The sequence below is a fragment of the Fervidobacterium pennivorans genome (genome assembly GCF_001644665.1).
GTDB classification, from domain to species: Bacteria; Thermotogota; Thermotogae; order Thermotogales; family Fervidobacteriaceae; genus Fervidobacterium; species Fervidobacterium ngatamarikiense.
The window spans coordinates 702501-933186 of sequence record NZ_CP011393.1 but is presented as its reverse complement, the minus strand read 5'-3'; the positions used below and the strand labels follow the sequence as shown (position 1 = coordinate 933186).

Below are 230686 nucleotides of genomic sequence, written 5' to 3'. Positions count from 1 at the left end.
TGGGACGAATGCATATCCGTTGATTTCGTCAGCTATTGTGCTCCCTAAGAAAGGTGTAAACATTACGGACGCTATCGTAAATTTCTTTCCTTCCTTTATAGTGTTTTGGGGCAACTCGAATTTTACAGTATCATCCTTGAGAGTTATACGTACATCGAAGCCTATCTCAAGTGACTCAAAATACAGGGAATAAACTATTCCGTTGTCGATTCTTTTCCAATGCTTTTTAACATTTTCGTCTGCAGAGCCTATCACATTTGATATACCACGTTCATCAAAATATTCCAAAAGCACAAGAGACTTTGCTATAAGTTGGTACGTAGGGTTCATCTCGTTGTAAGCGTCTGTCGTTTCTAGTACATCTCCCCATATGTATCCGGACCTTTTGTCAACAACCCGAACAGAAGTAGCTGTTAAATCCATCCATAGTTCCAAATATCTACTCTCAGCTATCTTTTCATATCCTTCAAGTGTAAACGGTGATTTGACGAGTGCGGTTACTTCAGGTCTTGTAAACCTGTTTGAAAGATAATCATTTCCGATTGTTTGTGCAAAAAGAGGACGGAAGAACACGACTAAAATAACAAGGACGATTGTTGATAGAAACGATTTATCTCTCCTGAAAACATTCTTGAATCTTTTGTATTGTTTATCTTGCACGGTAGAGCACCTCCTGGACAATCGCGTAGACAGTTTGAACGAGTTGGTCCCAAAGCATGTAAACTATTGAGTAGACGAGTATAATTACAAATATCCAAACAAAAGTAAGTAGTATGCTTTTTACCGTATCTCTAATACCGTAATCATGGACTTCTTTGACACCAGTGAAAAGTAGAACAGCAGACCAGGCTATGAGAATTATTGAGGCAAAAGATACTATGAACGCCTCGTTGTAAGTGAGTACGTAAGTAAGCATTATTACAAACGGCTGGAAAAGGATGTAAGGGGCAAAGCTGTAGGCAGTGAATATATAAATGTCCCTCAATGTTCCACGACCGTCGTTAATAGAGCTAACTAAGTAGTTCGCAAAAACCCACAGCATTGTTGGAGCAATACTGGCAAGTAGAACAAATCCAACGGACCTATCTTGGACGTTTAAGTTAAAGATGAAGCTTCTGCCAAAATAATCAAATTGTATTACCAAGAAGAAGAGCAGATAAATGATGGTGGCTGAAAGCACAGACCCATGCTTTCTTCTCTGGATGTAATAGAAAGTGTCAAGTGGATGTCTCAATATGTTTTTAATGTAGAGTATATCACTTAATAGCTTAGACTTAATTGTGGCTCTTTTTTTGATTACCCCACGTTTTGACAACTCATCCAGTAGCACGAAAAGAACTATTAGTATTATAAACGCCAGTAATACGCTCCCTGCATTCTTTTGCAAGAATTCGTTTCTAATCTCCCAATAAGCATCTGAATAATCCCTTTTTGCATAAGCCTTTTTAAATTCCTCTGCTGCAGCTCTGTAATTTCCTTCTTGGAAATATGCTTTTCCAAGTCCGTAATGAGCGATTTTGGAATAACCATCGTATATCATAACTTCTTCCCAGAGTTTTTTGCTCTCAAGATATTTCCCCTGAGAATAAAGTTCGAGTGCTTTATGGAGGGTGTGAATATATTGAGTAGGATTAAAGACGTGGACAAGTCCTCGCTCTTTGTCAAGAACGTAAACCTTACCTTCGTCATCTACGGCAATTGCAGATGCTACGGTAAACAATCCGTTTCTTTCCGTAGCAATAGCACGACCACCGAACGAAACTAACAGGTTACCTTCAGAATCATATTCGTAAATGAGTCCTGTCTCAGTTAATGCGAATATCCTTCCATGTGTATCTACGGCAATATCTATGAAGTTTGGTTCGTCCACCATCCTACCTTCTTTAGATGGAGGAAGTATATTTAAACCTATAGTGTTATGCTTTTTAATAGCACTCCCATGCTCTTTCTGGGTTACTGTATAGATAAGTCCCTTGGTATCTATTGTGATATTGGTATAAGGTTTTGGAATCCTATTTAGGAACTTCTCTTTTTGTTCCTTGGTGTAGAATATGTCTATGAATTTGTCCAAAAATGTTATTCCAACGGTATTTGCGCCAAAGTAACCAAGAAACTCACCATTTTGGTCTAGCTGTATAACACCTTCGAATGTTCCCTCGCTTACAATGTAGAAATTCCCTCGCTTATCAACAACAAGCTTTTTTGGTTTAAAATTCGCAGTCTCTCCGAACAGAGGATTCGTAGGTCTACCCAACCTTCTTATTTCCTTACCCAACTTATCAAATATCACAATTTCTGATGTGCCAGGGTCAGCTACGTAAATGTATGTGTCATCAACAAATACTCCTGTCGGTTGAAACAAAGACATATCGCCCACGTAAGTTGCTTCCCTGGTTACCATATCGAAAACGACAATTCTCGCATTGCCTGAATCGGCAATGTACATTTTGTTGTCCTTTATGAAGATATCTTCGGGGTAGTAGAGGTCTAAATCCTTGAAGAGTACCTCACTCACAACATATGCATCTTGAGTTATTTTCCACTCGTTTTTACCTGAAATTGTGTAAGTGAGAAATGCACTGTTAACGGCAAAGAGTTGATTGTATAACATGAAAAGTACAAGCAAAACTCCGAAAAGTTTGGTAGCGTTTTTCAACCCTGATTTGTTCTTTTTGTTCTTGCTTCGCACGATTTTCACACCACCCAACAAAAAACTTTGAGTATCCATTATTTCAAGCCACTGTATGCCATCGTATTCATAACTCTTGATTGCATAATTATGAAAAGTATCAAATTTGGAACGAACATTATTAGACCAGCTGCAGCAGCTATTCCTTGACCCGCCACCGTGTTACCCGTTGTTTGGGTAAGGTTGGAAACATAGAATGCGAACGTTTTTAGATTCTCGTTGTTTATGTAGTAAGTTGACGCTTCTGCACTGTTCCAAGCAACTTGAAATGCCAAAATGCCTACTGTTGATATAGCTGGTTTCAAGAGTGGCATTATTATATTGAAGATTATATGGAAATCGTTTGCTCCGTCAACAAGCGCCGCATCGATAAGCGCATCAGGAATTTGGTCTATAAACTGCTTTACAAGAAAGACACCAATTGGCATTGCCAGAAGTGAGAGAATGTTGATTATAAACGTATCTATAAGCCCAAGCTTTTGAACTATTAAATACCTTGGAATAATAACAGCAATGGGAACAAACATGAGCGCAAGATTATTTATGGTAAAGAGTAAATTCTTGGCTTTGAATTGCTTCTTGGAGAGTGCATATCCTGCAAAGACAGAGATGATTATTGTAAAAAGCACTGTGAAAAAAGCGGTCAATATGCTATTCATTAGATACCTAGATACAGGTATCGTTGAAGCCCGGGTGATTTGGAATAATTCATAGAAGTTAGCAAGTGTTGGTCTTCTAACGAAAAATCTTGGAGGATAGAGGAACAATTCGTCAACTGGCTTGAACGCTTGTGAGAAGATGAAAATTATGGGCAACATCATAAAAATAGCTATGGGCGCCAAGATAAAATAGAATTTCAGCTGACTTTTATGGAAATATCTTGGATTCGTTTTTGTAGTGAACTTTGCCATACTTTCTCCCCCTAACTTCTAGCAATTTTACTTACTTAGTCGCGCTCTCCAAATAAGCGCCACGCGATTCTTGAGAAGAACCAGATAATTAAAAGCAACACAACGGAGAGAGCTGCCGCGTATCCCATTTCATACCTTAGAAAACCGTAATCTTCGATGTGGTTAACGATTAATTGCCCGGCGTATTGTGGGGTTGGATTTGAGCCAGAGAGCGCAACTCCAATGCCTGCAGAAGTAAATGTATTCACTATTGACATCACCGCTCCGAAAAGCATTTGTGGTTTCATGGCAGGTATAGTAACGTATATAATTTCCTGTAATCTGTTCTTTATACCATCTATGTATGCTGCTTCGTAAAGTTGTTCATCGACATTTAATATACCTGCAAGCATTGCTAAGAACCCTACCCCCATACTACTCCAGAGCGAAACGAGAATCATAATATCCATCAAATGTTGTGGAGATTGTAACCACTGTATTGGCTTGTCTATAATTCCAAGCTTGAGTAAGAGAGCATTCAAGTAGCCCTGTTGGTCACCGTTGAAAAGTACCCGCCAAATTACTGACATCGTGACACCCGCTGTTAGAGAAGGAGAATAAATTATCAAAGCGAATATTGTTCTTGGTATCCTTGTAAGTTGAGCCACAAGCCAGGCTAATATAAATGAAAGAATGTATCCACCAACACCAACAATCAAGGCGTATTTTATAGTGTTTGGTAAAACCTTTTGCATAAAGAGCGTGTCCCGTGTGATGAGCGTGATGTAGTTTTGTATACCTATCCACTTGGGTTTTTCAATTGCGTTGAAATAGGTAAATGAAAGGTATATCGCGACAGCAACTGGTAGTGCTATGAATACAATAAATAAAACCAAATATGGTGACAACAAAAGCCAGTGTCCACGGTCTTTTTTCGAACTTATTCTCATTCTGTTTCACCTCGATTTACTACAGTCTTTAAGAACTCTTCCATACTTTCATACATCTTGTAATCCTTGACCTTCTTTCCATTGACTATGTAACCAAACTCTGTAAGTTTCCTTTCCAGTTCTCTGTTTATGAGTATCACGGACCTGTCGATTGATGTTCTAAGTGGTTTACCTTCAATGACAACGCTGTTCCATATGTTGCTTACTTCCCTTTCAACCATGTAACCACCCGGATGCCTTTGAATTTCTCTAATCCATCTCCATTGTTCGAGAATGACTCTCTTGTGTTTTTCATCTATAAAATCGAGTTCCTTGAATGCTTCTATATTGGCTGTATTCCAAAGGTAAGTCGGACCGTATCTGTTGACCATCATCCTTGCAAATTTGACTTGCGTGTCTTTAGACATCCACCACTTGATGAATTCCCAAGCCTTTTCCTTTTTATTTGAATTTGCGAAGATAACAATAGCTCTATCTCCTGCAACTTGGTATCTTAAAACTTGTCCGCTCTCGTCCTTAACTCCTGGTGAAGGAGCTATATCCCACAGCCCATAAATTTCATCTGCAGCGTTTAATAGAGTTACATACAATCCAAAGTCACCAACACCAATGGGGATACGGCCGTATCTAAACGAGTTGTAAAAACTTGCAACTTGTTCTGGAATTCCGTAAATTGCGAAAAGTTCAGTCATTAATTCAAACGCCTTTACTGAATTCTCTTCGTTTATAGCTGTTTTCATACCATCTCTTGTATAAAGCCTTGCTTTATTTTGGAAGAAGAAAGGACCAGTAGTATTGAAATACTTTGTTGTTTGTTCACACATCGGGATATAGAAATTCATTCCTCGTCTTTGGAGCTCAGGGAGTATCTTCTTTACATCGTCCCAAGTGTCCGGTATTGGTATACCCAGTTTCTCGATAATGTCTTTTCGGTAGAAAAGTACGTAGAAGTTTTGTGTTTCCGTTATTCCATAAATTTTATCATCAATAATCATTGGCAAGAGTGTTTCAATGTTAATGTTCTTCTCTACAAAATTGAAGAAGTCTGGGAAATAGGAAAGTGGGAAAAGAGCATTCCTTATTGCAAGTTCAAAAGGTATCCAGTTGCTGATACTCATAGCAACGTCTGGAACAGCGTTTGCAGCACTTGCTAAAACGAGTTTCTGTTCATTGGGCATGATGGAAAAAATTACTTTAATACCTGTTTTTCTTGTGAAGTCACTATCTGTTAAATACTGCAACGTTTCAACATACTGTACGGGCCTGTTTACCCAAACTCTCAAACTTGTTTCGTCGACCTTTTCATATATAGAATAAGCTTCATTTTTGTTGAACAAGGATAACCATAATTTTTGAAGTTCCTCGTAAGCAGTTATTAGGAACGTGGATTTCGGATAAGCGAACTTTTCAAGACTTCCTTGAAAGACGTAGATCTTGTCGATACCCATTGGCTGTTCTTTTAATCTCATAGAAAGTTCAGAAAGTCTTTGAGCAATGGAAGAAGCTCCCTCACTAAGGACATCTATATAGAATGGCAATTTTTCTGGTTTCCTGAGGGTGTTGTCTATTATTCCAGCACATACGAGCATGTCCGCAATCGATGGTAGTCCCTGTTTGCCTACAATTTTAACCAGCTTTTCATGTTGGGTTCTCAGGCTCTGCGAGATACTTTTCAAATCTGGTATAGCATTTGGCATGTATTTTTCTATGTTCCATGTTCGGTTTGGGTCTAAATTGCTGCCAACGAGCTTTCGCATCTCTAAGCCTATCTCTTGCAATTTTTTCACGCTTTCTTGCAGAAATCGGATAGTTCCTTCATATATTCCTGTGGTAACTTCCAGCGAGAGGATATGTAGTCCCTTATCAAGATAAACTTCGAAAGGTTTATTCTCTTCGCTCATTAACACGTGGTCTTTCCAGCTGTAGCCTGTGTAGGGGAATGGGTAATCCTCAAATTCTTTGAACGGGACTTTGCCATCTACAGAAATTCTTCTGAAAACTGGGATGCCTCTATTCATAGATTGTTTGTATCTGAATGCTATTTTGTAATAACCAGGGGTGTCTATATAGAAAGTCCAAAAAATTTCTTGACCAGATTGCTTAAAAGTATTCTCATCGATGATGTTAATCCTCTTTTTCAAAATTTCGTAAGGTGTTACCAAAGCGGTTTGCTCGTTGGTTACAGATATTAATGGGTCAGACTTGAATGACAGATTTTCAGCCTCAATAACTAGAACGTTATCGTTGCTTGGAATATTAGACTCTGAATTTTTGTATTCCGCGTAAGACTTGCTACTGAAAAGGTAATATTTTGGAACTAAATAAAGTTCCTCTATAATTATTGGTGAACGGGTATTTTTAATTGAGATAGGGTTATCACCTGTGTTTAGTTTCAATAAGAGAGGACTTTTGGAGATTCTACTTGCATCTTTGATAAATGCCGTGTAAGTTTTTTCAAAAGACTTTTGCTCGGGTGTTATTTCGTTACCATATCTATCGTAAACCTTTTCATTGAAATCATAGTATGTGAAGTTATCCAAAATTCCCAGGTAAGTTTTTCCATTGATCTCAAACTCTAAAGTTCCGTTACTTGTTGTGTTAGTACTGTATCTGTATTTCAGCACAACAGCGTACTCACCATCTTTATTAACAGAAAGAATCAGCGTTGTTGCCTCATCGTTTCCAAGAATAACAGGCTTTTTGAAATCCAAATTAAAAACCGCGTAATTACTTAAATCTGAAAATCTCATTTCAAAAAGCTTTTCATAAGCTTCTAAACTAGACATAGAAACAAAATCCTTCGATGCCTTTGTGGATTTCTCTACCAGCTCGGCTATTGAAGCAACGAACTTCGTATAGACGCTTCTACCTGAAAAATAAAGCACCAACATAGCAGCAATAATAAATAAAGCTATTATCCCAGACCAAATCAGAACTTTTTTCACGTATAATCAACCCCTTGCTTTGTTTTTGTTTACCCATCTGTACATCTTTTTTTCTGTTGAGGTTACTTTATATATAATCCCGTTGGCTGAGTTAGTAAGATTTTGTGAATCTCAGCCAACGGGGGAGGCTACATATCAAACCTGGGATTATCCAGCTTCATTTTCCTTCAATTTGCTTTCTCAATTGTGGGAATTTCCTTTCCGCATCGATTAATTTCTTTTCGAAAATTGCCCAATTTTCTTTTATTACTTTGTTTGCCTTTTCTTGAGTTTCAGCGGCAACTGCTTCTGGTGTTACTTCTCCACGTCTGATTTTTTCGTTAACTGGGAATATAACGTCCCATATTGCTTCGAACCATCCTGGAACTATTTTCCACATATCGACCCTAACGCTTTTATCAAGGTTTTTGAGCATCCATTTGATACCGTTTGGTATCTTCAATGTTTCAAAGTATTTTACCACATCTGGGTGCATCGTTGCAGGAATAAACCAGTCAACCAATCTTCCTCTTTCCACGCCTTCAGACTCATACAATTTCAATCTCGCAATAACACCTCTTGGGTCGTACGAAAGAAATTTCGCAAAGAGGAACGCTTCTTTTGGATATTTTGTTGTTGCACTTACAAACGTATAGTTGATATGAACAGGCAGTCTGATACCTATCTTTGGATCGAATGGGAGAGGATAGTAATCGAAGTTCCAAGACACTGTATGTAGCCAGCTCCAATCGTAAGTTGCCTCAAATCCCATAAGTACTTTTGATTCTCTGAAAGCGTCAGCGTCTTTTCCAAACTTTTTCTGATAATCATCGAGTTGACCTTGGTTCCTCAATTCTTGATTTATAAGGTCATCGGAGACCAGTCCAGGTATTGATTTGAGCTCTTTTTGCAACTTAATAGCTGGTATCCACCCACCATTTACAAGGTCAAATTCCCACTTCACTGGGTCAAAGCTCCAGAATGTTGTATGTTTACTGAGAACTGCTGCCATAAACGTATCGAATTCCCACAGCTGATTAATACCAGAATATTCCTTAGTTGTGGCTCTTCTTGCGTACTGCTTGAAAAGGTCGACGGTCCATTCTTCGTATTTTGGAAGTTGTAAATTCAACTTCTTGAGTAAATCAAGATTCAGAACTATACATTCAAAATGCAATCTTTCCGGAAGGGCGTAAGTTTTCCCACGATACTTGAATGCGTTTTTCGCACTTTCTGGGACATATCTATAGTCCGGGTCATCTTTAAGAAATTCATCTAATGGGTAAACCCAACCCTGAGAAACAGGGTATGATAGAGGTTCCCATGATTCGGCAATAACATCTGGGAGAGCTTGCTTTGCAGACACACGTGCGGTCAAAAAGCTATTTACTTCCGGTTGGTTTACGACAAGTTTTACTTCAATATCCGGATAGTATTTGTTAAATTCCGCGATGAGTTTTTTATATCTATCCACATTCCAGCTCCAAACAGATACCGTTATGGTAGCTTTAGCAAACGCGGAGACCACAAAGAAAATCAAAAGCAAAGCCAATACAAACTTACGCATCAAAAACACCTCCAGCCGATGTATTTGAATTCAGTCAGAAATTGAAGCCTACAGTGAATTTTGTGTATTTGTATCCATCTTCTTCAAAGCGTACAAGCAATTTGCCATCAGCATTTCCCAATTTCGTTGCAATGTATGGTTCCAAAGATAAATCACCCGTTTTGAAGTTATAATCTCCGCTAACTCCTACCTTATAACCCTCAAGTTTGTAATTAACATCGCCAGCCAACTTGATTTCCATAGGATCTGTAATAGTATTTGTCAAATCCAGTTCTGCAGAAATGCTGGTCCCTGCAACTTCCCCAACCAAACCGAATAATAGACCTTTGATTGTTGCATTAACATAATCGTATCCGCCAGCTAAGTAAAGTGTAAATGGTCTTAGTGGATAGGTGAGCCTTGCACCGACCATACCTTCGGAAAAATCAGCTTTTCCTACAACGTTTAGCGTTAAACCAAGTGGGTAAAAATTGTTAGTTTTCATAAGAAGTGCAAACGTTAAAGGATTCCCGAAATTTGTTCCGACATCAAACATAAAACCACCGAATGTGTAGATGAAAGACAGTGTGCTTTTGTACCACAAAATTCCTGTTCCGTTATACCCCCATTTAAAAGAACCACCACTTCCCATAAAGCTATCGTAATCTGCAACATTTCTGTAGCCAAAGAACACCGTAAGGTTGTTGTTTACCTTCCATGGTATGAAAAGTTCGTTGACGTACATACTTGTTATATTCGGTGCTGCATATTTTACATCAACAACGAGCACTGTTCCACCAGATGTAACAACGAGATACGCTGCATTATCACCTGGGAACCAATTTGAAACGACAAGTTCGAAATCGGGATTTATTGTGTAGTTAAATTCTACTCTTCCGTTGAGTTGAACAGAACCAGCAAAAATGTTAACGAATACCAAGACAGCAAGAATTATCACGACTATCTTTTTCATATGCTTCCCTCCACAATCATTTTGAGATTTTACTCCAAAGCTCTGGGTAACCTACGTTCGGTTACCCAGAGCGGATAGTGTTTTCAGTTAATGCGAACTCTCATTTCTTTGGGCTTATTGAAATATCGTCGAAGTAGACTGTGGTTGGTTTGTCTTTTCCGAGCTCAAAGCTCAATGTTACAACAGGGTCCGCATCGTTTGGGTGGGTGTGCTCGAAAATGAATGTTTGCCATTCGGTTGTAAGGTCAACTTCTTGGCTGAAATAAACACCGTATGGTGCTCCTGTTTGGACAAGCTTAACCCATATCTTTCTGGGTTCCGCTGCCTTAGCTTTGAACGAAATTATATAGCTGTTGCCTTTTCTCAATTTCACCCACTGGTTGAATTGAACGTGCCAAGTTTCGAAACCAGTGTTTGCAAGTTGAACAAATCCTACACCATTTTCTACGCCGAAACTTTCAACCTTTGCAGGGCTGATTCCGTATTTTCCTGCTTCCCAAATCCACCATTCGGTTGGCATACTACCTTGGTCGTTTACTATTTTGTAAGCGAAATCTCCGTTATTAACGAGGTTATCTGGTTCTTCTTCGTCGAATTCGTATTCGACCGTTTCTGGTTGCTCTTCTCTGAATTCTTCGGGTACTTCAGATTCATCAACCGGCTTCAAAACAACATCCGCAATATAGATTGTAGTAGCCTTTTCCTTACCTAATTCAAAACAGAAGTTAACGGTTTCATCAGCTTTATCCGGGTGTTTAAAGTAGAACGTATATGTGTTCCATTCTTTTCCGAGTTCAACGGTTTCGGCAAAATAGCTTACCCATGGATCATGGTTCATAAGGACCTTGACGTTGATTTTCCTTGGTTCGTCAGCCTTCGCTCTGAAGGAGATTAAGTAGTACTGTTTTTGCTTAAGTTTGACCCACTGGTTGAACTGGATGTGCCAAGTTTCAGTACCGGGGTTTGCAACTTTAATAAACGCATAACCATCTTTTACACCGTAAGTATCAACTTTTCCATCGCTGACGCCATACTTTGCTGCTTCCCAAATCCACCATTCGAATGGAGCATTGGCTTGGTCATTTTTAATATTTGATCTAAAGTTCCAATTGTTAAGTATACTATTGGATGATACATCGGATGACTGCTGAGCAACTGTTGTAACTGCTTCTACTTTTTCTTGAAATTGGCAGGAAAAGAGCAAGAAAACAGTGAGGAGTGCTAACACTAACTTTGGGAATCTTGCCATATTATTCACCTTCTTTTAACTGTTAGTAGATAAGAACATCATTTAAATGCTTCACCAATAACCTTTACTTGAAGTTGAAGACCAGGAACATGAGCAAATTCCAAAGAAAATTTCAAGAACTTTGCACCTGTGTAATCTTTTGGACCAAATTCAAGAACTACTTCTTTTTCCGTCGTAGAAACTTCAACGTCCTTAGCCGAAGCAAGTTCTGGTATGTACGGATCCGCACCAAAATAGGCTTTAATTGTCGCAGATTTGTTAGCCTTTATCAAAAGTTTGATATAGTACTTTTGATAATTCTTTGGATAAAATCTTATAAGCTGAGCTTTCCACGGATTATTATTATCTGATGCATCACTACGTGTAGCTGTTACATATCCATTAGCATCGATTGATGGTGTAGAGGCGAAGTAATTGTTACCATCCCAGGTTGCGTTATAGTACATCCATTGTCGTAGTGGAACTTCCGTTGCTTCTTCTGTATTTGGAACATGCTGTAACTCACCGGCTTGTTGAACTGGTGGATTTTCAAATGGGATCGAAACACATGCCGAAAGTAATAAAAGTGTGGTAACAACCGCAAGAAATACCACTAAACTTGTGCCTTTCCTCATACCTTCCACCTCCTGAAAGTTTTTTAGGGTTTTCAAAAAGTTAACTCACCAAAGTGCCGTCCACTCATTTGAAGAAGAACATACTTGTTGTAACAATGTGAAACTTTTTCAGTAACACCTGTATTATACTCATGAAACATGTTTCATACAAAATTGGCGAAAATGCGGGCTTTTGTCAGGAAAAAGGTAAGCTGTTGTAAAAATTCTTACTTGTGCTAAATAGAAAAAGCTCCCGCCTGTTTTTGCGGGAGCTTAAGATGGTTAATAACCTTTTTACCTTACTTACCTTCGATTTGTTTTCTCAGCTCAGGAAATTTCTTTTCTATTTCCGCAAGTTTCTTGGAGAATTCCACCCATGCTTCTTTGATTATTTTGTTTGCTTTTTCTTGCGTCTCGGCTGCGACAACTTCTGGTTGCACTTCTCCTCTCCTTACTTTTTCACTAACTGGGAATATCACATCCCATGTTGCTTGATCCCATCCGGGAACTGTTTTCCACATATCCACTCGAACTGCTTTGTCGAGTTTCTTCAACAGCCACTTTACTCCGTCTGGAATTTTGAGGGAATCAAAGTAAGAGACAACGTCTGGATGCATTGTTGCGGGTATAAACCAATCAATATTCCAACCATTTTCAATACCATTCGCGTTATCAATTTTTAACCTTGCAATGACTCCCCTGGGATCGTATGTAAGGAATTTTAGGAACAAGAAGGCTTCCTTTGGATACTTGGTTGTGGAAGTCATAAATGCATAATTAACGTGAACTGGGAACCGCAGTCCTATCTTTGGATCAAGTGGAAGTGGGTAAAAGTCAAATTTCCACGGTAACGTTCTTATCCAACTCCAGTCCCAGGTTCCATGTAACCCAGTCAAGACTTTTGATTCTCTAAACGCATCTGCATCTTTTCCGAATTTCTTTTGATAATCATCCATTTCACCCTTATTTCTTAGCTCGTCGTTTTTCAAATCATCCGATACAAGCCCTGGTATAGATTTTAATTCTTTTTGTAGTTTTATCGCTGGTAACCATCCACCGTTGACAAGGTCAAATTCCCATTTTGTAGGGTTGAAACTCCAGTATGTTGTATCTTTGTTAAGGACAGCAGCCATTACGTTATCAAAATCCCACAGGTGGTTTATACCTGAATATTCCTTTGTGGTTGATTTCCTCAAATATAGTTTGAATTGTTCAACTGACCACTCATACGGAGGCTTTGTTAGGTTCAATTTTCTAAGCAAATCCAAATTGATATAGATACCTTGGAAGTGCAATCTTTCGGGCAGCGCATAGGTTTTATTATTGTACATGAAGGCTTCCTTCAGTGCCTTTGGAACGTATCTAATGTCAGGGTCATTTTTCAGAAATTCGTCGACGGGATAAATCCATCCTTGTGAAACCGGATATGGGAGTGCCTCCCATGATTGAACAACAACATCAGGTAAAGGCTTTTTAGCAGCTACTTGTGCGGTTAGGAAGCCATTAACATCTGGTTCATTGACAACAAACTGGACTTCAATATCAGGGTAAATCTTTGTGAATTCTGCAGCGATCTTTTTGTATTTTTCCAAATCCCAACTCCAAACTGCCGCTGTAATCGTTACCTTTCCAAAAATCGAAGCGCTTAATACTAACAACACCATGATAAGCCAAAAACTTTTTCTCATAGCTCATCCCTCCCTTGGAAGTGTGGTAGTCTTACAATTTATCGCTTTCATTCGTACCAAACAAAAGTAGCCGATGCGTATCCTGGTAAAACATAAGAAAAGATTTCCAAACCATCTTCAACAACCTGAATTTTCTTAGTTGTATTAGTTCTGTTTGAGACAATGAGGACTCTTGAACCATTCGGATTCAAAAACGCAACAGATTCGAGTCTGTCTTGATATGTGTAAGAATCTATTCTGTATGCCCCTGGTAACACAAATTTACTTATGTGACCAAGTGTGTAGTAATCTACGTTGTATTTGACCTCATTTGTTTTTTGATTGATTTCTATTAATCCTCTGCATGTGCTGTTTGAAAGGATTGTTGGTCCTCTTTTTTCATCGAGAGCTATATTCCACCATACAACGGTCTTTGCCCAGTTCCTTGGAATTCTGATTACATGCATCATTTGGTCCATATATGCGTTGAAAAATGCTGGCACCCAATCTCCGCCTGAACCTTCCGTGAACCAAATTTCCTTATCGGGGAACATTTCTTTTATCTTGCTCATTGCTTCATGTTTTCCACCGTAGAAATGCCATGCTGAACCTGCTACGTATTTCGAAGCCTTTTCGTGAGATAAAACATAAGCGGCGTAAGTTGTGTTGTCCCAGTTGTGGTCATAGCACAAGATTTTGGTCTTGATACCTGCGCTCTCAAAAGCTGGTCCAAGGTATTCTCCAATGAAATCTGCTTGTTCGACCCAATCCATCTTCATACCAGGATACTCTTTTGGCACGTATAAGGGTTCGTTCTGAACAGTAATAGCGTAAATTGGTATTCCCTCAGCTTCGTAGGCCTTTATGAACTTCACAAAATATTGAGCGTAAACACCGTAATATGACCTTCTTAACGAACCTCCTATCATACTACCTGTTGTTTTCATCCAACCAGGAGGACTCCAGGGCGATGCCATAATCTTTAGTTCAGGGTTTATTTCCATCGCTTCTTTGAGAAGTGGGATGATATATTTTTTGTCATGGTCTATTGAAAAGTACTTCAGTTCTGGGTCCTCATTAACACCGGATGGTAGGTCATCATAACTGTACAACTTTGTTGTATAGTCGGTAGCTCCCATCGGTTGCCTTAGAAAAGAAATACCAATACCCTTCTCTCTATCGAATAACTTTTCCATGACCTCTCTTCTTTTCTCCGGAGATAGTTTGTTATATACAAGATAAGCAGAAGCATCAGTGAAAGACGCACCAAAACCGTCCATCTGTTGGTATTTTTTGTTACTGTTGACAACTATTCTGTATTCCTCTTGATAATTGTTCGCAAGTTGTTCCTTTATATCCAATTGTTTAAGCAAACATCTTTGATCCACCGTTGTAATCCATACGCGAACGTTTAAATTCTCCACCTTTTTTACCTCCTTAGTTGTGCTGTAAACAGTTGTGGGTGTATTTGAAGAAGTCAATGTTACTATGGATACTAACAACAAAATCTGTATGAAAAGTGTGAATTTAATGAATGTTCTTTTTGCCCTACTCATAAACCGACACTCCTTGACTGAATTCGAAACGGTGCATCTGTGGTCTAATTATAACCATGTAACATGTTACATAGATATTATTATTATTTTCCTTAAGCTAAGCTTCAAAGTGACTGGAATCATTTTTCGAGATGACAAATGAATATCTTCAACCTTTCAAGCCAGTTCCAACTAGGGATTTAACGAAGAGATCCTGCAATGAGAAAAAGAGAAGTAACGTTGGGAGAAGTGCAATCATAGTTGCAGCCATTATAACACCCCAATTGTTGGAAGATTCTGCATTCATTATCATATTTATTGCCACTTGAACGGTTTTCATGTCATCTCTCATTGCTACAATCATCGGCCACAGATACATATTCCAGGCATATGTGAAGTTAATAATCGCTGCTCCGCCTATAACTGGTCTAGAAAGTGGTAGAACAACTTTAATAAGGTACTGCAGTGGTGAGGCACCATCGATTCTTGCAGCGTCTTCAAAGTCTCTTGGAATTGTTTTGAAGTGTTGCTGAAAAAGAAAAACATTTGTTGCGCTTGCTGTGAATGGGACGATCATAGCTTGATATGTGTTTACCCAGTTGAGTTCACTTATAATCTGAAAAAGAGGTATAATTAAAAGAATTTCTGCAGGAATATAGAGCGTTGCAAATATAAGTCCAAATGTAAAAGAATCACCTTTAAACTTAAAATTGGCGTATGCATATCCTGCAAGGATGCCGGTTACCATTTTTCCGACAGTTATGAAAAAAGCAATTGTCAAGCTGTTCCACATCATTCTAAGAAATGGCACCATCTTCAACGCCTGCAAATAGTTCTCAAAGTGAATTCCTCGTGGAAATATTTTCGGTGGATAGGAAAAGACGAATTCAGGTGATTGAATGCTCATCGTAAAAGCTAAAAAGATAGGAGCAAACATGAAGATGGAGAATACTACAAGTCCGGTCTCTACCAATATAGTATTTACAATTTTTCTCGTACTTTTCTTCATACTTACCACCACCATCTTTGGTACCTATTGATAATGCACACTTTTCTGTCCAAATTTAAAGTACACAGTTGTGACTACAACCATTATTAGAAAAAGTATAACACTTTCCGCCGATGCTAGTCCAGTTTTAGAGAATCTAAACCCATCCAGGTAAATTCTATATATTATGTTTGTTGTATAATCACCAGGACCACCACGAGTCATGACATCTATTATTGCAAATGATTGGAACATGGCGCTTATTATACTCATTATTACAAGATAGTATGTTATAGGAGAAAGCAAGGGAAAAGTTAACTTCCATGTTCTTATCCACACATTTGCTCCATCAAGTTTGGTTGCTTCTACAAGTTCTTCCGGAATACTTTGAAGTCCTGCTAAGTAAAAGATAATGTTGAATGGTAAAGTCTTCCATATTGCTGCAATGATTACTGCATAGGCGGCGTACGGAATAGTTGTAATCCAGTTCACCTGGATACCGAAAAGCCTTGCTACCAAGTAATTCACGTGGCCCACGACGGGGTTCAACATAAATCCCCACAAGGCTCCTGCAACTGCGGTTGATACAGCATATGGTGCAAAGATAAGTGTTCTGAATAATCGAACTCCTGGAACTTTTTGATTGAGAAGTAGGGCTATAAAGAACGAAAGGAAAATTGATACAACGACAGTTACCACGGTGAATACTATGGTAAATAAAAATGACCTTACAAATCTTTCATCCGAAAATAGTTCTATATAATTATCGAACCAAACGAAGGTTTTTCTGTTCCCAAACACAGAAACTTTGAAAAAGCTAAGATAGAAAGAGTTAAAAGCTGGGTAATATATAAAGATTGATATAATAATAAGCGTTGGTAAGATGAAGAAATACGGTAGCCCTTTTCTCATGTCAGTCACTCCCCAGAAAGACAATTAAGCGATTAAAAAATAGGCTGGCTGAGCCAGCCTATTTTCGTAAGGTAAAAATTAGAAGTACTGCTTAATAGCTTTATTGGCTTCTTTCTCAGCCTCTTCTAGTGCTTGTTTAGGTGTTAGTTGACCGTTTATCATCTTTTCCACAGCATTCTCTATGGCACTTCGTATTTCTGGAAATGCTCCGACAACTGCACCCATCGTGGCATAAGACGGTATTGTATCAAGGAGTTGTTTAATAGCAATATAGTGGAGCGGGTTTTCTTTGTAATATCCTTCCTTTTCCAGTTTTTCTTTGGCATCAAGCCTTACTGGGAAGTAACCAGTTCCCTTGTGCCAAGTTATTTGTGGTTCTACATCAACAAGGTACTTAATCAACTTCCATGCTGCTTCTACCTCAGCTTGATTTTTCTGTTTTATGAGCCACAAACTTCCTCCACCTATAATTACACCAGCTCTTTGCACACCATCTGGGATGGGAATATATGCCGCTCCAATTTCAAATCCTTGTTTTTGTGATTCACTAAGAAGTAGAGCGACATCAGAGGTTGATGTGATAATCATACCAACTGTTTGTGAGATAAAGAGTTGTCTGGCAGCCGTCCAATCTCCTTTCTTTGTGTTTATCATCAAACCTTCTTTTGTTAACGTGTTCCAAAATTCCATTATTCTCAAGCCGGCTTCGTTATTGAACAAAACCTTAGTGGGATTTCCAGTTCTTCCGTTGTTGTTATCGACAAGAAGCTTGTTTTGTTCAGCCATCCATTGCTCAAAGAACCAAGCGTACAATGGCCACGTAATGCCTGTTCTAATTATGTTACCCTTGTCATCCTTTTTCACAAGTTTTCTAGAATATGTAATTACCTCACTGAAGGTTTTCGGAGGTTTGTTTGGGTCAAGTCCGGCTTGTTTAAACATTGTTTTGTTGTAGAACAAAAGTGGTGTTGAACTATTCCAAGGCATTGAATAAAGCTTCCCACCGATGCTGTAATAATTTAAGACCTGTGGTAGGAGTTTCTTTTTGTCAAAAGATGGATCTTTTTTTATCATATCCTCCACTGGAACTATAACTCCACTGTCTATCATTTTTTTGGTACTGATCTCGTTTAGTTGGACAACGTGTGGAGGGGTACCTGCCTGTAACGCAGCAACTGTCTTAGCAAGGATTTCTTCGTAGCTTCCAACATACTGGACTTCTACCTTGATGTCTGGGTTGGCTTTCATGAAATCATTGACCATTCCTTGAATAAGTTCAATCCTCCATCCGCCCATTGCATGCCAAAACTGAATCTTTACTTCCGAAAAACCAAATCCCACTACCATAAGAGCCAATAAAACCACCAAGAACCGTTTCATACAGCCACCTCCCTTTTACCTGATAAGGAAATCAAATCAAAAATCTACACTAAATGCTTGAGAAACGAACCTCTTATACTTACGCTAACAGAAAACCGTTAAGCACATGTTAAGAAAATTTAGGGCTGAAGTTCAAGATGCACTTGCTTAAGATCATTTGTCAAAAGATATTATACTCTTGTTAAATTTAATATCGATAATGTAAAAAATGCGAGCTTTCCAAAGTTAAACAACGCAATGGAAAGCTCGCAATCTGAGATTGTAGCTATCGAAAGATTTCAGCATATTTCTATAAAGATAGAAGTTTTGAAAGTTTAATTTTCGCTTTCCAGAGATTCTGCAGTTTCGTATTCGAATATTATTTCATCACCACTATTCAAAATATCTGTAAATCCAGCTTTCTCTCCGTTTTTGAGTAGGGTATACCTTACGACTTTTCTTGGATCAAAATCAAATAATCTTAGAACATCTGCAACAATGAAGTTTTGCTCTTCAGGTATTTGTGTTTTTATCTTGTCTCCATCTTTAATCTCGTAGTCTGGAGTCACGAGTTGGTCGTTGACCCACACTAAAACACCGTCTTTCGTTAGGACCGTCGGTTGACCATTGACTTTTATGACGATACTCACCTTTTCCATTTCTGGAAGGTCACGAACTTTTGGATAGTTCAAAACAAGTGCATATTTTAATTCTTCTCCTGGTTCGACTGTGTTCTCATCTCTTAGCTCTAAGTCGTCTTTGAAAATTTTTACTTCTCCAGCGTAAGCTTCTTTGTAAACTCCATTTACTGAGTACTCTATCCTTATCAAATCCTGACTCAAAAATTCCCTTATCTCTCGTACGGTAACTCTTTCATACGTTATTGTATCACCATCGTGTAGTTCGGTATTTTGAAATACCTCTTTTCCGTTCAGCTTTACTTTTGGGTAGTATTCTATAACCTTATCCGTTTCAATCGAACGCAGGTATATGGGTTTTATTAAGTCATACAACATTGGTTTAGCGTCTTCTCCATCAATAGCTTCACCAACCTCTATGATATCTCCGTGCTTAACAGTATCACGCAGCGTAGCTTCAACACCGTTGATTTTAACGCTCGCTGGGACTGGCATTTTACCTTTTATAACTACCGGGTTGCCATTTATCTCTATAACAACTGACCTTCCAGGTTTTCCAAGCAACGAGTGGATGTCTTTACCCATCTGCGCTAATACTTCCCAGACAGTGTATGTTCCTCTAAATCCGATAAGCTGAACCCTTTCGCCATTTACAGTCACATATTCAAATACACTGCCCGTTTTTGTCAGAGCTGTGTACCCAATACCAAGTGGTGTTATAAACTCACTTCCAACGATTTGACCGGTCTTATCAACGAAATCCAAATTCTTTGCCATCTTTAGTGAAACAAATTCTTCATCCATATCAAGGTGTTTAGCCAAATGACTTGCAAAGATTGGTACTTTAGCACCTCCACCGACAATCATAACCACCTGAGGTTTTCCACCGTTGAGTTCTACTATCTCGTCTGCAATCTGCTTTGTCATATAATCTACGATGGGTTCTATAGCTTTTATTACGTCTTCTCTTCTTATTTCTTTCTCTTTGTCGAGGATATTTTTAACTCGTAGTATTTCACTTGTTTCGAGGTTGCGTTTTACATATTCTGCTGTTGAGAAGTCGAGTAGGAAATTCTTAGTTATGGCCTCTGTAATTTCGTCACCTGCCAGAGGAACCATACCATACGCGATAATTGTCCCCTCTTTTGATATAGCAATATCACTAGTTCCTGCACCTACATCAACCAATGCAATGTTAAGTATTCTCAAATCTTCAGGAACGGTTATGTTCACAGCAGCAATAGGCTCAAGCGTCAAATGGGTTATTGTAAGATTAACTTTTCTTAATACCGATAGCATAGCTTCAACTACGTGACTTGGCAAAAACGTAGCAACGACTTTGACACTTGCTTTTCCACCTTTTAATCCCTCTATTTTTTTGAACCACATTCCATCCAATTCGTATCTCACAACAGAGTATCCAACACAGTACATGTTTGGCTCAACGTTATCCATGGTATTTGCTACTGCTTCGAGTTCTAATTTTGTTACGATATCTGAAGTTATTTCTCCAGTCTCACTCACGTCTGCGGATGCTTCGCCAAAATATGTTTTAAGAAATCTACCTGCAAGTGCAACCGCCACTTTTTCGAGTTTAACGTTATTTCTGCTTTCTAATTCACTTTTTACAATACTTACAGCCCTTGCAACCTTCTCAACATCGTGGATTTGACCATCAAGCATTGCTCTATGCTCGTGCTCTCTAACTATCACGTCGTGAACAATCATTTTACCACTTTCATCCATATCGACAAGTAAACCTGCGATTTTCCTGGTACCAATGTCTAACGCAAATATCAAGGATTCCACCTCCGGTTACTGTGTAGGCATCTTAAATTATATCTCTATGACTGTCACACCAACTCCACCTTCATCTGGTCTACCAAAACGGTAATTCTTGATACGTTTGTCATGACGCAGATAGCTCCATATACCTGTTGCAAGTTTACCTGTTCCTTTTCCGTGTATTATATACCCAGTTGTGAAATCGGACATTAGAAGCTGGTCTATAAATTCATCGATTTTCTCAACTGCTTCCTCTACTGTCATACCACGAACGTCTATTTCGTTTTTCGTTAGTGGCGACGAGTAAACTTTTGTTGGTATTCTTTTTTCGTTTGTTATTTCTGTTTTTGATTGAGAACTTCCTGAAGTTACAACGGTCTGTGTTGCAACTCTTTTTAGTTTTTCTGGTTTTACTTCCAACTTTATTCCATTGAAATCTACGATAACCTTAGAACCTTTTACGTCGACAACCTTACCAACCGCAGTACCGTCGATGAGCTTAACGTAATCACCGACCCCGATGGTTTTTTCTTCTTCTGATAGTGCAGTTTCGTAAAACACTTTTTCCAATTTTTCTTGAACTTCCTCAATGTGCTTGACTTCACCTTCGATTTCTTTGAGTCTCTTCTTAATAAGCTGTTCACTCTCTGTATTCTTACTTTGCAAGGTAATTTGCAGGTCTCTCTTTGCCTTTTGGATGTCTTTATAAACCTCTCTGAGTTCTCTATCGAATTCCTCCATTTTTTTAATCTTCAAGAGTTTGTATTTTTCTTCAAATTCGCGTTTTTGTCTTTGATATTCACGCAAAGTATTTTCTAGTTCGCGTTTCCTTTCTTCAAGTTCACTAATATGCTTATTCAAACTTTTTATCAACTCATCTATTCTAACGTGTTCCTCATCTAAATGTTCCTTTGCCCTTTGCAAAATGGATTCATCCAAACCATATTTTTGTGCAATTTCAAATGCATGAGATGCACCTGGGATGTTCATTAGGATTCTGTATTTAGGCGATAATGTCTCTGGGTCAAATTCCATAGAGGCTGTGATTAACTTATCGTGGCTCATTGAGTAAAGTTTAACAGGTGTTAGGTGCGTTGTAACGATGAATTTTATACGCCTTGCGATAAGTTCTTCAATTATACCAAGTGCAATGGCACTTCCCTCGTATGGGTCTGTACCGGAACCAAGCTCGTCGATGAGAACGATTGAGTTTTCGTCAGCCAATTTCAGAGCTCTTACGATGTTTACAATGTGGCCAGAGAAAGTGCTCAGGTTTTCTAAAATGTTTTGACTATCTCCGATATCAACGTAGACATCGTAGTCCGGAATCCTGGAACTTTCACCTGCCAACACAGGAAAACCACTTCGTGCTAAGATTATTGATAAGGCTATTGTCTTAAGGGAGACAGTTTTTCCGCCCGTATTTGGTCCAGTTATCACTATTCCAAGCTTATCTGTTGGTAGTTCAATGTCGATAGGCACAACTTTATCCTCAGGTATCAACGGATGCTTCGCTTTTGAAAGTTTCAAGTAATTTCCACCTGGAATAATTATTTGGGCACCTTTCTCAATAACGTATCGAGTTTTTGCGAATAAGCCATCCAGTCTTTTTAAAACCTCGATATCCCCCAAAAGTGATTGTAATCTGTCAAAGACTTTTGATGTCAGTTCTCTGAGAATTCTTGCCACTTCTTTAGCTTCTTCCTCAGTTAATATCCTCAACTTATCGTTCAGTGGTATAAGTTCTTCCGGCTCAAAATACAAAGTAGAACCCGAAGAAGAACTCCCGTGAACAATACCTTTCAATCTTCCACGCTCGTTGGCTTTTATCGGAAGGACGTACCTATCGTTTTTTATTGTATAAGTAGCCTCTTGGAGTAAGTTTTGATGCTGGGAGATGAAGCGTTCAACGCGTTTACGTATTTCTCGCAGTGTTTCAGCATACTCATTTCTGATGTTCTTTAAAAGTAAAGAGGCACTATCCTTAATCTTTCCGTTTTCGTCGATAACCTGTTTGATTCTCTCTATAATTTCGTCGTAATTGCCAATTTTTAGCACAAGATTTGTAACAGAGTTTTGCAAAGTCAGTAATCTTTGGGTTTTAAAGATTTCTTTTAACGATTTGACACCTATGAGAAATCTGAGTAGTAGGATGAATTCCTCGCCATCTACCAATAACCCGTCTGCGACCTTTTGTAAAATATGTCTCACATCAATAAAAGCATCGGATGATGGATAACCATTTGCGCGTACGAAGTCGCAAAGTTCAGCAACATATGACAATTCTTGTTGAGCATCAACGTTATATGGATGCAAAGAATCCAAGTACTCTTTTCCTAACGAAGAGTAGCACAGGTTTTTGTACTTTTCCAATACCAAATGGTACTCTATTTTTTTCTTTAGAAATTCTAAGTACTCAAGCTTCTCTTCTTCATTTGTATCTTTATCGTCTGTATCATTATGTAAATTCTTCCGAAGTTCCTCCATTCCTTTTCCTCCTACTACTCTATTTTTCCATTTCTAGTCAATTTCTAATCAATAATGTAGACACTTCCGTAAATTCGTTTTGCATCCATGTAGAAATCCGGGTTATGCTTTTTGCTCAACACAAAAAGTACCCTCCTACTAACCTTTGGAAGGTCAACGTATCCATCTGTGAAAATTATTATACCTTCGCTTCTGAACTGATTCTCAGCCATATCTACAGCAGGTTGGAGGTCTGTTTCTCCCCCACCGTAAATTTCGAAATCTTTCCAACCTCCAGGCTTGTAATCACCAACAAATGTGACAGATTTGTCAACTTGAATTACCTTTAACGAAACCTCTTGTCTTGCAATTGCATCCAATTCACTCATGAAGGAATTTATCTCCTCTTCAAGAATACTGCCACTAGTGTCTATGATGACGCATAACTTTGGAACGTAAATGTATCTCCAGCCAGGTTGGTCATCGTATCGTCTATTAGGTCTCAGTGGTGTTGGGTATTTGTCTCCTCTTTGAGAAAGTCCTACAAATCTTCTAATAGCAACTTCCCAATTAATCAAGGGTTTTCGGATGGAAAGTTCAATATTTTGTTTCATTCCAGATGGTAACTCACCGCCAAATAGATTGAAGGCTTTTCCTACCTTTTGCTCCATGAGCTCGACAACCATTTCAATGGGTAAGTCACTTGTAAATTCATGGTTGTCTGGTAGTTTCTCTGCAATTGCTTCGATGTCGAAATTCCCACGTTTCATAAATTCTTCTATTATGTAATTGTGATATTCTTCCGCTGTTTTATTTAGCATATTCATGGGAGGACCTGCGAAAATTATGTCGTTATCTGTCCCGTGACCTTCTTCTATAAGAACGTTCAGAGGTACACTAAGCGCATCGAGTTGAGGTATGAATTGATTTATCGCAACATCTTTTGCAAGGTCCCAAACTGCCTTATCACGTCTATCTTTAGGTTTTATCAAATAATGTCTGTTGATAAAGTGCATGAGCTCATGCAAAATTAATCCTTCAACCATCAATTCACTCTTTGAGGCGATACTTACAGGATTGTAAATGAACAACAAATCTCCATTCCGAGTAACGGTTATCGCTAAGTTCTTTACGTTACCTTCCTTGTATTTTGAACCCATCAGAATATAGCCATAGAATGCATTTTGCTTTATCAAATTTCCAATAATACTATTGAGTTTTTTCTCTACATTTGTCAAAGTCCAAAACCCCCAAGTTGAAAAATTTTTAAAGTGTTTCTATGTTTGTTAGCTTTCAAAATCGGACTTTAACCCTTGCTTCTATGTACGGTGAATTCTCACCTGTAATAAACGATGACCTATAGGACAACCAGCGCAGGGAAGCAAAATAACCCAGTGAAATAGAAAAAGTAGGCTGAATGTACGATACTTTAACATTCAGTGATGAGCGAAAGATGTTGTCAGTGTAAACAGTTGGAATGTTTACATTGAAAGCCGGGTCATAGAAAAGATAAAGAGCCGAATAGTATGCTAACACACTGAAATTTATATTTCCAAAATTTATCGACGCTGAGAGACCCACGTTGAACCTTCCTGTTTCAGTTGGTTCATTTGTCTCTACAATCTTCGTAGTAAGTTCGAAAGGTAGTGAGACAATTATGTTATCTACCTGAAAGTCAGAGCTCAACTTCAAGAAGTATGTAGATTTGCCGAAATCGTAACCACCGAACGTAGAAAGAAAAATCGTCCGGTTCTCATCCAAGGGCAATCTAAATCCAACTTCACTGTATGGGAAACCTAACAAATAACTGATGGAATCTGAGGACCCCGTTATGCCCATTCCATCTTTTGTATTGAAATAAAACTCCGCGCCAAAGGATAGTGCATTTAATATGAGTAAACACACAACCAAAATCCTCAATTTTAAGACAACCTTAGACAACACGGTAGCTCCCCCTTTGTCTCTTATTGTTGTTCGAAACAGATACTGTTCAAAGACGATTATACCACAGACTCTGGTTGTAAAACACACGCATAAACTGAACTGAATATTGATGTTTTGTTCCTTCAAAGAAAAATCCCCAGGATTTTCTTTATGTATATCCTGGGGATTAATACTTACGTTATTTGCGTTTTTATTTTAAAATGAAACTCAGCAACGAAGGTATGATAAGATACAACGAGAAAACTTTCAGATGTGCCGAAATGGTTAGTTGTCTCACTACAATCAAGGCAATCAAGCCTGCGACAAATGCTCCACCAAATCCAGAAAATACACCCGTCGAGAAGACAACATCTTTAAGTTCAAAGATTCCAGCTGCGAGTGTTACTGGTAAGCTCATAAGGAAAGAAAATCTAAAAGCGTCGGTTCGATTCATGCCTACCAAAAGCGCTCCAATGAGGGTAAAACCACTGCGCGATATACCAGGCAATATTGCAAACGCTTGAAAGATACCAATAATCAATGCATCAGTATAAGAAATATCGTTTAGTGACTTTTTTCCAGAAAAGGAGTCAGACAACCAGAGTGCTACCGCTGTAACCAAAAAGAATATACCAATTAACATTTGAGAAGAGAATATCTCTTCAATCTTCTTTTCAAAAAACACCCCCGCAATTCCTGCAGGTATAGATGCGACTATGATTTTAAGTGCCAGAGTCCACGTTGAGTTATCAAACTTTATTAAACCTATGATAATACTCCACACATCTTCCCAAAGGAATATTAAAACTACTAAGAACGTTGCTAAGTGGAGGAAGGCGAACAGCGGAAGATTTTGCGGTAATCCGAAAAGTTTTGAAAACAAGCTTAAATGTCCAGAACTTGATACAGGTAAGAATTCTGTTAGTCCTTGCACAACTCCAAGTAAGAATTCTTTCATTAATTCCTCTCCCTTCTGGTTTTACTTGTATAGGTCAAAAAGTATTCCGTTGATTTCTCCAACCTTTTCGGCGAGCTTTAGTGTGTTTTTCTCGGCCTCCATGAGTAAGTTGGTAAGTTGCTCCAATCTTTCATCGACTTGTTCGGCAATTATATGTAACCTTGGTTGTGACAATGCATAATCGTATTTTCCAGCTAATTTATAGAGGTTCTTTTCAACATACTTCAAGACGTTTCTAATCTTTTCTTTGTATCTTTTGAGGTTTTCAGCGGTTGGGGACCTTACAAAATCATTCCCCGCTTCAACAACATCACTTATCATTTCTTCTATGGTTTTTCTAATAGCTTCGCTTTCTGCTTCCTCAAAAACACCAAGAAAAGAGCTCTTTTGACTCGAGCTCACGTGTTCTTTTTTACCTGCTTTTTTCCCCTTTATAGCAGAGCTCTTTAACTTTGGGTCATTTGACGGAGGTTCTATTCTCATTTTTCTACCGCCTTGCGATTAGTATACGATTCCACTATTTTTCAACAGCTTTTGCCACATTTTCAGCGAGTTCCCTAAACGCCTTTTCAACTTCGCTTCCTCTGTAATAAAGTGTTATCGGTTTGCCTTCGTCGAGTAATTCAAGCGCCTTCGGGTCCATAGGGATTCTTCCGAGTACAGGGGCACCGTATTCTGCCGCCAATAAATCTGCTCCACCTCTTCCAAATGGGTAAACTACTTCGTCTTTGCATCTCATATAAGACATATTCTCAACAATGCCCAAAACTTTTTGGTTCATCGCTCTTACAAATTCTATCGCTCTTCGAACATCGTCAAGTGCTACCTTTTGTGGAGTTGTTACCATTAGTACACCATCTGTTTGACCTATTGTTTGGAAGAGGCTAAGTGCTTCGTCACCGGTTCCCGGTGGTAAATCAAATATCATGAAATCCAGTTCTCCCCATTTTGTATCACCAAGAAACTGTTTGATTGCAGAGTGTTTGAGAGGTCCCCTCCAGATGATGGGTTTACCTTCTTCAACCATCATAGAAATCGAAAGTGCTTTCAGGTTGGGCAAAACTTCTGCGGGAATTATTTTTTCGTCTTCGTCAACTGCTGGTAGTGGATTACCACCAAGCATACGAACGATATCAGGTCCATGGATATCAACATCAAGAAGTCCTATCTTGTAACCACTTTCGGCAAGAGCAGTTGCTAAGTTCACAGCAACCGTTGTCTTCCCAACTCCACCTTTTCCGCTCAACACCGCAATGAAGTGTTTTACATGTTCCTTTAAATCAGCAATCTTCTGGTCCGGATTCAAACTGAAATTCGTGCTCATCTTTTTCCTCCTCCTTCTATGCACAGCTTCTATTCTGATTTTGTTTTCTCAATTAACTCTTGGTAATTTTCTACCAAGTACTTTGCCGCATCTTCGGGTGGCACTGGGTTGATATAAAATCCTGAACCCCACTCAAAACCTGCGACACGTGTCAAACGAGGAATGATTTCAACATGCCAATGATAGTAAAGTTTACCGTCATCCATGACCGGTGCAGTATGAATTAAGAAGTTGTACGGTGGATTGTTCAATACAATATAAATCCTGTGCAAAACATCTTTCATAATCCTTGCAAATGACTTAACTTCCTCCTCGGTAATCGAACCAAAATCATGCGAGTGTCTTTTGGGAAGTACCCAAGTTTCAAATGGAAACCTTGCTGCGTAAGGTTCAAAAGCAATAAAATGTTCGTTTTCTTCTACTATTCGCCTTCCTTCTATTCTTTCCTGATTTATCATATCACAAAACACGCAACGTTCTTTGTAAGAATAGTAATCCTTCGCCCCATCTAATTCCTCCTGAACGGTCTTTGGCACAACAGGAGTAGCTATAATTTGGCTGTGAGGATGGGCAAGCGAAGCTCCACCTTCTTTACCGTGGTTTCTAAAAATAAGTATATACTTGACTCGTTCATCTTTTGCAATCATTCTAAACCTTGTAACGTACGCCCAAATGACTTCCTCGGCTTGTTTATAATCGAACAGTGCGAAGGTTGAGTTATGGTCAGGAGTTTCGATAATAACCTCGTGGTAACCAAATCCAGTCATTGCATCGTACATCCCATGCCCGTATCTATCAACCGGTAATTCGGGGTCCACAGCCGGGAATTTGTTGGAAACAACCCTAACCCACCATCCAGGAGTGTTGGGTTGTGTATCAGCTGGACGGAACGCAAGGATTTCAGGTGGCGTGGTATGTTCGTTTCCGTAGTCAAAAGGACAAAAACCTGTTTTAACCTCTTCTGGTGTTACCTGAAAGTCGTGCGGCCTTTTTGCTCGTTCTGTAGAAATGATAACCCATCTTTTTACAACCGGGTCTTTCCTGTATTCAGGCATAGAGATTCCTCCCTGAGTTTGTTTTGATTTTTTATTTACTGAATTTTTGATTTCGCACGCTGATAAAGCTTTACATATTCTTTTGCTGAATTGTCCCAGCTCAAATCTGTTGTCATTGCGTTCTTAATCAAGGCAGTCCAGTGTTCTTTTTCATTGTAGTAATACAGCGCCTTGGCTACAGCTTTAAGCAGATATGCAGAGTCATAGTTTTCGAATCCAAAACCATTTCCTTCTTTTGTTTCAGGGTTGTATTCTTTTACTGTATCTGCCAAGCCTCCGGTGTATCTTACGATAGGTATCGTTCCGTATCTGAGACTATACATCTGCCCAAGCCCACAAGGTTCATATCTTGATGGCATAAGAAACATATCTGCACTGGCGTAGATTTTTTGAGCAAGTACCACGTCGAATTTTAGATTTATAGAATATTTCTCTGGGTATCTTTCCCCTAGCTTTTTGAACATGTTCTCGTATTTTTCCTCTCCGGTACCAAGAAGGACGAACTGTATGTCAAATAGCGAAACATAATCCATTATCTCTGCCATGATGTCGAGCCCTTTTTGGTCTACAAGTCTGTTTATCATCCCAATCATAGGAACGTCTCTTTCTGGTAAACCGAGCTCGCGTTGTAGTAATTTTTTGTTCTCCTTTTTCTTTTCTATAGTATCGAGGTTATAGTTGACATATATCCTTTTATCGGTCTCTGGATTGTATTCTTCATAGTCGATACCATTTAGAATACCGTAAAGGTCCGCAGACCTCACACGCAATACGCCATCGAGCTTCTCACCGTATTCTTTCGTTTGAATTTCGCGAGCATAGGTTGGACTTACTGTGTTTATAACATCTGCAAAAAGAATACCGCCTTTCAGAAAGTTGATATTACCATAGAACTCTATGCCATCAATACTGAAGAGATAATCAGGTAATCCGGCGAATTTCATGTAAGATGGTTCGAAAATCCCCTGGTAACCTAAATTGTGGATTGTTAGCACGGAGGCTATTTTTGATAGTTTTTCATCGTTTTTATATATAGATTTAAGGTATACAGGAATCAGCGAGGTCTGCCAGTCGTTAACATGGATTATATCGTAGTGAAAGTCTAGTTTTTTAATTGCTTCGAGTACAGCAGCTGAGAAAAATATCGCTTGCTCTGCCAAGTCAGGACCTTGATAAACTTCATCTGCGCTAAAGTAATATCCGTTTGCAATCAAAAATACATTCACATTTTTACTACCGGGTAGACGTGTTCTGTAAATATCGAACTTTTCTTCAGTGAGTAAGTGTGGAATGGAAATACCTTCTGAAACTTTTTCAATGGTGTAACCAAATTTCGAAGAGTTTTCATCAACCTTTTTATGGTATGGCATGAAAATATCCACAGCCATTCCTTGCTTTTCTAAATACTTTGGAAGTGCACCAACAACATCCGCTAATCCACCAACTTTGGCAAACGGATAAACTTCGTAAGAAACCATCGCAATTCGCATATTTTCACCTCCTGAAGTAGTCATCACTTTTCACGTACTCATCGTGCGTAAAAACTATATAATCACACTTTCTGCCGATTGTATTAACGAACCGGGCGCAATCATCTTTTCTCAGCCATCTTATTATATCATAAAACTCTACGCGATTCATAACTATGTCCCCCGTGTACAGAATTTTGCCCATATTTTCTGTATCAATTACAAACGAACAGTGTTCTTTTGCATGCCACGGGGTGTGAAATACTACAACTTTTCCATTGAATAGTTTCATCCCAGCATCAATTTCCACTACATTCTTCCAAGAGTTTATGATTTCAAGGTAGAGTTTACTCTTGAATAACCCGAATTTGTTGTACGGTTTTGATTTGTAAGCACCGTTGATATAGATAGTAGCGTTTGGGAAAAATCTTGTCGCATAGGCATGGTCTAAGTGTAAATGAGTCAGTAGAATATCTGTCACATCCTCCAAATTGATGTTATGATTTTCAAAATATTCTTCCAAAAATCCGAAAGAAGTGTAATCGCCAGGGTCGATAAGTATTTTACGGTCATTTTGTGTCAGAAGAACTGGAGTAGAGTATGCAACTTCCACATTCTTTGGGATTCTTATGCTTCCACCGTTGTTTATGATTGTTGCTACCATGTAGAGCCACCTCCATACTTATTTACCCTTTCAACTCTTCTTTTACACTCAACTATTTTAGCATCTAAACGATTCATTAACAATACTCTACAAAATGTCTGTTGAAAACTCTACGTTTCATGTGGTATAATACTTACACCTAGTAATTAGATGGAGGTGGAAATATGAAGTACAGATGTACCGTTTGTGGTTACATTTATGACCCAGAAGTTGGAGACCCAGATTCCGGAATTGAACCAGGCACACCTTTCGAAAATCTTCCCGATGACTGGACATGCCCGGTTTGTGGAGTAAGTAAAGATATGTTTGAACCTCTTGAAGACTAAGAACGTTGAGAAAATAAGGACGCACTAACACGTGGTTTTAACTTGCTAGATTTCATTTGTATTTTTCAAAAGTTCAAAATTCGGGGGGCATGCCCCCCGATTTATGTATAGATAGCTTGTATATGAAAAAACTAAATTAGCTTCGGAGGGATATGAATGTCTAATAACGGTCAAGTTAGAGTAAGATTTGCCCCAAGTCCAACAGGTTATCTACATGTTGGTGGTGCAAGAACAGCCTTGTTTAACTATCTCTTTGCAAGGAAAACAAATGGGAAATTTATTTTAAGAATTGAAGACACCGACCTTGAAAGGTCTGAAAAAGTTTTCGAAGAACAACTTATCAATGCTTTAAGGTGGCTTGGGTTAGATTGGGATGAAGGACCAGATATCGGTGGTCCATATGGTCCGTACAGGCAGAGCGAACGGACAGAGCTATACCATTACTATGCGCAAGAACTGATAAAGCAAGGTAAAGCTTATGAGGTTTACGCTTACCCGGAAGAAATTGAACAACTTCGTGAAAAGCTACTTGCAGAAGGGAAAGCACCGCATTACACACGCGAGATGCTTGAGCCGTACAATACTCCAGAAAGGAAAAGAGAGTACGAAGAAAAAGGTTTAAGACCAGCGATTTACTTCTCTATGCCTCGAAAGGACTATGTTATCAACGATGTTGTGAAAGGTGAGGTTGTATTCAAAGCTGGCAGTGTCGGTGATTTTGCACTTTTAAGAAGTAATGGCATGCCTACGTATAATTACGCTTGTGTTATCGATGATGGTCTTATGAAAATAACACATGTGCTAAGAGGTGACGACCACCTTTCCAACACTGTAAAGCAAGTTGCGCTATACGAGGCACTTGGTTGGCCCGTTCCTGTGTTTGGTCATGTGTCGATGATTCTTGGACCTGATGGAAGTAAGCTCAGCAAGCGTCACGGTGCTACTTCTGTTGAAGAATTCAAAGCAAGAGGATACTTACCAGAAGCTTTGGTCAATTTCTTAGCACTTCTGGGTTGGTCACATCCAGAAGGAAAAGAAATCCTTACAAAAGAAGAGCTCATAGGCAGTTTCTCCTTAGAGCGATTGGTTAAAAATCCAGCTATTTTCAATCCTGATAAATTAAGATGGATGAACTCCGAGCATATCAGGATGAAGGACACCAAAGAATTAGTAAAACTTGCCAAAACATTCATTAACAGAGACGTTGACGAGGCTTATTTAGAAAAGGTTATTGCAGCCGTGAAAGATAGAATTGAAGAGCTCTCTCAACTGCCGGAATTAACAGATTTCTTCTTCGAAAGGCCAAATGTCTCCATAGAAAAAACTCCTGAAGCTGTTGAAACGTATAAAGCCCTGCTTGAAGAACTGCAAAAGGTAGAAGTTTGGAATAAGGAAAACGTATACGCTTCGTTTAAAACAGCGATGAAAAATGCAAAACTAAAAGGTAAAGAGTTTTACATGACCCTTAGGCTTATTTTAACAGGGAAGCACGAAGGACCGGAGTTGATAGATATTCTTGAAATACTTGGGAAGGAAGAAGTCATAGCACGTATTCAAAATTATCTGAACGCGTAAGTTAAATTAAATTAACCAAAGAGTGGTGAATAACAATGAACAAAGTGTATATCACCGATACTTTGACAAAAGAAAAAGTTCCACTTGAACCTATTGAACCTGGTGTCGTAAAGATGTACGTATGCGGTCCAACTGTTTATAACTATATACACATTGGCAATGCACGTCCAATGGTTGTTTTCGATGCATTTAGAAGGTTTCTTGAATTCATCGGATACAAGGTCGTGATGGTTCAAAACTTCACAGATATTGATGACAAGATTATCAATGAAGCAAGAGAGTGGGGAGTAGATTGGAAAATTGTTGCGGATACTTTTATTGCTGAATACTTCCATGATGCACATTCTCTCGGAGTGCGTGCGGCAAACTTTCACCCGAGAACCACGGATTTCGTGGATGACATAGTAAATGCTGTTCAAAGAATAATAGAAAATGGTTATGGGTATGTTGCAGCTAATGGTGATGTGTATTTCAGCGTAAGAAAATTGACAGACTACGGTAAGTTATCAGGCAAGAACCTGGACGATTTAAGAGCAGGGGCAAGGGTTGATGTCAACGAATTAAAACGTGACCCACTTGATTTTGTGTTGTGGAAATCAGCTAAACCGGGTGAACCGACCTGGCATAGTCCCTGGTGTTTGGGCAGACCCGGTTGGCATATCGAATGTTCAGTAATGTCTCAAAAATTGTTGGGGGATATGTTCGATATCCATGGTGGTGGCGAAGACCTCATATTCCCGCATCATGAAGATGAAATAGCCCAAAGTGAGGCATTAACTGGGAAACCTCCTGCGAAGTATTGGATGCACAATGGAATGATAATAGTTCGCGGAGATAAGATGAGTAAATCATTGGGGAACACTTTCTTAGTTAGAGAGGCTGTTAGGAAGTATGGCAAGGACGGGGTGAAACTCTTTTTATTGTCGAAACACTACAGGTCACCAATCGAGTTCTCGAATGAAGTGCTTGAAGATAATTCAAAAGCAGCCCAAAGGGTTCACGCAGCATTAAATAGATTTAGGGAAAGATATCCGTATCCACTTGTTCCGAAAGAAGATACAGAAATGAAAGAATTGGTTCAAAAATTTGTTGAGGCGCTATCTGACGATTTTAACACTCCTGTAGCGCTTGCTATCGTCTTTGATGTGGTTCGTGAGTTAAACAAAGCGATAGATAATGGAGACGATGAAAGAGCATTGAAAATGTATCACCTTATTAAACGGGTATTTGGACCTGTTCTAGGTGTTTTCGACACAGAAAGCGAGAGAAAGTCCCAAACTTCAGCTATTTCAACTAATTTTGAGACTTTGATTAAGTCACTTGTGAATATGCGAAATGAATTTAGAAAATCAAAACAGTTCGATTTTGCTGACAGGATTAGAAATGTTTTGGCTGAATCTGGTATCAAGTTGTACGATACGCCTGAGGGAACAAAATACGAAATCGTTGAGAAAGAAGAAAAATAAGAAATGGTGGAGGGAGCGAAATGAGGTATTCTCAATTTTATGCACCAACGCTCAAGGAAGCACCGGCTGATTCCGAAGTTCCAAGTCAAGAATTGCTTATCAGAGGAGGTTTTATACGTAAAATAGCAGCAGGTATCTATTCTTATCTACCGCTCGGCAGACGCGTGCTACTTAAGATTGAAAGAATTGTCAGAGAAGAGATGGACAAGATAGGTGCTAATGAAATACTGATGCCAATAATTCAGCCTGCTGAATTGTGGAAACAGTCTGGTAGGTGGGATGATTACGGACCAGAGATGATGAAACTTAAAGACAGGCATGACAGAGAATTTACGCTTGGTCCAACACATGAAGAGTTAGTAACATTTTTAGTGCAAAATGAACTCAACAGCTATAAACAATTGCCAATAACTCTCTATCAGATTGCCAACAAATACCGTGACGAAATTCGACCAAGATTTGGTGTGTTGCGAGCTCGTGAATTCATTATGAAAGATGGTTACAGTTTCCATGATAGCTGGGAATCGTTAGATGAAACGTACAGAGCTCACAGAAAAGCGTATTCAAATATAATGGAACGCATAGGACTAAAGTATGCAATCGTTGAGGCATCATCGGGAGCTATAGGTGGTAGCGAAAGTCATGAATTTGTAGCTTTTGCCAACACTGGTGAAAGCAACATTCTGTATTGTGATTGTGGATATGCGGGAAATGACGAGCGTGTTCCGTATGTCGCAGAAGTTGTTTACGAAAATGAAGAAGAGAAACATATAGAAAAGGTGTATACCCCAAACGTAAGAACGGTTGAAGATGTCGCTAATTTTCTTAACGTTCCAGTAAGAAAAATAGTGAAAACTCTCATTTACAAGGGTAGAAATGGTTACTACATGGCTCTTGTCCCTGGTGACAGAGAACTGAACGAGGAAAAGTTAAAGGCATTTGTTAACGACCAGTCCCTTACTTTCGCTACGCCAGATGAGATATTCAGAGACTTCGGTGTGCCTATTGGATTCTTGGGACCTGTGGGAGTCAAGGGTATAAAGATTATAGCTGATAACCAAGTCAAGGGTATGAAAAATTTCGTAGTTGGTGGTATGGAGAAAGATTACCACTATGTTAATGTGAACATTGGACGAGATTTTGTCCCCGATGAATGGACTGACCTTGTTGTTGCTATTGCTGGAGACCCTTGTCCGGTTTGTGGAAAACCTTTAAACATGAAGAAAGGAATTGAATTAGGACATATCTTTAAACTTGGAACGAAGTACTCAGAGGCGATGGGAACAAAGTATATGGACAGAGATGGACAGCTAAAACCATTCATAATGGGATGCTACGGCTGGGGTATCTCAAGAACGATGGGCGCGATTGTAGAACAGCTTCATGACGACAAAGGTATCATATGGCCAATTTCTGTTGCTCCATTCACAACAATCATTACCCCTGTCAGTAACAACGAAAATCTGATGAAATTTGCGACAGAGCTTTACAATTACCTAATCGAGCGTAACGAAGAAGTGCTCTTCGACGATAGAAATGTATCGCCTGGTGTCAAATTCAGCGACGCAGACTTAATAGGAATACCATTTAGAATAACGGTTGGTAAGGCTTTGAACGAAGGCTTTGTTGAAATTAAGTGGAGAACTGGTCATCAGTTCAGAATAGAAGCAGATTTTGAAAAAATTTACCGATTCTTACAAGAATCGAAAGAGAAATACAATCCACACGAAAGAGCATAAACTGATTAGAGCCAAACCACCCGAGACAAAATGTCGAAGGGTGGTTTGTTTTAAATTCTTTCTTCAAAGCTTTTATGCACAACTTCCGGAGTTTACGTTATTGAAAGGAGGTGTTTGAATATGTCCATCCCGGGTGTTGAGAAGGAAGGAAAATATATTTACAGGATTAAAAAAACGGGCAATATGAGGGTTGATGCAATAGTTCTTGCTGATTACGAAACTATCGATGAGGAAGCTATTGAACAACTTAAAAATGTGGCAACATTACCGGGAATTGTGAAAGCAGCATACGCTATGCCTGATATACATTGGGGATACGGCTTTCCTATTGGTGGTGTTGCAGCATTCGATTTAGAAGATGGAATAATAAGCCCCGGCGGGGTTGGTTTTGACATAAATTGCGGTGTCAGAATGCTGGTAGTAGATGGCAATTCCGATATTGTAAAGAAGAACTTGGAAAGTCTCATCAAACGCATCTACGAAAGCGTACCTGTTGGAGTCGGTGAAACAAGCGATTTAAGGTTTTCAAAAAACGACTTTAAAAAGATCGTAGAGCAAGGAGTCAGGAAAGTTATTGAAATGGGCTATGGAACAGAAGAAGATTTGTTGCGAATAGAAGACAGAGGAACATTAGAAGACTGCGACTTTTCTGATGTTAGTGAAGAAGCGTATGAGAGAGGGAAAGATGAACTAGGAACACTTGGTGCAGGAAACCATTTCATTGAGATACAACTAGTAGAAGAAGTATATGATGAGGAAATCGCATCTGTGTTTGGTATTAAAAAGGGAGATATAACGATACTTATACATACCGGTAGCAGAGGCTTTGGACACCAGATAGCAACCGATTACATAAAATACATGAGAGACAATCTCAAAGACCACAACAAGAATCTACCAGACAAACAGCTTATCAATGCGCCCTTTAAAAGCGAGTGGGGACAAGCATATTACAGCGCGATGAACTGCGCAGCAAACTATGCATTTGCAAATAGGCAAATCATAACTCACATGATTAGGAAAGCGTTCAAAAGTGTGGTTGGAATGAATGTCAGACTTGTATATGACGTGGCACACAACATTGCAAAAGTGGAGGAATACGAAATCGACGGAAGAAAAAGAAAAGTGATTGTTCACAGAAAGGGTGCAACACGAGCATTTGGGCCTGGGAACCCAGCCTTGCCAGAAGTTTTCAAAAAGACTGGGCAACCGGTCATTATACCCGGGAGTATGGGGACAGCGTCTTACATACTTGTTGGAACCAAGAAAGCCGAAGAGATAACCTTTGGCTCAACAGCTCACGGTGCAGGTAGAGCGCTTGGAAGAAGGGAAGCGACAAGAGAATTATCGGTGAACCACGTTCTGAAAGAACTTGAATCAAAGGGCATCAAAATCATGGCGAAGTCCAAAAAAGGTATAGTGGAAGAAGCACCGGAGGCTTACAAAAACGTTGACAAAGTGGTTCAAATTGTCGATGAAATTGGAATCTCTTTGAAAATAGCCAAGTGTACTCCACTTGGAGTGGTTAAAGGATGAGACAAGGAAGTGGAAAATTCAGGTTTCACAAAAACAAAAATGAATTCTTTTTAACACTTGAGGGAGTTTTTTCTTCGTTTTACCTTGTTCTAACTCAAACAGCAATATTTACAGCGGTAGCTATCTACTTTGGACTCAATGAAGTATGGTTGGGCCTTGCTGCGTCATTTCCTATGGCATTCCAGATATTTCAGCTTTTTGCGCCTGCTGTTATCGAAAAGTTCCCTAGTAAGAAAATACTTTTAGCATTTTTCAACTCAGGACGATTCTTATGGGTAGTACTACTTCCATTTCTGTTTATCGAGCAAAGAAACCCAAAGCTTTTTATTGTTATCTTCGCTTTAAGTCAAATTTTTGCAGCTTTTGCGGGTAATATTTGGGTCAGTATGATTTCAGACATGATACCTGAAGAACGCAGGGGTAAGTACCTTGGCTTAAGAAACTTTTTTGTTTCGCTTTCAACATTATTGGTGTTTTATTTGTTTTCAGTTATAAACGACAATGTCAAAATTCCATTTAACTTTCTATTGATAATTACTGCTACATTGCTTGGAAGTTTCCTGTCGCTCCTTACATTGCTACCTCTTGAGGAAAGAAGAGCAGCAAAAACAGGTACTATTAACGATTTGAAACTTGTCCTTGCGGATAAAAACTTTATGAAATTATCCAAAGCGTATTTTGCTTGGAACTTCGTGGTACTTCTGGCAGCTCCTTTTTTTCCTTACCACCAACTTCACAATCTTAAATTACCCATGACCTACATCAGCTACGCTTCAATAACAGCTTCTGTTTTATCTATGATATTTTACACGATTTGGGGAAGGCTTTCCGATGAATTTGGTCACAAAAGTGTTTTAATTGCTGGGTTATCCATAGTGTCAATAACGCCAGCTATTTGGATTTTGATGAACGAAAGGGATTGGATTTTAGCCTTGGCTTTGGATGCAGTTCTATCAGGTGTAGGTTGGGCAGCAGTGAACCTTGCATTCATAACCCTTCCGATGGAAACGGCGTCTGCAAACTCACCAATGTACTTTGCAGTTTTTTCTGCTCTCGGTGGTTTGGGCGGAATGATTGGCTCTTTGATTGGTGGTCCCTTAGCAAGGTTTTTCAATTCGTTTGATTTCTATATAGGCGATTTCCACATATATGGGCTCCAGATATTTTTCATAATAGAAAGTGTATTGAGATACTCTGTAATCCCGCTATTTGCAAAGATATCGAGCAGAAAATACGTTTCTTTGCCGACGTTGTTTACAAACGTGCTTTCGGTTTTGTCTGGTAGGCACGTTGTGAGAATTCAGGAAGGAAACCGTTCGGATGTTATTATAGGCAGAAAAAGAATAAGCCGTTGGTGGTAATAAATAAGGGCTGGGAAATCCCAGCCCTTATTTATTAATGTTTACAAATTTTCTTACTCTTTTGAAGTTTCACTTTCGACTTCTACAATTTCAGGAATTTTTGCCTCAAATTCCTCATCTGATAAAATACCGTTTACAACCACTATCTTTGGTGAATCAATACCATTGAAGTTTGTTCCATACTCGGTAGTGTAAGCACCTGCTGTGTGGAAGTATACAATATCTCCAAGCGTTGTGCTTTTTGGTAATTGAGCATCATAGTACATTACATCAACACTATCGCATGTAGGTCCAGCGAGGACAAAAGTATCGAGCTCTTCATCTTCTTTACCATCAACAGTTATTCGGTAGCGTATGTTTTGAATTGTTTCTGTCAAGCCGTGGAACACACCTGCATCAAGGTACAACCAGTTCTCCTCACTTTTTTTACTTCTCAAGATAACTTTTGTAATCATGATGCCTGCATTTCCTACCATTGACCTGCCAGGTTCTACTATAACGGTTATATTATCACCCAGGTATTCTTCCACAGCTTCGTTAATCACTTTTGCAATCTGCTCGACTGTTGGTATGTCCTTGACGTATCTGACAGGCATCCCGCCACCTGTGTTAATCATGGACATGTTGATACCAAATTGCTTTGCCTCTTCGAAAACAACGGAAGCTTCCCTTATGGCCGTTCTCCAGTTCTCAGGGTTGTAGTTTTGAGAACCAACGTGGAAACTCAATCCTATGGGGTTCAACCCCAATGTTTTAGAGTACTTTACGAGTTCGATGGCGTGGCTTACGCTTGTTCCAAACTTTCTTGTAAGCGGCCAATCAGCATCATCTTCCATGCCGTTTGTACTAATTCTAACGTAGATATCTGAGCCAGGAGCAACCATGGCTATCTTCTCTAGTTCCATTTCGGAATCTACAGCAAACATCCTGATGCCATGGTCGTATGCAAATTTTATATCTTCTAACTTTTTAATTGTGTTTCCGAAACTCATTCTGTATGGTTCCACACCAAGTGAAAGTAATTTTTCGATTTCACCACGTGATGCCACATCAAAATGGCTTCCTAAATCTCTCAGAAGCTTTACAATTTCGACATGAGAATTTGCTTTGACGGCGTAGTAGACCTTACAATTTCTAATATTATTAACTAAGTTCATGTAATTTTGCTTTACCACGTTCAAGTCCATCACTAAAACAGGTGTTCCATAAATCTCCGCAATTTGTCTGAGTTTTTCCATCTCTTTTTATACCTCCTTGTGTAAATTGTCGGTCTTATGATAGAATATATTTGCCAGAATATACATAAACAAAAGTTTAAAATACAGTGATAGTATGTTACAATCTATATAACATAACATTGGGGGGAAAGAAGTGACCAAAAAAACGTTGATATTTGTATTTTCGTTGTTTTTGATAGGTTCTGTCTTCTTGTTCTTCTCGAAACCCTTTATTTTTAGTTACGACATACGGATGATTATTGCCTCATTGATAGCTATGGTTTTAGCTCAGTATATTGAGATTCCAATAGGTGAAGTTAGATTTACTGCCAAACCTTTTTTGTACCTGTTTTTAATTCCCTTCATCACACCAGAAACAATAATGTTTTTCTCATTGCTCACAACACCTTTGACAAAGAAAACTTCTTGGCAAATAAGGTTTTTAAGATTAGCTTTTGAGTTCTTGCAATTTTCAGTAGGCATCTTCTTGTTCAGACATGCTGTTTATGACTATCTTTCGGTAGTTTATTTCGCTGTCGGTTATTTTGCTACAAACATTATACTCAGTTTCGTGTACATAACTTTTTTTACAAAAACAAAATTAAAACAATATATTGGTGTTGGATTTCTTGTTTTTTTGCTAGGTCTCTACGCTTCACTAATCGTAACTACGCTTTACATTTTGCCAGAAGTGAAGTTGACTTATTTGATTTTTACATTTCTACTCTACACGGGTTTTTTGGTCCAATTGTATTATACAGTAACAGCACAAGTATGGTATCAAGAATTGAGGTATGAGCAAGATGAAATTAAAAGAGAAATTGAAAACCTTTCGAAAATACCAGCCGTTTTAGAAGAGCAAGACACGGAGGATGTAGACAAAGTATTAAGTGACCTACTTGAGGTATCATGTAAAATGATAGGTTTTTCTGCAGCGTTACTGAACTTATTTGATTACAAATCAGGTAGAGTCGTAAGAGTTGCAAAATATGGAATTAAAGACGAAGATTTCGAAATGTTGAAGAGTAGGCAACCGCAGATAAAAGATACACTAATCCTGATGCAGAGCCGTTTCGATTCCGGAGGCGTTTATTTTATTCCGAAAGGCAGTATTGATTTGGACCAAACATATATTTTTAGACCTCTAGAATATACCATGCTCGATGTTAATAATGCGTGGGACCCGGATGATTTGTTCCTTGTGCCATTAGTATACGATAACAAGACAATTGGATACATCAGCTTTGACAAACCTGTCAATGGTTTAAGACCGGCAAAAAGAGAAATCGAACTTTCAAAGTTTTTTGCTTGGCAATTTGTACAAATTGTGAAAGAAAGTAAATATCGAAGCTTTTTCTTAAGTTACTATCCGGAAGAAGCTACAGTCTCAGAATTAATGGAAGAAATCTCGAAAGCCATAGAGATGAAGAGAACTTTCTCCTTTGTGTATTTGGACGTAGATAATTTCGATAAGATTAATCTTGAAAAGGGCTATATTTTTGGAGATGAGATATTACGTGAAATCAAAAACTCATTAGAAAACGAAATAAGAAACTACGGTCTTTATACCAATATAGGTGATGAGTTTATGATTTTGCTGTGGACAAAAAGCAAATCGGACGCGATGATTTTAGTTCAAAAAGTTATTGAAAACATTAAAGAAAAGTACCCCTATGTCAGTATCAGTGGGGCGGTTGTAAAGTATCCAGTTGATGCAGACAATTTGGAAGGAATATTGAATAAGGCAAAAACAGCTTTGGTTGCTGGGAAAAAATCCGGAGGTGGAAGGATTATCAATTTATGAGAAGAGTCGCCATAGAATTTGCATACGATGGCACAGACTTTTTTGGCTATCAACGTCAAAATGATGTGAGAACCGTGCAAGGCGAGTTGGAGAAAGCGCTTGAGCGAGTGTTTAAAATGCCCATTCAAACATATGCAGCAGGACGTACAGATACGGGCGTTCATGCGAATGGACAAGTTGCAGCATTTGATTGTCCAAACGATAAGCTTTCAGAAAACGATATCAGAAACGCTTTAAACGCAAATCTGCCAAAAGATATATACGTTAAGAAAGTATGGTTCACAAGTGAAAATTTCAATCCAAGATATGAGGCAAAGCGTAGAATCTATCACTATTACATTTTAAATTCGAAAATGAACGATATATTCCTTAGAAGGTATGCTTGGTGGTTTCCATATGAACTGGATATTACAAAGATGAGAGCTGGTGCTAAATACCTTATAGGGACGCATGATTTTACAGCTTTTAGCAAAAAAGGAGAAGAAGAGATAAGGACCGAAAGAACCATTACCGCTATTAGGATTGTAAGATTGAAGAAAAACCTTATACTAGTGAGGGTTGAAGGTATATCGTATTTACGAGGAATGGTTAGGAGTATTGTTGCGAACCTGGTAAAGGTTGGAGTTGGAAGTTGGAAACCAGACAAGATATTGGAGGTGTTAGAATCAAAAGACCGCTCAAAATCAGCTGGGTTGGCACCTGCGCATGGATTGTTTTTGTACAAGGTGTTGTTTTAGGCATTACCTTTGCCGGTATTCAAATACCGGATGAAAGTTTAGACGCAGAAGTTTTATCTGTAATAAAAAAATGGATGGAGAGACCTCAAATTGTTGTTTTTGAAAAAAACATCGCACCACATCTTTCTCTCTTTATTACTAAAGAGCTGACAAAAGCTGGTTTTTTTGCAACCAACATAATCTCAAATAATGTGTTTGATGATGAGACGAAGCTTGAGTTAATCTCCACAACTACATCGGTTGATGTTTCTAATGTTGTGAGTGGAGAGCTTTTGAAGATAAGTGTTGAGTCTACTGGGGATACAATTTCCTTGACAACGAGGGCGGGTAAAATTGTATTTGAATCCGAAGAAGATTTTAAGAGTGGTTTTCTCAAATACTTTAGCACCAACACGAGTTTTGATCATACTACAACTGGTTTAAGTGAAAACACCCCTGATTTAGGTCCTGAAACTTTAGTTTATGACTCAAAGTCTCACAAGTTATATATTACTGTCCCAACAGGAATACCTTTGATAGTCGTTCCAGAATACATAAATTTCGTTCCCGCTGTTGTAACTATGGATGGGAGCTTTTATAAGAATAAAGTTCTCTACATGTCTGAAAAAATCCAATACCAGGTCGATTCCTTACCATTTTTGTACACAGGTTATTCAATTTTGACGGAAAATTACATTCTTAACCTTAGAACTGGTAAGAAAGAAGCAGTTTCCTCGGTACCAATATTTGGTTGGGACAAATATATCATTTATGCGGATGGTTCTGTTGGTGACCTATTGCTTACCTGGAAACTAAAGGTTTCAAATACTCCCTTGGATTTTTTGATGGTTGAAAACATGCTTTACCTATTGGACGTTACTAAAAACGTTTATGCGGTAAATCTCAAAACTCGAAAAGTTATTTTTGCAGGCACTTTTGAAGATGCTATTTGTTTTGATTACGACGAACATAGCGCAACTGTGATATTAAGAGCTTTGAAAGAAAACTATGTTTTGTCTGTAAATGGTTCAATTAAAGTGGATAGAACAGAAAGTTTCTTCAAAAATGATTTTCCAAACAAAAGGCTATATCCGACATTCACCAACGTCAAAGATTTTGGTTTTGGCTTTTTTTACGAAGGTGTTTACCTCGGAAATTCAATTTTCTTTATGTTTATTTCAAAAGGTGTGTTGAATATAGTAACGGATGTGGGAACATGGCAAGTGAAAATCACAAAGAAAGATTAGATGTAGCTATGGTCAAAAATGGCCTCATTGAGAGTAGGGCAAAAGCCCAACAAATTATAAAGTCCGGAAAAGTGTCAGTTAATGGGCAGATATGCAGAGAACCGTCCAAATTAGTGAGTCCTTCTGATAATATAGAGGTTTTAGAAACTCTTAGATATGTTAGTCGCGCAGGTTACAAAATCGAAGGGCTGTTTAAAAATATTTCTCGGATAGGAGATACAGAAATAGAAATTCGTGGAAAGGTGATATGTGATATAGGGAGTTCAACAGGTGGTTTTGTTGATTTCTTTATCCAAAACGGTGCTCTAAAAGTTTACGCTGTTGATGTGAATACAGAGCAATTACATCCCAGGTTACGGAGCGATGAAAGAGTGAAACTTATTCAGAAAAATGCGAAAGAATTAATTTTTGAAGACTTGGGAGAACTTGTTGATATTGTTAGCGTAGATGTTTCTTTTATATCCGTCAGAAAAATTAAGAGAAACATTTTGAATTTACTGAAACCTGGAGGATATGGTATAATTTTGATAAAGCCACAATTTGAGGTTGGCTATTCTCATTGCGGAGTGATTAAAGACAAATCAGAGCATGTGAGGGTTTTAAAAGAGGTCGTGACAGATTTTATGAAAGAGGGTTTTAAGTTTGTGTATTTAGATTTTTCCAGGATGCTTGGGGGAAACGGAAACGTTGAATTCTTTGCAGTATTTCAAAAAAATTTAGATGATTCTTACGATAAAAACATTACTGATACTTTTCTGGTTAGCAAGATAGTCGAGGTTGTTAACAGCGCTTGGGAGGAGCTCGGGTGATGGAGAAAATCGTAGACCTAAAATTAGCCCTCACAATCTTTTTTGTAATCATTGCATTAACGTCCGTTCTTGCGGATTCTGATATAATTGATTTGGTTCATAAAGATTATGACTTCTTTATCAGAATTTCGAGCGGTGGTGGTTGGTACGAGGAGCTTAAGAAGGTTCCTTTTTTCGCGTTTGTTTTAAATAGAAAGGGCTTAGGATTCGAAGAATCATTCTTAAGGATACTTGAAGACATGCGTTATCGAACAGGTGTGTTGCCTACTGTTATTCAAGATGCGATTTCAACAGATATTTTATTTGCTTCTAAAGGAATTCAAATTGACTTGAGTAACGTTGTGTCGTTCGATATTAACTACTACTTTGACTTTGTAAAAACTATTGCTGCAAACAGTTTCTTTGCCTTTCAAACAAAGTCTCCGTCTCAGTTTGTAAAAGGAATAGCGTACTTGCTCTCGGTTAATTACAAACCGTTGCCAAATAATCAGTATTTACTCGGCGATACCCTTTACTGTGGGTATACAGGAAAGTATTTTGTAATAGCTGGAAGTAAGACAGCGTTAGAGTTGGCATTAAAGACTTACGCAACTCCTGATATGCAATTATCAAGGACATCAAAAGTATTTGAAAGATTGAGGGCAGGGACTTTCTTTATAAGCGGATATTCAAAACCGGAGGCCTTGCGATTTAACTTACCTGGAGCATCGATTGACTCTTCTGAGTCAGAATATGTTCTATTTTACTCAACTGTTTCTGCAGGAAATTTTAGTATAACATTTGAACAGAAAAATAAAAAGCAGTTAACAACTAAACGCATAAGCGAGAACATCGGAAACATTTCCATGGCTTGGAATTACTACTTATCAGTGCCTTCAAGTGACACGGAAAGTGTTGTTGAGATTCTCAAACAGTGGTTACAAGGTTCCAATGCAGATTTAGCGAGAGTTTTTGAGTTTGTTTCAGCACTTTCGAACTCTTCTTCAAATGTTTATGTTGTTGGCAGACTGGAAACGGGAGATTTCCTATTTATATTCGATAATTCTAACACAAAGGCACTAGAGACAAGTGTTGCTAAACTTGGTGCAAAATACGATGCGCAAAAACAGGAATGGAACATTACCTTTCAAAGTTCTAAATTGTATACCTTCTACATCGCAAACCGAGTTTTTTTTGGCTCAATTGATAAGACAAAGTACGAGCAGTATGAAAAAACTCGAGGACGATTGAAAGAACTACCAATGTATTACGATTTTTCCAAACTTACAACATACGATTTCAAACTTTTACTGGATATTGGTGATATAATTAAATCGACTACGGGTTTTAACGTGTCTTCTAAAATGTTGTTTTGGAAATATACTACGGGTTACTTCAGCTATTACAAAATTATAATCTCCTAAAAGGAGGGAGGAACATGGGAGAGTACAACGAATATCTCGGCGTATTTATCGACGAATCGAAAGAGTACATCCAGCTCTTGAATGAAGCGTTACTAGAACTAGAGAAAAATACAACTGATGTTGAACAGATCAATAGAGCTTTTCGTGCATTGCATACCCTAAAGGGTATGGCTGGAACCATGGGGTTTGAGAGACTTGCAAAATTGTGCCACAGAATGGAAAACTACCTGGATGCCGTAAGAAGCGGGAAGGTTGAAATTACAAGCGATGAACTTGACTATTTGTTTGCAGGTCTCGATATGATTGAAAAGATGTTAAAAGCCATTGTTGAACATGGTTCAGATGAATTAGATGAAAGCAGCGAAGGACTCGTAGAAGTGTTTGAGAGAATTGCGAAAGGTGAAAAGGTGGAGAAAAGCAGTAAAAGAATTGATAAATCCGAGCCTGGAGAGGTTAAAGAAGTGAAGGAAAAAACATCACCGGAAACGAATGCAAAATTAGTTACAGAAAGCTTCACACAAGAGGTTTTAAAAGATGTGTTGGAAGAAGCTGCTAAAAAGGGTGTACCTGCTTATCATATCGTTGTAAATCTTCAAGAAGGCACGCAGCTTAAATCAGCAAGAATGTACATGGTCTTCCACACGCTTGAAGAAATAGGTGTTGAGATAGTTCACTCCATTCCGCCTGTCGAGGATATAGAGAACGAAAAGTTCGATCTAACTGTAGAATTGATAGGCATTGGTAATGTACCGCAGGAAAAGATATACGAAAAGATAATGGGAGTTTCAGAAATTAAAAGTGTAATTGTTAAACCACTCAAGATTGAAGAAAAGAAGAAAGAAACAGCTGTTGGTAGTGAAGCTAAAGAATCCGAAGAGCAAAGTGTAAAAGAACAAAAAAGGACAAAGATTACACAGACTGTGAGGGTTGATACAGAAAAACTCGACACATTGATGAACCTGATGGGAGAACTTGTTATTGCAAGAAGTAGGATAGCAGATATTTTGAAAAAGTACAATATCAAAGAAGTGGACGAATCATTAGCACAACTTAGCAGAATAACCTTGGACTTACAAAACATTGTCATGAAGGTCAGGATGGTTCCTATTGAATTTGTTTTTAACAGATTTCCAAGAGTTGTCAGGGATTTGGCACGAAACTTAGGTAAGGAAATCAATTTTATAATGGAGGGTGAAGAAACAGAACTTGATAGAACGTTTGTTGAAGTTATAGGCGATCCGCTTGTTCACCTTATCAGAAATGCTATCGACCATGGAATAGAGACAAAAGAGGAAAGAATTGCGTTAGGAAAACCTCCGATAGGAACTGTTAAACTATCAGCACGGCACGAGGGAAACAACGTTGTTATTGAAGTCGAAGATGATGGAAGAGGTTTGAATCGTGAGAAAATATTGAGGAAAGCCATTGAGAAAGGTTTAATAACCGAAGAAAAAGCGGCAGCGCTCCCAGATGAAAAGGTTTTTGACTTTATTTTCCTACCAGGTTTTTCAACGAAAGACCAGGTTAGTGAACTCTCTGGTCGAGGCGTTGGAATGGATGTGGTTAAAAACACTATAGAATCTTTGAATGGTTCAGTTTCCATAGAGAGCAATCCCGGAAAGGGAACAAAAGTGACTATACGCTTACCACTCACGTTAGCGATAATCCAAGCATTGCTCGTTAAGGTTAACAATTACGTTTATGCCATCCCTATTTCCATTATTGATAGCACATTAATCATCAGTCCTGAGGAAATAAAAGTTGTTCAAAACGAGGAAGTCATTGTTATCAGGGGAGAGGTTATACCGTTGATAAAGTTGTGGCATGTGTTTAACTTCCCACATGAAGAAACTCCGAGTGAAATGAACGTAGTTGTTGTAAAGCATGGAAATAGAAAATACGGACTTACCGTCGATACGCTTATTGGTCAGGAGGACATAGTTATCAAATCTCTTGGAAAGATTTTCAGCGATGTTAAGATATTCAGTGGTGGAGCTACACTTGGCGACGGAAGCATTGCGTTGATATTGGATGTTGCAAATATCGTTGAGATGGCGTAATAAAGGTTGAGGTTGAGTTTTTGACCAGTTTTAAGGGGGTGAATATTATGGCAGATAATATGGAATTTGAAGTTCTTGTTTTTAAAGCACTTAATCAAGAGATGGCAATCGGAGTTGAGATGGTTGAAATAGTTATAGAAAAAACCGAAATAACACCGGTCCCAAGAGCAAAGAAGATAATTGAGGGCGTGATTAACCTGAGAGGAAAAATTGTTCCAGTTATAAGTCTCCCGATGTTGCTTGCCAATGAGAGTAACACTGAATACAGGAAAATAATAATTGCCAAAGTTGAGGATGTTGAGTTCGGACTCATGGTTGACGAAGTTGTTGGAGTTATGCGAGTAAGAAACGAAGAACTTGAAACAAACCTTGGCAAGATGAATACTTACGGTAAAAAAGCAAAAGGTCTCATAAAGAAAGATGCACGTTTGATAGTATATCTCAATTTAGAAGAAATAGTTAAAGAAATTATTGGGTCGGAGGTGGCATAAGATGGCACGTATTTTAGTTGTTGATGATGCAGCTTTCATGCGCATGATGTTGAAGGATATTCTTACAAAGGCAGGTCATGAAGTTGTCGGGGAAGCTGCCAACGGAGTTGAAGCTGTGGAGAAATATAAGGAACTTAGACCAGACGTTGTTACCATGGATATCACGATGCCTGAAATGAACGGTATAGATGCTATCAAGGAGATTAAAAAGATTGATCCAAATGCTACGGTTATTGTCTGTAGTGCAATGGGACAACAGGCAATGGTTATAGAAGCTATTCAAGCTGGAGCTAAGGATTTCATAGTGAAGCCATTCCAACCGGCAAGGGTAATTGAAGCAGTTCAAAAGGTACTTAAGTAGTTTTGAATACAATTTTCCAAATCACATTTATGTAGGGAGAGAGGAAAATCGGAGGACTTGTTAGTTTCTTAATAGGTCTGGTTTCCATAATAGTGATACTCTTAGGTACTTATTGGATATTAAAAAAAAGGCTCCCCAACGCAGTTGGGGGGCGTTTTGCTAAAGTAATTAGTAGAGTTTACTTGGACAGAAATACGTCTTTGGTGCTTGTTAGAATATTGAAAGAATACTATGTTATCCTGATAAGTCAGAACCAAGCGACAGTTGTAAAAAAGCTGGACACAATTGAAGAGGGTGAAATAGATTCTGAAATTGGCTCAAATTTCGAAACCATCCTTCAAAGATTTGTTGGTGGTAAGAAATGAAAAAGATAGTTACCTTGCTTTTCATTTTGATGCTGACCACTTCTTTCTTCCCTCAAGACGAGGTACCTATTCCAGGTATACGTATTCAAGTTACTCCTAATCAATCTCCTCGTGACCTTGTAGCAACTTTGGAAATACTTTTGGTGTTGACGGTGCTTACTTTAGCACCGAGCATTCTGATGCTTTTTACCTCCTTTACGAGGATAATAATTGTTTTCTCTTTTGTGAGAAATGCTTTGGGTACAAGGCAGGTGCCACCGAACCAGGTACTTATAGGGCTTGCACTGGTTTTGACATTTTTCATAATGCAACCCACATGGAATGAGATAAATACAAATGCTCTCCAACCATACATGGATGGTAAGATAACCTATGAAGAATTTTTTTCGCGAACAATGGCAGCTGTTAGAAAATTCATGATTACAGAGCTTGTTAACCACCATAACGAAGACAACGTGTTCGTTCTTGCAAACGCTCTCAAGCAAGATGTTCAGAAGATTGAGGATGCTCCAGATTCGTTGCTAACATCAGCATTTGTATTAGGTGAGATAGAAATAGGCTTCAAAATGGGCATTTTAATATACGTACCTTTCATAATAATAGACATGGTAGTGGCAAGTATTCTTCTTTCGCTTGGTATGATTATGATTCCCCCAGTTTTGGTTTCGCTTCCTTTTAAAATACTCATATTTGTGTTAGCAAATGGATGGGAATCGGTTATTGTGAGCCTTGTTAAAAGCTTCGGTTGATTTTCAGTAATTCAACATGAATTTAATCAATGCTTTTGCCAAAAAAGTATGACTTTGTCAAAAGCTTGTTTCTGAATATTGTAATATTGCAATTATGAAGGAGCTGGTTGTATGGTAGAAAATAATAATCCAAGGAAACATAATAACCAAGGATACACTGGGGCAGAACACGACACACAACTAGGAGATACTCATTTACATAAGCATTCCCATGACCATACTCATAATCATGCCAAAATAGGAGCTGAAATAGATTTAGCTGGGTTTACATTTGTCGTGATACTAAACCTTGGAATAACTTTAGCAGAACTTATTGGTGGTATTATAGCAGGTAGCTTAGCATTAATTTCAGATTCTGCGCACAATTTTAGTGATGCGCTTTCTTTGATACTTTCTTACGTGGCTGAAAGAGTTTCGAAAAAGCCTAAAAACTACAGAAAAACCTTTGGATATAAACGTGCAAATATAATAGCTGCGTTTTTCAACTCATCTACACTTTTGGTCATAGGTGGATTGCTTACGATGGAAGCTATCCGCAGATTCTTTGAACCAGTATCAATAAATACTAACGTTGTTTTAGTTGTCGGAACTATAGGACTTATTGCAAATCTTTTAAGCATGATAATGTTGAAAAAATGGTCTAAAGAAAGCTTGAATATAAGGTCCGCGTATTTGCACATGTTAATGGATTCTCTGTCATCTATAGCAGTTCTGATAGGTGCTGTAGTTATAAAGATTTACGGCCTAAAATTTTTAGACTCCGTTGTAACTATTTTAATAGCACTATATGTGGTCAAAGAAGCGATTGAAATCTTTAACGCATCGTTGTCAATTCTTATGGAAAGCACCCCAGCAGGTTTTGATGTTGAAAATATAAGTTCTCAACTGTTGCGAAACCCCGTGATAAAAGATATCCATCATATTCATATCTGGGCACTTGACGAAAGGAATATCCTTTTTGAGGGACATGTGAACCTAAAGGAAGATGTAAAATTAAGTGACGCAATGAGAATATACAACGAAATCAAATCAGAACTTGAAAAGTTTGGTATTAATCATGTCACTATTCAGTTTGAGTTCAATGGCTGCAAAGATACTGGATTAATATCGTGTTCTTGAATATCAAAATCTCGTTAAATATAATCAGGAGGGTTTATTACCCTCCTGATTTTTTATTCTAGCTGTTTACCTGTGTTTTTCACCTTTTCTTGTATTCCCTGTATCCATTCGTTATGGGTAATCTTCTATCCTTTCCGAAAGCTCTTCTTGTAACTTTCGGTCCTGGAGGTGTTTGTCTACGTTTGTACTCATTTACGTTCACCATCTTTGCGACTTCTCTTACGGTTTTTTCCTCAAAGCCAAGATTTACAATTTCTTCAACGCTCATGTCTTCTTCTACGTAAAGCTCCAATATTTGATCCAATATTTCATAAGGTGGGAGCTTGTCTTGGTCAGTTTGATTCTCCCTCAATTCGGCACTTGGTGGTTTTATGAATACCCTTTGAGGTATAATTTCTCTTCCGGCTTTTTGATTCACGTACTCGCTTAGTTTGTAAACCATCGTCTTGTACACATCTTTGATTACAGCATACCCACCAGCCGTATCGCCATACAAAGTAGAATAACCCGTTGCACTCTCACTTTTATTGCCAGTTGTTAAGACAAGCCAACCAAATTTGTTTGAAAGTGCCATAAGGATAACTCCGCGGATTCTTGCTTGCAAGTTTTCTTCAGTAGTATCGAACGGCAGGTCTCTAAAGATTGGTTTCAAAGTTTCGAGAAATGTATTGTATACCTCAACAATAGGAATCGTTAAAAATCTTATGCCTAGATTTTCTGCCAACAATCTTGCATCCTCTTTGCTGTGTTCTGATGAAAATGGACCAGGCATAGAAACGCCAATGACGTTTTCTTTACCTATCGCATCAACAGCGATACAAGCAACCAAAGAACTGTCTATACCACCGCTAAGTCCAATAACTGCCTCTTTCATTCCGTTCTTTCTCATATAGTCTCGGAGGCTTACAACCAATGCGTTATAAACTTCTTCAACTTCTGAAAGTGCAGGTTCTATTCGATTAGTTATTTCCTTTCTTTGAGTTTTTGTTTCGAAAGGTATTGTGACAATTTCTAAGGTTTCTAAATCTTCTTTTGTAACCACGAGTTTATCCTGCCTTCTTCTTGGGTCTTTTAAACGTGCCTTGTTTACCATTTCAACATCTACATCAACCACAAGCAAATCTTCTTCAAACTGTTTTCCCCTAGCCAAAACCTTGCCTGATTCATCTAATACAAGGCTTGCTCCGTCGAAAACGAGTTCGTCTTGACCTCCGACAAGGTTTACATATGCCACTATCGCCAGGTTGTCGTTTGCCCTTGTCGAGAGCATTTTCTCTCTCCATTCGAGTTTCTTTTGGTAATGCGGTGAAGCTGAGATGTTTGCCAAAATTTGTGCATCGCCGTAAAGAGCCTCAGCACGTGCTGGTCCACCAGGATACCAGATATCTTCGCATATGGTTATTCCCATTCGAACATCGCCAAACTGAATTACTAAAGCCTTGTTACCTTTCTGAAAGTATCGCATTTCGTCAAAAACACCGTAATTAGGCAGGTAGTTTTTATGGTACTTTGCAACGACTTTACCGTTGTTTATTACAGCAGCCGCATTGTAAATGTCACCATCTATATCGACGAACCCTACAACTGCAATGAGTGACTTTGGCACAATTTGTGCAATTTCTTCAAGAGCTTTTATATTATCTTGAATGAAGTGGGTTTTGAACAATAAATCTTCAGGTGGGTAACCCGTTATCGACATTTCAGGAAAAAGCAAAACATCCGCATTGTATGATACAGCCTGCTTTATAAACTCGATGATTTTTTGTTTGTTTCCTTCTATATCACCAACTGTCGTGTTTATCTGTGCCAAGGCGATTCTTACATTTCTCACAAAGTTCCCTCCTTCTATACTCATTTTTCATCATTGAGACTTTCTTTAACTTCTTTGATTCTTCCCAATGACAAAAGGAATGGTAAAACAGTTAGAGTCAGTACAGCAGCGGTTGATATACCCAAAGATACAAGAATCGCTATTCTTTTAAACATAGCCAACTCTCCTCCAATCAGTAATGTCAAAAAACCACCGACGATACCGAATGCATTCCCTAATATCGCGGGACCTACGTTTTTTATTGAGCTGAAAATATTTTTAGTTTTGCCGTAATCGTGACCAACGTGTATAGAATAGTCAATGGCAAGTCCTATAATGATGCTTGAAGTCAACGCAGTTGATATTTCAAGTTTCATCTTGAAGATAGCCATATAAAAGAAATTTAGAATGGTAGCGAAAACAACAGGAGAAATCAGTTTTACAGACTCCGCAAAGTCCTTAAATACAACAAGAATTGTTGCAAATACAATGATTAGAGCTGTGACTAAACTTTGAATTTGGCTCGCGAGTATGTTATCATTAACCGCCTTCCATATAAATGGAGTTCCTGCAAGGTAGTAATTGTAGCTGTATTTTTTCATAACTTCATTCGTGATTTTTGTAACCTTTTCCAAATTGTCTGCTCCTTCTGGTGAAAGGTTTATCGAAATACGTATCGTCTTAGCATCTGCGATATAGTATCTCAACAAAGGTTGGTTTCGTGAAGCCAAAATGAGTGCCGTAACGGGGACATTTCTGGGGAAATCAACACTACTGATTTCAGAATGTTGCGAAAGCTCAGCTATTATTTCATCAATATTTCTGTTGTCAAACGGTAGGAATATACCTTCTTCTTTTTCCAATACCAAGTAGATAGCATCTTTCATACCAAAGTTATCTTCTAAAAGCTTATAAGCCTTTGTTATCTCTGATTTCTTTGAAAAATAATCTGTACTCGTCAAACCTACCTTAATAGAAGGTATTAAAAAGAACGATAAGCCAACTAAAAAAATAACGACAAATAATATGCCCATAGCTGGTTTGTTGCCTATGTACTTTATTCCGAAGGACTTAGGTTTCTTTGCTGCCTTTCTATGCGCACGTAATAACAATTCATCACCAACTGTTACAGTAAGTAAAAAGTCTATGAGAAGACCCAAGGAAACGAGAAAACCAAATTCTCTAAATGCAGGAATTTTGACGAACAAAAACGATAAAAAACCAACAGCAGTTGTAAACATCGAGAAAAATATAGGAGTCGAAATATGCTTACGAACATTGTCCTCAGTTCTAAAAATTGCGTTATAATAATGCAGAGGATAAGCTGAACCGATAATTATCAAGAACGATGCTATCATTGATGTGAGTATATTTAGAACCCCTCCGAACGCAAAATGAAGAGCATATGTGTAAATCGAAGCCATTATTGGCACGAAGAGTGAAACTATAGTTGCTCTTAACGATTGTGTTTGGTAGAAGAAAATAACTAATATGACTCCGAACATCAAAATGGGGTAAAAAAACATTGACCTCTTTAGCTCATCGAAAAGTTTGTTGTTCACAGAAGCTTCTGACAAAACAACCACTGGCTCATTTTTGAGAGCATTTGTAATCTTCCTAACGACAGGCTCAACCTGTCCGTTTACAGAGATCATTACTAAAAATAGGGCATACCTTCCATCCATGGATATAAAACTTCGATATTCTTTTGGCAGATTTTCTAAATCCAGAGCGTCGTCTTTGATATATAAGTCAGCTCCAGGGTAGTTTAATATAGATATCACAGTCTGAACATTTTCAAAATTCTCAAGTTTCTTGTGTAATCTTCTTAAGTTCTCCAAACTTCCGGTCTTGTCAAGTCTCACTGGCGATTCGTAAATTACTGATACCCTTGCCCTATCACCGAATTTAAGACTCATACTCACGAGGTTTTGAACCGAAGGGTCATCTATCTCTGTTATAGGTCTACCTGGTTTGTAGCCAGGTAGGAATGTTTCAATTCTAGTTTCAACTTTTGCGTTATTTAGGATAATAATAACAGAAAGTACTAAAAACATAAGGCTGATGATGGTGAATTTGTATTTTGCTATACAATCCAAAAAAGTAAGCAGCAAGTTTTTTCTCACCTTGTTCTTCACCTCTCTGTGGAGTAAATATTAAATATTCAATCGAAACTTTTTAAGGAACAGGTTTTAAATGCGTTTAGATGTAAATCATCTTCTTTGTCATTCCGCCATCAACCACGAAAAATTGTCCGGTAATGAAACCACTTTTTTCGTCATCTACAAGGAACCATACCATTTCAGCAATATCAGAAATTGTTCCAGCACGCCCGGTTAAATGCTGGGTATGTTCTTTCTCAGAAATTATCTCGCCCTCATGCAAAATCCAACCAGGACATATTGCGTTAACTCTTATTTTTGGTCCTAATGAATTGGCCAGTGCGTGAGTAAGACCTAATATTCCTGCCTTCGATGCACTGTAAGCCTCGTTACCTGGTTCGGACATCAATGCGCGGGTTGATGAAATGTTTACTATAGCTCCTTTGCCTGCTGTTTCGAGCACGAGCGGTACCCCAAACCGTGCCATCAAGAAGTACCCTGTCAAGTTCACATCTATAACTCTCTTCCATTCAGAAACGGAGAGGTCAAGAAAATTTTTAAATCCCCCTATTGCGGCATTATTTACGATTGCATCCAATCTTCCGAACCTTTCCTTGAGCTGTATGTAAAACTCGCTCACTGAATATTCATCAGACGTGTCACCGTGGTATAAAAATACTTTTTTCTCATCGTTAATCGGGAAATTCTCAAGAGCTTGCATATCGTAATCTATTATACCTACCCTCCAACCAATCTCAAGAAATTTCAGAGCAATCTCCTTTCCTATGTTTTTAGCACCACCTGTTACAACTATCACTTTTTGGTCATTGCTCCACATACTCTCACCTCAAATCACTTTTGATTCGGTTTTGGTTGACTTACAGAACTATTATATCATTCATGGCCGAAAGTGGTATAATCTTAGAAGGAATAATACTTTGGAATATAGGGAAGGTGTTTTCCATGATGCTCAGGACCGCAGTCAATAAGCTACCAATATTCTTACATGTAGCTATGATATTCCTTGTGAGTACCTTTGTCATTACTTCGTCCATTGTTTTATGTTCGAGTTTGCAAAAAAAGGAGGTGAGGCAAATGGTAGTTTCCTCGGTTTTTAAAGACAAAGAATTCATACCCAAGAAGTACACTTGTGAAGGACAAGATGTCAATCCAGAACTGGTGATTTCTAATATTCCTAAAGGTGCAAAAACAATAGCTATAATTTGCGACGACCCTGACGCACCAATAGGTACGTTTGTTCACTGGGTACTTTGGAATTATCCGGTGAGTGGTCCAAGTGTAAAAATTCCAGAAGCCCTTCCAAAAGTCGAGAAACTTCAGAATGGAGCTATGCAAGGATACAATGACTTTGGAAAAGTTGGATATAACGGACCTTGTCCACCAAAAGGTCATGGTGTACACCACTACCATTTCAAAATTTACGCCGTTAACACCCTTATAGAGCTAAAGGGAAAAGTTACAAAAAAGGAACTGGAAAAAGCGTTGAGTGGTAGAATCCTTGCCCAGGCAGAAATAGTGGGATTGTATGAAAGAAAGTAGAGTTAAAATCTAAAATTCTAAGTAAATTCCACCAATAAATGCTTTATTAACGTAACTAGCGCTCAACCTTAGATTGTGGAATTCTAGAATACCACCAATTCTTGGAACAAAATGGAACTGAAAATTGTTGCCTGCAAGTTCTGCAGATACTTGCCCAATATCGAATTTCAAAGAAAATGGTACAACTTCTAAAAATTGATAAGCTCCTAAAATCCTTAACTCAAAGTAAGTTTCTGAAAAATCATCGGGAAATGGTATCAGTCTTGTGGTACCTTCAATAATGAGCGAAAAGTCGTTTATTATTTGCAATTCATACCCTACAGTTCCCAGTAGGACGATTATTGGTATGAAGAACACGATAGCCACCACAATTTCGATACCTATGTACATGAGACCACATCCCTTCATATAAGATTACTGGGTTGTGCTTACACATAATTAGACAATTTAGATATCAAAAATGTTCAATCTATATTCCAAAGTGAATTGTCCTTAGGTTATTTTTAGAAAGATTGTCAAAAATCTTTTCAACGTTTAGAATACATGTTAGAATTGAAATTGTTCATTTCTGAGTAGAAAAGCAGACTGGAGGGATTCTGTGGAGACAGTCGTAGTTGTGAGGTATTCTGAGATAGGACTAAAAGGAAAGAACAGGGAATGGTTTGAGAAAAAGCTTATTGATAATATTTTGAAAATTGTCAAGCCTGCCGCAGTGAACAAAAGGTATGGAAGAATCATTGTTAGAATCGGTAGGAACAACCCTGATCTGATTTTGGAACGGTTGCATTATGTATTTGGTATTCAAAACTACAGCTTAGGTTTTTCTGTCGAGCACGACATGGAGGAATTAAAGCAAATTGTTCTTGACTTAGCTAAGAGGCATGTGAATGAAGGTTTGAAAACGTTCAAAATCAATGCACAAAGAGGATACAAAGATTTTCCTATGACCAGTCTTGAGATAAATCGAGAATTTGGAGCGTACGTACTTCAAGCGTTTCCTCATTTGAAAGTCGATGTCCACAATCCCGAATTTGAGATTGGAATTGATGTTAGGGAAAAAGAAATATTCGTCTTTTCAGGAAAAATACAATCTTCTGGAGGTCTTCCTGTTGGTGTATCTGGTAGGGCTTTATTGTTGCTGAGTGCAGGAATCGATAGTCCTGTTGCAGGATGGTACGCAATGCGCAGAGGGCTGGAACTTCAAACAGTTACCTTCTTGAGCCCACCGCTTACAACTGAAAAATCGGAGGAAAAAGTTCTTAGCGTTGGAAGGATTCTTAGCAAATACCTACCAAACGGTCTGCGAATGTGGATAGTCCCGCTAACAGAGGTTCAAACCTACATAAAGGAAAACGCGCCTGACGAATATTCGCTGATACTACAGAGAAGGTCTATGATGAGAATTGCAAGTATGATTGCACGGAGAGTGAAGGCAAAGGCGCTTATCACAGGTGAAAACTTAGGACAAGTTGCTAGTCAAACGATAGAAAATATGGCAGCAATAGAAGAGGCAAGTTCCCTAATTGTGTTAAGACCTCTTGTAGGATTTGATAAAGTGGAAATAACTAATAAAGCAAAGGAGATAGGAACCTTTGAGATATCAATTAAGCCATACATTGATAGTTGCGTTGCGTTTGCTCCAAAACATCCTGCGACAAGGTCCAACATAAATGAATTGAAGGAAATTGAAGCAAAATTGGAAAAATTACGTGAGTTGGAGTTCGAGGCATTTAAGTGTCGAAAGAGCTATCGAATAGTAAGTGAGGACTGATAGAATTAATTTAAGGGGGAAAGAAAATGCCTGAATTTTCAAATGCATTCAGTGGATTGAAAAATGATAGAAAACTAACAAAGGAAGAGTTGATAAGAGCTATAAGGTTTATGATAGCAGCAGAGTATGAAGCTATTCAACTTTATACCCAACTTGCCGAGTCAACGGACAATCAATTGGTTCGCGAAGTTCTTTTAGACATAGCGGATGAAGAAAAGGTGCATGCTGGAGAGTTTTTGAGGTTACTTATGGAGCTTGATGATAAGGAATTTGAGTTCTACAAAGAAGGATATGCAGAAGTTGAGGAAGAAATAGAAAAGCTTAACAAGAAGAAGAAAACGAAAAAGAAAGATTAAGTTCAAATAGGGGACGTTTATTATTGCGTCCCCTTTTTTAACTTATTATTTTCTTCAGTTTGTGGTATAATTTTTTTAGTTTAGAATCCAAGGTTCTTAGAGAAAATTCCGAAGGTGAAAGGAGTGGAACGTATGTACGTGAACACAAAAGACATTTTGGAAAAGGCTAGCAAAGAGTACTACGCAGTTCCTGCTTTTAACATCAACAACATGGAGTTTTTCCATGCAATACTTGAAGGTGCTTTGGAAAAAAGAGCCCCACTTATCATTGAAACAAGCGAGGGTGCGATAAAATATGCAGGAAACGGGGACATATTTAAGGGTGCGCGATATTTTGTTGAGTTGGTAAGATTATTTGCCGATAGTGTTGATATACCAATAGCACTCCACCTTGACCACGGTAAGCACTTTGAGTATATAATAGCAGCGATAAAGGCAGGATATTCTTCGGTTATGATTGACGCTTCCGAAAAGCCTTTTGAAGAAAATCTTAAGGAAACTAAAGAGATAGTCAAAATAGCGCACGCAGCAGGTGTTTCTGTCGAAGCCGAGCTTGGTCAACTCGCAGGTGTTGAAGATAACGTAGTTGCCGCTGAGTCCGTGTTGGTAGATCCTGAGCAAGCAAAGATATTTGTCGAAGAGACGGGTGTTGACTTCTTGGCACCAGCAATTGGGACGAGCCATGGTGCATTTAAGTTCAAAGGTGAAGCGAAGCTTGATTTTGAAAGACTCAAAAAGGTTAAAGAACTGACAAAAATTCCACTTGTTCTCCACGGTGCCTCGAGTGTTTTGCCAGAGTACGTGAAGATGGCAGAGGAATACGGAGCAGATTTAGGCGGAGCGAAGGGTGTACCTGAGGACCAACTCAAAAAGTGCGTTGAGCTTGGTATAAACAAGGTTAATACGGATACAGATTTGAGAATTGCCTTTATCGCAGGACTTAGAAAGTTCCTAAAAGAAAATCCAAAAGAATTCGATCCAAGACACTATTTAGGTGCTGGTAAGAAATTAGTCAAAGAAGTCGTTATGAACAGACTTGAATTTCTTGGAGCAGCTGGAAAAGCATAATTTTAGGTTTTCAGGATAAAGGTTTGCGGTTAACTTAAAACATATACAGAGGAGGGATCCAAGTGCGAGTTTTGGTTGTCAACTGTGGAAGTTCATCGATAAAGTATCAGTTTCTTGATATGGATACAGAACAGGTGCTGTGCAAAGGACTTGCTGAAAGAATAGGAATCCCAGGAAGCAGAATTGTTCACAAGAAAGATGAACAAAAAGTCGTTGTTGAAAAACCAATGAAAGACCACGAAGATGCCCTTAAATATGTACTTGAATTGATAGTTGACGAAAAGGTCGGAGGAGTAAAAGACTTGAGCGAAATCGATGCGGTTGGTCACAGAGTTGTTCATGGCGGAGAAAAGTTCTCTGGTTCGGTTTTGATTGATGACGAAGTGATGAGAGCGCTTGAAGAATATTCCTACCTTGCCCCGCTCCACAATCCACCAAATATAATGGGTATAAGGGCAATGATGAAGCTCCTGCCAGGAGTTCCAAACGTTGCAGTCTTTGACACAGCATTCCATTCAAAGATGCCAGCAAAAGCGTATCTTTACGCGATACCCTACGAATACTACAAGAAATACAAAATCAGAAGGTATGGTTTCCATGGAACAAGCCATAGGTATGTGTCAAAAAGAACTGCAGAAATCCTGGGACTTGATTACCACAAATCCAAAATCATAACAGTTCACCTCGGTAACGGAGCATCTGTAGCAGCTGTTATGAATGGACATAGTATAGACACATCGATGGGTTTCACACCACTCGAAGGTTTGGTAATGGGAACGAGAAGCGGAGACATTGACCCATCCATTGTCACATTCCTTATGGAAAAAGAAGGCTTGACTGCAGAAGAGGTGTACACAATTCTTAACAAAAAGAGTGGAGTACTTGGCTTAACAGATGGTTTCAGCTCAGATATGAGAGACATAGAAGACAAAGCACTTGAGGGTGACCCAGTTTGCAGACTTGCTCTGGATATTTACGAATACAGGATTGCAAAATACATAGGTGCTTACGTAGCAGCGATGAACGGTGTTGATGCAATAGCATTTACGGCTGGCGTTGGTGAAAATTCTCCAGTAACAAGAAAAGAAATCTGTGAAAACTACCTTGGTTACCTCGGCATAAAGATAGATGATGAGAAAAACAATGTGAAAGGTGAGGAAAGGATTATAACAACACCAGACTCAAAAGTAAAAGTTCTAATAGTTCCAACAAACGAAGAACTCATGATAGCAAGAGACACGAAAGAGATTATAGAAAAAGGCTTAAGGCAGTTAGAATACTAAAAAAAAACGAACTTCTCCAAACTAAAATTTGCGGTATAATATATATCGGTGACTTAGAAATGTTGGGCACTTACTCAAGTGCCCAACATTCTTTTAAGAAACAACGAAGTAAATTTGGCAAAGAAGGTGAATACATTGATAATAAAGAAGCGCTACGTTTATCTTGACGCACCATTGAAGATAGAAGACAAGGCAGCAACATCAACCACAGAAGAACAAGTAGAACAAAGTAAAGAAAAAGAAAAACAACTTCTTGAAATTGTGGCTAAGGCTAATCGTGAAGCCGAACAGATTGTTTTGGAAGCCCAAAACCAAGCGCAACAAATACTTTTGCAAGCCCAAGAAGAGTACAATAGAATTATCGAAGAAGCTAATCAGAAAGCCTTTGTCATTTCCAAAGAGGCAGAACAGAGTGCTCAAATTATGCTCACAAATTTGCAAACTCAGATACAGAATTTGCTTGAAGGTTTTGAACAACAGCTTGATACCTTTTACAACGAATATTGTGAGAAATTAACATCGATTTCACTCGTGCTTATTGAAAAGTTTTTAGAAAAGAACATAGATCCAGAAGTTACAAAAAGAAAAATAGAAAAGATACTTACGCACCTTGCAGGTTCAACGAAGGTCAAAATTCATATTAATCCGAAAGACGCAAAACTTATAAATGAAGAAACACTAGAGTATGCAAAATCAAACGGTTACGAGATAGTATTGAACGACAATATAGAACATGGTGTTATCGCCGAGACCGAGCTTGGAACAATCGATGCAACACTGAAGTTCCAGTTCACAGTGCTAGAAGAGATTTTCGACGAGGTATTTAAGAAAGAGGAATGAAAAATTGCCATGAGGGGATAAGAACACGATGGCTGATAAAAATGTTAATTTTAAGAAGTGTAGTTTGTTTAAGTTGTTGGAATTTTTTGAAGAAAAGGTAAAAGAAATAAACCCATATGAATATATCGGAGAGGTTCAAAAAATCATAGGTCTTACGATAGAATCGAAAGGTCCAGATGCTGCCTATGGAGAGCTTTGCAAAATTATCGTAGGTAACAAAAAAGCACTTGCGGAAGTTGTTGGATTTAAAGAAGATATGACAGTATTAATGCCGTTAGAAGATATAACGGGGTTGAAAAAAGGTTGTGAAGTCATCAAAACTAACAAAACCGTAAGCATCCCTGTTGGCGAAGAGTTGCGTGGAAGGGTTGTTGATGCACTTGGAAGACCTATAGATGGGAAAAGACTTGTACTTAGAGAGTATCGTCCTATAATAAACGAAGCACCAAATCCTCTTATTCGAAAAAGAATTTTAGAACCACTTCCGGTTGGTGTTCGCGCTATCGATGGATTTATCACACTTGGAAAAGGACAAAGGATAGGCATTTTTGCTGGTAGTGGTGTTGGTAAGAGCACACTTCTAGGAATGATTGCAAGAAATACGATGGCTGACATAAACGTAATAGCGTTGATAGGAGAACGTGGAAGGGAAGTTAGGGAATTCATCGAGAAAGACTTGGGAGAAGAAGGTTTAAAACGCTCAGTTGTTGTGGTCTCAACATCAGACCAGCCTGCTTTGTTGAGAATCAAAGCTTTGCTCACTGCGACAACTATAGCAGAGTATTTTCGAGATAAAGGCTATGCAGTTATGTTAATGGTTGACTCACTAACAAGGTGGGCGATGGCTCAACGTGAAGTTGGACTTGCTATTGGCGAACCACCTACGACGCGAGGTTATCCCCCCAGCGTTTTTGCACAGCTTCCCAAAATCCTTGAACGTGCTGGTAACTCAGACAAAGGTAGTATAACGGGCATTTACACTGTGCTTGTTGAAGCAGATGATTTCAACGAGCCTATCTCTGATACTGTTCGGGGTATCGTTGACGGGCATATAATACTCTCACGTCGCCTTGCTGAGGCAAACCATTATCCGGCAATAGATGTACTCATGAGTGTTAGTCGTTTAATGACAGATGTTGTAAAACCAGAACATCTCCATGCAGCACGCTTGTTAAGAGATATAATGGCTACATATAACGATGCGAAAGACCTTATAGACGTTGGAGCATACAAAAAGGGAACAAATCCCAAGATAGATAAAGCTATAGAACTTATTGACGAAATCAACAAATTTCTTAGACAAGGTATTCGTGAGAAAATGACGTTTGATGATACAGTTGAGTATTTATTGTCCATCGCTAGAAAAGTGTGATATATAGGGTGATAATACCATGGCATTCGACAAACTTATTGAAAAATTTTGCGAAATGCTCAAGACTTCAAAATTTGTTGTTGCACTCACTGGTGCAGGTGTCAGTGTTCCCAGTGGTATACCGGACTTTAGAAGTCCAAATGGGCTTTACGCGAAATACGGTCAGGATATCTTTGAAATTGATGAGTTTTACAAAAATCCAGACAGATTTTACAATTTTGCAAAGGAAGGTCTTATACCTATGTTGTCAGCTCAACCAAATGTTGTTCACCACATGTTGGCAAAGTTGGAAAAAGCAGGTATATTGAAAGGGGTTATAACTCAGAACATCGATGGATTGCACCAAAAAGCGGGCAGTAAGAATGTGGCAGAAATCCATGGGAGTGTTAGAATTTGGAATTGTTTAAAATGTACTAAACGCTACGAAATCCTTGATGATGGACAAAGGGAGTTTTTATTATCTACCAATTTCAGATGCTCTTGTGGAGGTTTGGTAAAACCAAATATAACGTTCTTTGGTGAGATGCTACCTGTGGATGAGTTCGCAAAAGCTCAGAAATGGGCAGAAAGTAGCGATTTGTTCATAACGTTAGGCTCTTCACTCGTAGTTTATCCGGCAGCACAGTTGCCTATCTATGCTCTCAGAAATGGGGCTAAACTTGTGATTGTGAATAAAGGAGAAACACCTCTTGATAGGTATGCAACCTTCAAGTTTGACATCGATTTGACAGAATTCTCAAACAAGATTCTTGAAACCCTCAACACTTTTCTGAACTGATTTCAGAATATCTTTCGCCTGTAATGACAATAAGGGGCTTTCCCTGTCTTTTCGTAATAGTCCTGGTGATAATCTTCAGCAACCCAAAACGTCGAAGCTTTCCTAAGTTGAGTTGCAACCTTGTATCGTTTCTTTAATTCTTCTATTATCTTTTCAGCAATTTCTTTTTGCCTCTCATTTGTATAGAATATGGCACTCTTGTATTGTTCACCAATATCTGGTCCTTGACCGTCTTCTTGCGTAAAATCGTGGATTTCAAAGAAATACTTTATCAATTGTTCCTCGTCTATTAAGTTTGGATTGAATATGACCTCTACGGTTTCTAAATGTCCTGTCAATCCGGTGCATACCTGTTCGTATGTTGGGTTGGGCCAACGTCCACCCATGTAACCGACCCTTGTGTCCACAACTCCATGGAGTTGTTTGAAAAGATGCTCAACACCCCAGAAACAACCGCCAGCGCAAAACATTCTATCAATGGGTGGTTTCTGTCCTTCTGGTATAAACTTCAAAGAGACTGAATTCACACAGTGCCTTACATTCTTTTTTGTGAACCCTTCTCCATAAAACACATGCCCCAGATGAACGCCACAATAAGCGCAAACAATTTCTGTTCTTATTCCATCTCTATCGATTTGCTTAAATATTGCCCCAGGAATCTCATCGTCAAACGCAGGCCAACCACATCCAGAGTGGAATTTATCAGAAGAATTATACAATGGTATTCCGCAGTTCTTACACACGTAAATGCCTTTTTCAAAATGGTTTTCGTATTCCCCAGAAAATGGGGGTTCTGTGCCTTTTTCAAAAAGCACAAACCTCTCAAATTCGCTTAGTTCCTGGTTGATAATTTTCTTTTTCATGCCCTTTCCTCTCTTTCTTATTTCCTACTTATCACCAATTACCAAGGAACTCGACCGGGAGCAAACTGCCTTTCGATGGCTTTTTTTGCTTCCGGAATAACAAACTCATCATTTGAGTAGACAACAACACCCGTGGTTACAAATGGCTTTCTCACGTGTATTTCTCCTTGACTTATGTAGATAACCGAGTTAACCAAGACAGCTCTTCTCAGAGTTTCGAATTCCGGAGGCTTAGTAGACCAATACAGCTTTGCAGGCACACCGTTTAAGAATAAAAAACCATCCTTATCTTTTGTTATGAAAACTGCTGCATATCCGAGATTGCGTAGTAAAATTGCTTTTCCTTCATCTTCGACTAACACTGGGTATGTGAGTCTCCGGGTTACAAGTGATGAAATCAAATTTACGTCGATTTTGCCTCTTCCATCAAAAATAGGAATCACGCCAGCAATTGAAAGTCCAGTAGAGAACTTTTCATATATATCGGCTGTTATATAGGGAGACTTGTGTACTCTGTAGAAATAGTCTTCATCATCTACACTTAATGTATCAAGTGGACCGACAACATAATAAGAAAATCCTTTAGATTTTACATACCAACCAACGTATTTGCCAACTTCTTCGGCAAGCAAAGTATTCCCCAAGCTTCCAAGTGTCAGCAAACTGACGTCCTCGATGATTTCTTCCAATCTTTGCGTGCAAATCAAACTAGCTTGAACTTTCAACGGCCATAATCTATTTAGATTAGTTGATGTTTCCACGTTAGTTGGAAGATTCAATGCCCCGAAGATACTCAGGGAAAAGGTGAACAAAGCTATAAAGAACACCATTTTCTTCATTGGATTTACTAACAAAATCCGCCACCTCTTTTAACTTGTCTACGGCGTTTTCAACGGCAATTTTTTTACCTGCAACTTCAAACATATAAATATCATTCTCGTTGTCCCCAAAAACAACAGTGTTTTTTAGGTCGAAGCCCATGTAATTTGCTAAAAACTTAAGTGCGTTCCCTTTATTAGCGTCGGCAGGGACGATGTCTAAAAAGATTGGAAAACTTTTGAAAACGTTCGCCTTTTGATTCACAATTTCTTTGAGAGGTTCGATTAAGTTGTCGAGAATACCTTGCTCAGCAATCGCTAACATTTTTATCGGTGGATGTTCGATTGCTTTCAAGTCGTCAACTACGTAGTAAGGAACGTCCGCATGTTTTGCGTACAACTTTATTTCCTCGTTGTCTTTTTCGCTGTAAAGCTTATCATCGACATATGTTTGAACGTGAATCTTCCTTTCTCTAAGAAAGTCTATAACCTTGTGTACTGTTTCCATATCTAATGTTTTCTCGTAAATAAAACCTACATTCGGAACGTAGACAACGGCTCCATTGTAAGAGATTATTGGAAAAATATCTTCGTTAAAAACATTTTCTAATAATTTTTTAGCTGATATATGCATTCGTCCAGTTGCAAAAATTACGTTATCTCCGTTGTCAAGGATGTTCAGTATCAGTCTCTTCGTTTCCTGAGGAAACTCATTTTTAGAATTCAGCACCGTTCCGTCCAAATCAAAAACAAAAGTTCTTTTATTTTTCAATTTTTTAGTATTACTCAATCTTCTTCCCTCCATTCTCTTCCTTCGTTTGTTACCTTTGCTTCTCATTTGTAAATTTCGACCATGCTTTCCACAACATCAGAAATTGTTCTTCACTGAGTTGTTCAGGTCTTGCATTTGATGGTATATTTGCTTCTTTGATTACCAGTTCTAAAACCTTTGTATCTTTGGTTATGGCTTTTAGATTATTGTATATCGTTTTTCTCTTTTGAGAAAAGCTATCGGAAACAAATCTCCAAAAAGATTCAAGTTGTGAGCTATCTACGAATGGGAAAGGTTCTTTCCTTGTAATTTTCAGAACAACGCTATCCACTTCCGGATTTGGAACAAATGCACTTTTTGGGACCATCAGAATTTTTTCTATGTTCGCAACTGTTTGGAGCACAACAGTTAGGAATCCTCTATTTGAGCTACCAGGTTCTTCCAACAATCTTTCCCCGACTTCCTTTTGCATCATGATAAAGAGTGCTGAAAATGGTGTAAAAATAAGTCTTTTAAGTATCGGAGCGGTGATGTAATAGGGAATATTTGAAACACATTTGTAGCCACTTGGAAGAAACGACAAATCAAGGGCTAGGAAGTCGGAGAAAATTAGATGGACATTCGGAAATGTTAATAACCGTTCTTCAAGGATAGGCTTGAGCCTTTCGTCAATTTCTATAGCATAAATCGTTGCACCAGTTTCTGCCAGTGCAACGGTTAAAGTTCCTGCTCCAGCACCTATTTCAAGGACTGTATCCTGTTTGTTTACTCCTGATAATTCAACAATCTTTTTTGCAAAAACTTCGTTGGACAAAAAATTCTGACCCAAAGATTTCTTCAGAGTGACACCGTATTTTTTCAAATAATCGGACGTTTTCAGTTATAAGCTCACCATCCTTGAGTTTGTTTCGCTGTAATTATTTGCCACTCCTCGGGGTATTTTTCATATTTTGGTGGTTTTGATTCATTGGCTGGTGTGTTGTTTCAGATTTCTTTTCTGCTACTCGTTCCACCACAATTCCGTTGTTATATTCCATTCTTACTATACCTTTCTCGTCTGTTGTTATCTTTATTTCCGTTCCCTCGTAGCTAAGAACATAGGAACGGTCCGATAGTCGTTTCAACATAGCAATTCCTGATGCTTTATCTGTCTTTGATGGATTAAAGAGCGCTTGAGGTATGAGAATTTGGAAACGTGGCTGAGGCATTCTCAATATCATCTCAAAATGAGGGATAATAAAATTGTTGTCTAATAAAACGATATTTGGCTCTGTAAATGTGAAAGTCTTGACAGATGGCGCTTTTGGATCATAGTACGCGTATAATGTTATTGTAGTTTTACCTGCTTTATTAACACCAAGTATTTTCGCGACCAGTTCTCCGTTTGTCTTAAACGTTGCTTCATAGACCTGGAAGAAACCATTAGGACCATAAGCCGTTCGGGTTTCAATAGTATATTTCTCGCCGTACTGTATTTCACTAACGCTTATCCACCCGTTTTTCGTGTATTCAACTTGAATACGACCCAGTTCCATGTTGTCGATACGCGCGATGTATTCAACACCTAACGTTGTTGTAGAAATGGCAAGTAACAATATTACAACTTCTATCAACCTTACAATATGTTTTCTCATACGATTCACCTCCGAGATAATCATACAGGAAAAACCTTAAAAAATCATTAGAATTTCGAATAATTCTTACTTCAGTTTACACCATTGTCAATACATCCGAGTTCTTTATCCCAATACCTCTTCAACGGTTCCATACAACGGGCCTGCTGTGATTTTGTTTACCTTTACTATGACAGTTTTTCCAATAAGTTCATGAGAACCTTCAAAAGAGATAATTTTGTTACGTATATCCCTTCCGTAAAATAGGCCATTTTTTGCTTGTGCCTCGACTATTACCTCAACCCTTTTGTCTCTATAGGCTTCATTTAACTCTCTGTTTATCATTTTCTGCAGATTCAATAGGTAAGACATTCTACGCACCTTTGTCTTATATGGTACATCGTCTTTAAAATATTTCCATGCAACGGTTCCTTCACGTGGAGAGTAGATAGCAAGGTTGAGTCTTTCGAATTTAATAGCTTTTACAAGTTCAACAGTTGCTTCAAAGTCCTCGTCAGTTTCCCCAGGGAACCCTACGATGATATCACTCGAGATAGAGGCATCCGGAACAATATTTCTTATGTTGTTTATCAACTCAATGTATTCGCCACGAGTATACCTTCTATTCATAGCTCTTAGTATCCTATCGCTTCCGTGCTGAACGGGAAGGTGTATGGATCTAGCAATCTTGGGATTTTCAACCATAGCTTGTGGTATCTCTAAAGAAAAGTCCGTAGGGTATGATGTCAAGAACCATAGTCGCTTCACTCCATCGATTTTTGCTGCTTCTATGAGCAACTTAGCTAATGATGTTCCATCATTCAGGTCTTTCCCATATGCATCTACATTTTGCCCAAGAAATGTGAATTCCTTGTAGCCTTTTTCAACTAATGAACCCACTTCGAGTAATACACTTTCCATTGGTCTTGATTTTTCTCTACCTCTTGTATACGGCACGATACAGTAAGTGCAAAACCTGTCGCATCCGTATATGATGGTTATCCAGGCGTGGTGTTTTGAATTTCTGGTTTCCACCTTATGGTAATCAATCTCATCGAGAGTATCATCAAGGTAAATCTGTTTAGTACCATCTTTAGCGTTTGAAACAGCTTCTGGGATTTTGGCAATTGCACGAGTACCAATAACAAACAAAACACCTCTTCTAAAGAGGTTTTCTTTTTCTTTGTCGGCAACACATCCCATTATTCCTATTTTTTTTCCTTTTTTTCTGAGCTTCCCAATATGACTATAGACCTTATCTTCTGACTTCTTTCTTACAGCGCATGTGTTAAGAATTACTATGTCAGCTTCATCCTCGCTATCCACAACTTCAAATCCGCCATTTAAAAGCAGTTGCTTAGCTATTTCCGTGTCGTTTTCGTTCATTTGGCAACCGTATGTGTAAATATGAACTTTCATATCGAACCTCCTTAAGATGCACATCTTGTAGTTGTATATTTTCGTAAAGTAATTATACTTTATCTAGTCGAAAATTCAATCTATGTACACTGAGAAATATAAAAAATCGTCCATCTAATTAAAAAACAGATGGACGAATTTGAGATATTCTTTCGAAGGTTGTATACAGGACTATATTAAATTCTGCACATATTCAACTACAACTTCGATAGCCTTTTCGTTGTATCCCCCACGCGGTATGATTATATCCGCATGCTTTTTCGTAGGTTCGACATAAGCATCATGCATTGGCTTTACAGTATTTAAGTATTGGTCTATAACTGACTCTATAGTTCTTCCACGTTCGAAAATATCCCTTTGTAACCTTCTTATAAACCGTTCATCTCCTTCTGTGTCCACATATATTTTCAGGTCAGCCAGTGCTCTCAATTCGTCGTAGTAAAGAGCAAAGATACCCTCGATTAACAGAATTGGCTTTGGTTCGATTTTTGTAGAATTTCCCGTTCGCGTATACAAAGTAAAATCGTAGTCAGGTAATTCTATAGCTTTACCCGTCAAGAGTTCCTTCACATGTTTCACAATCAAAGTGTGTTCAATCATATCCGGATGGTCATAATTGTATTTTTTTCTCTCTTCCAAGGGTATATGCGACATGTCTCTGTAATAATTATCCATTGGGAGCATGACACATTTTTCGGAGCCCAAACGTTCCATAATGCGCTTAGCAACCGTTGTTTTCCCTGAGCCTGTTCCTCCTCCAATAAGTATTATATACATTCTTCGCTACCTCCTGAACGTGGTATCGAACTCTACAGCTTGGATGCCCGAGATTTTGAAAAGGTCTTCTTTACATAATTTACAGCAGCCTCTAATGAAACTCCTCTTTCAACAGCATCATGCACGTGACCGTATCGAACGGAAAGATTGAAATTTGGAGACAGACTTCTTGATTTCTTCTCGATTTGCTGAGCTAACCATTCGGAGCTCCCTTCTCCGTAAATTGCAACATTACTAACACCTAAAATCAATGAAAGATTTCCAAGAACGTATGCGAGCTTATCTATGACTTCAGAGTAAATCTCTTTTGCTTTACTTTCGTCAGTTTTATATAAATTTCTAATTGTCTTCAGTTCATTTAGATAATTTTCCTCGTGGGCTATGAACTCAACAAATGATATCGAACTCCCAGTATATTTCCTGAAAACAACAAAATCAGAAGCAACAGTTTCAAGGCATCCATAAGCTCCACAGTAGCACTTTTCATCTCCACCGAAGTATATGTGTCCTAAAGCTATGTTCTTAAACTCATCTTTACTGAAAAGAGCATGATATTCGTAATAGCATGCTCCGATACCTGTCCCGTAGTTCAGAACAAAGACACGTTCTCTTCCAGTAGTTTTGGACTCATAGGCTGCAATTGCTTCAACATCCGATAAAATAACGTAAGGAACACCTAAAGATTTGAGTTTCAACGATTTCACAGGGTCGTATCGCTCAAGCTTTAGAATCTTTGAGTATACTTTGTCATCAACAACAGTTCCAGAAAATGCTATTCCAATGCTGTCAAAATCATAGAACTTCTCTAAAGTCTTCTTTAGAAGCTCGTTTATACCATCATTGTTTAAAAACTCACTTTTTACTTTATACTCCGAGCTCTCTAATTCTTCACCTTTTCCATTGTAAACAACAGCTCTTATACGTTCTCTACCAACATTTATTGCAAGTATATGCCAGGCTTCCTTGGAAATCGAAATCAATTGAGGAGGTTTTCCCGTTGCTGGGAATTCCTCCTCAATTTCTACATAATCTCGTAATTTATCAAGTAGATATGTCATTGTTGAAGGATTAACACCGATAATCTTCTCAAGTTCCTTTCTCCTAAGTTTTTTTTCTCTCAAAATATGAAGCAGTATTTTGGCTTCGTTCTTCAATTCCCTACCTCCAGTTCAAATAAAACAAAAAAGTCAACTTTTTTCTGTCCACCCTGATTTATTATTATACAGCATAACTTTCATTTAACAACAGATTTTATAACTTCCAAATATCTCTTCACATGTGCAGTTGATAAATACGTTTTTCTAACCTTTTCTTTTGCATTTTTTCCAAACTCGCGGAGTCGGCTTTGATTTTCCAAAAGGTCACAAATAGCATCCGCAAGTTCTTCAACACTTTGCCTCAAATATCCATTAATCCCATCATCAATCTGGATTTTAACCCCACCGACTGGTCGTGCAACAACGGGATGTTCTTTCCACATCATTTCACTAATTACAAGTCCAAAGCCTTCCCTAGTAGCTGTGTGTAAACCTAAAGTAGAAAGTCTTTGAATAGCGTTAACTTCTAAGTGACCAACACCTTTAAGGTCAGTAAGGAATAAAATATCATTATCAACACCTGCGTAGCGCAGGATATCTTCAAAGAAAATCCAACCCTCCGGATCATCCTTTGCCATAGCTGAGACTATTGCAAGTTGTATGTCATATCTTTCTTTAACCTTACGATACACATCGATAGCTGAGAACAAATCCTTCCATGGGTCAAACCTGGCGACAACAGTTATAAGAGGTCTTGAGACGTCGATTTTGTAACGCTCAACTACACTCTTTAACTCTGCTTCTGAAAGTTCTCTGTTCTTTGGACTGAGAGGGTCAATGCTTGGAGGAAATTCAACTGCAATTTTATCAAATGGCGCTCTTACATAGTCCATTATATGGAATAGTGCCTTTTCATACTTCGTCATTTTAGAAGTTAATCTGTTCCAGACTTTCAGGTTGGGGGTACTTGTGTCAATGTGGCATCTCCAAATGTATTTTATGTGTGTATCAGACTTGAAATATGGGATGTAAGCAGGTTGAGGGTCGTGTATTATTACAACATCAGCATCGAGATTCAACTTTTTCGCATTTTCTTCGTTCACTTTTTCAAACAATTCCCACTCTTCTTCTGAAATTTCAATATCCGCACCCTGGAGGGTATTGTGAAGTTTTTTGGTTACATTGAAAAATTCCATAGGTGCTTCTAGTACTTCCCAAGACGCATTCAACCCTGCATCCTTCATCAAAGGAACAATAGTCATGAGCAGTTCAGCAACACCACCACCGTATGCGGTTGCGTTAACGTGCACAACCTTGAGCCCTCTCAGTTCTTTTCCAAGTTCGAATATGGCTTCGACATCTTCTTTCGAGAATATACTGTAACCATCAAGCTTCTTAACCGGTAGTTCCACAGTCATGACCAACGCCTCCTTCTGTCGGTTTTGAGTTGAAAAAATAGATTTTGTTCCATGGTAAATTCGAATTTCGAATATAAGTCCAATATTATTATAACATATATCTTGTATGGTAAACCAAGCAAAAAACTGTAAATTGTTTCATATTAGACAATTAGTTAATCTAACAAAAGTTTTGCTATATCTTATACGTCATTTCTTACTATTTCTACATTTCTTTATTTTAGGTATCTTATGCTATACTACATTTGAAATTCGAAAATGCCCACACTATTTAATAGGAGGTGTAAGTATGAGAAAGTTCTTATTGGCGGTTTTGTTGTTGACACTTGCGGTGGTAGCGTTTTCCGGTTCTCGAGTTACGATAACGATGACGGCGGGTGCAGTTGGTAAAGAACTTGAAGTTCTCTATGCCCAGCTTGACGTTTTCATGAAACAGAACCCGAACATCAAGGTTTCCGTCATGCCTATGCCGAACTCATCAACTGAAAGGCACGACCTTTATGTTACCTACTTGGCTTCTGGAGAAAAAGAACCCACCGTTTTAATGCTTGATGTCATTTGGCCTGCAGAATTTGCACCGTATCTTGAAGATTTAACAGCTGATAAAGATTACTTCGAACTGAACAAATTTCTTCCTGGTACAGTTAAAGCTGCAACAGTGAATGGAAGAATTGTAGCGATTCCATGGTTCACCGATGCAGGCTTGTTGTATTACAGAAAAGACTTACTTGAGAAATATGGATTCAAGAACCCTCCAAAGACATGGGATGAACTTGTGCAGATGGCAAAGACAATAACAGCGAAGGAAAAGAACATGGTTGGTTTTGTGTGGCAAGGCGCAAGGTATGAAGGTTTAGTTTGTGACTTCATGGAATACCTCGTCTCATTTGGTGGAGATGTCCTTGATGAGCAAGGTAATGTTATCATAAACAGTCCTGCTGCTGTGAAAGCCCTTCAGTTTATGGTTGACCTCATTTACACCCACAAGGTTTCTCCGCAAGCTGTTACAACATACATGGAAGAAGAAGCAAGAAGAGCTTTCCAGAATGGTCAAGCAGTGTTCATGAGAAATTGGCCATACGCATGGTCTCTCTTGAATGATCCAAAGGAATCTAAAGTAGCTGGGAAAGTTGGAGTTGCGCCACTTCCAGCAGGTCCTGGTGGCAAATCCGCTGCAACACTTGGTGGTTGGATGCTTGGTATCAACAAGAATGCTACCCCTGAAGAGAAAGAAGCCGCTAAGAAGCTCATCAAGTTCTTAACAAGCTATGAGCAACAACTCTACAAAGCAGTCAATGCGGGACAGAACCCAACGATGATGGATGTTTACAAAGACCCAGCACTCAAAAAGGCAGCTCCATTTATGGTTGAATTGTATGGAATGTTCATCAACGCTGTTCCAAGACCAAGGACAGCGAAATACAGTGAAATATCCGACGTTATTCAGAAATACGTACACGCTGCTTTGACAAAACAAACAACTCCACAAAAAGCAATTGAAGATATGGCAAAAGAACTGAACAAAGTCCTTGGAAAATGAAGTAAATCGAGAACCAATGCGAGTAACCAAAACGATGAAAAATACAACCGGGGGTTAGCCCCCGGTTTTTCAAGAACGTGGAGGTGGACCATTTGAAGGCAAAAACAAAAGAGACTGTTGTAGCATGGGGGATGGTTTTACCGGCAGTTTTAGTAATTTCTGTTATTGCTTTCTTCCCTCTATTCAAAACATTCTACGATAGCTTCTTTGAATTTGGATTGAGACCGGATATAGAGAAAAAGTTTGTCGGGCTTAAGAATTACATAGATTTATTCCATGACGAACGTTTTCTTGCTGCTTTAAAAACAACGGTAATCTTCACCGTTGTTTCTGTAGCTCTTGAAACCGTGTTTGGCCTTTTGATAGCTGTCATTGTGAATCAGCCTTTCAAATTCAGAGGAGTTGTTAGAGCGGCCATGCTCATCCCTTGGGCAATACCAACGGCAATATCGTCGCAGATGTGGAAATGGATGTTCAATGATCAAGGGGGAATAATGACAAAATTTTTAGAAAAGCTAAATATAATAGAGCCTGGTTTTCCTATCCTTGGCTCACCAAACACCGCGCTTTGGGCGATTATCGCAGTAGATGTATGGAAAACAACACCTTTTATGGCTTTGCTCATACTTGCAGGCTTACAATTAATTCCTGAGGAGTTGTATGAAGCTGCAAGAATAGACGGAGCTAATTTGTTACAGAGGTTCACAAAAATTACTCTTCCTATGTTGAGTTCAACGATAGCTGTAGCTTTAATATTTAGAACGCTTGATGCTTTAAGGGTTTTTGATGTCGTATTTATAATGACTCGAGGTAGTGTAGGCACGGAAACTTTGGCTGTTTATAACCGCGTGTTGCTGATGGATAGGGCTTTTACTGGTGCATGGTTTGGCTACGGTTCAGCGCTTTCTGTGATTATATTCTTGTTAATCTCAATATTTGCAATAATCTATATAAAGAGCTTGAAGTTAAAACTGGATTAGAGACCAAAATATAAGAGGTGATAACCGTGTCCACAAAAACTAAAAAATTGATTTTCAAGGTAACATTGACCTTGGCAGTTGTATTTGTTTTAATATGGTGTATTTTTCCATTCTACTGGGCGGTAGTATCATCTTTGAAACCCAATATAGAACTTTTTGATCCAAATCCAACTTTAATACCTAAAAATCCGACATTTTCGAATTATGTAAAAGTTTTTGCGGAAAGACCATTCCACGTAAACATCTGGAATAGCATAGTTGTTTCCGGTATAACAACATTAACCACACTTATTTTCGGTTCCTTTGCGGGATATGCGATAGCACGCTTACAAATGAAAGGGAAAGCATTTGTAATGGCTCTTATCCTTTCTGTTAGTATGTTTCCACAGATTTCTATCTTAGGTTCCCTCTTCGTCATCCTCAGAAAACTTGGAATGATAAACACTTACCAAGGTTTGATTCTGCCATATGTGGCTATTACATTGCCACTGACTACTTGGATACTGCAAAACTTTTTCAGGGACCTTCCAAAAGAGATAGAAGAGGCTGCGGCAATTGATGGTTGCTCTCGTTTGAGAACTCTTTTCCAAATAGTTTTTCCCATGTCTGCACCAGGTCTTGTTGCAACGGGACTTTTAACGTTCATAACAGCATGGAACGAGTTCCTTTTTGCATTTACGTTCATGCAAAAACCCGAGTACTACACCGTTCCTGTTGCTATAGCTATGTTTGCCGGTAGAACCCAGTACGAACAGCCATGGGGTCAATTAATGGCTGCTGCTGTTATTGTAACTGCCCCATTAGTAGTCTTGGTTTTACTGTTCCAAAATAGAATTATATCTGGTTTGAGCGCAGGTGCAGTAAAAGGATGAGTAGGTCAAAAACAGCCATGATACTATTTGTCGGAGAACTTCTTGCAGATCTTATAACTTGGCAAGATTTTCATGTTGCTGAAGATTTTGTTATGAAAACAGGGGGTTCTCCAGGCAATATAGCACGGTTTGCCTCTCAACTTGGAGTTCCAACCAAGATTGTTTCGCGTGTGGGAGACGACCTTATTGGTAGTAGAATTTTGAAAAAGTTGGAGCAAGCAGGAGTGGACATTTCATCGGTTCAGATAGACAAAGACCATGGGACAACACTTGTGTTCGTTCAGAAAACTCCCGATAGTCCTGATTTTTTCGTGATTCGGGGCGCGGATAGGTATCTCAAGTTAGAGGAGCACGAGATTGAGAACATCTTAGATGGTGTTAGCATTGTACACCTGAGCTGCTGGATGCTAACACACGAAGAACTGTATGATACAACAATGAGAATAGTTCGCAAAGCATTAGAAAAGGGAATTCAGATATCATTTGACCCAAATTGCCGGAATAAATTATTCAGTTGCAAGAAGATAAATCTTTCAAGGGTTTTCGAATTATTAAAGTGCACAACATATTCAAAACCTTCCATTGATGATGCAGTTGCTTTATTTGGAATGCCCCACAATCTGATTTCCAACTGTGAAAAGCGAAGTAAAGGATTATTTTTTTCAAACGAAATAGACATTGAATTGGTCAAATATTATGTAAGAAAGTTTCACGAACATGGTGTGAAGTACGTTGTGCTCACAGCAGGGAAAGATGGAGCATTTGCTTTTGATGGAGAAATTTTGGTCCATATCCCAGCTTCTGCAAGAAAAGTAGTTGACGCAACAGGTGCCGGTGATGGATTTTGGGCTGGTATTTACTATGGACTAATTAATGGTTATGATTTTCTACAAGCTTGTAACATAGGTTCCATGGTTGCTGGTTACATTGTCGGTTTTGTTGGTGCGGAGGTTGATATAACCAAACTGAAGACAGAATTTGAAAATTTAAAACGATAGAGGTGAGACCTTGGGCAATATGGTTGAAATAAAAAAAGTAGCTTTCTTTAATCCACAAGGGAATTTTGACAAACATGACAGTCACTTAACAGAGCATCCCGACTTCGGGGGACAGTTAGTTTATGTAAAAGAGCTTGCAAAAGCCATGGGAGAACTTGGCATAGAAGTTGATATTATTACGAGGCAAATTATCGACGAAAACTGGCCCGAATTTGCAGAACCTTTCGATTATTATCCAGACGCTCCTAAAGTTAGGATAGTTCGAATACCGTTCGGTGGAGATAAATTTTTGTGCAAGGAAGATTTATGGAAATATTTGCCCGATTATGTTGACAAAATTTACGAGTTATACAAATCAGAAGGAAGATTTCCTGATTTTGTGACTACTCATTATGCTGATGGTGGTATTTCAGGGGTAATGTTTCTTAAAAAAACAGGAATACCATTTTCGTTCACGGCACACTCTCTTGGTGCATGGAAAATGGAAAAGGTCTTAGAATCGGGAATGTCACGTGAAGATGCTGAAAGAAAATACAAGTTTACAGTGCGTATTACAGCTGAGAATCTCTCAATGCATTATGCTTCGTTCATAGTTTGCAGCACGAATCAGGAAAGATATGAACAGTATTCTCACAAACTCTACGATATAAACCCTTACGACAATAAGTTCAAAGTTATTCCTCCAGGAATCAATCACAAAATCTTTAATCAAGAACCCAAACCAGAAGACAAAGAGATGGAAGAGTATATCAAGCAACTACTCTCAAAAACACCTATAAAAAGGCACAGATTGCCGTTCATAATAATGTCCAGTAGAATCGATAGAAAGAAAAACCACATTGCCGTAGTGAAAGCTTTCTTGCAGAATGAACATCTCAAAGATAAAGCGAACTTACTTATCGTTGTACGTGGCATTAACAACGTCCTGGAATATGTAAACACTGAAAAAACAGAGGAAGCAATAATTCTTAAAGAAATAGTCGAAAGTTCTGTTGATGAAATAGGAAAGAGCATATTTTTCGCAAATGTGTCCGACCAAAGACATTTGGCAAGCTTGTATCGTATTGCGGCTGCAAGAGGGTCAGTGTTTGCACTCCCAGCCCTCTATGAACCTTTTGGGCTAGCTGTTGTTGAAGCTGCTGCTTGTGGTTTGAAAATCGTTGTGACAAAAAACGGCGGACCAGCGGAAATATTTGCACACGGAGAAGGGCTTCTGATAGATCCAAGTAATATCAATGACATTGCAACAAAACTACTGTTTGCTATAGAAAAGTTTGATTCCAAAAAGTCTATAGAACTTGCAAAAAGATTCAGTTGGGAAAACACGGCGCTAGCATATTTGGATAATATAAAACATGTCTTAGATAATAAGGATAGCATAGTTATTGTAGACGAGCAAAAGCTTAAAAAATTCTATGACCTAATTAATACACTCTGAAAAAATGTCTGATTTTTTAAAATTGATAAGTCCCTCAAGATAGACCGAGGGACTTTTTTCTTTTTAATTAACGTATTGAGCAAATATCCTTTTCTTCTCAGTTGAATAATTGTGTATGGGTGGTATAATTTAACCGATGACCCAATCTTGCGTTAAGAAAAAGGGGTGGATTACTTTGAAATTAAGACATCTTTTGGAATCCATTCAAAGGTTTGTTGTTTTTGACAACATACCAGAAGAATTAAAAGACAAGGATGTAACTGGCGTCTTCAACAATTCAAAAAAGGTTGTTCCAGGTTCTCTATTCATCTGCAGGAAAGGAACAAAGTTCGATTCACATACCATTGTTGACACACTTTACAAAGAAAGTGGAGTAGTCGCCTTTGTCACGGAAAGAGAAATCAACAACAACCTTCCTTATGTCCAGGTTTATGACAGCAGACTTGCAGAAGCTTACCTTGCAGCCGAGTTTTACGAACATCCTTACAAAAAGCTAATAACTTTCGGAGTAACTGGTACGAACGGAAAAACTACATGTGCGCATTTATTCCACCATATAATGCAGCAACTGGGGCTCACAGGAAGTTTATCTGGAACAGTCATGAACGACATAATGGGGGACAAATTCTACATACATAACACCACCCCTGATGCGCTAACGATAATGGAAAACATGGCAAAAACGGTAAAGAGTGGTGGAAGTTATTATTCAATGGAAGTTTCTTCCCATTCGTTAGATCAAGCGCGAGTGGAAACCATCAGATTTGACATAGCTGGTCTTACAAACATAACAAGAGACCACCTTGATTATCACCCGACTTTTGAACATTACGTGAATTCAAAGCTCCACTTGTTTGATTTGCTTAAAAAAGATGGAATAGCGGTTGTTCACGAAGATTACGCATCGCTTGTCTCAAGCAAAAAGGTGCCGAAGCTTGTCACATTTGGAACGAGTGAAAACGCAATTTATAGGATTTCAGATATATCAACCACTTGGAATGGGACAACCTTTACACTCACTTCACCTTACGGTACAAAGAAAGTCTACACACAGATGATAGGCGATTACAATGCTTTTAATGTTACCTTGGTTATTGCTGGGTTATTCGAGCTCGGATATGAACCTGACGAAATCATCAGTTACGTAAGCACGTTTAGAGGTGTTGATGGCAGGTTTGAACCAATTCCGGAAGCAAGAAAACTTGGAATTGAAGTAATAGTAGATTTTGCCCACTCACCTGACGCCTTAGAAAAGGTTATACTCGCTGCAAGAAAACTCGCAAAAGGAAGAGTTATAGTTGTCTATGGAGCTGGTGGACAAGCAGATAAAGGCAAAAGACCGATGATGGCAGAAGTGGTAACAAAACTTGCGGATATAGCGATACTTACAACAGATGACCCTCGTGGAGAAGATCCGGAGGAAATTATAAAAGAAGTTGAAAAAGGTGTCCAACCTAATTCTCTTTCGCTTACCGTGCTTGATAGACGCGAGGCTATAGATACAGCAATAACACTTGCAACAAGAGGAGACGTTGTACTTATTACGGGAAGGGGACACGAACCATACCAGATATTCACAGAAACGTTAAAGATACCTTTTAAAGATAGAGATGTCGCGTTGGATATAATTCTTTCGAAAATTAACAAAAATCACTCAAGAGATGTGGATAAATGATAATAAATGATAATTGGAGTGTGAGTGAACGAAATGGAACTGAGAGACTTGGTTGGTCATCGTTTCGTTACAGATTCCAGAGAAGTAAAACCTGGCGATGTGTTTGTTGCGATAAAGGGTAACCGAGTAGATGGACATGACTTTGCAAACCAAGCAGTTCAATCAGGAGCATTTGCTGTTATTGTTGAAAAAGATGTGTCACTACCAAATCAGGTAGTTGTTCCAAACACAGTTGAATTTCTTGGAATGTTCGCTAGTAAGATACTGGAAAAATTCGGTCCGAAGATTGTTGGTATAACAGGTTCTAATGGTAAGACGACAACAAAAGAGATTGTTGCAAACGTGCTCAGTGCGGAAATTCCCACATTTAAAAACGAAGGCAATCTTAATTCGGAAATAGGACTTCCTCTTTCAATTATCAACTCCTATCGCGGCGAACCTGTCATTGTCTTGGAGATGGCTCAAAGAAATGTTGGAGACATTGAATACCTTTGCAAGCTCTTCCCACCTGATATAGGTGTTCTTCTCAATGTAGGAAGTGCACATGTAGGTGTAGCTGGTAATGTCGACAGTATATTCAAAGGCAAATGGCAAATTGTTGAGAATTCAAAAGAAGCTTTGGTTAATTTCGATGATGAGCGAATGAGATGTGAAAAATGCAAATACTTTGGTACAAAAGGTGGAACCTACGTTTTGAAAGAAAGAAGATTTGACGGAAAAAACACATTACTAACATTCGAAACAAGTGAAGGTGAATTTTATTACGCTTTGCCAGGTTTTTGGCCAAAAGCGATGGCCATATCTGTTCTTGTAGCATTCGCTGTTACTGATATGTTGGACATTTTATTCAATCCTATAAAACTTTTGACTTTCAAACCTCTTAAAGGACGGTTTAACATCCATAGGTTGGGAAAAGCTTTCATAATTGACGATACATACAACGCGAGCTATGAGTCTTTTAAACATGGGATAGAAGAAATCAAAGAACATTTTCCAAGACCAGTTTATGCAGTTGTTGGGGCAATGAAAGAGCTTGGAGAGTATTCCACATATTACCATCAATTGCTTTCAAAACTGCTTGAGGAAATTGATGGAGTCGTAGTATATGATAAAGAATCGGAATCCAAAGATATAACTCCAGCCAATCTTTTGTTCAGAAGCGAAAAAGAGGATGAAATTGTGAAATTCATAAAGGATAAGATCTTGGCACCTGAATTTTCCGGAACCCTTTATTTTAAGGCATCTCGAGCAGTTGAGTTAGATAAAATTGTTGACAAGCTTTTAGAGGACACAAACGCTTGAATAAAACTCCAAGGAGGTCTGAATAATGCAAACCTCGAATATTTTCTTTGCAACTGTTCTAATGGCAGAATTCCTGATAGGCTTGTTGGTGTTTCCAAAGTACATTAACTATATGAAAAAACTAAAATTAGGGCAGTACATAAGACAAGAGGGCCCTGATTTGCACAATTATAAAGAAGGCACCCCAACGGCAGGAGGTATAGTCTTTTTAGCAATTGCGCTTATAGCTGGAATCGTTCTTGGGGTGAAAAAAGAACTCCTGCTGACAATTCTTTTCTATGGTTTTATCGGATTTTTGGATGACTTCGTTAGCATAGCGAAGAAGCGCTCTTTGGGACTTAAAGCTTGGCAAAAGTTGGCATTACAGATGCTGTTTTCGATATGGGTAGCCTACACTGTCCTCCAATATCGTGAAAGCACTGTATTTGGTTTTCCTGTTCCAAAGTGGTTTTTTTACATATTTACAATGTTTTTAATTTCAGGGTATTCCAATGCGACTAATCTTACAGATGGGCTTGACGGACTTGCCGGATGGGTATTTGTCACAAGTGCATTGCCGTTTTTACTTTTGGCAAACGATTATAATCAATTGATTTCAATATTAGTTCTCGTAATGCCCTTGCTTGCGTTTCTTGTGTATAACACAAGACCTGCAAAAGTCTTCATGGGTGACACAGGTTCATTAGCGCTGGGAGCTTATATCTCGACGTATGCATTGATGACAAGCAATGAACTTCCCCTTATTTTCTTTACGACCATATTCTTGTTGGAAACAATAAGCGTGATACTCCAGGTTGGTTCGTTCAAGCTTAGGGGGAAAAGAATTTTTAAAATGGCACCTATACATCACCACTTTGAACTGCTCGGCTGGACAGAAGAAAAGATAGTTGGTGTCTTCAGTGCTTGGAACCTTGCAATTGCAATCACTTATCTCTCTTTCCTTTTAAGGTTGTAGAATTATCAAAATCCTTTAACAACGGGGGTTTTTATCACTTGCATTATATGAATCACTACGCGTTGGGAATTATTTTTAGTGTTTTGCTCTCTTCATTCTTGGTCGCATGTTGCAAGAAATTTGGTATACTTCTTGACCATCCATCGGAGAGGAAAGAGCATAGAGAACCAGTTCCTCTCGTTGGTGGTGTAGTTCTCTTTATTTACACATTGTACTTAAAATCTAACCAGCAGTTCACAGATATAAAAAAAGAACTGCCGCTTTATATTGTATTCATTATAGGTCTGATTGATGATTTGGTAGAACTGCGTTATTACACGAAGTTACTTTTGCAATTCTTCGCGGGTTTGTTTTTTATCAACTCATACAATTTTGTATTTACAAACAATATGAAGCTCGACGTGGTTTTGACACTTATTTTTTTCATAACACTACTGAATGCCTTCAACCTTGTGGATGGAATTAACGGACTTCTTGTAGGACTGGCAATAATTTACTTTACATTCACGCAGAATTATGTGTACTTGCCGGTGCTCTTTGTTTTGTTTCTCTTTAACGTGTTCAACAAATTGTTCATGGGTGATTCCGGTGCATTTTTAATTGCTTATTTACTCATCTCTGATGAACAAGTCCCCAGGGAACTTACCAAGGCTCTGGTATTTTTTGGCTATCCTATGTATGAAGTAGCCTCCTCATTTCTGAGGAGGCTACTTTTGAAAAAGAATCCATTTAAACCAGACAGATTTCACTTGCATCACCTAGGAACCAAAGTCTTTGGCAATACGTTCTTTTTGATTCTTGCGTACTCATTGGTCATAGGTTTTGTTTTGTTATCAACCAAGGAATTCGGGTTGTTCGTATATATCGGTCTCAGTTTGTTGATTTTTTTCTTTCAGCTCATTATTATCAAAAACAACAGCAGTATCAACGGCTCCAATGGCGTGCCGGAGAGAGACAAGAGCAACTTCTAATTGTGAATCATCTGGTTCAGCGGTAGTAAGTTTTTGTAGTATCATACCAGGAAGTGCCAAAAATCGGATTTTTGGATATTTGTCAAAAAGTCTCAACAACTCGTAAGAAATTCCTGCAACTACCGGTATTGCGAAGATTCTGAAAATGATGCGTCCTAACATTGTAACTCCGAGAAGACCGTATAAACTGTGCACTAAAATAGCAATTATTAAGAAAATCATAACAAAATTCGTTCCACATCTTGGATGTATCGTTGAGTATTTTCTTGCGTTTTCGACGGTCAATTCCTCGTTGTGTTCGTATGTATGAACTGCCTTATGCTCAGCACCATGGTATCTGAATACGCTTTTAACATCCTCAAAGAGTGATATGAAAAACACATACGATAGGAAAAGACCCAACCTTATTAAACCATCCACCAAAGAAAAGAGAAATTCGTTATCTTTAAACCCTAACCATTTTGTTAAATAAGCAGGAAAGACAATAAACAAGCCTACAGCCAAAACAACAGCAATAAGAATCGAGAAGAAAGATTCGCTTTTCTTCATCTTTTCATCTGTGGAGATTTCGGCACTGAGATTCAATGCTTTCATCCCAAAGTAAAGAGAGTAGTACAGGCTTATAAACCCACGTATAAATGGTATCCTCATCCATTTTTGACTGACACCTGGAATTCCAAGTTCACGAACCTCTATCTCTCCTGACTGCTTTCTAACAGCTACAACTATCTTTTTCCCCATCATTAAAACACCGTCAATTACCGCTTGACCACCGACTTTCAAAATCTTCACCTCTTTCTAGTTTGCTTTACATTTAAAAAAGGTGCCACAACGGCACCTAATTAAAACTATCGTTCACTTTCCTTTTTAATTTCTTGGTAAAATTCCATAACCTTCCTTGCATTTTGGTCTTCTAATATGATTTTGTAGAACTTGTAAGCTTCCATATCTTCTGGTGAGTTTTTTGTCATAAAATAACTAACTACTTTGCTTCGAAATTGTTGCAAATCTTCCTGCGACATTTGCGATATTGAATAGACTATCTCATAAATCCTTTCGTCTGTAATGCAAGCTCTTGCAATAGCTTTCAGTTCTTCCAAACGCTCCTCCATCTTCCATCAAATTCTTTCAGTTTCATAAACTCTTTTCTTAAACTCACTTCTTTTGAAGGTAAACTTTGAAAGATATGCCGGTTCTTGTTTCATTACCAATTTGAATTTCGATGAACGCTGGGACAACGTAGAGGTCTAATCCTTCTTGTTCCAAAAACCTCCTAGCAACGGCCAAAGATTTTGATGCTTGGTTAACTGCACCAGCACCAATAGCTTGAATTTCCACCTTTTCGTTCTTCTTGAGAGAACCCACAATAGCACCCGCAACTTTGTTTGGACTTGACTTTGAGCTGACCTTCAAAATCTCCATAATGCCTATCCTCCTTATTCTGCAGAGATTAGAATCGGCTTATATGTTACTAAGTTTGGTTATATTTTACCACAAAATTATTAAAAAAGCAAATTCTTTTTGCACAAGTCCAATCTTTGATATACACCTTCGTAGACAGATACCAAAAGTTGTCCAAAGTATTTATTTATGCGGACAAGCGAACTTTTTTTGAAAAAACTTTCCCGAAATTTGACATTACTTCCTAAGAAGTGGTATACTATGTGCAGTAATGGGGGTACTGGGGATAGGTGGGAGCTGTCTCTATACGTTATGTGTGCACGCCACAGGCGTGCACACGTTTATTTTTTTTATTACTTTCTACCTAGAGAGAACCGAAATATACTTCGAGCCATCGTCTGGAAAAACGGTTGCAACACGCTGTAAGCCATACTTTTCTTTAACTAATATACTTGCGATTAGGTTAGCAGCGGACGATATTCCTACGAATATCCCTTCCTTCCAAAGCTTAGAAGTCCATCTTATAGCTTCTTCGTCATCTACTTGAATAACTTCATCTACCACCTGTAAATCCAAGATTTTGGGTACGAATCCAGCACCGATGCCTTGGATTCTGTGTTTACCTGGTATTCCTCCAGTTATAACAGGTGATTGTAAAGGTTCTGCACCTATTATTTTGATTTCTGAACAAAAGTTTTTTAGAAACTTCCCAACCCCGGTTATTGTTCCTCCAGTTCCGATACCTGCGACAAAGGCATCCAACTGATAATCCATTTGGCTCAACAACTCTGGTCCGGTTGTCACAAAATGTGCATTTACATTTTCAGGATTCTCAAATTGATTTGGCATGAACGCGGATTTTGTTGAAACAATCTCAAGCGCTTTTTCTACCGCCTTCGACATGTTTTCGGTAAGGATTACGTCTGCACCTAAACTTGTCAATATCTGACGTCGTTCGACAGAAACGGTTTCTGGCATTGTAAGGATTGTTTTTAGACCCAGCTTCGCACCTATCCATGCTAGCGCAATTCCCGTGTTACCGCTTGTCGGCTCGACGATGATAGTATTGGGATTTATTAATCCGTCTTTTAAAGCTTTCAAAATCATAAAGTAGACAGGTCTATCCTTAACGCTACCTGTAAGGTTGTTTCGCTCAACCTTAGCGTAAATAGAGTATTTCTCCAGATAAATAAGAGGAGTCTTTCCGACGATTATATTTCGAAACATACGGACATATTGAGACGGTAGCTGATTGTTGAAATCTTGGTCCATCACATCAGAACCTTCTTTAGGTTGTTTTCCTTTTTGTGACAAAGTTCATCACCCCCATCGTTTTTGTCTATTGTGGAATGAAATAGATGAGATTTCGGGCTTTCTGTGTTATTCTTAAAAACAATACGTGCAGGAATTCCAACAGCTGTTGCTCCTTTTGAAACATCAGAGATAACAACACTGTTCGCGCCTATCTTGGCGTTATCACCTATATATACTGGTCCAAGTACTTTTGCGCCAGCTCCGATAATCACATTCCTCCCAACAGTTGGGTGACGCTTCCCTTTGGTTATGTATTTTGCACCAAGAGTAACACCGTGATACAGTACTGTACCACTACCGACTACCGCTGTTGAACCAATAACAAGACCCGCACCATGATCTATTACAACCCCTGGTTCCAGCACGGCAGCTGGGTGAATATCAACAGTGTACAATATTCGATTGATATGGTATATTAGATAGGCTAAGAATTTGAAATCCGACACGTAGAACGCATGCGATATTCTGTAAAGCCTTAACGACCTGAAACCAGCGTGGAAAAGATATTGGTAGGAGCTTTCGAAAGAGGGGTCTAAACGTCTTAAGTATTCTTTGTCAATCTTAATAGCCTTACTCGCGTTAATTAGCTCTGCTATGAGCTTTTTGATTTTTCTGAAATCTACCAAAAGATGCACCCCATCACAATCACTCTCCATTCATGCAAATTTATTCACTTAGGTCAGACTAAGTATAGGGTATCATAACATTCTAGATTTGTCAAGTACAAAAGTAAAACTCTTAAATTCTTAAAAAGTTCACTAAAGAATAACAAAAAGGCACTCTTGAAATCTTTGATAAATTTATGGTATAATAAACTTGGACATTGTAAAAGGTTATACAAAAGTTCAAGGAGGCGGCGAAATGGTAAAAAGTAACGTGAAAGACCCGAGAAGTGTGATACGCGAGTTGTTAAAAGAAAAAGGTGTAAAACCTACTGTTCATAGAGTGGAGATTTTGGAATACCTTAGTAAGACTTACTCACATCCTTCGGCAGATGATATCTATGAGCATTTTGTTAAAGAGCAAAGACTACCTGTGCTTTCGAGGGCAACTGTGTACAACACCCTTAGAGCTCTGGCAGATGCTGGATTAGTTAAGGTGATTATTACTCCCGATGCTATAAGATACGATTTTGCAAAGGAGAATCATCATCATTTCTACTGCACTCAATGTAAGAAGATATACGATGTTGAACTTAACGTTGAACTTCCAAGTATTACCAATGTCGATGGGCATGAAGTTCGAAATGTACAGCTTACGTTGGTAGGTGTATGCAAAAACTGTTTGGGTCGTTGAGGGTGTAGGATTTCTCTTAAAAAATTTTGCTCATCTTTCTTGGTTTAAGAAAAGATGAGCTTTTGTAAAACACTCAAGGGGAGGTGTGAACATGAGGGATATGACGAAGAAGTTCCTTGAAGATGCTTTTGCGGGTGAATCTATGGCACACATGAAGTATCTCATTTTCGCGGATGAAGCTGAAAAGTCCGGACTTAAGAAATTAGCAAAACTTTTCAAAGCTATTGCTTATGCAGAATTTGTCCATGCAAGGAACCACTTTAAGGCGCTCAAAAAGTTGGGGGATAATCCTGTCAACATCCAGTCCTGTATTGCAGGTGAAACATTCGAAGTAGAGGAAATGTATCCTGTTTACAACGAAACGGCGAAATTGCAAGGAGAAAGAGAAGCACAAATAAGCACATATTATGCGTTGGAAGCGGAAAAGATTCACGCTGAAATGTATAAGAAGGCGCTCGAGCTTGTAAACGCAGGAAAAGACTACGAAGCTGAAAAAATCTACATTTGTTCGGTATGTGGATACACAACCGAAGAAGAAGCACCAGAAAAGTGTCCAGTATGTGGTGCTCCAAAGTCAGCGTTTGTTGAATTTTAAAGCTTTACCACTTTAGCAATCCATGAAAGGGGGTTAGAAAATGATAGGCGATTTTGTAAAATCCGGAGATTTTAAAGGTGAAAAGCACGTTCCAGTAATCTGTGCTCCAGACAAGGTCAAGAAAGGTGAATGGTTCGAAGTTGAAGTATCTGTGGGAAAAGAGATTCCGCATCCAAACACAGTTGAGCACCACATTGCTTGGATAGAACTTTATGCAATGCCAGAAGGCGCACCTTACATATTAAGAATTGGAAGATACGAATTCTCACCAACGCTCGAAGAACCAATCGTCAAAGTCAAAATAAAACTTGAGAAAACTTCAAAGCTTATCGCCTTATCCTACTGTAACCTACACGGTCTTTGGGAAGGTTTCGCAGACGTTGTTGTAGAAGAATAATAGCTCTCAAACAAGTTAAGCTAAAGCCCCCTCTCTCAGGGGGCTTTGCTGTTCGTTATATCTCATTATTTAAACAGCGTTGTTAGAAACGTAAGCATCGGAGAAACCAAAAGCGCCGGCAAGTAATTTCCTACCTTTGTATCTTTTATTTCAAGTATCCTCAGACCTATCCCAAAGACCATCAAGCCACCGACCGCGACAAGGTCATTCAGATATATCGGATTTGTCAAAAAGGTCAATAATCCTGCAAAGAGTGTTATTCCACCTTGAATTACCAACACACTGACAGCAGAGAGCATTACTCCGAGTCCATATGTTGACGAAAGAACAATAGACGAGACGAAATCAAGTAGTGACTTTGTGTAAATAAGACTGCCATCACCTTTGAGACCTGCGGTTATGGAACCAACAATTGTCATAGGTCCTACAAGGAACAACAGAGAAGAAGTCACAAATCCGGTTGAAAAATCGCCTTCTTTGATACTATCTCCAATTGCTTTCAACTTGCCTTCTATATTAAAAAATTCGCCAATCACACCACCCAGAACCATGGAAAACAATACTATTAGAAAATTATTTGCCCCTAGAATCATCTTTGAACCTATTCCAATCGTCGATAAACCAACAGCTATAAACAAGACTTTTTTGTACCTCTCCGATATGCCTTTCCTAAAGAAGAAACCAATAGAACTTCCAAGAACAACAGCAAAGGCATTTACAACTGCTGGTATCAAACCTGTTACATTCGCCATATTCAAATCCCCCCTAGTTTTCAAAGGTTATTCATCTTTATTCATCTTAGAAAGGCAGATAAATTGCAAAATTGACAAAGCTTTTAGGTTTATCAAGTAACTCTTTTCCACCAGCTTCAAGTGAAAAAATTATGTTATTTATACCAGCTATTCTGAAATTGTAACCTACTGATAGACATAGATTTAAACTTGAATTGTAAGGTAAATAAATACTTGGCGATAGATACAACCCTTGTGTATGCTTAGAAGACAGTCTAAAACCAATTGATAAGTAGCTAACCCCTATATCGGCGAAAAAATAAGAATAGGAATCATTCCACGTTCTGAACTCGACCCCGATGAAATTTTCGGTGTTCAGGAATACAAAAACCTTAGAAACACTGGTGTCTCCGAGTGCAAGTGAGGAAAAAGCCAAAATAACAATCATTGCTATGATGAATGGGTTCTTTTGCGTCAAATCGAATTCACCTCCGATCTAGATTTTCATGTCTATTCAAAACTTTCAAGTAATGTGTAATATAGACTCTCATGCAATCTTCTATCTGTTGCTTTAGGAAGAATCATATTTCTTTCAGGTTCAATAGTTTTTGAAATTATCTCAGCAGCTTTCATAAGTGTTAAAAGCGTTATCTTTCTTTGCTTTTCCACAGCTGCACGCATGATTCCTGGGAATGCCAGTAAGTTATTTACTTGGTTTGGATAATCTGACCGACCTGTCGCAACTATAAATGCTCCGTTTTCATAAGCGACTTCAGGTGCTATTTCAGGTGTTGGATTGGCAAGAGCAAATATTATAGGCTTCACAGCCATTTGCTTAATATCTTCACCTGTTAAGATGTTGCCCTTTGAAACCCCGATGAAGACATCAGCTTCCTTCAAACATTCTCTAAGAGTTGCGGAAATGTTGCTTGGATTTGTAAGTCTTGCAATCTCCAGGTGGTATTTATGAAGTGATGTTTTCTCATTCAACAAACCGTCGATATCACAAGCAAAAATATTCTTTGCTCCAAATTCGAGAAGAAGTTTTACTATATTGTAGCCAGCAGCACCTATACCATTTACCACAATTTTCACATCAGATATTCTTTTACCTGCCAATTTCAAAGCATTTAACAATCCAGCTACCACAACAACGGCTGTTCCTTGTTGGTCATCGTGAAACACGGGAATAGTCATTTCATTATCCAGACGGTTCAATATTTCAAAACATCTTGGAGCAGATATATCTTCTAAATTTATTCCTCCAAAAGAAGGTTCAAGAGCTTTTACAATGTTTACTATTTCCTCCACATTTTGAGTACCGAGACATATTGGGAACGCATCTAAATTTCCGAATTCCTTAAAAAGCATAGCTTTTCCTTCCATAACTGGTAAAGCACCGTAAGGACCTACGTTGCCAAGACCAAGGACCGCACTTCCATCACTTACGACCGCTATTGTATGTTTCCGCCTGGCGTATATAAAACAATTTTCTGGGTTTTTCGCACATTCGAGTGCAACCTCCGCAACTCCAGGTGTATAGAGATATTTTAAGTTATCTTCAGTAACTTCCAATGGTGTGGTTATCCTGTACTTTCCTTGTAAAAGCTTGTGAATATCTAAAGGTCCCATTTATCATGCACCTCCTGGAATTTTACGAAAAAACAGAAATAGATTATTTGAATTTTATTCAATTTTTGTAGTTTTTCCTGTTTCGTTTCGCAATAATCACGAATAGATATGATATAATTATTTTTGGAAATGGTTTCAAAACGTGTCTCATCAATTTTCAAAAGAGGTGATATTTATTCTCTTGGCTTTGAACAAACTTTTGGCGTTGTCTGGGTTGCTGGTGTCCGTTGTTAACTTTGTATATGTATTAGATAGAAGAGTTTACAATCTCTCAAAAGCTGTCATTCAGATGGCTTTATATGTTTTATTTTTCAGCGCTGTTGAATCTTTCAAATACGAAGTGCCTAATATAATCCTTCTAGAAAAGCTTCAAGACATACTTTTACTCTACATTCCAGTCACTATCTTGTTCTTCAGCTTGGATTTGTCAGGTATTCAAAAATCCAGGCGAATGACTCTACTTGCATACTCTATACCCACGCTTTACCTAATTTTAGCATTTACCAACAAATTCCACAAGTTATTTTGGTCGGGTGAAGTGAAGACTGAACTTTACGGTTTACAGAAAGTGCGCCCACATGGCGGGTTCATTCCCTGGACGTATTTTATTTTTGCAATCGTTTTGTTTACGTTAGCCTTTATTTGTATAGCCAGAAGTAAGAAACTTGACTTAAGAACGAAACGTCTTTCAGGTTTTACATTTGCTTTTGGAATGGTTGGCTCGGTTTTAGCATATCTTGTGAATTTTAACTATACTCTTCTTTCTTTCATATTGTCACATACAACGATGTTCTTGGATCTTATAGCTGTAGATTTGGTATGGAGGAAGCTATCACTTTCGGCACGTTACAATGCATATGAACACTCCGATGACGGATTTATCGTGGTTGATGAACTTAGTGAACGTGTTCTTGATATCAATGATAAAGCGGCTAAGCTCCTGGATTTAGATGGAAAGGCTATCATTGGGAGAAAGGAGGAAAAAATACAAGCTTTAATTAAAAAAAGTGGAGAAATACTCTTTGAGGCAAACAAATATCTGAAGATTTCCACCATTGAAGATGATAAAAACAGAGCGTTACTTGTTGTTGTGAAAGACGTAACAGCTGAAATGGTTTCTAAAAAAGATATTGAAAAAGTGCAAACCCTTTTCAAAACTCTTTTCGAGAATATTCCTGATGGGGCTGTGATACTTAATAAAGAAGGAGTGGTAATTGAGTGCAACAAGCAATTTTTAGCGATGTTTGGGTATACGAAAGAAGAGGTATTGGGAAAAAACATAGACGACTTGATAGCTCCAAATGATTTGCAATATGAACCAGACAAACTTCGGAAATTAGCTATTGAACAAAAAACATTAAAGGTTGAAACTACCAGAAAAAGAAAAGATGGCTCATTAATTGAGGTTAGAATTAACGTATCCACAATAGATACCGGTGAAGAGGCACTTATATATGCTATATATACAGACGTAACAGCAGAAAGGGAGGCAATGAACGTCGTTAGGAACATTCTACAAAAAGACCCACTTACAGGACTTTACACAAGGCAGTACTTCATAAGAAAACTGAGCTCCACAATTGAGTTTTCTTCTATAGATGACTACAACGCTGTTATTGCAATTGATATTAGAGAGTTCTCTTTGTTTAATAGTACCAGGGGACATAGCTTCGGTGATGAATTACTAAGAGAAATTTCAAAGAGATTAAAGAGTGTACTTCGCGAAGGTGATACCATAGCTAGGCCATACGCGGATGAATTTTGGATTTTGCTTGAAAAAGTGGGGAAAGACTACAGGCAAGCAAAAGAAACAGTGTCAAGCATCGTAGGGAAGATTGAATCGGAACTTAGGAAGTTCTACAACATCAATGGAGAAATTCTAGACATAAGATTTTCAACCGGTATACATATCTTCGCTTCAATGGACACTACAGAGGACGTATTAAGAAAACTCAACTTGGCACTTGCACGTGCGAAAACATCGAGAGATGGAGTGGTTTTCTACAGCGCTCTTATTGATAACGAACTGCAAGAATTAGCAGCCAGAGAAAGGGCACTGAAAGAAGCTGTCTACAACGGGGAATTAAAGATTTTCTTACAGCCTATATGTAACTCATATTCAGAAGTGGTTGGAGCAGAAGCCTTACTGCGTTGGGTAAAGAAAGATGGCTCCGTGGTTCCGCCACTGGATTTTATAAGGGTCATAGAGGAAAATGGGATGATAATAACCGTTGGTGAAGAAGTGCTCAGACAAGTGTGCGAATTCATAGTTGATAACGATACTTCTATAGGTTTTGTCGATGTGAATGTGAGTCCTGTGCAACTGAGATACCCAAATATGGCTGACCGCTTTATTGACATTATTTCTGCTCATGAGATTGATCCAAGAAAAATAGTACTTGAGTTCACAGAGAACATTTTTATAGAAATGAACCAGGTAGTTAAGGACAACATAGAAAAACTGTTGAATTTCGGTTGTCAGATTTGTATAGATGATTTTGGAACAGGGTACTCATCACTTTCCTACTTAACGCTTTTACCGTTGAAGAAAATAAAAGTAGACAGGTCTTTTGTATCACGAATGCCAGAAGACTCGCGGTCAATAAAGATACTTGAAGCGATTTATAATATAGCGAGGTCATTTAATTTGGATGCAATACCAGAAGGTGTGGAGAATGAAAAACAACTGGAAATATTATCAATGATTGGTTACAGGCTATTCCAGGGATATTACTTTGGAAAGCCAATACCAGTTGATGATTTTGCCAAGATTTTACGTGAAAGGTCGAAGTTTACGAAAAGTTAATTTTTTAGATTAATTGATACAATACATTTTTCACTTAATCTCACCTCAGAGGAGTATAATTATCTCTGAGGTGATTTTTTTGATATATACATTCCTAAGTCCCAGAGAAGCTCAAGAATGGATAATTGAGCAGCGTGAGTTATTTGTGAAACAATTCAACGTTTCCGTTGTTATTGATGTACTGCGTGCAACATCTACTGTAATTACAGCACTGTCAAATGGTGCAAAAAGTATTATACCGGTTTCAACCGTTGAACAAGCTCTGGATTTGAAACATCGGCATCCAGAATATATAATTGCTGGTGAGCGTGGCGGGGAAAAAATAGAGGGCTTTCAACTTGGAAACTCACCTACAGAGTACACTGAGGCAGTTGTTAGGGACAAAACCATTGTTCTTACCACAAGTAATGGAACAAACGCCATAATCCATGCCTCGAATTTAGCTGAGAGAGTTTTAATAGCATCTTTTCTAAATTTAACTACTGTTGTACGTGAATTAGCCGGTTATGATTCTTCAACAAACATTGTTATTGTATGTGCAGGCAACAACGGTGAGATTTCTTACGAAGATACACAAGTTGCAGGAGCGATTATCTCAAAACTTATCAAGGAGCGTGTCCATTATCTGTCTGACAGTTCTAAGATAGCGATGAAACTATGGGATGCTCTTAAAAAACCCGATTTCTCAGGTGAACACGCGAAAAAACTTTCTCAGTTAGGTTTTGACAAAGATTTAGAATTGTGTCAAAAGGTGGATTACATGCCCATTTTAGCCGAACTAATGGATTGTAAAATAATTAAGGTAGAATAATAGAAAATTCAAACGAGGTGAAAAAGATGTTGGAGTTGGTTGATGTATCATACAAAACAAATGAGAAAGAGATATTAAGCGATGTGAGTATGAAGTTTTTACCTGGCTACAAATATGCGGTAATAGGAACTAACGGTGCAGGTAAGAGTACTATTGGTTACGTCATAATGGGGCTGAGTTCCTACAAGCCTTACAAAGGAAAGATTTTACTTAATGGAAAGGACATTACAGATTTACCAGTAACAGACAGAGCAAAACTGGGAATTACATTGATGTGGCAAGAGCCCGCAAGATTCGAAGGAATGACTATCGAAAACTACTTGACACTCGGAGGGAAATTGTCGGTTCAAAAGAGTGAAGTAGCTGAAGCTATGGAATTTGTAGGCCTTAATCCAAATCTTTATCTGAAGAGGTTTGTTGATAAAACTCTCAGTGGTGGGGAAAGGAAACGTGTAGAACTTGCTTCCATAATTCTTTTGAAACCAAAGTATGCGATTCTTGATGAGCCAGATTCAGGCATTGATTTGATGAGTTTGAGCATAATCAACGATGTAGTGAACTACATTGCTCAGTACGGTGGGACTCCAATAATTATAACCCATAGGGAGGAAATGGCTTATAACACGGACTATGGATATCTGATTTGTGCAGGAAAGGTGCTTATGCATGGGAAAACAGAGGATGTCCTGAATGCGTTTCGTAATACCTGCGAAACATGTGCTCATCCGAATATTCCTGAGATTAACGAACTTAGAAAGTAAGGGGATGAAATTATGGATGTGAAAAGAGAATTTGAAGCTATTGTAAAGACCGCGGAAAAACTTGGAACTGATGCATCTAATTTTATGGATAAGCGTATTGCCTCAATCATAATTAGTGGCAATAGAGTCATAGGTTTAAACAACGTTCCTGGTTTGAAGTTGGCCCCCACAACATTAGAAGATGGCGTACAAGTTGATATGGAGATTGAGGAAAACACTCAAATTCCTTTTCCTGTACATGTGTGCACAGGGTATCTGGAGAAGAAAGGATACCAACGCGTTATATTCAATATCAGGGTAAAAAGGAACGCCAAAGTCAAATTCACCGCACACTGTGTTTTCCCGCAAGCCGAAGAATTTACACACGAAGCAACGTCCAACGTTATTGTTGAAGATGGAGCTGTTATGGAATACAATGATGAACATTACCATAGTGATGCAGGAACGATAATTTTGAAAACCACAACCAATGCGGTAGTCGAAAATGGAGGAGTTTATAGAAACACTTTTCACCTCACAAAAACCAGGGTTGGAAAGTTGGAAGTTAAGATGAACCTAACTTTGAGAGAAAATGCCGTAGGTGAACTTGTTAGTAAGGTAAAAGCTTCGAAGAACGATGAGGTTGATATAAATGAAATAATTCATCTCAATGGAGAAAAGGCGAGGGGGCTAGCCAAAACGATCGTCGTTGGACTTGACGAAAGTAAGGTTAATGTTTTGAACGAAGCGTATGGTAATGCACCTTATTCAAGAGCCCATATTTCATGTGAGGAAATCACAAAGGGAGAAAAAGTCATAGTAGCAACCACACCTATTTTGAAAATCACAAACGACCTTGCAGAGTTAACCCACGAAGCTTCGATAGGACGTGTAAGTGAAAAGCAATTAGAAACTCTCATGGCTAAAGGATTAACAGAAGAAGAGGCAACTGAATTGATAATCAAAGGACTCCTTATGTAATTTTTTCTCTACGACAGGTGGTTTGAATGATAGCTACGATTATTACAATCCATTTGTTCTTTGCTACAGTTTACCTTGTTATTAAGGAACCGGAGCTTGTGATAAAAAACAAAAAAGTTGTATTAGATTACGCAAGGGTTTCATTGGGCGTGCTTGGATTGTTGCTGGCTTCAGGGATAGCGTCTCTTACGACGATAAAATCTGCTATAATGCCGCAAATGAATATAGTCCCGTGGCAGATACTTATTATTTTCTTTGGTTCCGCTTACATATGTGGTTCACTTGATGCCTCAGGTGTGCTTAAGCTCATCGCTTATAAATTTGCGAGCGTTTCGAAGAATGGAAAAAAGCTGTTTATAAATCTTGTTCTTCTTGCAGGTATCCTTACTGTATTTACCTCGAATGATATTGTAACCTTGACATTGACACCTATCATAGTTTACATAAGTCAATATGCAAACATAAACCCTGTACCTTATTTGATAGCTGTTTTCTTTACTTCGAATACTTGGAGTATGTTTTTTTACATCGGAAACCCAACTAATGTTGTAGTAGCACAAGCTTATTCGCTCAACTTTATCGAGTACGCAAAGTTGATGTTCTTTCCAACAATTGTAGCAATACTTACTTCATTTTTTGGTTTCTATCTCAAGTATAGAAACGTGTTACCAGAAAAGCTCAATATTGACTTCAATAGCAAAAATAGTAAAGTAGAACTTCAAAGTTTCATTAAAAACACGCGATATGCTTTTCTATCGAGTGGTTTTTTTGTATTATTCTTTATCACCATAGCCATTGGAGATTTGATAGGTCTGCAGCTTTGGAAGTCGATTTTGATATTTTCTGGTATATATCTTATGCTGAACGCCGCTTTTTCGGATGTGCTTTCTGAAAGGGATGAAATCGTTGTCGAAATTGGAAGGTTTGACTATAATCTAACGTTTTTGTTTGATACGATGAAAAGAGTTCCTTGGAAAATGTTACCAATGGTGTTGATTTTCTTTGTATTTGTTCATATTTTTACAAGGTTTGGCATAACAAAGTACGTTGGTTCGCTCTTTAACTTTCAAAGCGAATTAATTAGAACGATTATCACAACTTTTGTCACAGCCTTTGCTGCAAATGTTATGATAAACCAACCTATGACAATATTCTTTGCTCAAGCGTTTTATAAAAAGCCAATAAACTATGCCATGAGTTTAGTTGTGGGTTCGAACATCGGTGGAAATATAACATTGATAGGTGCATTAGCAGGTGTTATGTGGTCCAGGATACTGAAATTGTATGGAATAGAAATGAACAACAAAATATTTGTCAGAGAAACGCTCTTTGTTGCACTAGTGACTTTATTTACCACCAGCATAGCGGTTTATATAGTGTATGTGCTATAATGTTACTTGCAGCTTTTGTATTACCTAAATGAGAAATGGTTATCGTATCAGAAAGAGGAGGGAGTTAACTTGTACACGTATACGGAGCACGGGAAAGCCGTAATTATAAAGATTCTCGGACCTGTTGATGTGCAAAATGCAGAAGTTTTTAAGGATTGGATTGTTTCTGAATTTTTGGAAAATGACAAAAAGTATATAATTCTGGACATGACGCATGTAACAACCGTTGATAGCTTCGGCTTAGGTATTCTTGTTGGTATATATAAAAGAATAGTAGCAGTAGACGGCTATTTGAAAGTTGTTGCGCCTAATAAGAACGTTCGTACCTTGTTTAAAATAACGGATTTGGAGAGAATTATAAAAATTTACAACACCGTTAGCGAAGCACTCAGAGAGGAAGAGTAATTGTTCTTTTACTAAAAAATCTGAAAAAAGCTTAAAGGAGGTTTGGCTATGTTTAACTTTTTTGTGTTGTTTTTAGAATACATACTTTCAGCCATGATAATTTTGTTGGCACTGAGGTTTATGAAAAAAGAAGGCGCTTATGTAGCACTTGCTACTCTTATTATTGCATCCAACCTCGGTGTTGCAAAGCTCTTCAAGTTGTTTGGAATTGAAGTGACGGCTGCAAACATGAGCATGGGTATGGCGTTTGTTATCTATTCCATTTTGACAGAAGTATATGGGAAAGAAGAAGGAAGAAAAGCTGTTTGGACTGGTTTCTTTGCACAACTTGCTTTTGTTTTGCTTGGCTTAGTTTACACAAGTTATCTCCCTTCGCAAAACGATTTTGCTCAGAGTTACCTATCACAAGTTTTTGCAGTAACTCCTAGGATAGCATTTGCAAGCTGGACGGCATTCATACTTTCTGGTTATACAGCGGTATGGATACATCACGCACTTAAAGGAAGAACGAAGTTGTGGTTCAGAAATAACGTTGCAACAAAAGTAGGACAGATTGTTGATAACCTGATATTTGTAACTATTGCATTCTTAGGGCTTGTAGACTTTAAGACATACCTTCAGATATTTATAACAACAACCATTGTTGAATTTGCATTAGATTATGCAGATACTTGGGTTGTGTATCTTGGAGTTGGTTTTTTGAAGAACGAAGAGCGCGATGAAAATTTTAAAATAGCGGAAGCTAGAGATTGAAATTTCGATTAAATCTGTTTATAAGATTTTGGGATCTATGCAAACAGGGGAGAAAATTCCCCTGTTTTTTTGTTTTTTTGATTTAATCAATCAAATGCTTGAGAATGATTTTTCGTAAATTGTACAGCTCATGATACAATTTATGTTGGTACACATTGGTCTTTTGTGGATAGTGTTAACTTGTAGTGATGAAAGAATGCAGTTGTGAAAGAATGCGATTGATATTACCATTGTGCGTTTTCCAAAGATTCTTCACTACCCAAAAACCTTAGACCTACCACAAGAAGGGCATTTGGGATAAGGGAAAGGAAAGTTTTTGCGTTTGTGAGAATGGGAAAGTTTGAAAGAATGATGGCAGAGTTTGCAAAGGAATTGTTGGTTACCGTATTTGTTATGACCATTTTTGTACAAGCTGGTGGAACCGCATTTGGGACAAGAGAGCGTTGAGTTGTTCATATTGGGATACCTCCTTTGTCAAGAGTTGGTTGGGGGGGTCCCCTCTTTAAAGGATAATGCGGTTTTTGGAAAGTTTCAATACTTTTAGTTAACATTATCCTTTTGTGAAAGGGAGGGTATCCTGTGATTTACAAATTCCTGTTCTTTATATCGAGTTTCTTCATACTATTTGGATTGGTTACTGGCAATGTCAATATACCTTCGCAGATTGCCACAATTATCAAGTCACCTGACTATTTGATAACGGACTATGTGGAAATTGCCGGTGTAGGCGGAGCATTTTTCAACAGTGGTTTACTTATGCTTTTATTTACAATTCTACTTAAACTACTAAAGGTTAATCCTACAGGTGTTTCGATAGCTGCGGTTATGACAATTGGCGGTTTTGCACTATTCGGAAAAAATTTATTCAATGTTTGGCCAATCGTAGCGGGGGTTTTTCTTTATACGTTAGTGGTGGGCGAAAATCTCAAGACATATCTGTATGTGGCATTTTTTGGAACCGCACTGGCTCCAATAACTACTCATCTGGTATTTGGGAATGACTTTAGCATATTAGGAATTGTGATAGTTTTGCTCATAGGATTCTTTCTCCCACCCCTTGCAAGCTTTGCGTTAACACTCCACAAGGGATACAATTTGTATAACGTTGGTTTCACAGCAGGTTTCTTAGGAATGTTCATAGGTGCACTTTTAAGAGCCTATGACTTGCATCCAGAGCCAAGGCTGATATGGCACGAGAAAAATCAATTTTTATTAGCTGTTTTCATGTTTTTATTTTTCTCTATCGTTCTTATCTTCGGATTCAGATTGAATGGTTGGAAGCTTAGCGGTTATAAAAATATACTTAAGTACTCGGGCAAATTACTAACAGATTTTGTGTTGTTGGAAAACGAGGCGATAACCTTTATAAACGTAGGAATCCTTGGCTTGGTAGGTACTATTTACGTACTTGGAGTTGGTTCAAAACTCAATGGTCCTACGATTGGTGGCATCATGACACTTGCTGGTTTTGGAGCTCTTGGAAAACATCCAAAAAACGTTTTACCTGTTGTGGTAGGTGTTCTCATAGGAGCTTTGACAAATTCGCAACCTTTTAATAGCCCTGCTATGGTGCTAGCTGTTCTATTTGGGACTACCCTTGCACCAATTGCTGGTGAGTTCGGATTTTTGTGGGGAGTTGTTGCAGGTTACTTGCATAGTGCCTTGGTTATCAATGTTGGTAGTCTACATTTCGGAATGAACCTATACAACAACGGTTTTTCTGGAGGGTTTGTTGCTATGTTTCTCTTACCTATAATAGAGGCTTTTAGAAATATAAAAAACAAATTTTTGGAGAGGTTGAAAAGAAGCGGTGAGGAGTGGTAAATATGGAATTTGAAAAATTGATAGTTTCAGTTGTTAACGAAATGACTTACTACCTTTTAAAAAACGGTGCCCATGTTGTCTCCACGGAAATTGTAACTCTGCAGAGAAATTTTTACATAATGTTAGAAGCTCGTATGAATGTAAGGGATGAAATACTAACTGAATTGAAGAAAATTTCCAAAATAAAAGATCATCCAGAACTACGGTATTATTCAGCACTTGCAACAAATGTGGGAAGTTTGCAGGATATATTCACCATTGCCCCTCATATGAAAAAGTTTGAAGTTCTCGAAGATGAAAACGGTATCAAAATAGAAATATTTGTTGAACGGTAATGAAAAGCGAAAATTAAAAATAAAAGTAACTTGAAGGAAGTGACAGATTTTCTTATGTTCTACCTTGAAAGGACACGCCATCCTCTTAGAATTTCAAAACCTGCAATTTTAGTTATTGATGTGCAACAATACTTTTTTTCAGAGTCTTCTCCCGCTTTTCTTAAAGGTAGTTGGCGGGTAAGAGAGAATATTCAAACGTTTCTAAAACGGATTCGTCAATTGTCTGAAGGGCTTTCTCTAAGTATACCTGTTATAGCAACTATACATAAAGGCGGAAGCGAAAATATGAAGAAATGGTGGGGCAATGTTGTAGAAGACGTGTGGGCTAAACTTGCAATAGAGGAGGATTTAGTAGACGTTGTAATTTACAAAGACAGTTACGATGCGTTTTACATGACAGAACTTGAGGATATTCTCAAGGCAAAATCAGTTGACCAGCTCATAATCTCCGGCGTTATGACCCATCTTTGCTGTGAAACAACGGCACGTTCAGGATTTGTTAGGGGATACGAAATTGTAATGGTCGAAGATTGTCTTTGGGACAAGGATGAATGGTACCATTACGCATCATTGAAAAACCTGGCTCATGGATTCGCTGTAGTCTCCACAAGCCAGGAAATTGTTGAACAGCTTAAATTTGTCAGATAATTTCTGAATTGGACAGTCTATTTAACTTCTGCAATTTTAACTGAACGTTTTTTAAAGGAAAGCAAAATACCAAGGAATACAGAGAGCAAAGCAGCAACTAAAACTCTGTAGTTGGGAGGCAATAAAAACGTTACTGTGTGCGCCGGTATCCAGAAGAACGGAATAGTTTTTCCAAGTACGAATTTCACGAAGAACCTCCAATCAATGGCATTTAGAACATCATCAAATTTTGTGGTGAATATCTTCTTTAAATTGCCATTGCCCAGGTCTATGTATGCATCTGTGATTCTGTGAAATGCCATGAATGTTGGAGCAAAGATAAGATTCATAAGAACGCTTGTATAAAGTGCTTGAAAGAAAGTTCTTGCATTGTTGGCATAAGGAAGCAATTGTTTTTCCAATAACGTTCTTGTTCCTGATGAGAAAAGTTCAAACACAGCAACAAATACTACACCCAAGAATCCCCAAATAATAAACCTGTAAATTACACCCACAGGCATTGAGTACTTTCCTTTCGATATTCTTAAAGATAAAATCTCGCCAAATGTAGCTAAAATCCCAACTTTCAGGAAACCCAAGATATAGGGATGTGATGAGTTTAAATTAACGTATGCAGTTCTTGTTTTATCGTTTAGCAAAAGGGCCGCAAGAGTCACAAAAACTAAAATTGACAAAGAATCACCAAAAAGTAGCCTCGGAGTTTTTTCACGAACACTTCTAGTGGTCTCCTTCATCATTTTTGAGCCTCCTTAAAAGTTAATTACTCAACTAAACCAACAACGACAGCAAACCGCTTTTTTGTCTTTTCTCTTCGGTAAGAGTAGAAAAGCTCTGTGTGTTTGTATGTATCCACGTTCGAGAATTCTACCCTAAAGACTCCTACAGAATTTAATGTTAACTGAACCACTTTCCAGAGGTCCACGTATATTTTTTCTTCCATTTCTTTGACAACTTCTTTTCCAAATTTCATTAAAAATTCGGTAGCTACTTCTGGACCAACTTCGAAACTATCTGGACCAATTGATGGACCAATTGAAACGAAAATTTCTGAAGGGTCACTTCCAAATTCCTCATTCATTCTTAATATCATCTCTTTTGCAATTTCTAATAAAGTTCCCCTCCAACCAGAGTGTGCAACCCCTACAACCTGTTTTGTCGGGTCATATGCAATGATAGGCATACAATCAGCGTACGTAGTGACAAGAAAAAGCCCTTTCTCATTAGTTATCAATCCGTCGACTTCTCGAAGTTTTCTGTTCCAGTATGGCTCTCCTATATCTTCACTTGTTACAACCTTGACATTTTTGCTATGTACCTGGTGTGAAAATACGCATCTTTCAGGATTGATTTTCACTTTCTTTGCAAAAAACTCGAAATGCTTTGGAAAATCCTCGCAGCTGATAGCTAAGTTTAGTTCTGAAAAGGAGTTATTTTCTTCATTCCGCGTAATTTTTCTGGTAGTTATATAATGCACGAGTTCAGGAAACTGGCTGAGTAATGGAGATTGCAAGACCCAAACACCCTCAATTTCTTTCAATATATAGTTGCCAATGTGCTTTATTTTATTCATTTTCTCACCCCTTCTAATTATACATTTCATACATTTTGCATCTGAAAACACGTAGGTCCAAGTTTTGTACTACTTTCTTTCAGTACTAATTATAACACGTACTCTTTTTGATAACCATTGTTACAAAGAGTACCTTAAACTTTTGCTAAGTCGAAACCGATTCTTCCTAAGCGTTTGTGATTACTCTTTTTCTTTCTTTCCTTTGGAAATCTCTTTCTTCCTTGAGTATGCATTAGAAATTTCAAGTTTCCAACGTTAGAAAGAGCTTCTTAAGAATGATATACTGAATATTGAGAAAATTATCACTTCATGTTTTGGAAGGGGGGAATGGACTTGAAGGTAATATCATTTGATGAAGCAGTTGAATTTGTGAAGCCTGGTAGCACAGTTATGATTGGAGGATTCCTAGGAGTAGGCACTCCAGAAGGGATCATAGACAAAATCGTTGAAAAAGGCATTGGGAATCTCACGATAATAGCCAACGATACTGCTTTTGAAGACCGCGGAGTTGGAAAACTTGTTAAAAACAAACTGTGCAAGAAAGTCATAGTATCACACATAGGAACAAACCCAGAAACGCAGAGGCAGATGATAGCAGGAGAGTTGGAAGTGGAACTCGTGCCGCAAGGCACCTTGGCAGAGCGTATTAGAGCGGGTGGGGCAGGTCTTGGTGGTATACTTACGCCTACCGGTGTGGGAACTGTTGTTGAGAATGGCAAGCAAGTTATTGAAATTGAAGGGAAGAAATATTTGCTTGAATTACCCTTAAAGGCAGATATCGCCTTAATCAAAGCTAAGAAGTGTGACTATTACGGTAACCTTGTTTACAACTTTACAGCCGAGAACTTCAACCCACTGATGGCTATGGCTGCTGAAATTGTAATCGTTGAAGTTGAGGAAATAGTGCCTGTTGGAGCCTTGGCACCCAATGAGATAAGAACACCTGGAGTTCTTGTAGATTACGTCGTAGTTTCTCAGGGGGTGAAGTAATATGGCAGTTGATCCAAAAGAAAAGATAGCGAGAAGAGTTGCTCAAGAATTAAAAGAAGGTGACCTTGTAAACCTTGGTATCGGACTTCCAACACTTGTAGCTAATTATATCCCAAAAGGCGTGCATGTCTTTTTCCAGAGTGAGAATGGAATAATTGGAATGGGACCAGAACCTGAAAAAGGATTTGAGAATAAAGATTTAACAAACGCTGGTGCAGGTTTTGTTACCGCGCTACCCGGGGCGATGACTTTCGATAGTGCATTTTCATTCGCAATGATTCGAGGAGGTCATTTGGACGTAACTGTTCTTGGAGGCCTACAGGTTGATGAAGAAGGACACCTTGCGAACTGGATGATACCCGGCAAAATGATACCGGGCATGGGTGGTGCAATGGACTTAGTTACAGGTGCAAAACGAGTTATCGTTGCTATGACCCATACAGCAAAGGGAGAACCGAAAATAGTTAAAAAGTGCACGTTGCCATTAACTTCTATCCGACGAATTGACCTCATTGTGACAGAACTTGCCGTTATCAGACCAACCGATGAAGGGCTCGTACTTGAAGAAATAGCTGAAGAAACGACACTTGAAGAAGTACTGAAATTGACGGAAGCGAAATTGATAGTCTCCGAAAACTTAAAGAGGTTTTAGTCAAAGATTTGCTGTGGAGGATGAGAAAATGGAAAATGCAAAAAACTCACAGTTGCCGAAAGCAATGATTAGAGTTCGTATGAGCCAAGCGGATGCACACTATGGAGGAAACTTAGTTGACGGTGCTAGAATTTTGCAACTTTTTGGAGATGTAGCCACTGAACTCTTAATCAGATACGATGGAGATGAAGGACTTTTTAGAGCGTATGACAGTATAGAGTTTCTCGCACCTGTCTTTGCCGGTGACTATATCGAAGCCTACGGGGAAATTGTGGAGGTCGGTCGCACTTCAAGAAAGATGAAGTTTGAAGCTTACAAAGTCATTCGTTCGAGACCAGATATAAACGATAGTGCGGCTGAGGTTTTGGATGAACCGATTCTTGTTTGTAAAGCAAGCGGAACTTGTGTTGTTCCAAAAGATAAACAGAGATTTAAACATGATGAATGATGAGAAAGCAAACAAGAACAAAACCTCCTCAATTTAGTCAATCAGTTAATCAGTTAACATGCGAGGTGAAAGCCTGTGGAAAAGTTAATTATTACAGTTGCAGTTACTGGAGCTGAAGTGACGAAAGAACAACAACCTAACCTGCCGATAACGCCAGACGAAATTGCAGAAGAAGTTTACAGATGCTGGCAAGCCGGGGCATCTATTGCACATATACACGCGAGATTACCGGATGGAACTCCTACTCAATCAAAAGAAGTCTACGCTGAGATTAAACGAAAAATCCAAGAAAAATGTGACATAATCATACAGTTTTCAACGGGTGGAGCTGTATGGCACACACCTGAAGAGCGAATCCAATGTTTAGATGCTATGCCAGAAATGGCTACGCTTTCTGCTGGTTCTTGCAACTTTGGAAACGATGTATTCATGAACTCCCCAGCATTCATGGAATTACTTGCCAAGACTATGAAAGAAAAAGGCATCAAACCAGAGATAGAAATATTCGAACCAGGTATGATAGAAAACGCTTTAAGGCTTGTTAAAAAAGGCTTGTTGGAACTACCACTGCATTTTGATTTCGTTTTGGGTGTTCCTGGTGCAATGACCGGAACTATTGAAGATTTGTTGTTTCTAGTCAAAAAAATACCGGAGGGTTGCACATGGTCGGTGGCGGGAATTGGTAGGTACGAACTTCCACTAGCTGTCCATGCAATAGTTATGGGTGGACATGTAAGAGTAGGTTTTGAGGACAACATTTATTACAGAAAAGGTGAACTTGCAAAAAGTAATGCACAGCTTGTTGAAAGGATAGTGAGGATAGCGAGAGAAGTTGATAGGGAAATTGCCACACCTGATGAAGCAAGAAGAATATTGGGTATTAAGAAACAATAACCGAATAGATTTTCAGGAGGTATCGGTATGAAAAACATTAAAGGATGTCCATTTGGAACGCACAGGGTTATTGAACCAAAAGGGACTCTTCCTCAGGCAGCAACAAAAATTGATAACACTATGGAAATCTACACCAACGAATTACTGATAGATGTCAAAACCCTAAACGTAGATTCTGCCAGTTTCACGCAGATTAAAGAATCATGCCATGGGAATGTAGAGTGTATCAAGGATACTATATTAAAAATCGTTGCCGAACGTGGAAAATTGCAGAATCCAGTGACGGGTTCAGGTGGTATGTTGATAGGTGTTGTTGAAGAAATAGGTCCAGACTTTCCAACAGACCTAAAGATTGGAGACAAGATAGCGACACTCGTTTCCTTATCGCTTACCCCTTTGAGGATAGATAAGATACTTAATGTAAATGTTGATACCGACCAAGTGGATATAGAAGGTAAAGCGATCCTGTTTGAAAGTGGTATATACGCTAAGTTGCCTGATGATATTCCAGAAAAACTCGCGTTAGCAGTTTTAGACGTAGCAGGTGCTCCAGCCCAAACACGTAAGTTGGTCAAACCAGGAATGACAGTTTGTATTATCGGTGGTGGAGGAAAATCAGGTGTACTTTGCGCATATGAAGCGATGAAAGCTGTTGGTGAAGAAGGGAAAGTTATAGTTGTTGAATACTCACCAGAAAATGCAAAAAGGGTAGAAGAGCTCGGTCTTGCGCACCATGTTATCATAGCGGATGCCACGAAGCCAGTTGAAGTTTATCAGAAAGTCATGGAAGTTACTGGTGGGCAATACTGTGATGTGGTAATTAACAACGTTAACGTACCAGCTACCGAGATGTCCTCAATTCTTATCACAAAGGACGAAGGTATTGTTTACTTCTTCAGTATGGCAACATCTTTCACAAGAGCTGCACTCGGTGCTGAAGGTGTAGGAAAAGATGTGACGATGATAATAGGAAATGGTTACACAAAAGGTCATGCAGAAGTGGCGTTGAATATACTCAGGGAATCAAAGAAGATAAGAGAACTGTTTGAGAAATTGTATGTCTAATATGACGGGAGGTATCCTAAAGATGGCAAGGTATTTTAAAGAAATTCCACTTTGGAAAAACGTTACGGAAGAAGAATGGAATGATTGGAAGTGGCAGCTAAGAAACAGGATAATGGACGTCGATACACTAAAGCAAGTTATAAACCTTACACCCGAGGAAGAAGAAGGTGTAAGGAACGCTTTGAAAACTCTGAGAATGGCGATAACACCCTATTACGCGAGTTTAATGGACCCAGATAATCCAAAATGTCCAATAAGACGTCAAGCTGTTCCAACTGCAAAAGAACTTTACGTATCCCCATGGGATATGACAGACCCGCTCCACGAGGATGAGGACTCACCTGTGCCTGGTCTTACTCACAGGTATCCTGACAGAGTTTTGATGCTTATTACCGATATGTGCTCAATGTACTGTAGACACTGTACACGTCGAAGATTCGCAGGTCAACACGACCGAGCAAGAACAAAGCAGGAAATCGATGCCATGATTGAGTACATTAGGGAAACACCTCAGGTAAGAGATGTGCTTTTGTCCGGTGGAGATGCCCTACTGGTTGGAGTAGAAATGCTCGAATACATTCTTAAAGAACTCAGAAAAATCAAACATGTTGAAGTTATAAGGATAGGGACAAGAGCACCGGTCGTTTTACCACAAATCGTGACCCCGGAACTAACCAACATGCTTAAAAAATATCATCCAATTTGGTTAAATACACACTTCAACCATCCGAAAGAAATAACACCTGAATCATCAAGGGCATGTGAGATGTTAGCTGATGCAGGTATACCGTTAGGTAACCAGACTGTGCTTTTGAGAGGCATTAATGACAGTCCATACATCATGATGGAACTGGTCCACCAGCTTGTAAAAATAAGGGTCAGGCCATACTATATTTACCAATGTGACTTATCTATGGGATTAACACATTTCAGAACCTCAATAAAGAAAGGTTTAGAAATAATGGAAGCGCTCATAGGTCACACATCCGGCTTTTGTGTTCCTTCCTTTGTTGTTGATGCACCAGCGGGTGGTGGAAAGATAAGAGTCATGCCAAACTACGTCATATCCATGTCCGACCATACGGTCATATTGAGAAACTACGAAGGTGTCATCGTTGCTTACCACGAACCTGAAGATACCACTAGTGACGTTGATGACTCAGAATACAGGGCAAAGTACAAATTCTCAGGTGTTGCAAGTCTATTTACAGACAAAAAGATAAGTATCGAACCGGCACATCTTGAAAGACATGAAAGAATTAAGGAATGGAAAGAGAAAAAAGGAGGAACAGAGAATGAACATTGATGATATTTACATTGGTCAGGTTTACGAGGTGAAAAGGATTGTAACAGATGAAATGGTTAAACTCTTTGCGGAAGCTACCGGTGATAAAAACCCTGTGCACCTTGACGAAGAATACGCCAAGAATACCATCTTCGGTGGGAGAATAGCGCACGGTATTCTCTCACTTGGAATTATCTCATCTGTACTCGGCATGGAATTTCCAGGCGCAGGGACAATTTACTTGATGCAAAATGCCAAGTTTAGGAGACCTGTCTATATTGGAGAAGAAGTCACTGTAAAGTTGATAGTCAAAGAAGTTGATAGAGAAAAACGAAGGGTGCTATTGGAAACCTATGTTGTAAAAGAAAATGGTGAAAATGCTATCGAAGGTGAGGCTCTGGTAAAGATTTAATGATGATATGTGATGATATGTTTGGGATAGAAAGAGTAGAAGAACACGAAAATGATTTTGAAAAGCTAATTAACGAAATCCTAAAAAGGAAAGTCATCGCTATCATTGGGCTTGAAAAAAACACAGGCAAAACAGAAACGCTGAACTTTATTGTGAAGCATGTAAGCCCTCAGAAGAGATTAGCGCTAACATCGATAGGTACAGATGGAGAGGAGAAGGACTTAGTTTTTGGCACATTTAAACCATCTGTATATGTGGATTATGGTTTCGTCTACACAACAACCGAGCTATTTTTCAAAAAAAGGACAGTGCTTTCAGAAATCATCCATGTTTCACATCAACATACACCAACAGGACGTGTCATCATTGCAAAAGCATTAGAACCTGGAAAAGTCGTGCTCTCAGGACCACCGACAGCTGCATGGATGGAAGAAACTGTAAGGCTATTGAAAGAATACTCAGACATTGTTATCATTGATGGCGCTCTCTCTCGTTTTAGTCAGGCAACACCATTTATCGCTGATGGGATAGTTCTTGCAACTGGAGCGGCCTATTCTTTGGATAAAAGGGAGATAGTAAAGCATACCCGATACATTTACTCACTCTGTCAGTTACCTGAAGTAAGCATGGAAGACAAAGAAAAATTGGTTTTGGCTACTACCGTTCATATATTCCAAAGCGGTAACTGGAAAGATTTGGGTATAGAATCAGCACTCCAGCTTAGTAAAGTCTTTGAAACGAGTTTAGATGAGGGTGTTAAAAAGATATACATTCCTGGGGCACTTACTGATAACGTCTTAAGATTTGTAAGCACCAAGAGTGTTAACGAAATTATAGTTAGGGATTTCACAAAGATTTTTGTTTCGTATGAAAACTATATAAAGTACAAGCCGACAATAAGAGTATTGAAACGTGCAAGTATAATAGGTATAACAGTTAACCCATTTTCACCGGTAGGGTATGTATTGAATTCACCTGAAATTATCGAAGAGCTTAAGAAGCACGTTGATGTTCCGGTAATCGATGTGAAATTAGAAACGGTTAAGAATATTTGACCAGTCGAAGTGGGTGAATTATCTGATGTCACTTAAAACAATTCCTTCCAAAAGGGAAGATTTTGAAAGACTAACGGGGTTTGAGTATATTAAAAGCAGACTTAATCCCAAAACACATATGGGACAAAAATATTTTAAACACATTCAACCGTTGAATTATGAGCGTATACTTGAGCACTTTGATGACACTGCGTTTGTTGTGCGCTTGATTGAACGTGAAGATAAACTAATTGCCGATGTTGAACACGATTTAGAATGCATCCTTGATGTTTCGAGAACGATAGAAAAAATAACAAACAACGAAATCCTTGATGAGATTGAACTATTTGAATTGAAGAATTTTGTCCTTGTTGCACAGGAAATCAGAAATAAAACCCAGCAGGTGTTTTCTAACCATGAACGTGTTTCGTTACCCGATTTGGAAGCAGTAATAGACCTTCTTGACCCTGAACATCTCAGACTCCCCACATTTTACATTTACGATGTTTACGACGAACGTCTTTCTCAAATCAGGAAAAAGAAAAGAGAGATATTACAATTACAAAAGAAAAATGCAAAGGATGATAATTTAAAAGAATCAGAAAGTATTGAAGATGTTGTTCTTCAATTAACAGAGCAGGAAAGAAGTGTAGAAAACGAAGTATTAGAAAGGCTATCTAAAAAACTTTGGGAATTTGCACCATTACTAGAAGAAGCTATTCAAAAGATTAGATATCTCGATATCATCCTCGCGAAGGCTAAGTTGGCAATAGAGTTAGAACTTTCAAAGCCAATTCTGTATAGTAAAGCCCATGAGCTTCAAAACATACAAATAACTGGAATGTTTAACCCTCAACTGAAAGACGAGCTTGCGAAACGTGGCAAAACCTATCAACCTGTTGACGTAACGATTAAACGCGGGGTCACTGTGATTGTTGGAGCCAATATGTCAGGTAAAAGTGTGGTTTTAAGGACTGTTGCATTAATCCAATACATGGCACTCTTGGGATTTTTTGTACCGGCAAAACGTGCGGAACTTCCGTTTTTGGAGCTCATAGCACTTGTAACTGAAGATTTTCAGCGTCCATTGAGTGGACTTTCTTCGTTCGCTTCAGAGATAACTTTAATAGATAGCGCTTACAGATATTCTCAGAATACCTCTGCACTCATACTGATAGACGAGCCAGCAAGAACAACAAATCCATACGAAGGCACGGCAATAGTCAACGCACTTGTAGAATGTTTTGAAAAGACAAAAAACTTCGTGGTCATAGTTACTCATTTCGACGATGTTGAATGCCATACGCGTTTCAGAGTAAAGGGGTTAAAGGAAGATGCGCTGAAAAATATCCAATCGGTCAATGATATAAATGATATACAAGAATTGATGGATTATCAACTCATTCCCGATGATGGAAAAACCGTTCCAAAAGAAGCCATAAGAGTGATGGATTTATTAGGCGTGAGCAAGGATATAGTATCTCAAGCTTTAAAACTCTTAGACAGACACCACAAAGAGCACAAATAACAGAAGACAATTATATGCGCCTTAGAATACATTAGAAATTACTGGATAGTGTTAACTTGTAGTGATGAAAAAGTGTAAGTGTGAAAGAATGTGATTGATATTACCATTGTGCGTTTTCCAAAGATTCTTCACTACACAAAGACCTTAGACCTACCACAAGAAGGGCATTTGGGATAAGGGAAACAGAAGTTTTTGCATTTGTGAGAATGGGAAAGTTTGAAAGAATGATGGCAGAGCTTGCAAAGGAATTGTTGGTTACCGTATTTGTCGTGACCGTTTTTGTATAAGCTGGAGGAACCGCATTTGGGACAAGAGAGTGTTGAGTTGTTCATATCTGGATACCTCCTTTGTCGAAAGTAGGTTGGGGGGTGTCCCCTCTTTAAAGGATAATGTGGTTTTTGGAAAGTTTCAATACTTTTAGTTAACATTATCAATTACTGGCAGGGAGGGGAAAATCGATGGAGTATTTTGAAAGCAAACTGGGGATAGATCCGAAAAGGGTGGAAAAAGCCCGACAACTGGCAAAAGATATTGCTGTTGATGTTGTTAATTTTGTTCGAAAATACTCGACTGTTAGTGTTGAAAGAACCATTTGTAGGTTCTTTGGAATAGATGGAATTAGCGAGGAAGGCGTGCCACTACCAAATGTTGTTGTTGACCATCTGAAAGAAAAAGGGGCTTTGGAAAATGGTGTTGCGTTATACATCGGTAATGCTGTACTTGAGAGCGGTATGACACCTCAAGAAATTGCCGAAGCCATTGCTGCTGATAAACTTGATCTCACAAAATTACCGATGCACAACATTGATGATATCAAAGGAGTTACAGATGAGTTGGCTGACAAGGCAATTAAAATTATCGACGAGAAAAAAGCTGAACGACAAAGGATGCTTGAAGAACTGGGAGACCCACCACAACCGTACATATACGTTATCGTCGCAACTGGAAACATATACGAAGATGTTGTACAAGCGCAGGCAGCGGTAAGACAGGGAGCAGATATCATTGCAGTTATTAGGTCAACTGCTCAGAGTTTGCTGGATTACGTGCCTTACGGAGCAACAACAGAAGGATTCGGTGGGACATACGCGACACAGGAAAATTTCAGGATAATGAGAAAAGCACTTGACGAAGTGGCGAGAGAGGTAAAAAGATACATCAGACAAACGAATTATAGTTCAGGTCTATGTATGCCAGAAATTGCAGCACTTGGTGCACTGGAGAGACTTGATGTAATGCTGAACGATGCGCTGTATGGTATTCTATTTAGAGATATAAATATGATAAGAACAATGATTGACCAGTACTTTTCTAGAATCATACTCGGGTATGCTGGGATTATTATCAACACAGGTGAAGATAACTACCTAACAACCGCAGATGCCTACGAACAAGGTTACACTGTAATCTCCTCACAACTCATCAATGAACAACTCGCGTTACTTGCAGGTATTCCCGAGGAGCAGATGGGACTTGGACATGCATTTGAGATGGACCCATCTTTGGAAAACGGATTTTTGTACGAATTAGCTCAAGCACAGTTATCAAGAGAGCTTTTCCCGAAAGCGCCTCTTAAATACATGCCCCCAACAAGATTCATGACCGGCAACATCTTCCGCGGTCTTGTCCAGGATGCCATGTTTAACGTCGTTGGTATTTGGACAAAACAAGGCATCCAACTACTTGGAATGATGACGGAAGCTATACATACACCGTTCCTTTCAGACAGATACGTGGCTATCGACACAGCAAAGTACATATTCAACAACATGCGTAACATCGGCGATGAAGTTATTTTCAAGCCCGGTGGAATAATTCAAAGAAGGGCTCAGCAAGTGCTCGAACAAGCGATAGAATTGTTGGAAAAGATGAGAGAAGATGGTTTATTCAAATCACTCGAAAAAGGTGTCTTTGCTAACACAAAACGTTCGATAAAAGGTGGAAAAGGGCTTGACGGGGTTTTCGAAAAAGGAAAACATTACTACAACCCGTTCGTTGAAAAGATGCTCAAAAAACAATTAGACCTGTGAGGTGGAAAAGATGGGTGGAGGACTCTACTCACTTAAGAGGAAAGATTTCGATAAAACATTGAATTTAAAAGCTATAAAACCATACGGAGATACAATGAACGATGGTAAAGTCCAAGTCAGCTTTACATTACCCGTTCCAGATGGTGATGAAGCTGTAGAAGCGGCAAAGCAACTCATGAAAAAAATGGGATTAGACAACCCAATGATTGTTTACCATTACCAACTCACACCAGGGTTCACGTTTTTCATAGGTTATGGTGACTGTGTACACACTGTAGATTTCACCGCTATTAAGGTGCCAAAGGTAGAGGTTCACAAAATGACCATGGAAGAAATAGATGAGTTTATTGAGAAAAACATTGGAAGAAAGCTTGTAGTCGTCGGTGCAACAACAGGAACAGACGCACACACAGTTGGGCTCGATGCCATCCTTAACATGAAAGGTTTTGCAGGTCATTACGGACTTGAAAGATACAGAATGTTTGAAGTATACAACATGGGAAGTCAAGTACCAAACGAAGAATTCGTTGCGAAGGCTATAGAAGTGAAAGCCGATGCTTTACTTGTTTCACAAACCGTAACACAGAAAAACATACATATAAAGAACCTTACTCACCTCATAGAACTACTTGAGGCGGAAGGAATCAGAGATAAAGTCATAGCTATTGTAGGTGGGCCAAGAATTACCCACGAGCTTGCAAAAGAACTTGGTTTCGATGCCGGGTTTGGCCCCGGAACATTTGCCGAAGATGTTGCCGCATTCATTGCGCAAGAGTGGGTTAGAAGGTTCGGAAATAAGAAATGAAATCAAAAAGAAAAGAGAAAAGCCCTGGGATTTCCAGGGCTTTTAATTTTGGTGGAGCCGATGGGATTTGAACCCACGGCCTCTACCGTGCGAAGGTAGCGCTCTCCCAGCTGAGCTACGGCCCCACAAATAATATCTTTGTACCTTCGAAATTTTAACACAGAAGTTTTATTTTTTCAAGAGGGTCATCAACAGAAGGGAAATTGTATATTCAAATTGTGCTAGTTAAAAATTCAACGAACAAGTGTATAATATAACTTGGGAGTCAGTAATGTTTTAGTTCCATGCAAGGGGGTATGATACGTGAGAAGGTACAATATTAAAAAGCGAAATAGGTATACGTTCTTATCGATAGTTTTAATAGGAATCGTCGTTGTTATGCTCTTAGCTTTAGTCTACTACAATTCACTTAAAAAGATTGTTGAAAGGTACTACGGTGATTTTAAAGTACTTACAATCAGGGAAGCTTTCGAAAATGCCTTCAAGAACGTGTCAATTCAACCTTCTGGTTTTGGGGTAGTCACTATAACAGCTATAGATGAAATGAGTAACGTATACACTGCCCGTGTAACGAAAGAGGGTTTGATAAGTATCGCTGTTGGTAACCAAATTAGCCAAAATCCTGAAGAGATGTATAAAACAATCTACGCAAAAGCGTTCTATAACCTGGCCTTAAACCAACCCATCGCAGACTTTGAAACTTCGGATCCGAAGAGTGTGTTGAGTTATTTAAACAATATTAGCTACGATTATTTCCAAGATAACGGGCGGGAGTATGTTGTTTTGATTGGAAAGGACGAGCCTGGGAACGCGGTACAAATCGTGTACAACATCAGCAAAGTCAACGGCAAAATAAGAATAATTGCTGAAAAAGTCTTCGTGAATGGCAAGTTACTGAATGATGCTGAAAAGAGGATTTTCCTTGCCAAGGTGTACAAGAAATCAATAGAGCATGACCTTCTCGAGGTTGTAAAAAATAGTTTTTTGAAAGATTATCCCGGAGTATCAATCGGTGAGGTATTTTCAAAACTAAGCAACGTAAGGTGGACGATAAAAGACGAAAGTAGAAAGATGGTAGAATTTAACGGAATGGACGTTATAGAAGGCAAAGAGACTGTTATAACCATTGGTTTCAAGATAGACGAAAACGGAGAAATTATTGTTTCTTATGCCTTGCTGAACGGTCAGGACGTGGATAAGGAGAGTATACCTTACTTAGTATCATATTTGTATAGCAGATACTCCAATCTTGATAAGAACAAAGATATTTACAAGTACAAACAAATCATATTCTCAACAAAGATTCCGAATTCAACAAAAACGTTTGGAGAACTGTTCACAGAATATTCTAAGAATGACCAATGGAATATAGAATACGCTATCGACAGTATAAAATTAATTGTTACAGCACAAACCGCAAAGAACGATAAATTTTATGTGGAGTTCATCTTAAAAAAAGATGGAGTTTATCTTGCCAAGTCTATGCTCAACGATGTGGAAGAGAAATTTGACGTCTTAACCGCCAAGATACTTGCAAGTGGAAAAGTTGTGGAAAGTACTCCCGTGCAAGAAGGTATAAGCGCGGAAGGAGTCGACAAGGTGCAAAAAGTTAAATCAGGCACGATAGTCAAGTACTCAAGCTTTACAAACAACGAAGAAGCTTTCAGAAGTTATCTGAAAAATCCCACATGGTCATATGATAAAGAAAAAGACAGAGTCATACTGACAGGTGTTGGGAAATACGGAACGAGGAACTGGAACTTTACATTCGTTTTTGACCTTTATTTTGGTCGAGAACCTGTTCTCGAAAATATGTATATGGACGGAATCACTGTTATCGACGAAGTATCAGACTATATAGTCTCCAAAATCTTCAAAGTCGACACTTTAGGTAACAACTTAGTTGAACTTGTAAAAAATTCCATCTTCATATCGAAGACATACGAAGAGATACTTGGACCAAAGGGTTGGAAAATTGATAGAAACAATGATAGAGTCCTCTACACAAGTGACAACTTGCAAATAATATTTGCGGTAGAACCAGCTGGTCAGATAAAAGTTGTTCAAGTTTTCTACAACGGCGAAAACTGGACAACAAGGTCTTACGATGTGTTAAAAACACTTGAAAACGGTGGAAGCCTCACATCCTTAGAACAACCGCAACAGAAAATACAACAGAAACCAATAGAAACAAAAAGAGAGAACGCAAAACCAGTTTCAGAAGAAACAACGATAGAACAACCTGCAAATGTGAAACCAGAAGAACCTCAAGAACAGCCAACAACACCGCAGTATGGACAGTTCTAATTTTTGTATTCAAGTGAGGGCACAATCTTAAAACACGAGGCAGGCTGAGTTCAGCCTGCTCTTTTACTTTTCTTAAACAGAAGCGCGGTTTCACATCCATCAGTTGTCATAACACCCGAGGAACAATGTGTAGTAGATAAGATGAACAAAATACTTAAAGGGGGGAACGTATATGGAAAACAAGTTTGATTCGAGGCTAATAGTTTTAGCACTCTTATTCCTATTGGCAATTACTGTTTATTTACTCAGAATGAGAGCCGAAGTTGTCGAACTTGTGGAGACTAAGACAGAGACCGAATTTGTAAAAATCCACATACAAATTCCTAGGTTTCGAAATACAAAAAATCTTGACTTTGAAAACAGTTTGAACAGTAAGATAGAAGAAAAAGTCAGAAATATAATCGAAGAGGTTAAAGCAGCTGCGCACCAAGCCGCAGAGGATGGAACACTGCGAACCAAACATGAAGTCTATATCTCAACAGAGATGAAGTTTAAATCAAAAGACTTTGTGAGCTTGGTAATATACTACTACACATTTACAGGTGGTGCACATGGAATTACCACGTTCGATTCGTACAACATTGACCTAAAAAATTCACAACTCCTTACGCTGAAGGACATTTTCTCTGAAACATGCAATTACGAAAAAACGATTAAAGATTTTATCACTAAGCAGATAATCAGTCGAAAAGAAGAATTCTTCCCAGAAGCCGTTGAATATATCAACAATGACGATATATCCAAACGAGCGTTTACTATTACAAAAGAATCTCTTCAGATTTACTACGAGGACTACGAAATTGCACCACACTCAACAGGATTACCAGTGTTTGAAATCCCACTATCTCCTCTTAAGCCTTGTCTTCGAGTTAGAATTGACTAAACAACATACTCTTATGACCTAACTGTAAGACCTATACCATACAAACCCAGGTTAGACTATCTACACTCATACACTACTTATATACTATGTTTCATAAATATGTGTAAGGATAATATGATAGATTTAGAGTTTACTAATTTCCTACAGATGTGCTACTTCTACATTGACATAAGAATAAATTTAGTCTTTACTACATCTATACGCTACAAAGACATACCTTGCACCGGAGTTATCATTCTGTTTCAAAGGATAGATAACCCACAAAAGCCCAGACCAACTACGTCCTTAGCTCGTTTAATGGTTTTACAAAAATCTACTACACTCTAACGTCTATAGGATTCAACTAGGAACACGAATACGAGTTGTTTAATATAGAGTTCTGAGAATATAATAAATAAATATACTTTGAACATGTACCTTTAAAACGGTTTACAAAGTTGTTTGCACGACGGGTTTAATAAAAGTATCGTAATCTTCTCACAGAATGTGTTATAAGCCAAATAAAAAGAACGAAGGAATGGTAGACGTTTGAAGTACTCTTTGAAACAAGGTTCTCTTATACCTTTTTTCAGAAAAGTCAAAAAATGCAATATAAGGTTTCTTATATTGCAGTTTTTGTTCCCAATGTCAATCTTCATATAAACAATTAATTTGAGATTATTTCAAGCCGATTTAAAACACCATCCTTTTTATTTGACCTATAAAGCATTTCATGACAGCCGATAATTCTTAATATATCTTCTCGTTTTTGAATGTGTTATAGGGCATTTTACAAGGGTGGCGTTCAAAAACTTTTATTTATACTATTTGTTGCGCGGTATGTTATGTGATTAGCATACAAACAATTGAGAAGTGCGGTGCGAAGGATAGTATTTAATACGATAATAGACGACTGTAAGACCGTACTCTGTTTTCTTATTTGTCTGTAAGATAAATACTGACGAAATGTGAATTTAAGAGCCTAAGAATAAGGGAAGACCATATAACTTAGGTATAGCTATGTTATATCTATGGTAGAAATTACACAGTTCTGACTAAGAAAATAATATATAAGAAAAGTACATTTGTCAGGCATAATAAAGTAGTCAAGATATATACAGTGTGGTTAAGCGCCGTTACTTGCTATTGGCATACTAAATTGTGTCATGGTAATCATGATAGATATACTAAGTAACAATATGAGCACTAATGAAATTTATATCTCAAACAGGTTTCAAGTTTTCAAAATGGAATTTCGAAGATTGGCATACCAGTTAAGTAAGGGGCAATCTCGTAATCTTGGTAGCATATTTGCAAGGCACCTTTTGTTATCGTAAATGGTCTTTGTGACAGGGAGGCTTTTTCAACATACGCAACGGTATCTTCGAAGTGAACATCTTTCTGCAAATTGATTTTGAGTTCACAAAAAACACTGCTAATAATCAATACGACAATAAATGCTACCAAAAGTGTGATTAAAAAACCAAAGTTTTTCCCTCTGTTTCCTCCCACATTAGATGAAGGAGTATGTCTTCGCATACATTATTAATTATACAGCGCACGATAAAGGCCATGGATTCGAATTCCATCGGCTCCACCAGATTTAACAACATATTGATGCGATGGATATGAGCCTTGAGAAATCAAGCCTATGCGTTTTAAAGGATGAACAAAGATAAGGTGAAAAATGAAGTGGTTCGACAGCAAAGCAAAAGCGTTGAAAGGTCTAAAAAGTTGATTGAATGTAAAGAAAAAAGAAAGTATTTGAAATGTTTTTGCGGTAACGATATGATATAATTGTAATAGAATACTAAAGTTGTAACATATCAACAGATAGAATAAATCTATAAGAAATGGCAACTACCTATGCAAGAATATTAGGTTAATTGGTTAAGCGGAAAATATGGAGTTTCATTTAAAACAAACTTAGCTATTGTGATAGTAGTACTTTATTTTGTTAATCCCATAGATGCCCTACCAGATGGCATTCCTTCTCTTGGCATAACAAATGATGCGGATGTATTTGCGCTCATAATAAACCAAATTAGAGTTGAGTTGGATAGATACAAAGAATGGAAACGATGACTTATTCATCTTGCGAACCTACCTTTTTCAAGAGTTGTTTGTGAGTGTCTCATATTTAAAGGATAATGTGCTTTTTGGAAAGTTTCAATAGTTTTAATAAACATTATAATAAATTTATTAATTGGAGGGATCGATTTGGCTGGTGACAAAATAACCTTAAGACAGCTTGAAACACATCTTTTCAAAGCAGCTGATATACTCAGAGGTAAGATGGACGCCTCTGAATATAAAGAATATATTTTTGGTATGCTTTTTCTAAAATATGCATCAGATGTCTTTGAGGAAAAAAGACAGGAGTTAAAAGATAACTATAAGCTCTTGGGATTTTCTGAAGAGCAAATACATGAACTCTTAGAAGATCCAACCTCTTATGGCGATGCCTTTTTTATACCCGAAAGGGCAAGGTGGGAAAATATTTTGAAATTAAAAGAGGATGTAGGAAATCAACTAAATAAAGCCCTGAGCGCTTTAGAAGAAGCAAATCCAGAGCTTGATGGAGTTTTGAAACACATAGATTTTAACGCAGTAAAGGGAAAAACCCGACTAAAAGATCAGCAGCTTATTGACCTAATAAATGAAGAGAAAAAAGAACTGATAAAGATTTTTGAAAATCTTTGGCATAAGCATCATGTGTTCCTTGAGCATTTTTTAAAGGAACGAGAGCAGGAAGTCAGTAAGTTAAATAAATTTTTGGAGGAACTTGGATACTATGAGAGAGTCTAAACAAGTGGAATTTAAAGCACAGTGGAACGACGAACATCTTAAAACAATCTGTGCATTTGCTAATTCAGAAGGTGGAATAATATACATAGGTGTAGATGATAAAGGCAATCCTATTGGAATAGCCAATATAGATAAACTCCTTGAAGACATACCAAATAAAATTTTAAGCAAACTTGGAGTTATTGCAGATGTTGATGTTGAAATCGTAAAAGGGCAGGAGGTAATAAAAATAAAAGTGGAAAAGTCAGAAGTGCCGATCTCATATGACGGTAAGTTTTACATTCGGACAGGTTCGACCATTCAGCAACTTAGCGGAAATGAACTTGTGAGATTTATGCTAAAAAAACAACGAATTTCGTGGGATTCATTACCTTCTGAGGCAGGCGTTGACGAAGTAGACATCGAAACAATAGAAAGGTTTAAAAGGATGGCAAAGAAGAGACTGCCCGAAATATCCGAAGAAGATTCCATCGAAAAGATTCTCAAAAACCTTGAACTTGTAAAAGAGGATAAACTTACAAATGCAGGATTGTTGCTTTTTGGTAAAAAACCTCAAAAGTATATCCACGGTGCAGGTGCCCGTGTTGGAAGATTTAAAACTCCAACCATCATACTTGATACCATAGATGTTAGTGGAAATCTTTTCAAACAGCTTGATGGATTAATGGAAGCTATTAAAAAACATTTGAATGTTCGATTTGAAATAAAAGGGATAGAAAGAGAAGATATATGGGATTATCCTCTTGAAGCTATAAGAGAGGCAGTAATAAATGCATTAATTCATAGGGATTATTTAAGCCTTGCGGACATTCAAATAAAGATTTATGATAATAAAATTTGGTTTTTCAATCCGGGTAAGCTTCCAGAAGAAATAACAATTGAGATGCTAAAACAAGATCATGGATCAATACCACGCAACAGGCATATTGCTTATGTATTTTTCCTCGCAGGATTGATTGAAAAATGGGGAAGCGGTACAAAAAGAATGGTTGAACTTTGCAGGAAAGCAGGACTGCCAGAACCTGAGTTTAAAGAAGAAGGCGGTTTCGTGGTCGAATTTTACAAAGACATATACACAGAAGAGCATTTAGCCAAGCTTGGGTTAAATGAAAGGCAGATAAAGGCAGTTATGTATGTAAAGGAGAAAGGGAAGATTACCAACAGAGAATATCGGGAACTGACAGGGCTTTCTGATGAGGGTACAAGAAAGGATATAAACGTTTTAGTTGAAAAAGGATTGCTGTTGCCTGTTGGGAAAGGAAGGAATACTCATTACATTCTTAAATAAATTGGCGATTTGTTGGCATTTAGTTGGCGATTGTGGCGATTGTATAATGCTTATGTAGAAAAAATGTTTAATGAGAATGCAAAACCATATCGAGGAGTGGCACTAATGCTTAAACAACAGAATGAGATTGATATTACCATTGTGCGTTTTCCAAAGATTCTTCACTGCACAAAAACCTTATGACCGTTTTTGTACAAGCTGGAGGAATCGCATTTGGGACAAGAGAGTGTTGAGTTGTTCATATCGGTGAAACTGCTTTATCAAGAGTAGGTTGGGGGGTGTCCCATCTTTATAAGAATAATGCGGTTTTTGGAAAGTTTCAATACTTTTAGTTAACATTATCAAATTTGTGGCGGGTGGTAAAGTGCAAGAGATATTTAAAAAAATATAAAGAAAGGTTGGTTAATTTAAGCGGCAGAAACAGAAGTTTGGTGATGAAAAAGATATATAAAAAGCATTCATTTGATTTGTATCTATTAAAGAACTTTCAAGATAATATAGATAAAGATATCTTGAGATTTCTTTTCTCTAGAAATAAAGGAAGAATTAAGATTCTACAAGACCCATATATTTGGCAAAATCAACAAATAGCTATTCTTCAAACAAATATAAATAATCAAATTAAGGAAGCAATAGAAAAACTACAAATAGCAGATAAGGTGAAGTTAGAAGAAGAAAAACAGAAGATAAAATTTAAATATCAAGAAAAATTCGAAAATGAAAAGCGAAGAATAGAAGCACAAGCAGAAACACTTATAACTTATTCAAATTCATTAAATTACCTAAATAAAGAGATATTGTCTACTGAAAAGGAAACAGGTAGATACGAAATGTATATTGGATACCCTTTTGTTGAAGGATGTTTAAAGGACGAAACATTTGTAAGGGCTCCACTTTTGCTTTTTCCTGTAAAGATATTTAAAATGGGAGATGAATGGTTTCTTGAAAATATTTTAGATGAGAATGTAATGATAAATAAAGTATTGTTAGTGGCATTTTCTAAATTCAATGGTGTACAATTAAATGAAGAAATAGAAAATGAATTTGATGAATTATCAAGTTTAGGGTTTGATGATTTAAACAATATTGTAAGTTATTTAAATAAGATGGGTATAGAGTTAAAAATGTCGGAAAGAACAGAAGTTCAAAGATTTATCGAAATAAAGGCAGATACAGATAGAGTAACTGATTACGCAATAGGGGAATTGGTAATAAAGCCATATTTGATATTAGGACGCTTTCCAATAGCAAATTCAATATATGTTGATTATTTAAGATTAGAAAAAGCTGATGAAGAAAATGAGTTGGTTAAAAAGCTATTGACTAATGAAGGTGTAAGAGATAATGGAGATACTGGTTATTTATTTAGTGATGAATCTGAAAAAATAAAAGAAGAGGATTTTTATTGTTTGACAGAATTAGATTTTAGTCAGGAAAAGGCTGTTAAAATGGCTGATTCAACAAAACAGCTTGTAATTTATGGTCCGCCTGGTACAGGTAAATCGCAAACTATCGCAAGTATAATATCTGATGCATTATCTAAAGAAAAAAAGGTGCTTATGGTTTCAGAAAAAAGGGCTGCTCTTGATGTTATATATAACAGATTAGCGAAAATAAATTCAAAGATAGTTCTTCTGCATGATTCTAATAAAGATAAAAAGAATTTTTATGAAAAGGTTAAAAACGCTTTGGAAAATATAGAGGATAACTATATACAAACATCATATGGAAGAAAGATAAATACATTAAGCGAAATAAAGAAATATTCTGAAAGAGTAGATAACAATATTTCGAAATTAGAGGAACTTGCAGATTTCCTTCACAAGGAAAGAGAATTTGGATTATCATTACAAAAGATGTACTCAATGTCTAAAAAGATTGTTTCAAAGGAAGATGCTAGATATGAAATATTTAGGAAATTTAAAACGTGTAATTTTGTTGAAGCATATAAGTATGATGATGTAAAATCAAGCGTTGAAAACATACTTAAAGAAGGTGTTTTGGAAGATTATTTTAAATACAAAAGATACGTTTCTAATAATAGTATGATATTGAAAATAAGAGAAGGTTTAGATCGTTTCGATATAGATGATTATATCGATAAATTAACCAGTATAAAAAATGATTATAGTAACGCAGAGATTAAATTGGATTTAGATGAAATTTGTAAGGATAAGCTTTTAATTCTTTATAAAGAAAAACAAAATGTGCTGCCAGACGATATAACTGCTTTAAGTGAAGCTATAAATAAAGAGAGTAATAGAGAACTTTTAGTTAAATTAAACAATGGTAGATGGTGGAGCCTTATTTACTGGTTAAATTATAGTAAAAATAAGAAAATAGAAATGGAAAATAAAAAGGAATACGAAAGAAGGGGACAAGAAATATATAAAAAGCTCTTAAATGATAAAGAAAAGATAGATGCATTTAAAAAGAAATTTGACTTTATAAGAGATATAGTAGTGGAAGATGAATACGAAGAATTAATAAAAAGCATATATGATTTAAAAGATTTAAGTGGATATATCGATAAATTGATAGATGGCTTGAGTATATACGAAGATTTCATGAAAACAATTGCTAGACTAAATTGGCTTTCAGATAAAGAGAAAAACATCTTAGACTTTGTGTATGAGATAACAAATGATTTAAACCACGCTCGCAAAATAGTGAACGATATTGAGGAGTACTTTATTTTGTACAATATAAATAAGATAGAGAATCAAGAAAAGGATAAAATCACATTGTATGGAAAATATTATGACTTAGTAGGAGACAGCAAAAAATATATGGCTCGTAAAAGGGAATTGATTGCGCAATATATAGTCGAGAAATGGGACAGTATTTTTATAAACACTAGAAACAGAGATTTTAATAGATATAAAGAATTTGAAAGACAAGCACAAAAGAAAAAGATGCTTTGGCCTATTAGACAGTATGCAAACGAATTCAAAGATATGTTATTTGATTTATTTCCATGTTGGCTTTTAACCCCAGAAACTGCATCCGAAGTTTTACCTTTAGTAAATGGATTATTTGATATCGTAATATTTGACGAGGCTTCTCAAATATTTGTTGAAAATGCAATACCTGCAATATATAGAGGTAAAAGAGTTGTTATAGCAGGAGATGATAAACAATTACGACCTACGTCTGTATTTAAAGTAAGATTTGATGATGACGAAGAATATGAAGATTTAGAGGTAGCAGCAGCATTAGAAGAGGAAAGTTTGTTAGACTTAGCTAAGGTTAAATATGATTCTGTTCATTTAATTTACCATTATCGTTCTAAATATCAAGAGTTAATTAATTTTTCAAACTATGCTTTTTACGGCGGAAGATTAAAAATTTCACCTAATGTAGAAAAAACAGATATATCTAAGTTTAAGCCGATAGAGAGAATAAAGGTAAATGGAAGATGGATTAAGAAAACTAATATAGAAGAAGCAGAAAAGGTTGTTGAGTTGGTTAAAGATATACTAAAGAATAGAAAAGAAAACGAAACTATAGGTATAATAACCTTCAATATTACACAAAGGGATTTAATAGATGAAATGCTTGATAATGAAGCATCTAATGATCCGTATTTTGAACAGCTTCTTTTAAAGGAAAGGGATAGGTTAGAAAACGGAGAGGACAAGAGTTTATTTGTAAAGAATATAGAGAATGTACAAGGTGATGAGAGGGATATAATTATATTCTCTATAGGGTATGCACCAAATGAAAATGGTAAGATTTTAGCAAATTTTGGTTCTTTATCTGTGGATGGAGGAGAAAATAGATTAAATGTAGCAATAAGTAGAGCAAAGAAAAAAATATATGTTGTTACCTCAATTGAACCTGAGGAATTAAATGTAGATTCAACTAAAAATAACGGGCCAAAACTTCTAAAAAAATATTTACAATATGCAAGGGAAGTTTCAAATGGAAATAAAGAGATGGTTGAGACTATTTTAAACAGCATTTTAGATTCCGATTTATCACCAAACACTCAAAAGACATTTGATAGTGATTTTGAACAGGAGGTGTATGACGCTTTAGTTGAAAGAGGATACCATGTAGACACGCAGGTTGGTGTGGCGGGATATAGGATAGATTTAGCTATTTATGACCCTAATACATCAAGATATATATTGGGAATAGAGTGTGATGGTGCAACTTATCACAGTTCAAAATCTGCAAGAGAAAGGGACATTCATAGGCAGAGATTTTTAGAGTCAAGAGGATGGAACATAATAAGAATTTGGAGTAGAGATTGGTGGGAAAACCCTCAAAGGGAAATAGATGAAATAGAAGGATTTTTGAAAGATATGATAGAGGCATTTGCTTAAAATATCTGTTTGGTATTATTCTTGAATCTATTTTTTAGTTTAAGTCTTATTGTATCTATTTGAAGGTGTTCAATAGGAATACTAACCCTTCTGGTTTTTTGTCAAGTAGGTGTCAAAGACTAAGCTATTAGATAGCACCTATTCTCTTTAGTAGAATTAAGAAAACTTCGATTAGTGGGGAACCTACAGGCAAAAAAATTAGCTAATGTTATTTATGAGAAATGTGTAGAAAACTTTAATCTATTAACAACTTAAAATAATAATGCTTTTATTGTATCAATATCATCCCCCAAAGACAAAACATCTGAGTAGATAATGTACGAAGCCCTGGTTTATTCCAGGGCTTTTTTGTTTCGTAGTACGCATTCACTTGGAGGTGATGGGAATGAGACTCAATTTAGCAGCTAAAAAACAACTTTTTGAATCTTTGAAAAATGACATCTAAAGCCTATGCATTTCAGGGGATGAAAGATAGGTAAAAACGAAGTGGTTCGACAGCAAAGTAAAAGCGTTGAAAGGTCTAAAAAGTCGGTTGAATGTAAAGAAAGAAAAAATAAAGTATTTGAAATATTCGGACGAGGACGATTATGATATAATTAAAGTGTATACTAAAGTTGTAACACATCAACCTAATAGATGTAATAAACCGATAAGAAAGGAGAGATACCTATGCAAGACTGTTAGGTTAAAGTGTTACAAAATGGCTTGACCGCTGCAAATCATATAGCTGTTTTTATAGATATCTATAATTCAATTTATGCAGGAGGTATTATTTATGAACAATTCTGAATACGAATCTGAATATAAAAAATATAGGAATAAAGCTGAAGAATATATAAATGATAGAGAGAAAACCAGAAATCTTTTAGAACAAGCTACGAAAAAGGCTAAAAAACAAGGGCCTTTAGACAAAATATGGGATGATATTCAACTTATGTTTGGATTATTAGGCGATTGGTTAAGTGGAACATATAAAGTTTCAACAGGAACAATCTTAGCTATTTTGGGAGCAGTAATTTATTTTGTTACTCCCATTGACGCTATAGCAGATTTTATTCCTGTTCTTGGTTGGATGGATGATGCAGCTGTATTTACGCTAGTAATAAACCAAATTAGAGCTGAGTTGGATAGGTATAAAGAAAGGAAACGATGAGTTATTCATCTTGGGAAACCTGCTTTTGTCAAGAGTTAGTTGGGGGTGTTACCTATTTAAACGATAATGCGGTTTTTGGAAAGTTTCAATATTTTTAGTCTACATTATCTTACTAGAAAGAGGAGGAGTTATTTGTGATTGAAACAGACATTTTAGTTATCGGTGGTAGTGCAGGAGGTATACTTACAGCAACCACGGCAAAAAGAATCTATCCAGACAAGAGGGTCGTCGTGGTAAGGAAAAATAAAACAGTTATGGTTCCTTGTGGGATTCCTTACATATTTGGTACTCTCTATGACACCTCAAAGAACAGAATTCATGATGAAATGGTTAAAAGTGCTGGCGTTGAACTACTCATAGACGAGGTCATTAGTATTGACAAAGACAAAAAAGTAGCGATTTTGAAGAGTGGTGAAGAAATCAAATGGGACAAACTTGTTCTTGCAACAGGTTCACTGCCGGTTATTCCAAAGTGGCTACCTGGACACGACCTTGAAAACGTCTTCCCAATTATCAAAGATGAAGAATATCTTTCAAACATGCTCAGTAAGCTCAAAGAGATTAATGAAGTTGTTATAATTGGTGGAGGTTTTATTGGTGTAGAATTTGCTGAACAACTCGCGCTTGCTGGTAAACACGTAACACTTGTTGAAATAGCCCACAAGATACTTTGGCAAGCATTTGATGACGAATTTGCAGCGATTGCGGAACAAGACCTCGAAAGCCACGGGGTTACACTCAAACTGGGAACGAAAGTCAAAGCAATTCTTGGAAACGGCAAGGTAGAAGAAGTGGAATTTGAAAGTGGGGAAAGAGTTAAAGCAGAAGCAGTCATACTCTCCATGGGTGTCACGCCAAATACAGAGCTTGCAAAACAGCTTGGACTTGACCTCACAAGAAAAGGTGCCATAGTAGTTGATGAATACATGAGAACAAGTGCTCCAGATATCTTTGCTGTTGGTGACTGTGCACTTAAAAGAGACTTCTTCACCAGCAGGCATGTTCCAATACTTCTTGCATCAACTGCAGCTATGGAAGCAAAAATTGCAGCAGCTAACCTGTATGGTATCAAGTTCATCAGAGAGAACAGAGGCACTGTAAGTGCATTCTCTACGAAGATATTTGATAAAACTTATGGAGTTGCTGGTATAATCGAAAGATTTGCCAAAGAAGATGGATTTGATTACGTGGTTGGAAAAGCCGTATCTATGGATAGACATCCGGGGGCTTTACCAGGTGCAAAGAAAATCGAAGTTAAACTCATCTTCTCAAGAACATCAGGAGTTCTTATAGGTGCTCAGGTAGTTGGAGGCGATAGTGTTGGGGAAATGATTAATATACTAAGCCTTGCAATCCAAAAAGGTCTAACAGCAAACGAACTTAACACTATGCAAGTCGCAACTCATCCACTCGTGACCGCTTCACCTGTAACTTACCCAATAAATGCAGCAGCACTCGATGCACTTGTAAAAATATGCACAAAGTGCTGAACGAAAGATAAAAAACAAAAGGTCTGGGTTTTTTCCAGACCTTTTTTGTTAACTAACGGCATCGGTAATTTACTTTTTAAACAACACTCCGAACCTTCTGAGTGCAGCTACTGAAATAACCGCTCCGAAAGCTATCGTTCCAAGCTTTCCACCCGCACCTCCAAAATACGGGGCACTAAAAATGAAGATTACACCACAAAACATCCCAGCGATAACCGCATAAAACTCGTTTGGTAGTCTCTCCTTACTTGACATCCCAGCAAACGAAGCACAGATAACAACCAATGCCAAAATCTGACCTATCTCTGGAAATATTTCAGGTAAGACAAGTCCTCCGATGAGCCCAATTGTTGCTGAACTTAGCACAGGACTTTTTCCAAACCTCACATTCAATATGTAAGTTGCCAAAATTCCGATTATAGCAAAAAACATTATCAAAAGCCCTACTTCCCATTCAGGCAACGAACTTTTCGTAAATTCTCGCCCAGTGATAACAGCACTTAAAACAGCACCAAGGAGCGCTATAGTCCCAAGCTTACCTCCAAATCCTTTGAATATACGCTTAGTAATGACAAAAATTACCCCGGCAAGTACGGAAGCTATTAACAGATGTTCGAAGTCATATACATTTGCTGAACTCATTCCTACAAAGCTACCACAATAAATGGGCACTTCATATTTTGATGCAACAACAAAACCAAGAATTCCAACAATCCCAGCTGCAGCGACCGCACCCAGTCCGATATGATTATTTAGATAGAAAGTAACTACCGCACCTATCACTACTGACAGGAAATCAGCAAACTTATGTAACCACATTTCGGTATCATTATTTTTCCTATCCTTATCTGAACTTATCCTATTTCTAATTTCTCTGTACCCTTCAAATACCAATAAACCAGTTAGAAGAAAAATCAGTAGTGAAATGAGTCCCAATCCTTCATTCCTCAACGACTCAAACATGGTAACAACAAAAAGAATAATAGTTTTTCCTAACAACAGTAAACCTCCGAGAATTGTTGTTATCACAACCATCAACTCCTGCAAGAATGGTTATTGATTGGCACATGCAAAGACTATTTTACCATAAAAGAATCAAATATATAGGCTTTTAAGACTGTATTACGATAAGTCTACAATAACCACCTTAGTCTTGCCTAATCTATTATCTGTGATAAAATTAACATGTACGGCTGCAACACAAATCGAAAGACTGGAGGTATCAAGATGGATGCACGAAAATCAGTGAACGACTTTATGAACACCATGAAAGAACTTGCAAAGTCTGATAAGGCGTATGTTGATGCTTTCATGAACTTTTTCAAGGAAGCGGAGAAACCAGGTGCTTTGAGTGCTAAGCAAAAAGCATTGATAGCGGTTGCTATTGCCGTTTCTGAGAGATGTTCATATTGTATTGCTGTCCACACAAAAAATGCTCTTGATGCAGGAGCAACTCGTGAAGAAATTCTTGAAGCGGCAAAGGTTGCGGGCTTAATGGGCGGAGGACCAGCGCTTGCCTACATAACTCTCGTTTTAGAAGCGCTTAAAGCGTTTGAGGAAAAAGAAGACAAATAAAGTTCTGAAGCAAGAACAAACGAAAATCCTGGGTTTTTCCCAGGATTTTTAGTTATTTTAGTTACAAAGGTAGTCGTAAAAAATCCTAAAAACTAATGGTATAATTAAGTTACACTGTTTTGCTTCAATTTGAACCATAAACGGATGGATGGCTTCAAATCGTCAAAAAGTCAGTTCCGAACTTTATAGAAAGGGGGTATCAGTATGGCAAGAAAGCTTATTTTGTTGGTTGTTTTGAGCACGCTGTTATCGTCATTCTATCTATTCGCTATCACCATATTCGTTCCAGGAAACTCCGATTTCGTTATGTACTTTAACATCAATAACATCGGTGACCAAGAACTTACAGCCATTCTTCAAGAAGCAGGCATAACTCCAATAATCTCTGTGTATGGAAAATTTTCGTTAGGTAGTGCACTAAGCCTTTCAATTTTTGATGAGCTCGAAGATTTTTCACCTAAGGTCTTGATCGGTTCACCAATAGGTATAGTGCTCCCAGGAAAGATTGGTGACAAGAGTTTAGAGTTTTTGATTAATTATATGTTTGATGCCAATATTCAAATCCCAAAACTAACGGTCAACCAACCATCGATAGTTACAATTGATAACAAAAAACTCTGTATCATACGCTCAAACGATAATATTTATCTGTGTTTTAACAAGGACATCTCCATGTTCACAAAAGACATGCTAAATGCCAAGATTTCGAGTATATCTCTATTAACAAAAGATGACGTTATAGCTTACTTTAAGACATACAAAAAGTCATTCATAGGCGAACTCTTATACACGTTTGGAGATTATTTTGGCATTCCTATCTATGATGAAATTGTTATCACCAAGAAAGGCGAAAACTATAGCTTCAAAATTACAATTAACAAAACATTTTCTGACTACGAGAAAAAACTAGTACTTACCAGAAGAGGTATCCTGAAAGGACTTTCCTATCTGGATGGAGCTAACTTTATTCTCGCTTTAGACACAAGTCAGATTGGTGACACTTCCATACTAACCGGAACCGGTGACTGGGACTTAGATATTTTTGAAGATTTTCAACAGATATTCGAATTCTTGGACATCTTTAAATCAGTTGCATTTTCTGCAAGTTTTGATGGATACTTCACGTTCTCTGGTATAATCAAACCCGAAAACGAACAAGATGCGAAATTTATAGCATCAATACTAAAAAATCAACTCTCAAGCACGGGATATCAAGTAGTTGTCGAAAATCAAAAAATAAACGTATTCCCAATCGAGATAGACAAAACCTTGCTAAAGTCACTAACTGAAAACGCTTCGTTTATACTCTACATGAACTACTCTGATGAAGAAAGCTCGGCAACACTTAGTATAAAAACTGAAATTTTGGACAATGGTAATTTGTCAATAACTGGAGAGTTTGATAACTTAGCCTGGTTCCTTGAAAAGTTAGAAGAAGTAGTAGAACCATATTTTGAAGAAACATATGAAGAGGAACGGGACGAAGAATACTATGAAGAAGAATACCACGAAGAAGAATACTACGAACAAGAATATGAGGAAGAGTATGAAGAAGAATACACGACAGAAGAAACAGCAACAGAAGAAGTAACAACAGAAGAAATTAGCTATTCTGAGCTCGAATACGAGATAGCAGACGAAATAGTCAAAATATTCAATGCATGTGCTGATTACATCCGTGACCAAGGAGCACAAGAGGTTACTTTGGAAGATTTGTACGATTACGGTTATATCGATTACATACCAGACTACTTCGATGTAAAAAGTGTTGTCATGGACGATGGAACGGTTTACGTTATTATCCACATGGATATCGCACAATACGATGTCGAACCAAGCAATATTGTAGATATACTCTATTACGACAAGGATATCTACTCAGATATAATCAACGGAAGAATAAGTGTTATTCTGTACGTTGAACCTGCTTGGGAGTAATATACCCAGTGACAAAAAGGAACATTGAGTTACATTATATTCAAAATATTCAATTCACCAAATCGTGCCCCGACTGGGGCACGATTATTCTTAAAGGTAGTATAATTGTAGAGGTGAACTACATACAAGGAGGCTCAAAAGTGCAAAACAACAGTTCATCAATTACCATTGGGTCTACTAATTTGACTATCCTTTGCGATGATACTCTTCAACCGCCACTACACTCCGAGCACGGCTTTTCTTTGCTGGTTGAAAAAGCTGGCAACCCAATCGTGCTATTTGACACCGGTACAACTGATGTATTCATGAAAAATGCAAGTACCACTGGTAAAAACCTTACCAAGGTAGAGTATATTGTCATTAGCCACGGTCACTACGACCACGCAGGCGGGTTGAAATATATGACTTCTTTTGGCAAGAAGTTCAAGGTTTATCTTAGACAAGACGCTTTCTTACCCAAATACAGTGATGACAGATTCACAGGAACAGACTGGGAAGCGCTAAAAGACTCGTTTGAATTTCTTATTGTCAAAGACAAACTCATCAAAATAACCAATTCTATTTATGCCTTTGGACCTGCATGGATGAGGAACAAATTTGAAGAGCCAGACTCTAATTTCCAAATTATAAAGAACAACGAAAAGATTAGAGACTTTTTTGAAGAAGAATTAAACCTTGTCATTGACGAAGGAGATGGAATTGTACTCATAACCGGATGTGCACACAGAGGGATAATAAACATAGCCCAAGATGCGCTTGAATTGTTTGACAAAAAAATCAAACTCCTTATTGGAGGATTTCATCTTTACAAATCATCCGAGGAAAAGGTTGATAAAGCTATCTCGATCCTTAAGAGCTTGCCAATTGAACAGATAATACCGCTACACTGCAGTGGGGAATTAATCAAGAAGAAATTTGGAATGTTGTATACATTTTAGGTGGTAAGTGAATCGATAGTGTTAACTTGTAGTGATGAAAGAGTGTAAGTGTGAAAGAATGCAATTGATATTGCCATTGTGTGTTTTCCAAAGATTCTTCACTACACAAAATCCTTGAATATATTTCGCTAAGTTCTTCGTATTCTTCAGCCCTCGCTTGAGTCGGAAAAAGTCTTTCAACAATGAAAACTTAGATTCACATTGATTGTTTTTACCGAGCGGTACCACTACGTGATTGATATTTCTGAACAACAGCTTTACTGCACTTTCATATGCACCAAGTCCATCAGTAATAAGTTCAATGTTTTTAGGTTTTGAATTACCAAAGAACTTCTCGAGCAATACTTTGACTTGTCCCATATCACGATACTTTGAGACATGCCAACAAAGAATTAAGTTAGTTTCGTGATCAACTAATAGCCAAACATAGTACTTTTGTTCTTTGAACACAAGAACAGTTTCATCAGCATGAACTGAGAAAACATTTTCGATGGTAAATGTTGGGAAAAGTACAGAGAATAAAGTACACAATTTAATAACCCATTTGTATATGGTGACATGAGATACTTTGATATTAAGAGAATGAGCAAGAGAGCGATAAGACATATTGTGTTTCATATACAAAACAAAAGCCTTTAAGACGAAAAAGATAGGGAAGCGGAAATATTTAAATTTCTCAGGAATAAGGGTGACTGGTTCGGGGAGGTTAAAAGGTACTCTATCTTTGGTACGACAAGCTCTACAACGGAAGACAACGAAAGAGCGACGGACTTTGTAAATTTCCATAGCTTTACCACAAGAAGAGCATTTGGGATATGGGAAAGGAAAGTTTTTGCGTTTTTGAGAATGGGAAAGTTTGAAGGAATGATGGCAGAGTTTGCAAAGGAATTGTTGGTTACCGTATTTGTCGTGACCGTTTTTGTATAAGCTGGTGGAACCGCATTTTGGACAAGAGAGTGTTGAGTTGTTCATATCGGGATACCTCCTTTGTCGAGAGTTGGTTGGGGGGTGTCCCCTCTTTATAAGGATAATGCGGTTTTTGGAAAGTTTCAATACTTTTAGTTAACATTATCAGTGAATCTGCAGGAGGGATAAACTTGAAAGACCTGAGGTTTGAAAATGAAGAAATTGAATACAAAACAAGTTGGAAGGATGAATACCTTAAAACCTTGTGTGCTTTCGCAAATACAAAAGGCGGACAACTGATAATCGGCATAAAAGACAACCATGAAGTTGTCGGTGTTCAAAATTTTCAGAAATTGCTGGAATATATTCCAAACAAAGTAAAAAACTCCCTTGGGATAATTCCATCTTTAGAGATTAAGGTGGTTGATGGTAAAAACATACTCGTAATCTCTGTCCAACAATATGATACTCCCGTTTATTATGATGAAAAAATATATGTACGTTCAGGAAGCAATACAGTAGAACTCACAGGTCAAGAATTAACAAGGTTCATATTTAAGAAATTTGGAAAATCTTGGGAGAAATCTCCTACTTCAGTAACCATCGATCAACTTGACCTTTCAACTGTGGAACTTTTCAAAAAACTTGCAAAAGAAAGATTATCAGCTATTTCAGAGGACGATTCGATTGAGAAAGTACTCTACAATCTTGAACTAATGTCAGAAGATGGGTATTTGAACAATGCCGGAGTTTTATTATTCGGAAAAGACCCATCAAGACAAATAGACGCTCCCTGGGTGCGTATAGGGAGATTTGGCAAGAGTAATTCGATACTTGATACAGTTGATGCTGTTGGTAACCTTTTTAGACAGCTCGAAATAGTTTACGAGGCTATTAAAAAGAATATAAATGTCAGATTTTCCTTTGAAAATGCCACTGAACGAAAAGAAATTTGGGACTATCCTCTTATTGCGATACGAGAAGCAATAATAAACGCGCTTGTCCACAGAGATTACGCGGTGCAACAAGATACGCAAATTAAAATCTTCGACAATGCAATATGGTTTTGGAACCCCGGAACACTACCTGAAGGAATAAGAGTTGAGGATCTGAAAAACTCTGTACACATTTCTAAACCAAGGAACAGAATTATCGCCAGAGTATTTTACTATGCCAGAATGATAGAACAATGGGGAACTGGAACAAGCAGAATTATCGACTCTTGTCTAAACCAAGGCTTACCTGAACCAGAATTTAAGGAAGAGAATGGAGGTTTTTCTGTTTACCTATACAAAGACATGTATACTGAAGATAAACTTAGAAAAATGGGTCTAAATGAGAGACAAATAATGGCAGTTATTTACGTACAAAGAACTGGAAAAATAACGAACAAAGAATACCAGGAATTAACTGGTGTGAAAGAAAGAATGGCTGGGTACGAGTTGAACGAGCTAGTAAAATTAAACATTTTGGAAAGAATTGGAAAAACAGGGAAGGGCACTTTCTACACTATTAAAGGAGCAAAAGGCGCAGTGAAGACGCAATAAAGGCGCAGAAGACGCAATTTGAATTTCTTATTGCCAAAGACAAACTCATCAAAATAACCAATTCTATTTATGCCTTTGGACCTGCATGGATGAGGAACAAATTTGAAGAACCAGACCCTAATTTCCAAATTATAAAGAACAACGAAAAGGTTAGAGACTTTTTTGAAGAAGAATTAAACCTTGTCATTGACGAAGGAGATGGAATTGTACTCATAACCGGATGTGCACACAGAGGGATAATAAACATAGCCCAAGATGCGCTTGAATTGTTTGATAAGAAAATCAAACTCCTCATTGGTGGATTTCATCTCTACAAATCATCCGAGGAAAAGGTTGATAAAACTATCTCTATTCTTAAGAGCTTGCCAATTGAACAGATAATACCGCTACACTGCAGTGGGGAGTTGGTCAAAAAGAAATTATCATATGAAGTGCTTTGAAAGGATGAATTGTCACTATGGAAAAAGAAACCTCAAAAGTGTTTTGGGCATTTAAGAGTCTCGATGAATACCAACGAAGAATTATTAAAATGTCCGATAAAAAAACAATCCTCCTCGCTGGACCTGGACTGGTAAAACTACACTAATTGCAAACAAGATTGCCTATCTATTACTCAGTGATGTCAAGCCTTCTGAAATCTTGCTCTTCACATTTACAAACAAATCCGCCAAGCAGATAATCTCTACTGTTGAAAAAATAACAGAAATTAACCTATGTGAAAATAAAATTCTTTCCGGCACGTTCTATACCATATGCAACACCTGGCTCAGAACATACGCAAATGAAATAGATATATCACCAAACTATACCATCTTCGACCAACACGATGCAAAAGAGTACATGAAACTACTAAGTTTAAACAAAAATATCGAAGCATTTTACACAGATTACTACCTTGCCCACGAAAGCATACTCTACAGTCTGTACTCAGATTCAATCAACACCTGCACTCCACTTTCTTAACTTATCGAAAAGCAATTCCAAAATCGGCCAAATGCCAAATCACTTGTTGAGAAATTTTACAACGCTTACGAACAAGAAAAGGCAAAGCGCAACATACTAGATTTTGAAGACTTACTTTTTAAAACAATCAAACTATTAAACGAAAAACCGACTATCCGCTCTCAAATCAAATCCCAATACAAATGGCTCTTTGTCGATGATTTTCAGCCCACAACTCCCATCCAATACGAACTTCTCAAAAAACTTTTATCAGATAACCACTTTTTCATCACAGCCGACGATGCACAGAGCATCTATTCCTTTGCCGGAGCAAGGCTTGATAACCTAAAAGATGTCATGAAAGACTCAAAGATTTTGACACTCAAAACCAATTACAGAAGCACAGACAAAATAGTCACACTGCTCAACTTTTTCCTACCAAAAAGCGCAATTCCAAAAGAATTGAATGCTACCCAACAAGGGACGCAAAAGCCAGTAGTTATTATTGCCAAAGACGACGAGGAAGAGGCACAAAAGGTAGTGCAAATAATAGAAAAACATTCAGCGCAAGGATATACATATAAAGACATTGCTGTGCTATCAAGAAAAAGCGACTACCTTTACAACGTGCAAAGAAAATTGCGTAAAAGACAAATTCCATACGTCAACTACTCAGATAAAAGAATTAAAGACCAAGCATACATAAAAGACATGATTTCCTTTCTCAAAATCTTCCAAAATCCGTTTGATTCGATAGCTTGGTATAGGATTCTTGTAAATATCGAAGGTATAGACGATGAGGTTGCGTTTAGGGTAATGAACGTGCTTAGAGACTTTCAAAATCCGCTTGATGCATTCTTTGAAATGAGTGTAAGTAACTGCGACTTAGCATTACTAAAACAGGTGTTCAAAGACTCCATGGATAAATTACACTACGAACAACTAAAGACCTTCTACGAAAACTTCTGTAAAAGCACAATATCACAAAAGTACGAAATCAAAAACAAGCTCAGCGAAATCGATAGGAACATACAAAAGCTAATAACCTTTGCAAGTGGATACTTTTCCAACAAAGACTTTATCGACGACATCACGTTGGCTTCAGATATATTGTCACTGGGAAATCCTGATAATCTTGATATATCCAATACAGATGCGATAACCCTCTCAACAGTTCACCAAGCAGTAGGTAAAGAGTGGAAAATCATCTTTATCTTAGGAGTTAATCTTGGTGATTTTCCTGACTCTCGCTCAGTCCAAGAAAGCTTACTCGACGAAGAAGAGAGGATACTTTACACAGCTATCTCGAGGGCGGAAGAAATTTTGTATATCTCCCAATCGCAATGGCACAAAAGGGAAGATAACCCACATAAAGACTTGCCTGATTTTGTTGAGAAGTTGCCGAATGATTTGATAGAGAAAGTTTAGATTTGATAGGGTGTGGCTGTAAGTGTTTGGTGCCAATAGTTATAATAGGCATAATTGAACTTTTTTGATATTAGTTTTGTAAAGTTGGAAAGAATTAGACGAAAAAGAGATGTGAAAAATAATTAAGAATAGCCAAACAACGACAAACTACTAATAGCTTAATCAGTTCCACAAAGCACCAAAACGCTTGTGGAATTTTTTCTTTTTGCGAAAAGATGTGTTACGTAAATAAGAAAGTGAGGTATAATATTAAATGAGGAACCTAAAAACTTTTGTGCTTTGTTGAAATGTCATTTCATTACTTTTTGGAGAATATTTTAAAATGTCGTGTTGGGGTGATGAGTTTGTACATAATTACCAATAGAGAGAATGAAGGGAAAACCTTAAACGAGCGTCTTAATGAGCTTATCAGAGTATCTAAGCAAGTAGATATTCTTGTCGGATTTTTTTATCTATCTGGTTACAATCTTATTCATAAAGCAATTGAAGAAAATCCTGAATTGACCATGAGAATTCTCGTAGGTCTGGATGTCGGTAAGAATGAAGACTTACTATATGAATTTGCTTATAATGATACCAAGTCAAGAAGTGAAAGTGTGGAAAAGTTTTTTGAATCAATAAAAGTTGCATTTAACGATGAAATGACGGATAATGCTGATTCTTACAAACTTTTTCAAAAGCTAATTGAATATATTAGTGATGGAAAAATCCAGGTGAGGAAAACAAGGGAACCAAACCATTCAAAACTCTATATATTCCATCTTGCCGACAAAACAATTAGACCTGGTCTATTCATTACTGGAAGTAGCAATCTAACAAAAGCAGGACTAAATGAACAGCAGGAGTTCAATGTTGAAATCTCTGACTTTGGATTTCAAGAAGCATATAAATTCTTTTCAGACCTCTGGAATAGTTCAATTCCAATTACTGAGAAACAAGAATGGAAGGAAAAGTTTATTAGAATCCTTTCACAAGAAACCCATCCCGGAAAAAGTGTGTCACCTGTTGAAGCCTATGCATACATATTGAAAACATACATAGATTCAGCAATTCCAAAACATCCAGTAGATGAGTTTAGAAAATTACTTTCTAAGAATAATTACACAGTTTTCACATACCAAATAGATGCTATAAAGGATGCTATTTCCAAATTAGAGAACCATTCTGGAGTTATCCTTGCCGATGTTGTTGGTCTTGGTAAAACAGTGATAGCTCTCGGGATTGCGAAGATACTTAGGGAAAAAGGTATAGTAATTGCACCTCCTGGTTTGGTAAATATGTGGGAAGAGTATCTCAAGCAGTTCAGAATGAGGGATGACTGGGAGGTATTTTCCATTGGTAAGCTTGATGAACCGCTCGAATACGTGAGAGAAAACCCCGAAGTTTCATTGGTTATTGTTGACGAGGCACACAGGTTTCGGAATCCAAAAACAAAGAGTTATGAAAAACTCTACAACGTTTGCTTCGGAAGAAAAGTAATCCTTCTGACAGCAACACCATTTAACAATAGACCATCTGATATATTCTCTTTGATTAAGCTTTTCCAAAGCTCTAAGAACTCCACTATCGACTTGTCACCAAACATTGAATCGAAGATAGCGCGTTTTCAATCCGAGTATTCAAAGCTCCTAAAAATTAAGAAATACGCAAAACTCCAAAAAAAGCAAGACGAGTTAGTCCGACTGTATCAAGAGGTTTTCAAGAAAACGATAAGTTCTATTGGTAAGGAAGAAATTAACGAGGTAGAAGAGCGAATAAAGAAATTATCCAAAGAGATTAGAAGGTTTATCGAGCCTGTGATAATCAGAAGAAACAGAATTGATTTGAAAGAAAACCCAAGATATAAAGAAGAAGTTGGTCAAATGTCAATTGTCAAAGATCCAATCGGTAAATTCTATGAACTAACAAAAGAACAATCAGAATTCTACGACAGAGTCATAAACGATTACTTCGGAGAACCTGGCAAATTCATAGGTGCAATATACACCCCTTACTTTTACAGGGAAGGTGTTTTTGACAACGATGAATCCAACTTTGAGTATTTAAGTCAGAAAAATTTAAAGGACTTAATAAGAAGATTACTAGTCAAACGGTTTGAAAGCAGCTTTGGAGCATTCAGAAATTCCGTAAAAACAATAATGACAAATTGTGAGAGAATCTTAGAGTTCATAGAAAGATATGGTTATTATACGTTTGATAGAAAAATCCTTGAAGAAATGGATGAGCTCGAAGATGATGAAGTGTTTGAGCTCATTGAACAAAAATTGGCTGAGGGATTAAATGGAGCTTCCAAGGTTGATAGAAACTCAATATACGATATATCTGAGTTTAAGAAAAAAGAAGAATTCATAGAACATATAAAGCATGACCAGGAACTCCTTCAGTCTATTCTTATTGAAATGGAAGACCTAAAATTGACAGAGGTCGATCCAAAGATAGAAACACTCAAATCTACACTTTACGAACTGATAAACGAGAACCCATCAAGAAAGATAATAGTATTTACAGAATATCGTGATACTGTAAGGTACATAAGGGATCACCTATCACAAGAATTTAAACTGCTGGCAGTTGACAATGATCTCACAAATGAACTACTTGAAAAGATAAGGTCTAACTTTGATGCGACTGTAAAAAAGGATAAGAGGAGAGACGACTACAATGTTCTTGTAGCTACTGATAAGTTATCAGAGGGTTTCAATCTGGCAAGAGCTGGTGTTGTAATAAACTACGATATTCCCTGGAACCCTGTCAGGGTCATTCAAAGAGTTGGAAGAATTAATAGAATTGGTCAAAAGATATACGACGAACTCTATATAGTCAATTTCTTCCCTACTGAAAAAGGTGAAGAACAGATCAAACAACGCGAGATTGCTGAGACAAAGCTTTTCCTTATCCATAACGCCCTTGGTGAGGATGCAAAAATATTCTCAGAAGATGAAGAACCAAGTGCATCTAAACTCTACAGTAAACTTACAAATTACGATGAGATTGAGAGAACAGCAGAAGGTGACAAGAGCCCGCTAACAATAGCTATGAAAGAATTCGATAACTTGAAAAGACTCATTCCAGATATAGAAGAAAGAATAAGTAACATGCCACCTAGAGTTAAGGTATCGAAAAAGAGTGAGGGTAACGAAAATCAAATACTCTTTGTCAAGAAAAACAACAGTCTCTTTATAATCCGATACAACTATGCTACACAGGAAATTGAAGACACACTGGATTTAATTGATGTACTTTCTGACATCCGCTGTGATGCAAACTGTAGGTCAAATAAGCTAAACAACAGATTTTGGGAAGCGTACAATAAACTAAAGGAACATCTTAAATCTCTGGAAAAGCACACGAAGGAAATATCTAAAAATGAAAGGAAAGCCTACAATGCTCTTAAAACACTACTTAATCATCCAGAACTTGAAAGTCACCACGAAGTAATCAAATTGTTGATAAAACACATTGAAACATTCGGTGGGCTACCGGAAGCCACACTGAAGGAGATAGAAAGAATTGGAAAAGTTTTTGAAAATTCCTCTGAAATATCATCTCGCGAAATCAACAAGTTAAAGGAGAGGATTGACGAAATAGTGAACCAGCTCGGCGGTAAAGATTACCTCGAGAACGTCCAGCTCTCAAAACCAAAAATAGAGATTATGATATCGATAGAGAATACCCGTTAGATATCTTAACGATTAAGGAGGAATAAGAAAATGAAAACGGAGGTCTTTGTCGAAAAACTTCTAAATTCGAATGAGCCTATTGAAAATATTGTTATTGACTACATTGAAGAACGCAATCCTGATTTCCAACGTGAGCTGGAATATGTCGAACTACCGGGTTTGGAAATGCCGGTAATACGAATTGGACTTCTGGAACTTGACGACAGTGCCACACTACATTTTTATTTGGTGAAAATGGATGGGACAATAACGGAAAGAAGTTCGAAGAAGCGGCAATTCGAGATTGCAAAGAAAATTCTCTCGAACCAATTCGCAGATGCTGGAATCTTCTTCTTCCATGATGAGAATAGGAATTTTAGAATTTCTTTTGTCTACAAGCAATATTTTGGAACAAAAGAAAAATACTCTCACTATAAACGATACACATTCTTTCTTTCAAAAGAGCGTCCGTTTAAGACATTCATTACGCAACTCAAAGATGTCACTTGGAAAAACCTGAAAGAAATTAAAGAAGCATTCTCCGTTCAACCGCTTACCAAGCAGTTCTACAAGGAACTTCAGGCCTGGTACTTCTATGCAATGGACAAGGTCAAGTTCCCTGAAGATTACAGATTCTCAGACGATCCAGAAAAGGATAAAGAAATCCGAAACGCAACAAATTTAATCAGGTTGCTGACAAGACTAATTTTTGTTTGGTTTCTCAGGGAAAAAGAACTAATACCCGAAAAATTGTTCGACGAATCCCAGCTTAAACACATTGTCAAGGATTTTCTTGTGAATGAAGAAAGCAGAAACTACTACAACGCTATCCTTCAAAACTTATTCTTTGCAACACTGAATCAAAGGCAAAAAGACCGTGCTTTTGCTTCTGAAGGTGGAAAACCTTACAATCCTCATTATGGAGTGAAGACCCTTTATCGCTATGCTGACAAGTTTCTCATCTCTAAAGAAGAAGTTCTTGAACTTTTTAGGGATATTCCTTTTCTGAACGGTGGTTTGTTTGATTGCCTCGACAAAGAAGACCCAGAGAACAACAATAAGGTTGTATATATAGACGGCTTCTCAAGAAATCCTTCAAAGCAAGCGATAATACCAGACTATTTGTTCTTTAATGACAAGGAAATCATAGCCGATTTATCAGCTTATGGACTTTCAAGAAATGAAAAGGTGCGAGGATTATTTAACATCTTTCGTGACTACAACTGGACTACCGATGAAGCATCTCCAATAGATGAAGAAATTGCGCTGGACCCAGAATTGCTTGGAAAAGTATTTGAAAACCTTTTAGCTTCGTATAACCCAGAAACATCAGCATCGGCAAGAAAGGCTACAGGAAGCTACTACACCCCTAGAGAAATTGTTGACTTTATGGTTGAAGAAAGCTTAGTTGAATACTTGAAAGACAAGGTTCCAGAAATCGAAGAAGAACGAATCAGACTATTGATTTCTTACAGTGACGAGCTTCCGGAGTTTTCTGAAAACGAAAAGGAAAAGTTGCTCCAAGCAATTGATGAAATAAAGATTCTTGATCCTGCTTGTGGTTCTGGCGCTTTCCCTATGGGTATATTACACAAACTTGTTCATATTATAGAGAGACTGGACCCAGAGAATATACATTGGAGGGAACTCCAAAGAAAAAAGATAAGAGAGGAAATAGTGCAAGTATTTCAGGATCAAGAAATAACCGATGAAGAAATAAAGCGTGCGTTAAAGGAACTTCAGGAGGTTTTTGATGAATCGTTAAACTACCCCGACTATGCAAGAAAATTATACATTATCGAGAACTCAATATACGGTGTAGACATCCAGCCAATAGCTGTTCAAATATCTAAATTAAGGTTCTTTATATCACTCATATTAGACCAGAAAATAGACAAAACGAAAGAAAACTTCGGTATCAGACCCTTACCAAACCTTGAAACAAAATTTGTTGCAGCAAATACACTAATAGGACTTGAAAAAGGAACACAAATAAGTCTTGGAGAAAGCGTGATACACCAAGATGCTGAGGAACTTCGAAGGCTAAGGCACCGATATTTCACTGCAAAAACAAGAAGACAAAAAGTGCAACTGCAAGAGAAAGATAAGAAACTAAGAGAGAAAATAAAGAAAGACCTTATCTCCGTCGGATTCCCAAGTGAATCGGCGGAGAAGATTGCTTCCTTTGACCCGTTCGATCCAAATGCTTCGGCTGATTGGTTTGACTCAGAATGGATGTTTGGTGTCAAAGATGGATTTGATATAGTCATTGGGAATCCGCCTTATGTAAGGCAAGAAAGAATAAAACCTCTTAAACCTATCCTTGAAAAGCAAAATTACGAAGTTTTTACATCCACTGCTGATCTTTACGTCTATTTTTACGAAAAAGGATACCGCCTTCTTAAGGATAAAGGGATACTAACATATATAACAAGTAACAAGTGGATGAGAGCAAAGTATGGAGAAAAGCTCCGAAGGTTTTTAAAGGAGAACGCACAAATTTTAGAACTTGTTGACTTTGGAGGATACAGAGTATTTGAACAGACGGTAGATACGAACATAATTCTTCTAAAAAAAGAGAAACCAAGCTTAAATCACGAACTTAAGTATGTTGAGGTAAAAAGTGACGTCGAAGATTCGATAAAATTCATTCAAAACAATTGGCAAAAGATGCCCCAGTCGAAACTTTCTGACAGTGCATGGACTCTTGCTGATGACAGGATTTTGGCAATAAAGGAAAAAATCGAAAAGATTGGTAAACCTCTGAAAGATTGGGATGTTAAGATTTATCGAGGAGTGCTGACCGGTTACAATGAAGCATTCATCATAGACACAGAGACACGTAATAGGATACTTAAAAACTGCAAAACAGAAGAAGAGAGAAGAAAAACAGAAGAAATCATAAAACCAGTCCTCAGGGGAAGGGATATAGGAAGGTATTATTACCAATGGGCAGGGATGTGGTTGATTCTTATTCCGGCTGGTTGGACAAACCAAAACCGTGGATTGTTAAACCCCGAAGAGTTCTTCAGGCAAACTTTCCCTTCACTTTACAATTACTTCATGGAATTCTCAAATGTAGAGTTTCGTGGAAGGCAGAAGGGGTTGTTCACAAGGGATGATCGTGGAGACTATTGGTGGGAACTCAGACATTGCGATTACTATTCCGAATTCGAGAAGGAAAAAATTGTTTGGCAAAGGGTGACTAAATCGCCAAAATTTGCATTAGTATCAGAAGTCCTGTACTGCGAAGCAACAACACACTTTATAACTCATATTCTGTCTGGGACTCCAAAAATCACAGGAATTTTAAAATTTATCTTAGGAATTTTGAACTCAGAACTTTTTGAATTTGCATTCTACAAGTTTTATATGGGTGGAGGTATTGAAGGTGAGATAAAAGGTGAGTTCATTGGACGTTTTCCGATTCCTGAAATCGAAAAACTTGACCAGGCCGATTTTATCACAATTTTGGAGCTTGTGGAAAAAATCATTGATTTGAAGATGAACAGTTCTGAAAGGCAAACTGCTGATTTGGAGAAACAAATTGACAGGATTGTTTATAAGTTCTATAACTTAACAGAAGATGAAATCCAAATTATCGAAGAATCTAGAACAAACGAAGGCTGATAAAAATTTAAGATTTCATCGGATTATCTTAAAAGGCTAACACCTAAATAAAAATAAAACATGTCGATCTCTTCGGTGTTAATAATTCACAAGAAAATGTGAGTCAATGACCAAGTAATGGTAGATGAAAATGAAGAAAAAATTCGAACAATTTAGAGCGGAGCGATGGCTAATTTAATAAAAGAACATCAAACGGCTTTTGGATATATTTTTGATTGTCCAGTAGAGTTATTTATAAAACGATTTTAAATACGTTAAAAGTAAACTTTCGTCGTTATGAATCGAACGAGAATATCTTTTAGAAATATCTTGATAAATCCTTGTGGGAGTGACAATATGAACAACAAGATTAATGTCAGAGAAGGTGTAAACATAGCATTTGAGATGCTTGAGGAAGAAATCGGTAAAATAGTTAACAACCTTGCTAAAAGCATTGCTGAGGTCTCTAAAAAGCAGGACTTCGAAAGAACTAAAAAGTTGATTGACATAGCCCAAAGGATAAAAGAGTATAAGAATAGGTTAATTGCTTTCAAAGAAGAGTGGAGAAAGATTATCGGAAATGAGAAAGCTATCATCACACGGATTGAAATCAGTTCTCAAAACGGTAGTTCCGAAGCAAGAGAGCAAGCTCCTAGAGAATTGAAACAAAACAATAAGACAGGTATGAGAACTCCTGAACGGGAATTTATTATCCCGATACTTGAATCACTAATCGAGCTTGATGGTAAAGGAAAAGTAAGTGAGGTGCTAAAATTAGTCTTTGAAAGGATGAAAAACAAACTAAAAACCTACGACCTGGAAAAGATTCCCGCGGGTGAGATTCGTTGGAGGAATACAGCAAGATGGGCAAGGAAAATGATGATTAAAGAGGGACTCTTAGAACCCAATTCTCCTAACGGCATATGGGAAATAACAGATAAAGGAAGAGAGTATTACCTACAACATGTTGAAAAGTTGAAGAGTAATAATAGTGTGAGACAAACTTCAGAATAATGCGAACCCATGTGCTGAAATTTTAACATTGAGTATTTTTAGGAGGCGGTAGGGTGGCAGACGGCAAAGATAAGAGCAAGGGTGTGGAAGTTGCGTTTGAGATTCTGGAAGAAGAAATTGACATAGCAATTAACGATCTTAGCGAAAGAATTGCTGAGCTATCTAAACAGCAAGAGTTTGAAAAAGCAAAAGCACTTATTGAAGTGGGGCAGAAGGTAAAAGAATACAAAGAAAAAGTAATAGCACTTAAGAAAAAATGGCAAGAGATTTTTGAACGGGAAGAGATTAGAAATGAGACTTTTGAAACAAGCACTCAGAAAAACGATGATGAACTTATCAATTCTGAATCAGTACAACGTGTCATCAAGAAAGCGAAAGAAAGACTAAAGAAAGGGATGAGGACTCCAAAAGAGGAATATGTTATTCCAATACTAGAATCCCTAATAGAACTTGGTGGAAAAGGAGAAATAGGACAAGTTCTCAAACGAGTCTATGAGAAAATGAAAGTGAAACTAACATGGTACGATATGCAGAAACTACCAAGCTCAGGAGAAATACGTTGGGAAAATGCTGCACAGTGGGTGAGATTTGATTTGGTAAGACAAGGTTTTTTATCAGATAATTCTCCACGGGGTATTTGGGAAATCACAGAAAAGGGAAGAGAATATTATAACAGATTACTTAAGAAGTAAGTGAGAGACTATTCTATAAGTATTAACGTTTAGAGGAAGAATATCCAAAATGATTCCAAAAACTTTTGAATGTTATAAACCCATCCTCGAACTTCTTGCAGATGGAAAAGAACATACGATAAAAGATATAATCGAACATTTAACCAAGTATTTTAACGTTACAGAAGAAGAAAGAAGGATGAGGCTTGCAAGTGGTAATGATTTTATCTTCATTAATAGAGTTAGATGGGCGATTTTTCATTTAAGGAGAGCCTCAGCTATAGAATATCCAGAGAATGAGAGGGGTGTCTATAGGGGTGTCTATAGAATAACGCACCGAGGCTTGGATGTATTGAAAAAGAATCCTAAAGTGATTTATTCCAAAGATTTGGAAAAGCTCGCTGATAAGCCAGAGGATAGTAATACTGGCGATCCAACTGAACAACCACCCGAAGAAATAATATCTGAACAACTCGAGGTTCTTAAAGCAAAGCTCAAAGACGAATTAAGACGAAGGATTCTTGAAAAGAGTCCTCATTTTTTTGAGAAGCTTGTTTTGGAATTGATTGTGAAGATGGGATATGGTGGGTCGTTCGAAGAAGCAAGCAAAGTGCTTGGGAAAAGTGGGGATGAAGGTATTGATGGGGTGATTAAAGAAGACGTTCTCGGGCTAGATAATATATACTTACAAGCGAAAAGATACAATCCTGGACAATCGATAGGTAGAAAGGAAATCCAAAGCTTTGTTGGCGCACTTCATGGCAAGGGTGCAAGAAAGGGTATATTCATCACAACCGCATCGTTTACCAAAGAAGCTCTGCAATATGCTGAAAATATAAAGGACATAAAAGTCGTTCTTATCGATGGTGACAAGTTGCTTGATTATATGATTAAATACAACCTCGGAGTGCGTGTGGATAGTGTTATTGAGATTAAAAAGATTGATTCGGACTATTTTGAAGAGGAGTAAAGGTTGAGAGATTTAAATAAGCTTGAAGATATGTGGAACAATAAAAGAAGCTGAACGGAAAATTGTCCCGCTCAGCTTTTTTATACAATGTCTTATTTACTTAGCAATGCTTTTGCCTCGTCCAACGTTGGTATCTTCCCACTCAATACTACTTTTCCATCAATTGCCACTGCTGGGGTTGCAACTACTCCTCTGGAAATGATTTCGTCGATGTCTTGGACTTTTTCGATAACTGCGTCAATTCCAAGTTCCTGAACTGCCATTTCCATGATTTTGATGGTCTGTTTGCATTTTGGACAACCTGCACCGAGAACTTCAATTTTCCTTGCCATACAACTACCTCCTCATATTAATTTGGTTGTATCAAGCTATCAGCCCATATATCATTCCAAACAGAGTCGAGAAAAGCACAACGAGTCCGAAGTAAGTAAATGCTTTCTTTTTGCCGATAAGTTTTGTTATAACTATCATGCTTGGCAAGCTAAGAGTGTTTCCAGCCATGAGCAATGCAAGTGTAGGACCTTTTGCCATTCCAAGTTGTGTGAGTGCTTGAACTATAGGAACTTCTGTAAGGGTTGCAAAGTACATTAGTGCACCTATAACGGAAGCTATAAAAGTTGAGAATATGTTATTCTTTCCAAGCAAGTAAACAACTACATCTTGTGGCAATAGTTTTGTAATTACTCCCGCAAGGAATACACCAACAAATAGATATGGAAGTATTTTTTTTTGCAAAGTCCCAAGTTTCAGCTATCCAGCTCTTTGTTTGGTCTTTTTCAAATCCAAATACCGCCATTGTTAATATGCTAAGTCCAAGAAAACCCAAACTTGAATATTTAACGGTTGGGTTAATCTTTAGTCCTGAGACAATGATGAAGAGTAGTTGTATTAGGAAGAAAACAATTGCTTTTACGTTATCTGTACCATCCGAGGTTGTCTGAACAAAGCCACCAACGCCTTTTTCTTTGAATAAAAGTTCCATAATAAGACCTATTATTATCGCTGCTGTAATTGTTGCTATCATTCTGGCAATCCCTAAATCCCAACCGAGTACGCGTGCTGTCAAGAATATTGCAGCGATATTTATCGCAGGTCCAGCAAATAAGAATGTCGTTGCAGGTCCTATTCCAGCACCTTTTTTGTATATACCACCAAAGAGTGGAAGAATTGTACAGGAACACACAGCAAGAATGGCGCCACTGATTGCAGCAATCGGATAGGAAATGTATCGTTTTGCATCAGGACCAAGGAGTTTTAGAATAGCATCTTTCTTCAGCATGACAGAGATTGTTCCTGCAATAAAGAATGCAGGCACAAGGCAGAGAAGAACATGTTCACGTGCATATTCGTTGAGCATCTTGAAACCGTTGAGAATGCTTTCACTAACAATCGGTAAATCAAATGGAACGAAGTAGAAAATTAAAAATACAATAAGAATAGCTATAAACAGTTTAATCTCACTTGCCACTTGGATTCACCTCCGAATAAGTATGTTTTTCTACAATCTCTAAAATTTCGTTCAATAGTTTGTTATCTGAAAGTCGATATCTGATAGTGTTGCCCACTTTGTTATTTTCGACCAATCCACTCAATTTCAAAATTGAAAGGTGTTGAGAGAGGTTAGGTTGACTTACTTCCAGCAAAGGAAGAAGTTCACAAACACACAATTCACCATTTTGTTTTAGAAGCTGTAATATTTTTAATCTTGTCGGGTGACCGATAATTTTCAAAAGTTCAGCCACATTTTCCAATTCCATATAGACCACCTTCCATAAGGAATTTTGTTTTCCATTTTTAGTATATAAGAAAATTCGAATATTATCAATAAGGAAATATAAAAATTAGTGCCCTTTGTTTTAATTGCTTGGAAGTTGAGTATAGAGTATTACGATAATCAAAGTAGCCATTTAATTGTATTAAAAACCTGGCTATTATATCTGCGCACTAAGCAAGTATTTTGTATTCTTTTGATTTGCGTAGATTCTTTATGTAATGCTTTGATTTGATTCATTTTCGAGATTGGGATGGTATAATAAAAAAGCACGGCTTCAGGAAGGACTGAAGCCGTGCGGAATGAACTATGGGAAATTCGATATATTACTTTTCACGGATGGCTTTTGTGAAGTTTCAGATTTACCATTTTACAAACACCTGGATTACACATTCGGTTGCATTTCCGACAATGTCGTAAGCAACAGCCTTAATTGTGACTGCACCGTCCGATACACCATACCTGTCTCCAAACCTTCCTGTGTTGAAGTTATTTGCTCTGTCTTTGGGCCAAGGTGCGTTAGCCAATCCGAATGATGTTGTGTAAAGTGCATAAAGGTGGTTGTCATCACTTCCGAAATATATTACACCGTCTTTACTGATTGCCAAACCGGAAGCTATATCCTCATCGGCTTGGAATCTCCATTTGAACTTTCCGTCAGGAGTTATCGCATACAAGTTGTTATCGTTGCTACCTACGTATATAATACCATCAGCGCCAATCAATGCGGAGGAAGTTATTGAATCTCCTGTTCTGAGTTTCCACCTCAACTTTCCATCAGGTGATATAGCGTAGAGATGATTGTCTGTACTACCGAAATAAATAGTGTCGTCAGGTCCTATAACTGGGCATGAAAGTATTTCTCCGTTTGTTTTGAATTTCCATTTCAGTTTTCCGTCTGGTGAGACTGCATAAAGGTATGTGTCTTTGCATCCCACGTAGATTGTGCCATCAGCTCCAATAGCGGGTGAAGCCAAGATTTCGCCATCCATCTTGAATTTCCATCTGAGCTTTCCTGTGGGAGAAATTGCATATAAGTACTTATCAGTGCTACCTACATATATAGTGCCGTCGTTACCAATCGCTGGGGAAGAGTAAATCCAGTTCCCAGTTTGGAATATCCATTTCAACTTTCCCTGTGGTGTGAGTGCATATACGTAACTGTCTTTGCTCGCAAGGTAAATTGTTCCGTCTGGAGCTACAGCAGGTGAAGACCAGATTTCATAGCCAGTTTTAAATTTCCACTTTAGCTTACCATCTGGTGTAACAGCGTAAAGATAACTATCACTACTTCCAATGTATATTGTGCCATCGTTGCCTATTGCAGGTGATGACCAAATCTCGTAGTCAGTCGGGAATTTCCATTTGATTTTTCCATCAGGTGATATTGCATATAGGTAACCATCAAGACTTCCAATGTAGATTGTTCCATCATCTGCCACAGCTGGTGTTGAGAGTATATCACCATTGGTTTTTATTTTCCACTTGAGCACACCATCAAGGAGGTTTAAATTGAATTCGTAAGGTTCAGAGGTTATCTCACCTACTTTCTGACCGGCAACGTACAATTCAACTTTGGAAACTCCGTTTTCATCACTTGCTGTTACAACTATACTCGATTCTTTTGTTATTTTTGAACCATCTCTCAAATCTACAAATGATACTTTCGGAGGAGTTCTATCGATGATGAGGGTTATGTATTTTTCTGATGTGTTTCCATACTTGTCCTGCACAATTACTTTTAATGTATATGGTTTTTCTTTGTATTCTGAAGTGTTGATGTTCAAAACGGCAAATCCTGTTTTACCTTCGTGGATTTTTTGTTCGTCAAAGTATGTTTCCAGTTTTTCTATTCCGCTCTTATCGAATGCGTAGATGGTGATTTGAACATTTCCAGTGACTACGGCTTTGTCATTGTACGGTGAAATATAAACCTGTGGTTCACTGTTGTCTACTTTAACAAATAGTGTTTGTTTCTTTTTGTTTTCCGCAACATCGTAAGCAACTACGGTTAGTTCCAGCATGATTCCAGAATAATCAAGTTCATCGACGATATTTGCTGTATTTCCAAGATTTCTATCAAGCTTGGGCCAAGGACTTGCTGCTAATCCCAACGAAGAAGATTGAATTGCAAACAAATAACCATTTGAACCTGAGATGTATAACCTACCGTCATCACTGATTGTTGGAGACGTTAAAACTCCTGCATCTTCTTCAAGTTCTAAAACCCATTTCTTTTCACCTGAAACAGTTATCGCATATAGATACTTACCAGCTGTAACGTAGATTAAATTATCAAAGCCAAGTGTAGGAGATGAGGTAACAGGATTATCAGTTTCAAATTCCCACTTTAGCTTACCATCTGGTGAAATTGCGTAGAGTTTGTCGCTGCCTATGTAAATCGTCCCATCTGGACCTATTATTGCTGAGTACTTTATACCATCAGGTGTCAGGAATTTCCATTTGAGTTTTCCCTCGGACGTGATTGCGTAAAGGTATTTATCACTACTTGCGATAAATATGCTACCATCAATGCCTAGTGCTGGAGATGTGTCTATTTCACCTTCTGTTTTAAATTCCCAAAGTAATTTACCTGTTGGTGTTAGTGCATACAGATGCCCGTCCTTACTACCGATATAAATTGTCCCGTTATAGTCTATAGCTGGTGACGAAAGAATTTCACCTTTTGTTTGGAACTTCCATTTCAGTTTTCCATCAGCATTCACAGCGTATATGAATCCATCTCGACTTCCAAAGAAAATAGTACTATCTTCTGTGCTAATGGCTGGTGATGAGTATATTGCATCCCCAATTTTAAAATTCCATTTCAAGGAACCATCCGGGTAGAGCGCATATAAATACCCATTGAGATTTGCAACATATATGGTTCCATCGTTCGATATCGATGGTGAAGCGTGAATTCTTCCGTTTGTTTGGAATTTCCATTTAACTTGTCCAGAAGGGGTTAACGAGTACACAAAACCATCGTAAGTTCCTATGTACATTGTTCCGTCTCTTGCCAGCGCAGGACTTGACCATACTTCAGTATTCAACTTTGCCTTCCATATTTCTCTTCCTACGTTTTCTATGTTTGGACTTCCAATTTTTGGAATCTGAACTGTGTTCAGGTCGATAACAAATGTATATGGCGGAGTTAGTTTTTCTGCTATCTTCTGACCTTGCAAATACAATTCTACTTTGCTGATACCATTATCATCTTTTGCTTCAGTTTCTACAGTGAACTCTTTTTTTACAAAATCTCCATGCTTTGGAGCTTTGAAGTAAAGAACTGGTGGCACGTAATCTGGAATGACTTTTATAACTTCCTGTGCCTTGTTACCAGATTTGCTATACGCAATTGCTTTAAGCTCCAAATATGAGCTGATTCCCGATTTGTCACCAAAAAGTGCTGTATTGCAGGCATTTCCTTTGAACTTGGGCCACGAACTGTTCGCAAGTCCAAACGAAGAAGTTTGAACTGCATAGATAATTCCATTTGCCGTTGTGAAGTAAATCGTTCCACCAAGATTTATAGCAGGCGACGAGATAATAGCAGCTGCTGCTTTGAAGCTCCAGGATAACTGGCCATCGGAAGATAGACAATAAAGCATGTTATCTGAACTTGATACGTAAATTTTGCCATCAGCACCTATTAGTGGAGAGGAGGTTATTTCTTTCTCTGTTTTGAATTTCCACTTTTGTGTTCCGTCCGAAGAAATCGCATAGAGATAGCCATCTTTACTTGTTGCGTAAATCGTTCCATCAGGTCCTATAACAGGTGAAGAGACGATGTCATCACCAGTTTCAAACTTCCATTTTGGTGTTCCGTCAGAATTGATTGAATAAAGGAAATTGTCGAGGCTTCCAAAGTAAATTGTACCATCGTTTGAAATTGCGGACGAAGAGGTTATATCGTTATTCGCCTTGAACTTCCAAATAAGTTTACCTGTGGTGGTGACTGCGTAAAAGTAGTCGTCAGAACTTCCAAAGTATATTGCATTTTCTGTAATAGCCGGTGAAGAGGAAATCCAGCCACCGGTTTTAAATTTCCATACAAGCTTACCATCCTTCGTAACAGCATAAAGATGCCCATCGTAGCTTCCAACATATATCGTGCCATCTTTTCCTATGGATGGAGAAGAAACGATGCGGTCATTCGTCTTGAATTTCCATTTCAGTGAACCATCTGGTTTTATAGCATAGAGGTATGTGTCTGAACTACCGATATATACAGTTCCGTCCGGTCCTAATGCAGGTGAAGAAAAGACCTCACCACCGGTTTTAAACTTCCATTTTATTTTTCCATCAGAGGATATGGCGTAGAGATTAGTATCTTTACTCGCGATATAAATTGTTCCATCAGCTGTCAATGCCGGGGAAGATGCTATGTAGTTGCCAATTTGAAGTTTCCACTTGAGTTGACCAACGTTAACTGGAATTTGGAAATCATAAGGTTCATTAGATTTTTCCGAAATTTTGAAACCGTTAACGTATAGCTCTACTAATTTAATACCCTTTTGGTCGCTGGCTGAAACACCAACTAGGAACTCTGATGAAACGTAGCCCCCATTCTTAGGAGAGATAATTTTTACGTCGAGTGCGAATGCCAAGATTGATAAGAAGATTAGGATGACAGGTAAAATTTTAAGCCCCGATTTCAGAGAAAACCTCATAACTTCACCCCCTGATTGAATTTATTACAATTAAAAAAATACAGCAAACAAAATATCCCCCTATTTTACTCTGGGTAGAGCAAAGTAATTCACTTATCGCTTAACCAACTGTTTTACAGTTTGCTTACGCACTCCAAGTAATGTTTTTCGAAAAAAAGCCTGCATTTTTCTGGCAGACGCTTAATTATTTTTTGAAAAGTATCATAGTTATATCGTCTTCTTGTAAACCTGGAGCACGCAAATGTAATGTTTTGAGATATATCGTCGACGTAGTATCATTTGGTGAAAGTATATCAAGTAGCCCCTGACTAGTAAGCATTCCCGATTTTGTTTTTATTTCCGTTAATCCATCGGTATACAACAGCAAGTTCCCATCGTTTAGATTGTGAGTGTTGATGACGGATTCATCGTATTCTTCAGAGAACCCGAATCCGACAGGTATTACATTTTTCGTTTCAATCAACGTTTTTTTGGTCACATTTATTGGTGAAGGATGTCCCATGTTAACGAATCTATAAACCCCTTCGCTAAGTTGACCAATAACGCCTGTGAGGTATATGTTTTGAAAGCTGAATTTTTTGAGTTCGTTTTCCAGAAGGAACGGTAAACCTTGTAATGGAGGGTCGAACGCAATTATTGTATCCAAAGTAGTACGAACAAGCATACTTACAAGCGCAGCCGCAATACCGTGTCCGCTTATGTCTATTATGCCTACCCAAGGTGGATTGTAATATATCATATCCCCTCCAAGTCCAGTAGATGGACGATAGAAGAATTCGATATTTTCGGTGTTTTGTGGGACAAAACTTTCTTGAATTCTTATAGCAAGGCTCATATCTGCATCCATTTTTTCGACATCAGTGAATAATTCAATGGCACCAAGTACTTCGTTATCCTTTTTTATGGGCAAACCAACAACTGAAAACGGGCGCCTTTTTCCTGATTTGGTAAGTCCATACACCGCAAATGGTACTTGAACTGGGATACCATTTTTGATTGATTGATAAAGTGGACACAGCTCAGTATTACACACAGGAATACCCGTTCTGTCAACATGGTTCAATACTTGTTCAGCACAAAATTTACCAACTACTTCATTTGCTTCGTAACCTGTTAACTTTGTAGCCTGCTTGTTCCAAAAAACGATACGTCGGTTTTTATCTACAACGTACGCAGGTATTTCTAGCTCATCAAGAAAATCTACAACTTTCGTTTCTTGAAGATGTTCTAATATCCCTTCTGAGAACATACTCTCACCACCCTAAGATTTTTTGCTGACTTTATTTTATTCTAGAAATGAATTCTTTAAGCCAGTCTTTGTATGCCGTTTTGTCGAACAGCAGACTTTCATTAAAGGTCAGATTAACAATTTGAATCTGGTCCTCTTCTAAATTGTTTTCAACGATTACCTTTGATAACGGCATTACAATATAAGCTCTTGTGTTTGGAAGAATCTTCCAAAACTCGTCTGTGTAGAATGAAAGGTCTGAGAAAAGTGTGCTTGTTTCATTCTCTGTTGTTAGCACTTTCCCAATCTTATTAGTTGCAACAAAAGAAAGCAGAATTTTGTGGGGTGTGTAAAAACAAGAACTGTCTACAATGAAATAAACGTCTTTGGAAATTCTGGCGCTGTCTGGTTCAATGGGAATTTGCTTCTTTTCTACTTGACGGTATCTATAGCGTGTTATTAGTTTCGGGTAAAGATAAGTTGGTTCATCTATAAGTCTTGAGATGATGGCTGAAGGGATGGTAGCATCACCATCAGAGGCGTAACGCAAATCGAAAATTATGCTTCCGTTCTTGTTTGACAATTTTTGAAATACATCTTCTACGACTTTCATATCCTCTTTTTTTGAAATATTAAAGGTGTTAATCTTCACAATGGTGTATTGTCCCAGGTTGTATAGTTCAACGGGTGTTAAATGCATATCTTTTTGAAAATCTTTAAAGGAAATGGTTTTGATGTAAGATGTGCGCTGAGCAGATGAATTGGGTAGTTGATACTTTATTTGTAAAGTACTTGCATCAATTATCTTAGGATAGTGTGGTAGGAGCTTATCTACGAAGGAGTAGACCTGTTGGAAGTTCTCACACGTGGGATACAAATTCTTATACTTTTCTAAGATATCCTCTATAGGATAACCATTTATCGACAATATAGTCGAACCAACGGGTATTTCACATTCGCTCATCGAAACAACGACTTTTCCATCGACGTACTTAAACCTTAAGGGTAATACTTTGTCCGTTGATTTTAGTGGTATTTCCAAACGGGTTGTGTTGTCTTTAAAAATCGAAAGTAACGGGTAAACCGCGAGGGCAAACTCGTATGGTGTTTGACGTTTATCGATTGTTAGTTTTGTGTTGGTTAATTCATAAATTAATTTGGCATCAACGAGGTCAACATGTCTGTCTCTAAGCCATTCTATGACAACTCCTAAATCGACTTGGAGAGCATATGGAGAGTAACGAAAGTGCTCGTAAGCATAAATGGCGATGCCACCTATTACGAATACTGCAATTATGAAGATTATAGTAAAATTAATCCCTTTCATTACCTATCACCTCACTTTTAAATCGTGTTTCTTCGTTTTTATTATACTACTTTTTTTCAAACAAGTGTGTGAAGTTAGGGCTGTGGTTGGTTGAAAAGTAATAGATTGAGAGTATAATCTTTTTAGAACGCGGTCTGCCAGGAGTGAGATTGGATGGGGAAGTTAAAATTTTTAAACATAAATGTTATTTTTGCAGCAATGACTCTAGTAATATTGCTCAGTTTCAGTCTATCATTTGGTCAAACTTGCGGTAGTGCGGATTATTTTGACGAGTTGAAAGTGGACTTATCGTCTTTATTTAAGACCAATGATTCGCAAATTTATCTGTTCTCATTAGGAGCGTTTAGCTTCGCACTCGACAGCACTGTTAACGAGAGTCTCCCGAGCTCGGATTTTTTCAAAGTCTTGAATGACATTGATATTTTTGATTTTGCATTAATTTCAATAATAGCATCGGGATTGATATTTCCATTTGATAGCTACACAGCGTGGACTGTTATCGAAAGTTTTGCAGTGAGTGTGCTTATAACAGGAACTATAAAATTTCTGGTGGGGCGTGCAAGACCTTTTGTTAATGGAAATCCTTTTCTTTTTAAATTCTTTTCAATGGAAAACGCCTACCAGTCGTTCCCATCAGGACACGCCGCGATAAGTTGGGCGATATTTACACCTATTGCCGAAAGGTTCGGGAAGTTTTGGTACGTTGTTCCGACAATATTCTCACTTCAACGACTTTGGTCAAAAAACCACTGGTTTTCAGATGTTTATTATGGATTTCTTCTTGGATACACAACGGGATATTCTTTGTATTATTCGAAAAGTGACTGATTTCGATTAATCTTCACCTTTGAGACCTCTTGTGGGGGTGATAGAGTTGTTCATTTACGAGTATGATAGGACATTACCGTTCAACCTTAAGGTAGAAAAAACAGAAAAGTACGAATTGTTGTCGTATGATACGGTGTATGAACCTGATATTCCCGAATCAAAGAGGATTTACACATATCGTTTCCGTTCAACAAATCCTTGGGCAAAGGTTATATTTTTACATGGAATAGGTAACGGACATATACCTTACCTGATGTGGTTTGGCGAGTATTTTGCTTCGAAAGGTATCGAAACATTTTTTGTGATTCAACCATATCATATGCAACGTGCAAAACCGGATTGGAATGGTGGCGAACCGTTCTTCCATCATTCGCCAGCACATTGTGTCGTTAGATTTCATCAGGCGGTTAAAGATGTGAGAAGAACTATTGATTTGCTTGAGACGCTTGAGGATGTGAAAAATCTTCCAACAGGAATTCTGGGATTCAGCTTCGGTGGTATGATAACGGCAATGAGTATGGCTTTGGATAAGCGATTGGAGGCAGGTATTATTGCATTTTCTGGTGGAGATTGGCGTTGGATAAACTGGTATTCACCTTATGTGGAACCTGTTAGAGAAGGATATGCGAAATATAGTAACGAGTGGGGATGTAAGGACGAGCAAAAATGCATTGAACTAAGGAGTGCAAGTAGAAAAAAGGTTCACTCACTGAAAAGTATAGATGAGATATTCTCACTTACGCCGATGTGCTTTCATTACGACCCAATTTCGTATGCGAAGTTTATCGACCAACCAGTTTTAATGTTCACAGGGGTGTTTGATAAAGTTATTCCGCCTCAAGCCTCTAATGGTTTTTACAGATTACTACCAAATGCAAAAAAGATATCTGTGCCATCTGGTCACAAGTCATCATATTTGTTTAGAAGGTTCATCGGTAGAGCAAGTGTGAAATTTTTGAGAGATTGTCTTATCAAAAATCGAAACCGAAATGCCCATCTTAATATCGTTTGATGTTTCATTTTTAAGAAGTCTTCTCAAACTGTCGGTTCTTATGGATAACCTTTCAAACGAAGTCCCAGGAGGAACCATAATTTGCCAAGTATTACGACAGTTATAATAAGAATAACGAGCACCGCTACAAGAACACTGCCGTTTCTAAATTTTTCTAATGATTTCAGGAATAGAGCATTTTTTCGTTTTTTCATGAAAATTTCCCCCATCCCCGAAACGGATAATGTTAACTAAAAGTATTGAAACTTTCCAAAAACCGCATTATCCTTATAAAGAGGGGACACCCCCCAACCAACTCTCGACAAAGGAGGTATCCCGATATGAACAACTCAACACTCTCTTGTCCCAAATGCGGTTCCACCAGCTTGTACAAAAACGGTCATGACAAATACGGTAACCAACAATTCCTTTGCAAAGCCTGCCATCATTCTTTCAAACTTTCCCATTCTCACAAACACAAAAACTTCCCTTTCCCTTATCCCAAATGCACTTCTTGTGGTAAATCTAAGGTTTTTGTGTAGTGAAGAATCTTTGGAAAACGCACAATGGTAATATCAATCTCATTCTTTCACACTTACACTCTTTCATCACTACAAGTTAACACTATCCCCGAAACAATGGTAAGACAAAATTTCTAGTTTACGTTCACTTTTTAGTATATCACACCATTCTCAACAAAATGAAACCCCCGACCAAAAAGTCGGGGGGAAAGTTTATAAATGGGCATTTGCTTTATTCTCTGAAGAACGTTAGATACGCAATAAAGAGAATTGCAAGCATCCATGTGAACCAATGCACTTCTTTGCGTTTTCCAGAAAGCGTTTTGACGATAGGATATGTTATTATTCCAAGAGCTATACCATTCGCAATTGAGTACGTAAATGGAATCATCGTAAGCGTTACAAACGCAGGAACTGCATCCGTTATATCATCCCACTTGATACTCATCAAACTTTTGACCATAAGAACACCAACGAATATAAGTGCTGGAGCAGTTGCAGCAGCTGGAATTGTCAATGCAAGTGGTGAGAAGAATAACATTGCAAGCATGAGTAAAGCAACGACAACTGCCGTTAAACCTGTTCTTCCTCCAACTGCTATACCGGTGCTACTTTCAATGTAAGTCGTAACTGTCGATGTCCCAAAGAGTGCACCTACAACGGTTCCTATAGCATCCGCGAGATATGCCCTTGTGCCTCTTTCTAATTCTCCGTTCTTCTTTGTGAATCCTGTTCCCTCAGCAAGACCTGTTAGTGTCCCGAGTGTATCAAAGAAGTCAACAAAGAAGAATGTGGCAACAACGACCCAGAAGGTTCCAGAAAGAAGGGTTTGAGCATCGAACTGCAGTTTGAAGAATGTAGGAGATATGTCGGGAATCTTTCCTATTATTCCTTGATATTGAGTTACGTTGAAAAGAGGAGTAGCTCCAATTATAGTTGTAAGTATGATACCAAGGAGAATCGAACCTGGAACGTTTAATGCGAAAAGAACTACAGTTATAAAGAAGCCAAGAATCGCCAATAATGTATGAGGTCTATTTAAATGTCCAAGTGTGACGGCAGTCACAGGGTCAGGCATTACGATTCCTGCGTTTTTAAGACCTATAAGTGCTATAAAAAGGCCTATACCGGCACCTGTTGCTGCCTTAACCGGTTGTGGAACGGCTCTCGCTACAAATGCTCTCGCGCCTGTAACCGTCAGAAAAACAAAGATAAGTCCTTCAATGAAGACAGCTGTTAAAGCTAACTGCCAAGGAATTCCAAGTTTTAAACAAACCGTGTAGGTGAAATACGCATTGAGCCCCATACCAGGTGCAAGTGCGAATGGGTAATTCGCGTAAAGTCCCATAATGAGTGTTGCAATAGCACCACCTACGATGGTTGCAACCATAAATGCACCATAGTATGAGTTGTAAAGAGCTTGGTCAATAATCTTACCTGTTTGGTCAAAAACTCCTGGGACTGCTTGAACTAGGATGGAAGGGTTGACAAAGACGATGTATGCCATCGTCAGGAAAGTGGTAATACCGGCTACAACTTCTTTGCGAACCGTAGAACCTGCTTGTGAGATACCGAAATACCTGTTGATACTCTCCATACTCTTTTCCCCCCACGCTAAGATTTTGGGAATTTTTGCTGGGAAACTTTTTCTTTTTTTTGTCTGTTTCCCAGCTTGGTTTTTATACTTATTTCAACTTAATTTTTGTTCTGTTTTCAAACTCTACAACAACGCCATCAACTATTATATGGTCAATGTCAGTGCCTTCAACCATTTGAATAATGGCGTCTTCAAGGTCCTTTCTCTCTTTGTTGAGTTCTTTTATGGTTTCTTTGACTCGCAGGTATCTTCTAACAAAGTTCTCTAATGTCTGTAAAAATTGTTCTTTCTGTGCATCACTAATAATTTCTGCCATCTTATAACACCTCGCTTATCTTTTCTACTACAAACTGAATTTCTTCATCTGTAAGTTCTGGAAATATCGGGAGCGCAAGTGTTGTCTTAGATAATTTTTCTGCGACAGGAAAATCACCTTGTTTGTACCCATACTCAGCGAAACATTTTTGTAAATGCAAAGGTAATGGATAGTAAAGTGCTGTTCCAATTTCATTCTTCGTTAGGTGGTCTCTGACTCTGTCTCTTGTTTTTTCGTCTTCGAATTCAACAACATATTGATGGTAAACGTGGCTTCTGTAACCTTTTTCTTCAACCTTTGGATACTTTATTGGGAGTTTCTTTTCTTCAAAAAGTCGTTGATATGTTTTCGCTATTTCTATTCTCCTTTGGGTCCATTCTTCTAAGTGCCTAAGTTTGATGCTAAGTATTGCAGCATGAATTGAATCAAGTCTTGAATTGTAGCCTATCATTTCGTGATAATACTTTTTCTTAGAGCCATGTTGTCTAAGCATTCGTGCACGTTCAGCAAGCTGGTCGTCATTTGTCACTATCGCTCCTGCATCTCCATAAGCTCCAAGGTTTTTAGTTGGGAAAAAAGAAAAAATGCCAATATCGCCAAAGGTTCCTGATTTTTTGACAATATTGCCGATTTTCCCTTCGCTTCCTATAGATTGTGCGGCATCCTCCAATATTTTAACACCAAACTTTTGTTTTAGGAAGTCCAATTTTTCAAAATCAACAGTGCGACCGAATAGATGTACTGGGATTACAACTTTTATCTCTTCTTTCTTTAACACTTGTTCTACCTGGTTCAGGTCTATGTTGTAAGTATCGGGTTCAACATCGACAAATACAGGAATACCTCCGTTGCGAACAATACACGAGGCAGTAGCAAAGAAAGTGTAAGGAGTGGTTACAACCTTTTCACCCTTTTCTATTCCAATAGCATGGAGCGAAATAACAAGCGCGTCACTACCGTTAGCTACCCCAATTGCATGTTTAACATCTAAATATTCTGCAAGTTCTTTTTCAAACTTTTCAACACTTGGTCCAAGTATAACTCTTCCATCCAAAATAACCTGGTCGATCGCATCCAAGACTTCTTTTCTTATTTTTCCATACTGTCTTGTCAGATCGAAAAGTGGAATCATATTAGCACCTCCATAAGACCTTATCGTTTTGATGAATAGTTAATTTTGCAATGTTCTTCTGAGAAAACTAGCCTTACAAATTCAGTACTACGGAAGCTTATGTAAATATCATATCCTGGATTCTTTTCGATAAAATCTAAAATACCTTTATTTTCACTAACTGGCTGAAAATCCCTTGGCAGGTGAATGAACTGTTCCATACCTATTTTGGACTGCTTTAATGGTTTGGCGTAAATTTGGTATTCGCCGACTTGAACTTCAAAAGCTTTTAAATATTGTTCAGCAATTGTTCTATTGTTCATATTGTAATAAAGCATTCCCAAAAACAACTTACCTTCAGGGCTTTTTTCAAATTTTCTTATTTTGCTTAAGTCAACTTGGTACCCAGCTAGAAATTTCCTTGCCTCGATTGCCAACTGACCAAATACACACCATTCAGGAGCAGTTATAGTTTCACCTCTGAGATAGGCTTTGTGAACATTCAAACACGTATGGTTTTGGATAGGATAATCCCGGCTACTGTCAATGTAAACACCTAAGAGAACAACCAACGTAGCAAATCCTCTTTCACGCACAGCAGTGTTTAAGCTTTCCTCTGTTGCCTTGTTAAGATACATTTCGTAAATAAGGTTCCATAATGATGATTTTCTTGCTAACAATGTTAATATTTTCTCTATGCCATCGCACGTTCCTTTTAATAGTTCCCTTTCAAGTAAAAGCAACAACGGGTAGATTTGTTCAGGATTGTTTTTTAAGAATGTAATAGCCTCTTGTGATATATCTTCTCCGTTGTACATAGCTGATAAAAGCCTGTTATAGTTCGCTTCGATTCCACTTGCTTGTTGGAAGGATTCTTTAGCCTGTGATATATTTCCTTCAAGTAAGCGAATTAAACCTTCGTAAATAATCTTCCAATTAATGTTTGTGACTCTCGTCATGAAAGTTTTGAGAGTCTTAAGTACATCATCTATGCTTGCATCGTAATCCTGAAAGTTTATATCATAAAGCGTTAGACTTTTGTCTTCGGACAAATGAGCTGTGGTAACTACGCTTTCTCGAAGTTTTTTGATAGTTTCTTCGTCAACAGTAGATGGCTTTTGCTTATCTGTCTTCTTTTCCTTAAGCAACCCTTTCTTTTTCAAGTCTTTTTCGAGTTCCTCTTTAAGTTTCATAAGGTTTCTTAACTTATCGTCTTCGTTTTCGAAACCGCCAGTCATATCATCACCTCTTGTTCTGAATAGACTTACTTCAGGCGTTGCACAATACTGTAGTATGTGCTTCCTATAATTACGTGGTCATGGACAGTTATACCCAAGACTTTACCGGCCTCTACCAGACGTTTGGTAATTTCTATATCATCTGCGCTCGGAGTAGGGTCCCCAGACGGATGGTTGTGGACTATAATTACCCCATGTGCATTTCTCGCAAGTGCTTCTCGAAATACATCACGTGGATGGGCAATTGATGTCGTTAACGTACCTCTTGAAATATCGGAAGAACCGATGATTCTAAGTTTTGAGTCTAAGAATATAACTCTCACAACTTCTTGAGGAAAGTTCTGCATATCTAAGCAGTACTGAAAAACTTTTTCTGGAGAATTTAAAGGTCCTTCTGAATTCTTTACCTCTTCTTTTGCTAAGCGTTTTGCTATCTCTAAAGCGGCAATGAGTGTTACTATCTTCACCATTCCCAAACCTTTTACTTTTCTCAAATCTTGCACCGTGGCCCGCGATAGTTTATATAAGCTTTTCCCGTTTTGTTCGAATATTTCTTTTGCAACAGTCAGCACATCCTTGTTTTTCGTTCCTGTGCGCAAAAGTATTGCAAGCAGTTCTTCTGTACTGAGGGCTTGTGGACCCTCTTTAAGTAATTTTTCCCTGGGACCATTTTCGAGTGGCATATTTTTGGATAACCCCCCTATCCAACAAAACCTGCCAAAGCTTTGGTATAGGTAATCCAACTACATTTGTATAATCACCAATAATTCTTTCAACAAAAACACTGCCAAGTCCTTGTATGCCATAAGCCCCAGCTTTGTCTAATGGTTCACCTGTTGAAATGTAGTATGAAATTTCCCAATTGCTAAGTTCTCTGAATTTAACTTCTGTTTCTTCGAAAAATGTTATCTCTTCACCTGATATTTTAACACAGACTCCAGTAAAAACTTTATGCCAATTTCCTGAAAGCCTTCTAAGCATTTTTTCAGCTTCACTTTCATTGGATGGTTTTCCAAAGATTTCCCCATCTAACCATACAATTGTATCAGCTGTGATGATGGCATCGACCTCATTAAGCTTGAAATGATATCCATCTTTACCGGATGTTAGTTTATAGAAAACAGCCGCACATTTCTGTCTGGCAAGTTCTGTAACTACAACATCGGGATTGTAGATTTTTCCATCCGGTACGTCTTCAGCGATATCTGGTTTTACAATCTCGAATGGCAAACCTAATAAGGAGAGCAACTGTATACGCCTTGGAGAAGAACTCCCGAGTATAATCAAATATATACCTCCCCGATTACAATCTCAAATCATACCAGATATTTCTGATGCTCATATTGTAATCTTTAAACTTATCTTTTGAACACACAACACCTTTGACTTCTCTTGCAAGTCCCAATATCAGCTCATCGGCTGGTGAATGGTAATAAGTGCGTTTGTAGTTAAAATACCTCGTATGAAATTTGTATTTAGCATTTGCATCGAAAACCAGGTAAAATGGGAAATACGTTTGGTCCAATTTTGAGATTAATTCCAAAAGTGTATCTATTCTTTCTGGACCTCTGAGTTCAAAAGCAAGAAGTATGTTGCTGCCATCTATAACCACTGGAATTGTTTTTGACTTTGAGTTCAACACTTTCCATACATATGGATGTACCTTGTTTTTTATCTCGCTCTTTTCTATTGGGTTGAGGTAATCAACAAAATCACTTATCCAAAGGTATTCTTCAAGGTTTTCAGGTTTGACTTTGAAAATTGCTGCCTTTACATCCCTCAAAAATGTGTCCTTTTCTATACTTTCCAGTGCATACAATTGAAGGAAATTTTCCAAGTTTGCTTCTTTGAGCTTTTGGCGTTTTTTTGCAAGAAAAGCTTTGTAGTTTTCAACTTTTTCGTCTGGGAACGGATACGCGGAAGGCTTTGACCAAAAGAGAAGTTCAAAAAGAATGTATCGGGAAAGCTTATTTTTCTCAAACTCAGATATTTTTATCTCAATACTTTCCTGGATTGTAAAAATACTATCGAGTAAAAATGAAAAAATAATAGGATTGACTTTTTTCAATCCTTGCTTGTCGGGATGTTCCAAATTTTTTGTAAGCACTTCAAGCTTTGCTTTGTCCAAGTTCTTGTAATTCTTCAAAATATCCACAATAACCTTTCTTTTGATTTCTAGGCTTCGTAATCGCTCCAAGTAAGCTTGGTCATATATATCCACGTTCCGAAAAACTTTTGACAAACTACCACTTCCTGGATTTTATTTGAAGAACGGATTTATTTCGAACAATCTTTTTATAGTCACTACCTCTCCGTGTCCTGGACAGATAAACCAATCTTGTGGGAGCGTTTTGAAAAGTTCTCTCAGTCTTTTTATCGTTGCTGTCATTTGTTTTCTCATTTGCACTTGTTCTGATTTATCCACATACAAGTCGACTCTGCCAATCGAATTGGAAAACACAACATCACCTGTGAAAATGACTCCTTCGAAGATTATTATCCTTGAGCCAGGTGTATGACCAGGCGCAACAAGTGTTTGGAAATATTCGTCTATATTATACCACTCCACCTCGAAAGCGAAAGGTTCTGTGAAAAATACCGATAGGTTCGATGTTGGATCCGTGAGCGCGATGCTGTCTTCTGGAGAAATGTATATTCTGTCAAAATCAATTTCAGGTAACCCACTAATGTGGTCATAATGACCATGTGTAATGATAACGTCAACTTGTCTATCTTTATTAACTTTTTCGCCTACACCAAACCCAGGGTCTACAAGGTAAGTTATGCCATCTAAATTGAATTTATACGTGTTAGTTTCGAACTCTCCGGATGTCTTAAGTACTTCAATCTGCGAAACGCTAAGCTTTGCACGGTTCATTGAATCCCCCCTTTTTTGAAAGAACTTTCTTAAAAGAACATTCTGTAGAGAATGTTCGCCGAAAATCCAGCAACTAACCCTGCAATTGTGTGCGAAAGAATAGCTTTGCTTGTAAGATAACGATAACCCAGAGCATCCATCATGCCAACATGCGTACTAAGGTATCCACTCCAAGTCATACCAACTGCTGTAAAAACAGCGATATCACTTGGCTTGATAAGCCCATGCTCGAGAAACTTTGGAACCAAGGCAAGTGCCGCTCCTGTTGAACCGAGACAAGTTATTGGAAATGCAATGAGTTGAGGATTATCAAACCCAAAGAGGAACTTGATGGGCCAGTATATGAGTTTTCCAAGTTTATCAAACAAAGCGATACCTTCATACGCAAGCCCCTGGTAGCCCATGGAAGGGTCTTTTGGTCCAAATGTTAGCATCATGACTAAGGTACTTATCACTAGTACTCCTGGGATTATGCCAAGACCTATGTCAACTCCTGTCTTGCCACCGTCAAGCATAGCTTCTAAAAACCTTTCGAATGCATTACCTTCTCGAATATCTCTGAAATGAGACACTCTTTTTTCCACTTCTTTGTGAACGCTTCCCAAACGTTTTTTGGTCGATATCGAAAATAATCTAACGCTCACAATGCTTCCAATCACTGTTCCTACGTTTCCTATAATAACAGCTGGTAGTAGATTAACACCAACTTTGCCACCTTGGGCAATAAAGAAAGTTGACACTATCATTCCCATTCCAAATGATGTTCCAAGATTACAAAGTAAAGGTTCCTGCCATTTTTCAAAATGTGATATGAAGGATTTATCTTTGGCAAGCGCTATTATCGCTGGGTTATCCGAAAAGTATGTAGAAATTATGCCCATTGCCGCGATACCTGGAAGACCATACAATGGACGCATAAGTCTATCAAGTAGTAAGTGAATCCAATGAACAATTCCAAACTCGTAAAGCAAACTAGCAAAAGCTCCTGTTAATACTGCCACAGCCATTATAAAAAAGACAGTATTCAGCAAAAGGTCATGAGCGGTTGCCATAAGAGTTTTAAAAAAGTTGGCACTACCCATCACAGATATAAATACCCAGAAAAAGATAATTACTACAGTCAAAAAGACAAAGCTCTCTAGTGAAAAGATGTGTTTCTTTTGCACACGTATACCTCCCTGACTTTTTTAATTTTGTCCAAGCTCTACTGGAAGTCTATCATCTAAAAGAAACATAGTCAAAAGTGTTCTGGTAGGAAAAATCCTGGTCGTTCAGTAATTAATCGTCGTTTGGTATTTAAAGTTTTATGAGATTCAACGCCGCTTAGGTATGATATAATTGACAGTAGATTAGCGAAGAAGACAATAAAGGAGGGAAATTTTTGTGTTAAAAAAACCAGAACTGAAGAAATTTTTCAAGTCGCCCGATTACACCCCTATGACTTTCAAAGAGTTGTGCAGACATTTTGAAATTAGTGACCCTAAAGAAAAGCAAAAACTAAAGTTTATGTTGGAGGATTTGGTAAATCAGGGTTACATATTCAGAGGTGACGACGGAAGATACACGCTAACGAAAGGTAATTTGCTTACTGGGATTATTGAATTCACCAGGAGTGGAAATCTGGCTTTTGTAACAACGGATGAAGGTCAAGAAATCGCAGTACCAGTTGAGAAAACGAATTTTGCAATGCACAAAGATAGGGTCTTGGTCCAAATCATAGGCAAATGGTATGAATTACCTGAAGGGCGTGTTGTGAAAGTACTTGAGAGGGGTATCAAACAATTCGTAGGAGTTTTTCAAACCCGAGGTCAATTCGCATTTGTGATTCCAGATGACCCAAAATTGCCAGTAGAATTCAACGTTCCTATTGAGGAGATAAACGGCGCAAAACCCGGTATGAAAGTTGTTGCTGAGATTATTAGATATCCATCTGCAACAAAGTCTCCTCAAGCACGTGTAGTAGAAGTTTTAGGAAGGGTTGAGGACCCCGCTACTGACTTTCCTACAGTTGTAATAAAACACAACCTGCCTGTTGAGTTTCCAGAGGAAGTGCTTAAAGAAACGGCACAACTACCGGATTATGTTCAAGAGGAAGATTTGGAAGGCAGGTGGGATTTTAGAGATGAAGTTATTGTCACGATAGATGGACCTGATGCAAAAGACTTCGACGATGCAGTGCAAGTGAAGAAACTTCCAAATGGGAACTACCTTCTTGGTGTTCATATCGCCGATGTATCTCATTATGTGAAACCTGGAACTGCACTCGACAACGAGGCATATAACAGGGCAACAAGTGTTTATTTAGCCGACAGGGTAATTCCTATGCTGCCTTTTAAGCTTTCTAATGGTCTATGTAGTCTTGTCCAAGGCGAGGACAGGCTTGTTATGTCTTTGATTATGGAAATTAACAAACAAGGAGACGTTGTCGATTACAAAGTCGGAAACGGAGTAATTAGAAGCTACAGAAGACTTGTATACGATGATGTTAATGCTTTCCTTGAAGGAAAACCTGAAGGCAATAAGCTCAAGGATTTGGCAGAACATATATATTTAATGAAGGAACTAAAGGATATCCTAAGAGAAAACAGAAGGCGAAGAGGAGCGATACTTGATATCGAGGGTGATGAAGTAAAGATTATCCTTGATGAAAAAGGCCATGCGATTGATATTGTTCCAAGAAAACGAGGCGAATCCGAGGTAATCATTGAGGAATTTATGATTAAAGCAAATGAAACCGTTGCCGAAATATTCCACAACGCGGGAATTCCATTCCTTTACAGAATACATGAAGAGCCGGATTTTGATACAATGCTTCAGTTGAAGAATTATCTAAGCGCATTGGGAATCAAAATGAAATTACCACAAAATATACACCCCAGGATTTTGCAAGAGCTTTTGGAAAAAACAAAGGATCATCCGTTAAGAAGCAGTATACAAAGGCTTTTGGTGCGCTCTATGAAGCGTGCAATATATTCACCGAGTAACGTTGGACACTTCGGACTTGCATCGGAAGCTTACACACATTTTACATCACCAATACGAAGGTATCCGGATTTGATAGTCCACAGATTATTGAAGATGTACCTTGAAACTGGTGGGGCTATTCCAAAGAAAGAAATTAAGAAGTTAGAAAAATACCTTGCAAAAGCTGCAGTGCATTGTAGCAAGAGGGAAAGAGTTGCTGATGAGGCCGAATGGGATTACGAAGCTTTGAAGAAAATTGACTACATTTCAAGACATATTGGTGAAGTATACGATGTTGTTGTCACATCGGTTACGAAATTTGGCATGTTTGTAGAGATACCAGACAAATACATCTCCGGTCTCATCCATGTTTCAACTCTTGATGATTATTACTACTACGATGAAATTAAGAGCTTACTTATTGGCAAGCACACAGGAACTGTTTACAGAATCGGTGATATGCTAAAAGCAAAAGTAGTGAGGGCAGATAAAGTGAGGATGGAAATCGATTTTGAAATAGCTTCAGCTGAGGATTTAAAGAAAATGAAAAAAGATAAGTCAGGTGAAAGTGTCAAACCAGAATCTGACACCAAAATAGAAAAGCTGCTCGAAGGTGTTAAGATTAAAGAAAAAGGAGCAAAGAAAAAAGGCAAAAGAGGGGATAGCGATGGTTCCGGAAAAAATAAGGGAAGAGGTAGAAAGACTAAGAAGAGAGATTGAGTATCATAACTATCGTTACTATGTCTTAGCAAGCCCAATTATCACTGATGAAGAATATGATAGATTGATGCAGAGACTTATTGAGCTTGAAGAGAAATACCCTGAACTGAGAACACCTGACTCACCAACCCAGAGGGTTGGAGGTCAGCCTATTGAAGGATTTGAAACTGTTGAACACAGCGAACCTATGCTTAGTTTGGATAACACTTACAACGAAGCGGAGATATTGAATTTCCATGAGCGAGTTAGAAAAACTGTAGGTGACGTAGAATACGTTGCTGAACTCAAGATAGACGGTGTTTCAATTGCACTTAGATACGAAAACGGTTTATTGGTGAGAGCTATCACAAGGGGCGATGGTTTAAAAGGTGACGATGTAACCGCCAATGTAAAGACCGTGAAATCAATACCCCTCAGACTGCCTGAACCGTTAACTATTGAAGTTCGTGGAGAGATATTCATGCCTGTTAGTTATTTCGAGGAATACAACCAGCAGAGGGAAGAAGAAGGACTAACACCATTTGCAAATCCAAGAAATGCAACAGCAGGAACATTACAGTTATTGGACCCCGCCGAAGTGTCAAAGAGAAACTTAGACTCTTTCATGTATTACATTGTTAAACCGCAACAATACGGATTGAAAACTCAATGGGAAGCTTTAGAGTTTCTTAAAAAACTGCATTTCAAAGTGAATCCTCATAGCAAGTTATGTAAATCTATAGAGGAAGTTATAGAGTATTGGAGAAGTTGGTCTAAGGAGAGAAGCAAGCTTGAATACTGGGTTGATGGTGTTGTCGTAAAGGTCAACGACTTTGCCAAACAAAACGAACTAGGTTGGACTGCGAAATCTCCTCGTTGGGCAATTGCTTTTAAATTCCCAGCACAGCAAGCAAGGACGAAAATCATAGGTATAACATACCAGGTAGGTCGAACCGGCGTAATAACGCCTGTTGCCGAATTTGAACCTGTGGAACTTGAAGGAACTATGATTAAACGCGCTTCTTTGCATAACTTTGACTACATAAAGGAGAAGGATATAAGAATTGGAGATTATGTGCTAATTGAGAAAGCTGGGGGGATAATACCACAAGTTGTTCATGTCGTTAAGGATCTAAGAACTGGTCAAGAGCAGCCTGTAACAGTTCCCGATGAATGTCCTGTATGTGGTGGTCCTGTAGGAAAGGAATCGAAAGAGTATGTTGCATACAAATGTCTCAATCCACATTGCCCGGCGAAATTGAAAAGGCATTTGGAGGTCTTTGTATCAAGACAAGCTTTGGACATTCAAGGCTTAGGACCAAAGATTATCTCAAAGCTTGTCGACGCTGGGTTGGTCAAAGATATTGCAGACATATTCTACCTCACCATCTTTGACCTTGCTCAAATCAGCGGTTTGGGTCCTAAGATGATATCAAACATATTGTCAGAGATTGAGAGGGCTAAATCTGTCAGTCTAGAGAGGTTGATTGTTGGACTTGGAATCCCCGGAGTTGGCGAAAGAACGGCAAAGATATTAGCAAGAAAATTCCGCTCGTTGGAAGAACTAGCAAACGCATCGATTGCAGACTTGCTTTTAGTTGAGGGCATTGGCGAAGATACTGCAAAAAGTATATATGATTACTTCAAGCTACCTAAGACAAAGGAGATAATAGAAAAACTTAAAAAAGCCGGTGTTAATATGAAAAGCGATATCGAAGTTAAGGAAGATGTTTTATCTGGATTAACGTTTTGTGTAACGGGAACACTTAAAAATTTCTCCAGGGAGGAAGTAAAGAAATATATAGAATCTTTAGGTGGACATTACACCGATAACGTTTCAAGAAAAACTGATTACCTTATTGTTGGTGAGAATCCCGGTAGTAAACTTCAAAAGGCACAGAAATTTGGAGTTAAAACCTTAACTGAAGATGAGTTTTTGCAGTTGGTTGAAGAAAGAAGAAAGAAAAAGGGTGAACAGCAAAAATGAGTCAAAAGGCATACGCTCTTTTAATGTTCGGGGGTGTTGGGGCTCGATTTGGTTGGGATAAACCTAAACAATTCTATGTTATCGACGAAATTCGCAGAAAAACATTGTTACAGTTCGTTGTTCAAAAGTTTGTAGATTTCAAACTCTTTGATAAAATAGTTGTTGTCTGTCCTGAAAAATACTTGGATGAAACCAAAAAATTGCTACGTGAATATATCAATTTGCTTGATTTTGTGATTGGTGGCGACACAAGAGAACATTCCGTTTGGAATGGACTGGCTTTCTTAGAAAATTTTGCAAGTGAAGAAGACATCGTTGTTATCCATGACGGTGCACGTCCTCTTGTAAGTAAAGAAATTGTTCAAAAGAACATAGAGTGCGCTAAACACTATGGCGCTGTAGTAACGGCAATCAACGCAACCGATACGGTCAGTTATTCCGAAAGCGGTGAAAGAGTAGATGAAATAATTCCGCGCAGTAAGGTATTCATTCATCAAACACCGCAAACTTTTAAATACCATATTATAAAGAGTGCTATGGAATCATGTATAGAGATTCTTCACACTTTCACCGACGAAGCATCAATAGTTACAGCATTCGGAATTGATGTTTATTATATCAGCGGGAGCAGGATGAATATAAAAGTTACGACATTAGAAGATGTGATTTTTGTTAAACGACATTTGAATGATGAGCATTTAGACTGAGGTAAATTATAATATTATTCCCAGGAGGAGATTTCCTTGGATGTGAAGAAGATTCTAAAAAACGTGCTAATAGCTTTAGTAATAGGTTTAGCTATAGTGAATATTATAGGTATCTTCTTTGCAAAACAAGACCCTATAAGTGCGCTTAAAAACTACCCATTCAAAGCTATAGTTGTTCTAATCTTACTAATGGCTTCAGATTACAGCTCTCAAGCTATCCGAACAATGATTATTGTGCGCAGTTTAGGTTACAAAATAACCTTTTTTCAATCACTCGAAAATTTCTTCCTTACAGTGTTCTTTTCTCTTGTGACTCCTATGTCGATAGGTGGTCAGCCTTTTCAGATATACCATCTTACAAAGTTAGGAATTCCCTCTCACGAAGCTACAAATATATCACTAACAAGAATGTTTGAAAGCGTCTTTATAACCTTTACGATAGACATCATGATGCTGAAAATTATACTCAGGGTTCTTAAGGGCACTCTCGGTTTGTCATTGATAATGGTAGGGTTCTTTGTTACATTTGGAATAACAATAGCTGGTCTTTTAACGTTCACCAACAGAGACTTGCTTTTCGCTATCTTTAAATTCTTTTCGAGAGTAACAAAATCAAAAAAACTTGAAGAAAGGGAAAGAAAGGCTTTAGAATGGCTCGATATGATGACAAAATCGACAAGAGAGCTGTTCCGCAAGAACTACTGGACCTTGATTGTTGATTTCATCCTGGGCATACTAACATCTTTAATTCCATCTTTCATGATTAAGTACGCAATTGAAGCTGTGAGTGCCAGAAACGTTCCATTATATGTTGTCTGGGGTGTAGTCAATATGCTCAATACAATTGTCTTTTATATCCCTACTCCAGGTTCAAGCGGTGGTGTTGAAGGGTTTTACCAATTAGTTTTCTCCCACATTTATGAACCAAAAGCTGTTATGACTGGGGTATTTGTGTTTAGGCTTGTAACATACTATCTTATTGTTTTACTTGGAATATTATTGATGTGGAAATTTGCAGGGTTCAGAGAGGAGGTTTCGCATGTCGACGGAATCGAACAAGAAAACGAGCAAGCACAGTCAACTGTGGATGATAATAAGTGATTCGCATGACAACATACCTAAAATCAGGAAATTCATAGAAGTTGCTAAGCAGAGAGAAATAACACATGTATTTCATTTAGGGGATATAGTTTCACCTTTTATGGCTCCGTATTTTCTTTTGGAAGGGGTTAAGTTCATAGGTATATTTGGTAATAACGATGGCGAAAAATTGTTCTTAATGCAGAAATTTCAAAACAAACTTCATAACCAACCATATGAAATGGAAGAGTCCGGTTTTAGAATCTTTCTGATGCACGAACCTTATGCACTAATACCTGCTATAAAATCCCAGCTTTACGATTTCGTCTTTTACGGTCATACACATCAAATTGATATTAGGAAAGAAGGTCGCACATTGGTAATCAATCCAGGCGAATCTTGCGGTTATCTCACGGGGAAAGCTACAGCTGTGATTCTTAACCCCGAAACACGTGAGTATGAAATCATTGAAATTTAACAGCGACTTATCAAAACTGTTTAGATATTTTGAGGACACATTTGAAAATGTATTGAACCTAACGACTGACACAGAATGTGTGGTGTGTGGTTCGCAAAGTTTTGGTAAAAGACTTTGCAAAGATTGTGCTTTGGTAATCAATGGTCCTCCTGCAATAACAACACAAAAAGTAGGTCCCCACGAAGTCCATTATTTTGGATTTTACGAAGATAAGCTTAGGGAATTCATCTTAGCTTATAAATTCAAAAACCATCATTCGCTTGCAAAAAGTTTTGGTGAAATGTTATACAAAACGGTTGTAGTAAATAACATACCAGTTGAACTCATAACATACGTTCCAGCGACAAAAAGTGCCAAGAAAAAACGTGGATACGACCATATGAGACTTATTGCTATTGAACTTTCAAAAAAGTTACGAATACCAATGGTAGATGCACTGAAAGCCGTTCGTGAAACAGACCAACTACTAACAAAAGACAGGGCAGAGGCTGTTAAAGGGAAGTTCGTCTTAAGAAAAGAAGCAAAACTTTTAGAAGGTAAGAAAATAATTCTAATCGATGACGTTTTGACAACTGGTAATACCATGTTAGAGGCTGTAAGAATACTTAAGAGCGCAAAACCTGATAATATAAGTTGTTGCGTGATAGCTTTAAACAAAGGTTGATAAAGTTTTGCATGGAGTAGGAGGCAGAGTTTATGGATAACATTCAAAACAATCAAGAGGTATACATAACCGAAAATACAAGTTTCGAAGAAATTGCGGAACATTTTCCATACTTAATACAGCCTTTACTTGAAAAAGGTATCAAGGTTATTGTGTGCGGTGATGTGAAATGGGGAACAATAGGTGAAGAATTAGAGAAATTAGGCTTGAAAAAAGAAGAAATTTTAAGTGAATTGAACGAAATTGCTCGGAAACAAGGAGGACCTGTTCGCTCTTTCAAATTGGACATCTAAAAAAGTTAATGAATCTTTGAAATTTTAGTGGTATAATATACTGCTATGGCGCAGAGGTTTATGAATTCTTTTAAGATTTTACTAATCACACAGTAGGAGGTGTAGGGTATGAGGAAGATTTTTTTGACACTCTTATTAGTTCTCTCAGTGACTTTCTTTGCTGCAACTAAGGTTGTTTTCTGGCATGCTATGGGTGGTGCGCAAGGCGAAACACTGAACCAGATTGTTAAAGCCTTCAACGAGTCTCACCCGGATATCGTTGTTGAGGCTATTTACATTGGAAACTACAACGCACTTCAACAGAAACTTCTCGCTGGAGCACAAGCAGGTCAACTCCCAACAATATCTCAAGCATACGCAAACTGGACAGCAAAGTTGCTACAAAGCAAGATTGTAGAACCGCTTAACAAATACATGAACGATCCAAAGATAGGAATAACGAAAGAAGAATGGGAAGACGTTTTCAAAGCGTTCAGGGACAACTGTACATGGGGCAACACAGTATACGCTGTTCCATTCAACAAGAGTCTTTACATCATGTACTACAACGCAACAGCACTTTCTGCAGCAGGTATAGGTGTACCGAAAACAATTAACGAACTTCTCTATGCTGCTAAAGCTCTTACGAAAGACAAAAATAAAGACGGAAAACCAGATGTCTATGGTTTTGCATTTAGAACCACAGTTGATACATTCCAGATTTTCCTCATGATGCGAGGTGGAGAAATCGTCAAGAAGGACAAGAGTGGCAAATACGTATCAGCAATTGATTCCCCAGAGACAAGAGAAGTACTCTCGTTCTTCAAAAAACTGCTTGACGACAAAGTTGCGTTTGCTCAAGGCGGTTATCTCAACGATATCTTTGGTCAAGGCACCGTTCTCATGTATATAGACACAATAGCTGGAAGAACTTACGTTGAACAATCAACCAAAGGTAAATTCCAGTGGGCCTGGGCGCCAGTACCAGTTTGGAAGACAAGAAACGTTCCATTTGCTGGTACAGACATAATTATGTTCTCCACTGCTAAAGAAGATGAAAAACGTGCTGCCTGGGAATTCATGAAATACCTTATTTCTCCAGAAGTCACGGCTTACTGGGCTGTGAACACAGGTTACTTGCCAGTTAGAAGATCCGCACTCCAGACAACCATTTGGAAACAAGCGGCAAAAGCCGACCCACTCATCGAAATACCATTGCAGCAGATTGACAACGCAAAAATGGATCCACAACTTTCTGTCTGGACCGAAATCAGAAACGTTGTAAGCACAATGTTTAACGACTTCATTAATGGAAAAGTCGATATGGAAACAGCTATAAAGAAGGCCGACACGGAGATTAAGAAATACTTAGCTGAAGAATACAAATAATCTGGCATTGTGGGTGATTCCGAATCCCCCCTCGCAAGAGGGGGATTCGTTTTAATATAACAAAGAGGTGGTTGTGTTTCTATGTTGCTATTGAAAACTGTTGGATTAACTAAGTATTACGGCAAGAAATTGGCAATAGAGAATATCAGTTTTTCAGTATCCGAAGGTGAGATCGTAGGTTTTGTTGGACCAAACGGTGCTGGGAAAACAACTACAATACGTACAATAATGGGATTCTTAAATCCAAATGATGGACTTATTGAGATATTTGGTCAGCGAGTAACCAAAAGGAATTTTAAAGATATTGTCAAAAATATTGGATATGTACCTGGAGAAGTTAACTACTACGATGACGAAAGAGTGGAAACAATTTTGAGATTCTACAAAAGTTTCTATAGCAATTTTGATGATGAATACTGCGAAGAATTATGCCGAAAGTTTGACCTTCCGTTAAGGAAAAAATTTGAAGAGCTGTCAAGTGGTAATAAGAAGAAGGTAGCTATTATACAATCATTAGCTCACAAACCAAAGTTGATAATAATGGATGAACCGACCAACGGACTCGATCCGTTTGTACAAAGATTATTGTACACTACTTTGGAAGAGTTAAGGGACAAAGGCGTTGGTATTTTACTTTCTTCCCATATTCTTAGCGAGGTACAAAGACTTTGTGATAGAGTTATATTTATCAAAGAAGGACATATTGTGGAACCAAAGAGGTTTGAACCTAACATGAAAAAGATAATCCTCAAAGTTGCCGATAACGCTGTTGAAGTGATAAAATGGCTTTTAAACGACTTTCCAGAAATCACAGATTTGCACCAAATAGACGATGGATTGATTCTTTATATGAAATGGAATACGGAAAGATTCAAAAAATTCATTCAAAATATAAATTTCGAGGATATAACGATAGAAGATTTATCAATTGAAGATATATTTGAAGAGTTATATCAACCAACTATTAAAGTAGTTGATGATACTTTTTGATGGGGTGATATAGATGAAGGTCTTTAGATGGGAGTTCAGAAGGAACCTGAGGCCCTTAATAATATGGCTCGTTTTTATCGTTGGTATTCAATTCATGTATTCTTCCCTCTTTCAAAGTTTTGCTGGGGAATTATTTAGTACAAAAATTCAGCTACTTCCTAAGGGGTTTTTAAAGATATTTGGTATTCAGGAAATTGATTTCAGCAATATCCTCCACTTCTTTGCCATGCAAGGACAGATTTGGATATTCTTGTTTGCAACGTTCTATGTTATGCGTTTATCTTCTTCAATTATCGTGAAAGAAGAAAACGAAAGAACTGTAGATTTTGTGTTAAGTAAACCAATTTCGAGGAGAAGATATGTCTTTGAGAAGATTCTCCTTGTGAGTATTAACCTTGTTATTTATGATGGAGTAATTGCACTTTCGCTTTTGTATATGTTTGACAAATACAAAATCAAGCCGTTTGATATCGTGCAATTTTGGTATATCGTTCTTTCTTTTGTTGCTGTACATGTATTTACGGCTTTAATTGGAATAATCACATCAACTATTTTCAGAAAAAGGAATACGGCTGATACAGTAACACTCTTCTTACTTGGTTTTTTCTATATTCTTGGATTAATAGCAAGAGTGTATGAGAAATATTCATATATTAAGAAACTAACCCCGTTTGGCATATTTGACCCTGCAGATATAATTAAGACTAATTCGTTCAACTATAAAGCTTTTGTCTTCATTATTCTTTTATACCTTGCGTGCACTATTTTCTCGGTTCTATATTATGAAAGAAAGGATATATATGCTTAAACGGAAAATAATATAACAAGTAAAAAAACCGACCGTCAAATAAAGACGGTCGGTTTTTTAATTATTATAGGCTTCCAGGGAAGTGACACGCAACGAAGTGTTCAGGCTTAACCTCTCTTAGTTCTGGTTTTTCCTTTGAACAAATTGGTTTTGCTACTGGACATCTCGGGTGGAACGGACAACCACTTGGTGGATTTACCGGGCTTGGAACATCACCTTGGAGAATTATCCTTTGCTTTTTGTACTCTGGATTTGGTACTGGAATCGCACTCATTAATGCTTTTGTGTAAGGATGCAGTGGCTCATCAAATAACTCTTTTTTTGGAGCAGTTTCAACAACTTTACCTAAATACATAACAACAACCCTACTTGAAATGTATTTAATAAGTGACAAATCGTGTGAAATGAATAAGTATGTCAGATCATGTTCTTTTTGCAGGTCCATCATGAGGTTTATAACCTGCGACCTGATAGAAACATCAAGAGCCGCGACTGCTTCATCTGCAATTATGAGCTTCGGGTTCATCAAAAGTGCTCTTGCGATACCTATTCTCTGCCTTTGCCCACCGGAAAATTCGTGTGGGAATCTGTACATGTGAGTTGGATGTATTCCAACTTCTTGTAGAGCCTTTCCGACGGTATCAATTACCTGTTCTTTCGTAATCATCTTGTGAGCGAGAGGACCTTCTGCAAGTATATTCTTAATCCTCATCCTTGGGTTCAAGGAGCTGTACGGGTCCTGGAAAACTATTTGAATCTCTCGTCTAAAGGCTAATCGCTTGGCTTGCAAGTCTCCAGTTAAGTATTCGATAAGACCTTGTTCACCTTTCTTTGTGAATATGTCGTAGTATTTTTTATCAATGTCGTCCTTTGGGACAAAGCCAGATTCTTTGAATCTTTCTATATACGTCTTCCTAACGTATTTCTTAGCCTTCCATGCTGGAAGGAAGTAATGCGTAGTATCTTCGCCTTCTACAATTATTCTTCCTGACGTTGGCTCATATAGTCTCAAAAGCGTCATACCAACGGTGGTTTTTCCACATCCGGATTCACCAACAAGACCGACAGTTTCACCCTTGTATACTTCAAAGCTCACTCCATCTACGGCCTTGACCCACGCTACGATGCGTTTGAAAACCCCTGCTCGAATTGGGAAGTGTTTGACAAGGTTGTCTATACGCAGGAGAACTTCTCGCTCAGATTTAGCAGGACTATTGTTCGTTTGAGTGACAGCCTGTCTGTTTTCCATCATGCGCCTTCACCAGCCTTAAGTATCTTCTGTGCTTCTTCTAACTTATGGTAGAAGAAACACCTTGAATAATGCCCTGGTTCAACCTCTACAAGCTCTGGCATTTCAATTGTACATCTTTCTTCCTTAAAGTCACACCTGTTGCTGAATCGGCAACCCGGTGGGAAGTGCAATGGGTCTGGAACCATTCCTGGTATACTGTAAAGTCTTTCCTGCTCAACATCGAGCCTCGGAATGGAATTCAAAAGTCCCCATGTGTATGGATGCTTGGGTTTCTTAAAGAGCGTCTTCACATCGGTGGTTTCCATGACTTTTCCACCGTACATAACGACAACTCTGTCAGCATTTTCAGCAATCACACCGACATCGTGAGTAATGAGTATAATTGCCATGCCATATTCTTCTTGAAGTTCTTTCATAAGCTCAAGTATTTGAGCTTGGATGGTAACGTCTAAAGCTGTTGTTGGTTCGTCCGCTATCAAGAGCTTTGGCCTACAAGAAAGAGCCATGGCAATCATTGCCCTCTGCCTCATACCACCTGATAATTCATGCGGATATTCATCCACTCGTTTTTCCGGTTCGGGAATTCCAACTTTTCTTAGCATTTCTATTGCCATCTGTCTTGCTGTTTTCTTATCAACATCCTGGTGAAGTAAAATAGCTTCCATAATCTGTTCGCCTATTGTAAACACTGGGTTCAATGCTACCATTGGTTCTTGGAATATCATAGCAATATCGTTACCTCTGATTTTTCTCATTTCATCTTCGCTGAGTTCTAATAAGTTCTTACCGTTAAATATTATCTGGCTGCCTTCTTCTATTCGTCCCTTTGGGTCGAGTAGTCTCATTATGGCAAGGGAGGTAACACTCTTACCACTTCCAGATTCACCAACGATTCCAAGAGTTTCACCCTCGTAAACGTCAAAGTCAACACCATCAACTGCTTTGACGACTCCGTCTTCTGTATAGAAATACGTCCTTAAATTTCTTACACTCAAAAGTGGTTGCTTTTTTTCCAATTTATTCACCTCCAGCCATTTCAACCGTTATTTCAGTCTTGGGTCAAATACGTCTCTCAAAGCATCACCGACGAGGTTCCAGGCAAGCACAAACAAAACCATAGCCATACCTGGATAAAAGACCGCATACCAATACGTAAATGCTGAACCACTTGTCCCAAGTATCCAGTTCCTTGTGAAATTGAGCATTGAACCCCAGTCGGCATATCCCAGAGGCGCACCAAGTCCCAAGAACGAAAGACCTGCTGCAGTGATGACAAGAGACCCCATACGCATCGATGCTTGAATAAGAACTGGGAATATAGTGTTTGGCAGGATATGTCTTATTATAATGAAGAAGTCCTTAACTCCAAGTGCCTTGGCAGCTAAAACGAATTGCTCTTCTTTGACTTGAAGAATATTAGCCCTGATAAGCCTTGCAGCACCCATCCAACCAAAGACAGTCATTGCAATCATAACCTTGTCAAGACCGTTACCTAAGATTGTGGTTAAAACCATTGCAGCCAAAAGGAACGGGATGGACATAAAGGTATCTGTGATTCTCATAAGTATTTCATCAATCCATCCACCATAGTAACCAGCAATTGAACCAATTATAATACCGAAAATCGTAGAAAGTATAGTAACGGTCAACCCTATATAAAACGCAGTCCTTGTGCCCCACACAACTCCGTAAAATATGTCTCTTCCCTGTATCATACCAAACGGATGTTCACGTGATGGAGGAACAGGTTCTGAACTCCAAGTAATAATTGGCATTATGTAGGGATTATCTAACTTCATTGGTTTACCTTCCTCATCGAGCATCATCGGATTCAATGGTTTTGCGATGACTGGTGCGAATATAGCCACGAGGATGAAAAATATAAGAAGCGAAAAACCAAGAATAGCAGAAGGATTTCTAAATATCTTTCTCAAAACTCGTCTGAATTCCGTGTTCATTTTTGTTGTTGTTACACCTTCACTCATCTTCTGGCACCTCCTTAACCAAGTCTGACACGTGGGTCGAATACTGCGTATAGTATATCAATGATGAGGTTACCGAGCACTAAGATTATCGAATAGAACAGAGTAGTTCCTAACACTGTAGCGTAATCAAGTTGAACAGAAGCTTCAGCAGCTAATCTTCCTATACCTGTTCTGTTAAATATAACCTCGATTATAACCGTACCCGAGAGCAAGCCTATTACCATGGCACCTGCAACTGTTACAACCGGAATCATAGCATTTCTCTTTGCGTGCTTATGTATAACATCTTTTTCAGGAACTCCTTTTGCTCTTGCAGTCCTCACATATTCTTTAGAAAGAACTTCAAGCATACTTGACCTTGTAATTCTTAACAAATACGCCCACCAAAGGAATGAAAGAGTTATGACTGGTCCTATTATGTGCCTGAGTGCATCCCAGAAAATATCAAGTCTTCCGTTAATAAGAGCATCAATTGTAAGAAGGTGTGTGACCTTTAAGTACTGGGGTGACTTGACAATTTCTTCAGCCCATTGTGAAAGGTTTCCCGGAGGGAACCAACCAAGCACTGAATAAAAGACCATAAGCACGAGCAATCCAAAAACAAAGTCCGGGAAAGACCATCCAATGATTGCGATAATCCTAATGAAGTGGTCTAAGAACTTATCGCGTTTAACTGCTGCAGTAACACCAAGCCAAATACCTACGCCAACAACTGGGAATAATGCATACAGAGCAAGTTCAAGTGTGTACGGGAACCTACTCCAAATCGCTTTCAAAACAGGTTCTTTTCCAACCTGTGACCAACCAAGGTCACCTTTGAGTGCATTAAATAACCATTTACCGTACCTTTCAACAAAAGGTTTGTTCAAACCGTACTTCTCCTTCAAAGCATCCAGCTCAGCTGGGGTCAACTTATCAAATACGTTTGGGTTAACGTATGAAGCAAGAAGCTTATCTGGACCCAGTATCTGGAAGAGCGAGAAGATAATCAGCGACACACCCAACACGATGAGTGGTAACAGGAGTAACCTTCTGATAATAAACGTTGTCAACTACATCCACCTCCTGGAGAAATATATTGACATGCCGATTTTCCTTTATTAACTCACAGAAAAATTTTGACTCTTCCCATGCTTAAATTATAACACCCGTGAACTTTTTATCAACTTACTTAACAAGAATTTAAATGTCTTTCAGGTAAGATAGTTCGTTTAATAAACTTTCTGTAGCCTTTTTCCCTATTAATCGTTCAATTTCTTCCCTTGACGCTTTTTTCAATTCTTCAACCGAGGAGTAACGCTCAAGTAATATTCTTTTTCTTTTAGGACCTATCCATTTTATCTCATCTAAGAAAGTTCTCAAGGACCTCTTAGTTGCCAGCTGTCTTGCAAACGTATTTGCAACTCTGTGTGTTTCATCTCTGAGTTTTACTAACAATCTCAAAACAGGATGGTCATAACTTAAGCTCACAGCCCCATGCTTGGTTACAATCACCTCTTCTTCCTTGGCTAATCCAATAACATCGCACTTTTTACCTATAGCTTCTAACGCTTCGTACACTGCATTAACCTGTCCGATGCCCCCATCAACAAAAATGAGGTCAGGTAATTCATGTTTAGTGTATCTTCTTTTTATAAGCATCCTTATACTTGCGTAGTCATCTAAAATATCACCCAATTTGTATCTTCTATACTCTTCCCTTTTGACTTCCCCGTTTTCGAAAACTATAAGCGAAGCGACCGTATTTTTGCCGGAGGTGTGAGATATGTCAATTCCTTCCATCCGATAAGGTACTCTACTCAAGCCTAACAATTCCTTCATCTGCCTAAGAATAGCCTTGTTGGAAAGTATCAACCCTATTTCGTAATTGAGGTTTTCAATAGCCTTGTCAAGTAGTTCGGAATAGAGTTCGGCTTTAGGTGATGGAACTATGAATTCTATTCCGAGCACTTTGGCTAGTTTTGTTAGCCCTCTGCTTTTTTGTTCAACTAAAACAATCTTTGGCAGTTCGGCCCCCCTCGATACATAAAACTGTTCTACAAAATCTTCAAGCGTGCCTTCAAATTCGTAAAGTAACTTACCAATCAGATAACCTGAACGGATTCTCAAGACCAAATAGGTATTGCTCTTACCAACTATGACATCTAAATTAACTTGGTCAGGCAAGACTACACCTTGCGCTTCCATAACTTTGCTGAAATTCATCAATATATCTCTATACTTGGCTGCGTTTTCAAAATCTAACAGTTTCGCGTGTTGCTCCATTTTGGTTTTGACATATGCAACAACATCAGAGAAGTTTCCGCTAAGCACTGTTTCTAGCTTCTTCAACCTTTTTTTATATTCTTCAACACTTTCCTCACCTACGCATACTCCGGAACAAAGTCCAAGGTGGTAATCCATACAAGGTTTCTTTATCGATGTTAAGTCTTTCTTACATGTTCGAAATTTGTAAACTTTTCTAAGCACTTCGAAAAGTTTCCGAGTAAAACTAACATTTGTGTAGGGACCGTAAAAACTTCCGGTTCCCTTTCGTGAACGGACAATCTCTAAATATGGGACTTCGTCGTCACTTATACGTATGTAAGGATACACTTGTGTGTCTTTGAGCATAGCGTTGTATTTTGGTTTGTGTTCAAAAATTAGATTGGCTTCCAAGATGAGTGCTTCCTTTTCGTTTGAAACCAGTATAATTTCCAAATCATCCGCTTCTTCTACTATTAGCTTACTCTTCCCAGAAGTTGCCCTAAAATGTGATGTTAATCTTTTCTTTAAGTCCTTTGCCTTGCCAATGTAGATATAATCAGTGCCTTTTTTAAATAAATACACCCCTGCTTTGTGAGGAATGTCATTGAGAATATCTGGATTAACCATGACCAGTTTCGCACCCCTGTTTAAATCAATCGTCTTTTGGTTATATTATACTACCTTACGCTGCTTTTTGCACTGGTTTTCACATTCAACGCAAAAGTTAACTAAAGTTAATGAGTTTTTCGTTGAAGAAAAAACTATTTGAGAGTAAACTTAACATGAATTAGCAAAACGGCTATACGTTTTTTCGTGGGGGTGTAATAATGCCTGAGAAGTACATAGTAGTGACTGGTGGTGTTTTGAGCGGTATTGGAAAGGGAATATTCTCCGCCTCTCTTGCAAGACTTCTAAAAGAAGTTGGAGTTGATATAAATGTGTTAAAAATAGACCCGTATCTAAATGTTGATGCAGGAACGATGAATCCGAATCAACATGGAGAAGTTTTTGTCACCGACGATGGTTACGAAGCAGATCTCGACCTTGGGCATTACGAAAGATTCTTAGGTGTTAGTATGTCGCGAAAGAATAACATTACAGCTGGGCAGATATATTCGACAATAATCCAACGTGAACGCGAGGGAAAATATCTTGGCTCTACTGTTCAAGTCGTTCCACATGTTACTTCTGAGATAAAAGACCGAATTACATCGATGCCGGGCAAAGTACTTTCAATCGAAATAGGAGGAACTGTCGGGGACATAGAAGGCGAAGTATTTCTCGAAGCAGTTAGAGAGCTCGCTTTTGAAAAGAACAGAAACGATTTTCTGTTTATACATGTTACGTATGTTCCGTACTTAAGAGTTACTAACGAATTCAAGACAAAACCAACACAACAATCTGTTCAGTTACTGAGAAAAATAGGAATTCAGCCAGATGTTATTGTTGTTAGAAGTGAGATGCCAATAGATTCTCAAAGCCTTTACAAAATAGCACTTTTCAGTGGAGTTCCAAGAGATATGGTCATAAATCTACCAGATGTTGGAAATGTCTACCAAATTCCAGAAACACTCTACGAAGCTGGCGTTCATAAACTCGTTGCCAATCGACTCAACATTCAAATTGAAGAAAAACCGCTCGGTTGGACATACCCAAAGTCGTTTAAGCCATACAGAATCGCACTCATTGGTAAATATCTTGGAACAGACGATGCTTACAAGAGTATCATCGAATCTATTTTCCTTTCCGGCGTCCAAAAACCTATCGTTATAGATGCTCAGGAACTTGAAGAACTGGACGATGAAGGTGTTGCACAAAAGCTCTCTAATTTCGATGCACTAATAATCCCTGGTGGATTTGGCAGGCGTGGAATTGAAGGGAAGATAAAAGCAATAAAATATGCGAGAGAAAACAAAAAACCTATCCTTGGTATATGCCTTGGAATGCAACTTATGGTTATAGAATTTGCAAGAAATGTCTTTAATTTAAAAGGTGCGAATTCAACAGAATTTGATGTTGAAACTCCTTATCCTGTTGTAAATATGATGGAAGAGCAAAAGAAAATTATGAACCTCGGTGGCACAATGAGGCTCGGTGCCCAAAAGATGCAGGTTCTTAAAGGGACAAAGCTATATAGCGTTTATGGACAAGAAGAGGTTTACGAAAGACATAGGCATCGATATGAAGCAGATACCGTTAACTTTGGGTTCATGTACAAACTCCCAGGGGAAGAGGGTTACAAACTAACGATATCCGGAAAGTCTGAATTTCTTGAAGCTATCGAATTAGATGACCACCCATTCTTTGTTGGTATCCAGTATCATCCTGAATACAAATCAAAAGTTGGGGCACCGCATCCACTCTTTACCGCTTTAATAAAAGCAATAGAGGAGGTCAACAGGTGAGCGCAAAAATTAAAACCCTGATTGCAGATTACCATATTCATAGTAGATACTCGCCGGACTCACAGTCGGAAATCGAAGACATCATTGAGACTTCTCGGGAAAAAGGAATAAATCACATAATAATCACTGACCATTATGAACTGGCTGATGAACATGCGAATGTCATAGACGTTGATACTTATCGTTCTGAGATGGAAAAATACTCACTTCCAGTTGGAGTTGAGCTCGGTTGGGATGGAGTAAAAGAATTAAACGTGGACACAAAGAAATTTGACTACGTTTTACTTTCACACCACCAGGTAGAAGAACCGATTACTCAGGAAAGTTACAAAAATTACCTTCTTCGTTTGTTAGATATAATGAAAAGATTTGATGAGTATCACGCACTTGCGCACCTTGATTTTCCAAGAAGATATCAAAAAAATAAGGAACCATTTTCTGTGGAACTGTACGATATTATCAGTGAGATAATGAAGATACTTATCAAAAATGGCAAAATGCTCGAGGTAAACACTGCGGCTATTGAAATTTACGGAGAACCGAACCCTTCCATTGAACTTCTGAGGCTTTACAAGTCTCTTGGAGGCAGGAACATAACAATTGGTTCTGATGCACACTCGTTGGAACAGATAGGAAGAGGAATTGAGAGAGGTATTGAAATACTCAGAGAATTAGGTTACAATTATATCTTAGTGTTCGATGCTGAATGGCGAGAGGTAAGGATTTAAAAGAATTTAATAGAGTAAATAATTGGATACATCACAAAAATACGTAGAGGAGGTTGGACATTATGGAAATTAGCGCTCAGATGGTTAAAGAACTTCGTGAAAGAACAGGTGCTGGTATGATGGATTGTAAAGCTGCGCTTGCTGAAGCAAACGGCGATATGGAAAAGGCTATAGAAATACTCAGAAAGAAGGGTCTTGCAAAAGCTGCGAAAAAGGCTGGAAGAGAAACGAAAGAAGGACTTATCATCTCTTACGTTCACCACAACGGAAAAATAGGTGTCCTTCTTGAACTCAACTGTGAAACAGACTTCGTTGCAAGAACAGATGAATTCAAAGAACTTGGAAACAAAATTGCAATGCACATTGCAGCTATGGCTCCAAGATGGGTCAAAAGAGAAGACGTCCCAGCGGATGTTATCGAAAAGGAAAAAGAAATATACAGAGAACAACTGAAAGATTCTGGTAAACCTGCTCAGGTTATCGAAAAGATAATTGAGGGAAAACTTGAAAGTTTCTATCAAGACAACTGCTTACTTGAGCAAAAATACGCACTTGACCAAACAATTACAATCAAAGATATGATACAACAAGCAATTGCAAAGATAGGAGAAAACATCCAGGTTTCCAGATTTGTCAGAATGCAAGTTGGAGAATAATAAACAAAAAAAAGAAAAGCCATAACAAAACACCGCGGAATATAAACCGCGGTGTTTTTTTGTCTTTACACCAGTATTTTTGCAGTTCATTAGTTAGAGAAAGCTATTCATCTCAAAAAAGTAGCCTTTTGTGTTTTTGTAACGAAACGACAAAAAGAACGGTGTAAAATATTTTCGACATCTTTCAAAAAGTGGTGAGCAGTATGAAAACAGGTTTCACTCTAATCGAACTGCTCATTGTTATAATAATTATCGCCATTTTGATAGCAGTGACGATATATCTAACACCTGCAAGCACAATTCACATATCAAAGCAAATCAGGTTGCGCAAAATTTTAGAGCAATAAGAACGGTAGTGGAGAGTTACATAAAAATCGAAAAACACAAACCAGTGAGCATGGAAGAACTTGTTGAGAAGAATTATCTTTCATTTTCACCCGATGGCTTTTCAATTAATTTCGAAAATGCCGATGAAAATGGCGAGTACATTGTTCAGATAATTTATTCAAAATCGAATATTGACCTCAAGAAAGTTTTAGAAATTCTTCCAGATGTTCGAGAAAAAACTGAAGGAACAGAAAAACAGTTGGTTTACTCGTTTAGTATACAAAAATCTTGGTAGTTGTTGTAAAAATTTCATCCTAAAATTAATGCACTTCATAATGATTTGCTTGCATTTTATCCCGAGATGCTAACCGTTTAACCCAAAACTATCCAAAAACAAAAAGCTTGTGCGATAATATTAATAGAAGATTTGAAAAAACAAATTCAAATCCTAAAAAAGGAGGTTGATAGTATGAGAAAAGGTTTTACGTTGATTGAACTTTTGATAGTGCTTGCGGTTATTGCGGCGCTTATGGCAGTTGCAACACCACTTGCACTTAACGCTGTTAAAAACGCAAAGGCAAGCCAGGTGGCACAGAACCTGAGGGCGTTAAAAACAGCAGTTGAAACCTATTTTTACACAGAGAAGGAAGTTCCCACTTCAATTGATAGCGTTACCTCGTATCTTAGTAGTAATTTTGCCAAATCAGATTATGAGCTGAACCCCTCGGATAATGATCTTAGTGATGGACTTGCTAAAATATATGTATATTACAACAAAACTGATGTAACCGCAGACCTCGTTAACAAGAACTTACCAGAAGCTACAGAAGTAAGTGGCAAACCTGGTATAGTTATTGATTTGAGAAAGTATTGGTAATTTTATGTATCAAACTTAATTAACAAGGTTAATGGGCAAAAGCCCTCCGTTTTGGTCGGAGGGCTTTTTTATTATTCTTCAGGATACGGGAAGGTATGGTTTCACATCTAATCACAAGGACATAAAATAGATCTTAAGAGCGGTTTACGAGAACATCAGGTAAATTTATGAGTTTTTAAACTCATGTTAAGTCTAGCAAAAATTTTTGAACGTTTTTTACTCTTCTTAGGTCTAATAGATTGTAGTACTAATTAGGGACTGCCTTCTTAATGTGTCACAAATGGATTTGCTCTGATTGGAGGAACGTAGGATAAACTTAAGGCACAGGGGAACGCCGGGAACCCAAAGAGAAAGATTTTTTGGCTTGACATGGGTATCCTTTTGTGTTGGAAAAACGCAGACTTGAAGAGTATATTGCCCCCCTTGCCAAACCTCCTTTCTCAAGTGGTGGTATTAGCGGGTAGAGATGTTATCTATGATAAGTTATTGAAAAAACCATCCCAACAGGGGATGGGTTTTTTAAAAAAAAGAGCCTATTTTACAATTCCCGCAATACAAGTCGTTGTTTTTCTTGGAATCATAAGTCCTGTATCAAGCACTGTGATTTTGTCTGTAACACCAAGTAGCTCAGCGTAAATCTTATTCACGATTATGTGCAAATCACCATATCCTGGCGAAAATCTCATTGTTAGTTCACAGTTGTTTTGATTTTTGAAAACCTGTTCAAAAGTGTCATTGAGCTTTTCGATAGCTTCAGAGCCCCACGCGTCAAGTAGCATAGCCTCAAGTGTTGAAATCTGTGAGAGTTTTTCGATTTCTTCGTCAAGTGTTTCTCCAAGTGTGGAAATAAAAAGAAGGAATGTATCGTACTGCTTAAATTTCCCAGGTATTGCGTTTTCTGGGAGTTGGTCTTTTTTGAATATATTCCAGTAAACAAACGGTCTTACTACTTCTAATCCTTTTAGATATATCCTGTTGGCAATCTCCAATGACTTTTCATCATCTATAACCTTTGCATAAATCACACCCGCACGTGCAAGAAAGATTTTTTTGGAAGGCATATATTGGTACTTTTCGGGGATAAAAATTTGCAGTTCAACCACCTCCAATTGTTTGATGGTAAAATATACGCAGAGCAAATGTATGGTTTCTTTGGTTCATATAATATCACAAAGTTTAGCTAAAGTTAATACACCGTATCAGGAGGTATATCTTATGAATAGACCTATCGGGGTTGAAAATCCTGAAGTTTGTAAGGTCTGTGGTGGAAAGTGTTGTAAAACATACCCTGGGCTTGCAACACCTGAAGATTTTGGGGCACCGGACATCGAAAAACTCAAAAAAAATCTGTTTAAAGCCTTATCTTCAGGTAGGTGGACTGTTGATTGGGTAAAGCAAGAAGAGGGACTATATTTTGTCCGGCCTGCCGTTAAAGGATTTGAGGGTAGTGTTTTTGATCATAGATATACAGGTGAATGCACGTTTTTGACACAAACTGGCTGTAAACTTTCATTTGAAAACCGACCCGAAAGTTGCAGGATGCTTATCCCAAAAATTGATGAGAGGTGTGATTCTCAGGGCTATACCCGAGCTGTGGTGGCACAGCGTTGGAAGGAATACTATGATATCTTGATTGATGTAGCTATTGATGTAGAAAATTCCAACTTTTGAAAGGGGTGTAGGGTATGAAGAGCATTGTTATCTTCTATTCTCTTGATGGTCATACGAAGTTTGTTGCCGAGTTATTAGCACAGGAATTAAAGGCGGATTTGGTTGAACTTGAATTGGTAAAACCTTTTCCAACGAAAGGTTTCAAGAAATACTTTTGGTGTGGGAAATCCTCGGTCTTTAAAGAAAAACCTGAACTGAAAACTAAAATTCCAAATCTACATGAATATGACTTGGTAGTAATCGGCACACCTGTGTGGGCAGGAAATTGCTCTTCTCCAATTAATACGTTGCTATCTATCATGTGTAATGAACCGAGGCTTCAAGGAAAAAAGGTAGGTATACTTATCACAAACGGTGGTGGAAGTATAAAAAGGTGTCTGAAACAGATAAAAAAAGTACTGCCAAAAAATGAGTTCTTGGAACCTCTATACTTTGTTAATCCATCAAAAGAGAACAAAGATGAAATCCTCAAAAAGATACGAGAGTGGGGCCAGTATGTAAACTTAGGGTAGAGTTTTGAGTTAACCATTCTGTCTAATCGTATTCCCATTACAATCTATAGCTACAATTAATGGGAAATCTTTTACGTTGATTTCATAGATTGCTTCTGGTCCGAGTTCTTGAAATGCAACGATTTTCCATTCCAAAATTTTTTCCGATAAGTATGCAGCGCAACCACTTGGTGCAACTAAATATGGTACTTTGTATTTTTTTATAGCCTCTATTGCTTCTTGTGTTCTTTCTCCTTTACCAATAGTTGCAATAACACCCTTCGAAAGAGTGTATTCTAAGAATTTATCCATCCTTTTTGACGTCGTTGGACCTATTACCATCCTGCCATTAGAGAATGTAGGACCTGCGTAGAAGATAATCCTACCATATAGAGATATCGGCAATCTGCCCGTTTCTCTTTCTTTTTCGATAATCCTTTTGTGTGCAGCATCACGCATTACTAAAAGAGTTCCGGAATAGTAAAACGATTCTCCCACCTTTAAATTACAGAGAGCAATTTTATCCATTTATAATCACTCTCCCAGTGCGTGAGAGGTAACAGTCGACACTGATTGCGATGGGAAGTGTTGCTATGTGAGTTGGGTAAGCGTATACCTTAACGCTTTGACAAGTGGGTCCAAAGCCAAGTGCTTGAACACCTATGCGGAGTTCGTTTATGAGCAAATGTAGCTTTTTCGCTAAATCATCGTAGCTTTCAAGATACGGCAATTTTGGAAAATATTCATCCGTAAATAAGGCAAGTCTTGAAATGAGTATTGCCATATCAGCTGTCCCACCGATACCTATACCAACGTTGATTGGAGGACAAGCATTCGGTCCGTTCTTTAAAATATGCTGGACCACGATGTTGATTACATCATCTTCAGTAGATGATGGTGGTATCATGTAAAGTGCAGATAAGTTTTCGCTTCCTCCACCTTTGGCTATCATCCAAATTTCTAATTCATCAGAAGTTTCGATTTCAAACTCGTGGATTATCGCCGGGAGATTATCCATTTTGTTGATTCTTGAGTAAAGCGGGTTCAGAACGGTGCTTTTTCGATAACCGTTCTTTTCATAGGTATCTTTAACAACTCTATACAAAGTCCTATGTAGTGGTTCTTCGAATGACAGGTCATACGGCTTAAAGACAAAGAACTCAACAATTCCGGTGTCTTGACAGAGTGGTAGCTTCTTTTCCCTCGCAGTTTTTGTGTTTTCTCTGATTTCATTTGCAAATGGTCCGGTGTAATTTTCAAAAAGCTGTTGGATTTTTGAGTTGAGATTTGTGTTGATTTCTTCTAGTTTTTCCTGAACTTCTTCGTATACTGTTCGGCTTCTGATGATTTTCATAAATTATGCCTCCTGAAACTTCCATATCACAAGTGTTCTTCATTAATCTCGGGAATCGTCAGCTCGACGTTTTCTATTGTGACATTTTTTATCCATTTTTCGCTTTTTATTCTGAAAAGAACGATAATAGCTTTCACGATTTCATCAGACAAAGTTAGGAAGTAGACCCACGGAAGCGAGAGCTTCAATACAAACGCACCAAGTAGTGTAAGTGGAATACCTATAGCCCACAGTGTGAGTGTTTCGAGAACGAATGCAAATTTCGCATCGCCGCCAGCTCTCAATATACCAACAACACCAGCACCATTGAAAGACTTTATCGGTGCACCGATGACCATAACCCACATGGTTGTAGTAAGCATCTCTCTTGTCACAGGGTCTATCTTAAAAGTTGGAAGTAATAAGTAGTATACTCCAATAATTATAAGCGCGGATGCCAACCCCATTACCGAGTTAATAATTAGCATCCTTCTGCTGAATTTGTGAACCTTATCATATTCCAGCCTTCCAATCATCTTTCCAACCATCACGGATGATGCTATAACCAAACCAAACGTTATTGTCCAGACGTAGTTTTCAAAGGAAGAGAGAATGTTTCTTGCAGCATAGACTCGAACTCCCATACGTCCAAAGATAATCCCATATGTGGTCATACCCAGAGACCAGGATATTTCATTCAAAGTTGTAGGTGTTGCAAACTGGAAAAATTTCTTTACAAAGTTTCTGTCAATATGCGAAAATGAAAAGCCATATGGAACTCTTAAAAAGGTGGCACGTATTATCTGATACGTTGGAATAAAAAATCTTGCAACGGTTGTTGCAATTGCTATACCCAGTAATCCAAGTTTTGGAAAACCAAGTAAACCATTGATAAGCGTATAGGCAAGGAAAATTTGTAACGCTGTGCCAAAAATGTAAGATTCCATAGGTATCAAAGCAAGCTCTATTCCTCGAAGAAGTGTTCTGAATGCAGTTTCTAAAGCTAAACCAAAATATGACAGAGAAATAATTCTAAGAAACGGAACAGAGTTTTGTATGACGAACTTATCCTTCGTGAAAATAGCGGAAAAGAATTCGGGAAAGAAAAAGGTAAAAACGAAGAATGCGAGTGCTATTATTAAAGATGAGTAAATCATTAGCGTTGAAGCACGTCTTATACCTTCTTTATCCTTTTTACCCCAGTACTGAGAGACGAAGATGGCTCCCCCTGTGTTCAAGCCGAATAGGAAAAGTATGACAAGAAAAGAACCTTGATTTGCAATTCCGTTTATGGTAACTTGGTTTTCACCCATTTGGGATAAGAAGATAGTAAGGATAAAAGTGCCTGTGTTTGCAATAAGATTTTCCACAGATACCGGAATAGCTATTCTAAGAATGTCTTTAACGATGTTACTCATATACTTTTGTTTCACCTCTGAATGTATAGATTTTGCAATGCTGGAATGTTCCCCTCACGAGTTCTCCCATTTTGTTCGAAAACCGAAGTTATCACTTCCTATTCTACCATAAAGAGTGTATAATTCAATGTGAGGAGGTGAGCTGGGAATGACAAAAAGATACGACCTTGGAATATATCGTTGGGCACTTGTTACGGGCGCTTCCTCTGGAATTGGCAGAGAATTCGCTTTTCAACTTGCCAAAAGAGGACTTAACTTGATACTTATTGGAAGAAATTTGACAGCACTAACAGAAGTGGCAGATGAGATTCACAAAATCTCGGATTCAAGTGTTGTTATTTTACAAGCAGACCTTACAAAAGATTTAGATATGGTTCTTGATAACACTTCACGGTTTAGCATTGATTTGCTCGTAAATAACGCAGGATTTGGGCTTTACGGTGATTTCTTTAGTAATAGTCTGGATGATTATATCCAGATGATAGAGTTAAATATCTCTGCGTTAACAAAATTAACTCGTTACTACGGTGCCGAAATGGCAAAAAGAGAAAGCGGTGGGATAATAAATGTCGCATCTGTTGCGGGTTTCTTCCCTATTCCTCATCTGGCAGTTTATGGTGCAACAAAAGCTTATGTTTACAACCTTTCAATGAGCTTGTGGGCTGAGCTGAAAGTGAAAAATGTTCACGTTTTGTGTGTTGCACCAGGTCCCACTGAGACGAAGTTTTTCGAAAGGGCAAAGATGGAAACTAAGGGTAAGTTAATGACCCCTGAGCAGGTAGTAGCTGGTGCACTAAAGGCATTCGAAAGTGGTAAGCCCTTATACATCCCAGGCTTTGGTAACAAGATGACTTACTATTTCGTCAGAAAGTTTTTCGGTGATAAGTTTATAGCAGAGTTCTTGGCTAAGTATTTTTAATGTAAAAATCCTTGAATCTCAAAGGTGTGAAAAATGGTAATCTCAAGTAAAGATGTGAAAACCATATATTTTTGTCCAAGAAAGGCAAAGTTTGAAATAAGAAACAGGGAAAAAAACAAAAAGTTTCTATTGTCTGTTGCTACCTATCAAACAGACGCTTTTGGTTGCATACTTATTGCAGAAGTAGACGAAATCGTTTCTGAAACCCCATTTATCGTGAGGATACTAAAAACTGGAAAAAAGCTTTCTGAATACCATATGCTTGAAAGTGCGTTCGTTGGATATGTCATTGAGAGCAATGGAAAAAAGTTGGACACGATAATAATTGAGAGCCCCTATTATAGTGTTTCTGTTAACTGGAAACCTTACGTTAGTAGAATGCTTTCTATGATAGGCAGCTTCTGTGAAACAGATGAATTCAGGGTAATGAAAACTCACTTGTGCCGAACGTGCCCATTTTCTTCTGAATGTTTCAAAGAAATTGTCAATTCAGAAAGTCTAACATTTTTACACGGTGTAAAAGGAAAAACCTTAGAAAAGTTGAATTCGTATGGTATTAACACACTAAAAGATGTAATAAATATGAGCCCAATAGTTGAGCAACTGATTGGTAAGGAAAAAACAAAACGGCTTATTGTTCAAGCACAGAGTATCTTAGAAAATAGACCTATACTTATTAGACCTGTCCCAAAGATTTCTGAAGGGTTATACCTTGATATTGAAAGTTATACTCCAATAAACTTTGATTATCTTTTCGGAATTCTGGATGATGGTGTTTACATTCCATTTTTGGCTTCAGATCCAAGTTCAGAGTCCAATGTCTTTAAAGAAGTTGTCAAGTATATCTCCAAAACAAACAAGCCAGTTTACCATTTTCATAACTACGAGATAAACAGATTTAAAAAGCTGGCTCGAAAATACAATGTTGAACTATCTAAGAGCTTTTTCAATAGATTTGTAGATGTATACAAGCTGTATATTGACCACGTAGCCCTGCCAGTTCCCTCTTATTCACTCAAAAGTATAGCAAGGTACTTTGGTTTTAATTGGCGCACGCAGTTAAACGGTCAGCTTGTGGTCCACTCTTATGCTGAATACTTGGCAACTGGAGACGAGAGGATACTCCAGGAGATACTTACCTACAACGAGGACGACGTAAGGGCTACGGAATTTATCTTGAAAAAACTGATAGAAATCTCCCTTTGACTACAAAAAAACGGTTTGCCTTAACCCAAACTTTGGATAAACAGGCAAACCGTTTTCTGATTTTTATAAAGATATCTTTGTTTTACCAAGTAATAAGCAAGGCTCAAAATTCAGTTAAATGAGGTATTAGAAAGAAAGACCCAAAGCGATGTAGAAAGACTGAGGTGATAAGTTGAATTGGAATTCTGGGTCTCCGTACAAATAAAAGAGCCTTACTCCAGCTTCAGCTGTTAAGAACAAAACATTGAGACCTGCGCCAAACCTACCGTAGATGCCAAGTGTTCCGTTTTCGGAGAAGTTCATCACATCACCAACAGTCGTATAAGCAGCACCACGCAAGTATACAAGTCCAAGTGGCAGCTTCAGATTCAAACCGAACATCAGATCATTCACATCGAATTGCGATACCATACTAAATTCTTGAGTTTCAAAATCATACCAGCCGACTGGATACATCAGAGTGAGTATCCCTGCATCAAATCTTCCATACAAAGCATAGACCTGATCTTGCAGGTTTTCAGCCTGAACACCTATGAACGAGAATCCTACCGCTCCCATCACCAAAACAGCCATCAGTAACAACTTTCTCATCATGGTTCCCTCCCTTTCGTGATTTGGAAAAATACAACTGTTTGAAACCTATCACTTGTTCCCAATAGTTTTGACCTTTTTATTATCAAAATCGTTTAAAAATTTTTATGAACATTATGTTACTATATCTGTGAGATGTTTTATAACCTTTTCTGGTGCTTCTATAACCGGACTATGCCCGATATCTTTCAGCACTATCAACTTACCTTTTGGAAAGGCTTCCGCTGTTTTCTTCATGCTTTCATAATCAAGTATAACATCTTTATCACCGTAAATTACTACAACAGGCACTTCTAATAACACTGCTTTATCTATGTAGTTATAATCAGCTAGGGCTTTTGCATTACCTATGAACGCTTTCTTTGCCATTCTTAGGGCATCTGATGTTATTCTGTCAAAGAACTCCTCATCATCGTAATTCGGAGCGTTCATCATCAAGGCCCGCTTAATCATATCTGGATTTTTCCTATAAACATCTATAATTTTGTAAGCCGATTCATCGTAACGTGGCATGCCAAAAATCGGTGCAGGGTCAACCAATACCAATTTAGCTAAGTTTTTGGAATGTCTTATGGCGTATCCCATGGCAACTGCTCCACCTAAAGAATGACCAAGCAATATGAAATTGTTTATCCCGAGCGTTTTCACAAAGCTTTCCAACGCATCAACGTATTTTTCAATACTTACATCCCCTGGGAGTTCATCCGAGAAACCAAAATTTGGCAGATCGAGTGCATAAACCGTGAATTGGTGTTCTGGAATTTTTTTTATCAATGGCTCAAAAAATCTGGAAGAAGCGAAGTTACCATGGACTAATACAACCGGGATATTTCCGCTTCCATGTTTAATATAGTGTATTCGCCCAACGGGAGTTTGAACAAACATCCCAAATGGTCTCCTGGATTTTTTTAGATACGCTATAAGAGCGTTGAAATAGTTCATTCTGAATATTTTTACGTAGAAACTTATCCCTAATGGCATAAAGAGAACAACGAAGATAAGCAAAGCTCCAAAAATGATTGAGAGAGAGAAGTTTGACCTACTAAACAAAAATGGCATAGCAACATAAATGAGCGCCCCGTAGAAAGGACCATCTATTGATGCCATACCACCTATAACAGATATAGCCAATAAGTCGAGAGATTTTGCTATTCCAAAATCACTTGGCGCTATGTAACCGATAACATGTGCATAAAGTGCACCAGCTATACCAGCGAACATGGAACCAATTGCAAAAGCAAGGACTTTGTACCATGCAATATTTACACCCATCACAGATGCTGCAATTTCGTTCTCCCTAACTGCCATCCAAGCACGTCCGGTTTTGGAGTTTATTAGCCTATCAGCAACAACGTAAGCGACGAATAAGAAAGCAAATACTAACAGATACTTTTCTACGTCGGAATTCCATAAGAAGGGAAAAGGTATGTTCCTTATCCCTGCATGCCCGCCTGTAATGTGTTCAAGGTAACTGAAGAGTTGTTCAATAGCAACAACAAACCCCATTGTTGCGATGGCAAGGTAAAAGCCTGACAATCTCAGTGCAGGGAAACCTATTAAAATACCAAAGATAAAAGCTGTTATTCCACCCAATATTATTCCAAACACAACAGGAATGTTGTACTGCATAACAAGCAAAGTGGAAGTGTAAGCACCTATGCTCATAAAGGCTGCGTGACCTATTGATATTTGCCCTGAATATCCCATAATCAAGTTTAAACCTAATGTGGCGAGCGCGTAAATTCCTACAAGGCTAAGTATGGTAATTATGAAAGCACTTTTTAGTAGCAAAAATGGCAACAACGCTAGTATCAACCAAATCCAAAGCATCAAGCTCGCCTCCTTACTCTTCTTCCAAACAAGCCATTCGGGAAAAAGACCAAGACCATCACTATGATAACCAACGAAATCGATGCCTTAAAACCTTCAGAAATGTAATTACCCACGATTTTCTCTATGACACCTAACAGCAAGCCACCGAAAACTGCTCCAGTAAATGTTTCAAATCCGCCCAAGACAGCAGCTGTGAAACCTTGTATTTGATAGAATGTAAGCATTGTTGGTGAGACGAAAACTTTAGGTGCGGCAATTACTCCTACCAGTGCAGCCATAGCCGTTCCAAAAGCCCAAGAAAATGCTAGAACAGACCCCACATTTATACCCATATAGCTTGCAATTTCCTCATTCTCTGAAACTGCACGAACGGCGATACCAAACTTGGTAAACTTAGTAAACAGAGCGATGGCAATTGAAACCACTGCAAGTATTGAAAAGACCAATATATCTTGCCTACGAATAACCATTATTCCAAAATCTCCCTTTATCACATATGGAGCACCCGTTATAAGCTCAGGGAATGATTTATATTCAGTCCCCCAGAGTTGGACAGCCAACCCTTCCAAAATCATGAGTATTCCAAACGTAACGATAAGCATCGAACCGTGAGAAAGATGTCTTATTGGTCTCAAGCCGTATCGTTCTACTAAAATACCTATGAGAGCAGCAAATATTATTCCTAATGCTATGGAAACAAATATATTGAGCCCAATTGAAGAACTCAACCACCAAATTACATAAGTCATGAACATCCCCATATTTCCGTAAGCGAAGTTCATAACACCACTCACTTTATACATCATGACAAGCCCTATAGCGACTAATGAATACATAGCACCTGTTGAAAGGCCAAGAAGTATTTGGTTTATCACTTTCTAACACCCCCAAGATATTTCTCGCGAACAACTGGGTTATCTTTAAGCTCTTCCGCATTGCCAGAAAGTGCCACTCTTCCGTTTTCTAAAACATAACCATAATGTGCAATGCCGAGAGCTACGGATGTGTTTTGTTCCACAAGTACAACAGTAATTTTCAAAGACTCGTTGACATGTTTTATTACTTCTACAATCTTCTCAATAACGATAGGAGCCAATCCAAGCGAAGGCTCATCGAGGAGCAAGTATTTAGGATTTGCCATCAGGGCTCTTGCAATTGCTAACATTTGTTGTTCTCCACCTGATAAAGTACCTGCTATTTGGTTGAGCCGTTCTTTTAAGAATGGAAAGATATCAAAAACGAAGTCGAAGTTTGGGGTCTTGTTTGTATAAGCCCCTGCCAAGAGGTTTTCTTTTACAGTCATTTGGTAAAATATCCCTCTACCTTCTGGACACAACACAACTCCCTTTTTTACTCTTTCGTGAACAGGTAGAGCATCTATAGATTCATTTCCAAGGATTATTGTTCCATTGTATTTGACACTTCCAACAATAGCTTTTAATGTTGAACTTTTGCCCGCTCCATTGGCACCAAGTATGGCCGTTACGCTTCCAGCTGGAATGTTTAGGTCTATACCTTTTACAGCATGAACAGGTCCATACCAGACATTAAGCCCCTTGACTAAAATGTCCTTAGTGTCTGTTCGTTGAAAAAACTTCATTGTTTTCACCTCTCTGAACCATTATTGGGTTGTTGCTGTACCTGAACCAAGGTACGCTTTTATAACTTCTTCGTTATTGATAACATCTTGAGCTGTACCTTCCGCAATCTTTTTTCCAAAATTAATTACAGTTATTCTGTCCGATATATCGAGCACCATGCGCATATCGTGTTCAATGAGAAAAACAGTAATCCCCCTATCTTTTATCTTAATGATTCTCTCTTTGAGAATATCTGATTCCTTCTCGGTCAAACCTGCAGCAGGTTCGTCAAGAAGGAGTATTTTTGGCTCAGTCATAAGCGCTCTTCCGACGTCGATGAGTTTTTGGAAACCGTATGGAAGTGTTCCAGCGTAAACTCCCAGTATGCTCTTTATACCAAGTAAATCAGCTACTTCTATAGCTTTCAATCTTGCCTTTCGTTCCTCCAATGAGAATCTACTCGTATACATAACTTCATCGAAATGATTGTAATCCAATTTCGAGTGATACCCAAGCATTAAATTCTGTAATACGGTCATATATTTGAAGATAATGATGTTCTGGAAACTTCTTCCAAGACCATGATAAACTCTTTTGTGAACCGGCACGTGAGTGATATCCTTGCCATCAAGGATAATACTCCCATCGTGTTTAACCAATCCAGATATGGCGTTAAAAACAGTGGTTTTGCCAGCACCGTTGGGTCCTATCAGGGAATGTATGGTTTTTTCCTTGACTTCCATCGAAAGGTTGTCAACTGCCACAAGTCCAGAAAACCTAACCGTTATATTCTCAAGCTTTAGCATCACTTCTCAACTCCCGTTTTTTTAATGTTGCCGTTGTTCGACTTCATTCTTACCTTACTTACAAAAGCCGCGGGCTTTTATCGGGAGAGTTTTAATTCACCTTAACTATCGCCCGCGGCACACAAGTTTTCAGCAAACAAAATACTTTGCGATTACCGCTGAAATATTCTTTTTCAAAAAACCGTTTTAATTTCTCATGGTCTAATTAAGTCGGTGAGAGGCACAAATTGACCGTTCTTAACAACCATGAAATACATTGAGGACTTACCGCGTCTCAGGTTTGGACCCCACGTAATATCTTTTGCAAGTATACCATTCCAGTTTTTGAAACTTTCAAGAGCCTTCACAAGACCTTCCCTTGTCAAGTTCTTTCCAGTCCTAATCAAGCCTTCTGTGAATACCTCTGCTGCAATAAACCCGGCAACTGCATATGAGGACATTATTTCTTTCGGGTATGTTTGTTGATAAATAGATATGGCTCTTTGATAATCTCTAACAAATTCTGGCCTATCAGGAGTCGCGAGTGGCACCCATCCTGTAAAAATAACACCTTCAGCGTATTTACCAGCTAATTTGATGAAAGATGGGTCAGCATTCGGATAGATGGTGATTATCTTGCTATCAAGACCATAGTCGCGAATTGTTTTAACCCATCTTATTGTGTCTGTAATAAGTCCATAGATAACAATAACGTCTGGATTCTTCTCAACAAGCTTTACAACAAGTCCGCTGTAATCTGTATCAGCTGGGTTGTAGGAAATCTCAACAACTGGTTTCATTTTGTAGTCTTCAAGCTTAGCTTTAAAAGCAGCATAACCTTCTAAACCAATATCGTTGTTCATGTAAACGATTGCTGGATTTTTGAATTTCGCAATCTCTCCTACGTACTTACCGATAAGTGTTCCTTCAAGAGTGTAGTCTGGTTGTACACCGAAGATGTATTTTTTCGGAGGAATAACGAGTTTTGATGTTCCCGCACCCTGATACACAAATGGAACTTTGTTCTGTTCGAGGTAATCCATAACTGCCAAACAGCCATAAGTTCCGAGTCCACCGACAATTGCAAAGACTTTGTCTTGCTCAACTAGCCTCTTGACCTCAACAACAGTCTTTGCTGGGTTGAGTTGGTCATCAGCGATTATTAGTTCTATTTTTCTCCCATGGATACCACCTCTGCTGTTAATCCAGTTGAAGTACGCTTTCATTCCTTTGCTCATCTCTTGCCCGATGATTGCATAAGGACCGGACAACGCTTGGAATGTTCCAATAACAACTTTGTCGTTATAAACCCCAACTTCAGCAAACAAGCTTACCAAAAAGACGAGCATAAGAATAACACTTAACAACTTTTTCATACAACCCACCTCCTATGATGGAATGAAAATGGTAGCAAAAATGAGCTCTACACACTCAGATTAATCCCAGTTTTTGAGCCTCTTTTGTTAAGTAATCACGAAAATCTGGATGCGCTATTGATATTAACGCAAGTGCACGTTTCCTTGTTGGTAATCCTCTAAGTCTTACCGCACCCCACTCTGTCACAACGTAATCCAGTTCTTGCCGTGGAACCGTGATGGGTGACCCTTGTGGAAGTAACGGAACTATCGTGGAGACCTGACCATCTTTTGCAGTAGACCTCATTGCTATAATGCCCTTGCCTCCTTTGCTCTTTACAGCTCCCCTATGAGTGTCCAGTTGACCGCCTGTACCACTGTAATGACTTGTTCCAATTGCTTCGGAGCAAACATTTCCTGTCAAATCAACCATGAGTGCAGTGTTTATACTGACCATTTTGTCGTTTTGGGCTATGATGTAGGGGTCGTTCACATACCTGCCTCTCAAAAATAGCACTGATGGATTATCATCGATGAACTTATACATTCTCTGGCTGCCATAAGCAAAAGTACATACGAACTTTCCGTTCCAAAGAGTTTTTTTCTTATTCGTGATAACTCCTGCTTCAAAGAGGTCTATCATACTCTCCGTGAACATCTCTGTGTGTATACCTAAATCTTTTTTGTCAACTAAGAACTTCGCAACAGCATTTGGTATCCCGCCAATTCCAAGTTGAATAGTCGCACCATCTTCTATAAGTTCCACAATATGTTCTGCTATCTTTTTCTCAACTTCGGCTGGTTCGAGAAGCTCTGCTTGTGGCAAAGGATAGTCTACCTCCACTATGTAATCAACTTCGGAAATGTGGACGTGAGTATCACCATGAGTTCTTGGAGCGTTTGGATTTACTTCGAGGACAACTATATCTGCATTCTCAAGCACATCCTTCTCGTAGACAACACTTGCCGACAATGTGAAGAACCCTTTTTCATCCATAGGAGAGGCTACCCCAACAAAAACGTTTATCTTAGTAGATTGTATAAGGTTCATACCAGCTTGGTGCAGATTGTTTGGAACATAATATGTGTTTTTTGAAAGCTTTCGGTTGTAAGGTCCGAAAAACCAAGAATAGTTGTAAAATCTATTGAAATATTCTTCGTTTGAACAAAATTCATAAGGCTCTGTGTTTAAACATGTGTAGATTTCAAGGCCACTAGCTTGCGTTCGATGCAAGTTTCTCAGGAAAACTTTCGGCTCCATGGGAGTCATCCCAACAACGATTGTCCAGTTATCTTGAAGGATTGACAACACCTTGTCAATATCAGTAAGTTTCTTTTCATATTCCTCTCTTAGATTCACATTGCCACCCCCAAGCTTTTGGAGAGGTAAACGTAGATATCTTCCAAAAAACGTTCCAACTTTTCTGTATCAGAAACTTTGCCTGCAAGAATATATCGTTCACCCAAGTAATGACCAATTCCCATTAATAGCATAGCAATATATTGCAAAATGCTTTTTGTGTCGATAGTCCCGAATTTTTCCGAATTTAGTTGGAGTTTCCCGTCATTAAATGAGTTTTCTAAAGCTTTGCAGTAAGGAATAAATATTGATGTGTAATAATCTTTCGCAATCTCTAAATCTAATGACTGGCTTTCTCTGACGATTTTATACATGTTTGCGTGACTTTTGAAGAACTGGACAAAGGCGTACAACCCGGCTATTTCCTGAACTAACCTTGGATACTGTTTAACATTTTCCATGGCTTTTCTAACGTTGTATCTTAGCCCCTTATTTATCCATCGTACTAATTCACGTAAGATTTCCTTTTTATTTTCAAAGTATAGATATATAGTCCCAACCCCGATTCCTGATGCCTTTGCGATGTCATATATCTGCGTTTTTTGGTAACCATAAGTTCCAAACAAGCTTTCTGCATTTGCAAGTATTAATTCTCGTTTTTCATCAACTTCGAGAACATGTTTTTCGGGTGTGAATGTAAATACCTCTTTCGGAAGATTTTGCAACTCCTTCTTTTCTTTCTGAATACCGTTTACAATGAGCGATAAAAGAACATTAGGTTCTACCTTTACACCCAACAACTCCCCGAAGTTAATTACAAACCTTATTGGTGACCAGAAGTAGAAGAGCCCAACATCAGTTAAGCCATGCTTTTCTGAGATAGATTGTATTACATCTTCAAATTCGTTCCTCAACCATTCGAAATGATATTCGTTGAGGTGTATGGCTTGGATTAAGTTCTTATTTCTCTTGCAGTATTCAAAGTATTTTAGTGCGACATCTGTTATAGACTCTCCTTCCAATGAATGTTTGAGGTCTCTTATGAAATCGTCAACAATCTCTCGAAACAACTCATCCTTGTTAATGTAGTATTGATAAAAGGCAGCAGTGCTCAAGCCAGCATGCTTAGTAATTTGTGAAATGGACACGTTGGAAAAGCTGTTTTTACTAAGAAGTCCTATGGCAGCCTTCTTTAGTTTATTCTTAGATTCTATACCATCAGCACGTTGAGGTATCCTTTTTGCTTTTTTATTTCTAGTAATTTTTACATTTTTCTGAGGCATTTCTCTCTTCTTCACTCTATATTACCTCCACACCTTCAATTAATTCGAAAAAAGTGGTAAATAATCAACAAAGGTCTAAACATCACATTCTAAAAGCAGTAGCAACTTGCTGATACCCAACACCGGATGTCAAGAAGATAACTACCTTGCCTTCTAGTTGCTCTATCTTTCCTTCGTCAAATGCGTCATCGTAAGCCATATAGACACATGCAGAACCAGTGTAGCCGTACTTATGCATAATCATATGTGCTCTTTCTATTGGCAGTCCAAGTGTTTCCATAACTTTTTCAATAGTCTTTTTCCTTACTTGCGTAAAGAATATCATACCAATTTCGTCTTTTGTGATGTTGTATTTTTCCATAAGTTTATTAATCAACATAGGCCATCCTTCCTCATTGACTGTAGATGGATAAGCAGCTCTAAGGTCCAATTTGTGAAGTCCTCTTTCAAAACCTGCCAAATTCATGGTGCCTGCTCCCATGTATATTCCCCAGTTTTGCCACCAACTACCGTCTGCACGCGCCACACTACCTATAAACCCTGGTTCATCTGATGCTGTAAGTATCAATGCACCTGCGCCATCACTAAAAAGAGCTTCCCATGAATATTTCCAACTTAGGAACTTAGTCATCGCATATGTACCTATAACGAGGACATTTTTGTAATCCCCCATGGCTATATACCTTGCTGCGATATCAAGCATTAACGCTCCATTTGCACATGATGCGTTTACATTGAAAGCGAGTGGTTCTGCTTTGTGGGCACCTATGAGGTACTGAACCCTTGGAGCATCTGGTGGGGATACCGCTTCCGGAGTATCTGTACCAACGATAATCAAATCAATTTCTTCCGGTTTCATACCAATTCGCGCGAGTGCCTTCTTCGCAGCTTCTGCAGCCATATAAGTAGGAGTTTCCCAATCTTCTGAAATATGTCTGTGATTGATACCAATCGCATCTGAGAAATATGGGTCAATAGTAAACATCGTTAACTTTTCAAACTCCGCGTTCGTCATCACTTTTTTAGGAACGTACATCCCAGAGGAAATAATCTTTGCGTACTTCATCTTAGTAAACCTCCTCGTATATTCAAAGTGGGTTTCAATAACGACTTGTTAAAAGATGAATCATATATTATATTTTATATGAATCACCTTTCAGATTATAGCACTTGTAACATTATGAAAGATATATGGAAATTCGGAAATGTATCCACGATTGTTCTGGGAAATCAGTAATATTTGAAATATTTTCTCAATATTGCATATTTTCTTAAATATTCTGACTTTTACAACTGAGAATAGAAATCCCACCCGTTGCCGGGTGGGATGTTGTAGTTTTCAAAAAGTTTTTAGTCAACGTATATTGAGGTAGTTTTTTATATTACTATCTTTATCGAGAACTGGCACTATGTCTCCTTCTTTTGAGGTCATTATTATCACCATCCCTGGACCGTGTCCTGTTTTGTAGCAATTCGAATGAACGACAACACCTATCGAAACGGCACCTTCTTTGTAACCTCCGGCTCCGTAACCGTTGTAGTGGTCTGATATTGCAACTAAATCTCCTATCCTTACTTTATCGAGTTTGAACTTCTTAATTTCTTCTTTATCCAAAGTATTCATATCATAGTCAGTAGCTGATGGATTACCAGCTCCGATTCCAGAACCCGTTAGGTGTGCAGGAACGATAGCAGTAACTGGAACTTGCAATTTACTATTCTTAATTTTTATCGGTATCTTCTCAAACAAATCTGGATCTATATTCATGACTTTGACTTCTGGATAGTTAACAATTTCAAGCCCTTGTCCCCAGGCTTTAATCTGTATCTTATCTCCAACTGCTAATTTTTCTTTCTCTGGAAACCAGATTAATATATGGTCTATTCCTCCATGCTTTCCTATTACGTATCCTTTCATGCCTTTCGCATCTCCGGATATTACTGCTGCTTCGTTCCCAATACATGCAAGAGCCATACAAGTGGGATTTAAGTCCTTGTCTTTGTTTTTGGCGCTAACATCAGGTTCGATATGGTCACCGTGCATCTTGAATGCATTGTCACCAAGCCCGAAGTTGTATGTGATACCTCCAACACCGGGAATGTAAAACGAATTGCCATTACCATCAACAACTGGCATACGGACAACCGGGTGTGCTATTTCTACCAATATTGAAAGCTGAACAACTTGGTCTTTGTTTGTTTTGATAGAACTGTTTTGTTTCTTCTTGTTAACTTCTTTCATCGTTCTTTCCCTCCATTACAATTGTTATGATATAAAAGAACCTACCATTTCTCAATATGAATTTTGTTATTATCAACATCTTTTAACGTATGCGCATTTTTTTCTTCGTCCGGATATCCAATTCCTATTACGCAAAGTACCCTGTAACCATCTGGAATACCAACAAGCTCTTTAATCTTCCCTTCAACTGACACTCCATCTTGGAAACGATCATGTGCATGGCCCCAGCAGCTTCCAAGACCGTAATCAACACACAGAAGTTGTATATACGTTGCCACTATAGAGGCATCTGACATCCAGGTTGAACTGGCTTCACTTGCAGTAACAACTATACATGCAGGTGCGGTTTTTAGGAACGAAAACGCTCCTTCTCTTGCTTTCATTATACGCTCGATTTTGTCTTTTTCAGTCACTATAATCAAATCGACAGGTTTTGAGTTCCTCCCACTCGGAGCCAACAAAGCATACCTTGCAATTTCTAAAAGAGTTTCTGGTGAGACTTCCTTATCTTTGAACCTTCTTATACTTCTCCGTTTTAAGATGACATCTTTTAATTCCATTTCGTCACCCCCAACCTCCTAGTATTTGAGCTATGTTTGCATACATCTTTTGTTCGTATTACAAACTTTTCTGATACAATTATACACCCACGCAATTTAGTTTCAAATACCTGGATAGCTTTTGCCCAAGCAATACAAAATAAAGACCCGGAAGACAACGTCCCCGGGTCTGCAAAATTGACCTTTCATGTATCTTTAAACAACAAGTCAGCTTATCTTTTCGAGAGATTCGGAAACTTCAACTAATCCCTCAAGAGCTTTCAATGCAACAGTATTCAAGAAGTTCCAAGGCTTGTTGAAATATGGCTGGAAGAAGAAATCTGCAAATGCCAAGTCTTTGACTGTCATCTTGTTTTTTATAACAATTGATAACGTGTTCGCACTTTCTGTAACATCCGCTTTTGACATAACTTGTCCACCAACTATTGTATGGTCATCTTTTCTGTAAAGGAGCTTAACATAAACAGGTTCATACTCTGGCATAAATTCAGGTCTGTTGTTTTCTATACCGTAAATTGTTCCATAGTTTATACCTTTTTCTTGAGCAAGCAATTCATTTAGGCCGGAAGTGGCAACGTTATAAGAAAATACCTTTACACCTGATGTTCCTTGAGTCCCAGGATATTTAAGTTTGTCTTCAAATATATTGTACGCAACTATAGTTCCCATTCTTACAGCATTTGTAGCAAGCGGGATGTATTCGTAACTGTTAGTGGGAGTATACCAAACCGCTGCACTATCACCTGCTGCAAAAACATCAGGGTGAGACGTGTGCAGATAAGAATCAACAATTAATGCGCCATTGGTCAACATTTCCAATTTGCCTTTGAACAGATCTGTGTTTGGTCTGAAACCTGTAGCTAGCACAACCATGTCGGTATCGAAAGTGTCCTTATCTGTTATAACTTTCTTCACAAAACCGTTTTCCCCTTCAAACTTCACGACTTTTTGCCCCAGCGCTAACTTGATTCCATTTACAGTGAGCTCGTTTTCAAGTATATCGGTAAATTCTTTGTCCAAATACTTGGCCAAGATTCTATCCGCTATATCTATCAGAACCACTTCTTTATTGTTATGTCTAAAAGCTTCTGCAAGTTCAACACCTATATAACCAGCTCCGACTATAGTAATTTTATCAGCATTCTTTGAATGCTGTACAATATCCTGCGCATGGTAGAAGTTCTTTGAAAGCATTATACCTTTCATATCAACACCAGGGACATTTGGAATTATGGGCCATGAACCAGTAGTTATTACAAGCTTGTCAAAGGCATCTTTGAATGTTTCTCCATTTTCGAGATTCCTGACAAGAACAAACTTTTCTTCAAGGTTAACATCTATCACTTCATGTCTCATCATCATCTTTGCTCCCAAATCTGAGAGAAACTTGGGCGAGGAATAAAAGAGCTTCATAGGGTCTTTTACTACTCCACCAACATGTAAAGCAATCCCACAAGAAAGAAATGAAACAGTGTCGTTTCTTTCATATGTTGTTATTTGGATTTTCTCACCATAAAGCCTCTTTGCTGTTGTGATGAAAGCCGTTCCTGCGTGCGTACAACCGATAACAACCACCTTCATTAACTTTTCCTCCTTTCATATTGAAGAAATTGTGTTTTGTTTTTTTAAACCCCTTTTTGTGAGTAAATTCACTTATATACACTTAGATTATACTAAGTCTATTCTTTTTTGTCAACTAACATTTTATTTTGTCTTGTTTACAAATTCTTATTTTTTCGCGAAAATTTAAGATTTTTCTAAATGAAATCCATAAAGCGTTGTTTTGTTTTTTCGTTCTAAGCTTGACGTATCTATCTTGAAGTGGTATATTTTAAGTGAAAAAATTCAATAGCCCAGAGGGGAGCTCCATACTGCGGGGCTGAGAGGAAGGGGGCAACCCTTCGACCCTTTGAACCTGATCCGGGTAATACCGGCGGAGGGACATGGGCAACGCAAAACTACAGATTTAATAATGTGCTTCTAACTGAAATGTCCCTCCGAGAAATTCGGAGGGACTTTGTTTTTTAAAAAAAGTTTTAGCATGGAGGTGTAAAAGGATGAAGAAAGATTTGATTATCTCGAAACTGATAGTCGAAAGTTTTTTTGAAAAGTTGAACAAAGGTTTGGAAGTTGACGTAGCTATCGCAGGATGTGGTCCTAGCGCTCTTGCACTTTCTCTTGCACTTTCTAAGAAAGGGTACAAGGTCGCAATTTTTGAAGCGAAGAACGAACCAGGTGGAGGCATTTGGGGTGGAGGAATGATGTTCAATGAGTTGGTACTTGAAAGAGAATTGAAAGGCTATGTGGAAGAACTTGGTGTTAACTACAAAGAATTTGGGGAGTTTTTGGTTGTTGACTCTGTACACTTCGCATCGGCATTATTGTATCACACCACAAAAGCAGGAACATTAGTGTTTAACAATGTTTTTGTTGAAGACCTTGTAATGTACGATAAAAGGGTTTCTGGAGTTGTAATAAATTGGATGCCAACAATTAGGGAAAGATTGCACGTTGACCCAATAAGCGTTATTGCAAAATTTACAGTCGATGGTACAGGACATCCTGCTAACCTTGTAAGATTGCTTTCTAAACGTGGAATTCTGGCATCTGTTACTGGTTCCACGGAGAATCTCTGCAGTTGCGGAAGTGTTGAATATGAGTTCCCGATGGATGCGGAAAATGGTGAAAGGTTTGTTGTAGAAGGGACAAGAGAAATATATCCTGGACTGTTTGTAATGGGTATGGCTGCGGTCAGTGTTGGCGGAGGTCCCAGAATGGGACCTATCTTTGGCGGTATGATTTTGTCAGGTCTTAGAGCAGCGGAACTGATTGAAGATGGTTTAGAAAGAGAAGTAGTAACAATTGACAAGGAGATGAAAATATGACGCAACTTGAATCAGCACGTGCAGGGCTTATCACAAAAGAAATGAAGTATTGTGCTGAATTTGAAGGTATTGAGCTCGAAAAACTCCGAAAATTAGTTGCCGAAGGAAAAGTCGTTATTCCAAGAAATAAATTACACAATTTAAAAAGGCCAGCAGCAATAGGAGAACAGATGACGGTAAAAGTGAACGCCAATATAGGCACATCCGTCGGATATTCCTCCTTGAAAGAGGAATTGGAAAAGTTAGAAGCCGCGTTGAATACTGGTGCTGATGCTGTGATGGTCTTATCTACTTGGGGTAATTTATCAGAAATGCGAAAGGAAATTGTCAAAAGAAGTCCAGTCCCGGTTGGGTCCGTTCCTATCTATGATTCCGCTGTGAAGGCTTATACAGAAAAAAGAAATGTAGTAGATTTTTCTGAAAAGGATTTTATTAACATGGTTCTTCAACATGCTGAAGATGGTATTGATTTTATGACAATTCATGTTGGGATAACAAAACGAGTATTGGAGAAACTGAAAAACTCACGGAGAATTCTGAAAATTGTCAGCCGTGGGGGGTCTATTATTGCTGGTTGGATGATTAAGAACAACAAGGAAAATCCATTTTATGAGCATTTTGATGAGATTCTTCAAATTGCTAGAGAGTATGACATTACACTAAGCTTAGGTGACGGGATGAGACCTGGTGCTATTGCAGATTCCACGGATCCTCAGCAACTCGAAGAACTCTTTTTTATGCAAGAACTCGTTTTGAAAGCTTACGATGCTGGTATACAAGTTATGTTGGAAGGTCCTGGGCATGTGCCTTTGAATGAAATTGAACTAAATGTAAAGCTTATGAAAAAGATAGGATTGGGGAGACCTATATTTCTTCTAGGACCACTCCCAACAGACAGAGGTGTTGGTTATGACCACATTGTTAGCGCGATTGGGGGGGCATTAGCAGGTTATTATGGGTGTGATTTTCTATGTTACGTAACCCCAGCAGAACATGTTGGGTTACCAGATGCTGAGGAAGTAAAAGAAGGAGTGATTGCTGCAAGGATAGCGGCAATTGTTGCAGATGTGGCACGCGGTAACCAGAGAGCAATGAAATTGGAAGAAGAAATGGCAAGAGCAAGAAGGGATTTTGATTGGGATAAAATGTTCAAACTTGCCATACACGCGGAAAGGGCACAAAAGAAATTTGAGAAGATGAAGTATACAGAGGACGGCTGTTCTATGTGTGGACCTTTCTGTGCGATAAAAATAACTAAAGATTTTGCGGAGGAAAAATAGACAAATGAAGGGTTATCACAGAAAAAGGAGAAAAGGGTTTTCCACAAGCACCATTCGAGCAAATATACTAAGGATAGACGAACTTCCTTTAGCAGAACTGTATGAATTAACGTTTTTTCAAAAGCAAGACCTGGATAAATTGAAAGAATTTCTTGAGAAACGTGGTAAACCATTTGGTATACATCTACCATTTGTTTTTAGATATGCATCAGTTCATCCAAATCCAACTTCTTTAGACAGAACTTTAAGAAACGATACATACACAGTTAATATCGAAAGCGCAAGATTTGCCAAAAGTTTTGGTGCAGAGTATGTTGTTGCTCATTTCCCAAATGCAAAACAAAAAGAAGCGTGGAAGGACGTTTACGATATTGTTATAGAAAGTCTTGAACACTTTTATGAATTAAACAGAATTATTGAAACTAGGCTGGAAAACGTTTATATGAATGATTATTTCCATTCCGCAGATGACTATTTATTTGTTCTTAAGGAGACTGGTTGCACAATGTGTTTAGACATAGGACATTTATTGATTGACTCAGAGATTTACGCTTTTGACCCAGTTTCTTTTATTGAAAAATTGCAGGATTTTATAACTGAATTCCACATTTACTATGCTGACCTAAAAACATATGAAGAATGTCACCATGCGCCGTGGGGGGATTCACTCAACTTTAGAAGAGTTCTAGAGGTAATAAAAGGATTTGAAAATGTGGATTTTGTTGCAGAACCTTCTAATGATTGTCCTAACTTGTTGTCAAGGCTAATAAAATTCTTGGAGGTGATGCTTTGATGAATGGTGCAGCTGAGAAAAGAGTAATGGTAATTTCAGGATTTGACCCATCGGCTGGTGCTGGGATTTTACAAGATATAAAGTCCTTGTCTCTTTTGGGAATTAGTGCCATGGGGGTTGTTAGTGCGTATACTATCCAAAACACACACAAGGTTTTCCTTGCGAGATTTCGAAAATGGGAAGAAATAGATCAGGAATTATCAGTTCTGCCTAAGCCTGAAGTTATAAAAGTAGGCTTAATATTTCCAGAAATGATTAAACTTATAAGGGAAAAATACCCGTCAGCAACCATCGTTTGGAACATAATTCTACGTTCAAGCTCTGGCTATGATTTCGAACCACCTGAAATTGTCATGGAAAATTTAGCACACGCTGATTTCATACTTCTAAACAACGAAGAGGCAGGTATATTAGGGTTAGAACCCTCAGACAGAATTATCGTAACGGGAGGTCATGGAAAAGAAGTTGACAAAATCATTGTAAAGTATGGTCGCATTACTTTTGAAACGCCTCGGTTATCAGGAAGATACCATGGAACTGGATGTGCATTTTCTAGCTTATTTGCAGGCCATTTGTCCCTTGGTTATTCTCCAGAAGAAGCGATAAGGGCTTCTATAGAGATATTGCAAAAAGTCCTTGTGAGGAGCCATGAGCAAGTGCAACCAGAAATACTTGCAAGAGATTGGATGAAATTTGACGTGCTCGATTCGTTGAACGGTGTAAAGGGAGTGCTATTGTCAGTTGGAGAAAAAACTGTTCCAGAGGTTGGACAAAACGTCTCATATGCGTTGCCATGGTCAAAAGATGAATTTGAAGTTGCTAAATTTCCGGGAAGGATCAGACTAAAAGAAGGGAAACCCGTTTTCGTTTCCGATGCGTCATTTGCTGATTATTCGCACACTGCAAGAATGGCACTTGTTGCAAAATCTATCTCACCACACGTAAGGTGTGTGACAAATATTAGGTATTGTCCCGAGTATGTTGATAACGCGGTCAGGTCCGGTTTAACTGTGTTCAAGTACGATAGAAATTCTGAACCGGAAGATGTTAAAAATGTTGATGGAAAATCTATGGAATGGATGATTCAACAAGCATACAAAGAATTTGGAAGGATACCAGATGTAATATATGATGAAGGATTCTGGGGAAAAGAGGCAATGATTAGAATCTTTGGAAGAAACCCGAAAGAGGTGATGGAAAAGATTAAAAAGATTATAGGAATTATATGAAATTGCTAACATCTTAACAAAGTGCCCCGTTTTGGGGCACTTTGCTTTATAATTTTATTTACATTATTCCTGAAATTCTATCAACCCGTATTTTCCGTTCTTTCTATAAATCATGTTGAGCTCGCCAGTATCGACATTCCTGAAGACAAAGAACTGATGTCCCATAACTTCCATCTGAGCGATTGCCTCTTCCAACGTTGCTTGCATGAGATAAACCCTTTTAACCGTATCTATTTTGTCTTCTTCGTCTTCGATTTCATATCTTGGAGCAAGTTCTTCAGTCATTGCTTCAGTTAGTCCTTTAACATTGGATTTGTGATAGGATTTGTGCAGTTCCCTTTCTCGCTTGACTGATTTTTCAAAAGCTTCACTTGCAGCGTCAATAACACCATAAATATCATTTGCTTTTTCCTGAACAACGATATCTTTACCATCGATGTGCGTCATCAATCTTAGAGTGTAGTACGGTCCATCCTTGTCAAAACGTGCTTCGATGTTCACATCATCCCGCGAAACAAAAGTTCCTAACGCCCTTTTGACTTTTTCTAACCTTTTGTTGAGGTAACTTTCGATAGCTTCTGATAGTTCAAAGCCGCGAGCAAATGTCTTGACTTCCATAAAATCACCTCCGTATGATTTGTTCGTTCAACTCGGTCACAAGCTCCATCGTGTAGAAAGACAGAGTGATAAGGAAATAAGAGACCAGTTTACCAACAAACAATTGTTCTTCACCAAGAATAAATTTTTTTGCAGTGGTGATCAATGCTAAGATAAGTGCAACAGTTACTAGGAAAAGGAACGGTACAAAGTAGGACATAAAAGCAAAGACTAATGTGAAGGTAAGGTATAAATTTGCAAGAGCGTAGAGCTTTTCGTCGGTATTTTTGAACCATTTTGAAAGAACAACACTGATACCCACAACACCAATAAAGAAAACCGTATTCGAAATTCCAATGAAAACTTTTACTACCGGATGGTTAATGAAAAAGAACGCGTTAGAAATTATCGATAAGACAAAACCTAACGAAAAAATCACAGACGAAAAGACTATGAAATCTTTCGAAGACTTTTCCTCGATAACGCTGTTTAAATAATCCTTAATCATCAACTAAAACCCCCTTCCAACTACTAGTCCAAATACCTCTGGTCCAACATGTGCAGCGATTGCTGGTCCTATTCGTGCTATCGAGTGAACATTGAGTCCTTCCAGAAGTTTGTCAAGATGTTCTTTCATGTAGGAAACTCCGTATCCACCAATTACAACAGGATTTTCAAGTTTTGCCATAAATTCTTTAGTAAGTTCTCTCATACGTCTTATAAGTCCATCGTAGGTCCTTTCCATACCTAACGAAGCAGTATATCCATCACCTGTTGTTGTAAGAATTGGCTTAATCTTTAAAAGTTTCCCAAGAAGTGCCTTCGCATGGCCTATCCTTCCACCACGTTCAAGATATTCAAGCGATGAGACTGAGAAAACTAACAAACTATCTTTCACAAATGTATCGACAAGTTCCTGTGTAACCTTCAAGCCATTTTCCGCCGCATTAATCACCCGATACAACACGTACGTTGTTTTTACGCTTCCACTTTTGGAGTTTAAGACTGTTACATTTTTCAGCTTTTCATCGTTAACAATAGATGATATAGTATCGTACGTTCCGCTTAGCTTCTGAGATATCGTAACTACGTATACATTTTCGTACTCTTTTGAGTATTTTGTCAGTTTTTCTCTCATCATTTCTGGTTTCGGCTGCGATGTGGAAACTTTAGCACCCGAGAGACAGTAATTATAAAATTGCTCATCTGTTATTGTTACTTTATCGATGTATTCCGTACTATCTACATACACTCGAAGTGGAAACATATCAGTCGGAACTCCAAAGTCAAGACCAGGTTGATAATCTACAGAACTGTCAAAAAGGTATATATTCTTCATACGTTCTCCCTTCCTTAGGGCACAACAGTAATAGCATGAATCAAAAATCTAAGCCCAAGAGTATTCCGAATCCTTCTTTACCAACATGCGTTGTAACAGCGGGTCCAATGTCAACAAAGTAAGGTTTTACGTCATACAGTTGCGCTACTTCGTAGATAAAATCTTTGTAATCTTCTTTTCCAACTGCTGCGTAAATTCTTATTCCTTTTTCTTTTTTCTTTGCTTTTTCAACGAATTCCTTTGCTTTTTCTTTGATTACCTCTTTTACTTTATTGACACCAATAGCTTTTTGCACTAACTGAACTTCACCATCTCGAGCAATAGTAAGGATAGGTTTTATCTGCAGCATTTTACCAAATACCGAAGTAATCTTTCCAATTCTGCCACTCTTTTGAAGCTGTGTTACATCGAAGACCGCTACTAAAAAAAGCGTATCGTCTCTATATGATATTATATCATCTTCACCTATTTTTTTACCAAGCTCTATGTCTTTCAACATCCTCTCTAAAATGTAAGTATTCTGTATGCTAACACTTTTTGAATCGAAAACGAAAACATTCTCGTATTTGTTCGCTATTGTATAGAAAAGATTGTATGTTCCGCTAAGCAGTGAAGAGATTGATAAAACATAAACAACGTCGTATTTTTTGTGCAGCTCATGAAAAGTCTTTTCAACTACATCCACACGTGGCAAAGAAGTTTCCACTTTTTCTCCTTTCTCAATTGCACCAAGTATCTTGTCAGTTATATCATCCGAATCATCGAGTTCTTCGCCATTTATAAACACTCGAACAGGTATGGTGTATATCTCAATATCTGTGTGAAAATCTTTCCTTAACTTCGTGGTACTATCTATAACAACTGCAATCTTCAGATATCTTCACCTCTTCGCTAAAGATATTAGAAATTTTGAGTGGACTATCTGACCGGATACCCAAAATGACAACTCTATGCTGAATTTATTCCTCCTTTCGAAACTTGTGAGGGTCAAATTCTTCCGGCTTTCCAACCTCTTCGGTAAGTATCACAACGTTACTATTACCATCACAGTGTAGAAAACCGTCAATTACCTTTAGCTTTTCTTCTCCTTCTTCAGTTTGGATACGAACATCCGAAATTGCTAGTTTTGTAATAATGGGTGCTCTCTTATCGAGAACACCCATTTCACCTTCGACAGTTTTAAAAACTATCAACTTTGCATTATTAAACTCGACAATTTTATATGGAGTAACTATCTTTATTTTCATTGAGCTCAACTCCTAATCAAGCTTTTTTCTCGAACGAACATGTAGTTCAAAATTCTATATATCATATAACCGCTGATTTCATTAGTTTCTTGGCTTTTTCAACGGCTTCATCTATTGTCCCAACCATGTAGAACGCAGCCTCAGGTAAATCATCGTATCTACCTTCAAGAATTTCTTTGAACCCTCTAATAGTTTCTTTAATCGGAACGTAAACTCCGGGTATTCCAGAGAACCTCTCGGCAACATGTGTTGGTTGAGTTAGGAATCTTTGGATTTTTCTTGCTCTTTGGACTATCAATTTATCTTCTTCGGAGAGTTCTTCCATACCAAGTATGGCGATTATATCTTGCAGGTCCTTATATCTTTGCAACACTTCTTGCACACCGCGAGCAACTTCGTAATGCTCTTTACCAACGATATTTGGATCAAGTATCTTCGAGGTAGAGTCAAGTGGGTCGACAGCCGGATAAAGACCAAGTGCCGCAAGCTGCCTTGAAAGGACTATCGTAGCATCCAAGTGTGTAAACGTTGTTGCTGGAGCAGGGTCTGTAATATCATCAGCAGGAACATAAATAGCCTGTACGGATGTGATTGAACCTTTCTTTGTTGAGGTTATTCTTTCTTGTAATTCACCCATATCAGTTGATAATGTTGGTTGATATCCAACAGCAGATGGCATTCTTCCAAGCAAAGCGGAGACTTCACTTCCAGCTTGGACAAACCTGAAGATATTGTCAATGAAAAGCAACACGTCTCTACCTTCAACATCCCTGAAATATTCAGCTATTGTCAACGCCGTAAGAGCAACTCTAAACCTTGCTCCCGGCGGTTCGTTCATCTGACCAAAAACGAGAACCGTGTTATTCAGAACTCCTGCCTCCGACATTTCTAGGTATAGGTCATTTCCTTCCCTAGTTCGTTCCCCAACACCAGCAAATATGGAGAAACCATGGTGCTCAATCGCTATGTTTCGAATCATTTCCATAACGAGCACTGTTTTTCCAACACCTGCACCACCGAAGAACCCTATCTTACCACCTTTCGGGAATGGTGCAAGCAAGTCAATAACCTTCAAACCTGTTTCAAGGATTTCTATCTCTGTCTTTTGCTCTGTCATACTTGGAGCAGGTCTGTGGATGGGCCAGAATTCTACATCTTTTAGTTCACCCTGCTCGTCTATCGGTTCACCAATTACATTAACCATTCTTCCCAAAACCCCACGTCCAACGGGCGCTTTAATCGGCTCACCGGTATTTTCTACCTCTAAACCTCGGACCAAACCATCTGTGCTGTCCATAGCAACCGTTCTAACAGTGTTATCACCGATGAGCTGTTCTACTTCGAGAACAAGTTTCTTACCAGTTTGTGGATTTGTTACCACAAGTGCATCGTATATGTCTGGCAATTCACCTTCTTGGAACTTTACATCTACAACCGGTCCTATTACCCTTACAATTTTACCTATAGACTTTTTGGACACGCTTACCACGCTCCTTTTTCGTTAACACCTCAAGAGTTACTCTTTTCTATTGCTTATTCTTCCTTCAACGCATCTGCACCGGTCACTATCTCTATGAGTTCTTGTGTTATAGATGCTTGGCGTGCTTTGTTGTATTCGATAGTTAATAGTCTAACAACTTCTTCTGCATTTTCTGTGGCGTTTCTCATTGCATTCTGACGTGCGTAAAGTTCGCTTATTTTTGTTTCAAAAGCCAATGCATATAAAACACTTGAGGCATAGAATTCTACTAACGCGTTTTGGAAGCTTTCTTCCGTTGGCTCAAATTCGTATCTGTCACCTTTTTCAAAAGGTTCTTCTTTGGAACCTTCTTCTACCTTTATTGGTGTTAAAACGTAAACATCCGGAATTTGTGCTAGCTTGTTTTTAAACTTTCCGTACACAACCTTTACCGTCCCAACACCGTTTGCCAGTAAGTCATTAATCAAAGTTTTTGTGAAATCAAACGTAGGAGTTTCGTAGACATGTTCGTATATTCGAACAACCTTAGGATTACTTCTAAAAATAGGTGCGATTTTTGCTCCGACAATGTAAAGTTGGTCAAAGTTCTCCTTTTTATCAAGATATATCGCTTTCTTTGCAATTTCAGTTGGAAATGACCCACACAAACCCATGTCTGTTCCTATAACAACAAGTGCCTTCTTTCCTTCTCCTGTCACAAATGGGTGTTTTACTTCAAAATGAACACGAGCTGTTATCCTCTTCGTCTCGTTCAGAAACTCTCGTGCCATTTGTAATCTTTTTTCAACTTTTTTAATACGCGCAGTTGAAACCATTTCCATCGCTTTTGTTATCTTCTTCAAAGACTGAGTCGCGTTGATTTTTCTTTTTATCTGGAGTAATTTACCTCGACTCATTCAATATCACTTCCCATAAACTTTTACAAACTCTTCCTTGAACTCCTTGATTATCTTGTGCAGTCTTTCCTCAAGTTCTTTTGATATTTGCTTGTTCGTTCTTATTTCATCGAGGACATCTTTGTACTTTTCTTTCACAAACTTTAAAAATCCATCTTCAAATGGTCGAACTGCGGAGACTGGTAAATCATCGAGGTATCCGTTAACTCCAGCGAAGAGTACAACTACTTGCTCTTCAACTTCCATAGGACTGTATTGAGGTTGTTTCATGAGTTCCATCAATCTCTGCCCTCTTGTTATTTGAGCTTGAGTCGCTGGGTCTAATTCTGTAGCAAACTGTGCAAATGTTTCAAGTTCGCGGTATTGGGCTAAATCAAGTTTAAGTGAGCCAGCGACTTGCTTCATTGCCTTTATTTGTGCCGCTCCACCAACACGTGAAACGGAAAGACCTATGTTGACAGCGGGTCTTTGCCCTGCGTAGAATAAGTTCGGCTCAAGGTATATTTGCCCGTCAGTAATTGAAATAACGTTTGTTGGAATATATGCAGAGATATCGTTCGCTTGTGTTTCAATTATCGGAAGAGCTGTGAGAGAACCTCCTCCGTATTTTTCATCAAGGCGTGCCGCACGTTCTAACAATCTTGAATGTAGATAGAACACATCACCTGGATAAGCTTCCCTTCCTGGCGGTCTTCTAAGTAACAATGAAATTTGCCTGTAAGCAACCGCGTGTTTGGATAAGTCGTCGTAGACTACAAGTGCATCCTTGCCGTTAAACATAAAGTATTCTCCCATTGCACAACCAGCATATGGTGCAAGGTATTGTAGTGCTGCGGGATCTGAGGATGATGCAACGACAACAATTGTGTATTCCATTGCACCTGTCTGCCTGAGTTTTTCAACTATTCGAGCAACGGCTGATGCTTTCTGGCCAATCGCTACGTAGATACAGTAGACTCCTTTTCCTTTTTGGTTAATAATGGTGTCTATAGCTATCGCTGTCTTTCCAGTCTGTCTATCTCCGATTATTAGCTCCCTTTGTCCTCTTCCAATCGGTATCAAAGAGTCTATAACCTTAAGTCCTGTCTGGAGCGGCGTATCAACAGGTTTTCTGTAAATAACACCTGGTGCTTTAAATTCAACAGGACGTGTTTGACTGTACTGAATCGGTCCAAGTCCATCAAGTGGTTCTCCAAGAGGATTCACAACACGCCCTAGAAGCCCCTCTCCGACAGGAACTTCCATGATTTTATTTAGTCTTCTGACCGTATGACCTTCTTTTATCTCTTTGTAATCACCAAGGATTATGATACCAACATTATCCTCTTCCAGGTTGAAAGCCAAACCTTTAGTTCCGGTTTCCACGAACTCGACCATTTCGTTTGCCATCACGTTATTCAAACCGTAAACTCTTGCAATACCATCTCCTACTTGAATTACTTTTCCAACATCTTCAAGCTTTATCTCTTCTTGATACTCTGCTATTTTGCTTTCCAAAACTCTTACAATCTCTCCAGGGTTTAATCTCAAGGTATCACCCCTCTCTTCTCAGCACGTTACGGGCTAAATTCTCAAGTCTACCTTTGATACTTGCATCGAACCTTTTTCCGGCAAATTCCATGACGACACCTGCTATTAAATTCTCATCTACAGTAATGCTGAACACAGGTTCTCTCCCTGAGTGTTTCTTAACAAATTCCGATAACAGTTTTTCTTCCTCGGTACTTAAATCCATGGCTGCAGTTATATCAACAGGTATTAGACCTTTATCTTCAAGAACAGTGAAATCAAAGAACGCAAGTATTTGTTTGATGTACTTAAGTCTTTTGTTACTTATCAATAAATAAACAAATCGACTGAAAGGTTGGTCTGCAGGAAACCCTAACTCGTTCATTAATTGACAAACAACCTGAGCACGCTTTTCAGGCTTTATTGCCTGGTTGTTCAAAAATATAGACATATAATCGTATATCTGTGCCAACACTTTGAGTCTGTCTTTGTATTCCTCTGTCTTGTTATTAACTTTTGACACATTATACAAAGCCATTGCGTATTTACTAGCTATAGCCGAGTACATCATTTTTCATACTCCCTTATGATTTTCATAAGGTATTCTCTTTTTGCCTTTTCATCTACAACATCCTTTAAAACCTTCATCGCAAGGCTAATGGCAATCTCAGTTGCTATAGATTGCACTTGGGAAATCGTCTCTTGTCTTTGCCTTTCGATTTCTGATTGAGCATTGATAATTATTTTTTCAGCTTCTTTCTGAGCTCTTTGTTTTGCATCCTCAATTATTTTTTCGGCCTCTCTTTCTGCCGCTGCTATGACTTGCTCTGCCCTTTGCCGCGCAGCCTTGAGCTCCTCTTCAGCTTGTTTTTTCATTGCATCAGCACTTTTACGAAGTTGCTCGGCTTCGGCTAAATCGCTTTCTATCTTTTCTCTTCTCTTATCCATTATCGAGAAGAAAGGTTTATAGAGAAGCTTGTTCAGCATCCATAGCAAAAATAAAAAGCTGAGGAGCTGAACAACAGCTGTTAAATTAATTTCAAAAAGATCCATAAGGACCGCCTCACAGTGCGAAGAGTATCAGGAACGCGATAACAAGAGAATAAATACCTGTTGTTTCTGCAATAGCGTCAGCAAGAATCATACGCGTTGTTATTACGTTTGTTAATTCTGGTTGTCTTGCGATAGCGTCCATAGCATGTGCTCCAACATTACCTTCACCAACACCAGGACCGATAGCACCGATACCCATAGCAAGCCCTGCACCTATAGCCTTTCCCGCAACTGCAATAGCTTTTGCAAGTTCCCTAATAACCTCAGGTGTGAGTTGTTCCATAAATACTCCCTCCTCATAGTATAAGTTTTTGAAATTCTTCATCCTTCAATTTGTGAAGACATGTAAGCAATTGCCAATGTTGAGAATACAAATGCTTGTATTAACCCCGAGAATATACCGAAGTAACCCCATAGGAAAGGTGGTAAGAACATGTACTTGACTAAATAGCTTATGACCAAGACAAGTATACCACCACCGGTTATATTTCCAAAAAGACGCATTGCATGTGAAAGAGGTTTAGCAAGTTCACCAACAATGTTCATGGGAAGCATAAATGCAACAGGCTCAAGAAAACCTTTTAACCATCCTTTCACGCCTTTTGTCTTTATCGCAAAATACTGGCTTATTATGAATACCATAACTGCATAGGTAAGGTTGGTATTCAAATCACCTGTAGGTGGGAACCACGTATCACTGAAAAGAACAAATTTAACAGTCCTTGCACCATTCTCAGCTATCGAAACATCTGCTGATATTCCGGGAATGAAACCACCAATAAGGTTCGAGACTGCAATGTATATGAACAAAGTCATAGAGATTTTGAAAACAGTTCTTGCGTATTTCTCATTTGGAACACTGCTTTCAACAATCTCGTACAAGAAATCCATCAAAGATTCGGCAAAAGCTTGCTTTCTATTTGGTATAAGAGAAAATTCTTTATGAACAGACCTTGCAAAAGCAAGTATTACTATAATTACGACAAAAGACATAATTACTGTCATCGGGTTGATGCGGTAATACCATACATTTGTTGGACCAAACTGAACAATCCAACGATTGGCTATGTTCTTCAGGGCTTCGGATGGAGGAGCCGTCATAAGTTTAGCATTCAAAAGCCCAACTGTAGTGTAAATTATAAGGAAAACAGTTAGTTGTATTTTTGCTTTTGTACTCATTTTCTTTTTGCTCAAAGTTTCCACCTCCAGGCAAAGAGAAATACCACTATTTTTAAACTCATCAACCCTGCAAAAACCCCTAATATGCCTTCTGTCGGATTTTTCAAAATAAGCGATGCTAACAAGAATAACGATGCGTAAAGAACATATCTTAAAAAGTATCCAGTCCTAAAGTATCCTTTCCCAAATTTGATAAATCGATCCTTTGTTGTAACGCTTGATATTAATCCAATCATAACCCCAGCCTCACCAAGTAATACACCTAAAGCAAAGCTAAAATGTCTCAATAACACGCCTAAAAGAAAGATTACGAAAGAAACCGCGAAAGAATAGATTACTATCTTTACTACAAACCGTACAACATCATTACTTGGAGAGTTACTCATCTTTTCCATCTTCCCTGTGCTTATGCTCATGGTTCTTCAAGTTTGGTATTTTACCATCTCTACTATCAACATTATCTATTTTATCATATCTTTCCAGCTCTTGAACCAGGTACTTTATTCCGTTATAAACTCCTGATAAGGTTCCAAGAATTATGAAAATTATTTTAAAAAGCCTTGCAGTTGAGAACAAATTATCTAAAAAGGCACCAAGAACGAAACCAACTAAGATATTTGCTATAATTGTGAATCCTAAACTGGATATAAGATTTAGTTTTGATAATTCGTTACCGATCCCTTTACCTTGTTGTATTTTTTTCTCACCTTTGCTATGTTGGTCAACCACAATTTTCATTCCCTTAGATGATTATCAATTCTCTTGTAAGAGTTGTCAATACCTCGCAGCCGTTCTCCCTAACAACAACATCTTCTTCAATTCTAATACCGAATTCACCTTCGAGATATATGCCCGGTTCCACGGTAACAACTTGCCCCGGTTGCAGAGGTTTGTCCCATCTGAAACTAAGACCTGGATTTTCGTGGACTTCAAGTCCCAACCCGTGACCTAAGCCATGACCAAAGTATTCTCCGTATCCAGCTTCTTGAATATAGTTTCTCGCTATAGCATCGATTTCTCTTCCGGTAACGCCAGCCTTTATAGCTTCCAAAGCTTTTTGCTGGGCTTCAAAGACTATCCTGTGCACTTCTTTAACTTTTGAATTTGGTTCCCCGATACAAAACACACGTGTTAAATCACTGTTGTATCCCTTGTATCTTGCACCCCAATCAACGACCACAGGTTCACCTTTCTCAATAGTTTTATCGGACGCACGCCCGTGTGGGAGTGCCCCCCTATAACCCGAAGCAACAATAGTATCAAATGCTATATCATCGGCTCCTAACAGTTTCATCTGGTACTCAAGATATGCAGCAAGTTCTTTCTCTTTTATTCCAGGTTTGACAATTTCTAGCATCTTTTTGAAAGCATCTTGTGCGATTTCAACAGCGACTTTTATTTTTTCTATCTCATCTTCATCTTTTATAGATCTCACATCAACCATTAACGAAGATATGTCCTCAAATTCACAATCAGGAAGCTTTTCTTTGAGTGTATCGTAAATACTTGCAGAGATGCGCTCTTTTTCTAAAGCCAATTTTCTCAAGTCTAAATTTCTTATTAGCTCGACAACGGTATCCAAAAAGCTCCTCGGCGGAACATACTTAACAAGTTCAAAAGTGCTTTCTTCTTTAACCTGTACCCAATATCTGGAATCTGTTATTATTATGTGCCTTCTTGGTGTAATCAAAAGTGCAGAAAAACTTCCCGTGAACCCGGATAAGTATCGAGTTGTAACACTGTTAGAATTTTCGATGTTTATGACAAGGATGGCATCAACATCTTTTTCAAAAACACGTGCTTTTACCTTCTCGAGTTTTGAATTTGTAGGTCTCATAAATTGGCCCCCTTTGATTTTAAGGATAATGTTAACTAAAAGTATTGAAACTTTCCAAAAACCGCATTATCCTTATAAAGAGGGGACACCCCCCAACCAACTCTCGACAAAGGAGGTATCCCGATATGAACAACTCAACGCTCTCTTGTCCAAAATGCGGTTCCACCAGCTTATACAAAAACGGTCATGACAAATACGGTAACCAACAATTCCTTTGCAAACTCTGCCATCATTCTTTCAAACTCTCCCATTCTCACAAACGCAAAAACTTCCCTTTCCCTTATCCCAAATGCACTTCTTGTGGTAAATCTATGCAAATTTACAAAGTCCGTCGCTCTTTCGTTGTCTTCCGTTGTAGAGCTTGTCGTACCAAAGATAGAGTACCTTTTAACCTCCCCGAACCAGTCACCCTTATTCCTGAGAAATTTAAATATTTCCGTTTTCCTCTATTTTTCATCTTAAAAGCTTTCGTTTTGTATATGAAACACAATATGTCTTATCGCTCTCTTGCTCATTCTCTTAATATCAAAGTATCTCATGTCACCATATATAAATGGGTTATTAAATTGTGTACTTTATTCTCTGTACTTTTTCCAACATTTACCATCGAAAATGTTTTCTCAGTTCATGCTGATGAAACTGTTCTTGTGTTCAAAGAACAAAAGTACTATGTTTGGCTATTAGTTGATCACGAAACTAACTTAATTCTTTGTTGGCATGTCTCAAAGTATCGTGATATGGGACAAGTCAAAGTATTGCTCGAGAAGTTCTTTGGTAATTCAAAACCTAGAAACATTGAACTTATTACTGATGGACTTGGTGCATATGAAAGTGCAGTAAAGCTGTTGTTCAGAAATATCAATCACGTAGTGGTACCGCTCGGTAAAAACAATCAATGTGAATCTAAGTTTTCATTGTTGAAAGACTTTTTCCGACTCAAGCGAGGGCTGAAGAATACGAAGAACTTAGCGAAATATATTCAAGGATTTTGTGTAGTGAAGAATCTTTGGAAAACGCACAATGGCAATATCAATCGCATTCTTTCACAATTACACTCTTTCATCACTACAAGTTAACACTATCATTTTAAGTATCATTGTGTCCAATTTCGAAATTTAAAGCTATTCAAGATTTTTGGCGTGCTCGGCGGGACTTGAACCCGCAATCTTCGGATCCGGAGTCCGACGCTCTATCCAATTGAGCTACGAGCACGCGCTAACATAGTTTATTTTACCACAACTTTGAAGAAAAGGGTTAACCTTTGCAAATTTTCAATATCTAATTCAGATATAACCTGTCTATTTTCTATGTTCATTATAACGAATTCCGGAACTTTTTCAAGATTCTTCGTAGCTTCTCGAAAGTCTCTCCAAACCCTGTACACAAAAATTCCCTGTTTAAAAAGGGTATAAGCAATGTATGGGTCTTTTGAAAATCCGATACCTTCTTTTACAGAAAATGATTCATCGTAGGGAACCTCTACAAACACGGCAAAATTACAAGAAACTGGCTGTGACTCTACCACTTTATATTCTTTCAACTCAACAGCTCTATCTGGATTCTGAATGTACTCAAGGAGCAGTTGTTCTGCACTGAATCTATCATCGTCTCTTTTCTCGAAAGACTTCGCCATCTTTGTGGTTACTCTTTCGTCAAGCAACAAAACCTTTTTTCCTAGCTTTTTGATTTTCAGAGCAAACTTGATTACTTCAAATGTTTGTGTCGAGTAGTTCCCACTCATAGAAAGAGGTAAACCAAACAAAACTGTGTCAAATCTCCCGATTTTCTTTACCAAATCTGCGGTTTTTATCGTCCCACTTTCAGATACAAAGACACTACCTATCGCATATCCACACTTACTCTTTCCGTAATCAATAGCTATCAATGCCATTTTGTAAGCGCTCCTATATTCGAGACTTAGATAATCAATTCTGCATCGTAAAGATACCTTTCATCGATGAGCTTAAATACTTCTTTGACGTTGAGTGACTCTATTTGCAAGGTGTAGCGTTCAAAATATCCCAATTCTATGTCCCGTTCCTTAAGTCTTGTTATTTTTTCAGGCTCAAAATCAACGGCACGAACGAGGTTTTCTGTGATACCGGCAAGGTCCTTGTAAACACTCTTGATAACACCTTTTGGCACATTGTAATTAGTAAGGAATTGTTCGAATTCCTCCAGTTTCATTGGTAGGTATACGTTGAGTTCTTCGACTATTTTCTCCAGTTCTTCTTTTGCTGGGAAAAGTTTCCTAAGAGAATCGCGTTTCTTAGATACATCCTGAGTCGAGTAATTTAGCTGCAACAATATATTTCCCTCGCCACTAACAGTGTCTATTATCTCGCTCAACGTATAAGGGAAGTCAAAAAGCCTAACTTCAACTTTTCCGAAAAGCGAAGGTAATGAATCATTATTCGTAGAAGAAATGAGCTTTTTAACCTTTTTTTTCCTAACTAAATGTGAAATTATCAGTCTCTGGAATGGTTCGAGTTGAGATGAGTAGAAGACAGTATCTCTGCTTGATATACGCTTTATGTAATTATTGAAAAACACTTCTACTGAATTGTGTGTTGAAAATAGATAAACCAGGGCAGAATTAGAATTATTCAAAGATTTTGGTTGATTTCTCTTATCTTCGATTGAAAAATCACTCCTCCCGCCAATTTCATAAATCGGGAGATTACTTTCAAATTTATAAAGCGTTGTGAAAAACGCAGTTTTCCCAAATCTTCTTAAAACTTTTTCGTAAAGATTCGGGTCAAAGTTCCTCAAAAACTGAATTTCATTTAGTACAATAAAATCAAAATCAGAAATTTGGTCTAGAAATTTTTCTGCGTAAACGGCGTTCGTTACCAAATGTCTTCCTATGACACGATTGATAGAATTTGCAAGGGTCAGTCCTGGGATATTGTGCCTTTGCAGGCTTTCGTAGACATGCATTGCTTCCGTGCTTGAAGGATTAACAATAAGAGTTCTTCCCTTTCTCATCAAATGGAAGAAAAACGCATTTCTGTACGGTATATCGAAACGTATCAATGCCGGCCTCTTAATTTCAGCAAGTTCAGCAATGCGCGGCAATCTTTGGTATATGTCATCTTCTATCCGTTGATGGTCATAATCCTCTTCTCTTTGCTGTCGCCAGTTTGATATAAACGAATGTATAAACGTCCTGTCAGCTATGTCTTCATCGTTAACATGTGTCACTTTTAAGTCTATTAAGTTCAATTGTAAACCGCTTTCTCCCATTCTCAGATTGCCAACGACATCCATTCTAAGAAATTGTGGTTGCAACCCATATAGTTCAGATGGTTGAATTTTCAACCCAAAACCTACACCTTCTATGCTTTTGTTGTTACCCTTCAACGTCACTCGGACATTGTAACCAGTTTCACCGAAGATTTTAAATCTTTCAACAGCACTGTTTTGAATTAGAAACACTGGTTCTGGGTTACCGTGTCCATATGGCTCAAGTAATTCAATAGCTCTTATAATACCATCATTAATCTCATCAATTGTTATTTTCTCATCTATCATAACAACAGGCTCAACTTTTACATCGCCTTCAGTTATATGCGTTTTAATTGCCTCTATCAGTTCTGGTATCTTCTCTTCTTTTAGACTAAAACCTAATGCCATTGTGTGACCACCAAAATCTTCAAAAATGTCTCTGAACCTTTCGAGAAGCTCTATAATATTTACTCCTTGAACACTCCTTGCGGAGCCTCTTGCAACACCATCTTCTTCAATAGAGATAACCATAACTGGTTTGTTATACAGATGAACAAGTCTTGTAGCGACTATTCCAATAACGCCTAAGTGCCATCCGCGACCGTACGCAACAATAATTGGAAGTGAACTGAGGCCTTTTTCTTCAACCATTTGAACTGCTTCATTGTATATCTTTGCTTCAATGCTTTGCCTTGTTACGTTGTAACCCAACAACAATTCAGCAAGTTCGGTAGCACTGGCTTCGTCCTTCGTTATGATTAGCTTGAACGCATCGTCAGGTGAATCAAGCCTTCCAGCAGCGTTGAGTTTTGGAGCTATTCTATAGCCGATATCACGTGAGCTTATCATAGATATTCCAAGCTTTTGTACCAAACGAACAATACCAAGCTTTGCGGTATTGTTTAATCTTCTAAGCCCTTCCTTTACTATATAACGGTTTTCATCAAGCAATTCCACCATGTCAGCAACAGTTCCCAACGCCACGAGGTCAAGCAATTCATCAACGACCGCCGGATGAATGTTAAGCCTTTCAGCCAATGCAGATACCAGTTTATAAGCGACTCCAACACCAGCGAATTCTCTGAATGGATATTCTTCATCATGACGTTTGGGGTTAACAATAGCATCCGCATTTGGAAGGGTTTCTTTAGGTTGGTGGTGGTCAGTAATCACAACTTTCATTCCCAATTCTTTGGCTTTTTCAACAGCTTCGAATGCTGTAATTCCACAATCTACAGTTAAGAGAACTCTTGCACCATTTTTATAGGCCTCTTCTACAAATTGTGACTGGATGCCGTAACCGTCATCTGCGCGCTTAGGGATAAAATAATCCACGTCCCAACCATTTTCCAAAAGGAAAGTGTATAATACTGCGGTTCCAGTTATACCGTCAACATCATAATCTCCATGAACAACAACTTTGTCACGGTTATCCCTTGCTCTTAGCAAAATCTCCGTTGCTTTGTCCATGTCTTTCATTAGAAATGGTGAACGCAATATCTTTCTTGTCGGATACAAGAAATTTCTAGCCTCTTCAGAGGTCTTTATACCCCTAAGCACCAGCAGTTTTGCTACTAAACGATCAACTTCCAGCTCCCTAACAAGCTGGTTAACAAGCGCCTCATCAACTTCTCTTATCTCCCATTTCATCAGCCCCTCAACCTTTCTGTGTCAGATTATTTTAATTCTACTTTGAATTTTACCACAAAATCAGGAGTTTTGGGCATGTAACAAGGTTAAATTTCAGAAAAAAATCTGGAATTCTTAGTTCGCTTTACGAATTACATGTGTTATAATCATTCTGAATACCGTGTATCCCAGAATAACTTGGAGGTGAAAGTGGTATGAAAAAGCTAATAAAGGGAGGAACGCTTGTAACAATAGCATCCGGAACTTTTATTGGTGATATTCTTATAGAAAACGGAAAGATAGCAAAGATAGCAAAGTCCATAAAATTGAAAGATAAAAACGTAGAAATCATCGATGCAGCGGGGAAATACATCTTACCAGGTTTCATTGATGCGCACTCACACATTGGGCTTTTTGAAGAAGGCATAGGTTTCATGCAGGACGGAAATGAAATGACTGACCCTGTAACCCCGGAGGTTCGAGCAATAGATGCTTTCAATCCGTATGATGTTGCAATCAAACGAGCACTCAATGGTGGCTTCACAACTGTGATGATTCTTCCCGGAAGTGCGAATGTCATTGGCGGTCAAGGTGCAATTATAAAGTTCAAATCGCACATTGTCGATTACTGTATCGTGAAATCACCGGCTGGTCTAAAAATGGCAACAGGGGAAAACCCAAAGCGCGTTTACGGAGAAATGAAGAAGATGCCTTCCACCAGATTAGGAATAGCTGCAGTTATGAGGAACTACTTTATGAAAGTCCAAGATTATATGGAGAAAAAGAAAAGAGCATTAGAGAAAGATGGTGTCTTTCTTGATAGAGACCCAAAACTCGAGGTTGGAGAGCTCGTACTTAAGGGAGAAATTCCAGCAAGAGTACACGCCCATAGGGCACAAGATATAGTAACGGCTATCCGCATAGCTAAGGAGTTTGGTTTTAAAATAGTTATCGAACACGGTACAGAGGCGTATAAGGTAGTTGATTACCTTGTAGAGAACAACGTTCCTGTTGTAGTCGGTCCGCACGACTTCAGAACTAAGGTGGAGTTAAAAGACCTAACCTACGAGAATGTAAGAATTCTCAACGAAAAAGGTGTTTTAACAGCCATAATGGTTGACCATCCTGTGATACACCTTGAGTTTGCGAACGTTCATGCAGCGTTAGCTATGAAATATGGTGCAAAGAAGGAAGATTTGCTAAAAATGTTAACTATAAACCCTGCAAAGATACTCGGTATAGATGACAGAGTAGGGTCGCTCGAGGTTGGAAAAGATGCAGATATAGTCATATGGAATAACGACCCGTTCTTACCGCAGGCACGTGTTGAAAAAGTGTTTATAGAAGGTCAGGAAATAAAATGGTGGGGTGAGTGAAGAACAATGGTTACGACCAAAGCAAAAGTATTCATAACATATGCAATTCCTGATAAAGGTATAAATATGC

At 38.1% G+C, this 230686-nt stretch carries 212 protein-coding genes, 2 tRNA genes, 3 pseudogenes and 1 riboswitch (2 of these 218 only partly in view); of the genes and pseudogenes, 108 read left to right on the top strand and 109 right to left on the bottom strand.

What is annotated here, in order from left to right; all coding sequences use genetic code 11:
* The 24 genes from JM64_RS04365 to JM64_RS04250 form a co-directional block, all read right to left on the bottom strand.
* A protein-coding gene (locus tag JM64_RS04365; RefSeq protein WP_064011643.1) for a DUF5696 domain-containing protein crosses the window boundary here: on the bottom strand, positions 1 to 660 show its 5' end (the start). Its footprint begins 1698 nt before the window's first position; only the first 660 of its 2358 coding nucleotides appear in the window; the start codon lies at positions 658 to 660; the stop codon falls past the left edge of the window.
* On the bottom strand, positions 650 to 2689 hold the full coding sequence (locus tag JM64_RS04360) for a YIP1 family protein (protein WP_197473458.1): 2040 nt from the start codon (positions 2687 to 2689) through the stop codon (positions 650 to 652). Before JM64_RS04360 ends, JM64_RS04365 begins: the two co-directional genes overlap by 11 nt.
* 38 nt (positions 2690 to 2727) lie before the next feature.
* Positions 2728 to 3600, bottom strand: a complete 873-nt coding sequence (locus JM64_RS04355; RefSeq protein ID WP_064011642.1) for a carbohydrate ABC transporter permease — start codon at positions 3598 to 3600, stop codon at positions 2728 to 2730.
* Positions 3601 to 3635: 35 nt separating this feature from the next.
* Positions 3636 to 4529, bottom strand: a complete 894-nt coding sequence (locus tag JM64_RS04350) for a carbohydrate ABC transporter permease (protein ID WP_064011641.1) — start codon at positions 4527 to 4529, stop codon at positions 3636 to 3638.
* Positions 4526 to 7474: an extracellular solute-binding protein gene (locus JM64_RS04345; protein WP_064011640.1), complete on the bottom strand. Its 2949-nt coding sequence runs from the start codon at positions 7472 to 7474 to the stop codon at positions 4526 to 4528. Before JM64_RS04345 ends, JM64_RS04350 begins: the two co-directional genes overlap by 4 nt.
* A gap of 157 nt (positions 7475 to 7631) precedes the next feature.
* Positions 7632 to 9020, bottom strand: a complete 1389-nt coding sequence (locus JM64_RS04340) for an ABC transporter substrate-binding protein (protein WP_064011639.1) — start codon at positions 9018 to 9020, stop codon at positions 7632 to 7634.
* Between the two features lie 34 nt (positions 9021 to 9054).
* Positions 9055 to 9972: a hypothetical protein gene (locus JM64_RS04335; RefSeq protein WP_064011638.1), complete on the bottom strand. Its 918-nt coding sequence runs from the start codon at positions 9970 to 9972 to the stop codon at positions 9055 to 9057.
* Between the two features lie 100 nt (positions 9973 to 10072).
* Positions 10073 to 11221, bottom strand: a complete 1149-nt coding sequence (locus JM64_RS04330) for a carbohydrate binding domain-containing protein (RefSeq protein WP_231882471.1) — start codon at positions 11219 to 11221, stop codon at positions 10073 to 10075.
* Between the two features lie 38 nt (positions 11222 to 11259).
* Positions 11260 to 11835, bottom strand: a complete 576-nt coding sequence (locus JM64_RS04325; RefSeq protein WP_064011636.1) for a hypothetical protein — start codon at positions 11833 to 11835, stop codon at positions 11260 to 11262.
* A 278-nt stretch (positions 11836 to 12113) separates the two neighbouring features.
* The gene (locus JM64_RS04320) at positions 12114 to 13502 is read right to left on the bottom strand and encodes an ABC transporter substrate-binding protein (protein WP_064011635.1); all 1389 of its coding nucleotides are present in this window, start codon (positions 13500 to 13502) and stop codon (positions 12114 to 12116) included.
* A gap of 47 nt (positions 13503 to 13549) precedes the next feature.
* Positions 13550 to 15037: a glycoside hydrolase family 30 protein gene (locus tag JM64_RS04315; protein ID WP_064011634.1), complete on the bottom strand. Its 1488-nt coding sequence runs from the start codon at positions 15035 to 15037 to the stop codon at positions 13550 to 13552.
* 148 nt (positions 15038 to 15185) lie between these two features.
* Positions 15186 to 16025, bottom strand: coding sequence for a carbohydrate ABC transporter permease (locus JM64_RS04310; protein ID WP_064011633.1), 840 nt, complete (start codon positions 16023 to 16025; stop codon positions 15186 to 15188).
* A gap of 24 nt (positions 16026 to 16049) precedes the next feature.
* On the bottom strand, positions 16050 to 16916 hold the full coding sequence (locus tag JM64_RS04305) for a carbohydrate ABC transporter permease (RefSeq protein WP_064011632.1): 867 nt from the start codon (positions 16914 to 16916) through the stop codon (positions 16050 to 16052).
* Between the two features lie 78 nt (positions 16917 to 16994).
* On the bottom strand, positions 16995 to 18296 hold the full coding sequence (locus JM64_RS04300; RefSeq protein WP_064011631.1) for an ABC transporter substrate-binding protein: 1302 nt from the start codon (positions 18294 to 18296) through the stop codon (positions 16995 to 16997).
* Positions 18297 to 18610: 314 nt separating this feature from the next.
* On the bottom strand, positions 18611 to 20713 hold the full coding sequence (locus tag JM64_RS04295) for a cell division protein FtsA (protein WP_064011630.1): 2103 nt from the start codon (positions 20711 to 20713) through the stop codon (positions 18611 to 18613).
* Between the two features lie 36 nt (positions 20714 to 20749).
* Positions 20750 to 23185 carry an endonuclease MutS2 gene (locus JM64_RS04290; protein WP_082868290.1) on the bottom strand — a complete coding sequence of 812 codons (2436 nt, stop codon included), beginning with the start codon at positions 23183 to 23185 and terminating at the stop codon, positions 20750 to 20752.
* Positions 23186 to 23229: 44 nt separating this feature from the next.
* Positions 23230 to 24402: a vWA domain-containing protein gene (locus tag JM64_RS04285; RefSeq protein ID WP_064011629.1), complete on the bottom strand. Its 1173-nt coding sequence runs from the start codon at positions 24400 to 24402 to the stop codon at positions 23230 to 23232.
* Positions 24403 to 24457: 55 nt separating this feature from the next.
* Positions 24458 to 25234, bottom strand: a complete 777-nt coding sequence (locus tag JM64_RS04280; RefSeq protein WP_156487896.1) for a hypothetical protein — start codon at positions 25232 to 25234, stop codon at positions 24458 to 24460.
* A gap of 64 nt (positions 25235 to 25298) precedes the next feature.
* A complete protein-coding gene (locus JM64_RS04275) occupies positions 25299 to 26045 on the bottom strand; it encodes an undecaprenyl-diphosphate phosphatase (protein ID WP_064011627.1) in 747 nt (248 codons plus the stop codon).
* 21 nt (positions 26046 to 26066) lie between these two features.
* Complete coding sequence (locus JM64_RS04270; RefSeq protein WP_064011626.1) at positions 26067 to 26528, bottom strand: YaaR family protein; 462 nt, start codon at positions 26526 to 26528, stop codon at positions 26067 to 26069.
* 34 nt (positions 26529 to 26562) lie between these two features.
* Positions 26563 to 27369 carry an Mrp/NBP35 family ATP-binding protein gene (locus JM64_RS04265; RefSeq protein WP_064011625.1) on the bottom strand — a complete coding sequence of 269 codons (807 nt, stop codon included), beginning with the start codon at positions 27367 to 27369 and terminating at the stop codon, positions 26563 to 26565.
* Between the two features lie 29 nt (positions 27370 to 27398).
* Complete coding sequence (galT, locus tag JM64_RS04260; RefSeq protein ID WP_064011624.1) at positions 27399 to 28424, bottom strand: galactose-1-phosphate uridylyltransferase; 1026 nt, start codon at positions 28422 to 28424, stop codon at positions 27399 to 27401.
* Between the two features lie 35 nt (positions 28425 to 28459).
* Complete coding sequence (locus tag JM64_RS04255; protein WP_064011623.1) at positions 28460 to 29914, bottom strand: glycogen synthase; 1455 nt, start codon at positions 29912 to 29914, stop codon at positions 28460 to 28462.
* 4 nt (positions 29915 to 29918) lie between these two features.
* Positions 29919 to 30557, bottom strand: a complete 639-nt coding sequence (locus JM64_RS04250) for an MBL fold metallo-hydrolase (protein WP_064011622.1) — start codon at positions 30555 to 30557, stop codon at positions 29919 to 29921.
* Between the two features lie 164 nt (positions 30558 to 30721).
* On the opposite strand from JM64_RS04250, the gene rd reads away from it, so the two are divergent.
* From rd to JM64_RS04220, 6 genes are all read left to right on the top strand, one after another.
* Positions 30722 to 30883: a rubredoxin gene (gene rd, locus JM64_RS04245; RefSeq protein ID WP_014451070.1), complete on the top strand. Its 162-nt coding sequence runs from the start codon at positions 30722 to 30724 to the stop codon at positions 30881 to 30883.
* A gap of 156 nt (positions 30884 to 31039) precedes the next feature.
* Positions 31040 to 32458, top strand: coding sequence for a glutamate--tRNA ligase (gene gltX / locus JM64_RS04240; protein ID WP_064011621.1), 1419 nt, complete (start codon positions 31040 to 31042; stop codon positions 32456 to 32458).
* A 35-nt stretch (positions 32459 to 32493) separates the two neighbouring features.
* Positions 32494 to 33924: a cysteine--tRNA ligase gene (cysS, locus tag JM64_RS04235; RefSeq protein ID WP_082868289.1), complete on the top strand. Its 1431-nt coding sequence runs from the start codon at positions 32494 to 32496 to the stop codon at positions 33922 to 33924.
* A gap of 20 nt (positions 33925 to 33944) precedes the next feature.
* Positions 33945 to 35663 (top strand): proline--tRNA ligase, encoded by a 1719-nt coding sequence (locus JM64_RS04230; protein ID WP_064011620.1) that lies wholly within the window; start codon positions 33945 to 33947, stop codon positions 35661 to 35663.
* A gap of 120 nt (positions 35664 to 35783) precedes the next feature.
* A complete protein-coding gene (locus JM64_RS04225) occupies positions 35784 to 37199 on the top strand; it encodes an RtcB family protein (protein ID WP_064011619.1) in 1416 nt (471 codons plus the stop codon).
* Positions 37196 to 38560 carry an MFS transporter gene (locus JM64_RS04220; protein ID WP_064011618.1) on the top strand — a complete coding sequence of 455 codons (1365 nt, stop codon included), beginning with the start codon at positions 37196 to 37198 and terminating at the stop codon, positions 38558 to 38560. Before JM64_RS04225 ends, JM64_RS04220 begins: the two co-directional genes overlap by 4 nt.
* 53 nt (positions 38561 to 38613) lie before the next feature.
* On the opposite strand, the gene JM64_RS04215 is transcribed toward JM64_RS04220, so the two are convergent.
* Positions 38614 to 39798, bottom strand: coding sequence for a type III PLP-dependent enzyme (locus JM64_RS04215; protein WP_064011617.1), 1185 nt, complete (start codon positions 39796 to 39798; stop codon positions 38614 to 38616).
* Positions 39799 to 39931: 133 nt separating this feature from the next.
* Here JM64_RS04215 and JM64_RS04210 point away from each other — a divergent pair, with 133 nt between their 5' ends.
* The 11 genes from JM64_RS04210 to JM64_RS04160 all read left to right on the top strand — a co-directional run bounded on the left by JM64_RS04210 (position 39932) and on the right by JM64_RS04160 (position 50901).
* The gene (locus JM64_RS04210) at positions 39932 to 41581 is read left to right on the top strand and encodes a sensor domain-containing diguanylate cyclase (RefSeq protein ID WP_064011616.1); all 1650 of its coding nucleotides are present in this window, start codon (positions 39932 to 39934) and stop codon (positions 41579 to 41581) included.
* Entirely contained in the window at positions 41578 to 42318 is a 741-nt protein-coding gene (gene truA, locus JM64_RS04205) for a tRNA pseudouridine(38-40) synthase TruA (RefSeq protein WP_064011615.1), read from the top strand. Before JM64_RS04210 ends, truA begins: the two co-directional genes overlap by 4 nt.
* Positions 42213 to 43544: a hypothetical protein gene (locus tag JM64_RS04200; RefSeq protein WP_064011614.1), complete on the top strand. Its 1332-nt coding sequence runs from the start codon at positions 42213 to 42215 to the stop codon at positions 43542 to 43544. The genes truA and JM64_RS04200 overlap by 106 nt, the downstream gene beginning before the upstream one ends.
* Positions 43514 to 44353, top strand: coding sequence for a TlyA family RNA methyltransferase (locus tag JM64_RS04195; protein ID WP_064011613.1), 840 nt, complete (start codon positions 43514 to 43516; stop codon positions 44351 to 44353). The genes JM64_RS04200 and JM64_RS04195 overlap by 31 nt, the downstream gene beginning before the upstream one ends.
* The gene (locus JM64_RS04190) at positions 44353 to 45756 is read left to right on the top strand and encodes a hypothetical protein (RefSeq protein ID WP_064011612.1); all 1404 of its coding nucleotides are present in this window, start codon (positions 44353 to 44355) and stop codon (positions 45754 to 45756) included. Before JM64_RS04195 ends, JM64_RS04190 begins: the two co-directional genes overlap by 1 nt.
* Positions 45757 to 45770: 14 nt before the next feature.
* Entirely contained in the window at positions 45771 to 47816 is a 2046-nt protein-coding gene (locus tag JM64_RS04185; protein WP_064011611.1) for a chemotaxis protein CheA, read from the top strand.
* 47 nt (positions 47817 to 47863) lie between these two features.
* Positions 47864 to 48307: a chemotaxis protein CheW gene (locus JM64_RS04180; protein ID WP_064011610.1), complete on the top strand. Its 444-nt coding sequence runs from the start codon at positions 47864 to 47866 to the stop codon at positions 48305 to 48307.
* Position 48308: 1 nt separating this feature from the next.
* Positions 48309 to 48668 carry a chemotaxis protein CheY gene (gene cheY, locus JM64_RS04175; RefSeq protein WP_064011609.1) on the top strand — a complete coding sequence of 120 codons (360 nt, stop codon included), beginning with the start codon at positions 48309 to 48311 and terminating at the stop codon, positions 48666 to 48668.
* 92 nt (positions 48669 to 48760) lie between these two features.
* On the top strand, positions 48761 to 49033 hold the full coding sequence (locus JM64_RS04170) for a flagellar biosynthetic protein FliO (RefSeq protein WP_231882470.1): 273 nt from the start codon (positions 48761 to 48763) through the stop codon (positions 49031 to 49033).
* Positions 49030 to 49782 carry a flagellar type III secretion system pore protein FliP gene (fliP, locus tag JM64_RS04165; RefSeq protein ID WP_064011607.1) on the top strand — a complete coding sequence of 251 codons (753 nt, stop codon included), beginning with the start codon at positions 49030 to 49032 and terminating at the stop codon, positions 49780 to 49782. The genes JM64_RS04170 and fliP overlap by 4 nt, the downstream gene beginning before the upstream one ends.
* 111 nt (positions 49783 to 49893) lie before the next feature.
* Positions 49894 to 50901, top strand: coding sequence for a cation diffusion facilitator family transporter (locus JM64_RS04160; RefSeq protein ID WP_082868288.1), 1008 nt, complete (start codon positions 49894 to 49896; stop codon positions 50899 to 50901).
* Between the two features lie 79 nt (positions 50902 to 50980).
* On the opposite strand, the gene JM64_RS04155 is transcribed toward JM64_RS04160, so the two are convergent.
* From JM64_RS04155 to JM64_RS04145, 3 genes are all read right to left on the bottom strand, one after another.
* Entirely contained in the window at positions 50981 to 52732 is a 1752-nt protein-coding gene (locus JM64_RS04155; RefSeq protein WP_064011606.1) for an NAD+ synthase, read from the bottom strand.
* A 20-nt stretch (positions 52733 to 52752) separates the two neighbouring features.
* Positions 52753 to 54837 carry an efflux RND transporter permease subunit gene (locus JM64_RS04150; RefSeq protein ID WP_064011605.1) on the bottom strand — a complete coding sequence of 695 codons (2085 nt, stop codon included), beginning with the start codon at positions 54835 to 54837 and terminating at the stop codon, positions 52753 to 52755.
* Positions 54838 to 54913: 76 nt separating this feature from the next.
* The gene (locus JM64_RS04145; RefSeq protein ID WP_064011604.1) at positions 54914 to 55651 is read right to left on the bottom strand and encodes an SDR family oxidoreductase; all 738 of its coding nucleotides are present in this window, start codon (positions 55649 to 55651) and stop codon (positions 54914 to 54916) included.
* A gap of 257 nt (positions 55652 to 55908) precedes the next feature.
* On the opposite strand from JM64_RS04145, the gene JM64_RS04140 reads away from it, so the two are divergent.
* Positions 55909 to 56373 carry a YbhB/YbcL family Raf kinase inhibitor-like protein gene (locus tag JM64_RS04140; RefSeq protein ID WP_064011603.1) on the top strand — a complete coding sequence of 155 codons (465 nt, stop codon included), beginning with the start codon at positions 55909 to 55911 and terminating at the stop codon, positions 56371 to 56373.
* Between the two features lie 9 nt (positions 56374 to 56382).
* On the opposite strand, the gene JM64_RS04135 is transcribed toward JM64_RS04140, so the two are convergent.
* Positions 56383 to 56763 carry a hypothetical protein gene (locus JM64_RS04135; protein ID WP_064011602.1) on the bottom strand — a complete coding sequence of 127 codons (381 nt, stop codon included), beginning with the start codon at positions 56761 to 56763 and terminating at the stop codon, positions 56383 to 56385.
* A 208-nt stretch (positions 56764 to 56971) separates the two neighbouring features.
* Here JM64_RS04135 and thiI point away from each other — a divergent pair, with 208 nt between their 5' ends.
* The 7 genes from thiI to JM64_RS04100 all read left to right on the top strand — a co-directional run bounded on the left by thiI (position 56972) and on the right by JM64_RS04100 (position 63841).
* The gene (thiI, locus tag JM64_RS04130) at positions 56972 to 58144 is read left to right on the top strand and encodes a tRNA uracil 4-sulfurtransferase ThiI (RefSeq protein ID WP_064011601.1); all 1173 of its coding nucleotides are present in this window, start codon (positions 56972 to 56974) and stop codon (positions 58142 to 58144) included.
* A 26-nt stretch (positions 58145 to 58170) separates the two neighbouring features.
* Positions 58171 to 58500: a ferritin family protein gene (locus JM64_RS04125; protein WP_064011600.1), complete on the top strand. Its 330-nt coding sequence runs from the start codon at positions 58171 to 58173 to the stop codon at positions 58498 to 58500.
* Positions 58501 to 58632: 132 nt separating this feature from the next.
* Positions 58633 to 59568 carry a class II fructose-1,6-bisphosphate aldolase gene (fba, locus tag JM64_RS04120; RefSeq protein WP_014451093.1) on the top strand — a complete coding sequence of 312 codons (936 nt, stop codon included), beginning with the start codon at positions 58633 to 58635 and terminating at the stop codon, positions 59566 to 59568.
* Positions 59569 to 59630: 62 nt separating this feature from the next.
* The gene (ackA, locus tag JM64_RS04115) at positions 59631 to 60851 is read left to right on the top strand and encodes an acetate kinase (RefSeq protein WP_064011599.1); all 1221 of its coding nucleotides are present in this window, start codon (positions 59631 to 59633) and stop codon (positions 60849 to 60851) included.
* 135 nt (positions 60852 to 60986) lie between these two features.
* Positions 60987 to 61691, top strand: a complete 705-nt coding sequence (locus JM64_RS04110; protein ID WP_064011598.1) for a FliH/SctL family protein — start codon at positions 60987 to 60989, stop codon at positions 61689 to 61691.
* A gap of 28 nt (positions 61692 to 61719) precedes the next feature.
* On the top strand, positions 61720 to 63063 hold the full coding sequence (gene fliI, locus JM64_RS04105) for a flagellar protein export ATPase FliI (RefSeq protein WP_064011597.1): 1344 nt from the start codon (positions 61720 to 61722) through the stop codon (positions 63061 to 63063).
* Between the two features lie 19 nt (positions 63064 to 63082).
* Positions 63083 to 63841 (top strand): SIR2 family NAD-dependent protein deacylase, encoded by a 759-nt coding sequence (locus JM64_RS04100; protein ID WP_156487895.1) that lies wholly within the window; start codon positions 63083 to 63085, stop codon positions 63839 to 63841.
* 2 nt (positions 63842 to 63843) lie between these two features.
* Here the strand turns inward: JM64_RS04100 and JM64_RS04095 are convergent, their stop codons facing one another.
* From JM64_RS04095 to JM64_RS04055, 9 genes are all read right to left on the bottom strand, one after another.
* Complete coding sequence (locus JM64_RS04095) at positions 63844 to 64704, bottom strand: bifunctional methionine sulfoxide reductase B/A protein (protein ID WP_064011596.1); 861 nt, start codon at positions 64702 to 64704, stop codon at positions 63844 to 63846.
* Between the two features lie 38 nt (positions 64705 to 64742).
* Entirely contained in the window at positions 64743 to 65429 is a 687-nt protein-coding gene (locus JM64_RS04090) for a hypothetical protein (protein ID WP_064012502.1), read from the bottom strand.
* 37 nt (positions 65430 to 65466) lie between these two features.
* Complete coding sequence (locus tag JM64_RS04085) at positions 65467 to 66312, bottom strand: Cof-type HAD-IIB family hydrolase (RefSeq protein ID WP_082868286.1); 846 nt, start codon at positions 66310 to 66312, stop codon at positions 65467 to 65469.
* A 31-nt stretch (positions 66313 to 66343) separates the two neighbouring features.
* Positions 66344 to 67156 carry a 16S rRNA (adenine(1518)-N(6)/adenine(1519)-N(6))-dimethyltransferase RsmA gene (gene rsmA / locus JM64_RS04080; RefSeq protein WP_372590208.1) on the bottom strand — a complete coding sequence of 271 codons (813 nt, stop codon included), beginning with the start codon at positions 67154 to 67156 and terminating at the stop codon, positions 66344 to 66346.
* Positions 67157 to 67211: 55 nt separating this feature from the next.
* Positions 67212 to 67928, bottom strand: coding sequence for a hypothetical protein (locus JM64_RS04075; RefSeq protein WP_064011593.1), 717 nt, complete (start codon positions 67926 to 67928; stop codon positions 67212 to 67214).
* A gap of 105 nt (positions 67929 to 68033) precedes the next feature.
* The gene (gene miaB / locus JM64_RS04070; protein ID WP_064011592.1) at positions 68034 to 69326 is read right to left on the bottom strand and encodes a tRNA (N6-isopentenyl adenosine(37)-C2)-methylthiotransferase MiaB; all 1293 of its coding nucleotides are present in this window, start codon (positions 69324 to 69326) and stop codon (positions 68034 to 68036) included.
* Positions 69327 to 69497: 171 nt separating this feature from the next.
* On the bottom strand, positions 69498 to 70103 hold the full coding sequence (gene udk, locus JM64_RS04065) for a uridine kinase (RefSeq protein WP_064011591.1): 606 nt from the start codon (positions 70101 to 70103) through the stop codon (positions 69498 to 69500).
* Between the two features lie 32 nt (positions 70104 to 70135).
* Complete coding sequence (locus JM64_RS04060; protein WP_064011590.1) at positions 70136 to 71257, bottom strand: ROK family transcriptional regulator; 1122 nt, start codon at positions 71255 to 71257, stop codon at positions 70136 to 70138.
* Positions 71258 to 71337: 80 nt separating this feature from the next.
* Entirely contained in the window at positions 71338 to 72558 is a 1221-nt protein-coding gene (locus tag JM64_RS04055; protein WP_064011589.1) for a glycosyltransferase, read from the bottom strand.
* 289 nt (positions 72559 to 72847) lie between these two features.
* Between JM64_RS04055 and JM64_RS04050 the strand changes: the two genes are divergently transcribed.
* From JM64_RS04050 to JM64_RS10150, 9 genes and pseudogenes are all read left to right on the top strand, one after another.
* Positions 72848 to 74098 (top strand): ABC transporter substrate-binding protein, encoded by a 1251-nt coding sequence (locus JM64_RS04050; RefSeq protein ID WP_064011588.1) that lies wholly within the window; start codon positions 72848 to 72850, stop codon positions 74096 to 74098.
* A 131-nt stretch (positions 74099 to 74229) separates the two neighbouring features.
* Positions 74230 to 75078, top strand: coding sequence for a carbohydrate ABC transporter permease (locus JM64_RS04045; RefSeq protein ID WP_064012501.1), 849 nt, complete (start codon positions 74230 to 74232; stop codon positions 75076 to 75078).
* 26 nt (positions 75079 to 75104) lie between these two features.
* Positions 75105 to 75950 carry a carbohydrate ABC transporter permease gene (locus JM64_RS04040; protein WP_064011587.1) on the top strand — a complete coding sequence of 282 codons (846 nt, stop codon included), beginning with the start codon at positions 75105 to 75107 and terminating at the stop codon, positions 75948 to 75950.
* A complete protein-coding gene (locus JM64_RS04035) occupies positions 75947 to 76948 on the top strand; it encodes a carbohydrate kinase family protein (protein ID WP_197473457.1) in 1002 nt (333 codons plus the stop codon). Before JM64_RS04040 ends, JM64_RS04035 begins: the two co-directional genes overlap by 4 nt.
* Positions 76949 to 76967: 19 nt before the next feature.
* Positions 76968 to 78386, top strand: coding sequence for a glycosyltransferase (locus tag JM64_RS04030; RefSeq protein ID WP_082868400.1), 1419 nt, complete (start codon positions 76968 to 76970; stop codon positions 78384 to 78386).
* 175 nt (positions 78387 to 78561) lie between these two features.
* Positions 78562 to 80061: a UDP-N-acetylmuramoyl-L-alanyl-D-glutamate--2,6-diaminopimelate ligase gene (locus tag JM64_RS04025; RefSeq protein ID WP_064011585.1), complete on the top strand. Its 1500-nt coding sequence runs from the start codon at positions 78562 to 78564 to the stop codon at positions 80059 to 80061.
* Between the two features lie 33 nt (positions 80062 to 80094).
* Positions 80095 to 81363, top strand: coding sequence for a UDP-N-acetylmuramoyl-tripeptide--D-alanyl-D-alanine ligase (locus JM64_RS04020; RefSeq protein ID WP_082868285.1), 1269 nt, complete (start codon positions 80095 to 80097; stop codon positions 81361 to 81363).
* Positions 81364 to 81388: 25 nt separating this feature from the next.
* Entirely contained in the window at positions 81389 to 82318 is a 930-nt protein-coding gene (gene mraY, locus JM64_RS04015) for a phospho-N-acetylmuramoyl-pentapeptide-transferase (protein ID WP_064011584.1), read from the top strand.
* A 47-nt stretch (positions 82319 to 82365) separates the two neighbouring features.
* Positions 82366 to 82920, top strand: a pseudogene (locus JM64_RS10150) (undecaprenyl/decaprenyl-phosphate alpha-N-acetylglucosaminyl 1-phosphate transferase); the annotation flags it as partial.
* 231 nt (positions 82921 to 83151) lie between these two features.
* On the opposite strand, the gene JM64_RS04010 reads toward JM64_RS10150, so the two are convergent.
* The 5 genes from JM64_RS04010 to epsC form a co-directional block, all read right to left on the bottom strand.
* Complete coding sequence (locus JM64_RS04010) at positions 83152 to 84072, bottom strand: DUF1385 domain-containing protein (RefSeq protein ID WP_064011583.1); 921 nt, start codon at positions 84070 to 84072, stop codon at positions 83152 to 83154.
* Between the two features lie 65 nt (positions 84073 to 84137).
* Positions 84138 to 84389 (bottom strand): hypothetical protein, encoded by a 252-nt coding sequence (locus tag JM64_RS04005; protein ID WP_082868283.1) that lies wholly within the window; start codon positions 84387 to 84389, stop codon positions 84138 to 84140.
* 55 nt (positions 84390 to 84444) lie between these two features.
* Entirely contained in the window at positions 84445 to 84711 is a 267-nt protein-coding gene (locus JM64_RS04000; RefSeq protein ID WP_033191168.1) for a stage V sporulation protein S, read from the bottom strand.
* Between the two features lie 339 nt (positions 84712 to 85050).
* Entirely contained in the window at positions 85051 to 85917 is an 867-nt protein-coding gene (locus JM64_RS03995) for a PLP-dependent cysteine synthase family protein (protein ID WP_064012498.1), read from the bottom strand.
* A 44-nt stretch (positions 85918 to 85961) separates the two neighbouring features.
* Complete coding sequence (gene epsC / locus JM64_RS03990; protein ID WP_231882468.1) at positions 85962 to 86639, bottom strand: serine O-acetyltransferase EpsC; 678 nt, start codon at positions 86637 to 86639, stop codon at positions 85962 to 85964.
* A 226-nt stretch (positions 86640 to 86865) separates the two neighbouring features.
* Here epsC and JM64_RS03985 point away from each other — a divergent pair, with 226 nt between their 5' ends.
* The 3 genes from JM64_RS03985 to JM64_RS03975 all read left to right on the top strand — a co-directional run bounded on the left by JM64_RS03985 (position 86866) and on the right by JM64_RS03975 (position 88292).
* Positions 86866 to 87300 (top strand): Fur family transcriptional regulator, encoded by a 435-nt coding sequence (locus tag JM64_RS03985; protein ID WP_064011580.1) that lies wholly within the window; start codon positions 86866 to 86868, stop codon positions 87298 to 87300.
* 91 nt (positions 87301 to 87391) lie between these two features.
* Entirely contained in the window at positions 87392 to 87895 is a 504-nt protein-coding gene (locus JM64_RS03980) for a rubrerythrin family protein (protein WP_064011579.1), read from the top strand.
* A 40-nt stretch (positions 87896 to 87935) separates the two neighbouring features.
* Positions 87936 to 88292, top strand: coding sequence for a class II SORL domain-containing protein (locus JM64_RS03975; protein WP_064011578.1), 357 nt, complete (start codon positions 87936 to 87938; stop codon positions 88290 to 88292).
* Between the two features lie 65 nt (positions 88293 to 88357).
* On the opposite strand, the gene JM64_RS03970 is transcribed toward JM64_RS03975, so the two are convergent.
* Genes JM64_RS03970 through JM64_RS03960 form a run of 3 tightly spaced genes read right to left on the bottom strand, consistent with a single transcriptional unit; the run spans position 88358 to position 90655 of the window.
* Positions 88358 to 89044: a DUF554 domain-containing protein gene (locus JM64_RS03970; RefSeq protein WP_064011577.1), complete on the bottom strand. Its 687-nt coding sequence runs from the start codon at positions 89042 to 89044 to the stop codon at positions 88358 to 88360.
* A 46-nt stretch (positions 89045 to 89090) separates the two neighbouring features.
* The gene (locus tag JM64_RS03965; RefSeq protein ID WP_064011576.1) at positions 89091 to 89501 is read right to left on the bottom strand and encodes a hypothetical protein; all 411 of its coding nucleotides are present in this window, start codon (positions 89499 to 89501) and stop codon (positions 89091 to 89093) included.
* Between the two features lie 32 nt (positions 89502 to 89533).
* Entirely contained in the window at positions 89534 to 90655 is a 1122-nt protein-coding gene (locus JM64_RS03960) for an NAD(P)-dependent malic enzyme (RefSeq protein WP_064011575.1), read from the bottom strand.
* A 181-nt stretch (positions 90656 to 90836) separates the two neighbouring features.
* Here JM64_RS03960 and JM64_RS03955 point away from each other — a divergent pair, with 181 nt between their 5' ends.
* From JM64_RS03955 to JM64_RS03925, 7 genes are all read left to right on the top strand, one after another.
* The gene (locus JM64_RS03955; protein ID WP_064011574.1) at positions 90837 to 93461 is read left to right on the top strand and encodes an EAL domain-containing protein; all 2625 of its coding nucleotides are present in this window, start codon (positions 90837 to 90839) and stop codon (positions 93459 to 93461) included.
* Positions 93462 to 93540: 79 nt separating this feature from the next.
* On the top strand, positions 93541 to 94272 hold the full coding sequence (locus tag JM64_RS03950; protein ID WP_197473456.1) for a 2-phosphosulfolactate phosphatase: 732 nt from the start codon (positions 93541 to 93543) through the stop codon (positions 94270 to 94272).
* A gap of 26 nt (positions 94273 to 94298) precedes the next feature.
* The gene (locus JM64_RS03945; RefSeq protein WP_064011573.1) at positions 94299 to 95033 is read left to right on the top strand and encodes an ATP-binding cassette domain-containing protein; all 735 of its coding nucleotides are present in this window, start codon (positions 94299 to 94301) and stop codon (positions 95031 to 95033) included.
* Positions 95034 to 95045: 12 nt separating this feature from the next.
* Complete coding sequence (locus tag JM64_RS03940) at positions 95046 to 95993, top strand: SufB/SufD family protein (protein WP_064011572.1); 948 nt, start codon at positions 95046 to 95048, stop codon at positions 95991 to 95993.
* A 26-nt stretch (positions 95994 to 96019) separates the two neighbouring features.
* The gene (locus JM64_RS03935) at positions 96020 to 97384 is read left to right on the top strand and encodes an ArsB/NhaD family transporter (RefSeq protein ID WP_064011571.1); all 1365 of its coding nucleotides are present in this window, start codon (positions 96020 to 96022) and stop codon (positions 97382 to 97384) included.
* A 69-nt stretch (positions 97385 to 97453) separates the two neighbouring features.
* Positions 97454 to 97789: an STAS domain-containing protein gene (locus JM64_RS03930; protein WP_064011570.1), complete on the top strand. Its 336-nt coding sequence runs from the start codon at positions 97454 to 97456 to the stop codon at positions 97787 to 97789.
* Positions 97790 to 97837: 48 nt separating this feature from the next.
* Positions 97838 to 98542 carry a queuosine precursor transporter gene (locus JM64_RS03925; protein WP_064011569.1) on the top strand — a complete coding sequence of 235 codons (705 nt, stop codon included), beginning with the start codon at positions 97838 to 97840 and terminating at the stop codon, positions 98540 to 98542.
* A gap of 255 nt (positions 98543 to 98797) precedes the next feature.
* Here the strand turns inward: JM64_RS03925 and JM64_RS09990 are convergent, their stop codons facing one another.
* The gene (locus JM64_RS09990; protein ID WP_231882467.1) at positions 98798 to 98998 is read right to left on the bottom strand and encodes an IS1/IS1595 family N-terminal zinc-binding domain-containing protein; all 201 of its coding nucleotides are present in this window, start codon (positions 98996 to 98998) and stop codon (positions 98798 to 98800) included.
* 123 nt (positions 98999 to 99121) lie between these two features.
* Here JM64_RS09990 and JM64_RS03920 point away from each other — a divergent pair, with 123 nt between their 5' ends.
* From JM64_RS03920 to JM64_RS03910, 3 genes are read left to right on the top strand one after another with little or no spacing between them, the layout of a single operon-like run.
* A complete protein-coding gene (locus JM64_RS03920) occupies positions 99122 to 100366 on the top strand; it encodes a DUF1576 domain-containing protein (RefSeq protein WP_064011568.1) in 1245 nt (414 codons plus the stop codon).
* A 2-nt stretch (positions 100367 to 100368) separates the two neighbouring features.
* Entirely contained in the window at positions 100369 to 100701 is a 333-nt protein-coding gene (locus JM64_RS03915) for a hypothetical protein (protein WP_064011567.1), read from the top strand.
* A gap of 54 nt (positions 100702 to 100755) precedes the next feature.
* A complete protein-coding gene (locus JM64_RS03910) occupies positions 100756 to 101349 on the top strand; it encodes an isochorismatase family protein (RefSeq protein ID WP_064011566.1) in 594 nt (197 codons plus the stop codon).
* Between the two features lie 17 nt (positions 101350 to 101366).
* On the opposite strand, the gene JM64_RS03905 is transcribed toward JM64_RS03910, so the two are convergent.
* Both JM64_RS03905 and pgeF read right to left on the bottom strand, forming a co-directional pair.
* Positions 101367 to 102083, bottom strand: a complete 717-nt coding sequence (locus JM64_RS03905; protein ID WP_064012496.1) for an Mpv17/PMP22 family protein — start codon at positions 102081 to 102083, stop codon at positions 101367 to 101369.
* 26 nt (positions 102084 to 102109) lie between these two features.
* A complete protein-coding gene (gene pgeF / locus JM64_RS03900; RefSeq protein WP_064011565.1) occupies positions 102110 to 102919 on the bottom strand; it encodes a peptidoglycan editing factor PgeF in 810 nt (269 codons plus the stop codon).
* Between the two features lie 327 nt (positions 102920 to 103246).
* Here pgeF and atoD point away from each other — a divergent pair, with 327 nt between their 5' ends.
* The 9 genes from atoD to kamC all read left to right on the top strand — a co-directional run bounded on the left by atoD (position 103247) and on the right by kamC (position 111227).
* Positions 103247 to 103909: an acetate CoA-transferase subunit alpha gene (gene atoD, locus JM64_RS03895; protein ID WP_156487894.1), complete on the top strand. Its 663-nt coding sequence runs from the start codon at positions 103247 to 103249 to the stop codon at positions 103907 to 103909.
* A gap of 1 nt (position 103910) precedes the next feature.
* Positions 103911 to 104561 carry a 3-oxoacid CoA-transferase subunit B gene (locus JM64_RS03890; protein ID WP_064011563.1) on the top strand — a complete coding sequence of 217 codons (651 nt, stop codon included), beginning with the start codon at positions 103911 to 103913 and terminating at the stop codon, positions 104559 to 104561.
* A 28-nt stretch (positions 104562 to 104589) separates the two neighbouring features.
* The gene (kal, locus tag JM64_RS03885) at positions 104590 to 105009 is read left to right on the top strand and encodes a 3-aminobutyryl-CoA ammonia lyase (RefSeq protein WP_064011562.1); all 420 of its coding nucleotides are present in this window, start codon (positions 104590 to 104592) and stop codon (positions 105007 to 105009) included.
* Between the two features lie 75 nt (positions 105010 to 105084).
* A complete protein-coding gene (gene kce, locus JM64_RS03880; protein WP_064011561.1) occupies positions 105085 to 105903 on the top strand; it encodes a 3-keto-5-aminohexanoate cleavage enzyme in 819 nt (272 codons plus the stop codon).
* 27 nt (positions 105904 to 105930) lie between these two features.
* Positions 105931 to 106968, top strand: a complete 1038-nt coding sequence (kdd, locus tag JM64_RS03875) for an L-erythro-3,5-diaminohexanoate dehydrogenase (protein ID WP_064011560.1) — start codon at positions 105931 to 105933, stop codon at positions 106966 to 106968.
* 22 nt (positions 106969 to 106990) lie between these two features.
* Entirely contained in the window at positions 106991 to 108274 is a 1284-nt protein-coding gene (gene kamA, locus JM64_RS03870) for a lysine 2,3-aminomutase (protein WP_064011559.1), read from the top strand.
* A complete protein-coding gene (locus tag JM64_RS03865; protein ID WP_064011558.1) occupies positions 108264 to 108665 on the top strand; it encodes a MaoC family dehydratase in 402 nt (133 codons plus the stop codon). The genes kamA and JM64_RS03865 overlap by 11 nt, the downstream gene beginning before the upstream one ends.
* 17 nt (positions 108666 to 108682) lie before the next feature.
* A complete protein-coding gene (kamB, locus tag JM64_RS03860; RefSeq protein ID WP_064012495.1) occupies positions 108683 to 109720 on the top strand; it encodes a lysine 5,6-aminomutase reactivase subunit KamB in 1038 nt (345 codons plus the stop codon).
* Between the two features lie 25 nt (positions 109721 to 109745).
* Positions 109746 to 111227 carry a lysine 5,6-aminomutase reactivase ATPase KamC gene (kamC, locus tag JM64_RS03855; RefSeq protein WP_064011557.1) on the top strand — a complete coding sequence of 494 codons (1482 nt, stop codon included), beginning with the start codon at positions 109746 to 109748 and terminating at the stop codon, positions 111225 to 111227.
* A 131-nt stretch (positions 111228 to 111358) separates the two neighbouring features.
* On the opposite strand, the gene JM64_RS09985 is transcribed toward kamC, so the two are convergent.
* Entirely contained in the window at positions 111359 to 111559 is a 201-nt protein-coding gene (locus tag JM64_RS09985) for an IS1/IS1595 family N-terminal zinc-binding domain-containing protein (RefSeq protein ID WP_231882466.1), read from the bottom strand.
* A gap of 126 nt (positions 111560 to 111685) precedes the next feature.
* On the opposite strand from JM64_RS09985, the gene kamD reads away from it, so the two are divergent.
* Positions 111686 to 113257, top strand: coding sequence for a lysine 5,6-aminomutase subunit alpha (gene kamD, locus JM64_RS03850; RefSeq protein ID WP_064011556.1), 1572 nt, complete (start codon positions 111686 to 111688; stop codon positions 113255 to 113257).
* Positions 113258 to 113267: 10 nt separating this feature from the next.
* Positions 113268 to 114062 carry a lysine 5,6-aminomutase subunit beta gene (gene kamE / locus JM64_RS03845; RefSeq protein ID WP_064011555.1) on the top strand — a complete coding sequence of 265 codons (795 nt, stop codon included), beginning with the start codon at positions 113268 to 113270 and terminating at the stop codon, positions 114060 to 114062.
* Positions 114063 to 114111: 49 nt separating this feature from the next.
* Here kamE and JM64_RS03840 read toward each other — a convergent pair.
* Positions 114112 to 114187, bottom strand: a tRNA-Ala gene (locus JM64_RS03840).
* Positions 114188 to 114365: 178 nt separating this feature from the next.
* Here JM64_RS03840 and JM64_RS03835 point away from each other — a divergent pair.
* Together JM64_RS03835 and JM64_RS03830 are read left to right on the top strand one after the other, a co-directional pair.
* Entirely contained in the window at positions 114366 to 116369 is a 2004-nt protein-coding gene (locus tag JM64_RS03835; protein ID WP_064011554.1) for a hypothetical protein, read from the top strand.
* 172 nt (positions 116370 to 116541) lie between these two features.
* The gene (locus JM64_RS03830) at positions 116542 to 117252 is read left to right on the top strand and encodes a DUF3298 and DUF4163 domain-containing protein (protein WP_064011553.1); all 711 of its coding nucleotides are present in this window, start codon (positions 116542 to 116544) and stop codon (positions 117250 to 117252) included.
* A 1221-nt stretch (positions 117253 to 118473) separates the two neighbouring features.
* Here the strand turns inward: JM64_RS03830 and JM64_RS03825 are convergent.
* The gene (locus tag JM64_RS03825; protein WP_082204731.1) at positions 118474 to 118770 is read right to left on the bottom strand and encodes an RsiV family protein; all 297 of its coding nucleotides are present in this window, start codon (positions 118768 to 118770) and stop codon (positions 118474 to 118476) included.
* 396 nt (positions 118771 to 119166) lie between these two features.
* On the opposite strand from JM64_RS03825, the gene JM64_RS09750 reads away from it, so the two are divergent.
* From JM64_RS09750 to JM64_RS03800, 6 genes are all read left to right on the top strand, one after another.
* Entirely contained in the window at positions 119167 to 119316 is a 150-nt protein-coding gene (locus JM64_RS09750; RefSeq protein WP_158510125.1) for a YkvA family protein, read from the top strand.
* Positions 119317 to 119451: 135 nt separating this feature from the next.
* On the top strand, positions 119452 to 120039 hold the full coding sequence (locus JM64_RS03820) for a type I restriction-modification system subunit M N-terminal domain-containing protein (RefSeq protein ID WP_064011552.1): 588 nt from the start codon (positions 119452 to 119454) through the stop codon (positions 120037 to 120039).
* A gap of 4 nt (positions 120040 to 120043) precedes the next feature.
* Positions 120044 to 121327, top strand: coding sequence for an AlbA family DNA-binding domain-containing protein (locus tag JM64_RS03815; RefSeq protein WP_197473455.1), 1284 nt, complete (start codon positions 120044 to 120046; stop codon positions 121325 to 121327).
* Positions 121328 to 121683: 356 nt separating this feature from the next.
* The gene (locus JM64_RS09860; protein WP_269446861.1) at positions 121684 to 125658 is read left to right on the top strand and encodes an AAA domain-containing protein; all 3975 of its coding nucleotides are present in this window, start codon (positions 121684 to 121686) and stop codon (positions 125656 to 125658) included.
* 775 nt (positions 125659 to 126433) lie between these two features.
* Entirely contained in the window at positions 126434 to 126811 is a 378-nt protein-coding gene (locus JM64_RS03805) for a YkvA family protein (RefSeq protein WP_014451158.1), read from the top strand.
* Positions 126812 to 126945: 134 nt separating this feature from the next.
* Positions 126946 to 128301 (top strand): FAD-dependent oxidoreductase, encoded by a 1356-nt coding sequence (locus tag JM64_RS03800; protein ID WP_082868278.1) that lies wholly within the window; start codon positions 126946 to 126948, stop codon positions 128299 to 128301.
* A gap of 69 nt (positions 128302 to 128370) precedes the next feature.
* On the opposite strand, the gene JM64_RS03795 is transcribed toward JM64_RS03800, so the two are convergent.
* Positions 128371 to 129330 carry a hypothetical protein gene (locus JM64_RS03795; protein WP_156487893.1) on the bottom strand — a complete coding sequence of 320 codons (960 nt, stop codon included), beginning with the start codon at positions 129328 to 129330 and terminating at the stop codon, positions 128371 to 128373.
* 198 nt (positions 129331 to 129528) lie between these two features.
* Between JM64_RS03795 and JM64_RS03790 the strand changes: the two genes are divergently transcribed.
* The 3 genes from JM64_RS03790 to JM64_RS03780 all read left to right on the top strand — a co-directional run bounded on the left by JM64_RS03790 (position 129529) and on the right by JM64_RS03780 (position 132752).
* The gene (locus tag JM64_RS03790; protein WP_064011548.1) at positions 129529 to 129876 is read left to right on the top strand and encodes a carboxymuconolactone decarboxylase family protein; all 348 of its coding nucleotides are present in this window, start codon (positions 129529 to 129531) and stop codon (positions 129874 to 129876) included.
* 204 nt (positions 129877 to 130080) lie between these two features.
* Positions 130081 to 131814: a hypothetical protein gene (locus tag JM64_RS03785; RefSeq protein WP_064011547.1), complete on the top strand. Its 1734-nt coding sequence runs from the start codon at positions 130081 to 130083 to the stop codon at positions 131812 to 131814.
* A 140-nt stretch (positions 131815 to 131954) separates the two neighbouring features.
* Positions 131955 to 132752, top strand: coding sequence for an MBL fold metallo-hydrolase (locus JM64_RS03780; protein WP_082868277.1), 798 nt, complete (start codon positions 131955 to 131957; stop codon positions 132750 to 132752).
* A 21-nt stretch (positions 132753 to 132773) separates the two neighbouring features.
* On the opposite strand, the gene JM64_RS09980 is transcribed toward JM64_RS03780, so the two are convergent.
* Entirely contained in the window at positions 132774 to 133724 is a 951-nt protein-coding gene (locus JM64_RS09980; protein WP_064011546.1) for a DDE-type integrase/transposase/recombinase, read from the bottom strand.
* 125 nt (positions 133725 to 133849) lie between these two features.
* Here JM64_RS09980 and JM64_RS03770 point away from each other — a divergent pair, with 125 nt between their 5' ends.
* From JM64_RS03770 to JM64_RS03730, 9 genes and pseudogenes are all read left to right on the top strand, one after another.
* The gene (locus JM64_RS03770; RefSeq protein ID WP_064011545.1) at positions 133850 to 135205 is read left to right on the top strand and encodes an AlbA family DNA-binding domain-containing protein; all 1356 of its coding nucleotides are present in this window, start codon (positions 133850 to 133852) and stop codon (positions 135203 to 135205) included.
* Between the two features lie 89 nt (positions 135206 to 135294).
* Positions 135295 to 135645 carry an MBL fold metallo-hydrolase gene (locus tag JM64_RS03765; RefSeq protein ID WP_064011544.1) on the top strand — a complete coding sequence of 117 codons (351 nt, stop codon included), beginning with the start codon at positions 135295 to 135297 and terminating at the stop codon, positions 135643 to 135645.
* Positions 135646 to 135784: 139 nt separating this feature from the next.
* A pseudogene (locus tag JM64_RS10245) lies at positions 135785 to 136501 on the top strand (UvrD-helicase domain-containing protein); the annotation flags it as partial.
* Positions 136502 to 136504: 3 nt separating this feature from the next.
* Complete coding sequence (locus JM64_RS03755; RefSeq protein ID WP_064011542.1) at positions 136505 to 137575, top strand: 3'-5' exonuclease; 1071 nt, start codon at positions 136505 to 136507, stop codon at positions 137573 to 137575.
* Positions 137576 to 137913: 338 nt separating this feature from the next.
* On the top strand, positions 137914 to 141255 hold the full coding sequence (locus JM64_RS03750) for a helicase-related protein (protein ID WP_064011541.1): 3342 nt from the start codon (positions 137914 to 137916) through the stop codon (positions 141253 to 141255).
* Positions 141256 to 141285: 30 nt separating this feature from the next.
* The gene (locus JM64_RS03745) at positions 141286 to 144864 is read left to right on the top strand and encodes an Eco57I restriction-modification methylase domain-containing protein (RefSeq protein ID WP_064011540.1); all 3579 of its coding nucleotides are present in this window, start codon (positions 141286 to 141288) and stop codon (positions 144862 to 144864) included.
* Between the two features lie 336 nt (positions 144865 to 145200).
* Positions 145201 to 145857 (top strand): winged helix-turn-helix domain-containing protein, encoded by a 657-nt coding sequence (locus JM64_RS03740; RefSeq protein WP_064011539.1) that lies wholly within the window; start codon positions 145201 to 145203, stop codon positions 145855 to 145857.
* Between the two features lie 53 nt (positions 145858 to 145910).
* Complete coding sequence (locus tag JM64_RS03735) at positions 145911 to 146549, top strand: winged helix-turn-helix domain-containing protein (protein ID WP_064011538.1); 639 nt, start codon at positions 145911 to 145913, stop codon at positions 146547 to 146549.
* A 49-nt stretch (positions 146550 to 146598) separates the two neighbouring features.
* Complete coding sequence (locus tag JM64_RS03730) at positions 146599 to 147498, top strand: restriction endonuclease (protein ID WP_064011537.1); 900 nt, start codon at positions 146599 to 146601, stop codon at positions 147496 to 147498.
* Positions 147499 to 147590: 92 nt separating this feature from the next.
* Here the strand turns inward: JM64_RS03730 and JM64_RS03725 are convergent, their stop codons facing one another.
* The 6 genes and pseudogenes from JM64_RS03725 to JM64_RS03700 all read right to left on the bottom strand — a co-directional run bounded on the left by JM64_RS03725 (position 147591) and on the right by JM64_RS03700 (position 156497).
* A complete protein-coding gene (locus tag JM64_RS03725) occupies positions 147591 to 147830 on the bottom strand; it encodes a thioredoxin family protein (protein WP_064011536.1) in 240 nt (79 codons plus the stop codon).
* Positions 147831 to 147861: 31 nt separating this feature from the next.
* Positions 147862 to 148954, bottom strand: a pseudogene (locus tag JM64_RS03720) (permease).
* A gap of 1 nt (position 148955) precedes the next feature.
* Entirely contained in the window at positions 148956 to 149255 is a 300-nt protein-coding gene (locus JM64_RS03715; protein ID WP_064011535.1) for an ArsR/SmtB family transcription factor, read from the bottom strand.
* A gap of 376 nt (positions 149256 to 149631) precedes the next feature.
* Complete coding sequence (locus tag JM64_RS09970) at positions 149632 to 153942, bottom strand: beta-alanine-activating enzyme beta-propeller domain-containing protein (RefSeq protein ID WP_064011534.1); 4311 nt, start codon at positions 153940 to 153942, stop codon at positions 149632 to 149634.
* 184 nt (positions 153943 to 154126) lie between these two features.
* On the bottom strand, positions 154127 to 155191 hold the full coding sequence (locus JM64_RS03705) for a SpoIIE family protein phosphatase (protein WP_064011533.1): 1065 nt from the start codon (positions 155189 to 155191) through the stop codon (positions 154127 to 154129).
* A 31-nt stretch (positions 155192 to 155222) separates the two neighbouring features.
* Complete coding sequence (locus tag JM64_RS03700) at positions 155223 to 156497, bottom strand: S41 family peptidase (RefSeq protein WP_014451173.1); 1275 nt, start codon at positions 156495 to 156497, stop codon at positions 155223 to 155225.
* 153 nt (positions 156498 to 156650) lie between these two features.
* Between JM64_RS03700 and JM64_RS03695 the strand changes: the two genes are divergently transcribed.
* Complete coding sequence (locus JM64_RS03695; protein WP_082868273.1) at positions 156651 to 157325, top strand: phosphatase PAP2 family protein; 675 nt, start codon at positions 156651 to 156653, stop codon at positions 157323 to 157325.
* Positions 157326 to 157371: 46 nt separating this feature from the next.
* Complete coding sequence (locus JM64_RS03690) at positions 157372 to 158337, top strand: serine aminopeptidase domain-containing protein (RefSeq protein WP_082868272.1); 966 nt, start codon at positions 157372 to 157374, stop codon at positions 158335 to 158337.
* 38 nt (positions 158338 to 158375) lie between these two features.
* On the opposite strand, the gene JM64_RS09855 is transcribed toward JM64_RS03690, so the two are convergent.
* Entirely contained in the window at positions 158376 to 158531 is a 156-nt protein-coding gene (locus JM64_RS09855; protein WP_014451176.1) for a hypothetical protein, read from the bottom strand.
* A 126-nt stretch (positions 158532 to 158657) separates the two neighbouring features.
* Between JM64_RS09855 and JM64_RS09965 the strand changes: the two genes are divergently transcribed.
* A complete protein-coding gene (locus JM64_RS09965; RefSeq protein WP_231882323.1) occupies positions 158658 to 158858 on the top strand; it encodes an IS1/IS1595 family N-terminal zinc-binding domain-containing protein in 201 nt (66 codons plus the stop codon).
* Positions 158859 to 159069: 211 nt separating this feature from the next.
* Here JM64_RS09965 and JM64_RS03685 read toward each other — a convergent pair whose 3' ends face one another.
* From JM64_RS03685 to JM64_RS03645, 9 genes are all read right to left on the bottom strand, one after another.
* On the bottom strand, positions 159070 to 160434 hold the full coding sequence (locus JM64_RS03685) for an NCS2 family permease (protein WP_064011532.1): 1365 nt from the start codon (positions 160432 to 160434) through the stop codon (positions 159070 to 159072).
* Between the two features lie 88 nt (positions 160435 to 160522).
* Entirely contained in the window at positions 160523 to 160750 is a 228-nt protein-coding gene (locus tag JM64_RS03680) for a hypothetical protein (protein WP_014451190.1), read from the bottom strand.
* A gap of 1 nt (position 160751) precedes the next feature.
* Positions 160752 to 161882 (bottom strand): DegT/DnrJ/EryC1/StrS family aminotransferase, encoded by a 1131-nt coding sequence (locus JM64_RS03675; RefSeq protein ID WP_014451191.1) that lies wholly within the window; start codon positions 161880 to 161882, stop codon positions 160752 to 160754.
* Between the two features lie 20 nt (positions 161883 to 161902).
* Positions 161903 to 163099 (bottom strand): hypothetical protein, encoded by a 1197-nt coding sequence (locus JM64_RS03670; protein ID WP_064011531.1) that lies wholly within the window; start codon positions 163097 to 163099, stop codon positions 161903 to 161905.
* Between the two features lie 26 nt (positions 163100 to 163125).
* Positions 163126 to 163782 carry a RadC family protein gene (gene radC, locus JM64_RS03665; RefSeq protein WP_064011530.1) on the bottom strand — a complete coding sequence of 219 codons (657 nt, stop codon included), beginning with the start codon at positions 163780 to 163782 and terminating at the stop codon, positions 163126 to 163128.
* Positions 163745 to 164386, bottom strand: a complete 642-nt coding sequence (locus JM64_RS03660; protein ID WP_064011529.1) for a Maf family protein — start codon at positions 164384 to 164386, stop codon at positions 163745 to 163747. Before JM64_RS03660 ends, radC begins: the two co-directional genes overlap by 38 nt.
* A 16-nt stretch (positions 164387 to 164402) precedes the next feature.
* Positions 164403 to 165341 carry a hypothetical protein gene (locus JM64_RS03655; RefSeq protein WP_064011528.1) on the bottom strand — a complete coding sequence of 313 codons (939 nt, stop codon included), beginning with the start codon at positions 165339 to 165341 and terminating at the stop codon, positions 164403 to 164405.
* Positions 165342 to 165359: 18 nt separating this feature from the next.
* Complete coding sequence (locus JM64_RS03650; protein ID WP_064011527.1) at positions 165360 to 165977, bottom strand: MBL fold metallo-hydrolase; 618 nt, start codon at positions 165975 to 165977, stop codon at positions 165360 to 165362.
* Between the two features lie 29 nt (positions 165978 to 166006).
* A complete protein-coding gene (locus JM64_RS03645; RefSeq protein WP_064011526.1) occupies positions 166007 to 167143 on the bottom strand; it encodes a CD0519/CD1768 family membrane protein in 1137 nt (378 codons plus the stop codon).
* Between the two features lie 211 nt (positions 167144 to 167354).
* Here JM64_RS03645 and rnr point away from each other — a divergent pair, with 211 nt between their 5' ends.
* From rnr to JM64_RS03595, 10 genes are all read left to right on the top strand, one after another.
* Entirely contained in the window at positions 167355 to 169661 is a 2307-nt protein-coding gene (gene rnr / locus JM64_RS03640) for a ribonuclease R (RefSeq protein WP_231882491.1), read from the top strand.
* On the top strand, positions 169609 to 171627 hold the full coding sequence (gene ligA, locus JM64_RS03635) for an NAD-dependent DNA ligase LigA (RefSeq protein WP_064011524.1): 2019 nt from the start codon (positions 169609 to 169611) through the stop codon (positions 171625 to 171627). Before rnr ends, ligA begins: the two co-directional genes overlap by 53 nt.
* Positions 171624 to 172334 carry an IspD/TarI family cytidylyltransferase gene (locus JM64_RS03630; RefSeq protein WP_064011523.1) on the top strand — a complete coding sequence of 237 codons (711 nt, stop codon included), beginning with the start codon at positions 171624 to 171626 and terminating at the stop codon, positions 172332 to 172334. The genes ligA and JM64_RS03630 overlap by 4 nt, the downstream gene beginning before the upstream one ends.
* Before the next feature lie 42 nt (positions 172335 to 172376).
* Positions 172377 to 173435, top strand: coding sequence for a lysylphosphatidylglycerol synthase transmembrane domain-containing protein (locus JM64_RS03625; protein ID WP_231882490.1), 1059 nt, complete (start codon positions 172377 to 172379; stop codon positions 173433 to 173435).
* Positions 173374 to 173892, top strand: a complete 519-nt coding sequence (locus tag JM64_RS03620) for a metallophosphoesterase (protein ID WP_082868271.1) — start codon at positions 173374 to 173376, stop codon at positions 173890 to 173892. The genes JM64_RS03625 and JM64_RS03620 overlap by 62 nt, the downstream gene beginning before the upstream one ends.
* Positions 173873 to 174556 (top strand): ComF family protein, encoded by a 684-nt coding sequence (locus tag JM64_RS03615; protein WP_231882462.1) that lies wholly within the window; start codon positions 173873 to 173875, stop codon positions 174554 to 174556. The genes JM64_RS03620 and JM64_RS03615 overlap by 20 nt, the downstream gene beginning before the upstream one ends.
* 32 nt (positions 174557 to 174588) lie before the next feature.
* Entirely contained in the window at positions 174589 to 174849 is a 261-nt protein-coding gene (locus JM64_RS03610; RefSeq protein WP_064011521.1) for a hypothetical protein, read from the top strand.
* 108 nt (positions 174850 to 174957) lie between these two features.
* Positions 174958 to 176217, top strand: coding sequence for an ABC transporter substrate-binding protein (locus tag JM64_RS03605; RefSeq protein WP_064011520.1), 1260 nt, complete (start codon positions 174958 to 174960; stop codon positions 176215 to 176217).
* Positions 176218 to 176298: 81 nt separating this feature from the next.
* On the top strand, positions 176299 to 177207 hold the full coding sequence (locus JM64_RS03600) for an ABC transporter ATP-binding protein (RefSeq protein WP_064011519.1): 909 nt from the start codon (positions 176299 to 176301) through the stop codon (positions 177205 to 177207).
* 13 nt (positions 177208 to 177220) lie between these two features.
* A complete protein-coding gene (locus JM64_RS03595; protein ID WP_064011518.1) occupies positions 177221 to 178015 on the top strand; it encodes an ABC transporter permease subunit in 795 nt (264 codons plus the stop codon).
* Positions 178016 to 178079: 64 nt separating this feature from the next.
* Here the strand turns inward: JM64_RS03595 and JM64_RS03590 are convergent, their stop codons facing one another.
* From JM64_RS03590 to uvrC, 5 genes are all read right to left on the bottom strand, one after another.
* Positions 178080 to 179267 carry an ABC transporter ATP-binding protein gene (locus JM64_RS03590; RefSeq protein WP_082868270.1) on the bottom strand — a complete coding sequence of 396 codons (1188 nt, stop codon included), beginning with the start codon at positions 179265 to 179267 and terminating at the stop codon, positions 178080 to 178082.
* Complete coding sequence (locus JM64_RS03585) at positions 179264 to 180283, bottom strand: ABC transporter ATP-binding protein (protein ID WP_064011516.1); 1020 nt, start codon at positions 180281 to 180283, stop codon at positions 179264 to 179266. Before JM64_RS03585 ends, JM64_RS03590 begins: the two co-directional genes overlap by 4 nt.
* A gap of 27 nt (positions 180284 to 180310) precedes the next feature.
* Positions 180311 to 181225 (bottom strand): ABC transporter permease, encoded by a 915-nt coding sequence (locus JM64_RS03580; RefSeq protein WP_064012488.1) that lies wholly within the window; start codon positions 181223 to 181225, stop codon positions 180311 to 180313.
* 41 nt (positions 181226 to 181266) lie between these two features.
* Positions 181267 to 182304, bottom strand: coding sequence for an ABC transporter permease (locus JM64_RS03575; protein WP_064011515.1), 1038 nt, complete (start codon positions 182302 to 182304; stop codon positions 181267 to 181269).
* 130 nt (positions 182305 to 182434) lie between these two features.
* The gene (uvrC, locus tag JM64_RS03570; RefSeq protein WP_064011514.1) at positions 182435 to 184126 is read right to left on the bottom strand and encodes an excinuclease ABC subunit UvrC; all 1692 of its coding nucleotides are present in this window, start codon (positions 184124 to 184126) and stop codon (positions 182435 to 182437) included.
* Between the two features lie 200 nt (positions 184127 to 184326).
* Between uvrC and JM64_RS03565 the strand changes: the two genes are divergently transcribed.
* From JM64_RS03565 to JM64_RS03545, 6 genes are all read left to right on the top strand, one after another.
* Positions 184327 to 185904 carry a CTP synthase gene (locus tag JM64_RS03565; protein ID WP_064011513.1) on the top strand — a complete coding sequence of 526 codons (1578 nt, stop codon included), beginning with the start codon at positions 184327 to 184329 and terminating at the stop codon, positions 185902 to 185904.
* Entirely contained in the window at positions 185901 to 186632 is a 732-nt protein-coding gene (locus tag JM64_RS03560) for a PHP domain-containing protein (RefSeq protein WP_197473454.1), read from the top strand. Before JM64_RS03565 ends, JM64_RS03560 begins: the two co-directional genes overlap by 4 nt.
* Positions 186633 to 186694: 62 nt before the next feature.
* The gene (gene tsf, locus JM64_RS03555; protein ID WP_064011512.1) at positions 186695 to 187288 is read left to right on the top strand and encodes a translation elongation factor Ts; all 594 of its coding nucleotides are present in this window, start codon (positions 186695 to 186697) and stop codon (positions 187286 to 187288) included.
* A 203-nt stretch (positions 187289 to 187491) separates the two neighbouring features.
* The gene (locus JM64_RS09715; protein WP_082204733.1) at positions 187492 to 187635 is read left to right on the top strand and encodes a prepilin-type N-terminal cleavage/methylation domain-containing protein; all 144 of its coding nucleotides are present in this window, start codon (positions 187492 to 187494) and stop codon (positions 187633 to 187635) included.
* A gap of 8 nt (positions 187636 to 187643) precedes the next feature.
* Entirely contained in the window at positions 187644 to 187910 is a 267-nt protein-coding gene (locus tag JM64_RS03550) for a hypothetical protein (RefSeq protein ID WP_041262795.1), read from the top strand.
* Between the two features lie 174 nt (positions 187911 to 188084).
* A complete protein-coding gene (locus tag JM64_RS03545) occupies positions 188085 to 188492 on the top strand; it encodes a type II secretion system protein (RefSeq protein WP_064011511.1) in 408 nt (135 codons plus the stop codon).
* A gap of 533 nt (positions 188493 to 189025) precedes the next feature.
* Here the strand turns inward: JM64_RS03545 and JM64_RS03540 are convergent.
* Complete coding sequence (locus JM64_RS03540) at positions 189026 to 189553, bottom strand: hypothetical protein (RefSeq protein WP_064011510.1); 528 nt, start codon at positions 189551 to 189553, stop codon at positions 189026 to 189028.
* Between the two features lie 82 nt (positions 189554 to 189635).
* Here JM64_RS03540 and JM64_RS03535 point away from each other — a divergent pair, with 82 nt between their 5' ends.
* Both JM64_RS03535 and JM64_RS03530 read left to right on the top strand, forming a co-directional pair.
* Positions 189636 to 190163: a YkgJ family cysteine cluster protein gene (locus tag JM64_RS03535; RefSeq protein WP_231882460.1), complete on the top strand. Its 528-nt coding sequence runs from the start codon at positions 189636 to 189638 to the stop codon at positions 190161 to 190163.
* Positions 190164 to 190177: 14 nt separating this feature from the next.
* On the top strand, positions 190178 to 190675 hold the full coding sequence (locus JM64_RS03530; protein WP_064011508.1) for a flavodoxin family protein: 498 nt from the start codon (positions 190178 to 190180) through the stop codon (positions 190673 to 190675).
* Positions 190676 to 190684: 9 nt separating this feature from the next.
* On the opposite strand, the gene JM64_RS03525 is transcribed toward JM64_RS03530, so the two are convergent.
* The 3 genes from JM64_RS03525 to JM64_RS03515 are packed head-to-tail and all read right to left on the bottom strand — an operon-like array spanning position 190685 to position 193405.
* Positions 190685 to 191182 carry a FumA C-terminus/TtdB family hydratase beta subunit gene (locus tag JM64_RS03525; RefSeq protein WP_231882459.1) on the bottom strand — a complete coding sequence of 166 codons (498 nt, stop codon included), beginning with the start codon at positions 191180 to 191182 and terminating at the stop codon, positions 190685 to 190687.
* Entirely contained in the window at positions 191175 to 192008 is an 834-nt protein-coding gene (locus JM64_RS03520) for a fumarate hydratase (RefSeq protein ID WP_064011507.1), read from the bottom strand. The genes JM64_RS03525 and JM64_RS03520 overlap by 8 nt, the downstream gene beginning before the upstream one ends.
* Positions 192009 to 192034: 26 nt before the next feature.
* Complete coding sequence (locus tag JM64_RS03515) at positions 192035 to 193405, bottom strand: MATE family efflux transporter (RefSeq protein ID WP_064011506.1); 1371 nt, start codon at positions 193403 to 193405, stop codon at positions 192035 to 192037.
* Positions 193406 to 193553: 148 nt separating this feature from the next.
* Between JM64_RS03515 and JM64_RS03510 the strand changes: the two genes are divergently transcribed.
* Positions 193554 to 194324 carry an SDR family NAD(P)-dependent oxidoreductase gene (locus JM64_RS03510; protein ID WP_064011505.1) on the top strand — a complete coding sequence of 257 codons (771 nt, stop codon included), beginning with the start codon at positions 193554 to 193556 and terminating at the stop codon, positions 194322 to 194324.
* Between the two features lie 33 nt (positions 194325 to 194357).
* On the top strand, positions 194358 to 195530 hold the full coding sequence (locus tag JM64_RS03505; RefSeq protein ID WP_064011504.1) for a TM0106 family RecB-like putative nuclease: 1173 nt from the start codon (positions 194358 to 194360) through the stop codon (positions 195528 to 195530).
* Positions 195531 to 195656: 126 nt separating this feature from the next.
* Here JM64_RS03505 and JM64_RS03500 read toward each other — a convergent pair whose 3' ends face one another.
* The 12 genes from JM64_RS03500 to JM64_RS03445 all read right to left on the bottom strand — a co-directional run bounded on the left by JM64_RS03500 (position 195657) and on the right by JM64_RS03445 (position 208640).
* Positions 195657 to 196121, bottom strand: coding sequence for a hypothetical protein (locus JM64_RS03500; RefSeq protein WP_064011503.1), 465 nt, complete (start codon positions 196119 to 196121; stop codon positions 195657 to 195659).
* A gap of 114 nt (positions 196122 to 196235) precedes the next feature.
* Positions 196236 to 197951, bottom strand: coding sequence for an alpha/beta fold hydrolase (locus JM64_RS03495; protein ID WP_064011502.1), 1716 nt, complete (start codon positions 197949 to 197951; stop codon positions 196236 to 196238).
* Positions 197951 to 198829, bottom strand: a complete 879-nt coding sequence (locus tag JM64_RS03490; protein WP_064011501.1) for a branched-chain amino acid ABC transporter permease — start codon at positions 198827 to 198829, stop codon at positions 197951 to 197953. Before JM64_RS03490 ends, JM64_RS03495 begins: the two co-directional genes overlap by 1 nt.
* On the bottom strand, positions 198826 to 199554 hold the full coding sequence (locus tag JM64_RS03485) for an ABC transporter ATP-binding protein (protein WP_064011500.1): 729 nt from the start codon (positions 199552 to 199554) through the stop codon (positions 198826 to 198828). The genes JM64_RS03490 and JM64_RS03485 overlap by 4 nt, the downstream gene beginning before the upstream one ends.
* A 21-nt stretch (positions 199555 to 199575) precedes the next feature.
* On the bottom strand, positions 199576 to 200340 hold the full coding sequence (locus JM64_RS03480) for an ABC transporter ATP-binding protein (protein WP_064011499.1): 765 nt from the start codon (positions 200338 to 200340) through the stop codon (positions 199576 to 199578).
* Between the two features lie 194 nt (positions 200341 to 200534).
* Complete coding sequence (locus JM64_RS03475; protein WP_064011498.1) at positions 200535 to 201695, bottom strand: ABC transporter substrate-binding protein; 1161 nt, start codon at positions 201693 to 201695, stop codon at positions 200535 to 200537.
* Positions 201696 to 201750: 55 nt separating this feature from the next.
* A complete protein-coding gene (locus JM64_RS03470; protein WP_064011497.1) occupies positions 201751 to 203034 on the bottom strand; it encodes an acetyl-CoA hydrolase/transferase family protein in 1284 nt (427 codons plus the stop codon).
* Entirely contained in the window at positions 203031 to 204272 is a 1242-nt protein-coding gene (locus JM64_RS03465; RefSeq protein ID WP_064011496.1) for a TetR/AcrR family transcriptional regulator, read from the bottom strand. The genes JM64_RS03470 and JM64_RS03465 overlap by 4 nt, the downstream gene beginning before the upstream one ends.
* Positions 204273 to 204339: 67 nt before the next feature.
* Positions 204340 to 205323, bottom strand: coding sequence for a 3-oxoacyl-ACP synthase III family protein (locus JM64_RS03460; RefSeq protein ID WP_064011495.1), 984 nt, complete (start codon positions 205321 to 205323; stop codon positions 204340 to 204342).
* A 288-nt stretch (positions 205324 to 205611) separates the two neighbouring features.
* Positions 205612 to 206463 (bottom strand): DUF4438 domain-containing protein, encoded by an 852-nt coding sequence (locus tag JM64_RS03455; protein ID WP_064012485.1) that lies wholly within the window; start codon positions 206461 to 206463, stop codon positions 205612 to 205614.
* A gap of 77 nt (positions 206464 to 206540) precedes the next feature.
* Positions 206541 to 207059, bottom strand: coding sequence for a nitroreductase family protein (locus JM64_RS03450; RefSeq protein WP_064011494.1), 519 nt, complete (start codon positions 207057 to 207059; stop codon positions 206541 to 206543).
* A gap of 207 nt (positions 207060 to 207266) precedes the next feature.
* Positions 207267 to 208640: an FAD-dependent oxidoreductase gene (locus JM64_RS03445; RefSeq protein WP_064011493.1), complete on the bottom strand. Its 1374-nt coding sequence runs from the start codon at positions 208638 to 208640 to the stop codon at positions 207267 to 207269.
* Between the two features lie 266 nt (positions 208641 to 208906).
* Positions 208907 to 209019, top strand: a riboswitch (TPP riboswitch).
* Between the two features lie 97 nt (positions 209020 to 209116).
* Here JM64_RS03445 and JM64_RS03440 point away from each other — a divergent pair.
* The 4 genes from JM64_RS03440 to JM64_RS03425 are packed head-to-tail and all read left to right on the top strand — an operon-like array spanning position 209117 to position 213246.
* The gene (locus JM64_RS03440) at positions 209117 to 209944 is read left to right on the top strand and encodes a sulfide-dependent adenosine diphosphate thiazole synthase (protein WP_064011492.1); all 828 of its coding nucleotides are present in this window, start codon (positions 209117 to 209119) and stop codon (positions 209942 to 209944) included.
* The gene (gene thiC / locus JM64_RS03435; protein WP_064011491.1) at positions 209941 to 211224 is read left to right on the top strand and encodes a phosphomethylpyrimidine synthase ThiC; all 1284 of its coding nucleotides are present in this window, start codon (positions 209941 to 209943) and stop codon (positions 211222 to 211224) included. Before JM64_RS03440 ends, thiC begins: the two co-directional genes overlap by 4 nt.
* A gap of 4 nt (positions 211225 to 211228) precedes the next feature.
* On the top strand, positions 211229 to 212017 hold the full coding sequence (locus JM64_RS03430; RefSeq protein ID WP_064011490.1) for a sugar phosphate isomerase/epimerase family protein: 789 nt from the start codon (positions 211229 to 211231) through the stop codon (positions 212015 to 212017).
* Entirely contained in the window at positions 212017 to 213246 is a 1230-nt protein-coding gene (locus tag JM64_RS03425; RefSeq protein WP_064011489.1) for a thiamine-phosphate synthase family protein, read from the top strand. Before JM64_RS03430 ends, JM64_RS03425 begins: the two co-directional genes overlap by 1 nt.
* 63 nt (positions 213247 to 213309) lie before the next feature.
* Here JM64_RS03425 and JM64_RS03420 read toward each other — a convergent pair whose 3' ends face one another.
* From JM64_RS03420 to JM64_RS03350, 15 genes are all read right to left on the bottom strand, one after another.
* A complete protein-coding gene (locus JM64_RS03420; RefSeq protein WP_064011488.1) occupies positions 213310 to 213864 on the bottom strand; it encodes a ribosome hibernation promotion factor in 555 nt (184 codons plus the stop codon).
* Positions 213865 to 213868: 4 nt separating this feature from the next.
* Positions 213869 to 214351: a hypothetical protein gene (locus JM64_RS03415; protein WP_064011487.1), complete on the bottom strand. Its 483-nt coding sequence runs from the start codon at positions 214349 to 214351 to the stop codon at positions 213869 to 213871.
* Between the two features lie 3 nt (positions 214352 to 214354).
* Positions 214355 to 215182, bottom strand: coding sequence for a DegV family protein (locus JM64_RS03410; RefSeq protein ID WP_064011486.1), 828 nt, complete (start codon positions 215180 to 215182; stop codon positions 214355 to 214357).
* Positions 215183 to 215222: 40 nt separating this feature from the next.
* Positions 215223 to 216050 carry a DegV family protein gene (locus tag JM64_RS03405; RefSeq protein ID WP_269446864.1) on the bottom strand — a complete coding sequence of 276 codons (828 nt, stop codon included), beginning with the start codon at positions 216048 to 216050 and terminating at the stop codon, positions 215223 to 215225.
* Positions 216051 to 216141: 91 nt separating this feature from the next.
* A complete protein-coding gene (locus tag JM64_RS03400; protein WP_014451241.1) occupies positions 216142 to 216429 on the bottom strand; it encodes a F0F1 ATP synthase subunit epsilon in 288 nt (95 codons plus the stop codon).
* A 61-nt stretch (positions 216430 to 216490) separates the two neighbouring features.
* Positions 216491 to 217909 (bottom strand): F0F1 ATP synthase subunit beta, encoded by a 1419-nt coding sequence (gene atpD / locus JM64_RS03395; protein ID WP_064011484.1) that lies wholly within the window; start codon positions 217907 to 217909, stop codon positions 216491 to 216493.
* Between the two features lie 53 nt (positions 217910 to 217962).
* On the bottom strand, positions 217963 to 218805 hold the full coding sequence (atpG, locus tag JM64_RS03390) for an ATP synthase F1 subunit gamma (protein WP_064011483.1): 843 nt from the start codon (positions 218803 to 218805) through the stop codon (positions 217963 to 217965).
* Positions 218806 to 218811: 6 nt separating this feature from the next.
* A complete protein-coding gene (atpA, locus tag JM64_RS03385; protein WP_064011482.1) occupies positions 218812 to 220335 on the bottom strand; it encodes a F0F1 ATP synthase subunit alpha in 1524 nt (507 codons plus the stop codon).
* A gap of 4 nt (positions 220336 to 220339) precedes the next feature.
* Positions 220340 to 220885 carry a F0F1 ATP synthase subunit delta gene (locus JM64_RS03380; protein WP_064011481.1) on the bottom strand — a complete coding sequence of 182 codons (546 nt, stop codon included), beginning with the start codon at positions 220883 to 220885 and terminating at the stop codon, positions 220340 to 220342.
* On the bottom strand, positions 220882 to 221367 hold the full coding sequence (atpF, locus tag JM64_RS03375) for a F0F1 ATP synthase subunit B (protein WP_064011480.1): 486 nt from the start codon (positions 221365 to 221367) through the stop codon (positions 220882 to 220884). Before atpF ends, JM64_RS03380 begins: the two co-directional genes overlap by 4 nt.
* Before the next feature lie 10 nt (positions 221368 to 221377).
* Positions 221378 to 221650 (bottom strand): F0F1 ATP synthase subunit C, encoded by a 273-nt coding sequence (locus tag JM64_RS03370; protein ID WP_064011479.1) that lies wholly within the window; start codon positions 221648 to 221650, stop codon positions 221378 to 221380.
* A 38-nt stretch (positions 221651 to 221688) separates the two neighbouring features.
* Complete coding sequence (atpB, locus tag JM64_RS03365; protein ID WP_156487891.1) at positions 221689 to 222561, bottom strand: F0F1 ATP synthase subunit A; 873 nt, start codon at positions 222559 to 222561, stop codon at positions 221689 to 221691.
* Positions 222558 to 222932, bottom strand: a complete 375-nt coding sequence (locus JM64_RS03360) for a hypothetical protein (protein ID WP_064011478.1) — start codon at positions 222930 to 222932, stop codon at positions 222558 to 222560. The genes atpB and JM64_RS03360 overlap by 4 nt, the downstream gene beginning before the upstream one ends.
* A complete protein-coding gene (locus tag JM64_RS03355; protein WP_231882456.1) occupies positions 222925 to 223275 on the bottom strand; it encodes an AtpZ/AtpI family protein in 351 nt (116 codons plus the stop codon). Before JM64_RS03355 ends, JM64_RS03360 begins: the two co-directional genes overlap by 8 nt.
* A 13-nt stretch (positions 223276 to 223288) precedes the next feature.
* Positions 223289 to 224383: a M24 family metallopeptidase gene (locus tag JM64_RS03350; protein ID WP_064011477.1), complete on the bottom strand. Its 1095-nt coding sequence runs from the start codon at positions 224381 to 224383 to the stop codon at positions 223289 to 223291.
* Positions 224384 to 224508: 125 nt separating this feature from the next.
* Here JM64_RS03350 and JM64_RS09960 point away from each other — a divergent pair, with 125 nt between their 5' ends.
* Entirely contained in the window at positions 224509 to 225459 is a 951-nt protein-coding gene (locus JM64_RS09960) for a DDE-type integrase/transposase/recombinase (protein ID WP_064011476.1), read from the top strand.
* Positions 225460 to 225518: 59 nt separating this feature from the next.
* Here JM64_RS09960 and JM64_RS03340 read toward each other — a convergent pair.
* The 3 genes from JM64_RS03340 to recJ all read right to left on the bottom strand — a co-directional run bounded on the left by JM64_RS03340 (position 225519) and on the right by recJ (position 229261).
* Positions 225519 to 225595 (bottom strand) — tRNA-Arg (locus JM64_RS03340).
* A 13-nt stretch (positions 225596 to 225608) separates the two neighbouring features.
* Positions 225609 to 226274 carry a Holliday junction resolvase RuvX gene (gene ruvX, locus JM64_RS03335; protein WP_064011475.1) on the bottom strand — a complete coding sequence of 222 codons (666 nt, stop codon included), beginning with the start codon at positions 226272 to 226274 and terminating at the stop codon, positions 225609 to 225611.
* Positions 226275 to 226300: 26 nt separating this feature from the next.
* The gene (gene recJ, locus JM64_RS03330; protein WP_064011474.1) at positions 226301 to 229261 is read right to left on the bottom strand and encodes a single-stranded-DNA-specific exonuclease RecJ; all 2961 of its coding nucleotides are present in this window, start codon (positions 229259 to 229261) and stop codon (positions 226301 to 226303) included.
* 194 nt (positions 229262 to 229455) lie between these two features.
* Between recJ and JM64_RS03325 the strand changes: the two genes are divergently transcribed.
* Entirely contained in the window at positions 229456 to 230616 is a 1161-nt protein-coding gene (locus tag JM64_RS03325) for an amidohydrolase (protein WP_064011473.1), read from the top strand.
* A 6-nt stretch (positions 230617 to 230622) separates the two neighbouring features.
* On the top strand, positions 230623 to 230686 hold the 5' portion of the coding sequence (locus JM64_RS03320) for a 2-hydroxyacid dehydrogenase (RefSeq protein ID WP_064011472.1). The gene runs 935 nt beyond the window's last position; the window shows 64 of its 999 coding nt (coding positions 1–64); its start codon is at positions 230623 to 230625; its stop codon lies beyond the right edge, outside the window.

What these genes read in the sequence shown, in the direction of transcription:
- JM64_RS04355 (WP_064011642.1), bottom strand. Translation starts at nt 3,600, where the DNA reads ATGGCAAAGTTCACTACAAAAACGAATCCAAGATATTTCCATAAAAGT.
- JM64_RS04350 (WP_064011641.1), bottom strand. Translation starts at nt 4,529, where the DNA reads ATGAGAATAAGTTCGAAAAAAGACCGTGGACACTGGCTTTTGTTGTCA.
- JM64_RS04340 (WP_064011639.1), bottom strand. Translation starts at nt 9,020, where the DNA reads ATGCGTAAGTTTGTATTGGCTTTGCTTTTGATTTTCTTTGTGGTCTCC.
- JM64_RS04335 (WP_064011638.1), bottom strand. Translation starts at nt 9,972, where the DNA reads ATGAAAAAGATAGTCGTGATAATTCTTGCTGTCTTGGTATTCGTTAAC.
- JM64_RS04330 (WP_231882471.1), bottom strand. Translation starts at nt 11,221, where the DNA reads ATGGCAAGATTCCCAAAGTTAGTGTTAGCACTCCTCACTGTTTTCTTG.
- JM64_RS04325 (WP_064011636.1), bottom strand. Translation starts at nt 11,835, where the DNA reads ATGAGGAAAGGCACAAGTTTAGTGGTATTTCTTGCGGTTGTTACCACA.
- JM64_RS04320 (WP_064011635.1), bottom strand. Translation starts at nt 13,502, where the DNA reads ATGAGAAAAAGTTTTTGGCTTATCATGGTGTTGTTAGTATTAAGCGCT.
- JM64_RS04315 (WP_064011634.1), bottom strand. Translation starts at nt 15,037, where the DNA reads ATGAGTAGGGCAAAAAGAACATTCATTAAATTCACACTTTTCATACAG.
- JM64_RS04310 (WP_064011633.1), bottom strand. Translation starts at nt 16,025, where the DNA reads ATGAAGAAAAGTACGAGAAAAATTGTAAATACTATATTGGTAGAGACC.
- JM64_RS04305 (WP_064011632.1), bottom strand. Translation starts at nt 16,916, where the DNA reads ATGAGAAAAGGGCTACCGTATTTCTTCATCTTACCAACGCTTATTATT.
- JM64_RS04300 (WP_064011631.1), bottom strand. Translation starts at nt 18,296, where the DNA reads ATGAAACGGTTCTTGGTGGTTTTATTGGCTCTTATGGTAGTGGGATTT.
- JM64_RS04290 (WP_082868290.1), bottom strand. Translation starts at nt 23,185, where the DNA reads ATGGAGGAACTTCGGAAGAATTTACATAATGATACAGACGATAAAGAT.
- JM64_RS04275 (WP_064011627.1), bottom strand. Translation starts at nt 26,045, where the DNA reads ATGAAAGAATTCTTACTTGGAGTTGTGCAAGGACTAACAGAATTCTTA.
- JM64_RS04270 (WP_064011626.1), bottom strand. Translation starts at nt 26,528, where the DNA reads ATGAGAATAGAACCTCCGTCAAATGACCCAAAGTTAAAGAGCTCTGCT.
- JM64_RS04265 (WP_064011625.1), bottom strand. Translation starts at nt 27,369, where the DNA reads ATGAGCACGAATTTCAGTTTGAATCCGGACCAGAAGATTGCTGATTTA.
- galT (WP_064011624.1), bottom strand. Translation starts at nt 28,424, where the DNA reads ATGCCTGAATACAGGAAAGACCCGGTTGTAAAAAGATGGGTTATCATT.
- JM64_RS04255 (WP_064011623.1), bottom strand. Translation starts at nt 29,914, where the DNA reads ATGCGAATTGCGATGGTTTCTTACGAAGTTTATCCGTTTGCCAAAGTT.
- JM64_RS04250 (WP_064011622.1), bottom strand. Translation starts at nt 30,557, where the DNA reads ATGGTAGCAACAATCATAAACAACGGTGGAAGCATAAGAATCCCAAAG.
- rd (WP_014451070.1), top strand. Translation starts at nt 30,722, where the DNA reads ATGAAGTACAGATGTACCGTTTGTGGTTACATTTATGACCCAGAAGTT.
- gltX (WP_064011621.1), top strand. Translation starts at nt 31,040, where the DNA reads ATGTCTAATAACGGTCAAGTTAGAGTAAGATTTGCCCCAAGTCCAACA.
- cysS (WP_082868289.1), top strand. Translation starts at nt 32,494, where the DNA reads ATGAACAAAGTGTATATCACCGATACTTTGACAAAAGAAAAAGTTCCA.
- JM64_RS04230 (WP_064011620.1), top strand. Translation starts at nt 33,945, where the DNA reads ATGAGGTATTCTCAATTTTATGCACCAACGCTCAAGGAAGCACCGGCT.
- JM64_RS04225 (WP_064011619.1), top strand. Translation starts at nt 35,784, where the DNA reads ATGTCCATCCCGGGTGTTGAGAAGGAAGGAAAATATATTTACAGGATT.
- JM64_RS04220 (WP_064011618.1), top strand. Translation starts at nt 37,196, where the DNA reads ATGAGACAAGGAAGTGGAAAATTCAGGTTTCACAAAAACAAAAATGAA.
- JM64_RS04215 (WP_064011617.1), bottom strand. Translation starts at nt 39,798, where the DNA reads ATGGAAAAACTCAGACAAATTGCGGAGATTTATGGAACACCTGTTTTA.
- truA (WP_064011615.1), top strand. Translation starts at nt 41,578, where the DNA reads ATGAGAAGAGTCGCCATAGAATTTGCATACGATGGCACAGACTTTTTT.
- JM64_RS04195 (WP_064011613.1), top strand. Translation starts at nt 43,514, where the DNA reads ATGGCAAGTGAAAATCACAAAGAAAGATTAGATGTAGCTATGGTCAAA.
- JM64_RS04190 (WP_064011612.1), top strand. Translation starts at nt 44,353, where the DNA reads ATGGAGAAAATCGTAGACCTAAAATTAGCCCTCACAATCTTTTTTGTA.
- JM64_RS04185 (WP_064011611.1), top strand. Translation starts at nt 45,771, where the DNA reads ATGGGAGAGTACAACGAATATCTCGGCGTATTTATCGACGAATCGAAA.
- JM64_RS04180 (WP_064011610.1), top strand. Translation starts at nt 47,864, where the DNA reads ATGGCAGATAATATGGAATTTGAAGTTCTTGTTTTTAAAGCACTTAAT.
- cheY (WP_064011609.1), top strand. Translation starts at nt 48,309, where the DNA reads ATGGCACGTATTTTAGTTGTTGATGATGCAGCTTTCATGCGCATGATG.
- fliP (WP_064011607.1), top strand. Translation starts at nt 49,030, where the DNA reads ATGAAAAAGATAGTTACCTTGCTTTTCATTTTGATGCTGACCACTTCT.
- JM64_RS04160 (WP_082868288.1), top strand. Translation starts at nt 49,894, where the DNA reads ATGGTAGAAAATAATAATCCAAGGAAACATAATAACCAAGGATACACT.
- JM64_RS04145 (WP_064011604.1), bottom strand. Translation starts at nt 55,651, where the DNA reads ATGTGGAGCAATGACCAAAAAGTGATAGTTGTAACAGGTGGTGCTAAA.
- JM64_RS04140 (WP_064011603.1), top strand. Translation starts at nt 55,909, where the DNA reads ATGGTAGTTTCCTCGGTTTTTAAAGACAAAGAATTCATACCCAAGAAG.
- JM64_RS04135 (WP_064011602.1), bottom strand. Translation starts at nt 56,763, where the DNA reads ATGTACATAGGTATCGAAATTGTGGTGGCTATCGTGTTCTTCATACCA.
- JM64_RS04125 (WP_064011600.1), top strand. Translation starts at nt 58,171, where the DNA reads ATGCCTGAATTTTCAAATGCATTCAGTGGATTGAAAAATGATAGAAAA.
- fba (WP_014451093.1), top strand. Translation starts at nt 58,633, where the DNA reads ATGTACGTGAACACAAAAGACATTTTGGAAAAGGCTAGCAAAGAGTAC.
- fliI (WP_064011597.1), top strand. Translation starts at nt 61,720, where the DNA reads ATGGCTGATAAAAATGTTAATTTTAAGAAGTGTAGTTTGTTTAAGTTG.
- JM64_RS04100 (WP_156487895.1), top strand. Translation starts at nt 63,083, where the DNA reads ATGGCATTCGACAAACTTATTGAAAAATTTTGCGAAATGCTCAAGACT.
- JM64_RS04095 (WP_064011596.1), bottom strand. Translation starts at nt 64,704, where the DNA reads ATGAAAAAGAAAATTATCAACCAGGAACTAAGCGAATTTGAGAGGTTT.
- JM64_RS04075 (WP_064011593.1), bottom strand. Translation starts at nt 67,928, where the DNA reads ATGAGAAAACATATTGTAAGGTTGATAGAAGTTGTAATATTGTTACTT.
- miaB (WP_064011592.1), bottom strand. Translation starts at nt 69,326, where the DNA reads ATGAAAGTTCATATTTACACATACGGTTGCCAAATGAACGAAAACGAC.
- udk (WP_064011591.1), bottom strand. Translation starts at nt 70,103, where the DNA reads ATGTATATAATACTTATTGGAGGAGGAACAGGCTCAGGGAAAACAACG.
- JM64_RS04055 (WP_064011589.1), bottom strand. Translation starts at nt 72,558, where the DNA reads ATGACTGTGGAACTACCGGTTAAGAAGCTTGATGGTTACAGTATATTC.
- JM64_RS04050 (WP_064011588.1), top strand. Translation starts at nt 72,848, where the DNA reads ATGAGAAAGTTCTTATTGGCGGTTTTGTTGTTGACACTTGCGGTGGTA.
- JM64_RS04045 (WP_064012501.1), top strand. Translation starts at nt 74,230, where the DNA reads ATGGTTTTACCGGCAGTTTTAGTAATTTCTGTTATTGCTTTCTTCCCT.
- JM64_RS04035 (WP_197473457.1), top strand. Translation starts at nt 75,947, where the DNA reads ATGAGTAGGTCAAAAACAGCCATGATACTATTTGTCGGAGAACTTCTT.
- JM64_RS04030 (WP_082868400.1), top strand. Translation starts at nt 76,968, where the DNA reads ATGGTTGAAATAAAAAAAGTAGCTTTCTTTAATCCACAAGGGAATTTT.
- JM64_RS04020 (WP_082868285.1), top strand. Translation starts at nt 80,095, where the DNA reads ATGGAACTGAGAGACTTGGTTGGTCATCGTTTCGTTACAGATTCCAGA.
- mraY (WP_064011584.1), top strand. Translation starts at nt 81,389, where the DNA reads ATGCAAACCTCGAATATTTTCTTTGCAACTGTTCTAATGGCAGAATTC.
- JM64_RS04000 (WP_033191168.1), bottom strand. Translation starts at nt 84,711, where the DNA reads ATGGAGATTTTGAAGGTCAGCTCAAAGTCAAGTCCAAACAAAGTTGCG.
- JM64_RS03995 (WP_064012498.1), bottom strand. Translation starts at nt 85,917, where the DNA reads ATGTTTCGAAATATAATCGTCGGAAAGACTCCTCTTATTTATCTGGAG.
- JM64_RS03985 (WP_064011580.1), top strand. Translation starts at nt 86,866, where the DNA reads ATGGTAAAAAGTAACGTGAAAGACCCGAGAAGTGTGATACGCGAGTTG.
- JM64_RS03980 (WP_064011579.1), top strand. Translation starts at nt 87,392, where the DNA reads ATGAGGGATATGACGAAGAAGTTCCTTGAAGATGCTTTTGCGGGTGAA.
- JM64_RS03975 (WP_064011578.1), top strand. Translation starts at nt 87,936, where the DNA reads ATGATAGGCGATTTTGTAAAATCCGGAGATTTTAAAGGTGAAAAGCAC.
- JM64_RS03970 (WP_064011577.1), bottom strand. Translation starts at nt 89,044, where the DNA reads ATGGCGAATGTAACAGGTTTGATACCAGCAGTTGTAAATGCCTTTGCT.
- JM64_RS03960 (WP_064011575.1), bottom strand. Translation starts at nt 90,655, where the DNA reads ATGGGACCTTTAGATATTCACAAGCTTTTACAAGGAAAGTACAGGATA.
- JM64_RS03945 (WP_064011573.1), top strand. Translation starts at nt 94,299, where the DNA reads ATGTTGGAGTTGGTTGATGTATCATACAAAACAAATGAGAAAGAGATA.
- JM64_RS03940 (WP_064011572.1), top strand. Translation starts at nt 95,046, where the DNA reads ATGGATGTGAAAAGAGAATTTGAAGCTATTGTAAAGACCGCGGAAAAA.
- JM64_RS03935 (WP_064011571.1), top strand. Translation starts at nt 96,020, where the DNA reads ATGATAGCTACGATTATTACAATCCATTTGTTCTTTGCTACAGTTTAC.
- JM64_RS03925 (WP_064011569.1), top strand. Translation starts at nt 97,838, where the DNA reads ATGTTTAACTTTTTTGTGTTGTTTTTAGAATACATACTTTCAGCCATG.
- JM64_RS09990 (WP_231882467.1), bottom strand. Translation starts at nt 98,998, where the DNA reads ATGAACAACTCAACGCTCTCTTGTCCCAAATGCGGTTCCACCAGCTTG.
- JM64_RS03915 (WP_064011567.1), top strand. Translation starts at nt 100,369, where the DNA reads ATGGAATTTGAAAAATTGATAGTTTCAGTTGTTAACGAAATGACTTAC.
- JM64_RS03910 (WP_064011566.1), top strand. Translation starts at nt 100,756, where the DNA reads ATGTTCTACCTTGAAAGGACACGCCATCCTCTTAGAATTTCAAAACCT.
- JM64_RS03905 (WP_064012496.1), bottom strand. Translation starts at nt 102,083, where the DNA reads ATGAAGGAGACCACTAGAAGTGTTCGTGAAAAAACTCCGAGGCTACTT.
- pgeF (WP_064011565.1), bottom strand. Translation starts at nt 102,919, where the DNA reads ATGAATAAAATAAAGCACATTGGCAACTATATATTGAAAGAAATTGAG.
- atoD (WP_156487894.1), top strand. Translation starts at nt 103,247, where the DNA reads ATGGACTTGAAGGTAATATCATTTGATGAAGCAGTTGAATTTGTGAAG.
- JM64_RS03890 (WP_064011563.1), top strand. Translation starts at nt 103,911, where the DNA reads ATGGCAGTTGATCCAAAAGAAAAGATAGCGAGAAGAGTTGCTCAAGAA.
- kal (WP_064011562.1), top strand. Translation starts at nt 104,590, where the DNA reads ATGGAAAATGCAAAAAACTCACAGTTGCCGAAAGCAATGATTAGAGTT.
- kdd (WP_064011560.1), top strand. Translation starts at nt 105,931, where the DNA reads ATGAAAAACATTAAAGGATGTCCATTTGGAACGCACAGGGTTATTGAA.
- kamA (WP_064011559.1), top strand. Translation starts at nt 106,991, where the DNA reads ATGGCAAGGTATTTTAAAGAAATTCCACTTTGGAAAAACGTTACGGAA.
- JM64_RS03865 (WP_064011558.1), top strand. Translation starts at nt 108,264, where the DNA reads ATGAACATTGATGATATTTACATTGGTCAGGTTTACGAGGTGAAAAGG.
- kamB (WP_064012495.1), top strand. Translation starts at nt 108,683, where the DNA reads ATGTTTGGGATAGAAAGAGTAGAAGAACACGAAAATGATTTTGAAAAG.
- kamC (WP_064011557.1), top strand. Translation starts at nt 109,746, where the DNA reads ATGTCACTTAAAACAATTCCTTCCAAAAGGGAAGATTTTGAAAGACTA.
- JM64_RS09985 (WP_231882466.1), bottom strand. Translation starts at nt 111,559, where the DNA reads ATGAACAACTCAACACTCTCTTGTCCCAAATGCGGTTCCTCCAGCTTA.
- kamD (WP_064011556.1), top strand. Translation starts at nt 111,686, where the DNA reads ATGGAGTATTTTGAAAGCAAACTGGGGATAGATCCGAAAAGGGTGGAA.
- kamE (WP_064011555.1), top strand. Translation starts at nt 113,268, where the DNA reads ATGGGTGGAGGACTCTACTCACTTAAGAGGAAAGATTTCGATAAAACA.
- JM64_RS03830 (WP_064011553.1), top strand. Translation starts at nt 116,542, where the DNA reads ATGGAAAACAAGTTTGATTCGAGGCTAATAGTTTTAGCACTCTTATTC.
- JM64_RS03825 (WP_082204731.1), bottom strand. Translation starts at nt 118,770, where the DNA reads ATGCGAAGACATACTCCTTCATCTAATGTGGGAGGAAACAGAGGGAAA.
- JM64_RS03805 (WP_014451158.1), top strand. Translation starts at nt 126,434, where the DNA reads ATGAACAATTCTGAATACGAATCTGAATATAAAAAATATAGGAATAAA.
- JM64_RS03790 (WP_064011548.1), top strand. Translation starts at nt 129,529, where the DNA reads ATGGATGCACGAAAATCAGTGAACGACTTTATGAACACCATGAAAGAA.
- JM64_RS03785 (WP_064011547.1), top strand. Translation starts at nt 130,081, where the DNA reads ATGGCAAGAAAGCTTATTTTGTTGGTTGTTTTGAGCACGCTGTTATCG.
- JM64_RS09980 (WP_064011546.1), bottom strand. Translation starts at nt 133,724, where the DNA reads ATGAACAACTCAACACTCTCTTGTCCAAAATGCGGTTCCACCAGCTTA.
- JM64_RS03765 (WP_064011544.1), top strand. Translation starts at nt 135,295, where the DNA reads ATGAGGAACAAATTTGAAGAACCAGACCCTAATTTCCAAATTATAAAG.
- JM64_RS03755 (WP_064011542.1), top strand. Translation starts at nt 136,505, where the DNA reads ATGAAAGACTCAAAGATTTTGACACTCAAAACCAATTACAGAAGCACA.
- JM64_RS03750 (WP_064011541.1), top strand. Translation starts at nt 137,914, where the DNA reads ATGAGTTTGTACATAATTACCAATAGAGAGAATGAAGGGAAAACCTTA.
- JM64_RS03745 (WP_064011540.1), top strand. Translation starts at nt 141,286, where the DNA reads ATGAAAACGGAGGTCTTTGTCGAAAAACTTCTAAATTCGAATGAGCCT.
- JM64_RS03740 (WP_064011539.1), top strand. Translation starts at nt 145,201, where the DNA reads ATGAACAACAAGATTAATGTCAGAGAAGGTGTAAACATAGCATTTGAG.
- JM64_RS03730 (WP_064011537.1), top strand. Translation starts at nt 146,599, where the DNA reads ATGATTCCAAAAACTTTTGAATGTTATAAACCCATCCTCGAACTTCTT.
- JM64_RS03725 (WP_064011536.1), bottom strand. Translation starts at nt 147,830, where the DNA reads ATGGCAAGGAAAATTGAAGTTCTCGGTGCAGGTTGTCCAAAATGCAAA.
- JM64_RS03715 (WP_064011535.1), bottom strand. Translation starts at nt 149,255, where the DNA reads ATGGAATTGGAAAATGTGGCTGAACTTTTGAAAATTATCGGTCACCCG.
- JM64_RS09970 (WP_064011534.1), bottom strand. Translation starts at nt 153,942, where the DNA reads ATGAGGTTTTCTCTGAAATCGGGGCTTAAAATTTTACCTGTCATCCTA.
- JM64_RS03705 (WP_064011533.1), bottom strand. Translation starts at nt 155,191, where the DNA reads ATGTTCTCAGAAGGGATATTAGAACATCTTCAAGAAACGAAAGTTGTA.
- JM64_RS03700 (WP_014451173.1), bottom strand. Translation starts at nt 156,497, where the DNA reads ATGAAAGGGATTAATTTTACTATAATCTTCATAATTGCAGTATTCGTA.
- JM64_RS03695 (WP_082868273.1), top strand. Translation starts at nt 156,651, where the DNA reads ATGGGGAAGTTAAAATTTTTAAACATAAATGTTATTTTTGCAGCAATG.
- JM64_RS09855 (WP_014451176.1), bottom strand. Translation starts at nt 158,531, where the DNA reads ATGAAAAAACGAAAAAATGCTCTATTCCTGAAATCATTAGAAAAATTT.
- JM64_RS09965 (WP_231882323.1), top strand. Translation starts at nt 158,658, where the DNA reads ATGAACAACTCAACACTCTCTTGTCCCAAATGCGGTTCCACCAGCTTG.
- JM64_RS03685 (WP_064011532.1), bottom strand. Translation starts at nt 160,434, where the DNA reads ATGGAGAGTATCAACAGGTATTTCGGTATCTCACAAGCAGGTTCTACG.
- JM64_RS03680 (WP_014451190.1), bottom strand. Translation starts at nt 160,750, where the DNA reads ATGGCAGAAATTATTAGTGATGCACAGAAAGAACAATTTTTACAGACA.
- JM64_RS03675 (WP_014451191.1), bottom strand. Translation starts at nt 161,882, where the DNA reads ATGATTCCACTTTTCGATCTGACAAGACAGTATGGAAAAATAAGAAAA.
- JM64_RS03670 (WP_064011531.1), bottom strand. Translation starts at nt 163,099, where the DNA reads ATGACTGGCGGTTTCGAAAACGAAGACGATAAGTTAAGAAACCTTATG.
- radC (WP_064011530.1), bottom strand. Translation starts at nt 163,782, where the DNA reads ATGCCACTCGAAAATGGTCCCAGGGAAAAATTACTTAAAGAGGGTCCA.
- JM64_RS03650 (WP_064011527.1), bottom strand. Translation starts at nt 165,977, where the DNA reads ATGAACCGTGCAAAGCTTAGCGTTTCGCAGATTGAAGTACTTAAGACA.
- ligA (WP_064011524.1), top strand. Translation starts at nt 169,609, where the DNA reads ATGGTTCCGGAAAAAATAAGGGAAGAGGTAGAAAGACTAAGAAGAGAG.
- JM64_RS03630 (WP_064011523.1), top strand. Translation starts at nt 171,624, where the DNA reads ATGAGTCAAAAGGCATACGCTCTTTTAATGTTCGGGGGTGTTGGGGCT.
- JM64_RS03620 (WP_082868271.1), top strand. Translation starts at nt 173,374, where the DNA reads ATGTCGACGGAATCGAACAAGAAAACGAGCAAGCACAGTCAACTGTGG.
- JM64_RS03615 (WP_231882462.1), top strand. Translation starts at nt 173,873, where the DNA reads ATGAAATCATTGAAATTTAACAGCGACTTATCAAAACTGTTTAGATAT.
- JM64_RS03610 (WP_064011521.1), top strand. Translation starts at nt 174,589, where the DNA reads ATGGATAACATTCAAAACAATCAAGAGGTATACATAACCGAAAATACA.
- JM64_RS03605 (WP_064011520.1), top strand. Translation starts at nt 174,958, where the DNA reads ATGAGGAAGATTTTTTTGACACTCTTATTAGTTCTCTCAGTGACTTTC.
- JM64_RS03600 (WP_064011519.1), top strand. Translation starts at nt 176,299, where the DNA reads ATGTTGCTATTGAAAACTGTTGGATTAACTAAGTATTACGGCAAGAAA.
- JM64_RS03595 (WP_064011518.1), top strand. Translation starts at nt 177,221, where the DNA reads ATGAAGGTCTTTAGATGGGAGTTCAGAAGGAACCTGAGGCCCTTAATA.
- JM64_RS03590 (WP_082868270.1), bottom strand. Translation starts at nt 179,267, where the DNA reads ATGATGGAAAACAGACAGGCTGTCACTCAAACGAACAATAGTCCTGCT.
- JM64_RS03580 (WP_064012488.1), bottom strand. Translation starts at nt 181,225, where the DNA reads ATGAACACGGAATTCAGACGAGTTTTGAGAAAGATATTTAGAAATCCT.
- uvrC (WP_064011514.1), bottom strand. Translation starts at nt 184,126, where the DNA reads ATGGTTAATCCAGATATTCTCAATGACATTCCTCACAAAGCAGGGGTG.
- JM64_RS03565 (WP_064011513.1), top strand. Translation starts at nt 184,327, where the DNA reads ATGCCTGAGAAGTACATAGTAGTGACTGGTGGTGTTTTGAGCGGTATT.
- tsf (WP_064011512.1), top strand. Translation starts at nt 186,695, where the DNA reads ATGGAAATTAGCGCTCAGATGGTTAAAGAACTTCGTGAAAGAACAGGT.
- JM64_RS09715 (WP_082204733.1), top strand. Translation starts at nt 187,492, where the DNA reads ATGAAAACAGGTTTCACTCTAATCGAACTGCTCATTGTTATAATAATT.
- JM64_RS03545 (WP_064011511.1), top strand. Translation starts at nt 188,085, where the DNA reads ATGAGAAAAGGTTTTACGTTGATTGAACTTTTGATAGTGCTTGCGGTT.
- JM64_RS03540 (WP_064011510.1), bottom strand. Translation starts at nt 189,553, where the DNA reads ATGCCTTCCAAAAAAATCTTTCTTGCACGTGCGGGTGTGATTTATGCA.
- JM64_RS03535 (WP_231882460.1), top strand. Translation starts at nt 189,636, where the DNA reads ATGGTTTCTTTGGTTCATATAATATCACAAAGTTTAGCTAAAGTTAAT.
- JM64_RS03530 (WP_064011508.1), top strand. Translation starts at nt 190,178, where the DNA reads ATGAAGAGCATTGTTATCTTCTATTCTCTTGATGGTCATACGAAGTTT.
- JM64_RS03525 (WP_231882459.1), bottom strand. Translation starts at nt 191,182, where the DNA reads ATGGATAAAATTGCTCTCTGTAATTTAAAGGTGGGAGAATCGTTTTAC.
- JM64_RS03520 (WP_064011507.1), bottom strand. Translation starts at nt 192,008, where the DNA reads ATGAAAATCATCAGAAGCCGAACAGTATACGAAGAAGTTCAGGAAAAA.
- JM64_RS03515 (WP_064011506.1), bottom strand. Translation starts at nt 193,405, where the DNA reads ATGAGTAACATCGTTAAAGACATTCTTAGAATAGCTATTCCGGTATCT.
- JM64_RS03510 (WP_064011505.1), top strand. Translation starts at nt 193,554, where the DNA reads ATGACAAAAAGATACGACCTTGGAATATATCGTTGGGCACTTGTTACG.
- JM64_RS03505 (WP_064011504.1), top strand. Translation starts at nt 194,358, where the DNA reads ATGGTAATCTCAAGTAAAGATGTGAAAACCATATATTTTTGTCCAAGA.
- JM64_RS03500 (WP_064011503.1), bottom strand. Translation starts at nt 196,121, where the DNA reads ATGAGAAAGTTGTTACTGATGGCTGTTTTGGTGATGGGAGCGGTAGGA.
- JM64_RS03495 (WP_064011502.1), bottom strand. Translation starts at nt 197,951, where the DNA reads ATGCTTTGGATTTGGTTGATACTAGCGTTGTTGCCATTTTTGCTACTA.
- JM64_RS03485 (WP_064011500.1), bottom strand. Translation starts at nt 199,554, where the DNA reads ATGAAGTTTTTTCAACGAACAGACACTAAGGACATTTTAGTCAAGGGG.
- JM64_RS03480 (WP_064011499.1), bottom strand. Translation starts at nt 200,340, where the DNA reads ATGCTAAAGCTTGAGAATATAACGGTTAGGTTTTCTGGACTTGTGGCA.
- JM64_RS03475 (WP_064011498.1), bottom strand. Translation starts at nt 201,695, where the DNA reads ATGAAAAAGTTGTTAAGTGTTATTCTTATGCTCGTCTTTTTGGTAAGC.
- JM64_RS03460 (WP_064011495.1), bottom strand. Translation starts at nt 205,323, where the DNA reads ATGAAGTACGCAAAGATTATTTCCTCTGGGATGTACGTTCCTAAAAAA.
- JM64_RS03450 (WP_064011494.1), bottom strand. Translation starts at nt 207,059, where the DNA reads ATGGAATTAAAAGATGTCATCTTAAAACGGAGAAGTATAAGAAGGTTC.
- JM64_RS03445 (WP_064011493.1), bottom strand. Translation starts at nt 208,640, where the DNA reads ATGAAGGTGGTTGTTATCGGTTGTACGCACGCAGGAACGGCTTTCATC.
- JM64_RS03440 (WP_064011492.1), top strand. Translation starts at nt 209,117, where the DNA reads ATGAAGAAAGATTTGATTATCTCGAAACTGATAGTCGAAAGTTTTTTT.
- thiC (WP_064011491.1), top strand. Translation starts at nt 209,941, where the DNA reads ATGACGCAACTTGAATCAGCACGTGCAGGGCTTATCACAAAAGAAATG.
- JM64_RS03430 (WP_064011490.1), top strand. Translation starts at nt 211,229, where the DNA reads ATGAAGGGTTATCACAGAAAAAGGAGAAAAGGGTTTTCCACAAGCACC.
- JM64_RS03425 (WP_064011489.1), top strand. Translation starts at nt 212,017, where the DNA reads ATGAATGGTGCAGCTGAGAAAAGAGTAATGGTAATTTCAGGATTTGAC.
- JM64_RS03420 (WP_064011488.1), bottom strand. Translation starts at nt 213,864, where the DNA reads ATGGAAGTCAAGACATTTGCTCGCGGCTTTGAACTATCAGAAGCTATC.
- JM64_RS03415 (WP_064011487.1), bottom strand. Translation starts at nt 214,351, where the DNA reads ATGATTAAGGATTATTTAAACAGCGTTATCGAGGAAAAGTCTTCGAAA.
- JM64_RS03410 (WP_064011486.1), bottom strand. Translation starts at nt 215,182, where the DNA reads ATGAAGAATATATACCTTTTTGACAGTTCTGTAGATTATCAACCTGGT.
- JM64_RS03400 (WP_014451241.1), bottom strand. Translation starts at nt 216,429, where the DNA reads ATGAAAATAAAGATAGTTACTCCATATAAAATTGTCGAGTTTAATAAT.
- atpG (WP_064011483.1), bottom strand. Translation starts at nt 218,805, where the DNA reads ATGAGTCGAGGTAAATTACTCCAGATAAAAAGAAAAATCAACGCGACT.
- JM64_RS03380 (WP_064011481.1), bottom strand. Translation starts at nt 220,885, where the DNA reads ATGATGTACTCGGCTATAGCTAGTAAATACGCAATGGCTTTGTATAAT.
- atpF (WP_064011480.1), bottom strand. Translation starts at nt 221,367, where the DNA reads ATGGATCTTTTTGAAATTAATTTAACAGCTGTTGTTCAGCTCCTCAGC.
- JM64_RS03370 (WP_064011479.1), bottom strand. Translation starts at nt 221,650, where the DNA reads ATGGAACAACTCACACCTGAGGTTATTAGGGAACTTGCAAAAGCTATT.
- JM64_RS03360 (WP_064011478.1), bottom strand. Translation starts at nt 222,932, where the DNA reads ATGAGTAACTCTCCAAGTAATGATGTTGTACGGTTTGTAGTAAAGATA.
- JM64_RS03350 (WP_064011477.1), bottom strand. Translation starts at nt 224,383, where the DNA reads ATGAGACCTACAAATTCAAAACTCGAGAAGGTAAAAGCACGTGTTTTT.
- JM64_RS09960 (WP_064011476.1), top strand. Translation starts at nt 224,509, where the DNA reads ATGAACAACTCAACGCTCTCTTGTCCAAAATGCGGTTCCACCAGCTTA.
- ruvX (WP_064011475.1), bottom strand. Translation starts at nt 226,274, where the DNA reads ATGGCATTGATAGCTATTGATTACGGAAAGAGTAAGTGTGGATATGCG.
- recJ (WP_064011474.1), bottom strand. Translation starts at nt 229,261, where the DNA reads ATGAAATGGGAGATAAGAGAAGTTGATGAGGCGCTTGTTAACCAGCTT.
- JM64_RS03325 (WP_064011473.1), top strand. Translation starts at nt 229,456, where the DNA reads ATGAAAAAGCTAATAAAGGGAGGAACGCTTGTAACAATAGCATCCGGA.